The following is a 230686-nucleotide window of genomic DNA, read 5'->3' as shown; positions in this document are numbered from 1 at the left end:
GCGGTTTTCCGACGGCAGCGGGACCGGAGTGCTCACCATGCCGCACGAGGAGGTGCGTGACTATTTCTACGAGCGGCAAAATTACCTGCACGAGCTGGACACCGCCGCAGAAGACCTGACGGTGCGGATGCGGATGCACCGCGGTGACCTGGCCGGGGAGTTGTCTCGCCGGCTCACGGAGGTGCACGGCGTGCACATCGTCAAGCGCATCGACCTCGGTGACACCGTGCTGCATCGCTACGACCCGGCGACCAAGACACTGGAGATCAGCAGTCATCTCTCGCCGGGTCAGCAGGTGTTCAAGATGGCCGCCGAGCTGGCCTACCTGGAATTCGGTGACCTCATCGACAGGCTGGTTGAAGAGGGCAAATTCACCAGCGGGGAGGCGCGCACGCTGGCGCGGCTCGGGCTGGCCAACTACTTCGCGGCCGCCGCGGTGCTGCCCTACCGGCAGTTTCACGACGTGACCGAGAAATTCCGCTACGACATCGAGCGGCTCTCGGCGTTCTACTCGGTGAGCTACGAGACGATCTGCCATCGGCTGTCCACGCTGCAGCGGCCGTCGTTGCGCGGGGTGCCGTTTTCTTTCGTGCGGGTGGACCGGGCGGGCAACATGTCAAAACGGCAGTCGGCCACGGGTTTTCACTTTTCGTCTACCGGCGGCACCTGCCCGCTGTGGAATGTCTATGAGACGTTCGCTAACCCGGGGAAAATCCTGGTGCAAATCGCGCAGATGCCCGATGGCCGTCATTACCTGTGGGTGGCCCGCACCGTGGAGCGGCGGGCATCCCGCTATGGTCAGCCGGGAAAGACTTTCGCCATCGGGCTGGGTTGCGAACTTCGCCATGCCCACCGGCTCGTCTACTCGGGAGGACTCGATTTGTCGGGGAATGCCGCCACACCGATCGGCGCGGGCTGCCGGATCTGCGAGCGCGACAACTGCCCGCAGCGGGCCTTCCCGGCGTTGGGCCGAGCGCTCGACCTCGACGAGCATCGCAGCACGGTGTCGCCCTATCTGGTGAAGCAAGCGTGATGAGCGGCTCGAAAACCACTCCGGCCGGCCGTATCCCGCCCGGGGGTCTTGGCGAGCTGGGCCCGGTCAACTGGCTGCTGGCGAAGTTCGCCGCCCGAACGGTCCACGTGCCCGAGATGCACCTGTTCACCGCCCTGGGCCGGCACCGGCGGCTGTTCCGGGTCTGGCTGTTGTATTCCGGCGCGCTGCTGCGGGGGCGGCTGCCCCGTGCCGACACCGAGTTGGTGATCCTGCGGGTCGCGCATTTGCGGGCCTGCGCATACGAGTTGCGCCATCACCGGCCAATGGCGCGCCGCCGCGGGCTGGACGACTCGACGCAAGAGGCGATCTTCGCCTGGCCCCACGGGCCCGAGGAACTCACGGCCAGGCTGACGCCACGACAGCGAGCGCTACTGAGCGCCACCGACGAGCTCGTCGCAAACCGCTCCGTCAGCGCCGGCACCTGGCAGGAGCTGGCACGCCATCTCGATCCGCGTCAACTGATCGAACTTTGCATGCTCGCAGCACAATACGACGGGCTAGCCGCGACGATATCGGCTCTTGAAATTCCGTTGGACCACCCGCGGTGACCGGGCCGGGCGGGGTGCCCGTGCCTCTCACGTCAGCAGATGCGCGTAATCCTTATGGCGCTCATACCGAATCAACGAGTGGAGCACAATGGCGGTCTGTAGCCGGATGTACTGGTCGACGTTGTAGATCGGGCCGAAATGCCAGTGCTTGAGCGCCCAGCCCTGTGCGAGCAGCATGATGTTGAACACCACCAGATCCACGTCGGCGTCGCGGAATATCCCCTCGGCGATACCCGCCTCGATCGCTGCGCGCAGCGGTGCAGCGGTGCTGATTTCGAGCTCTTTGATCTGCGCGCGGCCGGCCGGGTCGAGGGTACGGCTTTCCCGGTAGGTCAACACCACGGCATCCAGGTTCTCATCGACGATCTCGATGTAGCGGCGGATACCGGCAGCCAATCGCTCGACGATATCGTCTCCAGCGGCATCCATCGCCGGCGCCAGCTGGTCGCGGAACGCGTCTTGGATGCGCACGATCGTCGCCAGCAGCAAGTCTTCTTTGCCGCCGAAGTACTTGTAGATCAAGCCGACACTCACGTTGGCCTCGGCCGCCAGGTCCTGCATGGACATCTGGTGAAACCCGGTCTTGCCCATGACTTTGACCGCGGCGTCCAGCATCTGGCGGCGCCGCGAGCTGCTGCGGGCGGCACGCACGGCGTCCCTGACCGGAAGATCACCGAAGTCGGTCACCATGACCCTTAAATGCCCAGGTCCTTGGCGATGATGGTCTTCATTATCTCGGTGGTGCCGCCGTAGATGGTCTGGATCCGGGCATCGACGAATGCCCGCGACACCGGGTATTCGCGCATGTAGCCATAACCGCCGTACAACTGCAGGCACCGGTCGGCGGTGCGCACCTGCAGTTCGGTGGTCCACCATTTGAGCCGCGCCGCCCGCGCGGCGGTCAGCTCTTTGGCCAGGTGCTTGGCGATACAGTCGTCGAGGTAGGTCCGGGCGATGTCGATCTCGGTCGCCAACTCGGCGAGCACGAACTGGGTGTTCTGGAAGCCGGATATCGGAGAGCCAAAGGCGCGCCGCTGGCGCGCATAGTCGAGCGTCTCGGCCAGCACTCCCTCCGCGGCGGCCACCGCGCCAACGGCCAGCGAAAGCCGTTCCTGCGGCAGGTTACCGACGAGCTGGTAGAACCCCTTGCCCTCTTCTTCGAGCAGATTTTCGGCGGGCACACGCATGTCGGTGAAGGTCAGCTCGCTGGTGTCCTGGGCGTGCAGGCCGATCTTCTCCAGGTTGCGGCCGCGGGCGAAACCCGGTGTGTCGGCGTCGACCACCAGAAGTGACAATCCACGGTGCGGGTCGGGCGAGGTGCGCACCGCGACGACGAACAGGTCAGCCGTCTGCCCGTTGGAGATAAACGTTTTCGCGCCGTTGACAATGTAGTGGTCACCATCACGCACCGCAGAGGTGCGAATCGCGGCCAGGTCGCTGCCGGCACCGGGTTCGGTCATCGCGATGCCGAGCACCGTTTCGCCGGTCACCACGCCGGGCAGCCACCGCCGTTTCTGCTCCTCGGTGGTCAGGTCGGTGAGATAGGGCAGCACGATGTCGTTCTGCAGCGCGAACGCCACCGCCTCAGCCGCCGCGCCGACCCGCTGCAGCTCTTCGATGACGATTGCGTGGTAGCGAAAGTCGTCGACTCCCGGCCCGCCGAACCGCTCGGGCACCGGAAAGCCCAACAGCCCCAGCTTGCCCGCCTCGGTAAACAGGGAGCGGTCCCAACAGCCCAGCCGTTCCCAGTTCTCATGGGCAGGAAGCACGGTCCGCTGCACGAAATCGCGCATCAGTTCCCGGAACTGGTGATGCTCAGCAGTGTAGGACAGGCTCATCGGTCCTCTTTTCAGCGGAAGGCGCTGATGCCGGTCAAGGCCTGCCCGAGGATAAGTTGATGCATCTCGGCCGTGCCCTCATAGGTCAACACGGATTCCAGGTTGACCATGTGTCTGATGACCGGATACTCCAGCGATATGCCGTTGCCGCCCAATATTGTTCGCGCAGTCCGGCAGATCTCGAGTGCCTCCCGGGTGTTGTTGAGCTTGCCAAAGCTGACTTGTTCCGGGCGAAGCCCGGCACGATCCTTCAGACGTCCCAGGTGCAGGGCCAACAGCTGCCCTTTATGCAGTTCGACCGCCATATCGACGAGTTTTGCCTGGGTCAACTGGAATCCGGCTATCGGGCGGCCGAATTGAGTGCGGTGGCACGCATAGTCCAGGGCTGCCTGCCAGGCGGACCGCGCCGCGCCCATTGCCCCCCAAATTATTCCGTAGCGTGCCTCGGACAAGCACGCCAGGGGTGCGCGCAGCCCAATGGCCTTAGGCAGCATCGCCTCGGCCGGCAGCCGCACCTCGTCGAGCACCAACTCACTGGTGATCGACGCCCGCAGCGACAGCTTGTGGTGGATGGTGTTGGCGGCAAAACCCGGCGTTTCGGTGGGCACGAGGAATCCGCGGATGCCCTCGTCGGTGGCGGCCCACACGACCGCAACATCGGCCACCGAGCCGTTGGTGATCCACATCTTGCGGCCGGTGAGCACCCAGTCCGCACCATCGCGTCGCGCCCGGGTCGTCATCGCCGCCGGGTCAGAGCCGGCGTCGGGCTCGGTGAGCCCGAAACAGCCGAGCAGCTCACCGGCCGCCATCGGCGGCAGCCACTGCTGCTTGTGCTCCTCGGAGCCGAAGGTCGCAATTGCGAACATCGCCAGCGATCCCTGCACCGACACCAGCGAGCGGACCCCGGAGTCGGCGGCCTCCAGCTCCAGACAGGCCAGGCCGTAGTGCACGGCGGACGCCCCGCTGCATCCGTAGCCGTGCAGGTGCATACCGAGCAGCCCGAGCTGGCCGAACTGCTTGGCGAGCTCACGCACCACCGGCAGACCCCCCGCCTCGAACCAGTCGCCCACATACGGGGTGACGTGCTCGGCGCAGAACCCTCTGACGGTGTCGCGCACCGCGATCTCGTCGGCCGACAGCGAGGCATCCAGGCCGAGCGGGTCATAGGGATCAAACGGCGTCACAGTGCTCATCGGTCGATCCTAATCGGGTGACGATGCGGGCCGGGACGGCCCGAGAAGGGGCGCGACCATCGAGCCACCTAGCCCACCATGGTGAGTCCACCGCTGACGCTGATCACCTGCCCGGTGATGAACGACGCGGCATCGGAGGCGAAGAACAACGCGGCCGCGGCGACCTCCTCGGGCCTCGCCAGCCGGCGAAACGGGATCGCCTTGATCAAAGCCTCTTTCAGCTTCTCGGGCTGAGCGTGAAACAGCGGCGTGTCGGTGGGGCCGGGGCACACGCAGTTGACGGTGATCTGGTGGCGGACCATTTCCCGGGCCAGCGATTTGGTGAACGCAATGACACCGCCCTTCGCCCCGGCGTACACGGTCTCTCCGGCACTGCCAACTCGTCCGGCATCGCTGGCCACGTTGACAACTCGCCCGCCATCGCCCGCCTCGACCATTCCCGGAAGGAACGCGCTGCACACCTGGACCGGGCCGAGAAAGTTGATGGCCACCACCTTTTGCACAAATTCCGGTGTGACGTTGAGGAATTGGTCGGTACGGTCCCAGCCGGCCGCGTTCACGATGACGTTGGGGATGCCCACTTCGGCCCGAGTCCGGTCGCGCAGCGCGTCCACCTGCGCGCGGTCAGCGACATCGACGGGCAGGGCGGTGATCAGCTTTGGGTAATGCCGTGCGGTAGCCGTGGCCGCCGCCTCGTCGAGGTCGGCGGCGACAACCCGGTCGCCTTGCGCGGCGAAGCCCAGTGCGATCGCCTTGCCGATACCGGATCCCGCGCCGGTGACGACTGCGAGTTTGGCGCCCATCAGAGATCCCCTGTCGGGCGGTGAGATCCCGGGAGCAGGCTGGCGTCCACCCTCTCGGTGACGGCCCGCGCGCCTTCGATGCCCTCGCCGGTGTGCACAAAGGCCTCCAGGGCGATCTCGGCGATCCCCAGGGCGGCCATCGCCTCACATCGCTGTGAATATTCATTCATTATCAATGAATTTATGTTCACCATGGTGGCGAAGTCAAGCGTGGGCCCACGCGCTACCCTCGCGCCATGCGACCACGGCGCAGTCCGGCGTGGCTGGGCGCCGACGTTCTCGGTGTGCTGGTGTTCTGCGCCGTGGGGAGGCGCAGCCACGATGAAGGCCTCGATGCCGCCGGCCTCGCGGCGACTTCCTGGCCGTTTCTGACCGGAACGGTCGCCGGCTGGCTGGGTTCCCGCGCCTGGCGGCGCCCCACTGCCCTGGCCCCGACCGGGGTGGCGGTGTGGCTGGGCACGCTGGTGGTCGGGATGCTGCTGCGCAAGGCCACCATGGCAGGGGTGGCCGCAAGTTTCGTGGTAGTGGCGGCAACGGTCACCGCCGTGCTGCTGCTCGGTTGGCGGGCGGTTGCCGAGGCGGCGCTGCGACGCCGCCCGAACGCTTAACCGGATGGCGATGGCACGGGCGGGCACCGACTGGCTCCTCAGGGCGACGGGCGGCGCATTTCATTGCTTTCATTGCGCACGCCGAAACGGCGGGCATTCGGCAGGCGGCGATCCTGGCATCGGGGTTTGACGCTCGGCCCTACCGGCTGTGGTGGCCGGCCGGCACCACGGCATATGAGTTCGATGGCCGCAGGTCATCGAACTCAAGACCCAGACATTGCGCCGGCTGGGTGCCGCTCCCGCGGCAAGCCGTCGAGCTGTGGGCGCCGACTAGCACACGGTTTGGATGTCGGCCTGGAAGATATGGCCCACACCGGCGAGCCTGCCGATGTCGCTGAATATCTGGCGACGCGCGGCTGAAAGACGGTGAGGATGACCCTCGCCGACCTGTTCGCCGCGACCGGGCCGCCCTGGCTGCGCCGCGACGGCCTTGCCGATGTTCCGGTGGCACCGCAGTGCGTCACCGCGGCGCGCACCTCCCCACGCGGGGTGACGCCGGCACGCCAGATGTAAGGCGGCGAAGGGGATGCAACGCGGGCGCGGCCACGCGAGCCGCTTCGACTAGCGGCCCGATCACAACATCACCGAGATTGCTTGAAACCCCTGGCATTCGGTGTGAGTGAAAATCGAATACGACTTTCCTCAGCGGCGTTTCGCCAGCGCCGTGGCCCGCTCGGTGGCCCGGCGGATCGGGCCCCGCCACAGCTCGCCGTGGCCGGGCACCAGAATCTCCGTCTCCAGCAGCGCCAGCGCCGCCAGGCTGCGGACACATTCGTCCTGGTGATGGCTGAACATCGCCGGCAGCAACTGCGGACCGCTGCGGGGCAGCAACGGATGCCCGGTGACCAGCGCGTCGCCGCTGACCAGCACGCCGTCGACCAGATAGCAGCAGTGCCCACTGGTATGCCCGGGAGTGGGAATGGCCAACGGCCGCCCGGGCAACTCCGCCGCGGTCTCGGCGGTCAGTGCCTGCGCGGTCGGGATGCCGTCGCGGATCAGCCCACCGTTACGCATCACGTGCGCGGCCCACGCCGCCCAGCGCGGCCGCCAGACGCGCAGGGAAACGTCTAGCGCCGACGCCTGTTGCAGGTACTCCCGTTTGACGTGCCCCACCTCGTCGGCATGGCAGTACACCGGCGTGCCGAGCTCTCCAGCGAACCAGATCGCCGACCCCAGGTGGTCGATGTGGGCGTGGGTCAGCAGGATGGCGCGCACGTCGCCGGGCTGATAGCCCAGCTGCCGGAGCGAGGCCACCACGTTGTCACGGTCACCCGGGTAGCCGGCGTCGATCAGCATGACCCCGCTGTTGTCGGCGACCAGCAACCAGTTGACTGCGGGCCCGCGGACGAGGTGCACGGTATCGGTGACCGCTGTCAGCACCGGCAACACGCCCGCGAGTTTAGGCATGGCCGTACAGACGGTAGAAAGGACAGGTGGCTGAGCTGAAACTCGGATACAAGGCGTCGGCCGAGCAGTTCGAGCCGCGGGAACTCGTGGAGCTGGGGGTCGCCGCCGAGGCGCACGGGATGGACAGCGCGACCGTGAGCGACCATTTTCAGCCGTGGCGCCATCACGGCGGGCACGCCCCGTTCTCGCTGTGCTGGCTGACCGCCGTGGGTGAGCGCACCCGCCGGATTGTGCTGGGCACCTCGGTGCTGACCCCGACGTTTCGCTACCACCCCGCGGTTATCGCGCAGGCCTTCGCCACCATGGGATGCCTGTACCCGCACCGGGTGTTTCTGGGGGTCGGCACCGGCGAGGCGCTCAACGAGATCGCCGCCGGCCACCATGGCAGCTGGCCGGAGTTCAAGGAGCGCTTCGCCCGGCTGCGCGAAGCGGTGCGGTTGATGCGGGAGTTGTGGCGAAGTGACCGCGTCGACTTCGACGGCGAATACTACCGGCTCAACGGCGCCTCGCTTTACGACGTGCCCGAAGGCGGGGTACCCGTCTACATCGCCGCCGGCGGCCCGGCGGTGGCCAAATACGCCGGACGGGTCGGTGACGGCATGATCTGCACATCCGGCAAGGGCGCGGAGCTCTACACCGACAAGCTCCTCCCCGCCGTGTCGGAGGGCGCGGCGGCGGCGGGCCGTAACGTGGATGACATCGACAAGATGATCGAAATCAAGATTTCCTACGACCCCGATCCGCGACGCGCCCTGGAGAACACCCGGTTTTGGGCGCCCCTGTCGTTGACCGCCGAGCAGAAGCACAGCATCGAGGATCCGATCGAGATGGAAAAGGCGGCCGACGCGTTGCCGATTGAACGGGTCGCGCAGCGCTGGATCGTGACGTCAGACCCCGATGAGGCCACCGAGAGGGTCGGCCAGTATGTGAGGTGGGGATTTAACCACCTGGTTTTCCACGCGCCAGGTCACGATCAGCGTCGCTTCCTGGACCTTTTCCACAAGGACCTCGCGCCGCGGCTGCGACGGCTCGGCTGATACGGCAGGCTGCTGAGCGTGCCCGATAGCCCGACTCCTTCGCGGGCCACGCCACAGGCCGCGTCATCACCGGCCACGCCACAGCCCGCGTCATCACCGGATAGGCCCGTCCCGCACGTCCGGACGGCCTCCGCGATCTACATCGCGGCGCCCGAGGGGGATACCGGCAAGTCGACGATCGCGCTGGGACTGCTGCATCGGTTGACCGCGACGGTGGCCAAAGTCGGTGTGTTCCGGCCGATCACCCGGGTCTTTGGTGCCCGCCCGCCGCGCCCGACTGCGCCGGGGATGCCCGCGGCGCCGCCGGGCGAAGAGCGCGACTACATCCTTGAGCTGCTGTTGTCACAAGCCACCGCCGCGGTGCCTTACGAACAGTGCGTGGGGGTGACCTACGCGCAGCTGCACGCGGACCGCGAGGCCGCAATCGCCGACATCGTCGACCGTTACCACGCGGTCGCCGACGCGTGCGACGCGGTGCTGATCGTGGGGAGCGACTACACCGATGTCACCAGCCCCGCCGAGTTGGCCGTCAACGCCCGCATCGCGGTCAACCTCGGCGCGCCGGTGGTGCTGGTCGTGCGGGCCAAGGGCCGCAGACCCAATGAGGTCGCCGACGTCGTCGAGGTGTGCTTGGCCGAGTTGGGCACCCAGCACGCCCATACCGCCGCCGTGGTGGCCAACCGCTGCGAGCCCTCCCAGCTGCCCGCCGTGGCCGAGGCGCTGCGGGCGTTTCCCCTCCGCACCTATGTCCTGCCCGACGAGCCGCTGCTCTGGGCTCCCTCGGTGGCCGAGCTGCAGCACGCGGTGACCGGCACGCTGGTCAGTGGCGACGTGGCGCTGCTCGGGCGCGAGGCGATGGGTGTGGTGGTCGCCGGGATGACCTCTGACCACGTGCTGGAGCGGTTGCGCGACAGCGCGGCGGTGATCACCCCCGGCGACCGCTCGGACGTGGTGCTGGCAGTGGCCAGTGCGCATGCCGCCGAAGGGTTCCCGTCGCTGTCATGCATCATCCTCAACGGCGGTTTCGAGCTGCATCCCGCGATCGCCAAGCTGGTGGCGGGGCTGGGGCTGCGCCTACCGATCATCGCCACCGCATTGGGGACCTTCGACACCGCGAGCGCGGTGGCCTCGGTGCGGGGGCGGGTCACCGCGACCTCCCAGCGCAAGATCGACACCGCGCTGGCGCTGATGGAGCGCCACGTCGACATCGCGGATCTGCTGGCGCAGCTGGCCATCCCGGTGCCAACGGTGACCACGCCGCAGATGTTCACCTACCGGCTGCGTCAGCTCGCGCGTTCTGATCGCAAGCGCATCGTACTTCCCGAGGGCGACGATGATCGCATCCTCAAGGCCGCTGGACGGGTTCTGCAGCGCGGGATCGCGGATTTGACCCTGCTCGGGGATGAAAGCCACATTCGCGCGCGCGCAGCTGAGCTCGGGGTGGATCTGGACGGTGCGGCTGTGATCGACCCGCGCACCAGCCCGTTGCGCGACCAGTTCGCCGACCAGTACGCCCGGCTGCGCAAGACAAAAGGGATCACCATGGAACGGGCCCGCGAGATCATCGATGACGTCTCGTATTTCGGCACCATGCTGGTATACAACGGGATCGTTGACGGCATGGTGTCCGGCGTTGCGCACACCACCGCGCACACCGTGCGACCGGCGCTGCAGATCATCGGGACCGCGCCGGGAGTCTCCATCGTCTCCAGCATTTTCCTGATGTGTCTTGAAGACCGGGTGCTGGTGTACGGCGATTGCGCGATTGTCCCTGACCCCACCACAGAGCAGCTCGCCGACATCGCGATCAGCTCGGCGCGCACCGCCGCACGGTTCGGCATCGAGCCGCGAGTGGCCATGCTGTCCTACGCCACCGGCGACTCCGGTGCCGGTGCCGACGTCGACAAGGTCAGGGCGGCAACTGAGCTGGTGCACAGCCGGGCACCCGACCTGTTGGTCGAGGGTCCTATCCAATACGACGCCGCTGTCGACCCTTCCGTCGCGGCCGCCAAAACCCGTGGCTCGGCGGTCGCGGGCCGTGCGACCGTCCTGATCTTCCCCGACCTCAATTCCGGCAACAACGCCTACAAGGCGGTGCAGCGCAGCGCCGGCGCGATCGCGATCGGCCCGGTGCTGCAGGGACTCAACAAGCCGGTAAACGACCTGTCCCGTGGCGCACTGGTTGAAGACATCGTCAATACCATCGCGATCACCGCGATCCAGGCCCAGGATGCTCATGAGCGCTGATCGCCTGGTGCTGGTGATCAACTCCGGATCCTCATCGCTGAAATACCAGCTGATCGACCCGGATTCGGGGATATCCGGTGCCGTTGGCATTGTCGAGCGGATCGGCGAGCAGGTCTCCTCCGCCCGGCTGGTGGCGGCACGGCGACGCCTGAGACGTGACCATCGGGTGGCCGATCACGACGAGGCCCTGCGCCTGGCCTTCGACATGCTGGCCGATGCGGGTATCGAGCCGAGGTCCGCGGGCCTGACCGCGGTGGGGCATCGAGTGGTGCACGGCGGCGATACGTTCTTTCGGCCGACCCTCGTCGATGACGCGCTGATCGCCAAACTCAAAGAATTGTCATCGCTGGCGCCGCTGCACAATCCACCGGCGGTGGCGGCGATCGAAATGGCCCGCGAGCTGCTGCCGGACCTTCCCCATATCGCGGTGTTCGACACCGGATTCTTCCACGACCTGCCTGCCGCGGCGGCGAGCTATGCCATCGACCGCACTGTGTCGGAGAAGTGGCGTATCCGCCGATACGGCTTCCACGGCACCTCCCACCGCTATGTCAGCGAGCAGGCCGCAGCATTTTTGGGCAGGCCGCTGGAACACCTGAATCAGATCGTGCTGCACCTCGGTAACGGCTCCTCGGCCTCGGCGATCGCCGCGGGCCGCCCAGTGGAGACGTCGATGGGGCTGACCCCGATGGAGGGTCTCGTGATGGGCACGCGCAGCGGCGATATCGACCCAGGGATCATCAGCTATCTATGGCGTGCCGCGCAGATGAGCGTCGACGACATCGACTCGATGCTCAATCACCGTTCCGGTGTGCTCGGCTTAGCCGGCGAACGCGACTTCCGGCGACTGCATGAGATGATCGAAGCTGGCCATGGCTCAGCGCAATTGGCTTATGACGTTTTCATCCACCGGTTGCGCAAGTACATCGGGGCATACCTGGCGGTGCTGGGGCACACCGACGTGGTGAGCTTCACCGCCGGGATCGGTGAGAACGATGCCGCGGTGCGCCGCGACGCGCTGACCGGGATGGCGGCGCTGGGTATCGAACTCGACGAGCACCGCAACACCAGCGGGACCAGCGCCGCGCGACGGATTTCCGCCGACCACTCGCCGATCACCGTGCTGGTGATTCCGACCAACGAAGAGCTGGCCATCGCCAGGGACTGCGTCCGGGTGCTCGCTGATTAGGCATCCGTATCTGTCCAGCGGTCAGATTGACTTGGTCACGGGTCGTCTTCGTTGTCGTCGTGGAGGAGTTTTTCGGGGTGGTGAAAGGTGTTGACTCTGGGTTGGCCGTGGTCGAGGTGTGCCGGGGGGATCCATTCGGTGTCGCCGTTGGCGCGTTTGCGGGTGCTCCAGCCCCCGGGGGTGATCAGCCGGTGATGGCTGCCGCAGCCTAGGGTCAGGTCATCGATGTGGGTGGTTTTGGTGTGGGCCCACTGGCGCACGTGGTGCACCTCGGTGAGATAGCCGGGCACATCGCAGCCCGGGGCGCTGCACCCGCGATCTTTGGCGTAGAGCACGATTCGCTGACCCGGTGAGGCGAGTCGTTTGGTGTGATAGAGCCCGATCGCGCGCCCCTTGTCGAAAATCGCCAGGTAATGGTGGGCGTGCTGCGCCAGGCGGATGACGTCGCTCATGGGCAGCAGCGACCCACCCCCGGTGAGCGCGCGCCCGGCGCAGGCCTCCAACTCGCGCAGGCTGGTGGTGACGATGATCGACGCCGGCAACCCGTTGTGCCGCCCCAGTGTCCCCGACGCCAAGATCGCCCGCAGCGCGGCGTGCAGCCCGTCGTGGTTGCGCTGGCCGCTGCTGCGGGTGTCGTGGGTGATGGCCTCCTGCGACGGCGCGCCATCCAGGACCGGGGTGGGATCCTCGGGGTTGGCCATGCCGGGGGCGGCCAGCTTGGCCAGCACCGCCTCCAGGGCGGCGCGCGCGGCCGGGGACAGCCAGCCCCGCAGCGGCGCCATGCCGTCGGGGCCTTGGGGGCCCACCGTAAGCCCGCGCCGGCGCGCGCGATCCTCATCGGTGAAATTCCCGTCCGGGTTCACACAATCGCTGAGCTTATCGGCCAGCTTGGCCAGCTGCTCGGGGCGAAACAGCGCGGCGTGCTTCGCGAGCTGCGCCTCGGCGCACTGCCGGGTGTCGACATCGACCCAGCAGGGCAGCTGGTCGAAAAACCGGCGGATCACCGCGACGTGTCCGGCACCGATCTGGCCCTCCCGCTGCCCGGCGGCGGTCGCGGGCAGCCGTGGCGGCAGCGGCTCGCCGGTCACCGCCACCCGCCGCCCCAGATCCTGGGCCTCACCGATGCGCCGGTTGGCCTCCGCGCGGGTGATGCGCAGCCGCTCGGCCAGCGCCTGCGCCAGCGTGCCGCCCAGCTCCGCGGCGCTGGCCTGCCGGCGCACCCCGTTGATCAGCTCGTGGCGCGGCACCGGAAGCCGGCGGGCCTCCCGCTCCAGATCCTCCAGCAATCGCAACCGCTCCGGTGTGGTTAACACCTCAAAAGACAGCTCCAGCAGCCCGGAGACCGCCTCGTGCAGCGCGTCGAAACGCCGCGCGATCTGCTCCCGACTACTAGAAAACATGTTCGAACACTATCAGGCGGCGCCGACACACCGGCCTGCGCGCACGGCGTCCTGTGGATAACCGGCGAACTGTGCACAACCCCGGGCACCCGAGAAGGCCAGGCGGCGCGCTAGTCCTCAAAGAAGCAAGTCCGGGACTCTTGCCCCCGTCGGGGATTCCAGCCTCCGCCAGCAAGAACGTGCTCATACAGGCCGCCGCAACTTCGACCCCGATGGCGTGCACCTCACGCATCCAGCCCACGACAGATGCTTGCCGACCGCTGCGACGATCTGGTTTGGCGATGGCGCGGCGAGCGCGGGAGTCACGACCAGTTCGAGCGGCGCCGTCCGCCAGGGGGATGGTGTCAACCAGCAACCCGTGTCCGGTTCGTGACGCGCCAGCCATTCCCACGACGGTCAGCTCGAACGCGCATGTAGCCCATCACCACGACACCTATGTCGGGAACGGTACCAAACGCGTCGGATTCGCCACCTCATTTGGCGGCTTGCGCAGCGTATGTTTTCGAAAGAATCACAAAGCATCATCGAGAGGAAGAGTTAGGTGAGAGAGACCTGTGGACTACTGGCCCTGCTAGAAGCCAAGCCCGGTAAGGGCGCCGAGCTCAGCGCATTCCTGGCGGACGGCCGCACCATCGCGGCCGACGAGTCGGGAACGGTTACCTGGTACGCGTTCAAATTGAGCGATACCACGTTCGGGATGTTCGACACCTTCGCCACCGAGGAAGACCGGCAGGCGCACCTCAAGGGTCAAATGCCGGTGGTGCTCGGCAAAGTAGCGGACAACCTGCTGGCGAAAGAACCCGATATTCGGCCCGTCGACATTGTCGCATATTATTGATTAACAGGTCCCTAAGGACAGTTTCTTTGGCAGTGAGTCAGACGTGCAGAGGTTGACCGCCCGGGCAGGTGACGGTCCCAGCCCGCTCATCGATGGTGGAGTCGTCGAGTAATCCCGATATCGTGGTGGGGCCAGGCACTCAACCGCCTGCTGTGGGCCTGTGGCCTGGAACATCCGGTGCGTCTTGGCTTTTCGAACCCAGATCATCGCGCCACGGAAAGCGACACACCTGACGGATAGCAGGCCATGATTGCACCTGGCCGCGCCAGCAACACGCCGGTGATGCCGCTATCCGCCTTTGCCCGCTGGCAAAGCCACTCGAAACCGCATAACGCTTTGCGGCACAGGTGATTTGCAGGTATAGGAGGCGCGTCGTAGTCGAAGACGGCGCAATCTGCCTACAGAAAACCCACGCCCGTGCGGCCCACCCCCACCGACGGCGTGGGATCGGTCCCGAGGGCGTGCACCAGCAGGTCGTAGTAGACGTCGCGAAAATCCATGGTGGGTTTCAGGTCTCCGTTGTCCAGGTCGGTGAGGCTGGGTTCCTCGCCGTAGAACCCGCCCTTGACGGGGGCTCCGGCTACGAACACCGGGCCGGCGGTGCCATGGTCGGTGCCCTGAGAAGCGTTGGCCGCCACGCGCCGACCGAACTCCGAATACGCCAGCACGACCACGTTCTTGCCGTAGCGGTCAGCGGCCATGTCCCGCAGGAATCCGGCCACCGCCTCGTCGAAGGTCTGCAGCAGACGCTGCTGGGTTTCGCGTTCGTCGGCGTGGGTGTCGAAACCGCCGAGCTGCGCCAGGTAGACCCGGGTGGGCACCCCGGCACGCACCGCCCTGGCCACCAAAGCCAGTTGAGCGGCCAGCGGGTTGCGGTCCTTCTCGGACGCTTTGACCTGCGCGAAGGTCGCGAAGGTGGTGTCGGCGCTGCGGGCGGCGCGATAGGCAGCGCACACCGCCGACATGGCCGGGGTGTCGCCGGGGTCGGCCGCGCCCAGCGCCGCCATCGTCGCGGCGAACGGCTCCTCGGATTGCGGGGTTACGGACGGTGAAAGGGCTGCCGCCGTGCACTTCTCACCGACCGCCAGTGGCGGCAGCACGGCGCCGATGTTGACCGCACGCAGCGGATCGTCGCCGGTGGCGTCGAGCCAGCGCCCGATCCAGCCGGTCGAGACGGGCTCAGCCGGCGACGCGGTCTGCCAGATGTCCATGGACCGGAAGTGGCTGTGATCGGGCTGGGGATAGCTCACGCCGCGCACAATGGCCAACTTGCCCTCGGACCACAGTCCCGCCAGGCCGCGCAACGCCGGGTTGAGGCCCAGCGCCTCATCGAGATGCAGGACATCGCCCGGAGCGTAGGCCAGTTCGGGACGTGCATCGTGATAAGCGTTGTCGGCGTAAGGAATCACGGTGTTGATGCCGTCGTTGCCGCCGTAGAGTGTGACGATGACCAGGATGCCGCTGCCCTCGGCGAGCGGCCGATCGTGTGCCGCGCGCTGGAGTTCGGGCCAGCTGACCGCGACCGCCCCGGACAGCAGGCCCAGCGCGCCGGCGCCGGCGCTGGCGATCAGAAACGTGCGGCGACTCATGTGAGGCATCGGCCCTCGCTAGGACGTCAGGTATTCCGGTGTGTTGACGGCGGCGGCAACCAACCGCGGGGGGTCGCGCACCAACGGCTTGAGCGCGTTGGCGCTGCGGTCCGACCACGCCCCCACACCGATCAGATAGCCGACGGCGTCGATGCGGTCGCCGGCGGCGGCACCCTCGACGGCCGATAGGTCACCGGCTCGGGCCAGCTCGGCCGCCGCTCGTAGGCGCACCCCGGCGCTGGCGGTGGACAGCCACACCCGCCCGCGCGGCCAGCCCCCGACGCTCGGCGGATAGAACGGCCGCTGCCCCAGCGCTTTGAGCGTCGCCTCGGCCATCCTGACCCGCGCTGGGGTCTCCAGCGGTACCCGCAGGGAGCGGATCACCCCGACCAGCCATTCAACCGGGGTGTTGACCACGACGGCGCGGGCGGTGGTGAACTCGTCGTCGATCAGGATCGCCCGGGTGAGTGCCCGCAGGTCGCGGCCGGGTCCGTAGGCGGTGACGATGCGGTCCAGCGCCCACTGCGAGGGCGGGTCGTCAGCAGCCAGCTGCTGCCACAGCCGTCCTGCGACATATTCCGCCGACCTGGGCTGGGCCAGCACGGTGTCGCAGAAGCCCGCCGCGTCGAAGTCTCGGCTGACGCCGAACAACGTCTTAACGGTGTCGTCATGGCGCCGCCGGACCATCGCGGTTCGTCCGCCCGCCCCGATGACCCATCCGGTCAGAGCGCGGGCCCCGGCACGCACATCGGATTCGGTGTAGCCGTTGCCGTGGCCCAGTGCGAACAACTCTATGAATTCGCGGGCCAGGTTCTCATTGGCGGCCCCGGCGGTGTTGGTCTGCCCGTCCAGCCAGAGCAGCATCGCGGCGTCGGTCAGCATCGCATAGGCGAGTGTGCGGAAATCACCCAGCTTCAACGTGCGTAGCTTCTGGTTCTGCGCCGCCAGGTACGCCGCGACCCGCACCTTTTGGGCGGAGGTGGCGAAGTGGTTGTGCCAAAGCAGCGTCAACTTTTCGTGGATCGGCTGGCGCACGGCGACCATGCGGCGCAGCCACCATCCCGACAGCTGGGACATCTGCTCGCCCAGTTGCCGGTTGTACCGACGCCGGGCCTCGGTGGTGGCGCCCTTGCCCGGGGGGCGCGGGGGCTCCAGGGTCGGCATCGGGGTGGCGCTCGCCCCGGGGTCGGCGTCGGGACTCGCACCGAGCGCGGCGTCGACGTAGGCCGGCCAAGCTTGCGTCACCACGGTGTCGACCTCGGGGCCGCTCACCCCGAACCCGGCGCGACGCAGCATGCGGGCCGTGGTGATCCAGCGCGCGGACTGCCCGGCCATGGGTTAACTGTGACGCGCAGAGCTGAGAATTCGCTGAATCACCCGCGTAGCGGCGAGGCGCGGGCCAACAAAGCGGGCCAACAAACCGCCAGCAGTCCCCAACCCGCCCGGCACCCGCAACCGAAACCCAGGATGCCCGGTCGATGCGCGGCTGCCCGGCGCGCCTCAGAACGTGCTGGTGGGCCGCACACGGTTGGCCATATCCACCAGGGTGTAGCGGTGCGCCTGGGTCGGGGCCACCCGGGCCAGCGCCCGCAGTGACGCCTCAACCCCCAGCCGCAAGCCGTGTTTGGTGAAGGGGAACCCGAGGATGTGGTTGGTGCTGGCCCGATGGCCCGCCTCGAGCCAGTCCAGTGCGCTGCCCAACACCAAAGCACGGATCTGCAGCACCCGTGGCTCGGTGGGCGGCAGCGCCTCGACCCGCCGCGCCGCGTCGCGGATATGCTCCTCGGTGATCTCACTGATGGAGCGGCCGGATAGCAGCGTCACCGCACTGGTCAGCCGCGCGGTGGTGAAATGCCTTGAGGTCGCGGGCACTTCATCGAGCGTGCGCACCGCACCCTCACGGTCGCCGGCCGCCGATTGGGCCCTGGCCAGCCCGAAAGCCGCCGAAATGACACCGTCGTCGGTGCGCCACACCGTGCGATAGAAGTTGTGCTCGTCGGTGTAGCCGGCGAGCTCGGCGGTGGCGGCCAGCGCGAGCTTAGGCGCGTATTCGCCGGGGAAGGTGTCGAGCACCTCGGTGAAATGCTTGATGGCGGCGTCATAGTCCCCGGTGAGCAGTTCGGAGACGGCGCGATACCACACCAGCCGCCAGCGCCAGCCGACCCGTTCGGCCAGGTCGTCGAGCTTGCGGGTGGCCTTGACAACGTCGCCCAGGTCAAGTAAGGCGCGGACCTCCATCAGCGGCAACTCGACCGACTCGGATAGGTCGATGCCCTCCGCCTCGAGTGCGCCGTGGCGGACGGCGCGCAGCGAGTCCAGGGTCTGCACCGGCTCGGACAGGACCGTCGCCTGCAGCACCGGGGCGGCGACGTCGGCGGGATCGACCATCGGCACCGGCAGCGCGGTGATGATCTCCTTTGCGGTGAGTTTCTCCGAATGCACCTGGCCGTCCAGGTACACGTCGGTGTGCGCGACCAATAACGACACCCCGAAGGTGGAGCGGGAGCGGGTGAAAATCGTCGACAATCCCGGCCGCGGCACCCCGGTGTCGGCGGCGACCACCTCGCGCAGCACACCCAGTAGCTGCCCGGACATCTCCTCGGCGCTCGCAAACCGCCGCAACGGATCGGGGTCGGTGGCCCGGCGCAGCAACCGGGCAAACGAATCGTATTTGGCCAGCACCGGGTCGTTTTCGGGCAGCCCGTCGAGGTAGCGGCCATGACGGGTGGGCAGATCTAACGTGAGCGCCGCCAGCGTGCGTCCCACCGTGTAGATGTCGGTAGCCACCGTCGGACCGGTCCGCACGATCTCCGGCGCCTGGTAGCCCGGCGTGCCGTAGAGGTAGCCGAACGAGTTGATCCGCGACACCGCGCCCAGGTCGATCAGCTTAAGCTGCTCCTCGGTGAGCATGATGTTCTCCGGCTTAAGGTCGTTGTACACCAGGCCGACGGAGTGCAAATATCCCAGCGCGGGCAGGATTTCCAGGATGTAGGCGATCGCCTCGGCCACCGGCAGCTTCTGGCCCTTGAGGCGCTTGAGCGATTTCCCGCCGACATACTCCATGACGATGTAGCCCACCGGATTCCCGTGGCGATCGGGGTGCTCGACGAAGTTGAAGATCTGCACGATCGCGGGATGCACCACCTCGGCGAGGAACTGGCGTTCGGCCATGGCGATCGCCTGCGCCTCCGCGTCCCCGGAATGCACCAAACCCTTGAGCACCACCGGACGGTCATTGACGTTTTTGTCGAACGCCAGGTAAACCCAGCCCAGGCCACCATGCGCGATACACCCTTTGACCTCATACTGCCCCGCGACGATATCGCCTGGATTCAGTTGCGGCAGAAACGAGTATGGGCTGCCGCAGTGCGGGCACCAACCCTCTAGGGCCGCCTTGCCGTCGGCACCGGAGCGACCCACCGGCTGTCCGCAGTTCCAGCAGAACCGCTTGGATTCGGGGACCACCGGATCGGGCATCAACGCCTCGAGCGGATCGATATCGGGCACCCGGGGGATCTCCACCAAGCCGCCGCCCAGCCGCCGGACCGGCGCGGTCACCCGCTGCTGCGGCTCGGTCTCGATGGTGCCCACCGGCCCGGGCTCGAAGTCATCGTCGAGTCGGGGGCGAAAGATCGCCTGGGTATGCGCGGGACGGCTCACCGACGATGAGCCCAGCACGTCCGCCGGCTGGGTGGCCGGGCCCTCGTCGCGGCGGCTTTCCTCGTGGTGTTCCATGGGCGCGCCCATCAGTCCAGATACCTCGGGGTGGGTGGGGCCGGGGCCGGCCCCAGAGTTGTCAACCACTTGCGGTACAACGTATTCCAGGTGCCGTTGCGTTCGATACGTTCCAGTGTCCCGTTGACGAACCGCACCAGCCCGGTGTTGTTCAGGTTGATCCCGATGCCATAGGGCTGGGTGCCCATGTTCGGGCCGACGATGTGCAGGTAGGGATCTTGTGCCATCAGCCCGGCCAGCAGCGTGTCATCGGTGCTGACGGCGTCGACCTGCCGCTGCTGCAAAGTCACCAGGCAGTCAGCCCAGTTCACCACCGAGACGATGACCGGGGGCGGGGCGATCTCCCGAATGCGGTTGATCGACGTGGTGCCCCGCGCCTCGCACACCCGCTTGCCGGACAAGTCGGCGGGGCTGGTGATCGCCGAGTCCCGGGGTACCAGGATGCGCTGGTGGGCGTCGAGGTAGACGGTGGAGAAGTTCACCAATTTACGCCGCTCGCAGGTGATGGTCATGGTCTTCACGACGATGTCGACCTCAGATCTCTGCAACGCGGTGATGCGCTCGGCGGACGAGAGGATCCGGTATTCGACATGCGACGGGCTGCCGAAGATATCGCGCGCCACCTCGCCGGCAATGTCGACATCGAACCCGGTGATCTCACCGGTGATGGGATCCCGGAAGCTGAACAGGTTGCTGCCGGTGTCGAGGCCAACGATCAGCCGGCCGCGGTCACGGATATAGGCCACCGCGGCGTCAGCCTCGGCCGTGGTGGGAAATGGGCGCAGGCTGGCGGTGCGGTCGCAGTGCTCGGCCTCGTCCTCCGGGCGCGGCGGCTGTGGGGGCATCACCTCCATGCCGGCCGGTGTGGGCGGCGCCAGCGTCGGCACCGGTGTTGTCGCCATGGGCGCCGGATGACCGCATCCGGCCAGCAGACCGAACAGGGCGGCGATGCGCAGGAGCCGGATTCGAAGCGGGCGCGTCATCACCGATACTCATTCAGCCGGGGCCATAGGCCCAACGCGACCGCGACGGCACCGCCCAGACTGAGCACTACGGCGCCGGCCGTGGCGCCGGATAGCCCCCGGCGCGCATTGGAGATCTCGGTGCGCAGTTGCTCGCGACTTTGCTCCATGGCCCGGTTCAGCTCGCCCTCCAGCTTGTCGAACGCGGGCCTGGAGTTGTTCTCGCCGCTGCCCAGCGCAACCTCGGTGGCGGCCAGGTAGTTGCCGACCGAGATGTAGGAGTTGATTCGCTCGTTGGCCTGCCGCCACCGGGCCAGCAACTGGCCGGCGCCCTGCAAATCGGCTTTGTCCACCGCGTCGGCGCGGGACAGATATCGGTCGAGCTGTTGCTGCATGGTGTCGAGGCGTTGATTGAAGGACTGGGTACCGCTCTCGTCATCCCCGCGCCGCACCAGCGACAGCGTCTCATCGGCTCGCGCCTGCTGGGCGGTGATCGCGAGGTTGGTGAGGGTCTTCAGTGATTCTGCCGCAGTGTTTTTGGCGTCGCGGGTGGCGGTGGTGGAAATTGTCAGCGCCGTTCCCACCCAGGCCACCATCACCATGATCGCGAGGGCGCCCACGACGAGGCCAGGGTTGATCCGCCGCCTGGTGCGACGCGCGAGCCATCGGTGCGCGAACGCGCCGAAGGCCACGGTGGTCGCGACGACCAGGATCACCGGGGCGGGAATCTGAGTCGATGCCGTCGTCTCGGCATCGACCCGCTCCGATGTCGCGCGGTAAAGTCGTTGCGCGTCAGGCAGAATCGTCTGCTGCATCAGTGTCGACGCTTCCGACAGGTACGACGAGCCCACGGGGTTACCGGCCCGGTTGTTGGTGCGCGCGGTTTCGATCAATCCGGTGTAGACGGCCAGCTCGGCGTTGACCCGGCCTAATAGCTGCACCAACGGCTCGTCGGTGAGCCCGCTGGATGCCCGGGTCACTGCCACCGCGGCATCGGTGACCGCCTGCTCGTACCGCTGGCGGACAGCCGTCGGTTCGGCTTGGGCGATAAACGCCGTCGCCGCCGCGGCATCGGCGACCGACAGCGTGGTGTAAAGCCGCCCCGCGGCGAACGCCAGGGGTTCGGTGTGGTTCAAAACCGTGGACAACGCTTGCTGGCGGTGGTTGATCGTCGTCGAGGTGGCAAACGCGCTCAGCCCCCCCAGGGCGGCCAGGATCACACCGATGGTCAAGATACGGCCGGGAGTCGTTGAAATAAACCACCAGCGAGGACGCGGCGGTCCGGTTGGCGACCGCGACCCCAGCGGCTCGGTCGACGGATGCGCCAACTCCACGGACACGTTTGCTGAGACCTCACCTTTCAGCCATTCGTGCCACCAACTCTATAAAAGAATTCTAAGAGTCCGGGTTGCCAAGTGCGTGTCTGTGGACCGGTCACGGCCGGTTTGTGTTTCGGTCGCCGCCGGCCGGTGTGCTCGCCGGTGCTGCCGCCGGGCACCCTGCGGGCTCACGCCGTGCCCGAGGGTCGCCGGGGGCCGTATTGTGGGCGGCGTGCTCGGCGACGGTGATGGATGGGCGTTCTCGCACACCGGGGTTGCGTACTGGGGCCGCTACGGGGCGGCGGGTCTGCTGCTGCGGGCGCCACGGCCCGACGGCACGCCGGCGGTGTTGCTTCAGCACCGGGCGCCGTGGAGCCATCAGGGTGGCACCTGGGGTCTTCCGGGTGGCGCCCGGGACAGCCACGAGACCGCCGAACAGGCCGCCGTGCGTGAAGCCCGCGAGGAAACCGGTCTGCCCACCGACCGGATCCGGGTGCGCGCGGCCGTGGTCACTGCCGAAGTTCCCGCAGCCGACGGTACGTGCTGGACCTACACCACGGTCGTCGCCGACGCAGACGAGCCGCTGTGCGCAGTGCCCAACCGGGAAAGCGCCGAGCTGCGCTGGGTGGGCGAGAACGAGGTGGCTGACTTACCGCTGCACCCCGGATTAGCGGCGAGTTGGCGGCGGCTGCGGGCCGCACCCGTGTTCGTGCCACTGCGCCCCGGCGACGAACGGCGCCGGCACCTGCCGCGCACCGTGGAAATCGAGGCGGGGGTATTCGTCTGGTGTGTGCCCGACGAGGATCGGCCGCCGTCACGGCTGAGTCCCCGGATTAGCTCGCTGCTGCAAGCGCTGCACTGAGCGTTTCCGCGGCGGCCCGCGGATCCTCGGCCGTGGTGATCGCTCGCACCACCACAATCCGGCGGGCACCGGCCTCGAGCACCTGGGGTAGCCGCCGGGCGTCGATGCCGCCGATGGCGAACCACGGCTTGGGCCCGGCGAGCCTGGCGGCGGTGCGAATCAGATCCAGGCCCGTCGCGGGGCGGCCCGGCTTGGTCGGTGTGGGCCAGCAGGGGCCGACGGTGAAGTAATCGACGTCCTCGCTCACCGCGCGCGCCACCTGGGCGGGGTCATGGGTGGAGCGGCCGATCAGCGTGCCCGGCCCGACGATTTCCCTCGCCACCTGCAGTGGCAGGTCACCCTGGCCTAAATGCAGCACCTCGGCGCCCGCGGCGCGGGCGATGTCAGCGCGGTCGTTGACCGCCACCAGGGCACCGTAGCGCCCGGCGGCCTCGGCGAGGACCTGCAACGCGGCCAGCTCGTCGCACGCCTCCAGGGGGCCGAACCGCCGCTCCCCTACCGAGCCCTTGTCGCGCAGTTGAATGATGTCCACCCCGCCGGCCAGTGCGGCGTCGGCGAACTCGGCCAGGTCACCACGGTCGCGACGGGCATCGGTGCACAGATACAACCGGGCGGCCGCGAGACGGGCGCGTGCCCCGGCGACGATGCGGCTCGGCGCGGACCCGCCCGGCGACGATCCGGACCGCGCCCCGGCGCGAGGGGGTACGGGAGCGTTGGCTCGGCGGGCAGTGGACCGAGCGATGCCGTCGTGCACACCGTGACGGTAGCCGCTAGCGTGGAACGCGGAAAAGCAACAGGAGAAGAAAAGCTTGTCACGGGAGTCCCGGGCCATCGAACACGTGCGGGGCTGAGAGTGGGCACACTGGGCGCGAGCCACCTGCCCTTACCGTCACACCTGATCCGGATCATGCCGGCGAAGGGAGCAGACAGTGCCAGCGGACTCGGCGGGGTCTTTGGCTGTGATCGGCGGGGGTGTCATCGGGTTGTCGGTGGCGCGCCGGGCCGCCCAGGCCGGCTGGTCGGTGCGGGTGCATCGCACCGGCGAGCACGGTGCCTCCTGGGTGGCGGGCGGCATGCTGGCCCCGCACAGCGAGGGGTGGCCTGGTGAAGAGCGACTGCTGCGCCTGGGGCTGGAGTCGCTGCGGCTGTGGCGCCAAGGCCGCTTTCTAGAAGGGCTCCCGCCGCAGGTCATCGCCGCCCGCGAGTCGCTGGTGGTGGGCGTCGACTCCGCCGATATCGCCGATCTGCGGACGGTCGCGGACTGGTTGTCCGCCCAAGGTCACCCGGTGATTTGGGAGTCATCCGCCCGGGATGTGGAGCCACTGCTGGCCCCAGGCATCCGGCACGGCTTTCGGGCTCCCACCGAACTCGCGGTGGATAACCGTGCGGTGCTTGAGGCGCTGAGCATGGCCTGCGAGCGGCTCGCCGTCACGTGGGCGCCACCGGTAGCCGACCTGTCTTTAGTCGACGCTGACGCGGTCGTGATCGCCAATGGTATCGACGCACCGGCGTTGTGGCCCGGCCTGCCGATTCGGCCGGTGAAGGGTGAGGCGCTACGGCTGCGCTGGCGAAAAGGCGCTATGCCGGTGCCGCAGCGGGTAATTCGCGCCCGAGTCCACGGGCGGCAAGTCTACTTGGTGCCCCGTGCCGACGGGATGGTTGTCGGTGCCACCCAGTATGAGCATGGCCGCGACACCGCGCCAACCGTCTTGGGTGTGCGTGACCTGCTCGACGACGCCTGCGCGGTGCTGCCCGGGCTAGGAGAGTATGAGCTGGCTGAATGCGCCGCCGGGCTGCGCCCGATGACCCCGGATAACCTTCCGCTGGTGCAGCGGTTGGACGCCCGCACCCTGGTCGCCGCCGGCCATGGCCGCTCCGGTTTTCTGCTGGCACCGTGGACCGCCGAACAGATTGTGTCCGAACTCGTTTCAGTGGGAACGCATCGATGATCGTGATGGTCAACGACCAACGGGTCGAAGTTGACGAGATGACCACCGTCGCCGGGCTGCTCCGGTTGCTGGGCTACCCCGAGGGGGGCATCGCGGTGGCGCTGAATCAGGCCGTGCTGCCGCGGTCGGATTGGGCGATAACCCTGTTCGACGGCGCACGCCTCGAGGTGGTGACGGCGGTGCAGGGTGGCTAGCGGCAACGAGGACAAGCTGACGATCGCCGGGCGCAGCTTCACTTCCCGACTGATCCTGGGCACCGGGGGAGCAAGCAACCTGGCAGTGCTGGAACAGGCGTTGATCGCCTCGGGCACCGAGCTGACCACCGTCGCCATGCGCCGCGTCGACGCCGAGGGCGGCACCGGCATGCTCGAGCTGCTGGGCCGGCTCGGGATCACGCCGCTGCCCAACACCGCGGGCTGCCGGAGCGCGGCCGAGGCGGTGCTGACCGCGCAGCTGGCCCGGGAGGCGCTGCACACCGACTGGGTCAAACTCGAGGTGATCGCCGACGAGCGCACCCTGCTGCCCGACGCGGTGGAATTGGTGCGGGCCGCAGAGCTATTGGTGGACGATGGCTTCGTGGTGCTGCCCTACACCAACGACGATCCCGCGCTGGCGCGGCGGTTGGAAGACACCGGATGCGCGGCGGTGATGCCGCTGGGCTCGCCGATCGGCACCGGGCTGGGCATCGCCAACCCGCACAACATCGAGATGATCGTCGCCCGGGCCGGCGTGCCGGTGGTGCTCGATGCGGGGATCGGCACCGCCAGTGACGCGGCGCTAGCGATGGAACTGGGGTGCGACGCGGTGTTGTTGGCAAGTGCGGTGACCCGCGCCGCCGATCCGCCCGCGATGGCCGCCGCCATGGCAGCCGCCGTCCACGCCGGCTACCTGGCCCGCCGGGCCGGGCGGATTCCGAAGCGGTTTTGGGCCCAGGCGTCCAGCCCGGCCCGATGACAAATCGGCCGGGCGCTGAACGAGGTGAAGCGTCCACAAAACGGCCGGGCGCTGAACGAGGTGAAGCGTCCACAAATCGGCCGGGCGCTGAACGAGGTGAAGCGTCCACAAATCGGCCGGGCGCTGAACGAGGTGAAGCGTCCACAAATCGTTATGTGGCGCTGGGTAGTTCGATGGCCGCCGGTCCCGGTATCCGGCCCCGGGCCCCGGGTGCGCCGTGGGGCTCGGGCCGCTCGGCGCGCAACTACGCTCACCTGGTCGCCGCTCGATTGAACCTCGACCTGGTCGATGTGACCTTCTCCGGTGCGACGACAGCTCATCTGCTCGCCGCTCGGCAGCGGGGCGCCCCACCGCAGATCGATGCGCTCGACGGCTCCGAAGCCTTGGTGACGATCACCATCGGCGGCAACGACGTCGGCTACGTCCCGCTGCTGCTGGCCGCCTCCCTACCGCGGCCTGCCCGCATGCTGCCGGCGATCGCCGCTTTGCTGGATCCACGTGCTCGCGAGGAGGCGCTCGGTCGGGTCGGTGACTCGCTGCGTGAGATCGGAGCAACGGTCCGCCGGCGAGCGTCACGGGCCCGGGTGTTGTTCGTCGACTATCTCACCCTGCTGCCACCGGCGGGTGTGCCGGCTCCGCCGCTTTCACAGGCGGACGCCGACCTGGGCCGTCATGTCGCTGCCCGCCTGGAGGAGCTCACCGCCGCGGCGGCGGAAGCAACCGGCTGTGAGATCGTGCGGGCCGGACAAGCCAGCCGGGAGCACCACGCCTGGTCGACAGACCCGTGGACCACGGGTGCGGGGTGGCCGCTGCCGTGGCGCCCGGCCCCGTATCACCCCAACGCCACCGGAATGCGGGCCGTCGCCGAGCTAATCGTGTGCTCCGTGCGCTCAGCCCGCTGAGCGATCGTGATCGTGAGCGCCATCAAAGGGGGTTAATCACCCAGAATCCGGACCTCGTCCTTCACCATCATCACGTCCACTGCCGTCCAGGGCATGTAAGACGGATCAACCGCCCTTGGCCGGGTTGGCCGCGGTAGCCGGAAGCCGCCTGAGGTGCGTTGATCGGCGAGATGTCTGACCGACTCAGCGGTGGCGTCTAACCTGGGCCCGATGGTGAAAAACTCGAGAACGACGCTGAGGACGGTCACCGCGGTCGCGGTCACCGTGTTTCTGGCCGCTGGCTGTGTTGATCGGTCCGTGCCGTCGCGGCCGGTCACGGAAAAAGCGGCTGCCGCCGACTTCGCCACCGCGTTGCGCAACCGGGTCAGCACCGACGCCATGATGGCGCACTTGTCGAAACTGCAAGACATCGCCAACGCCAACAACGGCACCCGAGCGGTGGGCACCCCGGGCTATGACGCCACCGTCGACTATGTGGTGAAAACCCTGCGGGGCGCCGGTTTCGACGTGCAGACCCCGGAGTTTCAGGCCCGGGTGTTTCACGCGGAGAAAGGCTCGGTAACCGTCGCCGACAAAACCCTGGACGCGCGTGCGCTGGAGTTCAGCCCCGCTACCCCGGCCGCGGGGGTGAGTGGCCCGCTGGTGGCCGCGCCCGTCGAGGACAGCCCGGGTTGCACCGCGTCCGACTACGACGGGCTGCCGGTGCGCGGCGCGGTCGTGCTGGTCGACCGCGGCACCTGCCCGTTTCTCCAGAAGGAGGAGGCCGCGGCGCAGCGCGGCGCGGTGGCGTTGATCGTCGCCGACAACGTCGACGAGAAGGAGATGGGCGGCACCCTGGGCGAGAACTCTGACGTCAAGATCCCGGTGGTCAGTGTCACCAGAGCCGACGGAGCCCAGTTGCGCGCACACCCCGGGCCCACCACCGTCAAACTCAACGCGAGCACCCAAACGTTTCAGGCCCGCAATGTGATCGCCCAGACCAAGACCGGGTCGACGTCCGACGTGGTGATGGCGGGGGCGCACCTGGACAGCGTGCCCGAGGGGCCGGGCATCAACGACGACGGCTCTGGGGTCGCTGCTGTGCTGGAAACCGCGGTGCAGCTGGGCAGCTCACCACGGGTGCACAACGCGGTGCGATTCGGTTTCTGGGGCGCGGAGGAACTCGGGCTCATCGGGTCACGCAAATACGTCGAATCGCTCGACGTCGAGGCGCTCAAAGACATTGCGCTATATCTGAATTTCGACATGCTGGCCTCGCCCAACCCCGGCTATTTCACCTATGACGGTGACCTGTCGATGCCACCGGACCAGCGTGGTGAGCCGGTGGTGCCCGAAGGCTCAGCCGGTATCGAGCGCACACTTGTCGCCTATCTGAAGTCGGCGGGTAAGGTCGCGCAGGACACCGCCTTTGACGGTCGTTCGGACTACGACGGATTCACCGTGGCGGGCATTCCCTCCGGGGGGCTGTTCTCCGGCGCGGAGGCGAAGAAGTCTGCAGAACAAGCCAAGCTCTGGGGCGGAACCGCTGACGAGCCGTTCGACCCCAACTATCACAAGAAGACCGACACCCTCGACCACATCGACCGCACACCGCTTGGCATCCTCGGTGGCGGCGCCGCCTACGCGGTCGGGTTGTACGCCCAGGATCTCAGCGGCCGCAACGGCGTTCCGCCCCGGGAGGACCGTACCAGACACGTGCTCACCAAGTGATGATCACTCGGCCGGGTGCGGTGGCGCTGGCGCTGGCTGCGCTGGTGACGGCATGCGCGTCGCATGCTGGGCCGTCGACAGCTCCGGCCGGCCTGGGTTACGCCCTGGCCGCCAAGGTGACTGCGGATGCGATGGCCACACATTTGCGTGCCTTACAGGACATCGCCAACACCAACAAGGGAAACCGCGCCGAGGGCACGCCCGGTTATGACGCCAGCGTTGACTATGTGGTGAAAACGCTACGCGGTAAGGGATTCGAGGTTTCCACGCCGCAGTTCGACCGGTTGTATACCGCGTCGCCGGGAAAGCCAATGGTCAGCGTCGATGGCCGCAGCTATCCCGTGGATCAGGCTTCGCTGCTGGTGCGCACCCCACCCGGGGGCCTTGACGGGCCGGTGGTGCTGCCCGCGCGGCCATCCGGGTGCGCCGCGAGCGATTACCGAAGCGCTGCGGCCAAAAACGCGATCGCCGTGACCGACGACACCAACTGCTCCGTCGTCGACAAACAGAACGCAGCGGTGGCCAAGGGGGCCATTGCGTTGGTCGTGGTCAGTGAACCCGGCAGCCGCGGCGCGCCACCCAAACTGTTCAACCCCGGCTACTACAATCAGCTCACCGTTCCGGTCGCGGTTGTCGGCATCGACGGTGGCAGCGCCCTGCGGCACGCCAGCGGACCGGTCCGGCTCATCCTGGACACCGAAACCATCAAGATCACCTCCCGAAACGTATTGGCACAAACCAAGACCGGCTCGACAACGGATGTGGTGATGGTCGGTGCGCACCTCGACAGCGCCCACGATAGCCCGGGCATCAACGACAACGGGTCGGGGGTGGCCGCGGTGCTGGAGACGGCGCTGCAGCTGGGCCCGAAGCCGGCGGTGACCAACGCGGTCCGGTTCGCGTTCTGGGGCGCCGAGGAGGAGGGCATCAATGGCTCCCTGGACTATGTGTTCGGTTTGAACCGCAGCCAGCTCAACGACATCGCGCTGTACCTGAACTTCGACATGCTGGGCTCACCCAATGCGGGGTTCTTCACCGACGACGGCGACCAGTCCGGTCCCCCGGGCTCCGGTGTTGCGCCCCAAGACGTGCCCGAGGGCTCGGCCGGTATCGAACGGACCCTGGCGGGCTATTTGAACCTGGCCGGCAAGCGGCCCGCCGACATGCCGTTGACCACCAAAGCCGACTACCGGCCATTTCTGATAGCAGGTGTGCCGATCGGCGGCATGACCACTGGCGCGTCGCAACAGAAAACCGCCGCGCAGGCCCGGCTGTGGGGCGGCAAGCCCGGGGCCGCCTTCGACCCCAACTACCACAACGCCCGTGACACGGTTGACAACATTAACCGTGACGCCCTGGCCGTCATGGGTTCCGGCGTCGCGTTTGCCGTCGGAACCTACGCCCAGTCCATCACCGGGGTCAACGGCGTTCCGCCACACGATAAACGCAACCGCGCACCGATGCGCCCATAGGTGCGGCTGTGATCCGCCGACCGTCGCGCCGTGCCTGTTTTGCTGACCCACTCATATAGCGTCCCGTTGCGCAGTTTGGGTTTCGGTTTCACCGTGTCGAACCGCACGTAAGCGAGGCGTTCACTTACGCAAATGCGTAATCACTCAACGGGAAGGTCGAGCCTTCGCGCACCGCGTTGCGCGTCGACGTGGGCCGCAGCAGCGCAGCCTCACCGCTGCGGTTGAAATAGTAAGATCGCGACGTGGCACAGTCACCGGCGTAGAACACCGAGTCGTCCAGAAGTTTGGTCACCCGGTCCAGGAAGCGGGCGTTGGCTTCCTCGGTTACCTCGAATACGGTTGCTCCCCTTCGTTTTACCTCACCCAACAGCCGGTCCATGTGCCGCATCTGGTATTCCATGGTGTTGAAGAATGACAGTCCGGAAAAGCCGTAGGGGCTGGCCAAGCTCAGGTAGTTTGGAAAATACGGGATGGACAGACCCTGGTAGGCCTGGAACCGATTCTCGCGCCACCACTTTCCCAGATTTCGGCCTTCCCGCCCAACGATTTCGAAGGCCGGGAAGTTGGCCTCCCATAAATCGAATCCGGTGGCCAGCACCAAAGTGTCGATCACGGTCTTGTGCCCGTCGGCGGTGACGATCCCGTCCGGCTCGATCCGCAGGATCGCGTTGGTCTGCAGATGCACGTGCGGTTTGGTGAAAGCCCGGTAGTAGCTGTTGGACCAGGTAGGCCGCTTGCAGCCGAAGTCGTAATCGGGAGTCAGCTTGCGCCGCAACTCCTTGTCGCGGATGTGAATGAACCGGTTGATCTTGGCCAGATCCGCTGCGGCAATGTTCAGCCGGCGAAACTGCCGGTAGTGCAGCACACCGGTCACCGTCATCAACTCGAAGAGGGTGTCGGTAACCCAGCGAAATGCGCGGTGCACCGGTGGGACCCGGGCGAACACCCGCTGCAGCCATACCGGGATGGCGAAGTCGATCTTGGGCACCACATGGATCGCCGTGCGCTGGTAAACCGTGAGGTCGGCGGCCTGTTTAGCCAGTTCGGGGACCAGTTGTACGGCGGTGGCGCCGGTGCCGATGAGCCCGACGCGGCGGCCTTGGAAGCTGTAGCCGTCGTCCCACGCGGTGGTGTGGACGACCTTGCCGGAGAAGCTGGCGATACCCGGGATGTCGGGGGTGTGCGGCTGGGACAGGAAGCCGGTCGCGGTGATCAGGATACGTGCACTCAGCGTTTCACCGCCGGCCAGCGCGACCAGCCACAGCTGGGCGTCCTCGTCCCAGCGGGCAGCTTCCACCGCCGTGTTGAACCGCATGTAGTGGCGCACGTCGTATTTGTCGGCGACGTGTTCGGCGTAGCGCTTGAGTTCGGGACCCGGCGCGAACAGCCGTGACCAGTACGGATTGGGCTCAAACCAGTAGGAATAGGTGGTCGACGGGATGTCGACGGCCAGACCGGGATAGCGGTTGACGTGCCAGGTCCCACCGAGGTCGGCCTCGCGCTCGAGGATGACGAGGTTGTCGTAGCCGAGCCGGTTCAGCTGGATCGCCGCGCCGATGCCGCCGAAGCCGGCGCCCACGATGATGGCGTCATAGGGCGATGAGTCCACGGGTTGACGATACTGTACCCCGCGGTACCGAGCAGAGGGAGCTGCCGGCGTGGCGGAGTTCGACCCGGCGTCATCCCAGCAGCCGCAGCGCCGCATCGACGGCGAGCGCGGCCACGTCCAGGGTCTTCGAACCCAGGTCGTGGCGCGCGCCGGCGACCTCGACGACCTCGGTCGGGGCGGCAATCAACGCTGCGGCGGCGCGTACTTCGTCGAGGGTGCCAAACGGGTCCGACGACCCATGGACGAACACTGTCGGCACGGTGATGCCCGGCAGGTGCTCGGTGCGGGCGCGTTCCGGGTGACCGGGCGGATGCACCGGGTAGGAGAGCAGCGTCAACAGCTCCACCTCCGCTTCGCCCGTGGCCACCACCATGGAGGTTTGGCGGCCGCCGTAAGAATGGCCGCCGACGATCAGCGGTCCGGCGGCCAAGCCACGGCACACGGCGATCGCCTCGACGATCCCGGCCCGATCGCCGGCCCCCGATCCGGACGGCGGCCCGGTGGGCCTGCGGCGCCGGTAGGGCAGGTTATAGCGCACCGCCAGCCAGCCACGGCGGGCCCACTCGTCACAGAGCTGTCGCAGCAGTGGGGATTCCCTGCTGCCGCCGGCACCATGGGTTAACGCCACTACTCCTTTTGCGGGTCCTTGCGGGCGAGTTGTTGCCCGACCGGGAGAGGCACCCGCAGGGTAGTGCGCGACACCGGCGATCTGGTCGAGGATCATTGCGGGATCAGCCGGAACAGCGGCGACACCGGGCCGTGGCCATGGCCCAGAGGGTAGGCGGCGCGCAGGCATTCGGTCACCCACCGCTTGCCGAAGCCGACCGCGTCCGGGACCGTGAACCCGTGGGCAAGCGCACAGGCCACCGCGGTTGCCAGCGTGTCACCGGCGCCGTGATCGTGGATGGTGCTCACCCGCGAGGCCTGGAACTCGTGAAAGTCCCTGCCGTCGAACAGCACGTCGGTGCTGATCTGTGACGACGGCAAATGTCCGCCCTTCACCAGGACCCATCGCGGCCCCAGCGCATGCAGCGCCCGGGCCGCTTCTCGCTGTGATTTCGAGTCGATGACCTCGACGTCTACCAGCAGCCGTACCTCGTGCAGGTTGGGCGTCACCAGTGTGGCAAGCGGAAACAGCTCCGCACGAAGCGAATCCAGCGCACTCGGATGCAGCAGCGGATCCCCGTGCATCGACGCGCACACCGGGTCGACAACCAGCGGCGCATCCGGCCCGTGATCACGCCAGGCTTTAGCGACGGCCACGACGATCTCGCCCGACGCCAGCATGCCGGTCTTGGCGGCCTGCAACCCGATGTCGTCACACACGGCCTCGATCTGGGCCGCGATGACGTCGCCAGGAACCTTGTGAAAACCCTTGACGCCCCATGAGTTCTGCACCGTGACCGCAACCACCGCACAAAGGGCGTGCACCCCCAGCAGCGTGCAGCTGCGGACATCGGCCTGCAGCCCGGCGCCCCCTCCCGAGTCCGAGCCGGCGATCGTCAGCACCCGCACCGGCGTCTCACCACGGCGCGGCAGCGGCAGATAACTCACGTCACCGGCAGATACACCCGGTTGCCATGCTCGGCAAACTCCCGCGACTTTTCCGCCATGCCCTGCGCCAGTACGGTTTCAATGTCTTCTTCCGTCTCCAGGCCGTGCGCGGCAGCGTAGTCGCGGACATCCTGGGTGATGCGCATGGAGCAGAACTTCGGTCCGCACATCGAGCAGAAGTGCGCGGTCTTGGCGGGCTCGGCGGGCAGCGTCTCGTCGTGGAACTCGCGCGCGGTGTCCGGGTCCAGCGAGAGCGCGAACTGGTCATTCCAACGAAACTCGAAGCGCGCCTGACTCAATGCGTCATCGCGCTGTTGCGCGCGCGGATGCCCTTTGGCCAGGTCGGCGGCGTGGGCGGCGATCTTGTAGGCGATCACCCCGTCTTTGACGTCCTTGCGGTCCGGCAATCCCAGATGCTCCTTGGGAGTCACGTAGCACAGCATGGCCGTGCCGGCCTGGGCGATGATGGCCGCGCCGATCGCCGAGGTGATGTGGTCATAGGCCGGGGCGATGTCGGTGGCCAGCGGGCCCAGGGTGTAGAACGGCGCTTCCTCGCACCACTCCTCTTCCAGCCGAACGTTCTCGACGATCTTGTGCATCGGGATGTGCCCCGGGCCTTCGATCATGACCTGTGCGCCACGGGCTTTCGCGATCTTGGTCAGCTCCCCCAGGGTGCGCAGCTCAGCGAACTGGGCGGCGTCGTTCGCGTCGGCGATCGATCCGGGCCGCAGCCCGTCGCCGAGGGAGAAGGTGACGTCGTAGCGGGCGAAGATATCGGCGAGCTCCTCGAAATGGGTGTAAAGGAACGACTCTTGATGGTGCGCCAAACACCAGGCCGCCATGATCGACCCGCCCCGGGACACGATGCCGGTCACGCGCTTGGCGGTCAGCGGGATGTAGCGCAGCAGCACCCCGGCGTGCACGGTCATGTAGTCGACGCCCTGCTCGCACTGCTCGATCACGGTGTCGCGGTAGAGTTCCCACGTCAGCTTGGTGGGGTCCCCGTTGACCTTTTCCACCGCCTGATAGATCGGCACGGTACCGACCGGCACCGGCGAGTTGCGCAGGATCCACTCCCGGGTTTCGTGGATGTCCTTGCCGGTGGACAGGTCCATCACGGTGTCCGCCCCCCAGCGGGTGGCCCACACCATCTTGTCGACCTCCTCGGCGATCGAGGAGGTCACCGCCGAGTTGCCGATGTTGGCGTTGACCTTGACCGCGAACGCCTTGCCGATGATCATCGGCTCGCTTTCCGGGTGGTTGTGGTTGGCCGGGATCACCGCGCGGCCGCGGGCGACCTCGTCGCGCACCAGCTCGGCGGGCATGCCCTCGCGGGCGGCGACGAACGCCATCTCGGGAGTGATCTCCCCGGCGCGGGCCCGCTGCAGCTGGGTGCCGCGGTCACGCGCCACGCCCGGCCGGGCCGGCAGCCCGCGGTGCAGGTCGATCACCGCGTCGGGGTCGGTGTACGGGCCGGAGGTGTCGTAGAGGTCGAAGTGCTCCCCGTTGGTCAGGTGTACCCGGCGGAACGGCACCCGCAAACCGGGTAGGCCGTCGAGGTCTCGGTACACCTTGCTGCTGCCGGTTATCGGCCCCGTGGTCACGGACATCGGCTGGGCGGGTGTGGACAGATCGGTCATAAACATCTCCCTACGACGGCATTACCCGGTCAGGTTCATACGGTCGACGGCCCCAGCCGTCCTCTCAGCGCACTGGGCGTGCGCTCCCGCGCGGAATTGTCGACTCCACGCTAGCGCAACCGGCCGCCGGCGCGCAGGCGCCGTGCTGCGGCGCCGCCCACGAGCCATCGGATACTTCCAGCTCACGTCACCGTCGCCGAGTCCGGTGGCTGCGGCCAACGGCCCAACGGCGCCAGGCGCGCGACGATCTGGGGCTTCGCGTTGTCAACGGCGTACGCGATAATCGTGTGGGCCCGGTGATACGCCTCGACGCTGATTTACATCCACGCCCACAAAATCGTGGGGCAAGGGGCGCCTCGGTTTGGCCTGTTATTAAGTGACCGGCGCGGCGCAATTTTGCCAATGTTCGGCCTGGCGTAAATGTTGGGTATCCTGTCTGGTCGTGTCCGAAACCTATGACGCCAATAGTGTCCGGCGCCTTGGCGGCAGCGATTCGCGTTCTTTCTCGCCTACGGTCTGCCCTCATCATCGCCCGAGGCTCGGCAAGCGTTCAAAGCGCTTCCCTTCGGTGCCAGGGTGCGCATCAACAGCAATATTCCGGCGTTCCTGTTCGGCCCGCTCTACTTCTTTGCTAAAGGGATGTGGCGAAAGGGCGTTACCCTGCTGGCGCCCGTCATCGCCGCCGCAATTGTGATGGTGGCTGTGCAAGTGCCCGATTCGATTGGGCGCGCGGTCGGTGTGGGGCTTGCCTTCGCCTTGATGACCCCCGCTAATTACGGCTATTACCTGCATGTGGTAAGGCGCAGCCGTTCCTGAAATCCGTTGGAGGGGTTCGGCCGCCGCCGCGGGCGTGCGTAGCCACGGTCGATACGGCGTTGCGGGTACAAGGCTGGCGCTCTCCTGGCATCGATGTCCGGATTCTTCATCAGATACCCGCCCGACTGGAAGATAGGGGTGGAAGATAGGGGCCGCCCTGTCATTCCTTGCCTGCTTCTTGATGATATTCAACGCCTACCATTTCACCCTGTATATCAAGATTCGCGGCAAAATTTACGCATATTATGTAACGGACAGCTTGCCCGGCCCCTCCCCAGACGGGACTTTGCCGCCCGGCGCCGGCGACCCCGACTACGACCCGGCTCCCGACTCCTACGGTGGCACGGCGACCGCCAAGAAGACATGGTGGTCAGGCGTGTTCGGCATGGTTATTTTGGTGGTCGCGATCGATTTGGCGAAGCCCTGGCATACGGCGATGTTGGTGGGCGCGGTTGTCGTTTTTGCGCCTGGCTACGGCTATAGTGACGCGAGTTGGGGCGATCCGGTTGCCCGTGGGCAGCGCCTGCAGTTCGTGATCATTGCGATTATCACCGCGGGGGTGTTCACCGCTTTTTACCTCGCCGCCTATCGCGCGGGCCGGCGGTGGCCGTGGCGTTATAAACGGTCCCTCGAGTATCGCGCGCATCCCAGCCACCAGAAAAGGTGGCCCTAGGTTCGAATAGACCGCCATCGGTTCCGGCGTTGCCCCGGAAGGGGCCGGTCGCGCACCGCGAAGCCGAGACGCATTCTTTATCTTTGATCTTTTCCAGCGCTCGCCGCGACGCGAAGTTGGATGGCAGCCGCCCGTCACGCACCGCTCAGCACTCTTCCATCGCCTCGCCGAGTTCCTCCAGGATGCGGTTGTGGTGGTTGTTGGCCATGATGTGTCCCGCGGCGATGACCAGGGCCACCGGCCAGTCGATGAGCTCGAAAGCGGCCAGCGCGGCCAGGCCGGCGTAGTAGGCGAGCTGGTCCGGCCGCGGGACCATGACCTGCCCGACGATTGGCAGGTTCACCGCGAACGTCTCCCCTTCGCGGATCTTCTGGACGGCTTCGCTTTGCGAAGTTCCGCGCCGCGACGATTTTTCGACCATGTTTTGCCTTTCAGTAACGATGTATTTGCCGGCCAGCCGGGTGTCGTAGTCACTGTGGGAACTATGTCGATGACCGACGCCCTCACTGATCAGTTGCCTCAGGTCCTGGCACCAGTGTTAACCGTGCCGTTGATTCAGTTGTACGCGGCGCTGTGGCGCGTCGGGGTCGTGGAGATCGTGAAGACGCGTCGGGCGTCGAACCGACAGCGGATGGCGGCTCTGGCCCGGGCGTACTCCGGCCAGTTACGAAGCGCGTAGCAGCGGCCACGCCGACGGTCGCCACGGCCGCCGATCCCAGCCCCTGCGCCCAGGCGAGCGGGCCCAGCGGGGTGCATCCCAGCAGCTGGCTGACACCTGGAATGCTAATCAACGTCCCCATCGCGACCAGCGAGCCGGCCGCGGTGAGCACCACCAAGGGGGCGCGGGAATCCAGCAGGGTCTGCCCCAGTTGGGCGGACACCAGCGCGACCAACGCTACCGTGGAGGCGCGTTGCCGGCGTCCGGTGAACGAGGCCATCGCCCACGCCGCCGTGGCAGCGGCCGCGGTGGTCGTCCCGCGAATACCCACGGCACGCCACAGCGCGGACTCGTCGGGGCCACGTCCACCGGTGCCGCCGGCGCCGGCGGTCGGGCTGACCGCAAGGGCCGCCGCCGGCAACGCATCGGTCAACATGTTCACCAGCAGCAGCTGGCGGGTGTTAAGCGGCGAACTTCCGGTGATCGCGCTGCCGATAATGGCGAACGCCACCTCGCCGGCGTTGCCCCCGAGCAACACCGACACCGCCGCCTGCACCCGCCGCCACAGCTCGCGGCCTTCTTCGATCGCGTGCAGCAGCGCCTCGATGCGCCCATCGACCAGGACCACATCGGACGCCACGCGGGCCGGGTCGCTGCCGCGCGAGACGACACCGATGCCGACCGTGGCCGCCCGGATGGCCGCGGCGTCATTGGAGCCATCGCCGACCATCGCGCACACCTTTCCGGTGCGCTCAAGTGTCTGCACGATCTGCACCTTTTGCTCCGGTGACATCCGGGCGAACACCACCCGCTCGGCGACGGCGCGCTCCTGCTCCTTGCGTGACATGGCGTCCCACTCCAGGCCGCTGATCACCTGCTCGGCGCCCACCCGCATGCCCAGCTCGTCGGCGATCGCCGCGGCGGTAATCGGATGATCACCGGTGATGAGCCGCACCGCCACGCCGCGCTCGCGAAGGTCCGAAATCAGGCGGGCCGCCTGCGGGCGCGGGGTGTCGGCCAGCCCCAGAAAACCCACCAACGACAGCTCACCGGCGGACAAGCCGGCGATCAGCTCGTCGTCGTCGGGGTCATCCTGGACAGCCCGAACCTGAGCGGCGGTCAGCTGTCGCCGCGCGACCGCGATCACCCGCAGCCCGCCGGCCGCCATTTCATCTACCTTGGCGCGCACGCCGGCGGGAAGCTCGCGGCAGGCGCCGAGCACCACTTCCGGCGCGCCCTTGACCGTGAGTTCCCCACCCGACACCGAGGCCGAGAACGATCGGCCGGAGCGAAACGGCAGGTGCGCTTCGGGTTCGGGCAGGGATTTCGAGCCGTCCGCGCCCGCCGCCTCGATGATGGCGGCGTCGGTGGCGTGGACGTGCCGGCCACCGTTCAGCGCCGGGGGCGCGGCGCGCGCGGCGCAGCGCAACACCTCGTCGCGGGAGTGGCCGGGCGCGGGATGCACCTGGACCACCCGAAGGCGGTTCTCGGACAGCGTTCCGGTCTTATCGAAACACACCACGTCGACCCGGCCGAGCGCCTCCACCGACCGCGGGATACGTACCAGCGCGCCGAATTCCGTCAGCCGACGCGCCGAGGCCTGCTGGGCCAGCGTCGCGACCAGCGGCATCCCCTCGGGAACGGCCGCCACCGTGACGGCGATGCCGCTGGCCACCGCCTGGCGCAAACCCTTGCGGCGCAACAAGCCCAGCGCGCTGACCAGGGCGCCACCGGCCGCGCTGACCGGCCACGCCCGGTTGGTGAGACGGCTGAGCTGATGCTGTAGCCCGATAGGGGGCAGCTCGCCGGCCGCGAGCTCGGCGGCGCGGCGCGCCTGGGTGTCGGCTCCCACGGCGGTCACCAGGGCGACCCCGGTGCCCGCCACGACATTGGTCCCGGCGAAGAGCATGCAGCGACGCTCGGCAAGGTCGGCGCCCGGCGTGGCCTCGACCTGTTTTTCCACCGGCAGCGACTCACCGGTGAGCGTCGCCTCGTCGACCTCGAGGTCGTCTTCCTCGAGCAACCGGGCGTCGGCGGGGATCACCTCATCGGTGCGCACCTCGATCACGTCACCCGGCCGCAGCTGCTCCGCGTTGATGTCGGCGTACAGCGGCGTCCCGTCGGGACCGTGTTCCACTTTCCGGGCGGGCGGAATCTGCTGCGCGAGCAACCGGTTCAGCTGGCTCTCGGCGCGCAGCCGCTGGCTGGCCGCCAGTATCGAGTTTCCGGTGAGCACCGAGCCGACCATGATCGCGTCGACGGGCGAACCCAGCACCGCGCTGGCCGCCGAGCCGATCGCCAGCACCGGCGTCAACGGGTCGTCGAGCTCGGCCCGAACTGCCTTGAGGAAGTTCCACACCGCTTGCTTGGGCCGTCCAGCCAGCTCGGCGGCGCGCCGCGCTGCGCGCAGGCCCCCAGCCAGAGCGCGCGTCGCACCCGCGCGGGGTCGCAGCTCGGTGGCGGGTCCTCGTTCCCGCGACTCCGGCGGCGGCAGCAGCTCGCGGACCTGCTCGACCGACATCGCGTGCCACTCGTGGGCAGGTGCGGGTCGCGGCGCGGGTGCCCGGACGACCCCGCGCGCCAGCAGGTATCCCGTGAGCACACCGGCCGCCGCCCCGGTGGTGACCGGTCCCGGCCCCCGGCCGCGGACACCGGGCAGCATGAAAAGCGAACCCAACGCCGAGGCAGCGGTGGACAGCTCGATACCTCGCCGGGTCGCCGACTTGGCCGCAGGCAACGCGTGCAACACCCGCCAGGCGCCGGCAAGATCGGCCAGTATCAGGTCCGCATACCAGGGCGGGGGACCGGTGCCGGGCGCCGGCATGATGCCCAACGACAGGTTTGCCGACGAGAGCGCGCGGGTGCCGAAAGATGACAGCACGGCCACCGCGCGGCCGGCCTGTTGCAAGGCGGCGACGGCCGCGGCCAGCGCGTCATCGATCGACCCGTTTTCGAGTTGCCGGATCTCGTCGAAGCTGGGCGCCAATTCGCCCAGCTCGTCGACGTCGACCGAGACCAGCTCCAGCCCGGACCGGCGCGCCTCTGCCATCACCGCCGACGCCAGCGGCTCGTGTGCCGGGCAGATCAACGCTTCGACGCCGAACGCCTCCCCCGATCGTCGCGCTGGCATCCCAGGCACTCGATGCCAGCCCGGACGCACGTCGTGGTGCTTGAGCAGGGTCTGCGCGCCCTGCCAGGCCACCGAGACCTCATCCTCACGGGCGCCGCGCACCCGCAGCACCCGCAATTGGTCGCTGCATAGCACCCGGGGGTCGATGACGAGGGCGTCGACCCGATCCAGGCGGCGCAGGCTGTCCCCCCGCAGTGGCAAGACCGCGTGCTGGTCGGCTAAACCGCGCCCGAGCGTAGCGGCGAAGGATTCGCGGGTGGCTTTCAACGCCTTGGGCATGGCCACCAGCGCGGCGGTAGCGGCCATATCCACCCGGCGGGTGGCGGCACCGACGGCCGCCGCGCCGATCGCCTGGACCCAAGCGCTGCGCTGCATGTGGCGTTCGACCGGGCCCGGGGGTGCCGGTACCGGCCGCCCCGGGGGGTGGACGGCGCGGTCGTCGGCATAGCGGGCCAACTCCGGCTCGTGTCGGTCCCACGCCTGGGCCACTGCGCGGTATTCGGCGGCTTTGAGCATCTCGGTCATCAGGTCCACCAGCAAGGCCGCCGGCGACAGGGTCACGGTGTGCGCGGCGGCCATGGCCAGCGTCAGCACGGTGTCGGTTGCCGGCTTGCCGATTCGATCCTCGAGCAGGGCGCGCAGCCGCGGCTGCAAGCTCACGACCGCGACGGCCGCTTCGACGCTGTTTGGGAATCGCGGCCAGCGTAGCGCTCGGCCAGCCATCGCTGCGCCCAGCCCGGCCGCGTGCACACCGACCGTCACCATTCTGGTGGCCAGCAGCAGCCCGTCGCCCGGCAAGGGTTCCGGGCGTGCGGCACGCCGGCCGTTTACTGGGGTGAGGGCTCGGTGAGCGCGCTTTTCGGCGTCCGCAACGGCGCGGCACAGGTCGCCCAGCGGCGGGTGGTCGTCGTCAAGGCCGACGACCACCCGCGACAGCGGATAGTTCAGCCTCGCCGATGTCACGCCCGGAAGGGCCCGGACCGCCTCGAGCACGGCCCGCCCGAGCTCAGCGCCGTCAGCGCCGTCAAGTCCGCGAACCTCGATCCACGCGCGGCCATCACCCCGCGAGCAGTGCCGGCCCAGCGACGGGGAAAACTCATGCGAGAACGCTTTGACGCCGTGGCGCACCGGAATAGCGGTGATGGTGATGCCGGCCGTGGCCAGTGACGTTGCGACCGTTGCGGCGGTCTGCAGCGACGCGCCGGCCAGCGCGGACGTCGCTTGAATGCCCGTCGCGACGGCACGCAGCGGCAAGAACCTTCGCACGGACCCGACGGTACTCAATCCTTACTCGGCGGAGCCGGCTAGCGACGGGCCCCGGCGCGCGACCGGGCCGCCGGTGTTCTCGTGGCCGCGGTGGTTCCCTTCTTCGGCGGCACCGATTTGGCGGGTTCTGCTGCTTTCGCCGCCGTCGTCGGGGTGGCCGTCCCGTTGCGATGCTGGCTTAACTGCCGCAAGAGCAACGCGGCACCGCCGACCGTCAACACCACTGGCCACTCGAGCAGGCCGGTGACACCCAGCGCACCCAGGGTCAACGCCGCCGCGGGCGTTGAGTGGCTTCCGCTTTTCACTCCACGCCGCACGCCCTCGGCAGCCCCGGTTACCCCTCCGATGACAGCGCTGACCGCGGCACCGCCCACGGCGCCCGCGGCCTCGGTGGTCACCTCCGCTGCACGACTCACCGTTCGACCCACGCTGCGAATCGCGCCGTCGACGACACCCATGATCTGCTCACTCCCTATGCATTAGTCGGCCCCGCTGCAATCTCAGCTGGGGACGGTATACCCGTAAACGGGCAAATTCCATACCATCAGAATATTCTGTCCAGATCGCATAAATCGAGAGCCTCGCCACGACGAAAACCCGCAAACATGTATCACCATCTGCCGGTGATGCTCCGCGGCTCAGCCAGGGCGCACATCAACCAGCACCGGCGCGTGGTCGCTGGGCGCCTTGCCCTTGCGCTCCTCGCGCACGATCTGCGCATCGGTCACCCGTGCCGCCAGCGCAGGCGAGGCCAGGATGAAGTCGATGCGCATCCCTCGACCCTTGGGAAAGCTCAGCTGGGTGTAGTCCCAATAGGTGTAGACTCCCGGGCCTGGCGTGAAAGGTCTTACCACGTCAGTGAATTGAGCGTCGATAATGGCGTTGAACGCCTTGCGCTCCGGCTCGGAGACGTGGGTGGAGCCGCGATAGAACTCGACACTCCACACATCATCGTCCGTCGGGGCGATATTCCAGTCACCGGCCAGCGCGATCAGTGCCGACGGATCGTCGCGCAGCCAGCCTTCAGCCGTATCACGAAGTGCTGCAAGCCAATCCAGCTTGTAAGCGTAATGTGGGTCGTCTAGGGCCCGGCCATTGGGCACATACAGGCTCCATACCCGAACCCCGCCGCAGCTGGCAGCCAAGGCGCGAGCTTCCGCGGTGGGCTCCCCCTCTGGGCTGTTGCGCCAGGTAGGCTGGCCGGCAAACCCGACCTCGACGTCGCGCAGCCCGACGCGAGAGGCGATCGCCACACCGTTCCACTGATTGAAGCCGACATGTGCGACCTCGTAGCCCCGTTCGAAGAACGGCAGGGCGGGGAACTGGTCATCGGCGCACTTGGTCTCCTGCATGGCCAGCACGTCAACCTCGGCGCGCCCCAGCCAGTCAAGGACCCGGTCTAGGCGGATGCGAATCGAATTCACATTCCAGGTGGCCAGCCGCAGTGTTCCCGCTGGCATGGGCAGTCAGGGGCGCGGTGTCTGCAGGGCAGACCCGTCTCCCCATCCCCCTTTCAATCCGTGCGTGCGGTTTTCCCGCACACGGCTTACCGATGATCTTCTAGACATGGTTACGCAGCCTTTGGGTAGCGGATAGTGCCGCGGAGACGGTAGAGGCCGTGGCCGTTGAACCACTGCTCAGTCCACTGCGCGGCTTGACCAGCACCAGATTACGGCCCCGCTTCTTGACCATCAAGCGAAACAGCCGATGCACCACGTGCCAGTCGATCTGGCGGAAGTTGTTGGCGGCATTGCCGGTACGAAAGTAGTTGTCCCAACCGCGCAGGATCGGATTCAAGTCCGCGCAATGCCCCGCTGCCGCCACAACCGCCCAGACATGCGCGCCCGGAAATGACGGCCCAGGAAATGACAGCCCAGGAAATCCAGGCCCTCCCGGCCCTCGCGCAAATCGACCACCTTCGTCTCGTCCGGACGCAGCCGCAACCCCAACGACGCCAGAATCCCTCCCACCGCCGCAAGGGCGTGCTCGGCCTGTGCCGCACGGCGGCACCACACCATGTCGGGCGAGGCTCTCCCATTGTGACTGTGACGAAGCTGCAGAGTTCGCGGTTCCGCTACGGCCCGCACACTTGCTCCCTCCAAAGAGGCTTTTGACACCCCGCTTAGCCCGCCGCCTCTCGACGACGAACCGGGGCCTGCTACCCGGCGCTCCGGTGCCTACCGGGACGGGACTTCCACCCGCTAGTCCAGTCCAACTTGCAGGACGCAACATGGCTGTCAGCCTACGACGCCACCGAGAAGTAACGGCTGTGGTGGTGCAGGGTGAATCCCAGGGAGTCGATCAGGCTGTTCGCAGCGGTGTTGTCATCAGCAACGCGCACGTAGCCACGGGTAGCGCCGCGGTTCGCGCCCCAGGCCAGCAGCGCCTCGCACAACCTTTTTACGTGAGCGCATCCTCCCGGCCCGTCCGCCACCGTCACCAATGACAGGCCTACCCAGCGGGTTCCGTCGGGCGCGTTAGTCACCGCAGCTCGTCCCACCGCGATGCCGGCGCAGACGGCGAACGCCAACTCACCGTCGACGACGGCGGTCAGCACGTCGACGGGTATGGCGTGGCGCGAAAGCCCCAGCCAAGCGGCGTCGGGGCGGCAAGCCAAGGTGACCGACGGGTGTGGCTCGCCCGCCGACACGTTGCGCACAAACACCCGATTCGGGCGTTCGCCGGTGCCGGGAAGGCGCAGCAAGCGGTCTGCAACAGCCAGCCGCGGTGTCAGATCGCGCCGCAGGTACCAATCGACGATCGCCGGGATGACACTTTGGTTTGCCGAAATATCCAGTGGCACTGCCGAATTAGCGCGAAACGTGACCCCGTGACCGGCGCGCAGCAGCCAGCCATCCAACCACTGCCGCTCGACGCCGGGCCAGGCGAAAGCGGCGGCATGCTCAAGCGCACGGATTTGGCCGCTCCGCACCGGCGCGTCGGTCAGTGCCCGCAACGCCACCACGTCCGCGCTGTCGATTTCGACGACCGCACCGGTTTTCGTGCGCACCCGCACTACCGGCTCGGTTGCCAGCAGATGCCCCACGGCGTCGGTCAGTGACGGGCTTGACCCCGCGGGCCGCCGGTACCGCACCGTCACCCGGGTGCCCAACGCCGGCCAGGAGATCATCCGTGCCCAAACGGGTCGGGTCCCTCACCCGGCGTCCACGACAGGCCGGGAACACCCCAGCCGTGTGCCTTGATGGCCCGTTTGGCGGCGCGCGCATACCGGCCGACGAGGCGGTCCAAATACAGGTAACCGTCAAGATGTCCGGTTTCGTGCTGCAGCATCCGCGCGAAAAGCCCGGTGCCCTCGATGGCGATCGGGTTGCCATCGGCATCTAGCCCGGTGACCCGCGCCCACTTCGCCCGCCCGGTCGGGAATGATTCCCCCGGCACCGACAGGCATCCCTCCTCGTCGGTCTCCGGGTCTGGCATGGTCTCGGGTATCTCGGAGGTCTCAAGTACCGGGTTGACAACCACGCCGCGACGGCGGGTGGACTGCCCACGCTCATCGGCGCAGTCGTAGACAAATACCCGCAACCCCACCCCGATCTGGTTGGCAGCTAGACCAACCCCGTAAGCGGCGTCCATGGTGTCGTACATGGTAGTGATCAAATCTCCCAGATCGGCCGGCAGCGAGCCATCGGCGCCGACCGGCACGGGAGTCGTTGGGGTACGCAGGATTGGATCTCCGACGATGCGAATGGGTACAACGGCCATGATCCGCAAGCCTAAGCCGGGCGACGACGCCGGCCGCGCAGCGGCCTGCGGAGGAGCGCGGCAATCCAGCGCACGCCGGGCGACGACGCCGGCCGCGCAGCGGCCTGCGGAGGAGCGCGGCAATCGACTGGGCGTGTCGCGAGCCGGGGTTATGGCCCAGCAGTGGCAGGCGTGGTTGAATATTCGCCGAAACAAAGCCGATTAATCAGAATTCGCCGGAAGGTTCCAGGGGAAGCGATATGGATAGCGCCATTGCGCGGGCAAATCGATCGGGGGACGACTCTGAAATCACCGACGGGCTAACACGCCGCGAACGCGACATCCTGGCATTCGAACGCCAATGGTGGAAATACTCCGGTGCTAAAGAAGAAGCCATCAAGGAGTTGTTCTCAATGTCGGCGACGCGCTACTACCAGGTGCTCAACGCTCTCGTCGACCGCCCGGAGGCCCTGGCGGCAGACCCGATGCTGGTGAAACGGCTACGGCGGCTACGTGCTAGTCGACAGAAGGCACGGGCCGCGCGACGGCTTGGCTTCGAGGTCACCTAGGGCCACTTTTTAGGGCTTATGGTCCGCTCCTGGATACAGTGGGCTCGATGAGCGAGCGCGTCCCCGATTCCTCGGGGCTTCCGTTGCGGGCCATGGTGATGGTACTGCTGTTCCTTGGTGTCATCTTTTTGTTGCTCGGCTGGCAGGCGATGAGCTCGAGCGGGAGTGCCGACGATGACTCGTCGCGGGCATCCGCGGTTACCGCAACCAGCACCCGGCCTTCGCCGACAACCACACCGGCTGCCCGGCAGGCGGTCGTGCGCGTGTACAACATCTCCAGGCAAGATGGCGTGGCCGGGCGCACCGCTAACGAACTCAAAGCGGCTGGTTTCGACGTCACCGAGATCGGCGACTTATCCCTGCCTGATGTTTCGGTCACCACGGTGTACTTCACCAATGCCGACGGTGAGCGCGCTACCGCAGAAGCCGTGGGCCAAAAGCTCGGAGCAGCAGTCGAACCGCGAATCCCCGAAGTAGCCGACCAGCCTCCGGGTGTCATCGTGGTGGTGGCTCGCTGAGCTTCAATGCCTGGCGCGGGCCGTGCCGGCCCGCATCGTCGCCGGACTGGAGTCATGATCCCGCTCCTCCGCGGGCCGTGCCGGCCCGCATCGTCGCCGGACTGGAGTCATGATCCCGCTCCTCCGCGGGCCGTGCCGGCCCGCATCGTCGCCGGGATAGGCTCTGGATATGCCTAAGCCCACCAGCAACATCGCCGCCGCCCTGATGTCCGCCACATTTGCTGCCGCCCCGATCGCGCTGCTGAGCGCCTGCACCCCTAACCAGCCCCCGTCGTCAACCCCAGGCACCACCCCGTCTATTTGGACCGGGTCTCCGTCGCCGACGACAACACCACCGAAAGGCGAAGCCGAGAGCCTGACCACTCGCCTCAAGGCTCCCGACGGGACCCAGGTCGCGATCGCGAAATTCGAGTTCGACCCTGGCTATGTCCGTATCACGGTGGCGACAACCGCTCTTGGCAAGCTAACGCCAGGATTTCATGGACTCCACATTCACCAGGTCGGCAAGTGCGAACCCGACTCGGTCGCGCCAACCGGTGGCCCTCCCGGCAACTTCCTGTCCGCCGGCGGGCACTACCAGGCACCGGGGCATACCGGCCAGCCCGCCAGCGGCGACCTGACCTCGCTGGAGGTGCGCCAGGACGGCGCGGCACTGCTGGTGACCACCACCGACGCGTTCACCAGAGAGGACCTGCTGGCCGGTGAGAAGACCGCGCTCATCATTCACGCCGGTGCCGACAACTTCGCCAACATTCCGCCGGAACGCTACACCCAGGCCAATGGGACCCCTGGTCCCGACGAGACCACGTTGACCACCGGGGACTCCGGCAAGCGGGTGGCGTGCGGTGTCATCGGTACCGGCTAGCAGACATGATGCCCGAATCGATTTCGCCGGTTCGCCGCGGCCGACGGTCGGGGTGGAATGGGAACTGGCCCTCGTCGACCCGCAAAGCCGAGACCTGAGCAACGAAGCCACCGCCGTCATCGCCGAGATCGGCGAAAACCCCCGCGTGCACAAGGAATTGCTGCGCAATACCGTCGAAATCGTCAGCGGCGTCTGTGAGTCCACCGCCCAGGCCATGGAGGATCTGCGCGACACGTTGCGCACCGTCCGGCCGATCGTCCAGTCCCGCGGCATGGAGTTGTTCGGCGCGGGCGCACACCCGTTCGCCCGGTGGTCGGCCCAGAAGCTCACCGACTCGCCCCGCTACGCCGAGTTGATCAAGCGTACCCAGTGGTGGGGCCGGCAGATGCTGATCTGGGGGGTGCACGTGCATATCGGCATTCGCTCGGCGGCCAAAGTAATGCCGATCATGACCTCAATGCTCAACTACTATCCGCATCTGTTGGCGCTCTCGGCGTCTTCTCCCTGGTGGAGCGGTGAGGACACCGGGTACGCCAGCAATCGGGCGATGATGTTTCAGCAGCTACCGACCGCTGGCCTGCCGTTTCATTTTCAAACGTGGGCAGAGTTTGAAGGCTTCGTGTACGACCAGAAGAAAACCGGGATCATCGACCACATGGACGAAATTCGTTGGGATATAAGGCCATCGCCACATCTCGGCACGTTGGAGGTGCGGGTCTGCGATGGGGTGTCCAACCTGCGCGAGCTGAGATCCCTGGTCGCGTTGACGCACTGTCTGGTGCACGACATGGAGCGCCGGCTGGACGTCGGGGAGACGCTGCCGACGATGCCGCCCTGGCATGTTCAGGAGAATAAGTGGCGCGCCGCTCGCTACGGTTTGGACGCCATCATCATCTTGGACGCCGAAGGCAACGAACGCCCGGTCACCGATGATATTCCCGACGTACTCAATCGCCTTGAGCCGGTTGCGAAAATGCTGCACTGCGCCGACGAGCTGGCGGCGGTGCAAGACATCTGCCGTTTGGGTGCGTCATACCAGAGGCAGCGCCGGGTCGCCGAGAAACACGACGGAGACCTGCGGGCGGTCGTCGACGCGCTGGTCGCCGAGCTGGACATCTGATGCCCACCGGCGGGCCCGAATCCTTCCTGCTGCCGATGTTTCCGCTGGAATCGGTGCTGCTGCCCAATGAGGATCTGCCGTTGCAGATATTCGAACCGCGCTACACCGCGTTGGTGCAAGACCGGCTGCGCAGTGGCGATCCCCGCTTCGGGGTGGTGTTGATTGCACGCGGCAGCGAAGTCGGCGGCGAAGACGACCGCTGCGATGTCGGCGCGCTGGCGAGCATCGTCGAGCACGTTGATCTCGGCGCGGGCCGCTACTGGCTGCGCTGCCACACGGGTGAGCGCATCCGGGTATGCGAGTGGCTGGCCGATGATCCCTATCCGCGCGCGCAGGTGCGGGCCTGGCCCGACGAGCCCGGCGAGCCGGTGACCCCTGCACAGCTCCGCGAGGTGGAGGCCCGGGTGCTGGCCTTATTCGAGCGGATCGCCGCCGCCCGTGGCGCCGTGTTGCCGGGGCGCGACGTCCTCCTGGGCGGTGGGGACGCTGAGGTGGACGCCGGAGCGCGCCTGTATGCGCTGGCGTCTCGAATCCCGATCGGCCCGGCCGACCGCTACGCCGTCCTATCGGCGCCATCGGCCGCGCGGCGGCTGGCCGCGCTCCGTGACGCCGTGGACACCGTCGCGGCGATGGTGGAGTTCCAGCTGGCAGGCGACTGAGTGTTGCGATGCATTTTGGGGCACGACGCGGTGTACCGGATGGAACTCTTCGGTATTTGCAAACGACTAACAAGACAGTGCATGAAACCTCGCTAGGCGAGGCGCCGGCACGGACATAGGCCACCGGCCCTGAACGTCGAGAGACGCCCAGCTGCTCCCGGCTTAAGGGTTAAGCCCCAGTGGCTTTCGGCTCCGAACGAGCCGGATACGCCGTGCCCTGCCAAAGCCCTGACGAGAGGGATGCGGCGCCCGGACCGATTGGCCCGGTGGCCTGAGCCCCTTGGTGCACCCGTAGTGGCACCCCCGTGTGCCCCGGCCGTGAGGAGGTGAGGACGAGATGCGTGCAGACGATAGTCCGCTACCTAAATCGTTGACCGTTTCGTTTCGATCCGGCCCCGGCACCGTCTCCTGAATCGGGTCCGCCGAGTCGCGGCACCCCTGCCAGCTCATCACGAGCAGACATACTCAGCACTCCGGCATAACACTGCAGCGGTCCGGGTTCGGCTGTTCCGTCGAATGATTGAAGGAATTGTAAGGAGAAGTCCAATGGTTTTCACGGCTATGCAACCAGCATTGGTGGATTTCGGGGCGCTGCCACCGGAGATCAACTCGGCGCGCATGTACGTCGGTGCGGGCTCAGGGCCGTTGCTGGCCGCCGCGACCGCCTGGGACGGGTTGGCCGCCGAGCTGAACCCGGCCGCGGCCGCCTACACGTCGGTGGTCTCACGGTTGACCAGCGAAGGCTGGCACGGTCCGTCGTCGGAGTTGATGGCGGCCGCGGCCGCCCCGTATGTGGGGTGGCTGAGCGCCGCCGCGGAGCAGGCCGAGCAGGCGGCGGCGCACGCCCGGGCGGCGGCGAGCGCCTATGAGGCGGCGTTTGCCATGACGGTGCCCCCGACGATGGTCACAGCCAATCGCGCTCAGCTGGCGTCGCTGGTCGCGACCAACATCTTGGGGCAGAACACCCCGGCGATCGCCGCCAACGAGGCCGCCTACTCTGAAATGTGGGCCCAGGACGCCGCGGCGATGTATGACTACGCCGGCTCCTCGGCGGTAGCCTCGACACTGACCCCGTTCAGCCCGGTGCCGCAGACCACCAACGCCACCGGGCTGGCCGGGCAGGCGGCCGCGGTCAGCCAGGCCGCCGGCGCGTCGAGCGGCACCACCGCGCAGACGACGCTGTCCACGATCACCTCCGCGGTGCCCCAGGCGCTGCAGGAGCTCGCCCAACCGGCGCAGTCTGCATCCTCCTCGTCATCATCGTCATCATCGTCGGGGCTGTCGAACCTGATGACCTTCCTGAACAACCTGCAAAGCTCGCCGGCGGGAACCCTGGAAAACTCGATGATGTCCTCGGGGATCGCCAACCCGACGAACATCCTTCAGGCTTTGACGGGGTTTAGCAGCCTATGGCCCAGCGCTGGTTCCGGCGCGGCCAGTGCCGGGGGGTCGGCGGCTGCTGGTGGGGCGGCGGCTGCCGCCGGTGCCGCCGGTGCCGGGCTGGGGGGCCTGGGGAGGCTGCCGGTGGCGGTGGGGGTGGGCCGGGCTGCCTCGATGGGCAGGTTGTCGGTGCCGCCGAGCTGGGCCGCGGCCGCCCCGGCGACCAGCCCGACCCGCTCGGCCTTCCACGCCACCCAGTGGGGCGGCGCCACCCCGGAGACCAACGCCTCCGACCTCGGGGAGGGCATGCCCGGGATGCCCGGGATGCCGATGCTGGGCGGGGTTCCGCTGCGGGGCAGCGAGGGCACCCCCAAATACGGCTACCGCATCCACGTGGTAACCCGGCCCCCGGCGGCCGGCTGACCGAAGGCGGGAGGGGAATCTCTCCGCCACGGCCGGGTGCAGTCGCAACACCACGGCGCACGTCGACGGCCGGGGTGCTCAGCGGGTCGGTGAGCGGGAGCTGTCGAGTGTTCCCCGGCGGATCTCAGCCGCCCGGCCTGCGCAGCCCCAGCCGCGCCACGGACCGGCGGTGCGGCCGTACCCGGCGGGTCGCGCGGCGGGCGGCGCGTCGTTGCTTGGGTTTGTCACCCCAGGTCTCCGGGTGTGCGGCAACCCAACGGTGGCTGCGCACGGCGAATGGAATATGGCTCAGGTAGGCGGCGATGAGCACCAAGATCAAGAGGTATGGAGCGACGACCGCGGCGGCGGCGGCGATCGCCATCCCCGCCAGCAACAGGGCCGCCAGGTTCGGCGGCACCGTGATGGCATGCATTTTCTTCATCGGGATCCTGCTGACCACCAGTAGCGAGCAAGCCACCAGCCAGGAGCAGACCAGCCATGGCGAACTCCACCATCCCTCGCCGAACTGCAGTCTGGCGGCCAGCGGACCGAGCACTGTGATCGCGCCGGCCGGGGCTGGCATCCCGACGAAAAATTCCCGCTCGTACTCGGGCAGGCTGGCATCGTCGAGTAAGGCGTTGAATCTCGCCAGCCGCAGCACGATGCAGACCGGGTACAGCAACACCGCAACCCAACCCTCCGGCGACGCCGACAACATCGACACGTAGATCACCATCGCCGGCGCCACCCCGAAGTTCACCGCATCGGCCAGTGAGTCGATCTGCTCACCCATGCGGGACTCGGCATCCAGCAGGCGGGCCACCCGCCCGTCGAGCCCGTCGAGGATGGCGGCCGCGGCGATCAGCGCTATCGCCGCGTGCGGTTGGTGCAGCAGGGCGAACCGGATCGAAGTAAGCCCGGCGCAGATGGCCAGCACGCTCATCGCGCTGGGCAGAACGCGCAGGTCAACCGCCCGCCTGGCGCGGGGCTTGGCGGTCATGGCAGCTGTGCCAGCACGGTTTCGCCCGCAAGCGCGCGTTGGCCCACGGTGACCAAGACATCCGCCTCCGTGGGCAAGTAGGTGTCCAGCCGGGACCCGAAACGGATCAGCCCATAGGTATCGCCGATAGACAGCCTGTCTCCGATCCGCGCGTCGCAGACGATACGGCGCGCGAGCAGGCCGGCGATCTGCACGACGATGACTTCGGCGCCACTGGAAGTGCGGATCCGCACGCTGGTGCGCTCGTTGTCGTCGCTGGAGGCGGCCAGGCCGGCTGCTCGGAAGCGCCCCGCCCGGTGCCGTACCGCGAGCACCTCCCCGCCCACCGGTGCCCGCTGCACGTGCGCATCCAACAGCGAGAGAAAGATGCTGACCCGCGGCAGCGGCGCAGCGCTGAGGCCCAATTCAGCGGGCGGAGCCGCGGTGTCGAGCGCGCAGATCAGGCCGTCAGCGGGCGCAACCACCACGCCTGGGCGGGTGGGCGGCACTCGCTGCGGGTGGCGGAAGAAGCCCGCGCACGCGCCCGCTGCCAGCAGGCCCGCGCGGCGCGCCCATCGGTAGTCGCGTCCGGCGAGAGTTCCGGCCAACGCCACCGCCAGGGCGGCGGTGACGAACGGCAGCCCGGCGGGATGCACCGGCGGCACCGCCCGGCGCGCCAGCCCCAGGAGGTGTTGCGGGGTGGATGTCGAATCGTCGGCGAGGCGGCGGGGGCGGTGTGCCATCGGCGGTCATCTTACGGAGCCGGGCCGGCTTGCGGGCTACCTGAGATCCCAAACCTGCAGCGCGGACCCGGCGGGCACCTCCACGACATCCTCGGGAATATCCAGCAAGCAGTTGGCCGATGCCAGCCAGCGCAGATGGTGCGACGCGGGCGGCCCGCACCCGCTGACCGTCGTGCCCGCGGCGTCCAGGACACCACGGCGGAACTGCCGTTTGCCGGGGGGCGAGGTCAAGGTCTCGGTGAGCACCGCCGATATTCGCGGGCGCTCCGGTGCCGGCACGCCCATGGCCCGCCGTAAGGCGGCACGGACGAACACCTCGAAGGACACCAGCGCGCTAACCGGGTTGCCGGGCATCGTGACAATCGGCGTCCCGGCCACCCGCCCGACGCCCTGCGGCATCCCCGGTTGCATCGCCACCTTGACGAATTCCACCCCGCGATCCCCGCCACGCCCGAACGCGTCTTTGACCACCTCGTACGCTCCCGCGCTGACCCCGCCGCTGGTGATGATCAAATCGGCGTCGCGGGCATATCGCTCGAGCGCGGCGGCGAACTGCGCGACGTCGTCACCCGCGGTCGGGGTACCGACGACGGCGGCGCCCGCGTCACGCACGGCAGCGGCCAGCATGATCGAGTTGGATTCATAGACCTGGCCCGGTTGCAGCGGGGTGCCCGGTGGCACCAGTTCCGACCCGGTGGAGATCACCAGCACCCGCTGCCGGGGGATCACCCTCAGCTCAGGCAATCCCAGCGCCGCGGCCAACCCGGCCACTGCCGGAGTCACCACCTGTCCGGCCCGTAGCACCGGCGCGCCGGCGCGAACGTCCTCGCCGGCCCGGCGGATGTGGCGTCCCGCGCCGCTGGCGGCGTGAATCGACACCGTATCGGTTCGCCCGTCGGTGAACTCCACCGGCACCACCGCGGTGGCCCCGGCCGGTATCGGCGCACCGGTCATGATCCGGTGCGCGGTGCCCGGCTCGAGTGTGGGGATGTCGGTACGTCCAGCCGCAATATCGTCGGCAACCGGCAGTTTCACCGGATGCTCGGGGGTTGCGGAGGCGACCTCGTCAGCCCGGACGGCATAGCCGTCCATCGCCGAGTTGTCGAAAACCGGCAGCGGTACCGGCGCGACGACATCCTCGGCCAACACCAGACCCACCGCGTCGGCAAGGGACACTGCCACGGGCGGGCGGGCGGTGATCAGCCCGGCGACGACACGTTGATGTTCCTCGACCGAACGCATCCCGCCATTATCAGCTACCGCGTGCCGGACAACTGGTAGCCGTGTTCGCCACCGCCGGTTTTCGGGCGGCCGTTGGTTCAGTCCGAGAGTGCGGTGTGAGCCTGACTGGTGGACGGTCCCTGAGCAACGCGACCCGGACGAGCGGATCGTGTCGGCTGTCGCAGTGCCCCGGCTCCGGGCCGCGGCCGGACCCGTCCGGCCCGCCTGGCGTCGCCCAGCCGTCCCGAGCCGACACGTTCTTGCACTCGTCATGGTCGAGTGCTAAGAATGCAGTTGGCACTCGCGACCTGTGAGTGCTAGGTCGGGACGGTGAGATCCAGCTCAGCTGCGGTCGTCCGTCGCGGGCACTGCGCCCGGCCACAGACGTGTCATCCGCGATCCGGAGGAAGCACTTCGCAATGGCCAAGATAATTGCGTACGACGAGGAGGCCCGCCGTGGCCTCGAGCGGGGCCTTAACAGCCTCGCCGACGCGGTACGGGTGACGCTGGGGCCCAAGGGCCGCAACGTCGTCCTGGAAAAGAAGTGGGGCGCCCCCACGATTACCAACGATGGCGTGTCGATCGCCAAGGAGATTGAACTGGAGGACCCCTACGAGAAGATCGGCGCCGAGCTGGTCAAGGAAGTCGCCAAAAAGACCGACGACGTCGCCGGGGACGGCACGACGACGGCCACGGTGCTGGCTCAGGCGCTGGTCAAGGAGGGTCTGCGCAACGTCGCTGCCGGCGCTAATCCGCTGGCCCTCAAGCGCGGCATCGAGCAAGCTGTCGAGAAGGTCACCGAGACGCTGCTCAAGGGCGCAAAGGAAGTCGAGACCAAGGAGCAGATCGCGGCCACCGCGGCCATCTCCGCGGGTGACCAGGCGATTGGCGACCTGATCGCCGAGGCGATGGACAAGGTCGGCAACGAGGGTGTGATCACCGTCGAAGAGTCCAACACTTTCGGCCTGCAGCTTGAGCTCACCGAGGGTATGCGCTTTGACAAGGGCTACATCTCCGGCTACTTCGTCACCGACCCCGAGCGCCAGGAAGCCGTTCTGGAGGAGCCCTACATCCTGCTGGTCAGCTCCAAGGTGTCGGCCATCAAGGATCTGCTGCCGCTGCTGGAGAAAGTCATCCAGTCCGGCAAGCCGCTGCTGGTCATCGCCGAGGACGTCGAGGGCGAGGCGCTGTCGACGCTGGTCGTCAACAAGATCCGCGGCACCTTCAAGTCGGTGGCGGTGAAAGCTCCGGGCTTCGGTGACCGCCGCAAGGCGATGCTGCAGGACATGGCGATCCTCACCGGCGGTCAGGTGATCAGCGAAGAGGTTGGTCTCACGCTGGAGAACGCCGATTTGAGTCTGCTCGGCAGGGCCCGCAAGGTTGTCGTCACCAAGGACGAGACCACCATCGTCGAGGGCGCCGGCGACCCGGAGGCCATCGCCGGGCGGGTGGCCCAGATCCGCCAGGAGATCGAGAAAAGCGACTCCGACTACGACCGCGAGAAGCTGCAGGAGCGGCTGGCCAAGCTGGCCGGCGGCGTCGCGGTGATCAAGGCGGGGGCGGCCACCGAGGTGGAGCTCAAAGAGCGCAAGCACCGCATCGAAGACGCGGTCCGCAACGCCAAGGCCGCGGTCGAGGAGGGCATTGTCGCTGGCGGCGGGGTGACGCTGTTGCAAGCGGCGCCCACGCTGGACGAGCTCAAGCTCGAGGGCGACGAGGCCACCGGTGTCAACATCGTCAAGGTGGCGCTGGAGGCTCCGCTGAAGCAGATCGCGTTCAACTCGGGCCTGGAGCCCGGGGTGGTGGCCGAGAAGGTGCGCAACCTTCCGGCCGGTCACGGCCTGAACGCGCAGACCGGCGTCTACGAAGACCTGCTGGCCGCCGGTGTCGCCGACCCGGTCAAGGTCACCCGCTCGGCGCTGCAGAACGCGGCCTCCATCGCGGGGCTGTTCCTGACGACCGAGGCCGTCGTGGCCGACAAGCCGGAGAAGGAGAAGGCTGCCACGCCGGGCGGCGGTGGCGGCATGGGCGACATGGACTTCTGAGTCCGGCTCCTCCCCCGGCCGCGGCGCGGCCCGGACGCAACGAAAAAGCCCGGCCCCAAAGGGCCGGGCTTTTTCGTTGCTTGCTCATCACTTCAGACTTCAGTAGGAGGTCGACGACGGGGATGCCTTAAATACCACGCAGTCGTAGGCGTGTCTGCTCGCACACGTCGGTTCGTCGCCAGCCAGCGGGCGGTGCAAGAGCGCGCGAGTGGGCACCATCCGCACCGGTGTGACGGCATCGGCGTCGACGGCGGTCTCGGTGTCGGCGTCGACGATCAGCGAGTAATCGCCCGGGTGGCGCGGCGGCCACACCAAGGTAGCGGTGCCGAGCCGCGACAAATTCTCGCGGGTATGTCCGCCTATCGGCCCGATGTCCAACAACCGCCCGTCAAATACCGGCTCGACTTCCACCGCGCGCACCCGCCAGTCGTCGTTGACGGTGATGAGATAGGCAAAGCTGTAGTTGCCCAATGCGCCGGCCAGCCGCTCGAGATCTACCTGCGCGCTCATGGGATAACTGTATTCGCCTCTGGGAAAGTTCGGCTTCGCCCAGCGCGCGGGCGGATTGCGCGCCGCGGCGCCGCAACGGCGCCGCGGAACGCCAGCGGGTCAGCGTCGGCCGCGGATCAGCCTGCCGGGACGGGCGTCGGTGGGAACCCCGTTTTCGGCGATGACCTGACCGGAGACGACCGTCGCGCGGTAGCCGTCGGCGGTCTGGTCGAGCCGGCGGCCACCGGCGGGCAGGTCGTAGGTGATGACCGGCTTGTGCAGTCGCAGCCGGGCGTGGTCGATGACATTCAGATCGGCCTTGTAGCCGACGGCGATGCGCCCGCGATCGCCCAGCCCGGCGATGCGGGCCGGCACCGAGGTGAGCTCGCGGATCGCCGCCGGCACCGAAAACCGGCCGGATGCCCGGTCGCGCGCCCAGTGCGTGAGCCAGTACGTCGGGAAGCTGGCGTCGCAGATCATGCCATAGTGCGCGCCGCCGTCGCCCAGGCCGAGCACCACGTCGTCGCGGTGCAGCAGCTCGCCGACGGTGTCCAGCGAGTAGTTCACGAAATTGCCCACGGCGACCAGCAGCATCGCGTTCCCGTCATCGTCGAGCAGCCGGTCGTAGGCCTCCTCGATCGGGCGCACCCCGCGGGCACGGGCGCGGGCAGCGATGCTGTCGGACGGGCGAGGCTCGTAGTTGGGCTCATCGCCCAACGGGAAGATCCAGTCCCAGGCCTGTGCCAGATACTGCAGCGGGTGGCCCTCACCGGGCGTGTCGGCCAAAATGCGGGCTCGCACCTCGGGTTTGCGCATCTCGGCGACGCGCCGCGCCAGCGGCAGGTGCGCGATCTCACGGTAGCTCGGGTAGAGCACGAACGGGTGGGCGGACAGTTCCAGCCCGAGCACCAGCCCGATCGGACGCGGCAGCAACTGCGCGGTAAAGCGGGTGTCAGCACCCGCGTTTTTGTTGGCCTTCTCGATCATGGCGATGGCGTCCGGCCACGCTGGCTCTCCGGCGTTGGCGATGGCCAGCGTGAAGGTGACCGGCAGGCCGACCTCCTCGGCGACGTCGAACACCTGCTGCAGCACCGGCTGGTAACCGCCGGCGGGGATATCGGGTACGAACTGGATCAACCCGCCACCGCCGTCGGCGACGCCCTTGGCGATCTCGAGGATCTCCTCGCGGGCGGCGTCATAACTCGGGATCGCCGAGCCGCTGGCGGTCTTGTGGATCATCAGCCGCGACGACGCGAAACCCAGGGCGCCGGCCTGCATCGCCTCCGTGGCCAGCGCCCGCATCCGCGCGAGATCCTCGGCGGTCGCCGGCTCGCGGTCGGCGCCGCGCTGCCCCATCACGTAAACCCGCAGCGGGGAGTGCGGCAGATAGACGGCCACGTCGATATCGCGTTTGCGCGCGTCCAGCGCCTCGAGGTATTCGGGGAAGGTCTCCCAGGTCCACGGCAGACCGTCGGTCATCACCGCGCCGGGAATGTCTTCGACACCGGCCATCACGTCCACCAGCACGTCGTGGTCCTGGTTGCGGCACGGCGCAAAACCCACCCCGCAGTTGCCCATCACCACCGTCGTCACCCCGTGCGCCGACGACGGAGTCAAGCGATCCGACCAGATCGACTGACCGTCATAGTGTGTGTGCAAGTCGACGAAGCCGGGGGTGACCAGCAGCCCGGTCGCGTCGATCTCCCGGGCCGCAGCGCCGTCGATCGTGCCGATGCCCGCGATGACGCCATCGCGAACCGCGACGTCGCCGAGGTACGGCTCGCCTCCCAACCCGTCGACAATCCTGCCGTTGCGGATCACCAAGTCATAGCTCACCCCAGATAATCTACGGCGTGCTGGCATCGCCGAGAGCCCTCAGGCCCACCCCGACCGGAACACCGTGCCGCCCTCTTCCACGCAACGCCGGTGGCCCGTAATGTCGCCGGTATGTCCAGCACCGACGCCGCCGCCGCCCGGGAGTTGCTTCGCGACGCGTTCACTCGGCTGATCGAGCATGTCGATGACCTCACCGACGGGCTGACCGCCGAGGTGTCTGGCTATCGGCCCACGCCGAGCGCCAACAGCATTGCATGGCTCATCTGGCACAGCGCGCGGGTGCAGGACATCCAGGTCGCCGATATCGCGGGGGTCGAGCAGGTGTGGACCCGCGACGGCTGGGTTGATCGATTCGGCCTGGATTTGCCGCGCGACGACAGCGGTTACGGGCACAGCGCCGAAGACGTCGCGAAGGTGCGGGCACCGGCTGAGCTGCTGTCGGGCTATTACCATGGGGTGCACAAGCTCACGCTGGAGTACATCGCCGGCGTGACCGTCGAGGAGCTATCGCGCATTGTGGACCGCCGCTGGGACCCGCCGGTGACCGCCAGTGTGCGGCTGGTCAGCATCATCGACGACTGCGCCCAGCACCTGGGCCAGGCCGCCTACGTGCGTGGCATAGCTCCGTGATAGCCGTTGCAAGTGAGTGATCTTTAGTGGTCACGCGACTTGCACCCCGTCTCGGGGTTGTTCGGCGGCCTTGCGGCCGCGTCCCTTCCGCGCTTCACGGCCACCTGCCCGGCCAGGCCGGGTCTTACGGTCGGCTCCACGCTTGACGGCGGCCCCAACTGGGCCGACGACGCTAATGGTTTCCTCGTAGCGCGCGAGGTTGATCGCGGCGTTGTCATCGCGCTGATGGACCGCCAAACACGTGGCACATTGCCACTTTTCGTCCCATCCGATGTCCTGGACATGCCCACAAAGGTGGCAGGTTTTCGACGACGGGAACCACCGGTTGGCCACCACCAACTGCGACCCGTACCAGCCCGTTTTGTAGGCCAGGTGCCGCCGTGGTGTGCCCAGGGCGGCATCGGATAGTCCCCGCCGCCGGGCGCGAGCCCCCGGCAGGTCCTTTTGCCGCAGCATCCCGGCGGCGTCTAATCCCTCCAGCACGACCCGGCCGTGGGTTTTGGCCAATCGTGTTGTCAGGACGTGCAGGTGATGAGTGCGGACATCGTTGACCCGGCGATACAGCCGAGGCATCTGCGTGGTGCGCTCACGATACCGGCGGGAGCCTTTCACACAGCGTGAACGGGCCCGCGACACCCGCCGTAATTCGCGAAGCGCCGCCTCAAGCGGGCGCGGGTTAGCCACCTGTTCGATCACGCCGCCGCCGGCGCTGGCCACGGTCGCCAGCCGGCGCGCCCCGACGTCGACACCGACCCGCGACTCGGGCAGCGCCACGCCGGGCTGAATCGGCCGCTGCACCAGCACCCGCACGCTCGCGTCGAGTCGAGTGCCGTTGCGGCGCACGCTGATCGCCAGCACCCGCGCGCGGCCCTTGGCGATGAGGCGCTCGATGCGGCGGGTGCTCTCATGGGTGCGGACGGTGCCGATCAGCGGCAAGGCGACATGCCGGCGGTCGGGTTCGACGCGCATCACCCCGGTGGTGAACGTCACCCGCTCGGCGTCGCGTCTTTTCTTCTTCAACCGGGGGAAGCCCATCGGCTTGCCGTCGCGTTTGCCCGATCGGGAGCTCTGCCAGTTCCAGTAGGCGTCCACCGCGCCGGCGATGCCATCGGCATAGGCCTCTTTCGAGCATTCGGGCCACCACGGCTGGCCCGTCTCGGCGTTGACGCACACCTCGTCTTTGACCTGATTCCAGCGTTTCCGCAACACCCGCAGCGAGGGCCTCGCGGTCTTAACACCGGCGGCGTGCCACGCCCGGATATCGGCTTTCAGCGTGGCGACGGCCCAGGTGTAGGCCTTGCGGCGGGCCCCGAAATGCCGCGCCAGCGCGCGGGCCTGGTCCCCGTTCGGGTCCAGGGTGAAACAGAACGCCTGCACACACCAGCCGTCGGGCACCTCGAAACGCGGCATCTCAGGCCACCTCCACCGCATCGGACGCCGCGGCCGCCAGCGCGCGCTTGGCCCCGTTCTGCGCAGCGCGTTTGCCAGACAACCGAGCGCACATACTGGTGAGGATCTCGCTCATATCGCCCACCGGGTCCTCATCGACCTCAGCGGAATCGACCACCACCAGCTCACGGCCCTGGGCGCCCAGCGCCGCCTGCACGTACTCCGAGCCGAACCGGCAGAACCGATCCCGGCGCTCGACCACGATCCGACTCACCGTCGGGTCACCCAGTACGGCGAGAAACTTCCGGCGGTGCCCGTTGAGCGCGCAACCAACCCCGGCCACCACCGTGTCGACCGGGATCTGTTGGGCGGTGGCCCACGCGGTCACCCGCGCCACCAGCCGATCCAAATCAGCCTTCTGATCGGCCGAGGACACCCGCGCGTACACGGTCGTGCGTGATCTTCGGCCAGCCGCGCCGATCGGCTCATCCACCAGAATCAGCCGACCCACTCGCCGCGCCGGCACCGGCAACAGCCCGGCGTGGAACCAGCGATACGCGGCCACCCGCGCAACACCGTTGCGCTCAGCCCACACCGCAAGATTCACACCCCTGTTCCTACAGCACACCACCGACAACTACCGACCACCCACGCCGCAACAGTTGACAACCCCCGGGTAGGCCCCTGACAGCACCGGCCAGGGTGAGCCCGGCGGGCACCCGCGGGGCCCGCCGGGTTGCCGAGTAGGTTTTTTAGGGGAGACAGCGCCCGACACGGCCGTCCCGGGGGAGGCGACGTGCGATTCACGGTTACGGTGATGCTGTGGCTGGTCACCGCGGCGGCACTGGCGGTGGCAATCCCCGCGACCTGGGCGCAGCTCAACCTGATCGATGCCGACGGCTACGCCGCGCTGGCCCGGAAAGCCGCCGGCGATCCAACTCTGCAGTCCACCATGGCATCTGAGCTAACAAGTCGGGTAACAGCGCTCATCGCCCATGGCGGCCACACCGGCGACAGCTCGCTGGTGCACGACGTGGCCAGCGCATACACCGCCGGCCCGTCGTTTGCACCGAAGTTCGCCCAGGCGAACAGGGCAGCGCACGATCGGTTGTTCGGCGGTCCAGCGGCCGCCGGTAACGCCGATTCTTGGGTGCTCGATCTGACCCCCATGGTCGACGACACGCCGTTTCAGCAGCTCTTGAGTGACTTCGACGTGCAGGTGCCGGGGACAATGACTGCTCCGCTGACTATTGGCCACCTAAACGCGTTGCAGCATAACCGATTACGAGCACTCACCAGCTGGGGTCCGCGGGTGAGCATCGGTGCGGCGGCGCTCGGCGCTACCGGCGCGCTGCTGACGCTGGTCGCCGCCCGCCGCCGCTGGAGCGCGTTGGCCGCCCTCGGCGTCTCGGCGCTGGTGGCGGGAGCGGGCGACTGGATGGCCGTCGCGGTCGCGCGCCGCCACGTCGACCATGCACTCAACCACGCCGCTGGCAACGTCCGCGAGATTGCCGGGGTCATGGTCGGCCACGCCGAGGCCGGCCTGCACCAGTGGCTCGGCCTCACGCTAACCGCCGGCGGGGTGCTCACCGTGCTGGGGTTGTCCGGCGTGGCGCTGGGCAGGCTGCGGCAATCGGGGATGCACCCTGAATCGCGGCCGAAATTGCGGCCTCGACGACGACTTCCGTTGGTGCCCTCACCGCCGTCCCTTCCCGGTGGCCGTTCGACATAACCGGCGCTACCCCGATGACCCTATAGCGCCAACACATTAGATCAGCTAATCTATGCGTCAGCGGTTAAGGAGGACGGTGGACATGGCAGGAGACCGGGCTCAGGGCCAGAAACCAACGGGCTGACGCGTTTCGGTAGTCGAATCACCTCAGCAAATCCCGGCGGCACAGCGTCTGAGCGGCACGGCTGATGTCCCGGACCATTCGAGGGACGCCGGTGATTGGGTAGCGCCGTAAAGCCGGCCGTTGACTTCGTGCGCTGACGCGACGGGAAGCGGCAGAACGAAATTCATCGCCGACTACCAAAGGCAGCGACAAAAAGCGAGGGTGTGATGCTTGGCGTTCTCAAACGGGTGTGGATGCCGTTGCTGATCGTGGCGGTCGTCGCTATCGGCGGGTTTACCGTGTATCGCGTCCATGGCTACTTCGGTGCGCATGGCAACGCCGGAGGCTCGTCGGTCAGGTTCGAAGACACCAAGCCGTTTCGGCCCAAGGTGGTGATCTATGAGATCTTCGGCCCCACCGGCGCGGTGGCGGACATCAATTACCTGGACCTCAACGCCACACCGCAGCGCGTGGACAGCGCGCCGTTGCCGTGGTCGCTGCAATTGTCGACCACCGATCCGGCGGTGAGCCCCATCATTGTGGCGCAGGGCCGCAGCGACACCATCGGCTGCCGCATCACCGTCGACGGTGTGGTCAAGGATGAAAGGATCTCCAACGGCGTGAATGCCCAGACCTTCTGTTTGGTGAAATCCGCATGACGGCGACGACGAGCGACGCGCCGACCGACGTTCTCCCGGCGCCGATCGAAGCGGTCCGGGCCCGCTTGCCGCGGTGGATCCGCCGCCTGGCGGTGCCGATCATCCTCGCCTGGCTGGCGGTCACGGCCCTGCTCAACGTCGTCGTCCCCCAGCTGGACGTGGTTGGCCAGATGCGCACGGTGTCGATGAGCCCCCAGGACGCGCCGTCGATGATCGCGATGAAGCGTGTCGGGCAGGACTTCCACGAGTTCAAATCCGACAGTTCGGCCATGATCGTGCTGGAAGGTCAGCAACCGCTTGATGACGCGGCACACCGCTTCTACGACAAGTTGGTGGCCCAGTTCAGGGCGGACACCAAACATGTCGAAAACGTCCAGGACTTCTGGAGCGATCCACTGACCGCGGCGGGGTCGCAGAGCCCCGACGGCAAGGCGGCCTATGTGCAGGTGTATCTGGCCGGCAATCAGGGGGAGAGTCTGGCCAACGAATCCGTCGCGGCGGTGCAACACATCGTCAACACCACCCCGGCGCCGCCGGGCGTGAAAGCCTATGTGACCGGGGCGGCCCCGCTGCTGGCCGATCAGCGTATCGCCGGCGATCGCAGCCTGAAGCTCATCACCGGGCTCACCTTTGTGGTGATCATCGTCATGCTGCTGTTCGTCTACCGGTCGGTCGCCACCGTCGCCCTGGTCATGGCGATGGTCTTCCTGGAGTTGGCGGCGGCGCGCGGCGTGGTGGCGTTCCTGGGCTACTACAAGATCATCGGGCTCTCCACGTTCGCCACCAACTTGCTGGTGATGCTGGCCATCGCCGCCTCGACGGACTACGCGATCTTTCTGTTCGGCCGCTATCAGGAAGCCCGCACGCTCGGCCAGGATCGGGAGTCCGCGTTTTACACGATGTATCGCGGAACGGGCCATGTGATCCTCGGCTCGGGCCTGACGATCGCCGGCGCGACCTTCTGCTTGCGCTTCACCCGGCTGCCCTACTTCCAGACCCTGGGCGTCCCGCTGGCGATCGGCATGCTCGTCGTGGTTTTCGCCGCCCTCACGCTGGGGGCGGCCGTCGTGGTGGTGGCCAGCCGTTTCGGCTTGCTGGAGCCCAAGCGGGCGATGCGCATCCGGGGATGGCGAAAAATCGGTGCGGCGGTCGTGCGGTGGCCGCTTCCGGTGCTGGCCGCGACGGTGGCGGTCGCGCTGGTCGGCCTGATCACGCTGCCCAGCTACCGGCCCGGCTACGACAACCGGGACTATATGCCGGCCGACATCCCCGCAAACCTGGGATACGCCGCCGCCGACCGGCACTTCTCCCAGGCCCGGATGAACCCGGATTTGCTGCTCCTCGAAGCCGATCACGACATGCGCAATCCGGCGGATTTCCTGGTCATCGACAAAGTGGCCAAGGCGGTCTTCCGGGTGGCTGGCATCGGACGCGTGCAGGCCATCACCCGGCCACTGGGAACCCCAATCGATCACGCGTCGATCCCATTTGCGATCAGCATGCAGGGCACCACCCAGCAACTGAACATGCAGTACATGCTCGACCGCATGAACGACATGCTGAAGATGGCTGATGACATGCAGCGAATGATCGACACGATGGAGAAAATGCTGGCCCTGATGCGCGAGATGGCCGCCACCACCCACAGCATGGACACCAAGATGCACGGCATGTTCGCTGACATCCAGGACTTAAGGGATGAAATCGCCAACTTCGACGATTTCTTTCGGCCGATCCGCAGCTACTTTTACTGGGAAAAGCACTGCTATGACATTCCCATCTGCTGGGCGCTGCGGTCGATCTTCGACGCGGTCGACGGTGTCGACACGATGACCGATGACTTTCAGAATCTGCTACCGGACATGGATCGGCTGGATTCGCTGATGCCGCAGATGCTCACGCTGCTGCCCCCGATGATCGCCACCATGAAGACGATGCGGACCTACACGCTGACCATGCAGCAAACCATGGGCGGCTTGCAAAACCAGATGAAGGCGATGATGGAAAACCAGTCGGCGATGGGCCACGCTTTCGACAAGGCGAAAAACGACGACTCGTTTTACCTGCCTCCGGAAGCCTTCACCAACCCGGATTTCCAGCGCGGTATCAAGATGTTCCTGTCACCGGACGGGCACGCGGTGCGGATGATCATTTTCCACGAGGACGACCCCGCGTCCCCCGAGGGCATCTCGCGCGTCGAACCGATGAAACACGCCGTGCACGAGGCCATCAAGGCGACCCCGCTGGAAGGCTCCAAAATATACCTCGGTGGCACCGCGCCCATCTACCGAGACATGTCCACCGGGGCCATGTACGACCTGATCATCGCCGGAATCTCCGCGCTGTGTTTGATTTTCATCGTCATGCTGGTGATCACCCGCAGCGTTATCGCTGCCGCCGTCATCGTCGGCACCGTGTTGCTCTCGCTGGGAAGCGCTTTCGGCCTGTCGGTACTGATCTGGCAGCACCTCGTCGGGCTCGACGTGCACTGGATGGTGCTGGCGATGTCGGTCATCATCTTGTTGGCTGTCGGCTCGGACTACAACCTGCTGCTGGTGGCGCGATTCAAAGAGGAGATCCACGCCGGGCTGAAAACCGGCATCATCCGCGCGATGGGCGGCAGCGGGTCGGTGGTCACCTCGGCGGGCCTGGTGTTCGCGTTCACCATGATGGCCATGGTGGTCAGCGATCTGCGCGTCATCGGCCAGGTCGGCACCACCATCGGGATGGGCCTGCTGTTCGACACCTTGGTGGTGCGCTCGTTTATGACGCCGTCCGTCGCCGCCCTGCTCGGCCGCTGGTTCTGGTGGCCGGAGCGCGTGCGCACCCGGCCCGCCCGCCCGCGGGTGGCTGCGGTAGCGCCCGCAAGCTACGAGTTTGCCCAAGCGAACCCGGGACGGGTTTAGCCCAGGTTCAGGCCGGGTTTAGGATCGGCTTAACCCAGGCTTAACCGTTGCCGTTGAGTGTGTTTGAGTTGCACGCTCATGCGGCGTCCCCTTGCGGGGTTTGGGTTTTGGCCTCTCCGCATCCGGCCCCGCGTGGGCGGGGTCTTACGGATGCTCCGCCGGCACCGGATGTTCCGGTGTCCGCGCCATGGCCTGTGCCAACCGATGCGGTTGGCCCGGGTACCGGTGGGGCCGTGGTCCCGACTGGACCACAACTGGCGTGATCCGGCCAGTCACGGAGATTAAGCGCGGCGTTGCGATCACGGTCGACGATGTCGCCGGTGCGCGGACACACCAGCAGCTTGTCGATGCGCCCTTTGCCGATCAGCCGGCACGCGGTGCCGTCGGGTTGGGCGCAGCCGTGATGGATCTGGCTGGATGGGAACCAGCGATCCGCCACCGTGAGCACCGCGCCGTGGCGGGCGGTTTTGTAGGCCAGCATCGGCCTGATCGAACCCATCGCCGCATCGCAGACGGCGCGCCGGTAGGCGCGTCGTCCCATGCCGCGTTTCATGGCGGCCACGTCGAGGTCTTCGATCACGATGTGGCCATAGCCGCCGGCCAGCTCGGTGGTGAGCCGATGGGCGGCTTGCCGCCGCAGGTGCACGCACCGGCGATCCAGGCGGGTCAGCTTGGCTTTCGCTGCCCGGTGGCCGCGCGATCCGGGGATGCGGCGGGAAAGTTCACGCCCGGCCCGCCGCCGCGCCGCCAGGGTGGCTTTCAGCGGGACCGGATTCGGATACTCGGTAATGGTCTGCTCGCCGGTGGCGGTGTCGAGGGTGGCGACGGTGGCCAAAGCGCGCACCCCGAGGTCGATGCCGGCGACCACGGTCGGCGAGGCCACCGTGGGCGCGGTGGCCGGTGTGCGCAGCGCGTAGCCGATCGAGACGAACAACCGGCCCCACCGCTGCGACAGCGTCACGCTCAGAATGCGGGCCCGCCCGGAAGCGACATGACGTTGCACCCGGCGGGTGTTCTCCTTGGATCGCAGCGGCCCGATCACCGGCACGGTGATGGTGCGCCGATCGTCCTCGACTCGCATGGTTTCGGTGGTGAAACGTACTCTGCCGGCGTCGCGGCGCGCGGATTTGAAACGCGGAAAGCCCACACGGCGACCTCGCCGTGTGCCGTTGCGGCTGGCCGACCAGTTCTGCAGCGCCCGCGCCAGATCGGCCAGCCCTGAGGAGTAGGCCTCTTTGGAATTCTCGGCCCACCACGGCGCGACCATGTCTTTGGCGCGGTTCCACGCCCACCGCAGCGAACCCAGGTCCCAGCCCACCGGCTCGTGGCCTGGATCGGCAGCTTTGGCGTCCAGGTCGGCTTTCACTTGGGCCAGGCCCCAGTTGAACGCCTTGCGCCGCGCGCCGAAATGCGAGCGCACCAACCCGGCCCGATCCGGCTCTATGGGCCATTCGACCTCAAACTTGGCTGCTGTCACCGTCCACCCGGTGGGCAACAGCGCACCGGGCGAACCCGTCTGGGCGCAGCCCTCGGCGTCGCCGTCATACAGGTCGAACAACACCGACACCGACTCCACCGCCGCCCGGTGCGCCTGAAAGTCTGCGCCGATATCGACATACCGGGACCACGTCGGCGTCCCATCGGGTTTCGGCTTGCCCGCCAGATGCGCCCCGCCGGTGGCCGCGGCCACCTTCGCGGCCTGCGCCCGGGTGCGCATCCCGACGATCATGCCGCCCGGCCCGGTCCCTGTTTAGCGGCCGTCAGCGCGCGCATCGCCCGGTTCCGTGCCCCGCGCCGCCCACACAGCCGGGCGCACATCGACGTGAGGGCCTCGATCATGTCGCGCACCAGATCATCGGTGGTCTCCCCGGGATCGGCCACCGCGATCCGGCGGCCCTGCGCAGCCAACGCCGCCTCCAGATGCTTCACCCCCAAGCGGGCCAACCGGTCGCGATGCTCCACAACAATGACCTTCGCATCCGGGTCCGACAAGATCCGGCGCAGCTTCGGGCGTTTGCCGGTCAGCCCCGACCCGACCTCGGTAACGACCTGCCCCACCGTCAGATCCCGCTCGGTCACCCACGCCGTCAACCGGGCCGCCTGGCGATCCAAATCGGCGCGCTGATCATGGCTGGACACCCGGGCATAGATCATCACACTGTCCGCCGCGCCGCCGCCGGCCGGCGTCGCGCGCACCAGAATCAGCCGGCCCACCCGCTCCGCGGGCACTGGCAGCGTTCCCTCCCGAAACCAGCGATAAGCCGTATGCCGGTTCACCCCAACCGATTCGGCCCAATCCGCCAGATTCACAACACCAATTCAAACACACTTACGCACACTTAACTACACTCAACACGCAACAGTTCGCAACCCCGGGCTAAGAGGGGCTAAGAGCGGTTTAGGCCGGTTTAGCCCGCCTTAGACCGCCGCCTTAGACCGCCGCCTTAGACCGCTTTAGCCGGGTTTAGCCCGGTGCGACCGTGCCGGCCCGCGAAACGGTCAGCATGCGCCACAAAAACCGAAAGCTCAGCGCCGATTTAAAGGCGATCTGCGCATTGTCCGCGGCGCCGGCATGCCCGCCTTCGATGTTCTCGTAGTACCACACCCGATGCCCCGCGGCGTGCAGGGCGGCCGTCATTTTGCGGGCATGCCCCGGATGCACCCGATCATCTCGGGTGGAGGTGGTGATCAGCACCGGGGGGTAGTGGCGATCCGCGGAAACGTTCTGATACGGCGAGTACTCGGCGATGAATGCCCAATCGGCCGGATTGTCCGGATCGCCGTATTCGGCCACCCACGACGCCCCCGCCGACAGCAGATGGAAGCGGCGCATATCCAGCAGCGGCACGTGGCACACCAGCGCCCCGAACAGCTGGGGGTATTTGGTCAGCATGATACCCATCAGCAGCCCACCGTTGCTGGCGCCCTGTGCTCCGAGCTGTTCCACGGTCGTGATGCCGCGGTCCACCAAATCGGCTGCCACCGCGGCGAAGTCTTCGGCAACCTTGTGCCGGCCCGCACGCATCGCCTGGGTATGCCAGCGCGGCCCGTACTCACCGCCGCCCCGGATATTGGCCAACGCATAGGTGCCGCCGCGGCCCAGCCACAGCCGGCCCAGCACGCCGTCATACCCCGGCGTGCGGGCTACCTCGAACCCGCCGTAGCCGTCCAGCAGCGTGGGGCCGGGTCCGATCGCGTCACGGGGCCGCACCACGAAATACGGGATCGCCGTGCCGTCCATGGACGTAGCGAAATACTGCGCAACATAGAGATTTTCGCTGTCGAAGAACTCCGGGGCGGACTTGACGGGTTCCAGCGGCCCATCCCCCGCGCCGCGCAGCAAACATGATGGTGTATCAAAGCCACTGCTGTCGAGAAAAAACTCGTCGCCGGTGTCGTCGGCGGCGGCGATCACCGTGTTGGTCGCCGCCGGGATGTCCGAGACGGCTCTGCGGTCCCAGCCGCCGGGCGTGACGATCTCGACGCGGCTGGCCACATCGGCCAGCGTGACAATGATCAGCCGGTCACGAGTCCACGCGTACTGATGCAGGCAGGTGTGCTCGTCGGGTTCGAACACCACCGTCAACTGTGCGGTACCGGAAAGAAACTCGTCGTAGTTAGCCGCCAGCAGCGAACCCGCCGGATAGCGGGCGGAACCGGTGAGCCAGTCGGTGCGCAGCTCGATCAGCAGCCACTGCCGATGCACCGACACCGTGGCGTCGGTGGGGGCGTCGAGGCGGATCAGTTCGGGGCCGCGTAACTGGTAAACCTCGTCGTTGAAGAAGTCCAGGGCGCGGCGGATCAGGGTGCGTTCGAAGCCGGGTGTGCGATCCACCGACGCCGCCACCACGACGTCGCTCGCTGCCCCTTCAAACACTGTCTCGGCGCTGGCCAGTGGCTGACCGCGTCGCCATCGCTTGACTATCCGCGGGTACCCGGAGTCGGTCAGCGAGCCGTCGCCGAAATCGGTGCCCACCAGCACGGTGTCGGGATCGGCCCAGCTGATGCGGGTCTTGGCTTCCGGCAACACGAACCCCTCGGGAACGAATTGGCCTGTCAGCATGTCGAATTCGCGTACCACAGCGGCATCCGATCCGCCGCGGGACAGGCCGATCAGCGCGCGGGTGTACTCGGGTTCGATGACGCTGGCTCCGGCCCACACCCAGTTCTCGCCGTCGGCCCTCGCGAGCGCGTCGACGTCGATGAGCACCGCCCAGTCCGGAACGTCGCGGCGGTAACTGTCCAGGGTGGTGCGCCGCCACAGCCCGCGAGGATGGGTGGCGTCACGCCAGAAGTTGTAGAGGAACTCGCCGCGGCGGCGGACATAGGGGATGCGGGCGTCGGTGTCGAGCACCTCCAGCGCCTCGGCGCGCATCCGCTCGAACTCGTCGGCGCCGCCGTCGCAGAACTCGGCCACCGTCCGCGCGTTGTGCGCACGCACCCAATCCAGCGCCTCCTCGCCGGTGATGTCCTCGAGCCACAGATAGGGGTCCTCAGCTGCGTCACCGGGCATGAGCCCATTGTCGCCGCAGCGGCTGTTGCGGGTGCGGCCGGTTCCCGCGCGGCCGGCCCCGGCCCAGCCGCCGGGGGCACGCCGCAGCGGTGCCGCGCTGATCCCCGAAAGCAGCAGTAAGGTCGAACACCGTGATCCCGCTGCCCCGTTCTTGGTTGCTTAGCGCCGCAATGGTGGTCGGCCTTGCGGCCGGGTGGGTAGCCGGAAGCGCGGCCACCGTGCTGGTGCCGGCGCGGGTGCGGCCGGATGCCGTTATCGCGCTGGTAGCCGGTGTGCCGGTGGGCGTCGGGCTGCTGTTGATCCTGTTTTCCCGGCGCCGGTGGATCACCGCGCTGGGGGCATTCGCGCTGGCTGTTGCGCCCGGGTGGTTTGGTGTGCTCGTCACGATCCAGGCGGTGTGCGGTGCCTGACGAGGAGTCGCTGCCGAAAACCGAGCCCTACACCCCGGCCTTCGACACCGGTGCATGGCCGCAACCACCCGTGCCACCGGACGGCGGGCAGCCAGCGACGCCGCCTGCCCGGGGGGAACCGCCGCGTCCCAAGCATCAAAAGCCCGAGCCCGCCGGGACGCCCGCCATCACCCCGCAGGAGCAGTGGACGCCCAGCGCGCCAATGTCGCCGAGATTTCCGTCCGGGCCGATTCCGCTGCCGGCGCAGCCGGTCGTTGTACCCGGCCGCTACCACTACTTGAAGTGGTGGAAATTGGTTCTGGTGCTCGCCGGCGTGTGGATCGCGGCGGCCGTGATCGGGCTTTGCTTGTTCTACTGGTGGTACCACTCGATCGACAAGAGGCCGGCCGTGTTCGCCGTGCTGGCCTACGTCGTGGTCTGCACAGTCACGGGCCTGATGCTGGCGATGGTGCCCGACAGGCCGCTGCTCGCGGCGCTGGCCATCGCGCTGATGTCGGCGGTGTTCGCGTCGGTCGCCGCAGCGGCTCCGCTTTACGGCTACTACTTCTGCCGCCATGTTTCCCACTGCCTGGTGGGAGTCATTCCCTCCTGAGCGGCGTTGGCGGTGTTTTTTCGCGAGACAGCAGCTACGGCTGCGATCGGGCCGAGATCACGACCTTGGCTCCCGATTGCCGGCGCCCATTAGGGTAGGGGCCGTGACTCATTATGACGTCGTCGTCCTCGGAGCCGGCCCCGGCGGGTACGTCGCGGCCATTCGGGCCGCCCAGCTCGGGCTGAACACCGCAGTCGTCGAGCCCAAATATTGGGGCGGCGTCTGCCTCAACGTCGGCTGCATCCCCTCCAAGGCGCTGCTGCGCAACGCCGAGCTCGTGCATATCTTCACCAAGCAGGCCGCGACGTTCGGGATCAGCGGTCAGGCTACCTTCGACTACGGCGTCGCCTACGACCGCAGCCGCAAGGTGGCCGAGGGCCGCGTCGCCGGCGTGCACTTCCTGATGAAGAAGAACAAGATCACCGAGATCCACGGATACGGCCGGTTCAGCGACCCGCATACCCTCTCGGTGGACCTCAATGGCGGCGGCACCGACACCGTCACCTTCGACAACGCCATCATCGCCACCGGCAGCAGCGCCCGGCTGGTGCCGGGCACCTCCGTGTCGCAGAACGTCCTCACCTACGAAGAGCTGATCTTGTCCCGGGAGCTGCCCGGATCGATCATCATCGCCGGCGCCGGCGCCATCGGCATGGAATTCGGCTACGTGCTGACCAACTACGGCGTCGATGTCACCATTGTGGAGTTTATGCCCCGGGCGCTGCCCATCGAGGACGCCGAGGTCTCCCGGGAGATCGAGAAGCAGTTCAAGAAGCTGGGCGTCAAAATGCTCACCGGGACCAAGGTGGAAGGCATCAGCGACAATGGTTCGCAAGTGACGGTGCGGGTCAGCACGGACGGCCGAACCGACGAGCTCAAGGCCGACAAAGTGCTGCAGGCAATTGGTTTCGCGCCCAACGTCGACGGCTACGGCCTGCAGGCTGCCGGGGTGCGGCTAGACGAGCGCGGCGGGATCGGCGTCGACGAGTACATGCGCACCAACGTCAGCCACATCTATGCGATCGGTGATGTCACCGGTTTGTGCCAGCTCGCCCACGTCGCCGAGGCGCAGGGCGTGGTGGCTGCCGAAACCATTGCCGGCGCAGAGACACTACCGCTCGGCGACTACCGAATGATGCCCCGCGCGACGTTCTGCCAGCCGCAGGTCGCCAGCTTCGGGCTCACCGAACAGCAGGCCCGAGACGAAGGCTACGACGTGAAGGTCGCCAAGTTCCCGTTGACGGCCAACGCCAAGGCGCACGGCATGGGTGACCCCAGTGGTTTCGTCAAGCTGGTGGGCGACGCCACCCACAGTGAATTGCTGGGTGGTCACCTGATCGGTCACGACGTTTCCGAGCTGCTGCCGGAGCTCACGCTGGCGCAGAAGTGGGATCTGACGGCAAACGAGCTGGCGCGCAACGTGCATACCCACCCGACCATGTCGGAGGCGCTGCAGGAGTGCTTTCATGGTCTGCTCGGCCATATGATCAACTTCTGAGCGGGCTTCTCATGATTCGTGGCGAGACCGCCGCAAGCGTTGCCGGCGGAATGGTCGTCGGCTACATCGGCTGGCTGGTGGCCTTTTCAATCGGCGAGGCGACCACGACGGCGAGCCGCTGGAGCCTGGACGTGTTGGCCCTTTCGGGTGCGCTTGCGCTCGCGGCCGGGATGTGGGGCTGGCGGCTGCGTCGTGCACGCCGGTTCCCATGGGCGGCGTTCGCGTTTGCTCTGCCGGTTCTCCCCGTGGCGCTCACCGGGGCGGTGCTGCTCGACATCTATCTCTAGCCGGGCTTCGCCCTAACCGCCCTAACCGCCTTGACCGCCGGATGACGGCGCGCGGCGATGTGCCGCGTGCGGCTAGCTAATCGGCCCCACCCTGCTCGCCAAGCCCGCCGGGGTCCCCCGGATTACGGGATCACGGACATTTCGGCCGTTTCGGCCGTTTCGGACATTACGGACGCGAACAAGACTGCTAGTATCGTAGCGATACTGACGGTATCGCGCGCGAATGACAGGCCGGAGGACGAGTCATGCTCAACCAGTGGATCGAAGGACACGCCGTCCAGCGCATCACGCTCCGGGACGGACTGGTGCTCAGCCTGGGCGATCACAACCAACTCGTCATTTCCGGATCGCTGCTGCTTACCCTGCCCCCCGTGGGACTGCACCCGGTCGAGCAGGTGATTATCGATCCCGGCAACCTTCCCGGCCGCCAGCGGCCCCTGCTGGATTTCGCAGGAGCCACCTGCACGCGGGCCACCTGCACTGAAAACGGCCATCTGCACCTCGAGTTCTCGACCGGCCACCAGATTGACGTGTACAGCGATGCTCATCGAATCGCATGGGAGTTATACGGCAAATACCGCGGTTACGCGGTGTGCCTGCCCGGCGGCAGGGTGCGCGCCGTCCGGCATGATCTTCCCGAAGACAACGACACCGCGGTGGTGCCCGCCTAAAGGAGCCGACGCTGGACGCGCTGGACGCTCCGGGCGATCACACGGCTATGCCGGCTGGGCGCTGAGGGTTTTGATCGTCTGAACTTCGCTGTCCTGAAAAGGGCGTCCATCGGGACGTAGCAGATCGTGGAACCACACGTCCGGGATCGTCGAATACGGATGATCCCACGAGTCCCAAGGGAAATAGGTCTGGGTCTTCCCAGCGACCAGCCCCCAGTTCAGAGCACTTACGTTGTAGCGCTTTGCGATTGGCAGGATTCCGTCAACCGTGCTGCCCAGGGTCCGGGCCATGTACTCGGTGCAGAGGATCGGCCGGCCCAGCGGGGAAAGCTCGCTGATCCGGGACTCAAACGCCGCCGGTTCACCATAGCAGTGAAAGGTGATGACATCGGAGTTGTCGAGCTGAAGCGCGCTAATAGTGCTGCGGTTCTCGGGATCTGCCCAATTACCTTGCCACACAGCGCTTGTTAACGGTTGGCTGGGATTAACCGAACGCGCCCAGCGGACCACCTGGGGAAACAGATCGGCGACACGCTCCTGTTTGTCTTTGCGCTCGACCTCGTGGTACACCCGCGCGGGGTTGTCGGGCTCGTTCCATAGATCCCAGGCTAAAACGCGATCGTCATTGCGAAATTGGCTCAATATTCCCGTGACATAGTCATACAGCACACGGGTATAGCTGCGATCGGCGATGCGTTCAGCGCCGGGGCTCTGCACCCAGCCGGAGTTGTGTATGCCGGGCTTTGGCGCGCGCTGTGGGCCGGGCCTGGGGAACGGATCCCAGCAGGAGTCGAACAACACAAAAAGTGGTTTGATGCGGTGACGGGCTGCGATGCCGACGAACTGCGCGAGACGGGTTTGAAAGCCACGGCGATCCTGGGCCCATAGCTGATCATGAAGGAACACCCGCACGGTGTTAAGACCATGGAACCGGGCCCAGCCCAACTCGGTATCGATGCGCCGGGGGTCATAGGTGCCGGCCTGAAACATCTCCAGCTGGTTGATGGCGTTCGAGGGTATGTAATTGGCGCCGACACGCCAGCCTTGCGCCTGATACCAGCGGTGGGCGCGATCAGGCGACCACCGGCCCGGTTCCCCGGAGGCGCGAGGTAATTGGGTCATCGCAGTGCCTGCTGCCAGCAACAACGGTAGCTTCAGGACCGTTCGACGGTACACAAGCTGACCATAATTGGCCCAGAACGGTAACCCTGGCATTTGCCAAGCGAGTCGCGATTGCGTTGCGATGCGAACCGTTACCCCTCGCCGGTCGGCGCCAACCTGGATTTTTCATCGAATGTGGAGCTCAGGGGTGTCGCTAACGTGAAAGGTGCACTACCGCAAGGATAATCGGAGTATTCGAGGCACGGTTATCCAGGATGGGAGTGCACCTGTCAGATGCAGGATACTACGGGTTGGTCGAAGAATGTCCGAGTTGAGGTCCGTGGCGACGACGTGGTCGGGCACGCCGGTAACGTGATACCCCGGTTGCTGGCCGACAATCTGGGTTTGACCAGCGGTTTGTCGTCGGTGCTGTCGCGCCCAGAAGTCACCCACGACCGAGGCGCGGTGTTGCGCGATGTGGCGGTATCGATCGCGGGCGGAGCACAGAACCTGGCCGGCACCGCGGTGCTGCGCGATCAGCACCGGTTGTTTGAGGCGGTGGCGTCGGTTCCGACGATGTGGCGGTCCCTGGGCGAGATCGACAAGCAGAGCATCACCGAGGTCACGGCCGTGCGCAACAAGGTCCGCTCTCGGGTGTGGGAGGCGATCGAGGCCCGCCACGGTGCGATCCCGGCTTCGCAGACCTGCTATGGGGACCTCGGGGACACGATCGTGATCCGCATCGACGCCTCGCTGATTCAGTCGCACAGCGATAAGCAGCACGCCGCAGGCAATTTCAAAGGCGGGTTTGGCTTCCACCCGCTGTTGGCGTGGTGTGACAACACCGGCGAACTGCTGGCGGTGATCGCCCGTCCCGGCAACGCCGGCTCGAACACCGCGGCCGATCATATCGCGATCATCGACGCCGCGATCGCGGCGATCCCGGCCACGTGGCGCCGCAAGTTGCTGGTCACCATCGACGGCGCGGGTTCAAGCCACGCCGTCGTCGAACACCTGGAGAAACTCAATGCCCGGCCGGGGATGTCGGTGGGCTACTCGGTCGGATTCGACCTCGATGAGCGGGTCCGGGTCGCGATCGGCCAGATGCCCGATGCGGGATGGCAAGCCGCGCTGGATGCCACCGGGGCGGCCCGCGACGACGCCCAGGTCGCCGAGTTGACCGGGCTGCTGCGCCACAGCACCGGAGGGGATCAGCTGGTCGGCTGGCCGGCCGGCATGCGCGTCCTGGTGCGGCGCGAAGAAATCGAACACGGCACCCAGTTGTCGTTGTTCGAGCAGCTGGCCGGCTACCGCTACCAGGTCCTCGCCACCTCGACTGCCGGTGGACAACCCCAGCGACTAGAAGCCCGCCACCGCGTCCACGCCCGGGTGGAGGGCTTCATCCGCACCGGCAAAGACACCGGCCTGGCCCGCTGGCCCTCACACTCGTTCGCCATCAACACCGCTTGGGTCACCGCCGTCGCGATCGCCATCGACCTGCTGTGCTGGATGCGACTGCTACTGCTGGACGGCCCACTGGCCAAAGCCGAACCCGCCACCCTGCGCTACCGGCTGCTGCACGCCGCGGCCCGGCTGATCAAACGATCCCGCTACCTGATCCTGCGGATCCCCCAAACCTGGCCCTGGGCAAAAGAATTCGCCGACGCCCTCAACAGGGTCCGCGCCATACCCTGACCCACAGGCCCCTGTGCCCGCTCGACCCCAAGAAAGGAGTAACCACCCCCGGGATAAAGGACCCGGCGTCACCGCACGACACGCGGCGCCGCCGCCTACCCCCAACCTCAAAACCTCGACAAAGCTGCCACCTCGCAGACCGCCACAGCAGAACCCGGGCCACCGTGAAATTCTGAGGCCAATGATGATGGCTCTTCCGAGAAGTCTGGGCCACTGTCGACCGTCCTCCACCGCCATGTCAACGCTGCGCGATCGCCCGCTCGCGCAGCGGGGGCCGCTATCGGCTGGGTTCGCCCACCCCACGGTAGATCGGCCGGTGCCAACGTACAAATCGGCTGTGCTCAGCCGGCCGATAGCCACATCCTGGCCGCCGAGAACGGCCGTCTCCGTGCGCGCCTGCGCCATCCCGTCCGCGCCGGCTGACATCGCGGTTTTGCCGGAAGCCGTCGCGCGGCGGCCTGGCAATCGCCGATCTGCGGTGGGCGCCGCTAGCGCAAGGCCTGGTCGAGGTCGGCGATTAGGTCCTCGGTGCTTTCCAGGCCGATGGAAATACGGACCACGTTGTCGCCCAGCCCGATCGCGGCGCGCCCCTCCGGGCCCATTGCGCGATGAGTCGTAGTCGCGGGATGGGTGATAAGTGATTTCGCGTCACCGAGATTGTTGGAGATATCGATTAACCGCAGCTTATCCAGCACCTCGAAGGCCCGCCGCTTGCCCGCGCTTTCGGGGACGTCAAGTGCGAACGTGACCACGGTCCCACCTCCGGACATCTGACGCTTGGCCAGGTCGTATTGGGGGTGGGACGGTAGGTAGGGGTAGCGGACCCAACTCACCGCGGGGTGCCCCTCCAAGTACTCGGCCACCCGCTGCGCTGACGCATTGCAGTGTTCGACCCGAATAGCAAGTGTCTCAAGACCTTTGAGCAGAATCCAGGCGTTGAAAGCGCTTATCGCCGGACCGGTGTGTCGCATCAGCTTCTGCACTGGCCCGTCAATGTACTCCTTGTCGCCGAGGATGGCTCCCCCCAGCACGCGCCCCTGCCCGTCGATGTGCTTGGTGCCCGAGTACACCACTACGTCAACCCCAAGCGGAAAGCCATGCTGTAGAAGAGGAGTGGCGAAGACGTTGTCCAACACCACTTTCGCCCCGGAGGCGTGGGCCAGCTCGGTCACCGCGGCGATGTCTACCAGCGACTGCATGGGATTGGACGGGGTCTCAAAGAACACCGCCTGAGTGGGCACCGAGAGCGCCCGCTCCCACTGCGATAGGTCGTCGCCATCGACGAATACGGTCTCAACACCCCAGCGCGGCAGGATCTCGTTGCACACCACAAAGCACGACCCGAATAGGCTGCGCGCCGCGACCAGCCGGTCACCGGCACCCAGCAGGGCGCCCAGCGCAACAAACACCGCGGCCATCCCGCTGGCGGTGGCGAACGCCGCCGGAGCTCCCTCCAGCAGGCGCAGCCGCTCCTCGAACATCGTGACGGTCGGGTTGCCGTAGCGCGAGTACACGTAACGGTCGACTTCGCCGGCGAACGCTTTCTCGGCGTCTGCGGCCGATTGGTAGACGTAGCCCGACGTCAAATACATCGCTTCAGCGGTTTCTTCGAACCCGGATCGCAAAAGCCCGCCGCGTGCCCCGATAGTTGCCTGGCTGACACTGCCAGGCAGCGGCGCCGGGGTGCGGATCGAAGGTGGGTCAGCCATCTGCGCGGCTCCTCCTCATCGCTGCGCTCTGCATCGTCGCCCGCCAGCCATCTGCGCGGCTCCTCCTCATCGCTGCGCTCTGCATCGTCGCCCGCCAGCCATCTGCGCGGCTCCTCCTCATCGCTGCGCTCTGCATCGTCGCCCGCCAGCCATCTGCGCGGCTCCTCCTCATCGCTGCGCTCTGCATCGTCGCCCGCCAGCCATCTGCGCGGCTCCTCCTCATCGCTGCGCTCTGCATCGTCGCCCGCCAGCCATCTGCGCGGCTCCTCCTCATCGCTGCGCTCTGCATCGTCGCCGCGCGTTACGACTGCTTCCAGGGCAACCCGATCGCCCGCCATCCGGTGGTGCCGCGATGACCCGCGTCGTCGAGATGACCTTCAAAACCGTCCAGCACGTTGAACGCGGGGGTTATCCCGGCCGCCGTTGCGGCCTTGGCGGCACCGATGGACCGATGACCCGACCGGCAGATAAACACCACCGGCCGGTCTTCCGTGGCCGGGACACGCTCCAACAACTCGGCGATGAAGTTCTCGTTGCGCGAGCCGTCGAAGCGGTTCCACTCGACGCACACCACGTCTCGGCCCAGGCTCGAGAGGTCGGGCAGACCGACGTAGCACCATTCGGCTTCGGTGCGCACGTCGACCAGCACCGCCCGGGAGTGCTCGCAGAGCAGCTTCCAGGCCTGCTCCGGGGTGATATCGCCTGCGTAACTCACTTTCCCGAGTCTCGCATATCGTGCCGGCAGCTTTGCTCACGACTGGCGCAGCCGGTGCAGCGCGGCCGACACTTGCCGGACCCGGTCCCGGGCCGTCCCGACGTCGGGCGCGGTGGCCAGCGCGACGCCAAGCCTGCGGGGCCCGCCCGCCGCACAACCGAACACCCGAACATCGCTTTCCGGCACGGCGAGCACATCGGCTAGGGTGACTGGCGCGGCCGGGGCCGCGTGGGAACGCGCAGCACCCACTTGATCGCCCGCATAGATCAGCTGGGCGGCACCCGGTGAAATCATGATGGTGTCCACCGGCAGGCCGAGAGTCGCCCGGGCCGCCAGCTCGAACTCCGATAGCCGCTGGGTGCGCAGCGTCACCAGGCCGCTTTCACATGGGAGCGCGGTGACATCGCAGAAGTACACCTCTTCGCCACTGACCATCAGCTCGACGCCGAACACCCCGCGCCCGCCGAGTGCCTTGACTATACGCGCCGCGATCGACTTGGCAACACCCATCGCCGCCTCGCTCAACGCTTGCGGCTGCCAGGATTCCAGCACGCCGCCGGCGACCTCGCGGTGCCCGATCGGTGCGCAGAATTCGATCACCGGCCCTGCCGGACCATAGCTGCGCACGGTGAGCAAGGTGACCCGAAAGTCGATCTCCACCACGGTCTCGGCCAGCACCCTGGTGTGAGCACCCTGGCCGCTGGCGGCCACCGCGCGCTGCCAGGCCGCCTCGATGTCGTCGGGCCGCGCCAGCACCGACCGCGCCTTGCCGGCCTCCGCAGCCACCGGCGTCACCGACAGCGGAAACCCGGCGTAGGCGGCCACCGACTTGAGTTCATCGAGCGATCCGGCGAACCAGAACGGCGCGGTGGGCAGCCCGAGGTCGTCGGCGGCCAACCGCCGCAGTCCCTCGCGGTCGGCGCTCAGCAGCACCGCGTGGGCGCTGGGAACAACCTCGGTGAACCCGAATTCCGCAGCGGCATTCAGCGCGTCGGTAGCAACCTCGCCGGTCATGCTCACGACGAAATTGGGTCGCAACCGCCCGATCGCCGCGGCCAGTTCCTCGGTGTCGGTCATGTTGACCACCAGTGACTGATCGGCTATGCCGTGTGCGGGTGCGCCCCCATATCGCTCGACGGCGATCACCTCGGCACCCAGGCGCTGAAAGGCGATCACCAGCTCGCGGCTCAGTTCACCGGAACCGAGCAGCATCACCCTGCTCTGCTGCCCGGCGGGCACATCGTCGGGCCCACGGTGAGGCTGATGGTTCACCGCGCCGTGCGTCGTGTTGGTCTCGTCACGCTGGCCCTCGTGGTTTCCGGGATGCTCGTGCTGGTCTTCGGTCGGGCCCTCGGCCACGGACTCACCCTCTCGTTCAGTCATTGCCGTGCACGCACATCCCCGTCCGGGCGCCATCCCCCACGCTGCCTAAGGATAGGGCCGCCTGAGGACAGGCCCGCCCAAGGACCGCGACAGGATGGGTGGGGGCGCCGCGCCGTGGGGCCGTGGCCCGGATTCCGGCCACCGAATGGGTGGCGCTCGTCGTGCCGTGGTGACCGCACGTCTCAAGCAGTGGCACGGTGAGCGTCCCAGGGTCGCCCGACGCAGTCCAGCGTTAGCCCACCACGATCAGTGATCGAGGACCTCGATCCGGCAACTCGGCCCGGGTGCGCGCGCCAGCCGCGCGTCCAGCGTCAGCAGCGTCGCATCGAATGCCTCCGCCAACGCCACGTAGAACGCATCCCATCCTCGTACCGAGTCGCGCAGTTGCCACGCCCGCTCCAGCAGCCGACGGTGCCCGAATCGTTCGCCGGGCCAATCCCGCAGATCGGCTATCGCTTGCCGGGCGGCCGTGCGATCCAGCCGCCCGCGCAGATGCTCAACGCGGATCACGGCCATCACCTCGACGTCGATCACGTGCGGCGCTACCTGGTCGGCATCGGCGGCCAGGCGGGCCGCGATCTCACCCGCCCGTGGCGTGTCGGCGACGACCTCGAACAGGCACGATGCATCAACGACCAGCATCTGGCCACTCGCCGCGCCACTCGTCGAGCGTTGCCAGCACCTCGGCCGTGGATATCGCCGAGGGTCGCCGGCCGGTGCGTGCCAGCCACTCGGCGACCGACGGCCGCGCCGCCAACCGTGCCGCCTCCCGGCGCAGCAACTCCGGCACCGTGATGCCCTCCTCCCCAGCACGGCGCACCAAGGCGCCATACACGTCGTCATCGATGTCGCGAATCTGAACCGTCTTAGGCATAGTTGCACCATAGCATGCATATTCGCATGGGCACACGTAAGGGGCGCACGTAAGGGTCAGAGGGGCTGATCCGTCATCGCCGGACCGCCAGGACATCGCGGCGCACGATGGTCTGGTCTCGGCCCGGACCCACACCGATGCACGAAACCGGCGCCCCGGCAAGCTCTTCCACTCGTGAGACATAATCGCGGGCCTTGGCCGGCAGCTCATCGAACTCCCGTGCCGCGGAGATGTCCTCCCACCAGCCGGGCAGCTCCTCGTAGACCGGCTCAGCGCGAGCGAGATCGCTTTGGGTCATGGGCATCTCGTTGGTGCGTTTGCCGTCGATCGTGTAGCCCACGCATACCGGCACGGTATGCAAGCTGGAGAGCACATCGAGCTTGGTCAAAAAGTAGTCGGTGATGCCGTTGACCCGGGTGGCGTAGCGGGCGACGACCGCGTCAAACCAGCCGCAGCGGCGGCGCCGGCCGGTGGTCACCCCGTATTCGTCACCACTTTTGACTAGGTACTCACCGTTGTCGTCGAACAACTCGGTGGGAAACGGACCGGAGCCCACCCGAGTGGTATAAGCCTTGAGGACGCCCAGCACGGTGCTGATCCGGGTGGGACCGATACCGGAGCCGACGGCCGCGCCACCCGCGGTCGGGTTCGATGACGTCACGTAGGGGTAGGTGCCGTGGTCGACGTCGAGCAGGGTGCCCTGCGAGCCCTCCAGCAGCACGGTTTCCCCACGCTCCAGCGCCGCATTGAGCAACAACCGCGTGTCGGCGACCCGGTGCTTGAAAACCTCGGCTTGCGCCAGCACCGAGTCAACGACTTGGGCCGGCTCCAATGCCTTGCGGTTGTAGATCTTCACCAGCACCTGGTTTTTGAATTCCAATGCGGCCTCGATCTTTTGGGTCAGCAGAGGTGGGTCGAACACGTCGGCGACCCGCACCCCGATGCGGGCGATCTTGTCCTGGTAGCAGGGCCCGATGCCGCGGCCGGTGGTGCCGATCTTCTTGGTGCCCAGATAGCGCTCGGTAACCTTGTCGATGGCCACGTGGTAGGGCAGCAGCAGGTGCGCGTCGGCGGAGATCAGCACCGCGGAGGTGTCCACGCCACGCTCTGCCAGGCCCTGCAACTCGTCGAGCAGCACGCTGGGGTCGACCACCACGCCGTTGCCGATGACGTTGGTGACGCCGGGTGTCAGCACGCCCGAGGGGATCAGATGTAGCGCGAAATTCTCACCGGTGGGCAAGACGACGGTGTGCCCGGCGTTGTTGCCGCCCTGGTAGCGCACCACCCACTGCACGCGCCCGCCGAGCAGGTCGGTGGCCTTGCCTTTGCCCTCGTCACCCCACTGGGCGCCGATCAGGACGATTGCCGGCATGCTGTTACTCCCGATTATTGTGGTCCAGCCGGTGACCCACACTAACCCGGCGACGATGCGGGCCCGACAGGGCCCGAGGAGGAGGCCGGTAACTCGGCTCGAGCCCGACAGGATTGGGGAGGAGCCCCTGACCGTCACAGTGAACGACGCCGACATTGCGGTGCTGTTGTTCGGTGGGACCGTTCCCGGCCCGTTGACCGGCCTGCCGGTGCTGCCCATCGACGCGCGAACCGACCTCGACTGGGCGATCGCAGCCTACCGCCGGCTGGTGGTGGTCGGTGCCGATGCTGACCTGGCAACCGTGCTGACCCGGCTATTGCGCACCGAACGGCTGGGAGTCGAGGTGGGCTACGCCCCACGAAGGCGCAGCGCAGCCACCCGGATCTACCGGCTGCCGACCGGACGCCGAGCGGCCCGGCGGGTGCGGCGCGGTGCCGGCCGCCGGGTGCCGCTGATCCGCGACGAGACCGGGACGGCGATCGTCGGTGGCGCGGTCTGGCGGGGCGCTGACGGGCCGTTGCACGGCGAGGCAGTGGTCGACGACGCGGTGCTCTTCGACGGTGAGGTCGCCGGGGTGCGCGTGGAGCCGACGGCGGCACCGCCCGGGGTGCGCGCGGCGGTGCTGACGCGGCGTGGACGTCCCCGTCGCTGGCTGACCGGGCGAGCGGTGCAGCTGGGCAGCACCGGGGTGCTGGTCACCCGAGATGGCGTCCGTGCCCCGCGGCCGACGAAGCGCTCGACGTTCTATCGCCACACCCAGGGCTGGCTGCTGATCCGCTGACGCGGCACCGGCCTGCACTTGGCGGCGGCCCGGCGGCCGAGTATGTGGCCGCAGACGCCCGAGGGCTCGCTGCCGTTCGGTAAGTTCGTGGCGTGGGCACACATGGGCATTAGGGGCGTGCACGAATCGGTGCGGCCCAGCCCGATCTTCTTGGCGATTGTCGGGCTGACGGCGTTCGGCGGTGTGCTGGCCTGGTGGGCCGGGGCCAGTGTGCGCCCGCTGTCCTATGTCGGGGTGTTCACCTTCGTGATCGCCGGCTGGCTGGTATCGCTGTGCCTGCACGAGTTCGGTCACGCCGTCAGCGCGTGGCGGTTCGGCGACCGCGACGTCGCGGTGCGCGGCTACCTGACGCTGGATCCGCGGCGCTACAGCCATCCGATGCTGTCACTGGGCCTGCCGATGCTGTTCATCGCGCTGGGCGGCATTGGCCTGCCCGGCGCCGCAGTGTATGTGCGGACCTCCTTCATGACGACGACCCGGCGCGCCGTCGTGGCCCTAGCGGGACCGGCGGCCAACCTGCTGCTGGCGGTGCTGCTGCTGACCTCCACCCGGCTGTGGTATGACGCGGCGCATCCGGTGTTGTGGGCGGGGGTGGCGTTCCTGGGGTTCCTTCAGGTCACCGCGGTGGTGCTGAACCTGCTGCCGATCCCCGGGCTCGACGGGTACGGCGCGCTGGAGCCGCATCTGAGACCGGAAACGCAGCGCGCGCTCGACCAGTTCAAACCGTATGGCCTGCTGTTTTTGCTGGTGCTGTTCCTCGCGCCCGCGCTTAACCGCTGGTTCTTCGGGATCGTGGACTTCTTTTTCGAGCTCTCCGGAGTGCCCGGGGCGCTGGCCGCCGCCGGCAACGCGTTGACCCGGTTCTGGAGCGCCTGGTTCTGAGGGTTGAAATAATAGCCTTCAAATAAAGTTAAATTTCAATGATAGATAATATTGCAATCGGAGCCTCTGCCTTCATCCGCTACCAAGCGTTCGACCGGCGACGTCGTCGTGATGTTGTGTGTGCTTTGAGTACTGCCGCACGCACTCGCACCGGCCGGTGGGGTGCTGCGGATCCTCTCCGAGTCGTCGCGAAGCCACATCGACGTCGAAAGGCTGCGATCGGCACTGGGTGCGGTCGCAAGCGTGACCGGCGCGCGCGACCTGCACGTCTGGACGTTAGCGCCCGGGAAAGCCCGGGTGCGCGACGACGCGCGAGTGGTGCTGGCCGCACGCGGGTTGGAGCACGCCATCGTCCAGGTGCCGCCTCCGGAGGGGGCCGGTGACTGCGCGGCCGGCTGGTGGCCCGGCTCACGAGCAGGTGATGATTCGCCCGCTACGGGTATCGGACCTGCCGACCGCGAGCGCTATTTGCCGGCGAGCGTTCGGAACGTTTGTCGGCGCGCGCGACCCCGACTTGTTTTGGGCGGACCGGGAATACGTGCGCACTCGCTGGCTGGCTGACCCCGGCTCAGGTCTTGCCGCAGAATTAAACGGATCACTGGTGGGTTCGAACCTGGCGACGCGCTGGGGCAGTTTCGGCTTCTTCGGCCCGCTGACCGTTGAGCCTGCGTTGTGGAACCAGGGAATCGCGCGGCGGCTGCTGGCCGCCACAATGGACCTGCTCGACGCCTGGCAGCTGAAGGATGCTGCGCTGTTCACCTTCGCGCACAGTCCGCGCCACATCCACCTGTACCAGAAGTTCGGTTTTTGGCCCCGGTTTCTGACGGCGGTGCTCTCCAAATCGCCGACCGAGCACCCAGGCGTTAACGTCCCGAGCAAACGTCCGCGACCAAAAGGCAATCCTTGACGCCTGCCGTGGCGTGACGGACTCGATTTACCCGGGCCTGGACCTCGGGCTGGAAATCCGGTCCGTGCATCACCAGCGCCTCGGCGAGACGGTGCTGCTGTGGGGCGGCGATTCACTCGACGCGTTTGCGGTGTGCCACCTCGGCGAGGACACCGAAGCCGGCGCCGGCAGCTGCTACGTCAAATTCGCCGTCGCCAGGCCCGGGCCGGGCGCGGAGCGCGTCTTCGACCTGGTGTTGGATGCGTGCGAGACGCTGGCCCATCAACACGGCCTGGGCCGGATGGAGGCTGGCGTCAACCTGAACCGCAGCCGGGCCTACCGGACCATGCTGGGACGCGGATTCCGCGCGGTTATGTATGGGGTGGCAATGCACCGAAATGATTCCCCGGCGTACAACCGGCCCGATGTCTACATCGCCGATGATTTGCGCTAGCGGCCCGGGCTACAGCCCCAACTCGGCCCGGGCATTGGGGTCGCATTCATCAAGCAGCTCCAGGCAGCGGGTGTGCTCGTCGGTCTCGCCGATGGCTTGCGCCGCCCGCGCCAGCGCGGCCACACACCGCAGGAAGCCTCGGTTGGGCTGATGGGAATACGGCACCGGGCCAAACCCCTTCCACCCATTGCGGCGCAACTGGTCCAAACCCCGATGGTAGCCGGTACGGGCGTAGGCGTAGGCGGTGACGGCCGCGTCGTCGGCCAGCGCCGCTTCAGCCAACGCCGCCCAGGCGACCGACGCCGCGGGATGCGCGGCGGCGACGACGGCTAGGTCCTTGCCGGCCCGCAGGTCGGCCTCGGCCCCGCTATCGCCGGGCAGCAGGATCGGATCGGGTTGCAGGAGATCACCCATCGGCGTCATGACTCCTATTGTTATTGCGTTGCGTTGTTATGGCGCCGGTCCGCCGCGTGGTGACGCGGTCACCGCAGCCAATCGCCGGCCGGGTCGCTAAGCTCGAAGAGCGAATCGGATAGCGGGAGGATTGCAGCGCTCATGCCCAACCCAGCAGGGCCCGACCGCGACGACACGCCCGGCTCATCCGGGGTGAAGCCGGACGCTACCACGAGTGATCCGTTCGAGTCCGCAACCCCCCCGGCCGACGAGCAGACCGCGGGCCCCGACGGGAACGCAACCGAAACCCGCCGGGCGGCGCCCAGCGAAGCCGAGCCCGCGACCGAGGTGCTGGCCAGGCAGAACCCGGCGACCACGCCCAACGTGGCAAAGCCGCAGCGTCACCCTGGGGAACGCCGCTTTACTGCCCCGGGTTTCGACGCCACGGAGACCGCCGTCATCAACACCCCACCGGAACCAGCCACCGAGGTCATCAACGCCCGGCGCGTACCCCGCATTTCCCCGAAACGGGCGATGCCGCAATTGATCCCGCCTCATCTCGGGTCGAAGCTCCGCCCGTCGCGTCAACGGGACTGGGGCTGGGTGCTGGCGCTGGTACTGGTCATCCTGGCGTTGGCCGCGATCGTGGTGCTGGGCGCCGTGCTGCTGACCCGCCACCAGGCGCCGAAGGCCTCGCCGGAAGACCAGGTCCGTGCCGCCATCCAGCGCTTCGACGTCGCCATGCAAACCGGTGACCTGGCGGCGCTGCGCAGCCTGACCTGCGGTAGCACCCGTGACAACTACGTGAGCTATGACGAGCGCGCTTGGGCCGACACCTACCAGCGGGTCTCGGCGGCCAAGCAATACCCGGTGATTGCCAGCATCGATCAGGTCGTGGTCAACGGTGACCACGCGGAGGCCAACGTCACCACGTTCATGGCCTACGATCCCCAGGTCCGCTCGGCCCGCAGCTTTGACCTGCAATTCCGCGACAATCAGTGGAAGATCTGTCAGTCCCCCACCAATTAGCCAGTTAGCTTGTGCCTAGTGACTTTCCGGCGCACTTGAGGTCGTTGCAGGCCTCGATCACCCGCTCGGTCATCGACGCCTCGGCCTTCTTGAGGTAGCTGCGCGGGTCGTAGTCTTTCTTGCGTCCCACGTCGCCATCGACTTTGAGGACACCGTCGTAGTTGGTAAACATGTGGCCGGCAACCGGGCGGGTGAACGCGTACTGGGTGTCGGTGTCGACGTTCATCTTCACGACCCCGTAGCGCACCGCCTCGGCGATCTCCGACTTTTCCGACCCGGAGCCGCCGTGGAAGACGAAGCTGAACGGTTTGGCGTCCTCGGGCAGACCCAGCTTGGCCGCGGCCACCTTCTGGCCCTGGGCCAGGATTTCCGGGCGCAGCTTGACGTTTCCCGGCTTGTAGACGCCGTGCACATTGCCGAACGTGGCGGCCAGCAAGTACTTACCGTGCTCGCCGGTGCCCAGCGCGTCGACCGTTTTCTCGAAGTCTTCCGGCGTGGAGTACAGCTTCTCGTTGATTGCGCCGACAACTCCGTCCTCTTCGCCGCCGACCACGCCGATCTCCACCTCGAGGATCACCTTCGCGGTCACCGCAGCCTTGAGCAGCTCCTGGGCGATGGCGAGGTTCTCATCGATCGGCACCGCCGAGCCGTCCCACATGTGCGACTGAAACAGCGGATTCTTGCCGGCGGCCACCCGCTCGGCAGAGATCGCCAGCAGCGGACGGACGTAGCTGTCGAGTTTGTCCTTCGGGCAGTGGTCGGTGTGCAACGCAACGTTGATCGGGTACTTCGCCGCGATGACGTGAACGAACTCGGCCAGCGCCACCGCGCCGGTCACCATGTCTTTGACCCCAAGCCCGGAGGCGAACTCCGCACCGCCGGTGGAGAACTGGATGATACCGTCGCTGCCGGCGTCGGCGAAGCCTTTGATGGCCGCGTTAATGGTCTCCGAGGACGTGCAGTTGATGGCCGGAAACGCATACGAGTCCCGCTTGGCGCGGCTCAGCATTTCCGCGTAAACCTCGGGCGTTGCGATCGGCATGGAGGTTCCTCCTCAGACGTTGCGGGCTGATCCGGCAGCTGCACGTGACACGCACGTGAAGACTGGCTTGCCTCAGTATCCCAGCCACGCGCCGGCGTGGACAGCCCGCCGCGCCTTATCCAGGACCGGTCACCGTGCCCCGGTATCTTGGGAACTCATGATTGCCCTCGCAGCCGCAGGACCGCTGACCGCTGCCAGTTCGCTGGCCTTGCCTGACCTGCTGGATCCGATGTACTGGCTCGGCGCCGATGGTGTGTTCCGGCACGCGGTGCTCCCCGGGATTCTGCTCATTGTGTTCATCGAGACCGGCCTGCTGTTTCCGCTGCTGCCTGGCGAGTCGTTGCTGTTCACCGGCGGCTTGTTGACTGCCAGCGCGCACCCGCCGGTGAGCATCGGGGTGTTGGCCAGCTGCGTCGCGGTGGTCGCGGTTCTGGGGGATCAGAGCGGGTATCTGATCGGCAGGAGGATCGGGCCGGCGCTCTTCAAGAAAGAAGACTCGCGCTTGTTCAAGCAGCACTACGTGACCCAGTCACACGCATTCTTCGCGAAATACGGCCCGGTGACGATCATCTTGGCGCGTTTCGCGCCGATCGTGCGAACGTTCGTCCCGGTGGTCGCCGGTGTGTCGTATATGCGGTATCCGGTGTTTTTAGGGTTCGACATCATCGGCGGTGTCGCCTGGGGCGCGGGAGCAACGCTGCTGGGCTATTTCCTGGGCACTGTGGCGTTCGTCAACGAAAACTTGGAGCTGATCGTCTGGTGCATCCTGTTCGTGTCGCTGCTGCCGGCGCTGACGTCGGCCGGCCGGGCGTACCTCAAGCGCCGCCGCGCGCCCAAAGCCGAGCAGCTTCCAGTGCCCGAGTAACCCGCAGGCCGGCCCACGCCCCGTCAACCGGTGGTCAACCTAACCCCCGGGTCGCGACACCGTGAGCGGTGATGTCGCAAGCCGTTTAACCGCTGTATGTGCTGCGCATCACCACTTACGCTGCTGAGCAGAAGTTTTCGGGTCGCCACCGGCGACTCCCCAACAACGCAGTGGCCACTAATCCCGCTGCCGAGCAAACCATTACCACCGAGACGGAAAATCACGGTTTGGCACGAGGCGTGTAAAGCCTGCCGCTGCTTGGCTATCCGGCGAACTGTGCCGCTTACGGCTGGGCCGGCTTGACGGGAAATCAGCGCGTCCGCAGGCCGCGTGAGGGAGCCGGGATCACGTCGACGGCACCGGGCGGTGTGCGACCGCGCTGCGCCGCGCTATCCCGGGCCGGACACTATTCGCAAGTAGTGTCAAGCCATGACGCACGTTCTTCAGACCCAGGTCGGTATCGCCGGTGGCGGTCCCGCCGGCCTGGTGCACGCCCTCCTGCTTGCCCGTGCCGGGATTAGGGTTGTCGTTTTGGAGAAGCACAATGACTTCCTGCGCGACTTCCGCGGCGACACCGTGCATCCGACCACCCTGCGCGTCATGGACGAGCTCGGGTTGATCGATGAGTTTCTGCAATTACCCCACACCAAGATCAACCATATCGCCTTCGACAGCGACGGCTCGCCTCAAGCTCGCACCTTCGGCAACTTCGCTGCACTCAAGTGGCTTGGCTTCAAGCAGCCCTATATCGCTTTGATGCCGCAGTGGGACTTCCTCGACTTCCTCGCCGAAAAGGCCACCGCCTATCCGGAATTCACCTTGATCCGCAACGCCGAGGTCAAGGGCCTAATCATCGAGGGCGATCGCGTTGTTGGGATGCGCACGCCGGAACTGGAGGTGCACGCCGAGGTGGTGATAGCCGCCGACGGTCGCACCTCTGCGGTACGCGCCGCGGCGGGTCTGGAAATCGCCAGAGCCCATCCCCCGATGGATGTGCTGTGGTTCCGGCTGAAATGGCTCCCCGGCGACCCCCGGGAACTGTTCGCGGTGATCCGCAAGGGCTTCATGATGGCCATGATCTACCGCGGTGACTACTGGCAGGTCGCATACCTGGTGCCCAAGGGGACGAACCCCCGGGATGGGTCGCTGGAGGAGCTCAAGAAGCGGCTGGTCTCCGTGCGACCACAGCTGCGTGCCCACGTCGACGACCTGCGCTCCTGGGACGACACCAGCCATCTCGATGTGCGGGTCGACCGGCTCAAGAGGTGGTGGCGTCCGGGCCTGCTGTGCATCGGAGATGCCGCGCATGCCATGTCACCGATCGGTGGGGTCGGCATCAACCTGGCTGTCGCCGATGCGGTGGCCGCTGCCAACATCCTGTTCGCCCCGTTGCGCGAAGGCCGACTGACCAACGCCGACCTCGCCAAGGTGCAGCGCCGGCGAGAGCTGCCCGCCCGGATCACCCAGGCTGGTCAGGTGCTCGCCCAGAGCAGAGTGATCGAACCCTATTTGACCGGTGATCTGTCGCCCATCCGGATCCCGAAGATCATCGGCTGGGGCCCGCTGCAGTTCATCCCGCCGATCGTCGTCGGCCGGGGCTTTCGCCCGGAGCATGTGCGCACTCCGGACGTACACGCCGCATAAGGGCCCCGGCTGCCCAATGCGGCGCCCCGACCTGAAGACGGCGCGGCGGTCGCCGGCCTCAGAGCGCTACCCGGAAACCGCAGGCCGTCTTGGCCCGCACATCCTCGACCGTGACCCCGGGATGCAGTTCCCTGAGGACGAGCCCGGTTCCGGGCTCGACGTCGAAGACGCACAAGTCGGTGATGATCATGTCCACCACCCCTTTGCCGGTCAGCGGCAGTGTGCATTGCTTGAGGATCTTCGGGCTGCCGTCTTTCGCCGTGTGGTCCATGACCACGATCACCCGCCTCACGCCCGACACGAGATCCATGGCGCCCCCGGGTCCCTTGACCATCGTGCCGGGCACCATCCAATTGGCCAGATCGCCGTTCTCGGCGACCTGCAAGGCGCCCAGGATCGACAGATCGATGTGGCCGCCGCGGATCATGGCGAAGGAATCGGCGCTGCTGAAAAAGCTCGAGCCCGGAAGGCTGGTGATGGTCTGCTTGCCGGCGTTGATGAGATCGGGGTCTACCGTGTCCTCGGTCGGGTAGGGACCGATGCCGAGCAGCCCGTTTTCCGACTGCAGTGTCACATTGATGTCGGCCGGAATGAAGTTGGCCACCAGCGTCGGAATGCCGATGCCCAGGTTGACGTAGTAGCCGTCGCGCAGCTCGGCGGCCGCGCGCCGGGCCATCCGCTCGCGGCTGGGGTTGTCTATCGTGGGCGCGGTCCCATCGCGCACCGTGCGAAACTCGATGCGCTTTTCGTAGTGGCGGCCCTCGATGATGCGGTCCACATAGATGCCGGGGGTGTGGATCGTGTCGGGGTCCAACTCGCCGACCTCGACCAGCTCTTCCACCTCGGCAACCGTCACCGCGGCGCAGGTGGCGATCACGGGGTTGAAGTTGCGCGCCGTTTTGCGATAGACCAGATTGCCCGCGGGATCTCCTCGCCACGCCTTGACGAGAGCCACATCGGCACGGATACCCTCCTCGAGCAGGTACTCGGTTCCGCCGAACACCCGGGTCTCCTTGCCTGCGGCGAGCGGCGTGCCGTAGCCGGTGCGTGTGTAGAAGCCCGGAATGCCCGCCCCGCCGGCACGCAACTTTTCCGCCAGCGTGCCCTGCGGGGTGAGCGTAAGCTCCAGTTCCCCGGCCAGCACTTGGCGCTCGAACTCCTTGTTTTCGCCCACGTAGGAGGCGATCACCTTCCGCACCTGTCGGGCCTTGAGCAGCAGGCCCATGCCGAAATCGTCTACGCCGGCGTTGTTTCCGACGATGGTGAGGTCTTTGACGCCGCTGTCCACCACAGCCTGGATCAGGTTTTCCGGAATGCCGCAGAGACCGAAGCCGCCCGCGGCGATGGTGATGCCGTCGTTCAGCAGGCCGTGCAGAGCGGAGGCGGGATCGGGGTGGACTTTGCTCACCGGGGGCTCCTTGGAAAGTCGCTGACGGTACCGGCAGCCTCCATTAGCATCCAGCCGGAGAGCTGCACCGACAAATCGCGTTCGGCCACCCCGGAGCCGACCACCGCACCGTCGACGGTCTGCGCCGGAGTGCCGCCGGCGGCGGGCACCTCGGCCATGCGGTCCCAAAACGGGCCGAACAACGGCAACCCGTTCACCGTCTGGCGGTGCTCCCACGCCGATTGCGCCGAGGACAGCACCAGCGAGCGAGCCGTCTCCCGGGCCGCAGCGTCCCCGGCGGAGTCTGTCGGCAAAGTGGTGGCCACCAGCGCAAGATAGCGGGCGGTGATCCCGGAGAACAGCCCGCCGTCCCCACCGCCGGCACCTCGAATCACCCCATTCGGCGCCATGTGGTCGCTGACGGCCGCGACCAGCCGACGCACCCGGGCGGCATGCCGTTCCCTGGCCTGCGGGCCGGCGCGCGCCGCCAGCTCGGTCTCCAGCCCGAGCACCACTCCCTGGCAGTAGGTGTACTGGGCGCGAACCAGCGAGCCCGCCTTGATGCCGTCGAACACCAGGTGTGTCTGCGGATCGATCAGGGTCGTGTCGATCCAGTCGGCCATCTGCTCGGCCCGTGCTAGCCGATCCCCGTAGCGGGTCAGGAAAATGCCCGCCGGGCCGTTGGCGGGGGCGTTGAAGAACTGGTCCTGCTTGCGCCAGGGGATACCGCCGCCGTCCTCGGGAACCCAGGCGCGCAGGAACTGAGTGGTCAGCGTGTCCAGCGCGGGTCGGCAATTGACGCCTACCACCCGGGCCGCGCGCTCCAGCGCCAGCGCCAGCCACGCCATGTCGTCGTAGTAGTCGTTGATCCACCGGCCGGCGTTGCGCAGCCGGTGCCCCCGGATCTGCCGGCGGATGATGCTGCGCCGCTGCGGTGTTGGGTTCCGCAGCTGGGCGTCGACCAGGCAATCCAACAGGTGCGCCTGCCACCAGTAATGCCAGCTGCCGAACAACCGATCGCGCCGGGCCGCCGGCCACGCCACCACCCCCAGCCGAGTACCGGGCAGGGCCCAGAGTCGCTTCAGATGTCGCCCCACGACGGCGGCCTCGGCGCTGGCCGCGCGGTGTGCCCACAGCTGGTCCATGAGTGCCGATCCTGCCAGCGAGGGCCGCCGCGAGTAACGGCTCACGCACGATCGCCAGCGCGTGCGCAAGCGCAAACCGGCCGCGTGGCTACCAGGCATACCGCAGATCCGCGTGCTGGGTGATCCAGGTGTGCATCGCGATGCCGGCGGCGACGGCGACGTTGATGCTGCGGGTGGAGCCGAACTGGGCGATCGAGACCGTCATCGCCGCGCCCGCGCGAGCGTCGTCGGTGATGCCGGGGCCTTCCTGGCCGAAAATCATCAGGCAGCGTCGCGGCAGCGTCGTCCGCTCCAGACGCGCCGCGCCCGCGACATTGTCGACCGCCACCACGGTCAGCCCGGCGCCCGCCGCAAAGTCCAGCAGCCCGGCGATGGAGTCGTGGTGGCGCAGCCGCTGGTAGCGGTCGGTCACCATGGCGCCGCGGCGGTTCCAGCGCCGGCGGCCGACGATGTGCACGGTGTTCACCGCGAACGCGTTAGCGGTGCGCACCACCGCGCCGATGTTGGCGTCGTGACCGAAGTTCTCGATCGCCACATGTAGCGGATGGCGTCGCGTGTCGATATCGGCGATGATCGCCTCACGCGTCCAGTAGCGGTAGGCGTCGACGACGTTGCGAGTGTCCCCCTCGCGCAGCAACACCGGGTCATAGCGGGGATCGGCCGGCAGCGGACCTTCCCAGGGCCCGGCGCCGGTCGCCGGTGCGCCCCATTCGGTGGGTCCGGGCTCACTCATGCGCGCCATACCCAGTCCAGTCCGACAGCGGTGCCGACACCTCGTACTTCGCGCCGACCATGCTTCGCGTTTCGGGACGAGTCGGGCCGCCGTGGCCGGCATCGCTGGCGGACCGGCAACGCGCGCGAGAGCTCAGCCAGGCCCCAACCCCAGATCCGCCACGCCAAGCACGCTGCGGTAGGCCAGGCCCTCGGCTTGGATGGCCTCTGCGGCGCCGGTGGCCCGGTCCACGACGGTGGCCACACCGACCACCTCCCCGCCGGCTTCACGCACGGCGCGCACCGCCCGCAGCGCCGAGGCGCCGGTGGTGCTGGTGTCCTCGACCACCAGAACCGCTTTTCCGCGAACGTCAGCACCTTCGATAAGACGTTGCATCCCATGGGGTTTCACTGACTTGCGCACCACGAAGGCGTCAATCGGACGCCCGGGCGCGTGCAGGACCGCACACGCCACCGGATCGGCGCCCAGGGTGAGGCCCCCCACCGCTGTGTAGTCCCAGTCGTCGGTGAGCTCGCGGATCAGCCGGCCGATCAAGCGGGCGGCCCGGTGGTGCAGCGTGGCGCGGCGCAGGTCGATGTAGTAGTCGGCGTGCTTGCCCGACGACAACGTGAATCGGCCACGCACCACCGACAGCCGGCGCAGCAGCTCGGCCAGCTCCTCACGGTCGGTGACGGTCAACTCAGCTGCGGCCACGGCCCCCGCCGATCGCGTTGGCCGCTTTCCGCAGCAGGTTTCGCGGCATCAGCCGCCCGGCGGCAACCATCACCTTGTACTGCGCGCCGGGGATGCTGATCACCTTGCCGCGAGCGATGTCGGCCAGGCTTTCCCGAACCACGTCCTCGACCTCGAGCCACAAGAACGACGGCGCCGAGCTCATGTCGATCCCGGCACGGCGATGGAATTCGGTGCGCACGAAACCCGGGCACACCGCGTGCACGCTCACCCCGGTGCCCGTCAACCCGCCCGCCAGGCCCTCGGTGAACGCCACCACCCACGCCTTGGACGCCGAGTACGTCGACCCGCGGCCCGGCAGCAGCCCGGCGACGCTGGCGATGTTGATCACCGTGCCGGCGCCGGCCTCAAGCATCGGTGGCAGCGCGGCGCGGGTCAGCTGCATCACCGCGGTCACGTTGACATCTAGCTGCGCTTGCAGCACGGCCGGATCGGTGACCCAGAATTCGCCCGACGTTCCGAAACCGGCGTTGTTCACCAGGACTCGCACCCCGGCGGCAAGCCGCTCGGCGACCTTGCCGCGGTCCGCGGAATCCGCCAGGTCGGCGGGCAGCACCTCGACGGCACGTCCCGCCTCGTTGTGCAGTTCGCCCGCCAGTTGCGTCAACCGGTCGACGCCCCGGGCCACCAGCACCAGGTCATAGCCCTCGGCGGCGTAGCGCCGCGCAAAACCGGCGCCGATTCCGGACGTGGGTCCGGTGATCAGGGCGACGGGGCGAGACATCACCGCCAGCGTAACGAACGGCACCGCCGCCCCGAGATGCGGCTACGGGATATCAGAGCTGGTAATGCGGGGCGTGACGACCGTTGCGGCCCGGCGATGGCGGGTGCCCCACATTTCCGGGGCGGCCGTCCCGATGAGCGGGTTCCCCACCCGCCGGCTCGCGGCGAACCGGGTCCGGCTGAGCATGCCTGGGCGCCGGCTCCACCCGCCCGGCCGGCTCCACCCGGCCGGGCGGCGCCAGCGGGCGGCTCGGCGCCCCGTTGCGGCGAGCCGCTGGCTGTGGGTGTCCGGCCTGTTGCGGCAAGGGCGGCAACACCCGCAGCAGATCGTTGAATTGGCGCACCGTGCGCAGACCCTCGTCCCAGTCGGCGCGGGTGCTGGAGATCGGCATGCTGACCAATGTCCAGTTTTGCTCGTTCCACATGATCTCGGCGCAATCCGGCGCGATATGGGCAAACGTGACCATGCGCCGGTCGCAGGCCCGGCGGGCCGCATCCAGGTTGGTGGAGTACACCATCCGCGGCCCGATCGCGCCGAGCAGCCAAATATCGTTCTCCCGCGGCTCTTTCAGGCCCTTGAGCCGCATATCGATGACGACGCCGGTGCCCACCTTGCGGTGCAGCGCGATCACGGTAGCCACCTCTTCGAGATCGAAGATGAACACCGCCTCGCCGCGGATCTGACCCAGCACGACGTTGCGGGCCGAGACCTCACCCACCGTCGAAATCACGCCGCGCTTCCAGCGCTTGATCAGGTCGGCAGATTCTGGCTCGTAGTCAAAGCCATGCGATCGCGCCCAGGATTTGCGCCGCCTGCTTCGCCCGCGGCGGCGATCGATGTCGACGTACAGCAGCACGGCCGCACCCACGAAGCACAGCGCGGACAGCGTGAACCAAAGCGGCACCATCTCTCGTAGCCTAGCCGCTGGGGGCCCGCCACCGGGAATGCGAGCAGGTCACAACCGAATTAAGGTTTGCCAGCCAGCCTGCCTCGCCCCGGCGCGAGCAGCGGGTGAACTCAGCCCAGCACCAGCGACTCGCCGTCAGCGCTGACATTGACCGGCACGGTGTCGCCGTCGTGCACCTGACCGGCGAGCAGCAGCTTGGCTAGCTGGTCGCCGATGGCCTGCTGCACCAGCCGCCGCAGCGGACGCGCCCCGTAGACGGGGTCGAACCCGCGCTGGGCCAGCCACTGTTTAGCCGGCAGCGACACGGCCAGCTGCAGCCGCCGTTGACTGAGCCGCTTCTGCATCTGGGCCAGCTGGATGTCGACGATCTGCACCAGGTCCCCTGGGCTCAGGGCGTCGAACACCAGCACGTCGTCGAGCCGGTTGATGAACTCGGGTTTGAACGTCGCACGCACCGCGGCCATCACCTGCTCCTCGGTGCCGCCTGAACCCAGGTTGGACGTGAGGATCAAAATGGCGTTGCGGAAGTCGACCGTGCGGCCCTGCCCGTCGGTGAGCCGCCCCTCATCGAGCACCTGCAGCAGCACGTCGAACACGTCCGGGTGGGCCTTTTCGATTTCGTCGAACAGCACCACGGTGTAGGGCCGGCGGCGCACCGCCTCGGTGAGCTGGCCGCCCTCCTCGTAGCCGACGTAGCCGGGCGGGGCGCCGATCAGCCGGGCCACCGAGTGCCGCTCGCCGTACTCGCTCATGTCGATGCGCACCATCGCGCGCTCGTCGTCGAACAAAAACTCCGCCAGCGCCTTGGCCAGCTCCGTCTTGCCGACACCAGTGGGGCCGAGGAACATGAACGCTCCGGTCGGCCGGTTCGGGTCGGCGACACCGGCCCGGCTGCGGCGCACGGCGTCAGAGACCGCCTGGATGGCTTTCTTCTGGCCCACAACCCGCTTGGCCAGCTCGTCTTCCATGCGCAGCAGTTTGGCGGTCTCGCCCTCCAGCAGCCGCCCGGTGGGGATGCCGGTCCACGACGACACCACCTCGGCGATGTCATCGGGCCCGACCTCTTCCTTGAGCATCATGGCTTCGCGCGCCTGGGCCTGCGGCAACGCCGCGTCGAGTTGCTTCTCCAGCTTCGGGATGCGCCCGTAGCGCAGCTCGGCGGCCTTGGCCAGGTCGCCGTCGCGCTCGGCGCGCTCGGATTCCCCACGCAGGATCTCCAGCTGTTCCTTGAGCTCGCGCACGGTGTCGATGGCGTTCTTCTCGTTCTGCCAGCGGGTGGTGAGCTCGGCCAGCTTTTCTTTCTGGTCGGCCAGCTCGGCGCGCAGCTTCTCCAGCCGCTCCTTGGACGCCTCGTCCTCTTCTTTGGCGAGCGCCATCTCCTCGATCTCCAAACGGCGCACCAGCCGCTCGACCTCGTCGATCTCCACCGGCCGCGAGTCGATCTCCATCCGCAACCGCGACGCCGCCTCGTCGACCAGGTCGATGGCCTTGTCCGGCAGGAACCGCGCGGTGATGTAGCGGTCCGACAGTGTCGCCGCGGCCACCAGCGCGGAGTCGGTGATGCGCACACCGTGATGCACCTCGTAGCGGTCTTTCAGCCCGCGCAGGATGCCGATGGTGTCCTCCACCGAGGGCTCACCCACGAACACCTGCTGGAAGCGCCGCTCCAGCGCGGCGTCCTTTTCGATGTGCTTGCGGTACTCGTCGAGAGTGGTCGCCCCGACCAGCCGCAGCTCCCCGCGGGCCAGCATCGGCTTGATCATGTTGCCGGCGTCCATGGCGCTTTCCCCGGTGGCGCCGGCGCCGACGATGGTGTGCAGCTCGTCGATAAACGTGATGATCTGACCGGCCGAGTTCTTGATGTCGTCGAGCACGGCCTTCAGCCGTTCCTCGAACTCGCCGCGGTATTTAGAGCCGGCGACCATCGATCCCAGGTCCAGCGCGACGATCCTCTTGTCGCGCAGGCTCTCCGGCACGTCGCCGGCGACGATCCGCTGGGCCAGGCCCTCCACGATTGCGGTCTTGCCGACCCCGGGCTCACCGATGAGCACCGGGTTGTTCTTGGTGCGACGCGAGAGCACCTGCACGACACGGCGGATCTCGTTGTCCCTCCCGATAACCGGGTCGAGCTTGCCCTCGCGCGCGGCCGCGGTCAGGTCGGTGGAGTACTTCTCCAGCGCCCGATACGCCGCTTCCGGGTCGGGGCTGGTGACCCGGGCGCTGCCGCGCACCTTGACGAAGGCCTCCCGCAAGGCCTGCGGCGAGGCGCCGTGGCCGTTGAGCAGCTTGGCCACATCGGAGTCTCCGGTGGCCAGCCCGACCATCAGGTGCTCGGTGGAGACGTATTGGTCGTCCAACTCGGTGGCCAGCCGTTGCGCGGCGGTGATGGCCGCCAGCGACTCGCGCGAGAGCTGCGGTTGCGAGCTAGCGCCGGTGATCTGAGGCAAGCGGTCCAATAGGCGCTGCGCCTCGGTGCGGACGGCGGCGGGCTCGACTCCCACGGCCTCCAGCAGCGGCGCGGCGATCCCGTCGTTCTGCGTCAGCAGCGCCATCAGCAGATGCGCGGGCCGGATTTCGGGGTGGCCGGCGGCCGAAGCCGCCTGCAGGGCCGAGGTCAGCGCCGCCTGGGTTTTGGTGGTCGGGTTGAAAGAGTCCACAACGGCCTCCGTCCGGGTCGAAAGGGTGTCAGAAATGCTTGTCCGGATGTTCAACGCCGTCAATGTTGAGTCTGTTCCGCTCAGGTTTAGCCGGTTCCTGCCGGCAACCGCGCGGGTGGCACCCTGACGGCGACTTCCGGCGGAGCGGCAGCCGATTTGGTGATCGGTAGCCCAGGGCTGGATAGCATGCGGGCCTGGATGTCGGCGGCAATCTTCGTCGCGTCGCCGCGTCGCCGCGTCGACGGTCGCGGTGTCGGTACTGGCCTACGCTGGCGACGGCCAGCGCCTCCGGCCGTGTCAGCGTTGCGCGCCGCGCGCTCTCGGCTCCTTTTCGCCTAGCCCCGAGGGGCTTAAGATCGGGGCCCGTGGGCCTGCAGGATCGCGATGCGCTGCGGGTGCTGCATGCGGCGATCGACCCCTGCGACAACGACCTTGTGCGCCGCTTCTACACCCACTGGTTTGCTCTGGACGTCTCGCTGCGTGATTTGTTCCCCCCCGACATGCATAGCCAGCGGGGCGCCTTCGCCCACGCCCTGCACTGGGTGTACGGCGAACTGGCCGCGCACCGCGCTCAGGAGCCGGTGGCGCTTTTGGCCCAGCTCGGCCGCGACCACCGCAAATACGGTGTCACCGAGGCCCATTACCGCACCTTACGGCAGGCGTTATACGAGACGCTGCGCACCCAGTTAGGCGACGCCTGGACCGACGCCGTCGACGACGCCGCCCGCCAGTCGCTCAATTTGATCACCGGGGTGATGAGCGGCGCCGCCGATGCCGACGACGGACCCCCCTGGTGGGAGGGGACGGTGGTCGAGCACCTGCGTGTCTCGCGCGATCTTGCGGTGGTGCGCCTCCAACTGGACCGGCCGTTGGAATACCACCCGGGGCAATACGTCAACGTCACGATCCCGCAGTGCCCGCGGCGCTGGCGTTACTTGACACCGGCTATCCCGCCCGACGAGGGCGGTGCCATCGAATTCCACGTGCGGGCGGTTTCGGGCGGCCTGGTTAGCACCGCCATCGTGGGTGAGACCCGCCCCGGCGATCGGTGGCGGCTGTCCAGCCCACACGGCGGCCTGCAGGTCGACCGCGACGGCGGCGATGTGCTGATGGTCGCCGGCAGCACCGGTCTGGCGCCGCTGCGCTCGATCATCCTGGACCTCGCCCGCTGGGGTGTGAACCCGCGGGTGCACGTGTTCTTTGGGGGGCGATACCCGTGCGAGCTCTACGACCTGCCCACGCTGTGGCAGGTCGCCGCGCAGAATCCGTGGCTGTCGGTGTCGCCGGTATCGGAGTACACCGACAACCCGCCCTGGGCCGCGGACTATCCCGATTGCACGCCCCCCCGCGGGCTGCACGTGCGCCAGACGGGTCGACTGCCCGAAGTAGTGACCAAATACGGAAGTTGGAGCGATCGGCAGATCCTGATCTGCGGCGGGCCGGCGATGGTGCGCGCCACCAAGGCCGCCCTGATCGCCAAGGGCGCGCCGCAGGAGCGCATTCAGCACGACCCATTGTCCGGGTAGCCGACGGAATTTCGGGACTCTGCATCGCCATTTACCGAAAGAGTGACCGGATTGAGCGGCTGGTCCATCGATTCCATCGACGAGGTTCCAAAGGCGATTGATGCGAAAGCGCTCGTGCACCGAATTGACCAGTGACCACGCGGATGATTAGCCTCACCACAAGCTCACCCAGGGAGCCGCGATGTCGGGTTGAGAACAGCTGGTGATTTTGTTGGCCGGTAGCGGTCGGCCGGTTGTTGTCGGACTTGTTTGAGAGTATGTGACTGCCGGACTCTCGCCGGTCTGGGTTCGGATGGTTTTGTTGGTCATTATTGGCCATGGTGGTGGTGCGTTCGATGCGTGATGGAGGAAATGCGATGAGCGCGAAGGTTGTCGTCAGCGCCTCGCTGTCCAGCAGCTATGACAAGCGGTATGTCGTCGTCGACGAGGCGACCGGTGAGGTGCTCGATGATGCTCAGGGCTACGGATACAAGACCGCGCAAAACGCGCACCGCGCACACGCCTTTAAGTCGATGTCGGCGAAGAAGAAGCGCGAGCGCGCCGCGGCGAAACGACGTGTGCAGCGTTGGTGTGGGCAGCACCCAGAATTCGTGCAGCACCTCGAACAGGCGGCGTTCTACGCGATCAAGGACGGCGAGAACGTCACCGCAGCGGATGTGCGGGCGATGCTGGCCGAAGATGGCCTCGAATTGCCTTTTCCGGTCGAAGACCTGATGAGGCATTGGTGACATGGCTCATCGTGGCCCCGATGATTATGTGTCGGCGACCGCGGCGGCCTACCGGTTGGGGGTGTCGACGCGTACGTTGCGCCGCTACACCCAACAGGGCCGGTTGCCCGATGCCCGCAGTGCTGGTGGGCGACGGATCTTCCGGGTCGGCGACCTCGATGCCCTCACGCGTAAACCTCGAACAGGCACGGCTGTTGGGTACGCGCGGGTGTCGTCTCGACGGCAGCAGGCTGAAGGTGACCTCGATCGGCAGGTCGCGCGACTACAGGAACATGGCATCGATTTGATCGTGTTTGCCGATGTCGCGTCCGGGTTGGCGGACCGCCGGGCTGGGCTGGGTAAAGCGTTGAGCGAGTGCATGAAACCCGGTGTGGATCGGCTGGTGGTGGAGCATCCTGATCGGTTGGCGCGGTTCGGGGTCGGGGTGATCGAACACTTGTTGGCCGGCTATGGGGTGTCGGTGGTCTACATCGGCCGGCCCGAGAATGAGTCGGCTGAATCAGAGCTGGCGCGCGACATGCTGGCCATCGTGACCAGCTTCGCCGGCCGACTGTACGGGCAGCGCTGGGCGAAGACGAAGCGGCTACGGGCCGCGGTGTCAGCTGAAACCGAATCCGGTGATGCGGCATGACCGATCGTGAGTTGCGCGCGTGGCGCGGGGTGAAGCCGGTCGCTGCACCGGTGGGCGTGGCGATCAGCACCCGGGTGCGCACGACATCGCAGGACGATCAGGTGTTAGAGCGTGTGGCTGAGCATCTAGGCCGGTTGCGTCGCGCTGATCTTGCCGTGGTGTCCCGGCCTGGTCCGGTCGGCGCGGGACGCGACGCCGATGAGCGGCGACAGCTGCGTCGGGATCGGCTAAATACCCGCAAGAAAGGGTTGACTGCGGCGTCGTCGGCGCGGTGGGCCAATGCGATCATCGCCGCCAATGATGATCGGGTCCGCCGGGCCCGCGATGCCCAGTACCGCCATGTGGCGGGGTTACGGGCGGCGATCGCCACCATCGAGGCGCGTCTAGCGGCGCCGACCGCGGACATGCTGTCCGTCGCTGAGCGTAAGGCCCGCCGAAAAGCCAAGGCCGCCAGAGGGTATGCCAACCAAGCTGAACGTTTCCAGAAGCAACGTAGGCTGCAGCATCTACGGGGCGAGCTGGCCCGGGTGCAACGGGATCAGGCCGCCGGTGTGGCGCATGTGGTGGAGGGCGGTAAACGCCTGGCTGCGACGCGCCATCACCTCGACAAGGCCGGTCTGACCGAAGCTCAGTGGCGCCGGCGGTGGGAGGCATCCCGGTGGCGAATCAGGGCGAACGGCTCGCCCGATGAACCGTTCGGGAATCTCACGATCACAGTGACCCCGGCCGGGCAGGTCAGTATTCGGTTGCCGAAACCGTTGGAACACTTCGCGAACGCCCCACGAGGCCGTTACGTCCTCTCCGGCAGCGCGGTGTTCGCGCACCGCGGCGGTGAATGGGTCCAGCGGATCATCGGCGCTAACTCGGTGTCCTACGCGATCAGCCGCAAACCCGGCAGGGCTGGGGTGTATCTCACCGCGGCGTGGGCGATCCCGTCTGTGCCGTACTGGGTAGGCCGCGACAATTGCGCAGTCGGCGACGACGTCTACGCCATCGGGTCGGTGGTGGGAGTGGATCTCAACGATGGGCACCTGGCGGTGCGCCGGCTGGACGCCCACGGCAACCCCGTGGGTGCGCCCAGGCGGATCGACATCGACCTCACCGGGTCGGCGTCGCGGCGTGACGCCCAGGTCCGCCACGCCATCACCGCACTGATCAAGTACACGCGCCGCCGCGGTGTTGCGACGATCGCGGTGGAGGACCTCGACTTCGCCGACGCCAGGATGAGCGGGCGGGAAACTATGGGCCGCGGCGCACGCGGGAAACGGTTCCGCCGCACCGTATCCGGCATGCCGACCGCGGTGTTCCGCAACAGGCTCGCAGCCATGGCTGACCGTGCCGGCATCGAACTACTGGCGGTTAATCCCGCCTACAGCAGCATTTGGGGCGCCCAACACTGGCAGCGCCCCTACCCCAACGTCACCCGACACCAGGCAGCAGCCACCGTGATCGGGCGTCGCGCCCAAGGCTTTTCAGCCCGGCGGCGGGAAGGTGTGACACCACAGCGACCAGAGGATCATGTGGTGAGAGCTACCAACCAGGCCGGGCCCGACAGCCGACAGGTGACCACCGGTAGCCGCCACCGACCAAGGACGCGAGGAACCGAATCTCGCCCACCTTGCCGGAACGTACGCGGTGATCCGGGCCGGGCAACCGTTACCCCGGCACAGTTGGCCAACAACGACCAACTACGTTTGTAACGGTTCGCCGCAGCTGAGGCGTTTCATCAGGACGTCAGCTCAGCCCAGGCGTATCACCTGCGCGCCTTGCGGTCGCATCAACACAGCCTGGGTGTGCTCGCCGATAAGGCGCAGATGGTCGCGGCCGGCTTCACCGCGATGGAGCACGACAACGCCGAGGAGTTGCGCGAGCTAGGGGCACCGCGGTGGGGTTGCGCTCCATAAGCCACATAAGCCTGGCGAAACTGATCGCCGCGGCCGGGGGGGATCCGTGGGCGGTTGATGCCACGCTGCAGGCGGGTTGCCCGGCCCAGATTTCCGATCTTGCGCAGGCGTTTCGCGACGCAGGCCAGTGCAGCGCAGAAGCCGACAACGCGTTCGTGGATGCCCTGCGCCGGTTTGAGGCCTCGTGGAACCGGGACAACGGTGAGCATCCGATCACCGACGCTGCCGAAGTGCGGCGCGTGAAATCCTCGCTGGGGTATCAGGCTCGGCAGCTGCCCAAGATCGCGGTGGATCTAGAAAACGTCGCCGCCGCGCTCGCGGAGGCGCAACGCGTCTCCGCGATGGTGATCTCAACGCTGGATACTCGCCTACAAACGCTTGATGAGTGGATCGGCCACGCCGAAGACCTCGTCGACCACGACGAATACCTGCTGGCGCAAGCTGCCGATCCACAGGATGTGGCCGACCTTGAAGACGGCATTTCGCGGCTCAATCAATACATCAGAGATTGCGAACACGAAGCCATCGGCGACACCAAAGACGCCCTGGGTCAGATTGAGTCCATCCGCGAGGGCTATTCGGCCTGTCTGCAGGAGGCCTCAACCAATCTGGGCACCAATGGCTACGGCCTGGGTATGATCCACGCATACGACGCGCCCGAATCCCCGGTGAAACCCCGAGAGCGAAGCGATGTTCCGTCACCAGAGACCAGCGCCGACGACAACAAGTGGTGGACGTCGCTGACGGCGCAGCAGCGGCAACTCTTACTCGCTGAGCGCCCTGAGCAGATAGGGAACCTCAACGGTGTCCCGGTCAGCGCCCGCAGCGATGCCAACATCGCGGTGATGACGGCGGACTTGCAGCGGGTGCGCGAGATTGCGAACCGTAACCACGTCACCGTGGACGACGTCGTGCGTGATCCGACGAAGTATGGTCTCTCGGTAGCCGATATAACCCGCTACCAGAACGCGGATCAAACCAAGCAAGGCCTCGACCACGATGCCGGTGACCCTCTCCGGCCCAACCCCACCTACCTGGTCGCCTATGATCCGCTTGCCTTCGGCGGGAAGGGTCGCGCCGCGATCGCCATCGGCAATCCCGACACCGCGAACAATACGGCGGTGATCGTGCCCGGAACTAGTAGCAGCGTTAAGGGTGGCTGGCTCCACGATAGCCATAACGACGCGCTCAACCTCTACACCCAGGCCAACGCCGCCGACCCGAATCACCCCACGGCGGTGGTGGCTTGGATGGGCTACGACGCCCCGAACGACTTCACCGACCCGCGTATCGCCACCCCGATGCTCGCCCGCACCGGCGCGACGGCACTGGCGCAAGACGTCAACAGCCTGTGGGCCACACATCTTGGCGGTGACCAGCATGTCACCGTCCTCGGCCATTCCTATGGGTCGACAACCGTCGCCGACGCGTTCGCCGCCAAGGGGATGCACGCCAACGACGCAGTGTTACTGGGTTGCCCAGGAACCGACCTGGCCCGCAACGCCGGGAGCTTTCACGTAGACGGCGGTCATGTCTACATGGGTGCGGCCTCCACGGACCCAATCAGCTTGTTCGGGCAATCCGACGGTCTGAGCCAATACGTATATGGTGCTGACGTGGGAGGGCAGTTGTTGGGCCTAGACCCCGGCCTAGGGACCGACCCGGCTGGCGACGGATTTGGATCGGTCCGGTTCCGGGCAGAAGTGCCGGGATCGGATTCCATCACCCGCCATGACCATTCGTACTACTACCACGCCGGAAGCGAAGCCCTACACGGCATGGCCGATATCGCGTCCGGCCACGGCGACGCCCTGGCAGCCGATGGCATGCTGGCCCAACCGCGCCACCAGCCACGCATCGAGGTCAGGGTTCCAGGGCTGGGTTCGGCTGGTGTGGACATACCGGGAACACCGGCCAGTGTTGATCCGGAGTGGGATCGCCCGCCGAAATCGATTACCGACGACCACGTCTTCGATGACCACCATCATCATTAACCTATTACAGCGATGGTCATCGCCAGCACGAATTGCTGGAGCAGCGTTCGCCGTCATGCTGTTGGGAGGATGCGCGCTAGTGATGAGTAAACCGCATTCTTCCGGTTCTTCCACGAACCCATGGGATGATTCCGCCCACCCCCTCACCGGCGATCAAACCATGGCCCAAGTTGTCGAGCCAGCCAAGCAGATCGTCACCGCGGCTGGCTTGCAGGGCGTAAGCGGCGGATTCTCATTTGCATCGTGCAATGACCAAGGAGATCCCCCCTACCAGGGCAGAGTAACGATGCACTTTCTGCTGCAAGGGGATCCAGCTTCATATTTTCAGAAAGTCCGGGCTGAAATGATTGCCCACGGGTGGAACGATGGCCCGCGGTCCGGAGAGCGCTTTCATGGCACAACGCTGCACAAAGACGGAGTGACCGCGAACATGGGCTTCTTCCCTTCCGATCACAGTTATGGGGAAATCATCCTTTATGGAGAGTGCCGCAACACGACTGACCACCATCACGATGGCAAAACGAACAGCGTCGATATCAGCAGCGAGCTGCGTGCACAATGAAGGGCCCTTATGACGTAGCTGTGGCTCCGCTGAGCTGAGGTTTTGGATGCAACGTGCAACACGTTGTCATTCTTGCGTTTTGGGGGAACCAGAACATGGCGAGGTCGTGTCCCTGCGGCGGTGTAAAAGGGTTCGGACGTAGGTTCCCTCCAAGACGGGAAGTCTGAGGAAAGGAACCCACGTCCGTGTCGAAGAGGATATCGCCTGCGCAGCGGTTGCAGGCAGAGATTGATGGGGTGTTCGCCGGTGGTGAGGATTTGTCGCGTGCAGTCGAGCGGGTGGCCCAGTTGGGCGCGCAGCTACTGCTGCAGTGCGCGTTGGAGGCCGAGGTGAGCGCGTTTTTGGGCCGGGATCGCTACCAGCGGGCCGCTACCAGCGAGGATCCGCGGGCTGGGATGCGTAACGGGTATTGCCCGACCACGGTCAAAACGACCGCCGGCCCGATCACGCTGCACCGGCCGAAGGTGCGCGGCACCACCGAGCGGTTCGCCAGCCAGTTGTTCGGCACGGGGGTGACCAAGACCAACGCGCTGGAGTCGCTGGTGATCGCCGGGTTCGTGCGCGGGTTGTCGACCCGCGACGTGGAGGCCACCTTGGTCGAGGCGCTCGGCGAGGGCGCGGCGGTGTCGAAGTCGACGGTGTCGCGGGTCTGCGAGGACATCAAGACCCAGTTCGAGTCCTGGAGCCGTCGGCGCCTCGACGAGGTGGAGCTGGACTACCTGTTTTTGGACGGCAGCCATTTCACGTACCACGCCAACGCCTCGGCCGAGCCGGTGCTCGCGGCGTGGGGCATCGACACCGACGGCAAACCGGTGTTCGTCGGGCTGGAGGCCGCCGCGAGCGAGTCCGGGGATGCCTGGGAGGGGTTTTTGCGCGGGCTCGGCGAGCGCGGGCTGGCCTGCCCGCTGCTGGTGATCAGCGACGGCGCACCCGGGTTGATCGGCGCGGTGGAGCGCACCATGGGTGCCGCGCTGCGCCAGCGGTGTCTGGTGCATCGCGCCAGAAACATCCTTGCCAAAGTGCCCAAAAACGCCCAAGCCGAGGTGAAGGCCGACTACTGGGCGATCTTCGATGTGCCCGAGAACATCGCGCCTGGCATCGACGCGGTCACCTACGTGCACAAGAGGATCGACGCGTTCGCCAAGCGTTGGCGCGACTCGTATCCGGCGGCGGTGCGGTGTCTGCTTGATGACCGTGACTCGCTGACGGTCTACCTGCGGTTCCCACGGGAGCATTGGGCCCGGGTGCGCCACTCCAATTTCATCGAGCGGACCTTCGGAGAAACCCGCCGCCGGGTCAAGGTCATCGGCCGACTGCCCGGCGAGCACTCCTGCCTGAAGCTGGTGTGGGCCGTGCTCGACCGCGCCTCGGCCGGCTGGCGCGGGTTCACCATGACACCGGCCGGGCTACGGCTACTACAGGAGCTGCGAAGGTCGTTGCATGACCCACCGACCAAACTGCCGCAACGAAATTCGGAAGTACGCGCCGAAACCGGAGCGGCGCCGGCCGATGCTGTCGGCGCCATCGCATAAAATCACAATCGCAAGTGAGCGGAATCTATGCCCGAACTTTTACACCGCGATTGGGACGCCACCCATGGCGATCGAGGACGCCGCGATCGAGATCAAGACCTAGCGCGGCAGGCGGCCGACGATCGGCGAGCCCCGGGATGTCGGCACGGCGAAGACCTATTATTTTTCAGGCCCTCCTGACGTATCCGTGGGTGGGTGGGGCCGATTCGGGGCCGTGATCTGATGGTTGAATTCGTTTGTGCTCGCTTCCGCGATAGTTGCCTGTAGCGCTGCCCGGGTGGGAGGTGTCCATGTGGAGCCCCCGAGCGCAGCGAGGCGGAACGACATGGACACCGACGAGCGGGTAGCGCAGAATCGGCGACGTCTGAGAGGGGAAACCCGAGGGGTGCCCTGGTGGAGGGGTGTTAGCCGCGGCCGGGCAGGGTGGGGCGGTGGCCGGCGAGGGCGAGCATGGCCAGGGCGATCAGCGCGGCGGGGTTGTGGAATCCGAATGCGATGCGGGTGAGCAGGCGGATCTTGGTGTTGGTGGATTCGATCAATCCTTGGGACAGGCCGTGGTCGAGGGCGGCGTCGATGGCCTTGCGGTGGCGTTTGATGCGGCCGGCCAGCTCGACGAAGACCGGGATGCGGCAGCGCCGCGCCCAGGAGATCCACTTGTCGAGGGCGTCTTTGCCGTCCTGGCCTTTGACCGAAAACACATGCCGCAGGCCCTCTTTGAGCAGGTACGCGCGGTAGAGCCGGGTGTCGGTCTTGGCGATCCAGGCCAGTTTGGCGCTCTGGCGTTCGGTGAGCTCTTCGGGGTTTTACCACAGCGCGTAGCGGGCGCCCTTGAGCGTGCGGGCCCGCTCACGTCCCGGGCGCGGCGGGGTGTCTTTGCCGGGGCGACCACGGCCCCATTTGGGCTCGCCGCGCGCGATCGCTCGCGCGTCGTTTCAGGCCCGGCGCCGCTCGGCATCCAGCGCCTCGGTGGCCCAGGCCAGCACATGAAACGGATCTGCGCAGCGGATCGCGCCCGGGCAGCGCTCGGCGACCACATCGGCAATCCACTCCGCCGCATCGGCGGACACATGGGTGATCTGCGCGCACCGCTGGGCGCCCAGAGCGTCGAAAAACCGCCGCAGCGTCTTGGTGTCGCGGCCCGGGGCGGCCCACACCAGCCGGCCGCTGTCGTGGTCAACCACCACCGTGAGGTACTTGTGGTGACGCTTAGAGGAGATCTCATCGATGCCGATCCGACGCAGACCCGCAAACCGGTCGATCCTCTTCTCCGTGTCGGCCCACACCCTCGCCACGATCGCCCCTACGGTGCGCCAGGCGACCCGCATCAACTCGCACACCGCGGTTTTCGAACACGCCACCGCCAGCCAGGCCACCGTGTCATCAAAGGCCAAAGTGTGCCCGGCATGGTGGCGCGCCCACGGCACCGCCACCACCGTAGGCCCATGGGCGGGGCAGTTCACCCGCGGCGCATCGGCCTCCAGCACCACCTGCATCGTGCCCCAATCCAGGCCCCGCCACCGGCGCCGACCCTCACCCCGGTCATACCAGGGCGCCCTGCGACCGCAGCGGCCACAACGGCGCGAAACACCACTTCGCGGCCGCACCCGCGCCACCACCAGCGTGTCGCCGTCGGCGTCTTCCTGCCCGAACTCCTCGAACTCGATGTCTTCGATCACGGTGCGCTGGTCGACACCCAGCAGCGCACGCCATAGCCTCACATTGCGCACGTCGTTGTTGGCTCCTTTGGTTCCTGACCTTTCACAAGCCAGAAACCTTAAGCCACAACGACGTGCGCCCCTTACATCAACAACCGGCCCACGGAAGCGTCAGAAGAGCCTTATTTCAATGCATTAGCACCTACAGCCACCGAGCTGTCGACCGTCACATACTTCCCCAGGGGTTGCCGTCACGGAATTCCCCAGGTGCGGGCCTCGATGGTAGGTCTTATCGTGCCCGCGGTGGTGTTGTCTAGCCGGTGTTGCGTCCGGGCCGTTTACGGGGCCGGTAGCTGGGTCCATCCATGAGGATCTGGTGGCTGGTGTTGACGATGCGGTCAAGTAGTGATTCGGCGACGTCGGGGTTAGGAAACAGGCCGTACCAGTCGCTCGGGGCACGGTTGGAGGTCAGTATCAGCGGCTTGCCGCTGACCGCGCGCTCGCTGATCAGCTCGTAGAGGTCGTCGGCGTGCATGGTGGTGTGCTCGCGCATAGCCCAGTCGTCGCAGATGAGCACGAGGGGTTTGGTGTATTCGCGGATACGTTTGCCCCAGCTGCGGTCGGCGTGCCCGCCGGCCAAATCGGAGAGCATGCGGGAGGTTTTGACGAAGCGGACGTCTCCGCCACGCCGAGCGACGGCGTGCCCGAGTGCTTGTGCCACGTGGGTTTTCCCTACGCCGACGGGTCCGTAGAGGATGACCGATTCGCCGGCGTCGAGCCAGCGCAGTGCGGCCAGGTCGCGTAGCATCGCGGCCGGCAGTTTCGGGTTGGCGGAAAAGTCGAAGCATTCGAACGTTGCTTGTTCCTCGAATTTCGCCCGTCTTAATCGTCTTGTGAGAGCAGCGGATTCGCGGCGGGCGATCTCGTCCTCGCATAGCATTTGGAGGAATTCCAGGTGGCCGATCTCGCCTGAGCGGGTCTGGGTGAGCCGGGCGTCGAGGGTGTCGAGCATGCCGGACAGTTTCAGGGTGCGCAGCGCGTTGCGCAGCGCGGGGTCGCAGATACCCATTGCGTGGTCTCCTTAAATAGTCGGTGCGGGTGACGCTTGGGTTAGATTCCGGGATTGGTTGATCTTCAGGCGACGCCGTTGGTGTCGCCTACGCCGAACTGGTCGGGGCCGCGCAGGAACGCTGCGGTGGCGGCGGCGCCGGTTGCCGGTTGGGTGGCGCCGTCGTGTTCGGTGCCGGCGGTGAGGATGCCTTTGATGGTCCGATACGCCGGATCGCCGACGGTGAGCGCGCGAGCGCAGGCGGCCTCGAGCCGGTCACAGCCGTGTTTGTCGCGCAGCCCGAGCACTCCTTGCGCGGCCCGCAGGTGGTGGATTGCGTTGTCGCGCATGAATTCGGCGATCACGGCCTCACAGTGCGGCCCGACCTCGGCGGCGGTGTGCCGGCACCAGGTTGGGGTTTTCATCGCGAAGGCGGCCTTTTCCGGCGGGTAGTGGGCGAAGTCGGTGGAGCGCCCGACCCGACAGGCCCTACACGCCGCCTGGGCATTCGCGACTCGTTCGCCATACTTGACTCAATATTCACGGCGAGGACGCCTAAGCTAGCTAAAGACCTACGAGGAACACGTCGATGTTCACGAACTCGGCAACTGGCAGCTGCTGGCCGCCATCGATACCCTTGTGCGCGGCGATAAAATCGCGGCAATTACCATTTGGCCTGGTTTTTAGCGTCTAGCTAGCGTTGCTGGAAGGCAGTCGCCCAACGCCCTGGCGATCACGTTCGCCGCTCGCCTCCCAGGCGCAGAAGCATGGTCCACTCGCCGAGAAACCGGCCGGCTCCGCTACCGCCGCGGCTGCCAGACCACTACCGCGGTGCTCTTGGGTAACAGCGCTAAATCACGGCGACGGCCAGCCCGCAATGCTTCTAGCTCCGCGGCCATCTCCTTGATCCGGGCCTGCAGCACCTCGATCTGGTTGGTCAGCTCGATGATCCGTTTGATGCCAGCAAGGTTGACGCCTTCGTCCTGGGAGAGCCGCTGCACCTCGCGGAGCAGGTCAATGTCGTGCTGCGAGTAGCGGCGCCCACCACCGGAACTGCGGCGGGGCCGGACCAGGCCGAGCCGGTCGTAGGTGCGCAGCGTCTGCGCGTGCATACCGGCCAGCTCGGCGGCCACCGAGATCAGGAAGGTGCGGGAGTCTTGTCCCTTGGAGTTCTCGGCCATCAGCGACTCCCCGCCCATCCGGCCCTGGGGTCAAACCCACTCGCCCGCTCGGCGGCCGCGTAGGCCTCCAGCGCCTTCTTGGCGGCGCCGTTGAGGTTCGGCGGAACCGCCACCTTCACAGTGACCAGCAGGTCGCCATAGCCGCCGCTGCGCTTGGGAATACCGCGTCCACGCACCCGCAGCACGCGACCGTCGGCGGTGCCCTTGGGCACCCGAACGCCCACACGCCCATCGAGTGTCGGCACTGAAAGCGTTGTGCCTAAAGCTAGTTCGGCAAAGCTGACCGGAACGGTCACGGTCAGATCATCGCCGACGCGGCCGAAGACCGGGTCCGGCCGCACGTGCACGGTCACATACAGGTCACCCGATGGGGCGCCCCGCAAACCGGCCTCACCCTGCCCGGGCAGCCGGATTCGCTGTCCGTCCTCAACGCCGGGTGGAATCCGCACCGTGATGGTGCGGGTGCGGGTCGTCACGCCCGTGCCCTTGCATTGAGGGCATGGCTGCTCGATGATCGACCCGCTGCCCCGGCAGGTGGTGCAGGGTTCGGAGAAGCCGAACGCGCCCTGGTTGCGGGTGATCACACCCGACCCGTTGCAGGCCGGGCAGACTTTCGGGCTGGTGCCCGGCCGCGCGCCGCTGCCGTGACAGTTGGTGCAGGGCGCCGGGTTGGTGAGCCGCAGCGGTACCGCAGCGCCCTTGGCGGCCTCCACGAAGCTCAGCTCGGTTTCGGTCTCCAGATCGTTGCCGCGCCGCGGCCGGCTTGGGCGCGGCGCCCCGCCACGACCGAACAATCCCCCGAACAGGTCGCCGATAGTGCTCGCGCCGGTCCGGCCCGCGGCGTCGAACAGGTCGCTGAGGTTGAACTCGACGCCGTCACCGCCCATGCCAAAGCCACCGAAGTTGCCGGCCCCACCGAACCGGCGGCCGAAGCCGGCGCCGGAAAACAGGCGGCGGGTTTCGTCGTACTCCGCGCGTTTGGCCGGGTCGGAGAGCACGCTGTAGGCCTCCGACACCGCTTTAAACCGCTCAGCGGCGCGCGGGTTGTCGCGGTTAGCGTCCGGATGCAGCTCGCGTGCCAGCTTGCGGTAGGCGCGTTTGATCTCCTCAGAACTGGCGTCGGGGGAGACGCCTAGCTCCTTATAGAAGTCCTTCTCGACCCATTCGCGTTGAGCCATAGCGCGTCACCCCCTTTCGCCATCCTCTCGGAATTGACCGTCCGCTATGGCGGTCAGTGTTCTGATTCTGCGTCCGGTGCGGGCGACGCGGCGTTGTTATCGGAGCTCACCGCCGACTGCGTCTCGGCCGGCAGGTCCGCGGGCACGCCGGCCTCACCGACATCGGCTGCCGTGGCGGCATCCTCGTCCTCGGGGAGGGTGTCGACCACGGCCACCAGGGCATGGCGCAAGATCTGGTCGCCGAGCTTGTAGCCCTGCCGCAGCACCTGGCCGATCACCGGCTTGGTGCCGTCGGCCCCGTCGCCCTCGTGCTGGATGGCTTCGTGCAGCACCGGGTCGAAGTCCTCGCCCTCGGCGCCGAACGCCGTCAAACCCAGCCCGGTCAACGCGTTGGTCAGCTTGTCGGCCACCGACTTCAGCGGACCGGACTCCAGATCCCCGTGACTACGCGCGCGCTCGAGATCATCGAGCACCCCCAGCAGTTGGCTGACGACGGTGGCTTTGGCGCGGTCCGCCGCCGCCTGCTGATCGCGCAGCGCCCGCTTACGGTAATTGGCGAAGTCGGCTTGCACCCGCTGCAGGTCCGCGGTGAGTTCGGCGATTTTGTCCGCGGCCTCCGTGGTGCCGACGGCCGTCGGCGCCGGCCGGCTGGGCGCAGACGCCACATGCCGCACTTCGCCGGTCTCCGGGTCGATACGCCGTTTATCGGTGATAGTTACCTGTTCCTGTGGGTCGCCTTCTGTCACTTGGCCTCCCGATCGTCGTCAACCACCTCCGCGTCCACGACATCCTCGGAGCCGCCGGACCCGTTGCCGCCCGCAGCGCTACCGGCAGCCTGAGCCGCCTGGGTGGCCTCGTAGATTGCCTGGCCAAGCGCCTGCGACTCGCGGCCCAGCTTCTCCATCGCGGACTTGATCACGTTGATATCAGTGCCTTCCAACGCTTTCTTCGCGTCAGCGACCGCCGCGTCAACCCTGTCGAGAACATCCGCGGGAACCTTCGAGCCGCCGGATTCGGATGCTGCGCTCCGCTGTTCGGCGATGAACTTCTCCGTCTGGTAGACCAGCGTCTCGGCCTGATTGCGGACATCGGCTTCCTCGCGGCGCCTGCGGTCTTCTTCGGCGTGCGCCTCGGCGTCCTTGATCATCCGCTCGATCTCTTCCTTGGACAGCGCCGAGCCTTCCTGGATGCGGATCGTGTTCTCCTTACCGGTGCCCTTGTCCTTCGCGGTGACGTGCACGATGCCGTTCGCGTCGATGTCGAAAGTGACTTCGATCTGCGGCACACCGCGCGGGGCTGGCGGGATGCCGGTCAACTCGAAGGACCCGAGCAGCTTGTTGTGCGCAGCGATCTCGCGCTCACCCTGATACACCTGGATCATCACCGACGGCTGGTTATCGTCTGCGGTGGTGAAGGTCTCGCTGCGCTTGGTCGGGATCGTGGTGTTGCGCTCAATCAGCTTGGTCATCACACCACCCTTGGTCTCGATGCCCAGGCTCAGCGGCGTAACGTCGAGCAACAGAACGTCTTTCACCTCACCTTTGAGCACCCCGGCCTGCAGCGCCGCACCCACCGCGACAACCTCGTCGGGGTTGACGCCCTTGTTGGGCTCCTTGCCACCGGTGAGCTCTTTGACCAGGTCGGTCACCGCGGGCATCCGGGTCGAGCCGCCGACCAGCACGACGTGGTCGATCTTGGCCACCGAGATCCCGGTGTCGGCGATCACCTGCTGGAACGGCTTACGGCAGCGGTCCAGCAGGTCCTGGGTGATCCGCTGAAACTCCGCGCGCGTCAGCTGCTCGTCGAGAAACAGCGGGTTCTTGTCGGCGTCAACGGTGATGTAGGGCAGGTTGATCGAGGTGCTCGGCGAGGAGCTCAGCTCGATTTTGGCCTTCTCGGCCGCTTCCTGCAGCCGCTGCATGGCCATCTTGTCCTTGGTCAGGTCGATGCCGGTCTGCTTCTTGAACTTGTCGGTGAGCCAGTTGACGATGCGCTGATCCCAGTCATCGCCGCCCAGGTGGTTGTCCCCTGAGGTGGCGCGCACCTCCACCACGCCCTCGCCGATCTCCAGCAGCGAGACGTCGAAGGTGCCCCCGCCCAGGTCGAATACCAGGATGGTCTGCTCCTTCTCCCCCTTGTCGAGGCCGTAGGCCAGCGCGGCCGCGGTCGGCTCGTTGATGATGCGCAGCACGTTAAGGCCCGCGATCTGGCCGGCCTCCTTGGTGGCTTGACGCTGGGCATCGTTGAAGTAGGCGGGAACCGTGATCACCGCGTCGGTGATGTCTTCGCCCAGGTAAGCCTCGGCGTCGCGCTTCAGCTTCATCAAAACCCGGGCGCTGATCTCCTGCGGGGTGTACTTCTTGCCGTCGATCTCGATCTTCCAGTCGGTGCCCATGTGCCGCTTGACCGAGCGCACGGTGCGTTCAACGTTGGTCACCGCCTGGTTCTTGGCGGGCTGGCCGACCAGCACCTCGCCGTTGCGGGCGAACGCGACGATCGACGGAGTGGTGCGCGAGCCCTCGGAGTTGGCGATGACCGTGGGGTCGCCGCCCTCGAGGACACAGATGACGGAGTTGGTGGTCCCGAGGTCGATTCCGACCGCACGAGCCATAATGGATCCTCCCTGAGTCGAGCTTCGGTCTTACCTACGCTTGCCTACGCTTTCCTATGCTGAGTGAACCGCGCTCAAGCCTGCTCCCCCCGTCACGGTCTGTCAACTCAGGGTTGAGTTAGGTTCACTCAAGTTCTCGATCGGTTAACGGTGAACCTTGGCGGTTTGTTCCCTTGCTTTGCCCAGCGGTTGGCTCGCACACCTATCCCGCGACCAAGAATCACCCCCGCCATGCGGCTCGTATCATCTCGGTGTGCACCACCACCGACAACGGCTGCCGGCCGCTTACTTTGTGTCCTTCGGGTGAACAGCACCGGCGTGGCGCAGCCCCAGGGTGCGGTTGTCGGTGTCGACGAGATACCAGATTCGCCCGCCGCTGGTGACCTCGTGCTGCCACTGCTCCATGCCGACCCCGTGGTGCGCTGACGTGGCCAGGTGCGAGTAGCACGCCGCGGCGGGCGGCCAGCGGTCTGCGTAGGCGGCGTCGATGCGGGCACCGTTCGTCGGCCAGCTCGGCTTCGGTGGCTTACCGGTATCCTCGGCGGTCGCTGGTCATGGCGGTTCCTTCCCGTGTCGCCAATCCAAGATATTTGCGTGTCTGGGCTCCATTGCCCAATTGCGCGAAAATCCCTCTAGGACAGTGTGTATCGACTCCTACTGCGCGACTACCTGAGGATTCCACGTGTCTGAACCTCATTTAGTGTCTGAACCTCATTTACGTGTCGACCGGGGAGCGCACTCCATCCGGTGACGCGGCCCGGTGTCGCACCGGTGTTACACTGACTTTGTGCCTACAGCACGTCGCCGACATGCGATCACCGAGACACCACCCGTGGAGGCGGCCCTGGATGAATTGCGCCGCGAGCTCGGCACCGATCGCGTCGATCTCGGCGAGCTTGTCGTCCTTGGCGCCGCTGCAAAGATCGCGGCAATCCGCGCCGAGCGTGATGGCGCTGCCAGGCTTCGGCGCCGGCTGGCTGACCGAGTACGCTCGCGCAACCTTCCGGTCGACGTGCATGCCGCAGGAGTCGCGCGGCAGACTGGATGGGTGCGCGGGTGAGCGTTGAGCTGCTGCTCGACAATTCGGCGTTCGTCCGCCTGGCGTCACCGGCACTCGAGGAGCGGCGGGCGCAGGAGATCGCCAACGCGCTCGAACAGCGCCTCATCGGCGTCTGCCTGCCCTTCCTGCTCGAGGCCGGGTACTTGGCACGCAGCGCGACCGATCACGACGAGCTGCTCAGCGAGTTGACGGCATTGCCGATGCTGCACATCGACACCCAGGTCGAGCAGCGCGCCCTCGATGCGCAGCGTCAACTCGCCCGCGCCGGGCACCATCGCCTTCCGCCCGTCGATCTCATCATCTCCGCGCTGGCGGATCGACACGACGTCGGAGTGCTGCACTACGACCGCGACTACGACACCATCGCCGCGAGGACGGACCTTCGCTTCGCGAGCGTCTGGCTGGCCGGGCGTGGCAGCCTGTGACGACGGGTCGGTCGCGCCAGGCCCGCCGGGCCAGCCGAAGAAGTTGCCGCCGAGCATGGCGGTGATGTCGGCGCGGCTCCATCCCCGCCCAGCCGGATGCTCGCCGAGGGTCAGCAGGGTTTCGCGCACCATCCACCGAATCGGACCCCCGGGTGTGGCTGTCGTCGAAAAGGCGCCTCGGGCAATGCGCCCCGCCACCCCGCCGGCCCCTATCGGCTAGCCGCCCCAATGCGGCGGAGCCGCAGCGAGTTGGCGACCACGCTGACCGAGGAGAACCCCATCGCCGCACCCGCGACGATGGGGTTCAGCACGCCGAGCGCGGCAAGCGGGATGGCGGCGGTGTTGTAGCCGAAGGCCCAGCCCAGGTTCTGATGGATCGTGCGCAGGGTCTGCCGCGACAGCTCAATCGCCTGCACGACACCGTCGAGGCGGCCGGACATCAGCGTGATGTCGGAGGCCTCGATGGCCACGTCGGTGCCGGTACCGATCGCAATGCCCAGATCGGCCTGCACCAGGGCAGGGGCGTCGTTGACGCCATCGCCGACCATCGCCACCACCCGGCCCTCGTCTTGGAGTCGGCGAACCGCGGTGACCTTGTCTTCGGGTAACACCTCGGCCAGCACCCGGTCGATGCCGACCTGGTTGGCGATCGCGGCCGCCGTGGGGGCGTTGTCGCCGGTGATCAGTGCGACCTGCAGCCCCATGGCGCGCAGCTTGCGGACCGTGTCGACGGCGTCGTCTTTGATCGTGTCTGCGACGGCGAGCACACCCACAACCTGGCCGCCGCGGCCGACGAACACCGCGGTGCGGCCCTGCTCTTCGAGCTCGGTGGCCGCCGTCGCGAGGGGCTCAGGCAACACGACATTGTGCTCTTCGATGAGGTTGCGCCGCCCGACCAGCACGGGCAGGCCCTCGACCTCGGCCCGCACTCCACCGCCGGCGAGCTTGGCGAACTCGGTAGCGGCCGGAATCTCCAACCCGCGCGCGCGGGCGGCGGCGACGATCGCCGCGCCGATCGGGTGTTCTGAGCCCGCCTCGACCGCGGCCGCGATCCGCAGCACCAGATCAGGCTGCCGGCGCTTGTCGGCAATCACGTCGGTGAGCCGCATCCGGGCGCGGGTGAGGGTGCCGGTCTTGTCGAACACCACGGTGTCGATCTTCTTCGAGGCTTCCAGCACCTCTCCGCCCTTGACCAGGATCCCCAGGTCGGCGCCGCGGCCGGTGCCGACCATGATCGCCGTGGGGGTGGCAAGGCCGAGCGCGCACGGGCACGCGATGATCAGCACCGCCACCGCCGCGGTCATGCCAGCGACCGGGTCGGCGGCCAACAGCGTCCACCCGGCAAACGTCGCCACGGCAACGCCGAGCACCGCAGGCACGAACACCGCCGAGACCCGGTCCGCCATCCGCTGTATCGGGGCCTTGCCGCCCTGTGCCTGCTCAACCAGGCGCACGATCTGCGCTAGCGCGGTGTCGGCCCCGACGGCGGTAGCGCGCACGGTCAGCAGCCCGTCGGTGTTGACCGTTGCTCCGGCGACATGGTCACCCACCGTTTTCTCGACCGGGACGGACTCGCCGGTCAGCATCGACTCATCGACGGCGGCTCGCCCGTCGATGACCTCGCCGTCGACCGGGATCTTCTCCCCTGGCCGCACCAGCACCAGGTCTCCGACTTGCACCTGATCAACCGGCACGAGGAGCTCCTGGTCGTCGACCAGCAGGCAGGCTTCCTTGGCGCCCATCTCCAGCAGCTTGCTAATGGCCTCTCGCGTCTTGCCGTGAGCTCTGGCCTCGAAATAGCGGCCCAGCACCACGAACGCAATAATCAATGCTGCGGTATCGAAGAACAGCGGCCCGCCAACGAACAGCTGATAGACGGAGTAGGCAAACGCGGTCAGGGTGCCCAGCGCGATCAGCGTGTCCATGTTCGCGGTCTTCTCCCGCGCCTGTTGTGCCGCCCCCAACAGGAACGGCCACCCGGATATGAACTGCACGGGCACCGTCGCGGCAAAGGCTAACCACCCCGCCCACGGGTAAGCGCCGAAGAACATCGGCGCCGCCATCACCGCCACTCCCAACGGGAATGCCAACCACACGCGCCGTAACCAGGCCCGAATCCCGCGCTTGGCCTCATCGCGGGGCGACAGTTGCCTCGTGCTTAGCGGCTCAACGTGATAGCCAATACCTTCTAGCGCCCTCCTCAGCCTCTGGATCTCCGGCGGATCTTCCAGCACGTCACCGCCCAAACCCAACAGCAGCCGACCGATCCCGCCGACGACTTTCCCCACCATGCCGCCGTTGCCGGTATCGGCTGAGCGCGGGACACGGAGAGGCGCTAAAACGGCGGGGCTGTGCACCGCCTCCGTGATCGCCGACAAGACAGCAGCGGAATCGCGGTGCTCGGGCAAATACCGGATCACGACGGATGCCGTCCGGGGATAGACACTCACGGCGCGCACACCGGGCAGCTTGCCGACCATCTCCTCGATCGCGACCGCCCGGCCCCTGTCGATACGAAAACCTTTGGTATGCACACGCATCCGTCCCGCCGCGTCAGATGTAACGGCCAGGCCTACAGCCCGCTGAGCATCAATGGTCAGCATCAGCAGTGCTGGTCTTCGCAGTCCGCCGCCGGGATGGCACTTCCGCGTCTGCCGCCGCCGATGGTGCCGCCTCCTTCCCGCTGCGCTCTACCGCTTCGGCGAGCATGTCGGCGGCCGTCAGTCGGACCCGCTCGGCCTGATCCTCAGCCTTACGGACGCCGCGGACACCACAGGCCATCGCGGAAACCGTTGCCTCCCGCCACGGAGCTATTGCCACCACCCTGTGTGCGACCTCATACGCCGCAAACGTCAACACGTGGGGCGCCGCTTTCACCACGAATGGATGCAACGCCATCTCGAGCGCTCCCTTCACAAATCGTTGCCCCTCATTGGCTCACGCTCTGGGAGGCGCGCGTGTCGCGCGACGCGTTAGCCGACGGGCAACCCCAAGGTATTGGTTGCCCCTGGGGCAAGGTCAAGGGCTAGGCGACACCGGTGCGGTGGATGGATTCATCGCGTTCGCAGGATCCTAACCGGACCTGATTGTTCGAAGCACTGGCGCTTCTGCCTAAACGCCTTGGCATGCAATTACTTACGCAATTTAATGGAGGCTGGACCAACAGCCGGTGCCCCGCGAGCGGTGGGCGGCAAAAAATTACGGCACTGCGTCTTGACCTTGCCCCCGAGGCAATCCCTAACGTTGGAGTCACCGGCGGTGATGCCTCCACCGCATTCAGGCAAAGGAGGCGAACATGAGCTGAGCAGCAACCTCATTGGCTCAGGTTTCCCAGATGGTGGCTATGCGGCGCACCCAAGGCCAACAACCATCAACACCAGGATTCACCTTGACGGGCGTTCTCACCACAGAGAGTTGGGTCGGGAGCTGGAGAAGCAATGAGCACTGGCGGTAGGACCCAGGGCCTTGGTGCCGCCGGTTTCCCGGTCGGTTGTCCGTCCCCTGGTGCCCCTGGTCAGGTCGGTGCCGCTCCAGCTCCCGCCACCTCGAACCGTGCATGCGGTTCTCCCGCACACGGCTCACCGACGCCGTTCACCGCCGGCATTCGGTTTCTCCCGCCAGGGCTTGTTAGCCCTGGGTGCGATGACGGTTCCGTTCAGGCTGTACAACCCGCAGTAATCGGTGGACTGGTAGGCAAGCACGGACAGGCCAAAGCCGCGCCCGCGCTTGTGCTGCCTACCGATAAACAGCGCCAACCGGTCTTGGGCGTGCTGCTGGATCTTGTGGAAGCGGATCGCGGAGTGGCCGTAGCGAAAATAGTTCGCCCAGCCACGCAGGAACCTGTTCAGGTCCTCCACCACCACCTCGACCGGCAGCAGCAGCCGAGACCGGATCGTCAACTGCCTGATCCGATCGCGTGCACGGTGCATCGCCCGATCACTGGGCCAGCGGGCCAAGAACGCCACACCACGTCTGCCGTGCACACCCCGCGAGCGCACCATCCGATGATGAAAGCCGAGAAAGTCGAAACCTTCTCCGCCCACCACCAATTCGACGATGCGGGTCTTGGCCTCCTTGGGCACCAAGCCCAACTCGGCCAGCAGCGCCCGCAGCCGCGCGAGCGCGGCGTGGGCTTGCTGTTCGGATTCGCGCATCACCAGCAGATCGTCGGCGAAGCGCACCAGCACCCCGAAAGCGCGGGTGTCCCAGGACCGGTCGAGCCGGTGCAGGTACACGTTGCACAGCAAGGGGCTGATCACAGCACCTTGCGGGGTTCCGGTGTCTGGATGACGGACGACGCCGGATTCCATCACTCCCGCACGCAGCATCGCGCGCAGCAGCTTAAGCGCCGACTGGTCGCACACCCGTTCCTCGACCGCTGCCATCAACCGGTCATGCGGTATCACCGAAAAACAATCGGCGATATCGGTCTCCACCACCCACCGCCTGCCCCGAAAGTTCTCGTCGACGAGCACCTGCAGGGCATCGTGCTGACCCCGCTTCGGGCGAAACCCGAAACCGCACGGGGCAAAACCCGCTTCGAAGATCGGCTCGAGCACGATCTTGGTGGCGGCCTGCACGATGCGGTCACGCACAGCAGGAATCGACAGCGGCCGCTGCTCGGTCGTTCCCGGCTTGGGGATATAGACCCGCCGCGCCGGAAGCGGCCGATACGACCCATCCCGCAGTTCGGAGAGCAGTTCATCAAGGAGCCGGTCGATGCCGTACTCCTTTTCGATCCAGTCCAAGGTGGTCCGGTCAATGCCCGGTGCGCCGTTGTTGGTGCGCACCGCGACCCAGCCGCGCCACAGGACATCTCTGCGCAAGATTTTGTCCCACAACGCATGAAACCGTCGCCCGGGATCGGCCTTGGCCGTCCGGTACAGCGTGTGTTGCAGGGCACGCACCTTGTCCAACGGAACCTTGTCAGCGACAACAGTTCCGCTGTCGGCGGGACTAGCCGAAACGGCACTCACCGGGCACCTCCACAGTCACCCACACGCATCGACGAAGCAGTGGCCCTTCCCTCACCGGCGGTTGTGTTGTCCGCTCGGCTCAACCGGTACTACGACCACCTCCGACGCCCCCCCGGCTGGCTTCCACTTCCCGGCTCGTCGCCGGTTATAGGTCGCCGCGCTCCAACCGCTCTACGCAGTCGGTTGGGCCGGGGAGGGCCTCTCCAGTTCCCGTCACCACTATCCGAACGTTCCGAGCCCCTTACGCCGGGGAGTCCTTCACGGCTGCACTTCCAGGATCTTCACCGCTTCCATGGCCTTCGCCCTTCTCCTCCGGGCTCGGCACTCCCTGACCGCTTAACGACGCGGCAGGCTTCACTTCACGTTACGGACCGTTCGGTTGCACACCCCGATAACCGGGGCGTTCGACGCTGGGCTTCGACCCCGCCCGTTTCCAGACGACACCGCCAGCCTGCTACCGGGCCTCCTGACAGCTACCCGGACCGGACTTTCACCGGCAAGCGACGACGAGCTTACGAATCAGCCGCCAACCATTTACATGATCAACCACCTTTCACTACTGGACGCACAGGAGGAGCCCGATGAAATCTCACGCCAAGAAGGCAATCGCGCTGTCCGGTGGTGCAGCTATCCTCGTCTTAGGAGTCGGGTTCGGCGGCTGCGATCTGTCGCCGAACGGTGCGACGACAACGCGTTCGTCCAGCATTGCACTGGCATTCCGATCTCCGTTGCTCCCACCGGAACTTTCCACGCATCTCGATACGGTTACAGCTAGCGTCATTAGCGGTGTCGACCTGGTGGGACAAGCCCACCCAGGTGGCCCGCCATGCGTCGCCGACTCAACAAGCCCCTGCCCACCGGTGGTCGACGATTCGGCCAATGCGCCAAGTCCACCTCGCACGCGGGCTATGTGCTGGCCAGCCGGGGTATTTGGGCAACACTGCTATCGCCGGTAGCAAAACATTCTGCGACGCCATGGCTCAGGCCCACGGGATCGCCTGGGAGGTTGCACAACGCCGCGGCGCCGACACCGCTAGGCGTGGGATTGCTCTTTTTGCGCGGCCACTTGCCGCGTATCGTTGACCTTGCCCCTGGGGCAATCCTTACCGTTGGAGTTACCGGCGGCGACGCCCGCCGCGCACGCGCGAGGCGCCGCCAGACCAATGTCTGCACTTCAGCCTAAAAAGGAGGAAGGGGAAACGGACTCGCGACGCCGACACCGCTCCCCCAACGAGCAATGAGTGAGACACCTGCATCGGGGACTCGCACCGCTACGCTTGAACCCTCCGACTGGGAACGGTCATCAATGGCGGGTCCCGTCCGTGAACGAACTCTGATGACCCACACCGTCGGTGACGCCGCCGACGCCGTCGGCGTCTCGGCCAAGGCCATCCGGATCTGGGAAGCCAAGGGGCTGCTACCGCCGGTCGAGCGCACCCAAGCCGGCTACCGGCTCTTCAGCGACGACGACATCGCGATCCTTCGGTTTATTGTGCGGGCCCGAACCCTCGGCCTAACCCTGTCGGAGATCAAAGACATCCTCGACCTGCATCGTCACGGCGTGGCACCCTGTGAACAGGTCATCGCACTGCTCGGCACGCACATTCGCGACATCGACTGCGCTATCGCCCACCTACGCGCCCTACGCGCCACCCTGGCCGCCGCGCTACAGACTGCCCGCAGCGATCAACGTCGCGGACAGGCTGCCACCGTCTGCCGCATCATCGAATCGCCAACTGCATAGAGGGTCATCGCTTGACGTCCTCCCCGCAGTGAACTGCGGGCATTGATCGTGCCGGCCGGCTGTCTCGATGGCCGCTCATGCGGCTAGCGCCGTGGGCTGGCCGGCGGTGGAGGTTCGCGCCGAGCGGCCCCGTCGCATCGCGGTTTTGGCTTGACGCCGGGCTTTGATGCGCGCCACGGGGCTCCCCCAGCACCGCGTTATACACCCGCACGCCGGTAAAAAAAGAGGTGCCCACGGACACAAACGACGTATCGCCGCGCCCGCCACAGCGTGTCGCTGCGGCACGCCCACCTCGTCGTCGTAACCACCTACCGGCGCAAACTGTTCACCGATCCAATGCCCACCTGCGCCGAGCACCCCCTGCGCGCCGTGTGCGCCGAGCTGGACGTCGAGTTGGTCGAGTTCAACGGCGAGGCCGACCACGTGCACGTGCTGGTCGCCTATCCGCCCACGCTGGCGATCTCGGCCCTGGCCCACCGCCTCAAAGGCGCTCCAGCTACGCCGTTCATCGGGAATACACCGGCGCCTGTGTGCGCGCCCGCGTCGGCAGCCACGGCGAAGTAGGACGGAGGCCTCGATGGCCACGTCGGCGCCGGTCCTGTAGGGCGGTACCAGCCACTACGTATTTACCCGATGCCAACGGGCCCGCCAGTGAGACCGCTGCGGTAGCCTCGCAGCCTATCCTCGGAGTGTCCGCGTCGCAGCGCTGCGCCACGCCACGCGAGAGGAAGCCGATGCCCCTGCTGCCCAGCACGCCGCCCCCCGGTGCCGCTGAGACCGCGCTGCTCACTCGGGAGGACGTGGGCTATCACCACGATCTGCACCGCCGGCAGCTGCAGATGATCGCGATCGGCGGCGCCATCGGAACCGGGCTGTTCCTCGGGGCGGGAGGACGGCTGGCCTCGGCAGGGCCGGGGTTATTCCTCGTGTATGCGATCTGCGGCGGGTTTGTGTTCCTGATCCTGCGCGCGCTGGGCGAACTGGTGCTACACCGCCCGTCATCCGGGTCGTTCGTGTCATACGCACGCGAATTCTTCGGGGAGAAAGCGGCTTTCGTCGCTGGCTGGATGTACTTCCTGAACTGGGCGATGACCGGAATCGTGGACAGCACCGCGATCGCCAAGTACTGCCACTATTGGAAGGCCTTCGATGCCGTCCCGCAGTGGACCCTCGCGCTCGTCGCACTGGTGGCGGTGGTCGCCGTCAACCTGATCTCGGTGAAGGCCTTCGGCGAGTTCGAGTTTTGGGCGGCATTGGTCAAGGTGCTGGCGCTGACGACGTTTCTGATCGTCGGAACCGTCTTTCTGGCCGGGCGCTTCCAGGTCGACGGGCGGAACACCGGCCTGGGACTGTGGGCCGACCACGGGGGGTTCTTGCCGACCGGCCCGCTGCCCCTGGTGCTGGTTACCTCCGGCGTGGTGTTCTCCTACGCCGCCGTCGAACTGGTCGGCACCGCCGCCGGGGAAACGGCCGAGCCGGAGAAGATCATGCCGCGCGCGATCAACGCGGTGGTGGCCCGCGTCGGGATCTTCTATGTCGGGTCGGTGGCCCTGCTGGCACTGCTATTGCCCTACACCGCCTACAAAGAACACGAAAGCCCCTTCGTGACGTTCTTCTCCAAGATCGGTTTCAGCGGCGCCGGCAGCGTGATGAATGTGGTGGTCCTCACCGCCGCGTTCTCGAGCCTGAACGCGGGGCTGTATTCGACCGGCCGCATCCTGCGATCGATGGCAGTGAACGGCAGTGGACCGAAGTTCACCGCCCGGATGTCGCGGAGCGGCGTGCCCTACGGCGGGATCTTGCTGACCAGCATGGTCGGCCTTTTCGGGGTCGTGCTCAACGCGGTCAGGCCGGGCCAAGCGTTTGAAATCGTATTGCATATCGCCGCTTTGGGTGTCATGGCGGCCTGGGCGACAATCGTGGCGTGCCAGCTTCGTCTTTACCGGATGGCGAATGCCGGGATGATGCGCCGACCGCGATTCCGGATGCCGCTGGCCCCCTACAGCGGCTACCTGACGCTGACGTTCCTGGCTGCCGTGCTGGTGCTGATGGTGCTCGACGCCCAACGTGGTCCCTGGATCGTCGCGACGATGGTGATCGGCATCCCCGCCCTGATCGGCGGCTGGTATCTGGTGCGCGACCGGGTGGCGACCAGCGCCGCAGAAACCGGCGGCCCGGCCCGCGGCCTTCCGCTCGCCCCCGATGTCCCGGCCGTTGAGGATGTCCCGATCGTCGCCAACCCGGCGGTGGATCCGGACGAGTGATCGGACCCGTCCGGTTGGCGGAGCGCCTTATCCGGTTTCGCCGTCGAATCTGGCGATCGACGGTGCGGCCAGTGGTGCGGTTTCGGCGTCATGGACCCCCGGGCCGGACGGCATCCCGTGGCGCGCGGGCCGGGAGCGCACCCGCAACGGCCACCAGAACCAACGCCCCAGCAGCGCGGCGATGGACGGCGTCATCAGCGAGCGCACGATCAAGGTGTCCACCAGCAGGCCCAGGCCGATAGTCGAGCCGCCCTGCCCGATGGTGCGCAATTTGTTGACGACCAGCGCCGCCATGGTAAAGGCAAACACCAGGCCCGCGGCGGTCACGACTCCACCGGTGCCGCCCATGGCGCGGATGATCCCCGTCTTGAGCCCGGCGCCGATCTCCTCCTTGAACCGCGACACCAGCAACAGGTTGTAGTCAGAGCCCACCGCCAGCAGGATGGTGACCGAGAACGGCAGCACGATCCAGTTCAAGTCCAGGCCGACAAGATGCTGCCAGACGATGACGGATATCCCGAAGCCGGTGGCCAGCGAGAGCACCACCGTGCCGACGATCACCATCGAGGCAAACAGTGCCCGGGTGATCACCAGCATCACGATGAAGATCAGGATGAGCGCCGCCATGGCCTCGACCATCACGTCGTATTTGGTGGCTTGCTGGATGTCTTTCCAGGACGCCGCGGTGCCCCCGAGATAGAACTTGGCGTTGGCCAACGGGGTTTCCTTGACGGCCTCGCGTGCGGCCTTGAGCTCCGCGTCGACATGGGAGATGCCTTCGGTGCTGGCGGGATTGCCGTCGTGGGTAATGATCATGCGGGCGGCCTTGCCGTCGGGAGAGACCAGTAGTTTAAGTCCTTGCTGGAAGTCGTGACTGCCGAACACCTCCGGCGGGATGTAGAAAAGACCGTCGATTTTCGCCTGGTCGAAGAACTTGCCCATCAGGGTCGCCGTGTCGGTCATGCGGTCCATTTGAGTGACCAGGTCATTAAAACTGCTGTAGAGGGTCAAAAACGTGGTCTGCATGGACTTGGCGACGGCGATCAACGGTGGGATCAATTTGACCAGCTCTCGGGACGCGGCAGCGCTGCTTTGGAGAGCTTTGGCTAGAGAATGGAAATTCTCGGAAAGCTTGTCGAAGCCGTCCAGGGCGTCGAAGATGGAGCGCAACGACCAACATATCGGGATGTCGAAGCAGTGCTTTTCCCAGTAGAAGTAGCTGCGAATCGGCCGCCAGACATCATCGAAATCTGCGAGATGGTCGCGTATTTCATCAGAAATGGCGGCGGTATCCGCTGTGACTTTAGCGCTGTCGTCAATCGAATTGGCTAGTTCTTGCTGCACCTTGTACATGTGTTCTAAAGTTGCGATCTGGAGGCCGAGGTCGTCGCGGCTCAGCCTGAGAATATCGGCGAGACGGTCTTTCAAATACCGCAAGTTATCCCGGATGGGGATGGGACCCATCGCCACTTGAAACGGGATGGTGCCGTGCTCGATGTTGTAGCCCAGCGGCCGGGTGATGCTTTGCACCCGAGCGATTCCCGGCACGCGGAAGATGTTTCCGGCGATCCGGTCCAGGTCGAGCATGTCGACCGGGTTCCGAAGATCGTGGTCGGCTTCGACGAGCAATATATCGGGATTGAGTCGGGCGTAGGTGAAATGCTGCAGGGCGGCGGCGTACCCGACATTGGATTCCAGGCTTGCGGGAATGTAGCGACGGTTGTCGTAGCTGGTCTGATACCCCGGCAACGCGAGTCCGCCGACGACGGCGACGGCCAGGGCGCCCGCGAGGATCGGCGCGGGCCAGCGCACCACCGCGGTTCCGATCCGCCGCCACCCGCGGACATTGATCGGGCGTTTCGGGTCCAGCAGGCCGACACGGCCACCGGCGACCAGAATGGCTGGAACCAGGGTGAGCGAGGCGACGATCACGACGAGCAGCCCGATGGCGCAGGGAATGGCCAGGGTGTTCAAATACGGCAGCCGCGTCAGCTTCAGGCACAGCATCGCTCCGGCGACGGTGAGGCCCGAGCCCAAGACAACGTGGGCCACCCCGCGATAGGTGGTGTAAAAGGCCGTTTCACGATCCTGGCCCGCTTGACGCGCCTCGTGGTAGCGCCCGATGAAAAATATGGCGTAATCGGTTCCCGCGGCTATGACCAGCGACATGAGCAGGCTGACCGCAAACGTCGTGAACCCCATGACGTGAAAGTTCCCGATCACCGCGACGACCCCGCGGGAAACGCCTAGTTCGATGAACACCACGAGGAGCACGAGCAGCACGGTGATGATCGAGCGATAGACGATCAGCAGCATGATCGCGGCGACGACGATCGTTATCGCGACGCGTTGCCCCATGCTTTTATCGCCGGCCTCGGTGGTGTCGGTGGTTTGCGGGGCCTGCCCGGTGACATAGGCCTTGATTCCCGTCGGCGGGTGCGAGTGCGCCACAATGTCTTGCACCGCGTGCACCGATTCGTCAGCCGCCGTCGTGCCCTGGTCGCCGACGAGGTTCACCTGCACGTAGGCGGCTTTGCTGTCGGCGCTCTGGTTGCCCGCCGCCGTGATCAGGTCACCCCAGTAGTTCTGCACATGCTGGACATGTTTGGTGTCGTGCTCCAGCTGACGCACCAGGCCGTCGTAGTAGCGGCGCGCCTCGGTTCCCAGGGGCTGGTCGCCGACCAGCACTACCATCGCGACGCTGTCGGAGTCGAACTCGTGAAACACCTTGCCCTGGCGCTTCATCGCGATCAGCGAGGGAGCGTCTTTGGGCAATAGGCCCACGGTGTTTTCGCGCTCGACCTTTTCCAGCTTCGGCGCGGCCACAAAGATGGCGATGGTGCACCCCAGCCAGGCGATGATGATGGGCACCGCGAGCCGGCGAATCGTCCGCGCTAGCACCGACGCTTGGGTGGAGTCGCCGCTCATGCGGCCTTGTCCAAGCAGAATGTCTGCGCGTTAAGGATGGTGGTGGATTCCTCGTCTTTGAGCCGGCCGTCGACGACGATGCGGCACCCGATCGTCTCGCTATCGCCCTGGGCGACCACTGCGGCGAAGACCCCTGGCAGCGTCGTGGTCAGGGTATGCGACCAGGGCAGGCTGGTGAAATTCGCCCCGTGGGGCTGGGCGTTCTCGTCTAAGTATGTGATGTAGCCGGCCGTTCCCGCTGGACCGAAAACCTCGTATGTCACCCGCTTGACATTGATCGGCACAATCGCTTCAACCTGCCCGGCCGCCGAAAGACGGTGCGAGCCAAAGATCCCATGTAACCGATAGGCGGCAAAGCCACCGACTGTCACCACCGCCGCGATGACCAGCGGGATCCACATCCGCTTGAGAACTTTCAGCATCGTGACTCCTCTCACCGCCCACCCGGTGCCGCGGAGCCGGCCCGTGCGGGAGGCGCTGCCTCGGGTCGCGCACTACCTGCAGCGAGTGGTGGGCCGCTCTTTGACCGTCGCACACGCTTGCGTGTGACCAACCGCTGGCACCCTTCGCCCCTCGAACAGGTCGGCCCTCACCGGGGAGGTCGCGTGCTGACTCCATGAGCCGACACGGCCCCGATGCCGCCCGACCCCCGAATCGGAAGTTGCCCCGCTCCGGCGCTACCTGGACCGCCCCGCGGAATCCTCAACAGCGCATGACGCGCACCGTCGAGAAGCAGGCGGTTGCATAGCACGGCTATATATGATGCCCGATGACGGTAAGCTGCAGACAGACCGAAATTAGCCTAGGAGTTTGATACCTAGGAAAACCGTCCGCTAGCATCACTGCCTCATGACGACAACACTGGGGGAATTCCTTCGTGCGCGGCGGGAGGCGATCACGCCCTGCCCGGAGCGCGACGGCGAACCCACTCGGCGCCGGCGAACCCCTGGGCTGCGTCGCGAGGAGGTGGCCGTGCGGGCAGGGATCAGCGCTGACTATTACGCCCGCCTGGAGCAAGGACGAGAAAAGCACCCCTCGGTCCAGGTCTTGGACGCGTTGGTGAGCGCGCTCGGCTTGTCTCTGGAAGAGGCGGCCTATTTGCATGGCCTCGCGATCCCGCAACACCGCTGGCGCCAAAACCCCAGCGAGCAGCAAGGCCCGGCAGAGTATTTGCTTTTACTCATGCAAAGCTGGACACTTGGGCCTGCGTATATTGTCAATCGCCGGTGTGACGTGCTCGCCAAAAACGTGCAGGCGTCGCTGCTGTTTGACCAATTCACGATTACTGGAAATATTTTGCGCTTGCTTTTCCTGGATCCCGAGGCGAAAACCGCTTGGGTAAACTGGGAGTCTTATGCCAGAAGCACCGTCGCCACGATGCGCCGCATCACCGGCGCCGATATCGACTACCAACCAGACGTGGCCGAGATCATCCACGAGCTTTCCAGCAAGAGCAACGATTTCGTCCGGATGTGGAAAAGCCATGACATCGGTGTCTCCGCCGGGCAAGTCAAACGGCTTAAACATCAGGATTTCGGCGAACTCGAGTTCAACTATGAGCTCCTTTCCGCCGCAAGTGCGCCCGGCCAATTTCTGGTGGTACACAAGGGTTCTGTTGATGTTGCCGCGGCTTCGCTGAGCTGCGATTCAAGCGTCTTGACAACGCCAGAAGTCCGGCGAGGACTCCGGGATGTGTCGATGCGCCCGCCTCCGAGCGATTAGGGGTTCGCTATCGCAGGCGAGTTGGCGCTGTGATCCGCGCGATGACTCGGGTTACCGGCACCCCCGCCTGTTACCGGCACCTGCGCCTCACGCCGAGGTCATCCACGGCCCACTGGCCTTCATGTCGTCGCTGAACGACCTATGTGGCCGACAGCCCGTCGTCACCCCGAAAACGACGTGCATGACATCGGCCAGTGCCCGACAACTCAGCGAATCCGGCTGTAAGACACCGGGGTTAGAACCCGCGTCGTTGTTTCGCGCCAGCGGCCCAACCCGAAACCTGGCCACCCGCTCTGGAGCGGCTGGCGCAGTTGCAGCCGACGACGCTGGCGATCATGCACGGCGTGTCCTTCACCGGCGACGCGCTGCGCAACTGCGTGCCCTGTCCGACGGCTTGGCCGCGTTCACCGGGTAACACCAGCTCAGTCACGTGTGTCGCCCCTGCCACGCAGGCCTCCCGGGACCACCCTCGAGAGCCAGGTCGAACGCTTTGACGCTCCCATCCGTCAACAGCGCGCCGGCGCCGGCGCTGCGGCCAGTACGATCGGTGGCGTGCCTCGCTTCGGCCCCCCGGACGACTTCAGCAACCAGCCGACCCAGCACGCCGATTTCGGCCGGGGCGAACCGCGCCCATCCGACTTTTCCGAGCCTTTCGAACCGGAGCCGGAACCCAGCCCCTGGTATCGCCAACCTAAGGCGTTGCTGGCGTGGGCCGTGTTCGTCCTAATCCTGATCGGGCTGATCATCTACGGGATCATGCAGCTAACGAAGGGCCCGACTCGTCCCGCCCCCACTCCGACGACCACGACGACCACAACCACCACCACCACCACCACTGCGCCGACCACCACGACCACACCCGGCACCACCTCATCCGCACCGGCGCCGCCCCCGCCAGCGACCGGTCCGGCCACTCAAGCACCGCCGCAGCAACCGCGCGAAACTCCGCACCATCACTGGCCGGAGGAGCTTCCGAAGCTGCCGCCGCTGCCGTCGGTGATCACGATTCCGCAGGTGCCGACGGTGATCACGTTGCCGCCCCACCTCTGAGCCGGCGGTCCTGTGCACCCGCAAACGTCGTTACCGTTACTTCACCGCGGTGGCGGATCGGCGTCCCGCCCGCGTGGCAGCGCCGTATTGATCGCCGCGCCCGCTAGCATCGGCACCCATGGCAGGCTACGGCCCTCCCGGCAGCGGTGGCGAAGACGAGCCGACCAGGTACGCGTCCGCCTATGGCCAGGGTGGCGGAGAGCCAGCGTATGGCCCAGGCGGCGACGAGCCCTCGCCCGAGCCCACACCGTGGTATCGCCGGCCGGTGATGCTGGTTGGGTGGGGCATGCTGGTCGCGTTTCTGATCATGGTGATCATTTACGGCATCCTCCAGCTGACCAAGGGAAGCCGCGGCGGAGTTCCGGCGACCAGCACGTCCCTAACGACGCCCACAGCGACGCCGTCCACCGCGACCGTGACGAGCGCCGCGCCCGCCGCGCCCGCCACGACGACGCCCACCACGACGGTAACCCCGATAATGACCACTACCACGGCCACGGCGTCGACCACCAGCGACACCACCACCCCGACTCCGACCAGCACCTCGACCAGCACTTCGACCACGACCAGCAGCGCAGCACCCGGACCGTTTACTCTGCCGTCACAGATCACGCTGCCTCCACTGCCGACGGTGATCACCCTGCCGCCAGGGCTCTGACGCCATCGACCAGCTGCGTGACTCGGGTCACCCTCGGCCCGGCTTGCGCCTACCGCCGGTTCGTGTCCACCCATCCCGGGCCGCTCATCTGCGTCGGGATCACCTCGGCGGTGCGGCGCGAGGATCCCCGTCAGCTAGGCTCGCCTCCGATGAGGCGCCGCGGGCCGGGTCGAGCCTTGATGTCGTGGTCCGGTTAGGTCCAATGAGGGCAGCCTGGGTCGCGGCGAACGACGCGACAATGTCACCATGAGCGGACCCGAGCGTACTAACTTACCCGCTAGTAGCATCGGCTGGGTTACCCCTAAGTAACAACGAGTGTGAGAGAGACGCTTCGTGACCACGCAGACGCTGATCAGACTGGTGGTGGGCCTGGGCATGACCGCGGTCGTGGCGGTGTTCGCCGCCCGGCGGATCGCCTGGCTCGCCAGGCTCACGCTCGCGGGCCAGCCGGCTAGCGGGCGCACCGACCATCTGGGTAGGCGGATCTGGACGGAGTTCGCCGAGGTGTTCGGTCAGCGCCGGTTGCTGAAATGGTCGATTCCCGGCCTGGCCCACTTCCTTACTATGTGGGGTTTCTTTATCCTGCTGACGGTCTACATCGAGGCTTACGGGTTGCTCTTCCAGCCCGACTTTCACATCCCGATCATCGGCCGCTGGGACGCGCTGGGTTTTCTGCAGGACTTCTTCGCCTCCGCGGTGTTCGTCGGTATCACCGTCTTCGCGATCATCCGATTGCGCACACAGCCCAAACAGTATGGCCGCCAGTCACGGTTCTACGGCTCACACACCGGGGGCGCATGGCTGATTCTATTCATGATCTTCAATGTCCTCTGGACGTATGTGCTGGTGCGCGGATCGGCCGTCAACAACGGCACGCTGCCCTATGGCAAGGCGGCGTTCCTCTCCCGGCTATTCGGTACGATCTTGCGGCCCCTCGGCCACACCGGTAACGAAATCCTGGAAACCGCGGCCCTGCTGCTGCATATCGCGGTCATGCTGGTTTTCCTGCTGATCGTGCTGCACTCCAAGCATCTGCACATCTTCCTCGCGCCGATCAACGTGGTGTTCAAAAGGCTGCCCGACGGCCTCGGCCCGCTGCTGCCGATAGAGTCCGGCGGCAAGCCCGTCGATTTCGAGAACCCGCCAGAAGACGCGGTTTTCGGCCGCGGCAAGGTGGAGGACTTCACGTGGAAGGGCATGCTCGATTTCGCCACGTGCACCGAGTGCGGCCGCTGCCAGTCCCAGTGCCCGGCATGGAACACCAACAAACCGCTGAGCCCCAAGCTTCTCATCATGGATCTGCGGGATCATTGGATGGCCAAGGCGCCCTATATCCTGGGAACCGCACCCAAGCCGTTGGCAGGCATGGATCTTCAGACCGCCGCGCAAGAGGGTCACCACGTGCCGGAATCGGGGTTCGGCCGGGTGCCCGGGTCCGGGCCCGGGCAGGCCCGTCGCCCACTGGTCGGAACCGCCGCGCAGGGCGGGGTGATCGACCCCGACGTGCTGTGGTCGTGCGTGACCTGCGGCGCGTGTGTCGAGCAGTGCCCGGTGGATATCGAACACGTCGATCACATTGTCGACATGCGCCGCTACCAGGTGCTGGTGGAGTCGGAGTTCCCCTCCGAGCTGTCGCTGCTGTTCAAAAACCTTGAGACGAAAGCGAATCCGTGGGGCCAGAACGCCTCTGATCGGACCAACTGGATCGACGAGGTGGATTTCGACGTCCCGGTCTACGGACGGGATGCCGACAGCTTCGCCGGCTATGAGTACCTGTTCTGGGTGGGCTGCGCGGGCGCCTACGATGACAAGGCTAAAAAGACCACCAAAGCCGTCGCCGAGCTGCTGGCCGCGGCCGGGGTGAAGTTCCTGGTGCTGGGCGCCGGGGAAACCTGCAACGGCGACTCCGCTCGGCGCTCGGGCAACGAGTTTTTGTTCCAAGAGCTGGCCCGGCGGGCCATCGAGACGCTCGACGGGTTGTTCGATGGGGTGTCGGCCGTTGATCGCAAGATCGTGGTCACCTGCCCGCACTGCTTCAACACCATCGGCCGCGAATACCGCCAGCTGGGCGCCGACTACACGGTGCTGCACCATACCCAGCTGCTCAACCGGTTGGTCCGCGACAAGAGGCTGGTGCCGGTCAAACCGGTCGGTGGCGACGGGGGTACCGGCGGCGGCAGTGGTCCAGTCATCACCTACCACGACCCGTGCTATCTCGGCCGGCACAACAAGGTGTATGAGCCGCCGCGCGAGCTGATAAGCGCCTCCGGCGCGGCGCTGACCGAGATGCCGCGCCACGCCGACCGCAGTTTTTGCTGCGGCGCCGGCGGCGCGCGCATGTGGATGGAAGAGCGCATCGGCAAGCGGATCAATCACGAGCGCGTCGACGAGGCGCTGGCCACCGGGGCCACCACAATCGCCACCGCGTGCCCGTTCTGCCGGGTGATGATCACCGACGGTGTCGACGATCGGGCCAAGGCCGCCGGGCGCGAGGGCGTCGACGTGCGCGACGTGGCACAACTGCTCCTCGAGTCGCTGGACCGCGACAGGATGACACTGCCACCCAAGGGCACCGCCGCTAAACAATCGGCGAAGATCGCGCCCACGGCGTCGCCCGCGCCCACGGCCGCACCCGCAGCAGCCAGGGTCGCCGAGGCGCCTACGCAGGAGAAAGCCGCTGAGCAAACCGCTACGGCGGAACCCACCACCCCCCCGCAGGAACCCGTCAAAGCCGAGACGCTACCCTCTAAAGGTCTTGGCATCGCCGCCGGAGCCAAACGGCCCGGTGCCAAGAAAGCTCCGGTCAAAGCCCAACCCGCCCAGCCACCTTCAAAGTCGACACAAGCTGAGAAGGCAACCCCGTCCGCTGCCACGGCTAAAGGGCTGGGTATCGCGGTGGGCGCTAAGCGGCCTGGTGCCAAAAAAACCGCTGCACCAACACAATCGCCGAAGCAACCAGAACCGGGGCAGGAAGGGCCGAAGCAACCAGAACCGCAGCAGGAACCGCCCGCACCGCCTCCGGCTAAGGGTCTTGGCATCGCACGGGGCGCCCGGCCACCGGGTAAGCGGTGAAATGCATGCGTTCAGCGAAATCGATTGGACAGCAGTGGCAGGATGGTTGATGTGACTACCCGTCAGCTGCCCTGGCACACCAGCGGCCATCACCAGCGGCAGCGCACCTTTACCCAGTCCGCCAAACTCCAAGACGTCCTCTACGAGATCCGCGGTCCGGTACACGATCATGCCGCACGGCTGGAGGCCGAGGGGCATCGCATTCTCAAGCTCAACATCGGAAACCCGGCGCAGTTCGGTTTCGAGGCACCCGATGTCATCATGCGCGACATGATCCAGGCGCTGCCCTACGCCCAGGGCTACTCTGACTCCAAGGGCATTCTGCCGGCGCGGCGCGCCGTGGTCACCCGCTACGAACTCGTCGAGGGCTTCCCCCGATTCGACGTCGATGACGTATATCTGGGTAACGGTGTGTCAGAACTCATCACGCTGACGCTGCAGGCCCTGCTGGACAACGGCGATCAAGTGCTGATCCCGGCGCCCGACTATCCGTTGTGGACGGCCTCGACCTCACTCGCGGGTGGCACACCGGTGCACTACCTGTGCGACGAAACCCAGGGGTGGCAGCCCGACATCGCTGATTTGGCGTCGAAGATCACCGAGCGTACCAAGGCGCTGGTGGTCATCAACCCGAACAATCCGACCGGCGCGGTGTACAGCCGCGAAATCCTCACTCAGATAGCGGATCTGGCGCGTGAGCATCAGCTGCTGCTGCTCGCCGACGAGATCTACGACAAAATACTCTACGACGACGCCAAGCACATCAGCATAGCGTCAGTGGCGCCGGATTTGTTGTGCCTGACGTTTAACGGTCTTTCGAAGGCTTACCGGGTGGCGGGGTACCGAGCCGGCTGGGTGGTGATCACGGGTCCTAAGGATCACGCCAGCAGTTTCATCGAAGGCATCAGCCTGCTGGCGAACATGCGCTTGTGTCCGAACGTTCCGGCGCAACACGCGATTCAGGTTGCGTTGGGCGGCTACCAGAGCATCCAGGACCTGGTGCTACCCGGTGGCCGGCTGCGTGAGCAGCGGGATGTTGCCTGGGCGAAACTCAACGAGATTCCCGGTGTGTCGTGCGTCAAGCCAGCGGGTGCGCTGTATACGTTTCCCCGTCTTGACCCCGAAGTGTATGACATCGAGGACGACGAGCAACTCGTTCTGGATTTGCTGCTGTCAGAGAAGATTCTAGTGGCTCAGGGAACCGGGTTTAATTGGCCGACACCGGATCATCTGCGAATCGTCACGCTGCCGTGGTCTCGCGACCTCGCCAATGCCATCGAGCGGCTGGGTAACTTCCTGGCAAGCTACCGGCAGTAGCCACGATCAGCTGGCCGACATCACGCGCCTGGCGTGCCCCGCAGAACTGCTGGCTTGCCGCTGGACGGTAGCTGCTGTGCGCCGTTGGCGGCGCCGATCAGATGGCGCGGACCGGGCGCGGTCACGGCCCCCGCGAAGCGAATCAGCGCTGTTCCAGCAGGTTCAGCAGATACCCTCCGTAGCCGGAATTAAGCAGGGTGTGGGCCCGACGCGCAAGCTGCTCGTCGTCGATCAAGCCCATTCGCCACGCCACCTCCTCGGGGACGCTGATTTTCAGGCCCTGCCGCAACTCCAAGGTTCGCACATAGTCGCTGGCGTCCAGCAGCGAGTCAAACGTGCCGGTATCCAGCCATGCCGCGCCTCGGGCCAGCACCTCGACGGATAACCTGCCCTGGTTGAGGTAGGTCCTGTTGATGTCGGTGATCTCATACTCGCCGCGCGCTGATTTCGTTAGACCACGGGCGATCTCAATCACATCATTGTCATAGAAATACAGACCCGGAACTGCGTAGTGCGATTTCGGTGTGGCGGGCTTTTCCTCGATCGACAGCGCCGTTCCATCCGGGCTGAACTCGACAACGCCGTATGCTGACGGGTTGGCCACCCAATAGGCGAAAATCGTTCCTCCATTGACATTTTGGAAGCGACTTAGACTAGTGCCTAAACCTGGCCCATAGAAGATGTTGTCCCCCAATACTAATGCCACCGAATCAGTGCCAATATGGTCGGCTCCGATAAGGAAGGCTTGCGCCAGACCATCGGGCTGGTCTTGCAGCGCGTAGGTGATGTTGACGCCGAACTGCGCGCCGTCGCCGAGGAGCCGGTGAAAGGCGGGCGCGTCGTGGGCGGTGGTAATCACCTGAATATCACGAATACCCGCCATCATCAGCGTGGACAACGGGTAGTAGATCAGAGGTTTGTCGTAGACCGGCAGCAGTTGCTTGCTAACGCCGATGGTGATCGGATACAACCGGGTGCCCGAGCCGCCGGCCAGGATGATCCCGCGCATGAGTTACCCCCTTACTTACTACTTAATCGACAAGATCGGCCTCGGTCAGCTCGGTAGCAGCCAGCGCAGACTCCAAATCCTCGTGCCGAAACACCGAGGTGACCTGATCATGCACGACCCGGAACGCCGACGCGGCGGTCTTGCTCGCGGCGTGATTGTCCGGGCTGGCGATCTTCTGTTCGACGACCACAACACCGTCGTGCACATACATCCGGCAGGGCTCTACGGTCGTTTTGATAGCGGTCGCCCAGTTACGCAGGGCAGCATGCCCCTGCACCGCCCCATGCGCATCCCCGACTTCGATGTCCTCGCTGGACAAGGCTACCAAGGTGTCGAGGTCGGAAGCGTTGAGCGCATCATGCCAAGCCAGAACGGTCGCGATCTCCGATATGGTCATGGTCTGCAAGGTACCGCGTCGAGCGGGTTTGATTCCTGACTCCGCACCCAAATCGATTGCTTACCCGGGCTCGCTTAAAAAGGCGTGCGATCTAACCAGTTCTGCCATACAGCGGTATCGCCGAACAGCGCGATACCGCTCTCGGCGACCGAGATTCGACGTGCCAGCGCCAGCAGCAGGTCGGTGGCGGCGCCCCGCAGCGCTACCGTGCTTTTGCCGTGGTCATGCGACCACGTGATCCTGCCCTCACCAGCGCAAATCGTCCATTCTCCGGCGACACCCAGCCCGGGGTCGGTGGCGTGAAGGTGCATGCTATTGCCGTCCTCGAGGGGCGCCGGCCCCGCCTCGGCTCCGGCCTGGGCGGCGACCCGTTCGAGCCATTCACTGACCCCGTCGGCGGCCAGTTCGGCTGCGAGCGGATAGGCCAGGCCGAGCGCGAGCGCGGCGTCGGCCCGGTGCATCGCTGTCTCGTGCAGTCTGCGCCGGACCCACCAATATGCGGGCCGCCGCCCGAGGAATGTCCACACCGGGGTTTCCATGCCTACCTGCTCAACGGCTTCGATCAGCCGTTGCGCCCCGTTATGCAGCCAGGAGATCACGCCACCGGGATCATCTGGCGGCTTGCCCCCTGCCACGCTGCGGGGATCAAGGTAGTGGTCGGCCCGCTCGGTGATGATCTGTGCGGCCCAGCGATCGCCGCGCCCGACATGACGGAGCAGTTCCTTCAACGTCCAGCCCGGACAAGTCGGGACTGGAGTAGCGGGGTCGGCGCCGTCGATAACATTGCCAAAGGCGCGGTTTTGATCCAGGAATGCTTCCGCGTAGTCCACGCTGGTTAGGCTACGCGTCCGAAAAATCCGGGTGGCCGCCTCCTCAACAGCCCGCTATCACGGCCCGCATCGTCGGCGGCTTGAGCTAAACCGGCCGCCTCCTCAACAGCCCGCTATCACGGCCCGCATCGTCGGCGGCTTGAGCTAAACCGGCCGCCTCCTCAACAGCCCGCTATCACGGCCCGCATCGTCGGCGGCTTGAGCTAAACCGGCCGCCTCCTCAACAGCCCGCTATCACGGCCCGCATCGTCGGCGGCCGAGGCAGAATACCTGCCAGCCCGCCTTGCGCCAGCGGGTGATATCTAGGCAGTTGCGGCCGTCAACGATAACCCGGGCCCGCACATGGCCGGCAAGGTCGTTGGGATCGAGGTCGATGAATTCCTGCCACTCGGTGAGCACCAGCACCGCGTCCGCACGCTCACACGCTTCCGCCACGGACACTGCGTAGTTCAGCGTGGGAAACAGCCGCTGCGCGTTCTCCAAAGCTTTCGGGTCGTAAACGTTGACCGTGGCACCATTGAGCTGCAGCTGACCGGCGACGTTGAGGGCCGGCGAATCGCGGACATCGTCGGATTGCGGTTTGAACGCCGCGCCGAGCACGGCGATATTGGCGCCTAGTAGCGAACCTCCGCAGGCGCCAGTGGCTAATTCGACCATCCGGGTGCGCCGGCGCATGTTGATGCTGTCCACCTCACGCAGGAACGTCAGCGCCTGGTCAGCTCCCAGCTCACCGGCGCGGGCCATGAACGCCCGGATGTCTTTGGGCAAGCAACCACCGCCGAAACCTAAGCCCGCGTTGAGGCATTGGCGCCCAATCCGGGGATCGTATCCAAGCGCGTCGGCCAGCATGATGACATCGGCGCCGGTCGCCTCGCATACCTCAGAGATCGCGTTGATAAACGAGATCTTTGTGGCCAGAAAGGCATTGGCAGACACTTTGACTAATTCCGCGGTCTGCAAGTCGGTCACCAGGAACGGAACCCCCGCGTCCACCAGCGGTCGGTAGAGCTCACGGACCGCAGGCTCGGCGCGGATCGAATCCGGCTGTACCCCCAGCACTATGCGATCTGGGCGCAGGGTGTCCTGCACAGCGAATCCCTCCCGCAGGAACTCCGGATTCCAGGCCACTTCGACATCAATTCCGCGCGGGGCCAACCTACGCGCTCGCTCGCCCAGCTCGGCTGCGGTTCCGACCGGGACGGTCGACTTGCCGACGATGACAGCTGCTCGCGTCAACCGTGGCACCAGCGCATCTATGACAGCATGCACATGGCGCAAGTCGGCGCCGTATTCGCCTTTCTTTTGGGGAGTGCCGACACCCAGGAAATGAACATCGGCGAACCCGGCGGCCAGGTCGTAGTCGGTGGTGAACCGTAGCCGTCCGGCAGCAAGGTTGTCCGCAAGCAGCTCCCGCAGACCTGGTTCGTAAAAGGGAATGTCACCGCCCGCCAGCTTGGCGACCTTACCCGGGTCGATGTCGACACCGACGACGTCGTGTCCCAGCGCCGCCATCCCGGCGGCGTGGGTGGCACCCAGATAGCCGGTGCCGAAGACGGTGCAGCGCACACCGCCGTGTGTACGCCATCGTGATGAGCTAATAGCGTCGTGACACCGAGCGGAAGACGAACGGCGGGTGACAGTTCATTGCGGCTACGGTACCGAGCCAGGGATGCCGGCCCAAACGCGAGTCAGAAGCGGAGGTGAAGGCCGGGGATGCCGATGCCCGGACCCTTGAACCCGTCGTCACCGCGGCCGCGGCCGTGACCCCAGCCTTCGTCGCCGTGACCCCAGCCTTCGTCGCCGTGGTCGCCGCCCCAGGGTGCGACGGGCGCTCCCGGTGCCGGAGGAGCCAACAACTGCGGAAGAAGTGGCGGAATCGGTGGTGGTGGCGGCAGGGCCGGAGGGGGCGCAGGCGCCGCAGGCACGGGAGCCGGCGCCGGGGCGTATACCGGAGCTGACGCCACGGCCGGGGCGGGGGCCGGCGCCACCGCAGGAGCGGGGGCCGAAACCGGCGCCGGAGGGGCGGGCACGGCGGCTTTCGGCGGCGCTGGCGGCAGCTGCTGATTCGGGGTGACAACGTTGTGACTAAGGCTCGGTTTTTGGTCGACGTGCGGCCGGATGCTGATCGCCAGCGAAACCGCCAGCGCCACTAGCCCCACCACAAAGATCGTCAGCACACCCGCGATAGCCAGGAGGGACCTGCGGGTGGGCTGCTCGGCCAACTCCGGGCCGAAATCGGGGTACCTGCCCGGGCTGACGTCTTCTTCGTCGGCGACCGGGCTGTAAGCCTCGCGGCCCTCGCCGGTGAGTGCCTCACCGTGCTCGCCGGGGAGGGCGCTGTACGCGAGGTCCACCCTGCCCGATTCGCCGCCGGCGGCCGCCTCGGGAACGGCACGATATTCGGCTAGCAGATAAGGGTTTACCGCCCCGGTACCCGGGTCCTGCGCGTAGGCCAGGGCGGTGGTGGAGGAGACGAATAGTGGCGCGTTCGCCGCCGCCAACGCCGCACCCCGGGCCAGCGCCATCTCCGGCTCCTCGGGAACACTCACCGGCAGCGGCGTTGCTGCCTCCAAGGCCGGCTTGATCAGCGCGATGTCAACACCGGAGCCGACAACGACCACCCCCTCCGGGCGCTCCTTTAGCTCGTTAGCCCCCTCGAGCATGGCGAGCAGCACGGCCACCGCCTGGTCGTCGTCTTCGGGCAGTGACCGCCGGCACATGTCGCGAACCGACCCATCGGCGGTGGCGACAGCAGCCAGGGTCGCGGTGTCCGGCTCGACGTACAACAGCGCGGTGTGCGCGTAGTTAGTGTCGTTACCGATCGTCTGGGCCAGCGCAGCCGCCGCCAAAAACGCCGACACCAGCATGACGTTTTCGATCTTGCGGGCCGCCAGTCCCTCGTGCAGTGCAGCGGCGTCCGCGGGATCCACCCACGCCACCCCGATGGATGTCAGCCGATAACCGCCCTCGGCGGCCCCTTCCCGGGTGCCGAGGATCGCCGAGATCACCCGATCCGCAGCGGTGAGGGTGGATGCGCCGCTGGTTGTCAGGTCGACGTTGTCCCTGTCGACGGTAGCGCCGTCCCCGTTCTGGCCCTCCACCAGCACCATGCGGACCGCCGTTGGTGTCATTGACACACCCAGGACGGTGTCCACCACTCCTCCTGCAAGGTAGTTTGCTGCGCCGCCGGCGGTCTGCCAGGCACCTTACCGCGGGAATCGCCCCCTAAGAGGACCGTCTCCTAAGCATCATCACGTGAACGTCGCGGCACTGCCCTCCCGGTTAGCCGGAGGCATGAGGCCCGAGTGCAAGGCGAGGCCCCGTTCTCCCGGTTAGTCCGACTTTACCCTGATAGCGGCGAGGATCACCGCCTCCCGGAATCGGGTTGGGCCACGCCGGCGTGCCTAACACCCTCATCGGACAGGTCGTTGACGCCGACACCGATTTTCCCAACACAGCGACCCTAGTCAGCTTCCCGATGCCGGTGTGATACCGCTTCGCGGATCGGGTTATCTGTGCGCGGCGAAGCCGCCTCCGCCGAACCCGCGGCTCCCAAACCCCCAACCGCGGCCTGCACCCGGACCGTGGTCGCCAAAAGCCCCGCCGAAGGCGCCCCCGGGGCTCAGCGGCCGTGCCTGCACCCGAGGAGCCACCCGGGGAGCAAGGATCCGCGGCAATTCGGGCACGGCGGGAATCGGTGTGGTGCGCACTGGTGGCGGTTCTGGTGGCGAGATGTGGACCGGCGCGGGCAGATCCACCACCGGTCGGGGTGCCGGTCGGTTTACCGGAGGATCATTGGCGGGCAGGTGCCCGGGAAGCTTCGCGGCCGGCGGCTGGGCCGGCGGTATCGACACACGGACCAGCGGGGCCGGCGGCTGGGCCGGCGGTATCGAGACGGGTAGGGACGGGGCCATAGCGCGTATGGGGGGTTGGGCCTCGCGCAGCTGAACCGGAGACGGTGGCGCTGGCGATCGTAGTGGTGTCGCCGGGAGTGGCACCCGCTCTCGGGGGACCAAGGCAGCAGGAGGTTGGGCTGGGGCTGGCACCGGTATCGGCACTAGCGCCGAAGCTGCGGGCACGGGAGCCGGGGGTGCCGTCGGAGCCGGAAGCGGGACTGCCGCCGGTGGCGAGGGCGCTGGCGGTGCGGGCACGCGGACGGGCACGGGCGGCCGGCTCATCGCCATGTTGGTCGGTTGCGGGGGACGCCTCGGCGGCACCGATGCGGAGGCCGGGGCCTCTTCGTCGGGAACGATGAGTTCCTGGCCGGGAGTCGGGCGCAACGCAACCGTCGGGCGGATACCGATACCCAGTGCGATCTCCAGCGCCGCCGCCGCGGTCACAGCGATGACCGCCAATACGGCACCACCCAACAGGACCGGGCTGTGCCCCTGCAGGAGCCCTGTAACGCAGTCGTCGCCGGCCGCGTCGATGCCGGGGATCTCGGCGTCGGCATCCTCGCCGGAGACGGCGCTGTAAGCCAGAACACCATCCGTCGACTCCCCACCAGCGGAAACGTCGGAAACAGGGAAATATCCTGCCGGCACGTAGCGGTTCCCTTCACCGGTGCCAGGATCCTGGGCATAAGCCAGGGCGGCGGTCGATGAAGCAAACAATGGTGCATGCGCCGACGCCAACGCCGCACCGCGGGCCAGCGCGGTCTGCGGTTCCTCCGCTGCACTCACCGGCAGCCACGTCGCGGCTTCCAATACGGGCATGAGCGAAGGAACGTCAACGCCGGAGCCGACCACGAACAGACCCTCCGGACGCGGCTCCAGCGCCTCAATATCCGAGACCACTGCGGCGAGTTCGACGATCGCCCGGCCGTCCTCCTCGGAGAGGGCTGTCCGGTGCACGTTGCTGACCGCGCCGTCATGACAGTTGACGACCGCCACGGTAGCGCTGTCCGGTTCCACGAGCAGCATGGCGATGCGTGTGTAACCCAGTGCGGAACCGGCATTTTGCGCCAGCGCGGCCGCAGCCAAAAACGCCGAGACCAGCATGACGTTTTCGATCTTTCTGGCGGCCAGCGCGGCACGCAGCGCTGCGGCCTCTTGCGGATCCGCCCAACTCACTCCCGTCGCGAGCAGTCGGCAGCCGGCCTCGCTGGCGCCTTCACGGGTGCCCAGGATCGCCGACATCACCTGGTCAGCCCGGCTTAGGTTGGCCTGCTCGCGATCCGAGGCGAGGCCAAGGCTCTCTTCCTTGACCAGGGCCCCGTCGGGGTTGCCGCCGTCGACCAGTACCATACACACCGTCACCGGTTCCATCGACACCCCAAGAACGAGGTCCACAACCCCTCCCAAGTCCTCCGCGGATCGACCCGGCTCACACGGAGGAAACATCACGCGTCCCGGTGTATGGTATATATAGATAGTCTAAATTGTGGGTCGCGTAGCTGTGCGCCGCTACCGGCCTGGCTGTGAAAAGCCTATGAAGTTCTGGTAGTAGCGGGACGGTGTCGGTCCCCGTTGACCCTGATACTTCGACCCGGCTCGCGCGCTTCCGTAGGGGTGCTCGGCCGGGCTGGTCAACCGCAAGATGCAGAGCTGGCCGATCTTCATGCCCGGCCAGAGGGTGATCGGCAGGTTGGCGACGTTGGAGAACTCGAGCGTGATATGGCCGCTAAATCCCGGATCGATAAAACCAGCGGTCGAGTGCGTCAGCAGTCCCAACCGCCCGAGCGACGATTTGCCCTCCAGTCGTCCCGCGAGGTCGTCAGGCAATGTGACAAGTTCCAGCGTCGACCCGAGAACGAACTCTCCGGGATGCAGCACGAAGGGTTCCCCGTCGACCGGTTGCACCAGGCTAGTCAGCTCATCCTGCTGCTGCGCTGGGTCGATGTGGGTATAGCGGGTGTTGTTGAACACCCGGAAGAGGCTGTCCAGGCGGACGTCGATGCTCGACGGCTGCACCAGGCTATCGTCGAAGGGATCGATGCCCAACCGCCCTGAGGCGACTTCGGCCCTGAGGTCGTGATCGGAGAGCAGCACCTGACGAGAGTATCCGCTGCCCCGCATCAGCATGAGGTAGATGAGCGAGCCGGCGCTGGATGATAATCTTCGGAGTCGACCGCGCCGATGTAGTTCAATGGCAGAACATCAGCTTCCCAAGCTGAGAACGCGGGTTCGATTCCCGTCATCGGCTCCATACTGATAAGCGAAAACATGTTCGCGCAACTCTCCGTGTAGCCAACAGGCCCGAGAATGGCTCCGTTCCCCGACCGCTCCGCTCGCCGATGTCGACGGCACGCTTCCCAGCGCGGATTCGAAGAGTTCGCCCAAAAGCGTCGATGCCATACGTGTCGTGTTCGATTTGGCTGCGCTTGAGGTTACGGCGGATGGCTAGCCGGGCGGGTTACATCTACAGCTACGGCGCGACCCGATACGCCGGCGTAATCCTCACCTGATCCTCAAAGGAATCTGGGAAAGCAGAAGATCACCATCGTCAAGCATGTCGAGCGGAGGGCACCGCGGTCCACCTAAGTCGCACGCCCACTCATGAGGTTGACGTCTTCGGTAAAGGCACCCGTCAGCAGCAACTCCCAGGCATCGCCCCAGAGATGGAGGGGAACAACAAGTACCGTTTTACGGCTGCGACCTTAACAGGCTCTCTTCGTTATTCAGAGTGCTTTGACGAGTGCGTGGAGTGCACCGCTGTGGCAGTGAGCGGAGCCAGTGGTGGGTGGGGTTTCTTAAACCGAGGGCGTGGCGGCGCAATGCTTGCACGCGGGGTGTTGATAGGCCAGTTCTTCAAGGGCGGTGGATACGCCGCGGCGCAGCGAGACGATGATCGCGCTCATAATCATCTTGCCGCGGCGCCGGTCGGGGTGGGTGTAGGCGGCGACGATGCGCTGATACACACTGCAGCCCGCCGGGACGGGGAGATGGTTGTGGTCGGCGAAGACTGCTTCGAGTCGGGTTGGTTGCTGGCTGGTCAGCTGATATGGGTGCGCAGGTCGGGCTGGACTCAATATGATCGAGACACAGGACGCGCACACCACCTTTCGTGGCATGACGGGAAGCCAACAAGGTGATTCTCGTTGTAGATTCACTCAGGAAGCGGCTCACGCTAGCGGCCATGCCCGTTGCCTATCCAATTCGTTTGTGCTGCAACGATTCAAGCGCGTTTTATAAAATCTGGCGGCCGAGATATCAAGGGATTTGCAGCGTGGTCAGGGCCGTGAAACGTGGTCCCGCTGTCAGCACAGCACGGAATATGGTGAAAAGCAACGTCGACGAGCCATACTAACCACATCGCTGGACCAGCATCATCATGCCGTTGCCAAACGGTCTCGTCAAATGCGAGGAACAGTGCCGGAGTCGCTCGCCGTAGCCGAAACGTGACAAGGCGTTGATCGAATTGTACACGTAGGCTTGCAGTTCCACTCACAGCAATGCCCTTACGATCCCTATTGCAACATTGTCAATTAAAAGGGCAGGGTCATGTACTCAGTTCGTCGATGCTTGCTTGTCATGATCGGGATCGTCGTCAGTGTGATTGTGGGACCAGCAGGTATCAGCCTGGCGGCGGGCCGGTCCGATAACGTGGGCATCACATCGGTGTTGCCGACGTGGGGACAAGCTGTGGGTGTGGCTCATCCTGTAGTGGTGACATTCCGTGCCGCCATTGCCAACCGGCGTGCGGTCGAGCGTGCCCTTAAGGTTAAATCAGCACCCGAGATGACCGGCAAGTTCGAGTGGCTCGACGACAACGTTGTGCAGTGGGTTCCAGACCGATTCTGGCCGGCAAACAGCGTGGTGGCGCTCTCGCTCGGCGGCCGGTCCACGGAATTCAAAACGGGTCCCGCCGTGGTTGGTATCGCCAGCATCTCGAATCATACCTTCACCGTCAGCATTGACGGAGGTGATGTGGGATCGGCGCCTGTGCTACCGGCCCCCCACCACCGGCCTCACTGGGGAGAAAACGGAGTGATGCCGGCCTCAATGGGGAGGCCGCAGTACCCAACGCCCATCGGCACCTACACCGTCATCTCCAAGGAGCGCTCGGTGATTATGGATTCGAGCAGCGTTGGTATTCCCGTAAATGATCCCGAGGGCTATCGCATCCCGGTGGAGTATGCAGTCCGTATCAGCAGGCGCGGCCTTTTCGTACATTCGGCTCCATGGGCGGTCAATTCACTCGGGCTTGAAAATATCAGTCATGGCTGCATCAGCCTTAGCCCTTCGGACGCAGAGTGGTACTACAACGCGGTCAACATTGGGGATCCGGTAATAGTGCAGGAATAACGACTAGCCGGGCTTCGCCCCATCCCGACGGGCATGTTGTCTGGTGGCGCTTTGGGGGCTGCGACCCGGGCGGGATGAAGACCCTGGTCGATTGGTGTCGATCGGGTGTATGAACCGCATAACGCGGTTGGTAGGCCAATGCTGGCCGCCCGTCCGAACCGGAGCCCATCATGACCGTAGCGCGCAGTGCCGGTGATGTCTTGTCCGAACACACGCTGTTCGAGGTCGAGTCCATCGACCGGGTGTATCTGAACGTGTGGATGCCACGGCTGGCCTATGGCGGCGGGGTTCAGGGCTTCTTCGTCGGCCACCGGGGCCACCACTACGCCTCCACTGCGTTGAGGGATCCGATGACGAAGGCGTTCGTCGCCGATATCCACGGTTTCGTTGCTGCGCGGGGCCTGGAGGTGGTGTCGTTCGGCAAGGAACGCAAAGACGATTTGGCCCAGCGGTTCCTGGCCTGGTTCACCGATTCGGAAGGGGTCCTGTTCGTGGGCCGGGCCCAGGAGAAGGCACTGGTCTGGCGTACTCAGCGCCGCTACAGCCGCGACGGTTCTTCCTACGCATGGCTCGTGCGATCCACCGCGTTCGTCAACCACTTCTATTTCTACTGCGTCGATGAGGACTTCGGCCCGTTCTTCATCAAGTTCTGCACCTACTTCCCCTACACCGCCAAGTTGTGCATCAACGGAAACGAATGGGCTAAACGCCAGGCCGCCAAGGCGGGGATCGCATTCGAAGCCCTCGACAACGGGTTCGCCTCGGTCGCCGACGTCGACCGGCTGCAGGCGATCTGCGACAGTCTTGGCCCCGACCAGATCGACGCGCTGCTACGTAAATGGCTGCGGATCCTGCCCAACCCATTCACCGATGAGGACATCACCGCCGGCTACCGCTACGAATTGTCGATTCTGCAGGCCGAATTCTCGCTGACCCAAATGCTGGACCGCCCGGTGTCGGGCCGGATCTTCTTCGAGCAGGTCATCCGCGACAATCTCGACATCCGCCGACCCGACCATGTCTCGTTGATCTTCAACCGCCGCATCGTGGGCAGCGGCAAACGCAAGACCCCGGGCCAGTTTCGCACCCGGGTGATCACCGACGGTGTCGTCCCGTCACTGCACGTGGACTACAAGACCAGCAAAGTCAAGCAATACCAGAAAGAAGGGAAAGCGCTGCGCACCGAAACCACCATCAACAATCCCCGCGACTTCGGTATCTGCAAACGGCTGACCAGCCTGCCCGACCTGCGGCAGCTCGGCTTTTCGGCCAACCGGCGCCTGCTCGGCGTCCAAACCATCAGCCACGACCCGATCCGCGGCGCCAAAACATTCACCGACCTGACCACACCAGTCTTCACCGACTCCGGTACCCGCATACCCGGGCTGCGTTTCGGTGACATCCGAGTACACGCCCTGCTGCAGGTTTTGCTCGTCCACCGGCTCCTGGTCCACGGCTTCACCAGCCGTGACCTGCGCACCCTGATCGCGCCCCTGCTCGGCAAGACCGCCGAACACATCACCGCCGGCCAGATGACCTACGACCTGCGACGCCTGCGCGCCCACGGCCTCATCCAACGCGTCCCCCACACCCGCCGCTACACCGTCACCGCAACCGGACTGCAACACGCATTCTTATTCACCCGCGTCCACGACCACCTGCTGCGCGCCGGACTCGCCCAGGCCAGCGACCCCAGCCCACCGCGAAAATCCAAGCTGCACAACGCCTCCCACGCATATCAAGCCGCCATCGACGAACTCACCCGACAGGCCCTACACGCCGCCTGAGCATTCGCGACTCGTTCGCCATACTTGACTCAATATTCACGGCGAGGACGCCTAAGCTAGCTAACCTGGTGACAAGGGTTCTATAGACCCCGCAGCTCCACGATACGAGGGCGCGGATTTCACAGCCGCTTGGTGTTTTACTGTAGGGCTTTTTCGCGCTGCTGGCGATCCGGCGGTGACGCGCATCGTGGCGCAGCATCCGGATCGGTTCTGCCGGTTCGATTCTGAGTATGCGCAGGCGGCGCTGGCTCCTCCGGCCCGCGAGCTGGTGGTGGACTCGGCCGAGGTCGATGACGACCTGGTGGGGGACATGAGCGAGATCCTCACCAGTATGGGTGCTCGACTGTATGGCAAACGTGCCGCCGCCAACCGTGCTAAACGTGCCCTGGCGTCCGCGGCTGACGGCGGGGACCACGGGGCGGCGTGATGACGAAATTCGGGATTCCCGAAGGCTGAGCGGTAGGCATTCAAGTTCACCCTGGACCCGACCGCCGAGCGGGCCCGCCCCGTTGGCACGGCATTTCGGTGCCCGGCGCTAGGCATACCACTGGGCGGTGGCCGCCCTGAAAGCCGACATCGAGGCCAGGCGCGCGAACGAAATCCCGACGGACAAGCCGTTGCAAGTGAGTGATCTTTAGTGGTCACGCGACTTGCACCCCGTCTCGGGGTTGTTCGGCAGCCTTGCGGCCGCGTCCCTTCCGCGCTTCACGGCCACCTGCCCGGCGAAGCCGGGTCTTACGGTCGGCTCCACGCTTGACGGCGGCCCCGACTGGGCCGACGACGCTAATGGTTTCCTCGTAGCGTGCGAGGTTGATCGCGGCGTTGTCATCCCGCTGGTGCGACGCCGAACAGGACTCACAGATCCAATGCTGAGCCCACTCAATGTCCTGCACATGCCCGCAGGCGTGGCATTCACCGGACTTACCTTCAGCCCGCGTATGTCGCACATGCAGAGAGAAACCATCGATCAGATCCTGTTTCGTTATGACGCGCGAATGTCTGGCGGCTTCAGCCAGGGGCCAGGGTGCCTTGTAGGGCGTTGCGCGCAGAAGCGCGGACGACTCGAACGGCCTGGGGTAGATCCGCGGAGTCAATGGGGATGACGCTGGGACCAGTCAGCTGATAGTGCTTGCCTCGATGCAACACGCCGGCCGATCCAGCGGCTTGGACGTTGCGCACCCAATCCGACTCCGTGCCGTAGTCCAAGACCACTGAGAGTTTGCCGTCCTCGACAAAGGCCATGACGGGGGTTTGGTAGCTCTTGCCCGATTTGCGGCCGTTGTGTTCGATGACGGCCATATACGGCAGACGTGGGGCCCATCGCTGCAGGATTGGATTGGTCACACGCTTGTTGACCCGTGCGATGGCTCGCATCGTGCGCGGCCCCAACAATGACGCGGTTCTTGCCGCCGCGGCAATCGAATTTGCGAGTCTGTTTGACATGTGCAGCCCCAACTACGTAGCCCTAGCTTCGCCTTGCTCTTGGATGTTATTCGCGGTCGCTTGAATCGTGGGCGACGCGTCGGCGACGACTGGAATGCCAAGATTGGTCGCGCGACTGGTCTGGGCGATGGCGCGATCGAGGACGACGAGTTTCTTGGCCGCGGCGTCGAGGCTGGTCTGTAGCCCCTGGACTTCGCCGAGCCAGCCGTTCATACGGGCTTCTGTGATGCGTTACCGATCCTTCCTCGACCCTCGGCGCCTAGTGCGCCCCGAAGCTCGCACGCTACGAGGACACAGCTAGCGTCGTCGGCCCAGTCGGGGCCGCCGTCAAGCGTGGAGCCGACCGTAAGACCGGGCCCCGCCCGGCTGGTGGCTGTGAAGCGCGGAAGGGAACCGGCCAACCGGCCGGGGAACAACCCCGAGCCGGGGTGCAAGTCGCGTGATCACCAAAGATCACTCCCATGCAACGGGATGGTGTTACGCCGCGGCGACTCGCCCCCCCGGAAGAGGGGCTTCCTCAGCGCGCGCCCGGGGCCGAAGGACCAGGCAGGGTCGGTTGGCCCGCCACCGGCCCGCCAATTGGCGCTGGGCCGGTCGGCTCCCCCTTGCCCCCATAGGTTCCAGACATGTCAGTGAGCGAAGCCCCCACCGGAACCGGGGCCCCCACCGGAACCGGAGCCCCCACCGGAACCGGGGCCCCCACCGGAACCGGGGCCCCCACCGGAACCGGGGCCCCCACCGGAACCGGGGCCCCCACCGGAACCGGGGCCCCCACCGGAACCGGGGCCCCCACCGGAACCGGGGCCCCCACCGGAACCGGGGCCCCCACCGGAACCGGAGCCCCCACCGGAACCGGGGCCCCCACCGGAACCGGGGCCCCCACCGGAACCGGGGCCCCCACCGGAACCGGAGCCCCCACCGGAACCGGGGCCCCCACCGGCCCAGGCGCAACCATGGGGACGCCAGCCATGTCGGTGATTGCTGCGCCAGCCGGACTGCACACGCTTGTGGCTGCCGCTTCACCTGCGGCCACCGGTCCGCCCGCCGCTTCACCTGCGGCCGCCGGTCCGCCCGCCGGTCCACCTGCGGCCACCGGTCCACCCGCCGCTCCACCTGCGGCCACTGGTCCACCCGCGCCCGACGAGGTCGCGTCGCCAGCCATCCCGTGGATGCATGCGGAACCGCCAGTTGTCAACGGCACGGCCGCCGTGTGCTGGCTCAGCGCTATAGCAGCACCGCACAACCCAACGCCGGTGGCTATTGCTCTGTTGAATCGACCGGAGATCGTCATCAACGCCAACCCCTTTATTCCCGTGCAGGTTTCCGAGATCCATCCATCCGCATTCAAACGGTGCAGCAGAGCCACATTGCCGTACCACGCTCGCGTCTAGCGATCCTTGAAGACCGCCCTAATTTTTAGCACCCGATGTGAGACTCGCGCCACGCCGCACCGCGTCGTTGCCAAATGGTGATATTCAACTGGGCTCATCCCTCAAGAGAGCCTCAAGCGAGCATTGGTGGCTCAAGTAGCGCGGTGGTGGCGCGGCGTCACACGGCCTTAAATAATTTCCGCGAAAACTTCCCCGCCACGTCCACGCTCGGCCATGTTTCCACCGATACTCCTTGATGGGCAAAGCTCCAAACCTCGTGGTAGCACTGCGCCGATTTCTCAAGCTAAGAACGCAAATACGATGCCCGCTATCGGCCGCCCTTTTTCCGGAAGGGACAGGGCGACCACGCGCTTTGCTCGGCCATGGCACCGTTGGGTTTGTTGCCGGCTGTGTGGTTGGGGCTTTCTCCAACTGTGATGGCGGCGTTGGTGCAATGCCAAAGCCGGGCTGTTGTGTGCTTGCGCGCAACGACTCCCGGTCATTTCCTTCCTGGCCGCTCCACATCCGAGCGACCGCGGATTGGCTCCGCTGACCGTCAGCATGCCAGAGCGGTGCCAGGGTAAGTGAACACGGCGTTGCGGCTGGGCCTCAGACGACAACCACCCCGCGTTTTTCGGCCCGAACGGGCGTCTCACAAGGCGGACACGGCTCTTAATGGCTGCCGCGGGCAACGATGACCGGTGTACGGGCCCCTTGTACCACCGCGGTACTGACCGATCCGAGCAGCATTCCGGTGAACCCGCCGCGGCCATGACTGCCGACGACAACAAGCTGGGCAAACTCGGAGCGATCCAGAAGCTGTGCGGCCGGCTTGCCGTAGACCACGACACGGGTGACGCTGACCTGCGGATAGCGTTCCTGCCAGCCGGCCAACCGCTCAGCCAGGATTTCCTCAGCGGCCGCTTGCCGGGCCGACTCTTCCATGCTCGAGATGCGGGCCGTGACGGCGTCGCTCCAGGCATAGAGGGCCACCAACCTCGTACCCCGCAGCGACGCTTCCTCGAACGCGACCGCTGTCGCCAGTTCTGAAGCCGGCGATCCATCGCTGCCCAGCAGCACCGGGGCATGCACGGCCCGTGATTGCGCAGAAACCTCCGCATGGATCACGGCCACGGGACAGTGCGCGTGATGGATCAGTCCGGTGCTTACCGATCCCAATAGCACACTACGAACGGGACCCAGCCCGCGAGCACCGACCACCACCATGCGTGCGTCTTTCGACATATCGACCAGCGTCGGCACGGGCGCGGAAAAGAATAGTCGACTCTCAATTTCAGCCGGACCACCAGCGGTGTCGGTGTCTTCGGCGATCTTGACCGCGTTGTCGATGATGCCCTGGGCATCGACTTCCAGCCGTTGGCGCAAGTCCGTGGGCATGCGCTCCGCAGGCCAGGGCAACGCGGGTGTGGCCAGCGCGTTAACAAGCGTGAGCCGTAGTTTGCGTAGTATCGCCTCACGGGCAGCCCAACGCACGGCCTCGTCGGAAGCCGCTGACCCGTCCACACCGACCACGACGCCGAAATGTTGTTGCCCACTGCCCATCTAGCTGTCTTTCTTCAGACCGAGTCCCGCAGAGACCGGTCTACTCCTCTGGCTCCAATGCTGGCAACGAGACCCGTTGTCGGTCAGGATAATTCCTCCCCTAACCGCCTCCAGCCGCAGTGGAGGTCAAGACCTTGGACGTACGGTGGTTGTGACCGGCGAGGGAAAAACCGGACCCTCAGGTTCCTCGCAGTTCGGCGGATCCCCGGGGGCGGTTGACGGCGCAGGCTCCGCCGTCATAGGGCAGGTAGGGGTCGCAATCGTCGTGGTCGTGGTGTTTAGCAGTTCGCTAGCGCCACCGATTCCGAGCCCTAAAATAGCAACGCCGCCCACCAGCGCGGCCCCTGTCCTCACTTTAGATTTCATCACCTGCTCCATTCCATTCGCGATCGTGATGCCCACCGTTAATTGTCGCACCGAAACCGTTGTCGGGTAGAGTCTTAGGTCCCACGTGTGGAGGTGAACCGAGATGCATCGGGCCGCTAGCGGCTCGTGGATCTTTGGGCCTACCCAGAAAGAGCCTGCGGCGGGATGCTCACGAGCCGCCGCCGCTCCTCACCCGCGCTGATCATGCGAGGAAACCCGAGTGCAACCACCAGACGCGCGCCGACGCTGATACCGCGACCGGATTGGCCCCAAGCAGCCGACCCACCCGCTCGGTGGCCACCGGTAGCCGGCTTCCGCCGGTCCGCGGCCAGTCCGCAATATGTCAATATGTGAGGCCCGCCTCGAGCGGTCGTGACCGATTCCACGGCGCCGGCATGACTGTTTTTAGCGGCATTTAGCGGCCAAACCCCGGTCGGTCAGCTAAACACAGGTGATGCCAGTCGGTACGAAGGGCCCTGTTGGACGCATCGCACACTTATGGCAACGCCGACAGGCCCACACCAGCTGGCATGAACGCACAGGTTTGTGGGGCTCGTGGTGGGGTGGCTGGTGGCGCAGGCCGGGGCCAAGGCGACCGATTACAGCCGAGGAGAGGACGAGACGAAATGGCTGATTACCTGCCTACCCGGCACGGCGAGATACCCCTGGCTGAGTCGCTGCGACCCCTGGGAATCGCCCGGTACCGTCCCAGCAGGGAGATCCATGTTCCGCGGACGCTGTGGGGCGAGATCATCCAGGGCCGGCGCACTGGCATCGCCGACGCCAGGCTGCGGCAACATTCTCGTGTCACCACCAGAGTGGGAATTTTGGAACACCAGCTCCGATCCTGCTGCGCCCGGTGAGACAACGCAGTAACGGCCGCCGAATCTTCTTCGCTCACATCGCGGCGATGCGCTCCCGGTTTCGGTTCCACGTAGCCGAGCGCGCCGATCCATGGCTAGCCGGTGCAGCGGCCACTCTCGTGGGGGTACTGCTTTCCTGGCGACCGTCATTTTGGTTCGACGAAGCTGCCACCATCGCCGCCGCCAACCGCTCAGAGGTCGACATCCTGCGATTGTTATTGAACTTCGACGCGGTGCACGGCCTTTATTACCTGGCCATGCACGCCTGGTTTTCATTGGTCCCGATCAACGAGTTCACCGCGCGGCTTCCCAGTGCGATGGCGGTGGGTGCCGCGACCGCCGGCCTTGTCGTGTTGGGCAGGCTCACCGGCGGCCGGCTTGCCGCGTGGGCAGCGGCGGGGGCCTTTACCGTGCTGCCACGCACACTCTGGTCGGCGGTGGAGGCCCGCTCGTACGCACTGACCGCCGCCGCCGCGGTCTGGCTGACGGTGGTGCTCGTCATCGCCGCGAGTCGGCACGGGCCGCCGTTATGGGCCCTATACGCGCTGGTGCTTGCGTTGGCCACATTCACGTACGTGTATCTAGCCCTGATGGTGTGCGCTCACGCGGTCACCCTCGTGGTCAGCCGAAATCTGCGGCAGCTGTTGCCCTTTGCTGCAGCGGTCACGGCAGGGCTTTTCCTGGCGTCACCGCTGATTGCGTTAGCGGAAGCTCAACGCCAGACACAGCTCTGGTGGATCAGCGGGGGGAATTACCTCACCGAGGTGCTCTGGCAGCAATGGCTCACCGGGTCACGGCTTTTCCTTGGCACCAGCATCATCGTCCTGGCTTGGGGATCGATCGCACTGGTTAGCAGGCGGGCGGGCGGACATGCTCTGGCAGTGGCGGTTCCCTGGGTTCTCGTTCCCACCGCCATACTGGTGGGATACTCCGCCTGGGTCAGCGACATCTATGCCCCAAGATATTTGACGTACACGGGGCCGGGTCTAGCCCTGCTGCTCGGGGTTTGCATAGCGGCCATAGCACAAAACCGCTTGCGGATCTTGATGGTGTTGCTGACGATGCTCGCCCTCAGTTCAAGCACAGCGTTCGTGACTCAGCGCAGCACCTACGGAAAACCCGGAGGCGCCGACTATTCGGAGATCGCCCGTGTCATCAAATCCTCTTCTCGGCCGCATGATTGCGTCGTCTTCGGCTTCGCCGGCCGTGAACCTCTGCGGGCGGCGGCCGCCGCTCGTCCCGACGCCTTTGCCCAACTCAACGATGTCGCGGCCGGTGTTTCGGGCGCGGATGCCGCCCAGTTGTGGGCCCAGGATCTTCCGTTGGACAGCGCCGTGGTGAGGCGGCGGTTGGCGGTTTGCCCGGTGCTGTGGGCGATCATCGACCGCAAGATGCCGTCGCCGGTGGTGGACGCGGCGCGACGGCTTGGATTCGTAATAGATCGGGAATGGGTGTTGAACCGCAGCACGGTTATCCGGCTGACGAAAGCCTGAGTCATGGCGCGGGTACACGCGTGCGCGCGATACGAGCTGCCAGCAATACAGCGCGGATATCCACGCGCGAGTGATACGAGCGATCGGAAAATGGTGTGCCGCATCGTCACCAGACGCGTATGTAGTCGATGAGCATTTGCGACGGATAGGTACCCAATGCGGGATCGCCACCGCCCGGACCACCGACCGCGAGCGTAAACATCGGCGATAACCAGTAGCCGGGATTATTGAACGGCCACCGCATGTCACCAGGATTGCCGTGAACCGGAATTGGCTTCGGCGGCACGCTGAAGTATGGTGGCGCGCCGTCAACATAGTCTCTCCAGAATTTGAATCCGTCTTCATCCCAACGCATTCGCCAGGTGTGCCACGCGCCGTCCACCAATCCGGGAATCGATTTCCCTTCCCACGTCTTCCCGTTGGACGCCGCGTGGACCGTGGTGCCCGGCGGCCACTGACCGTTGCCATACCACTCGAAAATGTCGACCTCGCCGTCTGGCATGGGATCTTCGTTGACGGTCCAGTACGCTGCCCAAAGGCCTGGGTACAAGCAGTCCAACTTAATCCGAGCTTCCCACGTCGTGCCGATGAGACCCCGCCAGTTGCCACGCACCTTGCCGCTGAAATACTGGCCGTCTTCGTGGGTAGCCTGAAGGACGAGATTGGAATTGCCGTCCAGGAACACGTTTTGGGCGCGGTATATACCCTCGACCGGTGGGTACACGTCGTCCTGCCAGGTCTGCACCGTCCACTTGGCCGGATCGGGCGGTGCGCCCGCCGGCCCATCGAACTCGTCCTGGAAAAGATAGGAGCCGGCGACGGCGCCTGGCGGCGCAGCCGGCGCTGGCAGCCGACCCGTCGGTGTTTCGAGTGGCGATGGGTGAGCACGAGCCTGCGGGACGCGGATCGCGGCTGCCAGCGCACCGATCCCCGCTATCAACAACATGCTGCGACGATCCATCTCAGGCACCACCAATCGATATAACTCGATATAAGCCGGGCTGTGGACCCGGACACAAATCGGCGTGGGTAATTCCCCGCAAACGGTGCTATGAAACCATGCGCCGGGAAGACTCGCCAGCGGCGCGTCATCTGCCGGCGCGAGTCGGCTCCTCGGGTGGGGCTGTTGCCCGCCCGTGGCCGGCCAGGGATCACCGTGAACGGTGCCCGAGGTCAAACCGCTTCGTTACGGCTTCTCCGCGGAGTCGTCGAGCACGCTCACCGCGATGCCGTAGGGCAGGAACCGGACTTTGCGCCTGGGGTCGGTGTTGTTCTTGTTGGCACGCAATGCATCGAGTTCGGTGGCATAGACCTCCTCGACGTGAGCGCCCCCACCAGCGTCGACGGTGTAGATCGCCCACACACCGTCACCGGCCTCGCCTGCGGTTTCCGGTCCAGCGCGCGAGCGCTTCGCCATTTCCTCGAAAAACACCGACCATCCTGCCCGCTGGCCGGGAGCGGTAAAAAAACGCCCGATGCGTTCGAAGGCTTCGCGCAGTCCTTCGCTCGCCTCGCGGATCATGCGATCGAAGTCCTCGGGGTCGAATCCAAACGCCCCGTAATCGCCCACGGTGGCCCTCCTGGAAGCTGAGTCTGATTACCCGACTCCTCCCGGACAATCCTGGCCGTGTCGTTGCCGGGCTGACAGCGCTAACATCCAGTGTGCGCGTGCGCGCCACCGCCCGCCACGCCCGCGACGACCGGCACCGAGCGCCCACAGCCTACTGCCCTGGCGCTGAGCCCGCCCACGGCCTACTGCCCTGGCGGCGGCGGTGGATTAATCGGAATCGGCACCGTGACGAACGGCAGGTGCAAATACATCGTCATCGGCGGCAGCCTTGGCGGTGGCGGAAGTGCGGGTGGTGGTGGCGGGGGCGGGAGTGCGGGCGGCGGAGGCGCAGCCGGCGGCGGAGATGCGACCGGCGGCGGAGGAGGCGCAGCCGGCGGCGGGGATGCGACCGGCGGCGGAGGAGCAACCGGCAACGCCGGCGCGGGAGCTTGTTCCACGGGGGGTGGTACATATGTCGGTGCCCGCTTCGGAGGCGCCCGATGGATTGGCTCCTCGGGCACGGCACTCGGCGGCAGCTGCACGGGTGCGGGCCCCGCGATACCTTGCGGGGGCGGGGCCGTGGGCATGGCTTGCTCCGGCGGTGGAGGCGGCGCGGCCGGCGGCGCGGGTGCCGCAGGCGGTGGGGCGATCGGCGGAGACGGCGCAGGCGGGGGTGGGGCGACCGGCGGCGGCGCGGCCTGCGGTGGCACCTGCGTGGTGGGGATGACGACGTTTCCGCCGGGGCCGGGCCGTTGCCCTACCGTTGGACGGACATCGGCCGCCAGCGAAACCACCAGCGCCACAGCGCCGATGACGAACAGTGTCGCTAACGCGCTGCCGGAGAGGATGAATCGCCCGAACCGCGGCCGCCTCTGGTCGCCCTCCTCCGGAACGGCACTGTACGCAAGAGCCCCGGTACCGACGTCGGGGCTGGCGGCGACGTCAAGGTACGCCGGAGCCAGCGGATAGGGGTTGACCTCACCGGTGCCCGGGTCTCGTGCATAGGCCAGCGCAGCGGTGGCCGACGCGAACAATGGCGCATTCGCCGATGCCAGCGCCGCGCCGTGGGCCAGCGCCATGTCCGGCTCTTCGGGTGCATTCACCGGAAGGGTGGTTGCCGACTCCAGCGCCGACTTGATCGAGACGATGTCGACACCGCATCCGACGACGAACACGCCGTCGGCCCGTGGTTCCTGCGCGTTCATCCCGGTGACCATCCCGATCAGCTCGGTTACCGCGTCCGCGCCGTGCACGAGCCGTCGCTGCAGGTTGACAATCGAACCGTCGGCGCTGTCGACAACCGCCAACGTCGCACTCTCCCGCTCGACGAAAATCAACGCGGTGTAGGCGTAATCCATAGCAGCGCCGACTGTTTGGGCTAGGGCGGCTGCAGCGAGCAGCGGGGAGACCAGCATCGCGCTCCCGACGTCGTGGGTCGCGAGCGCATCCCGCAGGCCGGCGGCTTCGCTGGGATCGGTCCAGGTGACTCCGATGGACGCGAGGCGGTAACCGGCCTCCGCCGCGCTCTCCCGGGTGCCCACGATCGCGGACGCCACCTGCTCGGCCGCGCTGGACGGTGCCTCCTCGCCGGCGGTGACCTCGAACGTGTCTTCTTCAACGGTGGCACCGTCGGCGTTTTCGCCCTCAACCAGCACCATGTGAACCATCGAGGGTGCGGTCGACACGCCGAGTACGATGTCCATACGCCTCCAAAGTCGCCCGTCACGGTCGAAGCGGGGGCCGCCGCGCGGGCAGCCAGCACGTGCTTCGCCGCCGCAGCGCCACGTGCCCTTTAGCGGGCCTCGACTGGCCGGACTTCATGAAGTTCTCATCGGTCCGAGGCGGCGGCAATCCTACTTACCCCCACCGGCCTTGCTTCAACCCTACTCGCGCACGGCCGACACGGGTGGCGATTGACGGCCACACACCCGTCCTGAACAGGTCATGGGCACATCGGGCTCTGGTCATAACCGCCACGGGCGGGTCAGAGGCCCTGCGGAGAGGAGCTACCCGCCGCCAGGGTTAAGAAACGGGCTCTACGGCTGGTTGGGATTGGCCTGGCCCTGGGGGACCTGAACGGGTATCGGAAACGGAACCAGCGGGACGGTCAAGTACGTCGTTGCCATCGGTACCGTTGTCGTGGCGGTCGTGGTAACCGACGGCGAACTCGGGGCCGTCGTGCTTGTCGTGGTCGGCTGGGGTGTCGTGGTTGTCGTGCTCGGCGGCACGGTCGTGGTTGTCGTGGTCGTCGTGCTCGGCGGCACGGTCGTGGTTGGCGTGCTCACCGGCGGCTCGTCCGTCGTTGTCGCCGGCGGCTCATACGTCGTTGCCGCCGGTGGTACCGAGGCTGGGGGCGACGGCTCGGGGCTTCCGGGGGGTGGCTGGATGCTCGGGCTGGGTTCGGCGCTGGGGGGTGGCGGCGGACTGGGACTGAGCGGCTGCGGCCGGGAGGCGGGTGGTGGAACGGGCGTGCTGGGCGCGGGCGGGGCCTTGCGTTCGGTGGTGCTCGTCATCGTGTAGGCCACACCGCCGACTGCGAGCATCGCCACCACGGCGGCCAGCCCGACGAGGAGCCACGCGAGGCGAAACCGCGGGCGCGGGGGCTCCTCGGGAGGCTCAGCCTGCGGCCCGTAGCGAGTCGGCGGCGCACCCGGACCGGGTTCGTCGTACGCCTCGCCGATGTAGGGCACCGGTTCGTCACCGGTGTCCTCGACCTCTGACCAGGCCAGCTTGCGAAGCGTCGACGAACGCTCGTCGGCGGTCATGTCGTCTGTGGGCAGACCCAGGATGGCGGTGGTCCCCTCAGCGCTGGCCACTGCGGCCATCGCCGCGCGCGTCGGCGCGTCGACCTCAAAATCGCTGGAAACGCGCCTGGGACGCAGCATTGTCGCACCGAGCGCCATCGCCAGCGCAGGTTGCGGTGCCGTCACCACCGGCACCCGAGTACGAGCCGAAAGGCATTGAGTGACAACCGGTATACTGGCACCACCGCCAACCGCGGTGACCGCCGCTAGGTCGTTCCAGTCAATGTTGTTGCGCGCCAGCAATTCTTCGAAAGCAGAGATGGCACCGCTCAGCGCATCCCGTATCAGGTTCTCCAGCTCGGCGCGAGTCACCTGAACACTGCGGCGACATCCCGGTAACTCGACGGCCACCTCGGCAATCGTCTGGGTGGATAGAAATTCCTTGACTTGTCGGCATTCCTCCCGGAGCTGAGCGAATTGGCCGATCGCGGTGGTCGCCTCCGGATCGCCGTTGCCGGTGTGCCCGAGGTTCTGCGCAATGTGAGCCCGCAGCGCCTGATCGATCTGCTCACCGGAAAACTCCGGGTAGCGGACGGCGGGGGTGATGGGCTCGAAACCGGACCCTGCGTCGGCCAGCGTGAGGGTGGTGCCGCCACCGCCGAAATCGAGCAGCCCCACCATGCCGCTGGGCGGCAGGCCGGGCCCGGCGTTCACCGCGGTCAACGCCGCGACGTTATCTGGCACCAACCGTGGGCCCATGCCGTTTCCGGTAAACCCCGCGTGGGTGCGCAGGGCGTCACGCAAGGCCGCTACCGCGTCGTGCTGCCAGTAAGCGGGAACGGCGATCGTGATCTCCGAGGACGCCGCGTCGGCGCCGGCGGCGGTAACCATCGCGTCCAGGGCCTCGACCACCAACAGGCCCGGCTCGTAAGTGGAGCCATCGGTGGCGACCAGCGCGACCGACTCACCCATGTGCTTGACAAAGCCGTTGATCGGCGTGCCGGGCTCGGTGAGATTCGGGTTCTCTGCGGGCACACCGATTTCCGGGGCACGATGCGGAAACAGGGTCAGTATGGCGCGTCGCGTCACCGGCGCACTGCCGTTACGCACCGCGACCAGGGTCGTGGTCCCGATCGACAACCCCAGCGGGTCGTGCATAAAACGACTACCTTGCATCAAAACGGTCGGTGGCCAGCGTTCACCATAACGGTCGCCGGCCGCTATCAAGGTCAGACACACCGTAGTGGCATGGTGCCCGCGGCCTGGGCGTCGTGGAAAAGGCGTCGCCGGCCCACCCGCAGCTCACCCGCATGCGGTGGTCTCAGCTCAACCGAAGACGTCGTTGAGGGTGACGGTTTGCAGGTTGCGGCTGCGGATGATGCCGAGCAATTGCGGGAAACAGTGGGTGATAGTGGGCAGGTTAGCGTGCCCGAGCACGATCGCCTGCGGCTGAAACGACCTGTTCGCGGCGGCGATGAGGCCCGCCTCGCTGACCCGCCCCGAGTCGCCGATGTCACCGCTCCACAGCGTGATCGTGGTGTAGCCGAGATCGGCCGCGATGCGGTCGGTGGCGGGTGTGTGCCGGCCCCAGGGCGGGCGGAAGTACGGGGTTCCGTCGACGCCGTAGGTGTTGCGCAGGAAGTCGGCGTTCCGGCGGATCTGGTCGGCGACGGCGGTGGGCGCGATGCGGGTGATGTCCGGGTGCGACCAGGTGTGATTGCCCAATTGCACCTGCCCGGACTCGACCATTGGCCGCAGGGCGGGGGCGTTGACCGACCATGAGCTGTTGGCACCGTTGACGAAAAACGTCAAGCGGGTGCCGCTGTCGCGGCAGAAGTCGGCCAATGCGCCCACCACCTGCGCGCTGGTGCCATCGTCGATGGTCAACGCCAGCTGGTTGCCATTCCCGGGAAGCCGGGCGAGCACCCCCGGGGGTGGCTGCTTGTTCGGGATACCATGGGCAGCCGGCCAGCGGCCACTTACCGCAAGCCCGCCAAGCGCGATGCCACGCAACAACATACGGCGATCAATTCGCCGCATACCGTTACGGTACTGCTGGAGACGTTCCCACGGAAGAGGCCGGCGCCGTCCTGATTCTCCTGAGCGACTACTGAGCGGCTACTGAGCGATCGCGATCAGCGCGCCAGGCTGAAGCCACCTGATGACCTGCACCAGCATGCCGTCGTCGATCGCCACACAGCCCTCGGTCGGATTCCCGTCGGTGGTGTGCAAGAAAAACGCGGCGCCGTTGCCTGGGAGACGCTCCGGGTTAACGCCCATCACCACCGCGTGCTTGTATTGGGGAATGTCGAGGTTCTCACTGGCTGCGGTGTCGAACGGGCACTGGGCCTTTCGGCAGACCTGCATGGTGTTGAAGGTGGGGCTCCTGTCGTCACCGTCCCACCAGTGATCAGGACCTACCTGGACATACTTCAACCCGCCACCCGGATTGGGCGCCGTGCCGAAGGCATAGGGCAGGGTGAAAATCCCCATAGGTGTCGCCGGGTAACCACTTTTAGCCTGCGGTGTGAGCCCGGCCGATCCGACATGCGCGGGTATGCCGGCAGCGACCGGCTGCCAGCCCGTTGGCCCGCGTTGATAAGCATCCAGTTTCGCGTTCGAACCACCCACGCCGACAACCGAGATCACTTGCGTGGCGTTGCCTACCGAACGCGCGAACCACGGGCTGGTGGTTGCGCCGGCCACCGGCGCAATCACCAGCATCACGCAGATGGCGCACACCGCAACGCACACCAGACCCGTTAGTCGGCGCATCGACTTATGATCGCACGATCGATTGGCCCCACGCTCAGGGGCGAGTAAAGGTTCGGCCTCGATTGGATCGCTGGATGGCGGCGCGCCGGCACTGGGCACCCGCGATGAGTGACCCGGCTATATGATCGGCCACGAAGTGCTGTCGGCAACGTCTCGGTTCTCGGCCGCAGACTTTCCATGTACCTGTCTCGACGGATTATGGGGGAATGCAGCGCATTTGAGGACACCGAATCATCGCTCTCCCGCAGCGCCGGACGACACCACAACGGTCGAGCTGGCGCCTGCCGACGGGGTGGCCCCGCCGCCGTTGACCATCTGGCTCGGGTCGGCGATGTACACCTTTCCCGCCGACCGTGACGTCACCGTGGGCCGCGACCGCGACTGCGACATTGCTCTCGGCGACGCCGACCCGCCTGCCAGCCGGCTGCTCTCCGGCACGCATGCGATCCTGCGGTTCGACGGCATCCAATGGGTGATCGTCGACAAGAGCCGTCACGGCGTCTTCATCGACGGCGTTCCCCAAGATCTGGCCATCATCCACGATCGCCAGAGCGTCACACTCGGCAGCCCGGCGGGGCCGCAGCTGACTTTCCGCGTCGCCTCAGCGGCGGCGTCGTCGAGCGCGGTGTCGTCGAGTCCGCATAACCCGCCGACGTTGGGCCGGCTGCCGTCGGCTTCGGCGGCCGACGCGCGGACCACCGGGCTACCGGTGCCGCGAATCCTGCGCCCGCCGACGCGAACGCGGCCGCCGGTTCGGCCGGCACCGCACCACGAAGGACCCGGCCAACCGGACCGCACGCACCGGGTCGCCGACACGATACGACTGCTGGTGCCACCGCGTCCGGGAGCGCCCCCACCCGGGTCCACACCAATCGGTCGTGCCAAGACGAACGGCATCGTTGTTCATGACGCGCTGGCGTCCCGCGTGCATGCGCTGCTGGTGGTCACCCCGGCCGGTATCGAGATCCGCGACAACAACAGCAGCAACGGCACATTCGTCAACGGCCGGCGCATCACCCGCGCTCCGCTGCGCGACGGCGACATCGTCACGATCGGCAACACCGACTTGGTGGCATCCGGCCACACCCTGGTGCCGCGCACCGCGCCGGCGCCCACCAGCGGGCTCACCGCGCACGGACTCGGCCTGAGCATTGACGGCCACCGGCTGCTGAGCGACGTGTCGTTCAGCTCACGGCCGGGGACGCTGACGGCGGTCATCGGGCCGTCCGGAGCGGGCAAAACGACCCTGGTCAAGCTGATCGGCGGCGCCACGCAGCCCAGCACCGGGGCGGTCATCTTCGACGGGCACGACGTGCACGCCGAATACGCCTCGATGCGTTCCCGCATCGGGATGGTGCCCCAGGACGACGTCGTGCACCGCCAGCTCACCCTGGAACGCGCCCTCACCTACGCCGCGGAGCTGCGGCTGCCGCCGGACAGCTCGGCCGCCGACCGTCGCAGCGTGGTCGCACGTGTCCTGGCCGAGCTGGATCTAACGCCGCACAAAAACACCCGGGTCGACAAGCTGTCCGGCGGTCAGCGCAAGCGCGCCTCGGTGGCGCTGGAACTGCTGACCGGCCCCTCGCTGCTCATCCTCGACGAGCCGACCTCGGGGCTGGACCCGAATTTGGACCGGGCCGTGATGACGATGCTGCGCCGGCTTGCCGACGCCGGCCGGGTGGTGATCGTGGTCACCCATTCGCTGAGCTATGTGCGGATGTGCGACCAGATTGTGCTGCTGGCCCCCGGCGGCAAGACCGCATTCGCCGACCCGCCGACACACATCGGGGCGGTGATGGGAACCACCGACTGGGCTGACATCTTCGCGCGGGTCAGCACCGATCCCGACGGCGCCCACCGGGCTTTCCTGGCGCGACACCCCGCCGCGCCGGCGCCCCGGGCCCCGGCCGCCAGCGTCGCGGCGCTGGGCAGGCCCCCCCACACCAGTCTGTGGCGCCAGATTTCCACGGTGGCGCGCCGGCAGGTCCGCCTGATCACCGCTGATCGCGGCTACTTCGCGTTTTTGGCGATGTTGCCGTTCGTCCTGGGTGCGCTGCTGCTGGCGGTGCCCGGGAACACCGGGCTGGGGCTTGCCGACCCGCGCGGACCGCAGCCCGACGAACCCAGCTCGATCCTGATTTTGCTCAACATCGCGGCGGTGTTCATGGGCACCGCGTTGACCATCCGCGATCTCGTCGGGGAACGGGTGATCTTCCAGCGCGAGCGGGCGGTGGGTTTGTCGGCATCGGCCTACCTGGCTGCCAAGGCTCTGGTCTACAGCGCTGCGGCGCTGATGCAAACCGCGATCCTCACCGCGATCCTGGTCGCCGGGAAAGGCGCGCCCACCCACGGCGCGGTGCTGCTGGGCAACGGCGCCGTGGAGTTGTCTGTGACGCTGGCGGCCACGGCCATCAGCTCGGCGATGGTGGGGCTGGCGCTCTCGTCGCTGGCCCGCTCCACCGAGCAGATCCTGCCCTTGCTGGTGGTGGCGGTGATGGTCTCGATGGTGCTCGCCGGGGGCCTGATCCCGGTGACCGGGCGTCTGGGGCTCTCGCAGGCCTCGTGGCTGATCCCGGCACGCTGGGGTTTCGCGGCCTCGGCCGGCACCGTCGATCTGCGCGTTGTCGAGGCGGATGTGCCCGCCGACCGGCTGTGGTCGCATTCGCCGCGAATGTGGCTGCTGGACATGGGCATGCTGGCGTTGCTGAGCGTGGCGGTGGCCGGCTTCGTGCGCTACCGGCTGCGCCTGCCGGCGCCCGGACGGTGAGCCCTCGGCCGCTTGGGGTTCGCAAAGTGAATTGGCCGGCGATTGCGCGGTAGTAGCCCGACCGGAGTTCGCGAAAGGTTTCGCGATGTCCGTCGACACCACAATGCGGCACTCAGCTGCCAGCGCGTCCAACCAGGCGGGTGGGCCCGCCCTTGACGGTGCTGCTCATCTGTCCCGGATGACTGCGCTAAGCCGCAGCTTTGGAGATTTCCGGAACACTGGGCATTCCACGGGCGGTGATGTCTTGTCCGAACCCACGCTGTTCGAGGTCGAGTCCATCGACCGGGTGTATCTGAACGTGTGGATGCCACGGCTGGCCTATGGCGGCGGGGTTCAGGGCTTCTTCGTCGGCCACCGGGGCCACCACTACGCCTCCACTGCGTTGAGGGATCCGATGACGAAGGCGTTCGTCGCCGATATCCACGGTTTCGTTGCTGCGCGGGGCCTGGAGGTGGTGTCGTTCGGCAAGGAACGCAAAGACGATTTGGCCCAGCGGTTCCTGGCCCGGTTCACCGATCCGGAAGGGGTCCTGTTCGTGGGCCGGGCCCAGGAGAAGGCACTGGTCTGGCGTACTCAGCGCCGCTACAGCCGCGACGGTTCTTCCTACGCATGGCTCGTGCGATCCACCGCGTTCGTCAACCACTTCTATTTCTACTGCGTCGATGAGGACTTCGGCCCGTTCTTCATCAAGTTCTGCACCTACTTCCCCTACACCGCCAAGTTGTGCATCAACGGAAACCAATGGGCTAAACGCCAGGCCGCCAAGGCGGGGATCGCATTCGAAGCCCTCGACAACGGGTTCGCCTCGGTCGCCGACGTCGACCGGCTGCAGGCGATCTGCGACAGTCTTGGCCCCGACCAGATCGACGCGCTGCTACGTAAATGGCTGCGGATCCTGCCCAACCCATTCACCGATGAGGACATCACCGCCGGCTACCGCTACGAATTGTCGATTCTGCAGGCCGAATTCTCGCTGACCCAAATGCTGGACCGCCCGGTGTCGGGCCGGATCTTCTTCGAGCAGGTCATCCGCGACAATCTCGACATCGGCCGACCCGACCATGTCTCGTTGCTCTTCAACCGCCGCATCGTGGGCAGCGGCAAACGCAAGACCCCGGGCCAGTTTCGCACCCGGGTGATCACCGACGGTGTCGTCCCGTCACTGCACGTGGACTACAAGACCAGCAAAGTCAAGCAATACCAGAAAGAAGGGAAAGCGCTGCGCACCGAAACCACCATCAACAATCCCCGCGACTTCGGTATCTGCAAACGGCTGACCAGCCTGCCCGACCTGCGGCAGCTCGGCTTTTCGGCCAACCGGCGCCTGCTCGGCGTCCAAACCATCAGCCACGACCCGATCCGCGGCGCCAAAACATTCACCGACCTGACCACACCAGTCTTCACCGACTCCGGTACCCGCATACCCGGGCTGTGTTTCGGTGACATCCAAGTACACGCCCTGCTGCAGGTTTTGCTCGTCCACCGGCTCCTGGTCCACGGCTTCACCAGCCGTGACCTGCGCACCCTGATCGCGCCCCTGCTCGGCAAGACCGCCGAACACATCACCGCCGGCCAGATGACCTACGACCTGCGACGCCTGCGCGCCCACGGCCTCATCCAACGCGTCCCCCACACCCGCCGCTACACCGTCACCGCAACCGGACTGCAACACCCATTCTTATTCACCCGCGTCCACGACCACCTCCTGCGCGCCGGACTCGCCCAGGCCAGCGACCCCAGCCCACCGCGAAAATCCAAGCTGCACAACGCCTCCCGCGCATATCAAGCCGCCATCGACGAACTCACCCGACAGGCCCTACACGCCGCCTGAGCATTCGCGACTCGTTCGCCATACTTGACTCAATATTCACGGCGAGGACGCCTAAGCTAGCTAACGATCACTCACTTGCAACGGGTGCGGCGACCCCGGCGCTGACAAGGACCACCCTAACCCCACCGGCCGACAGCACAACCAACCCGGCGCTCACTAAGACGATCTTCGCCCGCGGCCGCTGCCGGGTTTCGCTGCCCTGGTCAGGGAGGGCTCTTCCGTTCGGGTTCTCTCGTCATCCGCTGACACCTGGCTGCTAATGCCACCGGAATGGACAGAGAAAAGCGGTTTGCTTGGGCGGCTGGAGCTGTGGTTTTCCGACGCGCACTCGAATTATGCGGGTAGTGTGTGGAATCCGCGGTGCTAAATGGAGTCGGTGCCGCCGAGCGCACCGGTGCCCACGGCAGCACCGGGGGCTGCGATGGCCGGGATGCCGGTGGTGCCGCCGGGTGCCCTGCACGGGCCTGGCGAGCCTGGTAGCGACGCCAAGGCCGACACCAAGCGTGTTGTCCCGCCGTCGGTGAAAAACGGCGCCCCCGTCCAGGGCCGCATCACCGCGCCGCCGGTCACACCGGAAGTGACGACCCGACTGCAGGGCAAGCCGATTGCCACCCGCCGCATCCTTGCGCCGGACCCCAAGCCCAGCGAGGAGCCCGACCCCGATCGCTAAGCGGGCGCTGCTCGGCTGCAGCGGCCGCATGCTCCATACGCCTGTCAATCCGGTGACGTGCACCTCGGGCTGGTGGGGGTGCCCCAGGCTTCGACACGGCGCCGGATTGGCCGAGACACCTCGGTCGCCGACCGCCGCAACGTGATCGCGCGCGTCCTGGTCGAGCTGGATCTGACCCTGCACAAAACACCCGCGTCGACAAGCTGTCCGGCGGAAAGCGTAAGCGCACCTCGGGGGTGCTCGTACTGCTGACCCGCCGTCGCTGCTCCTCCTCGACGAGCCGGCATCGGGGCCGGAACCGAATTTTGGACCCCGCCAAGATGACGATGCTGCCCCGGCTTGCCGACGCCGCCCGGGTGGTGATCGTGGTCACCCGTTGATCGGCGTGGCGGTGACCGCCGTCGGCCGTTTCCGGCTGCGGCTGCCGCTGCGCACACGGGTGGTCGGGCCGACGTGGGGGCGCTTGCCTGATTTGACAGTTATCGGGGTGGTAGTAGCGTCACCAGCAGCTTGGAGAGGGACTGAGATGTTCGTCGACACCGCGTTGCTGCGCTCCGGGGCCAACGAATCCCACCACGCGGGTGAGCACGCCCAACACGGCGCCAATCACCTGTCACGGGCACCGCTGTTTGCTGGGATGTTCGGCGACTTCCAAGTCGCGGACACGTTTTATGGAGTGCTCAGCGCTGCGCATGCGCATCATGTGAAATCCCTGCAACGACACCAAGAGATCCTCGATGACGTCGGTGGCAAGGCGAATCACGCGGCCACCGCGTTCACCGTGATGGATGACCACAACGCGAAGACGTTGCGGGAAGTGCCTTGGTGCGGCTTCGGCACATAAGCCTGGACAAGCTGATTTCCGCCGCCGGTGGTGATCCCTGGCAGGTCAACGCCACCCTGCAGCACGGCCGGCCAGCGCAAATCGCCGACTTGGGGCAAGCGTTTCACAACGCCGCGCAATCCATCAAAGAGGCCGACAACGCGTTCGCTGAGGCGCGTCGTCGCTTTCAGGCCTGGAGCCGCGACAACGGGCAGCACCCGCTCGCCGAGTCAGCCGAAGTGCAGCTCGCCACCACGCAGCTTGGTGTGCAAGCCGCCCAGCTGCCCAAAATCGCGGTCGACTTGGAAAATATCGGGGCCGCTCTCGCCGAGGCGCAAGGATCCGCCAATGCGCAAATCGCGGCATTGGAGGCTCGGCTGCACACTCTCGATGACTGGATTGGCCAAGCCGAGGACCTGATCCGCCAAGACGAGAACCTTCTCGCGCACGCCCGCAACGACCACGAGATAGCCGAGCTGAAAGCGGACATCGCTCAGCTTGAGCAATACCAACATGATTGTGACCACGAAGCCATCGACGACACCAAGGCGGCCCTGCGGCAGGTCAACCACATTCGTGACGCCTACGCGGGCGCACTGCAGGCAGCCGAAGCCGACCTGCGCGCCGACGGTTACGACCCGGCGCTTGTCCGGGCGATCGACGCGCCGCTGTCCCCGCCGAGACCGGACGATCCGGGCATCCCGATACCGCCGCCACAAACCAGCGCCGAAGACGTCAACACGTGGTGGGATTCGCTCAGCCAGCAGCAAAAAGACCAGCTGATCGCCCAACACCCCCCAGAGTTGGGCAACCTCAATGGCATTGACGCCGCCGTCCGCGACACGGTCAACCAGGCGGTGATGAACGATGATCTCAACCGGGTTTTGGATGTAGCTAAGGGGCACGGGGTGTCGCCGGACGAGGTGGTGCGCAATCCGGCAACCTACGGGCTCTCGGCCGCGGACATCACCCGGTATCAAAACGCGGTGAGAACGCGCGACGGGCTGAAGTACCACGAGACACATGGTGTCAAGCCTGGAAACCCGAGGCCCGTCATGCTGTGGGCTTATGACCCGTTGGCCTTTAACGGTCAGGGCAAGGCCGCGATCGCAATCGGTAATCCCGATTGGGCACGAGATACCGCGGTGATTGTGCCCGGTACCGGAAGCAGCGTGGCGCAGGGTTGGCTGGTTGGGCACGATGACGCGATCAACCTCTATGACCAGTCCCTGGCGGCCGATCCCGATCATCGCTACACCTCGGTAATGGCGTGGATGGGATATGACGCACCCGATGGATTCACCGACATCCGGGTCGGCCAGCCATGGCTGGCCCGGGACGGGGGCGATCTGCTGGCCGGGGATGTCAACGGTCTGGCGGTTACCCACAACGGGCTGGCCCCCGAGCACATCACGGTCATCGGGCACTCCTACGGGGCCACGACCGTCGCCGACGCGTTCGCCCACAGCGGCATGCGCGCCAACGACGCGGTGTTGCTCGGTTGTCCCGGCACCGATCTGGCCCATAGCGCCGCCGATTTCCACCTCGGCGGCGGACACGTCTACGTCGGCTCGGCGTCCAGCGACCCGATCAGCTGGATCGGCAATTCAGACGGCGTGCCGCGCGAGATGCTCAAGGATTATCTCAGGGAACACCACATCCCCCTCCCGGCGGCTGCCGGGTTGGGTTCCGATCCGGCCGGCAGCGGATTCGGGTCGATCCGATTCCACGCTGAAGTGCCCGGCCACGGGTCTGTCGACGAACACGACCATTCGCACTACTACGTACGGGGCAGCGAGGCGCTGCGCAGCATCACCGACATCGCCAGCGGCCACCCCGAACGACTGGCAACCGACGGCATGCTCGCAGAGGGCAGGCGCCAGCCGCACGTCGGCCCCCTCCGAATACCGGGCATACCGGCCTTCATCGACCCGGAAGCCGAGCGCCCACCGGATACCATCCACGATGATCACGCATACCGCACATATGAACCTCCGCGGTGACCGTCGTGGCCGCTGCTGGTCTGCGCTGCTGGTGCTGGCGGTGTTGGCCTCGCCGCTCGTGATGGGAGGATGTGCGCTGATGTTCCCCAACCGCCACGACATCGACCATCCGGCAAACCCAATGTCGGATCAACAAGCCATGGCCCAGGTCATCGAGCCCGCAAAGCAGATCGTGAAAGACGCCGACCTGCAGGACGTCTCAGGACGTTTCGACTGGGAGTCGTGCAATGACCAAGGCGACCCGCCCTACCGGGGGCTTGTGGAGATGAGCTTCAAGTGGCCTGTGGACGACGCCAAGGGTTACCCCACCGAGGTCGAGCCCGACGCCTATTTCGAAAAGCTCGCCGCGACAATGGTCGCCCACGGCTGGAGCGAGGGGCCCCCACCCGGCTGGCACTCATACGGAAGGGTCATCCACAAAGACGGGGTGGTGGCGGTCGTGACCCAAAACCCGGCCAGTGGTAGGGGGACTATCCGGATCTCCGGTGAATGCCGCAACATGACCAACCATCGCCGTGACGGCACAATGCTGGGCTTTGAGATCACCGACCAATTACATGACCGTTGATTGCCGGTGGGATCGCGGCGGCCTCCGCGATGCTTGCCCTATCGCCTACCCAGGTGGGCGCTCGCTGATTTTCGCCCAGCCACGACGACAACCACTTGTCAACTGGCTTCGACGAGCAAGCACGGACTGCGCGGGTTGTGCAGACACGTGCGATCCACTTGCTGAACAACACCTTTCGCCACGGATGCAAGGACTGGTTCCCGATCCCTGGACATGCGGCCTTACCTGAGTCGCCTGATAGACTTACTGGTGGCCCGCGCTGCACAATCGCCCGCCGAACATCGAGCCCACGCCGCTATGCTGGCAGCACATCAGGGCGCCGACGCGGACAACGCGAAGATACCGGCCGCCTGGGAAGGCCGGAATCGCACGCTGACGACGGCGATCAACGAAGCGGTCCAGCAAGAGAAGCCCCGTGACGTCCTAGCGACCGTTGGTCGCGATCCTCAATTTTCACCCGGCCTGGTTACGCCAAGGCGCAACTGACTGCGGCCAGGTTCGTCGAGTGGATTGGCGCAGCCCGGTACGGCGAGTTTCCGAGGATTAGCCGCATAGAAGCGCTCGCAACTGACGACATCGCGCAAGTGGACAAAAAGCGGCTCTTCTGACGCTTCCGTGGGCCGGTTGTTGATGTAAGGGGCGCACGTCGTTGTGGCTTAAGGTTTCTGGCTTGTGGAAGGTCAGGAACCAAAGGAGCCAACAACGACGTGCGCAATGTGAGGCTATGGCGTGCGCTGCTGGGTGTCGACCAGCGCACCGTGATCGAAGACATCGAGTTCGAGGAGTTCGGGGAGGAAGACGCCGACGGCGACACGCTGGTGGTGGCGCGGGTGCGGCCGCGAAGTGGTGTTTCGCGCCGTTGTGGCCGCTGCGGTCGCAGGGCGCCCTGGTATGACCGGGGTGAGGGTCGGCGCCGGTGGCGGGGCCTGGATTGGGGCACGATGCAGGTGGTGCTGGAGGCCGATGCGCCGCGGGTGAACTGCCCCGCCCATGGGCCTACGGTGGTGGCGGTGCCATGGGCGCGCCACCATGCCGGGCACACTTTGGCCTTTGATGACACGGTGGCCTGGCTGGCGGTGGCGTGTTCGAAAACCGCGGTGTGCGAGTTGATGCGGGTCGCCTGGCGCACCGTAGGGGCGATCGTGGCGAGGGTGTGGGCCGACACGGAGAAGAGGATCGACCGGTTTGCGGGTCTGCGTCGGATCGGCATCGATGAGATCTCCTCTAAGCGTCACCACAAGTACCTCACGGTGGTGGTTGACCACGACAGCGGCCGGCTGGTGTGGGCCGCCCCGGGCCGCGACACCAAGACGCTGCGGCGGTTTTTCGACGCTCTGGGCGCCCAGCGGTGCGCGCAGATCACCCATGTGTCCGCCGATGCGGCGGAGTGGATCGCCGATGTGGTCGCCGAGCGCTGCCCGGGCGCGATCCGCTGCGCGGATCCGTTTCATGTGCTGGCCTGGGCCACCGAGGCGCTGGATGCCGAGCGGCGCCGGGCCTGGAACGACGCGCGAGCGATCGCGCGCGGCGAGGCCAAATGGGGCCGTGGTCGGCCCAGCAGGAACACCGCGCCGCGGCCGGGTCATGAACGAGCACGGCGGCTCAAAGCCGCCCGCTACGCGCTGTGGAAAAACCCCGAGGGCCTCACCGAACGCCAAAGCGCCAAACTGGCCTGGATCGCCAAGACCGACACCCGGCTCTACCGCGCGTACCTGCTCAAAGAGGGCCTGCGGCATGTGTTTTCGGTCAAAGGCCAGGACGGCAAAGACGCCCTCGACAAGTGGATCTCCTGGGCGCGGCGCTGCCGCATCCCGGTCTTCGTCGAGCTGGCCCGCCGCATCAAACGCCACCGCGAGGCCATCGACGCCGCCCTCGACCACGGCCTGTCCCAAGGATTGATCGAATCCACCAACACCAAGATCCGCCTGCTCACCCGCATCGCATTCGGATTCCACAACCCCGCCGCGCTGATCGCCCTGGCCATGCTCGCCCTCGGCGGCCACCGCCCCACCCTGCCCGGCCGCGGCTAACACCCCTCCACCAGGGCACCCCTCGGGTTTCCCCTCTCAGACGTCGCCGATTCTGCGCTACCCGCTCGTCGGTGTCCATGTCGTTCCGCCTCGCTGCGCTCGGGGGCTCCACATGGACACCTCCCACCCGGGCAGCGCTACAGGCAACTATCGCGGAAGCAAGCACAAACGAATTCAACCATCAGATCACGGCCCCGAATCGGCCCCACCCACCCACGGATACGTCAGGAGGGCCACAAAAGCGGCTAATTTACTGACGTCGATCAGTTGCGGAGCCGCGCGTGCATGGTGACTACCGTGATAGCGCGGCGGCGATACGATCAAGCCCATGTCGCAGTTGCCTTTCCCGCCGCCTGCACAGCCGCCGGGAGCACCGTCGCCGTGGCCGCCGGTAGCGCCACCAGCGCCCAGGCGGCCATCGCCGTGGCTGACACGCATCCTGCTCATCACTGCGCTGGCGGTAATCGGCGCCATCGCGATCGGCGCCTGGTTTCGGCCTCTGCCAAACAACAAGCCCACTCCCGCTTCGCCCGGGCCGACGTTCACCGATCAGCAAGTCAGCAACGCCAAGGCGAGCGCATCTGCTGGCTTCGAGAAAGTTCGGACCAGCATCCCACTGCAAACCAGCGCTGATAGTGGTGGTGAGCCGGTGATGACCCAGGCGGTTGCCGCAAGCGCGCGGCTTGCTCTCCTCGCCGGCGGTTATTACCTCCAGACTCGACTGGACCCTGCTACGCCGCCATCGCTCGCCACGGCGATCCGCAGTTTCTCAAATATCTCGCTGGATCTAGCAGAAAATGCCCTATCTAATGTTCGTTGACACCGGACTGCTGCACGCGGGGGCCACCGCCTCGCAGCGCGCTGGCAAGAACGCCCAGCACGGCGCGAATCACCTTTCGCGCGCACCGCTGCTTGCGGGGATGTTCGGTGACTTCGCCGTCGCCGAGGCGTTCCATGCGGCCATTAGCACCGCGCACGTCCACCACGTCACCACCCTGGTGGCGCATCACAAGGCCCTCGCCGGCATCGGCGAGAAAGCGCATCACGTCGGGTATTCGTTCACCGCGACGGAGGACCACAACGCGAAGCTGTTGCGGGACGTGATATGAGCTACCGGCACATCGACCAAGACAAGCTGGCTGTGGTGGCCGGAGATCCCTGGCAGGTCAACGCCACCCTCCAGCATGGCCGGCCCGCACACATCAACGCACTGGCGCAAGCGTTTCATAACGCCGCTAAGTCCACCGCGGATGCCGACGACGCCTTCCGGCGGGCGCGTGAGCGGTTCGAAAAATCCTGGAACCGGGAAAACGGCGAGCATCCGCTCAACGATTCGGCTGAAGTGCAGCTGGTTACGCAGTCGCTGGGTGTGCAGCTCGCACAGCTGCCCAAGATCGGCGCCGACTTGGAAAACATCGCCGCCAGTTTGGCCGAGGCGCAACGCGCCAGCGCGGGCTACATCGCTAGCCTCGAAAACCAATTGCACCTCATCGATCAAGAACTCGACGACGTGATCGCCGCAGAGAATTCTCCCTACGTGACTGCCGCGGAGCGCATTATCCTTGATGAACACATCAACGGCCTCTACCAACAAGCCATCGACGACACGCAGGCAACCCTGCAGCAGGTCACCCACGTGCGGGCCGGCTACGCGGGCACCCTGCAGTCCGCGGAGGCCACCTTGCGCGCCGACGGGTACGAGCCGGCGCTCGTCCGCGCTGTGGACACGCCGGGGTCGGCGCCCAAACCGGACGGCCCGGCCATCCCGGTTCCGCCGGCGAACACCAGCGCCGAGGATGTCAACAAGTGGTGGAACTCGTTGAGCAACGAGCAAAGAACCCAGCTGATCGCTCAACACCCACCGGAGTTGGGAAACCTCAACGGCATTCCGGTCATCGCCCGCGACGAGGTGAACGAGGCCGTGATGAACGACGACCTGAGCCGGGTACAGGATCTCGCCAACCAGCACGGGGTGCCGGTAGACAACGTGCTATTCGACCCCGCCAAATACGGCCTGTCAGCGGCCGCCGTCACTCGCTACAACAATGCAGTACAGACTCAAAAGGGCCTCAACACAGATGCCACGAACCCCAATGGCAGCAAAAACCCGGTCTTGCTGCATACCTATGACCCCGAGGCGTTCGGTGGGCGGGGCCGCGAAGCCATCGCTATCGGCAACCCCGATACCGCCGCCAACACAAGCGTGCTGGTTCCGGGAACGGGCAGCAGTGTCCGCGACGGCTATCTTTCCCACCTGGATGGGCGCAATCTGTACAACGAGGCCAACGCTGCCGACCGCGGCAAGGCGACGTCGGTGCTGGTGTGGATGGGCTATCACGCTCCAGACAGCCCTACTGACCTTCAGATCGGCCAGACGACGTTGGCACGAGACGGGGGCCATTTGCTGGCCACCGACGTCAACGCACTCGGTGTGACCCACGAGGGCTCGCCCTCACACGTGACCGTGATCGGCCATTCCTACGGCTCAACGACGGTGGCCGACGCCGCCGCCGGCTTCGGGATGCACACCAATGATGTGGTGCTCGTCGGTTGCCCGGGTACGGATTTGGCTCGCAGCGCAGGCGATTTCAACCTTTCACCGGGCGGCCACGTGTATGTGGGCGCGGCATCGTCTGACCCGATCACCCACTTGGGCGGCGTCCAAGAACACATGCCCGGCACCGGCGTCACAATCGGGCTGGGCAACGACCCGGCCGTCGAAGGCTACGGCTCCACCCGGTTCAAAGCCGAAGTCCCGGGCCTGACTTCGCCGTTGAGCGATCACAGCTCCTACTTCACACGGGGAACTGAGTCTTTGTTCAGCATCGGCGATATCGCCTCCGGCCACGGCGACGCACTGGCCCACGACCACATGACCGCACCCCACCGCGGCAGCTACTGGCTGCCCGACGACATCGACCCGGAGGCCACTCGGCCAGGAACAGGCGGTCACTACCATTAGCAAGTCCTCGCAAGCCCTTCAGCGGATCAATGCAACCACCCGTGGCGTGGTTTCCGGGTGTGCCGTAGCGGCGCTGCTCAGCATCTCGGTCCAATCCTGTACCACAGCAAAAAATTTGAGCGAAGGAGTGGTTCACCCGATGACCCCAGAGCAATCGAAGGCCCAAGTCATAGATGCCGCCCGAGAAATTATCCAACTTCTGGGCCTCAAAGATGTGTCTGTAAACTTCAGCCGCGAGTCCTGCAACGACCAGGCGGTTGCGCCGTTTCGCGGCGTGGCAGGGTTCGGTTACCAACATGCACCAACGCTTGATGAGTCGGAGGCCGAGGTCCAGCGCATGTTGGCCGTACTCAAGCAACACGGCTGGAGCGGCGGGGGCGATTTCCACAGTCATTCCCCGAATGTGAGCAAGCAAGGCGTCACCGCGATTTTCGACCCTTACTCCCCGATCCAAAACTTCGGCGGAACCATCACAATCTACGGGGAGTGCCGCGACATGACCACAAAAGAAAACTCTGTACCCGAGCCGATACCGCCAGATCAGTTGAGGTGATGGCCGCATCGCAAACGCCCAAACACACCGATTACGAGTCCGTCTATTATTTTAAGACGTCATCCCAGCCGGCGACACCTTCCGCGTTGATGCGATGAAGGGGCGGGGCCTCCGCCCTCATGACGTTCCCGACGGATGCTGGGGGTGTTCACATCGATTACGACAGGGAGGCCCCTTATGAGCGAGTATGACGGAAAACAGTTCGTCGGGATTGACCTTCATCGCCAACGGTCGGTGATCGTCCGCCGAACCGAGATCGGTGAGCAGCTGTCGGCGGTGGCGATCGTCAACGATCCGGTGGCGTTGGGGTTAGAGCTCGAGCGGGCCGGATCGAACCTGGAGGTGGTGCTGGAAGCCACCTACGGCTGGTATTGGACAGTGGACGCCCTGCAGGCGAGAGGCGTTAGTGTGCATTTGGCGCATCCATTGGGTGTCAAAGGGTTCCGCTACCGGCGAGTGAAGAACGACGTGCGCGACGCCGGTGGTCTGGCGGATCTGCTGCGGATGAACCGGTTGCCGGGGGCTTGGATCGCGCCGCCGGCGACGCGGGAGTTGCGTGAGCTGGTCCGCTACCGCGCCAAGCTGGTGGCGCTGCGCTCAGGCCTTAAGGCCCAGGTCCACGCGTCCTCGCCAAGGCCGGGGTGCTGATCGTTGCCACGGACCTGTTCGGCGTGGATGCCCGAAGGCGCCTCGAACGAACACCATTGTCCGGTGTATACGCCCAGCGGGTGTCCTCGCTGCTGCACCTGATCGACATTCTCGACGCAGAGGAGACAGCGCTGGCCACCCAAATCGGCGCGCGGTTGCGCGACCACGAGGGCTACCGGGGATCCAAGCACTGCCCGGTGTCGGGCCGACCCTTGCGGCCATCTTTGTGGCCGAGATCGGCGACGTGCACCGATGCGCCGATCCGGGGCGACTGTGTTGCTGGGCCGGGCTAACACCACGGCACTACGAGTCCGACACCGTGGTACGCCGCGGACACATCACCAAACAGGGATCCAAGCTGGTGCGCTGGGCGACCGTCGAGGCGATCCAACGCAAAACAACAGCAAAGATCACCGCCGATCAAGACAGGATCGCGGCACGACGTGGAAAGGACATCGCGAAGATCGCCGCGGCCCGCAAGCTGCTCACCCTCGTCTACTACGGCCTACGCGACCGACATATCCGTGCGCTCGCCAAAGACGCAGCGTCAGTTCTCCGGACGCGGCATGCGCGTGGTCGCCGATGAGTCTGGCCTCCCCCAGGCGGGGCGTGGCCGTCGCGTTGATTGACCCCGCATATCGCACGCCGCACCGCTCCATGCCCGCAACCGCCGGGCGAAGGGATGACCGGCAGCCGGGAAACCCGGCCCTGCCCAACATTATTCGCATCACACTGTAGACGCTCCCACCCACAACACCATAAGCAATGCCGTTTTCGGGTTCTGGCCGATTCTGCGCTGAACCGGGCCGCCGTCAAGACCGTTCGTCCTCGCTACGCGGCGGGCGCTCCGACTTGACCGCAGGCCCTTATTCAGCGCTGCCCGCACAGACGCCGAAAACGGGCAAAACAGCAGCACATCACACTTGACAGAACCCCACCCCTTCAGGGATGACTCACCCAAAATGGGCGCGTAGCTTCCTTCGTTGTCTCATGTATGGTCCGAACGTCATTGCGGCGCTGGTGTTCTGCTGGGCGGTGCTGGGCATGCCCGCCGGCAAGCGGCTGGCGCCGATACCGGGGGAGCTGGTGGAGCGGCTGCGTCGTTGCGAGGAGCTCGACATCGACGACGACACCGCCGCGCTGCGGGCGGGCATGTCGGCGGCCACCATTGATCGCCGCCTGGCGTCCGAGCGCAAGAAGCATGAGCTTAAGGGCCGCAGCCACACCAAACCCGGCTCGCTGCTCAAAAGCCAGATCCCGACCGCGCCTAGGCCGATAGGGACGACGCGGCGCCCCGGGTTCGTTGAGATCGACCTGGTCGGCCATGAGGGCGGCAACGCCGCTGGTGCGCCCGCCTACACGCTGACCGTCACCGACATCGCCACCGGCTGGACCGAGAACCGCAGCGTGCCCAACAAGGCCCGCAAATGGGTGCTGGCCGCGCTGGACGATATCGCCAAGACCATGCCCTTCCCGATCTTGGATGTGGACAGCGACTGCGGATCGGAGTTCATCAATTACCACCTGCTGGCGTGGTGTGAGCAGCGCCAGGTCACCTTCACCTGCTCGCGGTCGGGCAACAAAAACGACGGCTGCTACGGGGAACAGAAGAACTGGGCGGTCGTGCCCACCGTAGTCGGCTACCATCGTTACGACACCAAGGCAGAACTGTTGTTGCTCAACAAGATATGGACGTTGCAGTCATTGCTGACCAACTACTTCTACCCGCAGCAAAAAACTCGTCTCCAAGGTCCGCAACGGCGCCAAAGTGTCCAAAAAAATACGACACCGCCACGACCGCGCACCGCCGCGCCGAGCGCCATCAGGCGGTCTTCGATGAAGACAGGGCGATCCTCGCCGACACCTACGCGAGCATCAACCCGCCGCCGTGCAGCGCCAGATCCAGGCCCTGACCACCAGGACTCCTGACATAGGTCTATCGCTGATTCGGTGTAAGTGGTTCTGATCGCCCCGGCGTGGGGCAGAAGGAATCACTGTGATGACGAAGACACTTAAGGGCATGGAAACCCAAGTGAAGGAACCGCCGGCCCCGGCTGGCGAGAACGTGGATGAGACGGCCGTTGCCGCCCGTGATCTGTCCGCCGCTGAGCGGGTGCTGGTGGGCGATCTGGTACGCCAGGCGCTGAGGGGGTCGCATTGACCGGCCCGGACGGTTTGCTCAAAGCGCTGACCAAGACGGTGCTCGAAGCGGCGCTGGACGAGGAGCTGACCGAGCACCTCGGTTACGACAAGCACGCCGCAGCCGGGCGTGGCAGTGGCAACTCGCGTAACGGCACCCGCGCTAAGAAGGTGATCACCGATGCGTGCGGCCAGGTCGAAATCCAGGTGCCCCGCGACCGCAACGGCACCTTCGAGCCGGTGATCGTGGGCAAGCGCCAACGCCGCGTCTCCGATGTGGATCGGGTGGTGTTGTCGCTGTACGCCAAAGGCCTGACCACCGGCGAAATTTCAGCCCACTTTGACGATGTCTACGGGGTGTCGGTGTCTAAGGACACCATCAGCCGGATCACCGACCGGGTAATCGAGGAGATGGCCACGTGGTGGTCTCGGCCGCTGGAGAAGGTGTACGCGGCGGTGTTCATCGACGCGATCATGGTCAAGATCCGCGACGGGCAGGTCCGCAACCGGCCGGTCTACGCCGCGATCGGGGTGGACCTTGACGGCAACAAGGACATCGTGGGGATGTGGGCCGGCGACGGCGACGGGGAGTCAGCCAAGTTCTGGCTGGCGCTGCTGACCGACCTGAAAAACAGGGGCGTCAAGGACATCTTCTTTTTGGTCTGTGATGGGCTAAAAGGGTTGCCCGACAGCGTGTCTGCGGTATTCCCGCTGGCCACGGTGCAGACCTGCATCATCCACCTGATCCGCATTAACCGGCCCTCGCGGCCGGAGTCAAGAAGGCAGATCGGTCGAGTGATGGCGGCGTAGTCGTTGGAGGTGTTGATCGAGATTGGCCGCGACGCGCTGATGCCGGGCGGCCTCGTCGTCCCAGCCGCGGGCGTGGGCATCGGCTTGCAGGGCGCGGATGTCGTCGAGTTGCGCGCTGATCGTCGTGGTGGCCGCTGGGTCGGGGACAAAGAAGTCGCGCTGTTCGCAGATGTTGGCGTAGGGGCAAGGCCCGGCGGCTTTGGGCCGGGCGCAAAAGCCGTGCGCGAGCCGGGTTTTGAGCATCTCGGCGTGCAGCCAGGCGACCTTGTCAGGTACCGGCGGTGCGGCGTTGACGGCGGTCAGTGGCAGCAGTTGACCGGCGCGGACCTTGTCCATCGCCGCCTGGTAGGCACTGCGGATGGTCGGGGTGGTGAGCTTGGCGTAGCGCAACGTCATCTCCGGGGTGACGTGTTTGATATACGGGTGATATTCGGCGTGTCTGCCGTGATCCAGCGGGGCTGACGCGGATGCTGGCGGCGGGAGGTTGTCGTGTTCATGCCGTGCTTGGTTCGTCACCATCGTGGGGCGGAACTGGTCGCGATCACCCTGGGGCATTCGCTGCTGGATGACTACCTGGCCTTCGTTGCGGCGCGAGCCCGGACCAACACATGGCTGGCGGTGGCGTCGGATTTGAAGATCTTCTTCGGTGTAGTTGCCAAGCAACCGGCTCAGGTGAACGCCGCAGATGTCTTCGCGTTCTTGGCTTCTCAACGCACTGCCCGCTTGGGCGAGCAGGTGGTGCGGTTGGAGGACGGCGAGCCAGGGTTGGCGTCGCGCACGATCGCCCGCCGGTTGTCCAGTGTGCGTGGCCTGTATGCCTACCTCGCGGCCCGCGGTGATACCGGCGTCACCTGCAACCCCGTCCCGACAAGCCTGGCGGCGCGTCGCCCCGGTGCTCGGCGCGGCAAGGGCGGCGTGCCGTTGATCCGCACCCCGCGCACGCTGCCCCGGGTGCTGGTGCCAAGCGAGGTCGACGCGTTGCGGGCGGCGCTGCGCACCCACCGCGACCGGGCCATGGTCGAGGCGATGCTGCTGGGTGGTCTGCGACGCTGTGAGGTGCTGGGACTGCGCCTCGACGATGTCAACGCCGGCGAGCGGCGGGTGTTCGTGGCCGAAGGCAAGGGCGGTCGGCAGCGGATGGTGCCGGTATCGGCGCGGTTCTTCGCATCGCTGGGGGACTATCTGGATCAGGAGCGCCCGCAGACGTCGACCGATCGAGTGTTCGTGGTGTTGAAGGGATCCCGGCGTGGCGAGCCGTTGTCGGCTGCCGGTCTGGACGAGATCCTCGAGGGTGCGCGCGGTCGCGCCGGGCTGACCCAGGCGACGTGCCATCAGCTGCGGCACACCTGTTTCACCCGGCTGCGGGAGGCGGGGATGGCGCTGGAGGCGATCCAGGCTCAGGCCGGCCACGCATCGATCGACTCGACCCGCATCTATCTGCATCTGGCCAACGACTGGCTGGAACGGGAGTACCTGCGGGCCGCCGAGGCGATCGAGGCGCAGGTCGTCGCGTCCGGTGAGGCGGCCGAGAAATGAACCGGTCACCGGCACCTCGCCCCGACATCGAGGAGCTCGTCGAGGCGTATAGGGCCGACCTCGTTGCGGCCAGGATGTTCGCGGGACACCCGGTGACCTCGGTGGCCCGCACGTTCTTCACCCGCGTGGGTGTGGCGGGCTGGTCTGCGTTGCCGCTGGCAACCCAGTGCGCTTTGCCGCTGAAGGATCGACGGGTGGTCGGTTGGCTGATCGTGACGGGACGGCTGCGGCCCAGCCCGGACTATCTCGTGGCGTGCCGGCCCTACCTCGGCGAAGTCGCCGCTCACCATCACCGCAGGTTCCACCAACGGTTCGTGGCGACCTCCACTGAGCTCGGGTTCGGTCCCGTCGTGACCCGCCTGCAGTGGTCCGCCCTGGCCAAGGTGGCCGCGCTGGCCGGGCTGACTCCCGAGAAGCTGACCCAGCCGGTGATCGATACGCAGCGAAAAGCGTTGATCAGCGCGATAACTCGCCACCGACCCGGCAGCCACGGCGCCAAGGCACTGAGCGCGGCGCTGTTCGGTGCGCAGACCACCCTGTTCCACCTCGGCGTCCTGGACACCGCGCCCCGCAAGACCAGCCCAAACCGCTCGGCTGAACGGGCCGCCCAGTGGGCGGCGGTCCCGCCGCGGCTGGCGGCCACCCTGACCGGTTACATCGCCCAGACACGGCTGTCGCTGCGGGCGTCGACGATGGTGCGCGTCGAAGGCGTGCTGCGGGAGTTCGCCGGTTGGCTGGCCGCGAACGCCCCCGAGGTGGTCTGCGTCGCCGACCTGCGTCGGACACACATCGAGGCCTACAAGCTGCACCTGAGCACCCGGCCCTCGGCCCGCGGTGGGCGGTTGTCCAAGATCAGTCTCGCCGAACACCTCGGTACCCTGCGCACCTGCTTCGACCGGCTCACCGAATGGTGCGGCGACGACATTCCCGCCCGCGTGCTCATGTTCACCGGCGACCTGCCGCTGCGCGACGACCCGCTGCCCCGCTTCCTCGACGACGCCGCGTTCACCAAGCTGCTGCAGGCCGCGCGCACCGCTGATGATCCGTTCGTTCGACTGTGTGTGGAGTTTCTGGCCCGCACCGGGCTGCGCAAGGGCGAATTCCTCGATCTCACAGTTGATTCCGTGGTGCAGATCGGGGCGGCATACTGGTTGCACGTGCCGCTGGGGAAACTGCGCACCGACCGCTACATCCCCTTGCACCCCCAACTCAAGGACCTCCTCGACGCCTGGATCGCCAACCGACCCACCAGCTTGCGCAGCCCCTACCTGTTTATCGAATACGGCCAACGCATCGGCGAGGGCCGCGTCGATCGGGCAGTCGCTGAAGCCGCGAAAGCGGCTGGCATCGGCCGTGTTTCGCCGCATCGTCTCAGGCATACCTTGGCGACCCAGGCGATCAACCGCGGCATGTCCCTGGAAGCGCTGGCCGCGCTGTTGGGTCACCGATCTATGCGTATGACGCTCGTTTACGCCCGAATCGCCGATCGCACTGTCGCCGACGAATACTTCTCCGTCAGTGAAAAAGTCGAAGCCCTCTACGATCAGCCGCGCGCACTTCCCGCCGACGCCGAAGGCGCTGAAATGCGCAAGCTCCGTGCCGAGATGCACCGCCGCATGCTCGGAAACGGCTACTGCGCCCGACCCGTCGGCCTGGACTGCCACTTCGAATCCATCTGCGAATCCTGCACTTTCTTCCAGACCACCATCGAATTCCGCCCGACTCTGCAGGCACAACGCGACGACGCCGCCGAGAAAGGACAACTCGGCCGCCAGAAAGTGTTCGACGGACTGCTCGCCCGCCTCGACGATGCCGCCTCCTGACCGCACCCACTTGACAAGATCACCCGCATAATGGCCCATGAGCGCCATCAGCGCGGGTAACTCGATACCGCCGTTGATCAGGCTGGTGCCGAAGGTGTGCCGCAGCTGGTGTGGAGTGACGTGCAGCGCTTTCCGTCGCGGCCGCGCAGCCCGGCGGCGGCGACGGCATCGAGCAGGCCCTTGCGCAGCCGGAATGACGTTGGCCGACGGCCGTGTTCGAGGAATAAGAACTCAGTTAGCCGGCCGCCGCGGGGGTGAGGCAGCGCACGCTGGCGGCCCCGTTGGGCGATCCAGGCATCGATCACCTGCACGGTGTCCGGCTCCAGCGCATCATGGGTTCGGAGTTGCCCTTGCCGACCGGCACTCGCAGCCAGGTGCCATGCCCGGCGAAGTCCAGCAGGCAGTCCAGTTCCAGGTCGAGCAGTTCGCCGAGGCGCATGCCGGTGGCGCGTAGCAGCAGCAGGCCGGTACGCACGAGTGCGTCATCGAGGTTGGCGACGGCCGTCGTCAGCGCCCGGTCGACGTCTGGGGTCAGGGCTCGGGGCAGCGCGTCGGGGGTGCGTGGGATGTCGGCGTAGAACAGCAGCCGCCGCGGCGGGGCCGACGGCCAGCTCCAGCCGGCGATGTCTTCGAAGAAGCAGCGCAGGTCGACCACGTCTTGGTGGAACGCGACCACGCCGATGGTGCGGCGCTGGCGGTTCTTGCCGCGCCACGGCCGGGCCCGCGCCCACGCCAGATACGGCTCAATATGGCGGGTCCGTTCGATCTCCTGCAGCCGGGTCACTTCGGGGTGGTGCTCGGCGAGGTAGTCGAAGAACACCCGCAGCGCCTTGGTTGGCCCGGCCACGGTGTAGGGGCGCAGCGTGGTGGTGATCGTCTGCACATAGCGAACGACCTCGGTGCGGATCAGCGGCTGGCGCACACCGGAGGCATGCACGAGTGGCCCGACCGCCACCGGTCGGCTCTGCCGCGGCGGGGTGCTCAGGCCGCCGAGCCGATAACAGGCCTGCTGCAAGGCGAACAGCCGGGTGCGGGCATGGTGGCGCGCCGAGGCAGACAGCGCGGCCGATGCATCCAATTGTCCGAGCACACCGGCGAAGTCGTCCTCGGTCAACCGCCGCACGGGTTTTCCCACGTGCAGGCAAATCGTCGAGGCGGCCAGCAGCCCGACCTGACGCTGCCAGTTGGCACTCCAGCCCAGCACCGCAGCGGCCTCGGCGACTGCGGCCACGTTGTCGGGCTCGTGGGCAGCCCACTCGACCGGCAGCCCGCACCCGGCTGGTTTGGCCAGCAGTAGCTCCACGTCGGGGACCAGGTGCCGCTGAATGAAACACCACGAGACGAACGACCACGCTTTGAACCGGTGTAGGTCTGTCAGCCGGGCAGGAGTGGGCCGACGCATCCACACCGCCAGGTCGGAAAAGCGGTCCACGAAGCGGCGCGCACTGCGACGCCGTGCGAATCGCACACTCGCGCAAAGCGACACCGCCTCGACGTGCGCGTCGTAGGCAGCGATCAGCCCGGCTGCGCCGGGCAACGGCGCGGCGTCGGCCGCGCTAACCGCGACACTTACCACGGCGATGCCTTGCGAGCGGTGCTGTACTCGGCGCAGAGGGTCTCAGCCGATAGGTGCACGTATTTTCCCGTTGTCTCGGGGCTGGCATGTCCCATCAAGTCCCGCAGCACCAGCAGGTCGATCCCGGCCGCGGCCAACTGTGTGCCGTAGGTGTGGCGCAGCCGGTGGGGGCGCACCCGGGCTGCGCCCGAGCTGGCCCGGTGGGCGCGGAAGATTCGACCCATCCCAGCCTCGGTCAACGGCTGCCCTGCGGTCGGCCCGCGCAGCACGACAAAACACTGCTCGGTCGTGCAATCTGTTGGACGCTCAAGCCGTAGATAAGCAGCCAGTTCAGCGAAGAACGGCCGGTCCACCGGAACCACCCGTTCCCGACCACCCTTGCCGGCCACCCGCAACTGCCGGCGGGCGATGTCCACCTCGGCCAACAGCAGACCGCGGACCTCGGCGGCGCGTAGTCCGCCGAGCAGCATCAGCAGCACCATCGCGCGGTCGCGATGGGTGCCCAGGTCAGTCAGAAACGCCTCAATCTCAGCCAGCTCAAGGCTTTCCGGCAATAGCCGCTGCTGGCGCACCAGCCGGCCGCCTGACCGCGAGTGACGAGCCCGGATATGGCCCAGCAAGCCCCGACGCGCCCGAAGCCCGCTGGTGCGCCGCGCCGCCGGCACCGGACTGGCCATCACCACGCCAGTGATCACCGCGAACTCGAACAGGGCCCGCACCGCGGCGATGCGCCGGTTCTGCGTCGCGGCAGCGGCGCCCCGCCGCTCGGATAACCGGACCACTGTCGAACCCGCAGTGCGCTTGGGCTGGGTCTGCCAGTCCAGATAATCAAACAAGTCGGTCGGCCGCACCTCGGCCAGACCAACGCCCTGCCCGGTGAGAAACCGCAAAAAGTTCAACACGTCATACGCATACGCGCGTCGCGTCGCCCGAGCGAAGTTTCTGCCCTGCAGATGCGCCAAGAACCGGTTCACCACCGCGACGTCGTCGCGCTGCCCAGCGGCAACCTCACCGGCAATCAGAAAGACGTCTCCATCGCCGGCCACCCGAAGCCCCATCGGCACCTCCACACGGAAAGCCACCGACCTCCAGTGTCAACACACACGAGCCCCACTAGTGGGACCTCACCTGCGCCGAGCGTGTCGCCCCGGCGAGGGCCGGTTAACGGATAATGTCGCTGATCACCTGCCCGACAAAGAGCAGGCCTGGGTGGACGCCAAGCTGGTCAAGGCGTTCTGCCACCCCGACCCCGACACCGGGCTGGCTAACGCTAAAAGCCTTGCCGCACAACTAGATAAGAACTATCCGAGCGCGGCCGCGTCGCTACGCGAAGGGCTGGAGGAGATGTTCACCGTCGCCCGGCTCGGCATCGACGGCCGCCTGGCCAAGACCCTCACCACCAGCAACCCCGTCGAATCGATGATCTCGATAGCCCGCACCACCAACCGTAACGTCACCCGCTGGCGTGACGGGCAGATGGTGCTGCGCTGGACCGCCGCGGGCATGCTCAACGCCGAACGGTCCTTCCGCCGCATCAAGGGTTACAAGCAGATGCCCGAGCTCGTCGACGCCCTACGCCGACACGCCAACCCCGACAGCGTCGGTGCCGCCGCATAGAGTTCACCGTGGATCGTCACCAAAATTCCACGGGACTCGGGACATGCTCCCGAGCTGCGTGAACTCGCTAGGCAGGGCAATAAGCAGATCGACGACATTCAGGCCTCGAGAGAGCCGCCAGAGACCAAACTCGGATAAATTGTCGGCGTGGTCGCTGACTGTCAACGGCAAGCCAACCAGAGCGCGGCTAAGTATGGCGCCAACATAATCGATGCGATGCAGCGTGTCCTCAACCAGGAAAGCGGCCACTGGGATAAGCGATGTGTAGCACGAAACTGCGGACAAACTACTGGTATGTCCCACAAATAATTAGCGTTTAATTGGTGTAATTTTTGCTATGAGAAAACCCGTGCCCGCACTGACGGTGACCGTTTGATCTGCGACAATTACGCCATCCACAACCACGCCCGGGTGCAGCAGTGGCTCGACAAACACCCCCGCTTTCATCTGCATTTCACGCCGACCTTCTCGTCGTGGCTCAATCAGGTCGAACGTTGGTTTCATGAGTTGACCGACAAAGCGTTGGGGCGCGGGGCCTTCGGGTCGGTAGCCGACCTCATCGCCGCGATTCAGGACTACATCGACGCCGACAACAACGACCCCAGGCCCTACGTGTGGACTGCCACCGCCGAATCGATCCTGGCCAAAGTCGCGCGAGCACGCACGACCCTGAATACTGTCACGCAATTATGGGGACACAGCACTACGACGTTGGGTAAACATCGCGACGTCGAGCTGCTACCCCGCATCCCAGAGCGCAACGGCTGATCATTTGTTGCCAGGCGCTGAGGATGAGCACGACGGCGCATTGATATTGCATTGATATTGATGGTGAGGATGTGCGTGTATGAAATTACCGGTAAGCAGGGTCTCGGATGCGTCGCGCGGCACCAATGGGTTTTGCGCCGTCTGCCCAGGACGCGCTGGGCTGTTTCAGTTGCGTTGTCATCCGACGGGACCGACGATTGCGCCATCCCATGCCACGATAAAGCCGACCATTTCACTGGCGTTACTGGCGCCGACCAGTGCGGGCCGTGCCCGAAGGATGACTACCGTGATTGCCAGAGAGCGATACGATCAAGCCCATGTCGCAGTTGCCTCCCCCGCCGCCTCCGGGGGCGCCCACAGCCTCTCCTCCGTGGCCACCGACAATGCCACCAGCGCCGAGCCGGCCATCGCCGTGGCTGACGCGCATCTTGCTCATCACTGCGCTGGCGGTAATCGGCGGCATCGCGATCGGCGCCTGGTTCCGGCCCCTGCCGAACAACAAATCCCAGTCCACCCAGCCTGCGCCCACCTACACTCAGCAGCAGGTCAGCGACGCCAAAGCAAAAGTGTGTGCTGCCTATCAGAAAGTGCGCCATGCAAACGAGCTGGCCAGGGCTCTATATTTGGGCGACGATCAGGTCGCAAAACAGGTTGTTGCTGAGGGGGGATGGCTAGCGCTCGATGGCGGTAGCAGGTACCTATCGACAACGTTGGCTGAAGAGCCGGCGACACCATCCGATCTTGCGGCGGCGGTTCGCAAGCTCGCCGACCTATACCAAATCCTTGCGATTAATTACATGGCGAGTGTTGCTCATTCCGAGCAAGATCCCGTGCTCCGAGCATCACACGACGTGACAGCCGAACTCGAACGGTTGTGCAAATGAGTGATTTCCCCGAGGGCAAATGGGATCTGCTGCTTGTGGGTCATCAATGGCCGTACGACACAGCGGTGGCGGCTAAGAGGAGGGCAGGATTCCGCTACTCAATTGACGGTGGACCGCGGTCCCGGACGCTTATGCGCACCGAATTGACGTAACTTGTGAGGGTTGCTAAGAGTGGCTGGTTTATGGCGCTGACAGTCTGTCCACGCAAGAAGGGTGACTACCGCGATTGCGAGGGGGCGATACGATCAAACCCATGTCGCAGTTGCCTCCCCCGCCGCCTCCGGGGGCGCCCACAGCCTCTCCTCCGTGGCCACCGACAATGCCACCAGCGCCGAGGCGGCCATCACAGTGGCTGACGCGCATCTTGCACATCACTGCGCTGGCGGTAATAGCCGGCATCGCGATCGGCGCCTGGTTCCGGCCCCTGCCGAACAACAAGGCTTCCACTGCCTCGCCCCCGCCCACTTACACCGACCGGCAAGTCGCTGACGCTAAGGCGAATGTGTGTGGCGCGTACGACAAAGCGCACCATGCGGTGGTCTTGGCCACAACTACGAAATATGGCGATGACCGGGTCGCAAAGCAACTTGTTGCACAGGACGGGTGGATAGCACTCATTAGCGGCAGCAGGTACCTATCGACAACGCTGGCTGACGAGCCAGCAACCCCGCCTGATCTCGCCCAAGCTGTTCATAAACTCGCGAATGTATACCAGTTGCTTGCCGTTGATTACATGGCCGACGTTAACCAGTCCGAAATAGACTTCCCGCTGCGAACGAGCGACGAGGTGACGGCTGCGATTGAACGGTTGTGCAAATGAGCGATTTCCCCGAGGGCAAATGGTCGCTGCTGCTTGTCGGTCATCAATGGCCATACGACACAGCGGTGACGGCCATGGATACCGGCGCGAATAATCGCGGGAGCATCGAAACTGGATACAACGATCTTGCGGACAACTTGTTCGCCGCCCGCACAAGGGTGCTCCCCGGGCAATTGGGCAGAACCGCCGACGATATGCGCGAGAAGCTTCACCAGGGTGAGGACCACGCGCGCGGCGTGGCCGCCAGGAATGGCGGCAAGAAGGACGCCTATCAAACGGCGCGCAACAATGCTGAGTGCCTTCGATCCGAGCTACGTGAACTGGCGGCGCATGGCAATAAGCAGATCGAAGACGTGCAGGCCTCGAAAGAGCCGCCAGAGGCCAAACTCGGCAAAATTGTCGCCGTCATCGCCGACTGTCAACGGCAAGCCAACCAAAGCGCGGCCAAGTATGGCGCCAACATAATAGACGCGATACAGCGTGTCCTCGATGAGGAGGGGGCTGGCCAGTCAGCCTACGAATTCGCCAATGCGCGCGGCCTATATCCACAGCCCGACCAAAAGGCCATCGAGCAGCACGTGCAGGGCATGCTAAACGACTCCGGCGAGGCGGAAGGCGCACCCAGCAGTCTCCAGCGCCAACCTAGCCAAGAACCTATACCGCCTGTCGCCCCCCTGCCCCCAGCACCCGGCGGCTCGATAGGTGCACCTAACGATGCGCGATGCCAGCCAGGACAGGCAAGCGCGCCGCTAGTTGCGCCGCTGCCCACAGCATCGGGTGGCTCGATAGGTGCGCCTAACAATCTCCGAGTACAGCCCGGACAAGCGCCGATCCCACCACCGCCACCAAGGACGTCTCTCCCGGCCCGTGCAGCATCGTTGTCCGCCCCGGCCGCACCATCGCTGCCGGGCGCTCCGTCGCTGCCTAATGCCCCAACGTCGCTGCCCGCGGCTCCGTTGGCGGGGGCCGCGGGCCCGGCGCAGGGTTTGACTCCGGCTAGTTTGGTGCAGAGTTTCGGCCAGGGTCTGCAGGCAGGCTCACCGGTGCCGTTGGGTGCCGATGCGATTCCGCAAGCGCCGATGGCTGCGGTGTCGCCGACCGAGCCGCAGGTGCCGCCCAGCGCGCCAACAACCCCGATGGCGGGACCGGGCGCGGCCGTGCACGCGCCCGTGGTTGACACGCCTGCCCCGATCGAGCATGCAGCTGCCACGCAGTCTTCGTCGCTCTCGCCTTTGGTCGCTGGGCCAGCAGCGCCGACAGGGGTGACACCTCCACCCCCGCCCTCGGGTCCGCTGCCGGCCTACGGTGCCGATCTTCGGCCCCCAGTCTCGGCGGGCTCGACACCGTCGGCGCCGCTGAGTCCACCACCGCCGTCAGGAACTCCGGCCTCGGCACCAACACATCCGGCACCGGGTCAGGCGGGCGTGGGACAACCTGCCCTGGTGCGTCAAGCATCGTCCGTGCCGCCGTCGCAGTCGCCACCGGGCGTCGGCGCGCAGGCTGGAATGGCCACCGCTGGGGGCGGCGTTGCCGGGGCGGTGTCCGCCGACGCGGTGGCCAGGGCGCGCCTGCAGCGGCTGGTTGACGCGGTGGCCCGCCAGCAGCCTTTGTTGGCGTGGGCGGCCGGGGATCGCCCCGATGACACCACCGTGCTGGTGACCGATCTGGCCAGCGGCTGGATCCCGCCCGATATCGATCTGCCCGCCGCGGTGACGCTGCTGGAACCCGCGCGCCGCCGCGGCGATCTGGTGGCGCTGCTGGGCGAGGTCAGCGTCGCCGCGAGCTACACCCCGTTTCATTACTTGCCCGCCGCCGATGACGAGCCGGTGCCAACCTCGCCACGGCCCCGGCGCGCACCGCAAATCGACGAGCTGGGCTGGGAACTCACCCAGGCCACCCGCTGGCGTGACGGGCTGCCCCGCATCGCCCACACCCTGGCCATGGCCGCATCCCGGGGCACCGGGGTGCTCGACTCCGAAGTCGACGAACTGCGCAAACACCTAAGCGAGGTGGCTGCCCGCGTACTTGACGCCTATCCGGATCATCTCGATCAGAATGAGCTTGGCAATTGGCAGCTTTTGGCCGCCATCGACGCGCTGCTTGCTGGCGACAAAAGCGGCGGCAACTACCATCTGGCATGGTTTTTGGCGTGCACCGCCCCCTCGGTAGCCCGGCAATGAGCGACCTGGATTGGCTGCGGCCCGCCGCCGCTTGCCGATGTGCGACCACCCCCGGTGCAACCCGAGGAACGTCCTCGCGGGGAGGTGCCGCGGTGCGGGGCTGCCGCTGGCTACGTCTTGGCCGCCGAGAAGGTCGCGGAGGCTTTTTACGCCGACAACCTCACCGCCTGGCAGCGCCGCCAAGGCATCTGCGTCGCTGAGATCGCGCGCCTACAGGCCCAAGGCGGTATCGGCGAGCGGGCATTCATTAAGCATTTTTACGTCGAGATCCATTGGGCGGCAATGAAAGCCGACCGCTGCGCGGACTGCAACACCACGGCCGTAGACGGCCACAGGCGCATTCATGAGCCGAGCCGCCCGAGGGTCGCTGGCCATGGGGTTGTGAGCATCCCAGCAGGTCGCCTGCCGGGTATCGACCCGATCCGGGCATCACATTTCGCGCACCTGTCAGCGCGATGGGCGAATGCGTGGTTAACTCGATCCAGCCAGCGTCGATGCCGGGTGCCACGTTGGCCACCGGCGTGACCACGACCAAAGCGTAACGCGTAAGGCCTGGTGAAGGAGTGACCCGATGAGCAACGGCGATGAGCTGCTTTTCGAGCTTGAGAAGTGGCTGGCCGCGCATGGGATGAATCTGCCGCCGCCGCCGATCACGCCCGACCCGGTGGTCCCGGTGCGCTCGTTTTTCGACGCGTTGCTGGCGGCGGTGGGCGCCGCCGCCAATAGCGGCGACGCGGCCGACAACGCCGCTGCGCAGGCCGGGCATGCCGAACGCGAGGCCGCGCTTGCCGATGCGATGACGAAATTCCCTGCCAATGAAGAAGAGTCGGCGGCGAAGCTTGCCGGTGTCGGCGATCCGAACCAGATGCTTCAATTGGCCCAGCAGCTGCCGCAGATGGCCACCGGGGTGGCCCAATCGGTCACGGGCGCCCTTGGCGGTTTGATGAATCCGCTCAATCAGATCCCGCAGCAGGTCGCCCAGGTGGGTCAGCAAGCCATGCAAATGGGCATGAGCGCGCTGCAGCAGGGTGCTGGCAGCGGCGCGGGCGCCGCCGGGTCGGTGCCCGGCGAGCTGCTCGGCGCCGCAGGCGGACTCGGTGGCGACGCCGCTGAACTGGCTGGCGCCGCCGGGGGTGCCGGTGGCGCTGCCCTTGAGGGCACCGCACCAGCCTCGATGCTCGGTCCTCCCCCGACTCCTTCAGCGGGAACCGTCCCGATGTCGGCGCCGACCACGCCACCGGTGCCGCCGAGCGCACCGGTGCCCACGGCAGCACCGGGGGCTGCGATGGCCGGGATGCCGGTGGTGCCGCCAGGCGCCCTGCACGGCGCTGGCGGGCCTGGTAGCGACGCCAAGGCCGACACCAAGCGTGTTGTCCCGCCGTTGGTGAAAAACGGCGCCCCCGTCCAGGGCCGCATCACCGCGCCGCCGGTCACACCGGAAGTGACGACCCGACTGCAGGGCAAGCCGATTGCCACCCGCCGCATCCTTGCGCCGGACCCCAAGCCCAGCGAGGAGCCCGACCCCGATCGCTAAGGGGGCGCTGCTCGGCTGCAGCGGCCGCATGCTCCATACGCCTGTCAATCCGGTGACGTGCACCTCGGGCTGGTGCGGGTGCCCCAGGCTTCGACACGGCGCCGGATTGGCCCGGACACCTCGGTCGCCGACCGCCGCAACGTGATCGCGCGCGTCCTGGTCGAGCTGGATCTGACCCTGCACAAAACACCCGCGTCGATAAGCTGTCCGGCGGAAAGCGTAAGCGCACCTCGGGGGTGCTCGTACTGCTGACCCGCTGTCGCTGCTCCTCCTCGACGAGCCGGCATCGGGGCCGGAACCGAATTTTGGACCCCGCCAAGATGACGATGCTGCCCCGGCTTGCCGACGGCGCCCGGGTGGTGATCGTGGTCACCCGTTGATCGGCGTGGCGGTGACCGCCGTCGGCCGTTTCCGGCTGCGGCTGCCGCTGCACACACGGGTGGTCGGGCCGACGTGGGGGCGCTTGCCTGATTTGACAGTTATCGGGGTGGTAGTAGCGTCACCAGCAGCTTGGAGAGGGACTGAGATGTTCGTCGACACCGCGTTGCTGCGCTCCGGGGCTAACGAATCCCACCGCGCGGGTGGGCACGCCCAACACGGCGCCAATCACCTGTCACGGGCACCGCTGTTTGCTGGGATGTTCGGCGACCTCCAAGTCGCGGACACGTTTTATGGAGTGCTCAGCGCTGCGCATGCGCATCATGTGAAATCCCTGCAACGACACCAAGAGATCCTCGATGACGTCGGTGGCAAGGCGAATCACGCGGCCACCGCGTTCACCGTGATGGATGACCACAACGCGAAGACGTTGCGGGAAGTGCCTTGGTGCGGCTTCGGCACATAAGCCTGGACAAGCTGATTTCCGCCGCCGGTGGTGATCCCTGGCAGGCCAACGCCACCCTGCAGCACGGCCGGCCAGCGCAAATCGCCGACTTGGGGCAAGCGTTTCACAACGCCGCGCAATCCATCAAAGAGGCCGACAACGCGTTCGCTGAGGCGCGTCGTCGCTTTCAGGCCTGGAGCCGCGACAACGGGCAGCACCCGCTCACCGAGTCAGCCGAAGTGCAGCTCGCCACCACGCAGCTTGGTGTGCAAGCCGCCCAGCTGCCCAAAATCGCGGTCGACTTGGAAAATATCGGGGCCGCTCTCGCCGAGGCGCAAGGATCCGCCAATGCGCAAATCGCGGCATTGGAGGCCCGGCTGCACGCTCTCGATGACTGGATTGGCCAAGCCGCGGACCTGATCCGCCAAGACGAGAACCTTCTCGCGCACGCCCGCAACGACCACGAGATAGCCGAGCTGAAAGCGGACATCGCTCAGCTTGAGCAATACCAACATGATTGTGACCACGAAGCCATCGACGACACCAAGGCGGCCCTGCGGCAGGTCAACCACATTCGTGACGCCTACGCGGGCGCACTGCAGGCAGCCGAAGCCAACCTGCGCGCCGACGGTTACGACCCGGCGCTTATCCGGGCGATCGACGCGCCGCTGTCCCCGCCGAGACCGAACGATCCGGGCATCCCGATTCCGCCGCCACAAACCAGCGCCGAAGACGTCAACACGTGGTGGGATTCGCTCAGCCAGCAGCAAAAAGACCAGCTGATCGCCCAACACCCCCCAGAGTTGGGCAACCTCAATGGCATTGACGCCGCCGTCCGCGACACGGTCAACCAGGCGGTGATGAACGACGATCTCAACCGGGTTTTGGATGTAGCTAAGGGGCACGGGGTGTCGCCGGACGAGGTGGTGCGCAATCCGGCAACCTACGGGCTCTCGGCCGCGGACATCACCCGGTATCAAAACGCGGTGAGAACGCACGACGGGCTGAAATACCACGAGACACATGGTGTCAAGCCTGGAAACCCGAGGCCCGTCATGCTGTGGGCTTATGACCCGTTGGCCTTTAACGGTCAGGGCAAGGCCGCGATCGCAATCGGTAATCCCGATTGGGCACGAGATACCGTGGTGATTGTGCCCGGTACCGGAAGCAGCGTGGCGCAGGGTTGGCTGGTTGGGCACGATGACGCGATCAACCTCTATGACCAGTCCCTGGCGGCCGATCCCGATCATCGCTACACCTCGGTAATGGCGTGGATGGGATATGACGCACCCGATGGATTCACCGACATCCGGGTCAGCCAGCCATGGCTGGCCCGGGACGGGGGCGATCTGCTGGCCGGGGATGTCAACGGTCTGGCGGTTACCCACAACGGGCTGGCCCCCGAGCACGTCACGGTCATCGGGCACTCCTACGGGGCCACGACCGTCGCCGACGCGTTCGCCCACAGCGGCATGCGCGCCAACGACGCGGTGTTGCTCGGTTGTCCCGGCACCGATCTGGCCCATAGCGCCGCCGATTTCCACCTCGGCGGCGGACACGTCTACGTCGGCTCGGCGTCCAGCGACCCGATCAGCTGGATCGGCAATTCAGACGGCGTGCCGCGCGAGATGCTCAAGGATTATCTCAGGGAACACCACATCTCCCTCCCGGCGGCTGCCGGGTTGGGTTTCGATCCGGCCGGCAGCGGATTCGGCTCGATCCGATTCCACGTCCGCGGTGACCGTCGGGGCCGCTGCTGGTCTGCGCTGCTGGTGCTGGCGGTGTTGGCCTCGCCGCTCGTGATGGGAGGATGTGCGCTAATGTTCCCCAACCGCCACGACATCGACCATCCGGCAAACCCAATGTCGGATCAACAAGCCACGGCCCAGGTCATCGAGCCCGCAAAGCAGATCGCGAAAGACGCCGACCTGCAGGACGTCTCAGGACGTTTCGACTGGGAGTCGTGCAATGACCAAGGCGACCCGCCCTATCGGGGATTAGTGACGATCGGCTTCAAGTGGCCTGTGGACGACGCCAAGGGTTACCCCACCGAGGTCGAGCCCGACGCCTATTTCGAAAAGCTCGCCTCGACAATGGTCGCCCACGGCTGGAGCGACGGGCCCCCACCCGGCTGGCACTCATACGGAAGGGTCATCCACAAAGACGGGGTGGTGGCGGTCGTGACCCAAAACCCGGCCAGTGGGGGGACTATCCGGGTCTCCGGTGAATGCCGCAACATGACCAACCATCGCCGTGACGGCACAATGCTGGGCTTTGAGATCACCGACCAATTACATGACCGTTGATTGCCGGTGGGATCGCGGCGGCCTCCGCGATGCTTGCCCTATCGCCTACCCAGGTGGGCGCTCGCTGATTTTCGCCCAGCCACGACGACAACCACTTGTCAACTGGCTTCGACGAGCAAGCACGGACTGCGCGGGTTGTGCAGACACGTGCGATCCACTTGCTGAACAACACCTTTCGCCACGGATGCAAGGACTGGTTCCCGATCCCTGGACATGCGGCCTTACCTGAGTCGCCTGATAGACTTACTGGTGGCCCGCGCTGCACAATCGCCCGCCGAACATCGAGCCCACGCCGCTATGCTGGCAGCACATCAGGGCGCCGACGCGGACAACGCGAAGATACCGGCCGCCTGGGAAGGCCGGAATCGCACGCTGACGACGGCGATCAACGAAGCGGTCCAGCAAGAGAAGCCCCGTGACGTCCTAGCGACCGTTGGTCGCGATCCTCAATTTTCACCCGGCCTGGTTACGCCAAGGCGCAACTGACTGCGGCCAGGCTCGTCGAGTGGATGGGCGCAGCCCGGTACGGCGAGTTTCCGAGGATTAGCCGCATAGAAGCGCTCGCAACTGACGGCATCGCGCAAGTGGACAAAAGCGGCTAATTTACTGACGTCGATCAGTTGCGGAGCCGCGCGTGCATGGTGACTACCGTGATAGCGCGGCGGCGATACGATCAAGCCCATGTCGCAGTTGCCTTTCCCGCCGCCTGCACAGCCGCCGGCAGCGCCGATAGCGTCTCCTCCGTGGCCGCCGGTAGCGCCACCAGCGCCCAGGCGGCCATCGCCGTGGCTGACACGCATCCTGCTCATCACTGCGCTGGCGGTAATCGGCGCCATCGCGATCGGCGCCTGGTTTCGGCCTCTGCCAAACAACAAGCCCACTCCCGCTTCGCCCGGGCCGACGTTCACCGATCAGCAAGTCAGCAACGCCAAGGCGAGCGCATCTGCTGGCTTCGAGAAAGTTCGGACCAGCATCCCACTGCAAACCAGCGCTGATAGTGGTGGTGAGCCGGTGATGACCCAGGCGGTTGCCGCAAGCGCGCGGCTTGCTCTCCTCGCCGGCGGTTATTACCTCCAGACTCGACTGGACCCTGCTACGCCGCCATCGCTCGCCACGGCGATCCGCAGTTTCTCAAATATCTCGCTGGATCTAGCAGAAAATGCCCTATCTAATGTTCGTTGACACCGGACTGCTGCACGCGGGGGCCACCGCCTCGCAGCGCGCTGGCAAGAACGCCCAGCACGGCGCGAATCACCTTTCGCGCGCACCGCTGCTTGCGGGGATGTTCGGTGACTTCGCCGTCGCCGAGGCGTTCCATGCGGCCATTAGCACCGCGCACGTCCACCACGTCACCACCCTGGTGGCGCATCACAAGGCCCTCGCCGGCATCGGCGAGAAAGCGCATCACGCGGCGGCGAATTTCACCAGGACAGAGGAGCGCAACACGAAGCTGTTGCGGGACGTGATATGAGCTACCGGCACATCGACCAAGACATGCTGGCTGTGGTGGCCGGAGATCCATGGCAGGTCAACGCCACCCTCCAGCATGGCCGGCCCGCACACATCAACGCACTGGCGCAAGCGTTTCATAACGCCGCTAAGTCCACCGCGGATGCCGACGACGCCTTCCTGAGGGGGACCCGTTTGGTGGTCTAGTCGCTATGCGGCTTGGGGTTGGTGGGTCATGGTCCATTGTAGGGCAAACTCGGTTGGGGTCAGTTCGCCGTGGGCGGAGTGGGGTCGGTTGGCGTTGTAGTCGCGGTGCCAGTCTTCGATGATCACGCGGGATTCCAGCAGGGAGTCGAAGCGCCAAGAGAAGAGTTGAGCAGTTCGTCGCGGAGCCGGCCGTTGAACGACTCGATCCAGGCGTTCTGCCACGGCGAAGCGGGGTCGATGAACAGCGAGCCGGTGCCGTTGCATCGGCACCAGTTGACTGTTCGTCGACCAGATCGGCGAGCCGGAATCGGCCAACGATTTCTTGTGGCAGACCGTGTTCCGGCGCCGCAGCGACTCGAGCGCGAAATTGCTCAGGCGGCTAGCCCACGTCGGTTCCCACATGCGGGCCTCAACGACGACGCCACCGACCCACTTCGCAGTGCAACAACCGGGTCGAAACGGCTTGCGGGCCCCGCCCGCACTCATCTCAGCTTCCCAGCGAGTTTCGGCGTCGGGATGCCGTTGCAGAACTGTGCAATAACAAGGGCGACGTCAGATCTCGGGGCACGCCGGTGCCCTGCCGAGCGCGTCGCGGCTCCTACGATGGCCGCATGACCGATCACGCGTTCAGCCCGCAGGAGCGGCAGGCCGTGTATCGGGTGATCTCCGAACGCCGGGACATGCGCCGGTTCATCCCCGGCAGTGCGGTACCCGAGGACGTGCTGGCGCGGTTGCTGCACGCCGCACACGCGGCGCCCAGCGTGGGCCTGATGCAGCCGTGGCGGTTCATCCGCATCACCGATGAGGCGCTGCGCCGGCGGATCCACGCCCTTGTCGACGAGGAGCGCCTGCTCACCGCGCAAGCGCTGGGACCACGGGCCCAGGAATTTCTGGCGCTGAAGGTCGAGGGCATCCTCGAGTGCGCCGAACTGCTGGTGGTCGCGCTGTGCGACGGCCGGGAGGCGTACATTTTCGGCCGTCGCACCTTACCGCAGATGGATCTTGCGTCGGTGTCATGCGCGATCCAGAACTTGTGGCTTGCGGCTCGGTCGGAGGGTCTCGGCATGGGCTGGGTGTCGCTTTTCGATCCGCGGCGCCTAGCAGCTTTGCTGGCGATGCCCGTCGGGGCCGAACCGGTGGCCATCCTGTGTCTGGGCCCGGTGCCCGATTTTCCGGACCGGCCCGCGCTGGAAGTTGATGGCTGGGCTTTTTCCCGGCCGCTCACGGATTTCGTCTCCGAGAACCGATGGGGGCTGAGGCCGCACTCGGCTGCGCTGTCCGGCGCGCCGCCGGATCTGCGGGAACGTCCGTAGTCGCTGCGCTATCCCCGCGATGGGGTGGCGGGCACCGGAACCTCCGCAGGCTGCTGGATCATGGTTTCAACGGACACCCACGCGACCGGCGAAAAGTGCGTCGTGATTTCCGCGCGCGGTTGTTGGGTACGCACGACGGTAAGCACACCGTTATGAGAGCCGATGGTGAAATCGCCTTCCACAGTGATCGAATCCCCGCTGGCGAGGCGGATGACGAACCAGGCCATAGGTGTATCGCTTCCCTCTGGGCTGTCTGGGCTGTTGCGGGGTCAGTGGGGTCGACGCCGTCGTTGTCGTTTCGGCTGGATTCTGCGCGTTGCCCACATGGTGGAAGGCTACGACACGGTTGTCGTCGCGGCTTCTTGCGCACCGGCGTTTTCGCAGCGCCGTCGGGTGGTCAACGTTGGCGATGCCGAGGCCGAGTTTGCCGCTTCCGCCCGGTTACCTGCGCCTTACCGGGCGGCAGCTATCGGTTGATCGCCGCCTTGGAAGGACAACCGGTTGTGGCTGGAAAAAATCACGGCGACCAATAACGACCCGGCTCCTCAACCCCGGCGATCCCCCGCCCGGTATCGTCGCCGGGCCCAAATCCGATCGGCCGGCTCCTCAACCCGGGCGACTCCCCGCCCGGTATCGTCGCCGGTCGTAAACAAGCGAGCGGCCGATAAAGCGAGATGACTGTGACTGACCGGCGAAACGACAACGTCCTGCTCATACACTGGCACGACCTAGGACGCCACCTGGGCGTCTACGGCCACCCGGGCGTCTCAAGCCCGCGGCTGGACCAGTTGGCCACCGAGGGCATGTTGTTCACCAGGGCGCACGCCACCGCACCGCTATGCTCACCGTCACGGGGGTCGCTGTTCACCGGGCGCTACCCGCAGAGCAACGGGCTGATCGGCCTGGCCCATCACGGCTGGGAGTACCACGAAGGCGTCCGAACACTTCCTCAAATTCTCTCCGAATACGGCTGGTACTCAGCGCTTTTCGGTATGCAACATGAGACCTCCTACCCGAAGCGGCTGGGTTTCGACGAATTCGACGTGTCCAATTCGTACTGCGAGTACGTCGTTGACAAGGCTCAGGAATGGTTGCGCGAGGGCACCCCGATACGCTCGGGGCAGAAGTTCCTGTTGACGGCCGGGTTCTTTGAAACACACCGGCCCTACCAACGGGAGCGTTACCAGCCGGCCAACCCTGCCGTGGTCACCCCACCCGATTACCTGCCCGACATTGCCGAGGTGCGCCAGGACCTGGCCGACTTCTACGGAGCCATCGCGACGGCAGACACCGCGGTCGGCCGGTTGCTGGACACGTTGGCCGACACCGGGCTGGACGCCACGACCTGGGTGGTGTTCGTCACCGACCACGGCCCGGCTTTCCCGCGCGCGAAATCCACGCTGTACGACGCCGGAACCGGCATCGCGATGATCATCCGCCCGCCCACCCGGCTCGCAATACCGCCGCGTGTTTATGACGAGTTGTTCAGCGGCGTCGATTTGGTGCCAACGCTGCTGGGCCTGCTCGGCGTCGACGAGCCCCCCGACATCGAGGGCGTGTCTCATGCGGGCAATCTGCTGGGCACCAACGCGACACCGGTGCGTGAGCACGTGTACACCACAAAGACTTATCACGACTCGTTTGATCCCATTCGGGCGATTCGCACAAAGGAATACAGCTACATCGAAAACTATGCTCGCCGGCCGCTGCTGGATTTGCCGTGGGACATCCGTGACAGCCCCTCGGGACAGGCCGTCACGGCCTCGGCCGCGGCGCCGCGTCCCCAACGTGAGCTTTACGACCTGCGGGCGGACCCGGCCGAACTCAATAATTTGCTGATCGGCGACGACGCCGGTCGTGCCGATGCGCTCGCCGACGAGCTCGCCGCCCGATTACACGCCTGGCGCCAGCAGACCGGCGACGTCATCCCGTCAGAATTCGCGGGTACCCGCATCGCGGAGCGCTACACCCAAACGTATCTGCGGATTCATCGCAGAGCACAGGCCGCCCGCTCCGCCATCGCCGCGGAGCGTGGCGTCGAAGAGACGACGAAGCGATCAAGCGATAGTTGAGTTCAGCGTGAGCGTAATTGGTATCGATCCGCGCGTGGCGAAGCATAGTTACGCTCGGCGCGTGACCGCACCGTCATACCTGGTTCTTGCCACCCAGCGCAGCGGCAGCACCCTGCTGGTGGAATCGCTGCGGGCGACGGGATGCGCCGGCGAGCCACAGGAGTTCTTTCAATATCTGCCGAACACCGGCATGGCGCCGCAGCCGCGGGAGTGGTTCGCCGGAGTCGACGACGAGTCGATCTTGGAGCTGCTCGATCCGCTCCAGCCCGGCACCCCGGACACCGCGACACCGGTGGCCTGGCGTGAGCACATCCGCAGCTCCGGTCGCACACCCAACGGGGTCTGGGGGGGCAAACTGATGTGGAACCAGACCCCGCTGTTGCAGCAGCGGGCCGCACAACTGCCGGATCGGTCCGGCACCGGTCTACGAGCCGCGATTCGTGACGTCATTGGCAGCGAACCGGTTTTCGTGCACGTCTACCGGCCGGACGTGGTCTCGCAGGCGGTGTCGTTCTGGCGCGCGGTGCAGACCCAGGTCTGGCGGGGGCAGCCCGACCCCGAGCGGGACTCGCGCGCCGTCTACCACGCCGGCGCCATCGCCCACATCGTCAACATTTTGCGCGAGCAGGAAAACGGCTGGCGCAGGTGGTTCGCCCAAGAGAACATCACCCCCATCGAGGTCGCCTACCCGGTGCTGTGGCGCAACCTCACGGCGATAGTCGCCGGCATTTTGGAGGCGCTGGGCCTGGATCCGCGGCTGGCTCCCCCACCCGTGCTGCAACGCCAGGCCGACCAGCGCTCCGACGAGTGGGTGGACCGCTACCGGGAAGAGGCGCGGCGACTCGGGCTCCCCCAATGACTCCCCGTGTCCCGCGAGAGTGCAAGTAGCCACACGTTTCCCGAGTAGCAGCGTCGCCAGTTGCACTCTCGGCGCCGAGGGTTCTCACGTCACCGGGATAACGAGGACCCCGATGTCGGGATGCCCGTAGTGGTGGTCCTGATCAGCGCCGTCGCAAGCCGGCTGCAGACACGCGGAGCACCGACCGCTTCTTAAGCTAAGCGAGGATGGACAATGACCGGCGCGCACCGACAACCGGCGACCAGGACCAGACGGAAGCGAAGCATATGACAGCGGGCACGGTGGACGAGACCCTAGCGGTACGGCAGGTCTGGTCCGCCCTCGGTCTACCCGGCCTGATCGACGTGCACACCCACTTCATGCCGCAGTCGGTGCTGGACAAGGTGTGGAACTACTTCGACTCGGCCGGTCCGCTGGTGGGACGACGGTGGCCAATTACCTACCGTACCAACGAGCTACGACGTATCCAGATACTCAGGCGGTTCGGCGTGCGCGGATTCACCGCGCTGGTCTATCCACATAAACCGCATATGGCGGTGTGGCTCAACCAGTGGGCAGCTCGATTCGCCCGATCTACGCCGGACTGTTTGCCCACCGCGACGTTTTATCCCGAGCCCGAAGCCCGCGGCTATGTCGAAACCGCGATTCGTGACGGGGTTCGGGTGTTCAAAGCGCACCTCCAAGTGGGTCGCTACGATCCCAACGACCCTCTGCTGGACGGGGTTTGGGGAGCTATCGAAGATGCCCGCCTTCCCGTCGTCATTCACTGCGGATCCGGCCCGGCTCCAGGGAAGTACACCGGACCGGACCCCATCCGTCAACTGCTGCGCCGATACCCACAGCTACGGTTGATCATCGCGCACATGGGAATGCCGGAATACACCGAATTTCTGGATATCTGCGAGAATTCCGCGCAGGTGCGGCTGGACACCACCATGGTGTTCACCTCATTCGTCGAGGAAACCATGCCGTTCCCGCGATCCGATCTGCCGCGGCTGCGCCAGCTGGGCGAGCGTATCTTGTTCGGCAGCGATTTCCCCAACATCCCCTACGGCTATCTGGAGGCGTTGCAGTCGCTCACCCGGCTTGATCTCGGCGACGACTGGCTGCGCGCGGTGTGCTATCACAACGCGGCCAGTTTCCTCTACCCGCCAGACGCCGCCAACAGCCAGACGCCGTCTCGCTCGTAGGCCATGCCGCCGCTGAGGGCGTTCACGCCCGACACCGCTCTACACCGCCCGACATAGATAGCGGCCATGAGCGGGTGCCGAGCAAGCCATCGCCCGGGGGCGTTAACCATAACCTCGGCCTTGACGGGCCTAGAGGCGACGAGACCCGGCGAGACCCCCGGCACGTGAGCCCTGGCCGCGCGCGGCCGGGCCGGCCGCAGTCTGCGTGGCGGGCCAGCGCAACCGCGTCAGCAGATCCTCGGGCATGGCGGTGTGGCCGTCGAGTCGTTGCGTGGATGTCGGGCGCAGAACACGCAGGGCCGGGCGATGGTTTCCGTGGTGCGGGGTCAGCCCGGGCAGCGGCGCGGACCCGCCGGGCCGCGTGTCGGTGCGAAACGCGCAGGCGACCGCCGCCGTGCGATGCGATCCCACTCCGGCGATCTCCAGCGCCGTCCAAGTCTCCCGCGCCGGAAGCGACCAGATCGCCGCGAGGGTGGCGGGCAACGCGGCGTCGACGCTAACGCGATACGCCGCAACGTAATCGGTGCTGCCCTGACGGATCGCCCGCCAGGTTTCGGGTGCGGAGGGCTCCAGCAGCGGGGGGATGTCTTCGGGCGCGGCGATGCCGGCCGTCCACCCGCTCTCCCGTAGGTGGTCGGCGAGCCGACGCGCCGCGACTTCCGCGGTCTTGGGCAACGGGATCTGCGGCGAGCGGGCCCGCAGGGCGGCGAGGTTCTCGGCGGCCGACAGGGTCAGCCCGATCCAGGTCTCCCGGCGTGGCTCGTCGGTGTCTGACGCGGTGTCGCGGCTGGTGACGCGGATCGCGTGAGCGCGAAGGCCGTAGCGGTCCACGTATCCGGAGATCAGTTCGAGTGGCAGCGCATCGGGATCGGCGGCCGACGCCGCGACGCGCAGCAGGACGGTGAGCCGGGCGTCGGTGCGGGATGCCGGCGCGGGCCGCTCGCCACGGTTGCGGCGCAGCATCGCCAGCCGCCGGCCCAGGATCGTCGTGACATGCCGTCCCCGCCACCAGCTGAGCAGCACGATCACCACGCCGACGGCGGCGCCGAGCAGAACACGGTGGGGGGCCGAGCGCCAGGGATAGGCCATCGCGGCGGGCAGCACGGCCAGCAGCACCAGCGTGATCCGGGCGGCCCCCGGCAAGACGATCATCGGTCCGTGCGGCCTCATGCAAAAGGCTCCTTTCGGCGGTATGCGAACACGGCGGCAGCCACCACCAGCGCCAATGCACCGGTGCCCGCGAAGGCGACTATCTGCGGCAGGTGACTCTTCGGCGCCGGCGCGGGCGGGGGGGTGATCTGCTTCGCCGGAGGGGCGCTAGGCGTGTGTGCCGGCAGCTCCCAGGTCAGTGCGGCCACGGGATCCAGGGTGCCGGCGCCGACCAGGTTCGAAGGTGTGCGCGCCGCGTTGTGGGCGGTCGCGGTGATGCGATCGACCACCTGGGTGGCGGTCAGGCCGGGATAGCGGCCCCGCACCAGCGCCGCGACCCCGGCCACGTAACCGGCGGCATAGCCGGTGCCGGTCAGCGGAACGAGCCGCTGGCGCTGATTGGGCAGCCCGTTGGCCAGGCTGCCATCGCCGCCGTTGCTCACCGAGACGACATCCTCCCCGGGAGCGGCGACACCGACCCACGGCCCGGACATCGTCGCTTTCGCGGGTTGCCCGCTTGGCGTGAGCGCGGCCACCGAAAGCACGTACGGTTGCCACCACGCCGGAATCGAGACCGAGGTGACCCCGGCCCAGTTGCGCGGGTCATCCGGTCGGCTGGGGTCGGCCAGCGGATTCGACTCGCAGCCCGCGCCGGCGCCGAGCGACCCGACCGACCCGCCGTTGTCGCCTGCCGCGGCGACGATCACCGCGTCCTTGACGACGGCCGCGTAGCGGATCGCCGCACCCAGCGCAGCCTGGTCGACGGGCCGGTCAGCCGGCAGGCAGGTCGCCGTCGCAACGGTGATCACCCGGGCGCCGAGGTCCGCGGCGTGCACGATGGCCCGACCCAGCGCCGCTATCTCGACGGACGCGTCCCGCAGCGCCGGATCGCCCCCAGCCATCCGGGGCGAGAACTTCGCCGAGGTGACCCGGATGGACAGCAGCCGCGCCGCGGGCGCGACGCCCGAGAAGGCGTCGCGTCCCGGCTGGCCGGCGACCAGGCCGGCGACCAGGGTGCCATGCCCGTCACAGTCGGTCAGCCCGTCGGTGGATTCCACATAGTCGCCACCCGGGTCAACGGTGGGCAGCCGCGGCCCGGGCCGCACGCCGGTGTCGAGGATCGCTACCGTCTGGCCTTCGCCGCGGGAAAACTGCCACGCCGCGGGAAGATCCAGCATCAGCTGATCGGGTGTGGCGGCACCCGGGTCGGTGCCCGGGATGACACCCGAGACGCTGCATTCGCCGTGTTGCTCCATCGGCACCACCGGCCCCGGGGCGCCGTCCGGCGGCGGCACAGCCGGGTCGACCACCGGCGGGCTGATCGCCGCGGCCGGCGGGCATGTCAGCAATGCGGTAACCAAAGCCGCCGCAAGGCAACTCAATCCGGGACGCTTCATCGCCGGAATCATCGATTGAGCAGCCAGCCGTACAGGCCAACCACATACGCCATGACGGGGATCAACGAGCCGTCGATCCCCGCCGCCAAAAAGCCCACCAGCCGGCGAATCGGCAGGGAGTAGCTGTCCGGGGACGCGATCGTCGGGCTCAGCGCGACGATCACCCACGCCAGCACCAGGCCGGCTAACACCGCCAACGTCCACAACGCGGCGCTGTAGCGCGCCGTCGCGGCGTAGAGCGCCAACAGCGCCACCACCGTGAGGTAGGGCTGGGCCAGCAGCCAGGCCTTGCATGCCGCGGAATCCCACACCCGGGCACGCAGCACGGCGCCCAGCGCGGCGGCCGCCACCACATACCAGCCCCAGCCGCCCACCGTTTCCGGCCGCGCGGCGATCGCGGTGGACCCCAGCACGCTGAGCAGCACCCCGCCGGCGATGAACCCGACCTGGTGAGCGTCGCTGATGCGCACCCGGCGCGGCAGGTCCTCCAAGACCCGCAACGACGGCGCCGACGGTGTGGGATCCCCCGGCGCCGGGATGACCGGCAGCGGGAATCGGGCCCACAGCGCCGAAAGCTGGGCCGCCTCGATGACAAGCAGCAGCCCCGCCACGATCAGCCCGCAGCCCAGGCTCACCAGCGACAGCCGCCAGAGCGATGCGGCGCCGGCGGCCAGCAACACACCGGCGCCGAGCACAGCGGTGGCCGTGAAAAATCCGATCGCGCGCTCGTCGTCCCGGCGCGGCAGCGCGATGCTGACCACCGACCAGGCGCTAAAGCCGGCCGCACCCAGCATGATGTTCGCCGGCCCGAGGCCCCCGGGCACCGCCAGGGCGCAGGCGGCCGCGATCGGCACCAGGGCGGCGGCGGACAGGGTCACCCCGGCTCGCGGGGATCGCACCCCGCTGACCAGGCTGGCCAGCACGGTCAGCACGGCGATCACGCTCGCGGCGTAGCGCCCGAGCGGCTCACCGGTGGCCAGCCGATGGGTGACCGCCAGGGTGGTTGCCGCGACAATGAAGCCGACGGCCGCGGCCAGCGCGCCACGCTGGATATTCGCCGCCCCCCAGGGCCTGAGCCGGGCGGCCGAAAAGATCACGGCGGCGTCGGCAATGTCTTCGACTATGCCGGGTGCGGCCGGGCCCGGGGGCAGCGGCTGCAGCGCCAGCAGGTCACCGTCAACGACACCGACGGTGTCCAGGCTGGCGTCCAGGCTGAATGGCGCGCCACCGATCGGTGCCAGACTCAGCCGCACCGGCGCCCCGGCGTCGCCGTCGTCGTCGGACACCGGAGCGGCCAAACGCTGCACCGCGGGCAGGATTTCGCGCAGCGGGACCTCCGCGGGCAGCGCCATCTCGGTCAGCCGGTTTTCGGCGAGGACGGCCACGCGCACGATCGGCATGACAACACCGGACATCATCGGGGCTTGCGGTATGGAGGGCATTGGCTATTTCTCTCTTCTCGGGCGTCTCTTCTCGGGCGGTCGGGTCGCTGCAGCGGCCGGGCGGGTACTAGCTCGGGCAGGCGGTGAAATCCTGGGACAGCCGCACCCCGGGGAACCACCGACCGTCCGGCAGGGTAGCGGTCAGGGCGTCGACGGCTCGGGCGATCGCGAAGTCGGTCCCCGGAGCAAACGTGGAGATCCATTCGCCGTCGAAGGCGCGCGACGGGCTGACCAGCACGCGGCCCGCCGTGGTGTCCACGATGCTCACCCCGACCTCGCTGGTCGCGTGCACGCCGTCGCGGCGCTGGCCGGCAACGATCTCGACGTAGCTGCGCGGCCCGGTGAACACCGACTCCACCACCGGGCGGGCCGACTCCGGGATACCCAAGTACCGCAGGACTTCCGCCAGCGGCGCGCCGGCGCGAAGCCGCTCATCGGCCCGGGCGCCAACCCGGGCCGGCAGGCTGAACTCGTCGAACCGGGCTGGCGGCCGCTGCGCCAGCCCGGCCCCGAGGACCGGAACCAGCTCCCGCGGGTCGTCGATCCTCATCGCCGTGAAGGTGACCAGCTGGGCGCTGCGCAGGGCGACGACGGTCGTGTCGCCGCGGCGCGCGATGATGCCCCGCAGCATGCCGCTCGCCTGGGTCGGTCCCACGTAGCGCAGCTCCAGCCACCGCTGCGGGAAACACACCACCCGGATCCAGTCGGCCACCGCCGGGTTGACCGCGCCGTCCGGGCGCACCACACCCATCCCGGCCAGCTCGTCGCGTTGGCGGGCCAGGAACGCGGCCCGCGACCCCGCGTCGGTGTAGGGCGTGGTGATCGCCAGCACCCACGGGAACATGCCCGCCCCAACGGTTTCGGCGATGAACCAGGCGTGGTCGACGGTCAGCTCGACAGCGTTCGGCTCAGCAACCATCGAGGTAGCGCGGGGGGTCTAGCCGCCCCATTTGGCGGCTTCGGCCTGATCGCGGGCCAGCATCGAGGTGGTGTTCATCTCGTGGGTGCCGGCCATCGCCCGGTACGCCAGCACGAGTTGCTCCAGGGCCTGGTTCCACTGGGTTTGCCAGGCCTGGTAGGTCATGCCGGTGTCTCCCTGCCAGGCACCCGAGAGCACGGCCTGCTCGCTGGCGATATCGGCGCCCACGGCCTGCAGTGTGCCCGCATAGCCGGCCATATCGGCGGCGTGGGCCAGCATGGCCGGGTAGTTGTACATGATCTGCGACATGAAAAACTCCTTCCCTGATGATGATGAAGCCGGCGATGAAGCGGGCGCGGCCGGTTAAAACCCTTAAAACCCGGGGTAGGTGCTGGCCGCGGCGGCATCGGCGGCCACATAGGTGCCGGCCGCGTCCCCGATGTTGGCCTGCGCGATATCGAGCAGGGTGTTGATCTTGGCGGCGGCTGCGACGAACCGGGCGTGCGCGGCCTGAAATGCCGCCGCCGACTCCCCGACGTGAAACGCCTGCGCCGAGAGCGCCTCCTGCTCGGCCTGGCCGATCGTGGACCGCATCAGCGCCGCCTTGGCGCCGAACGCCGACTCCGCGGCCACCAACTGCGGGATGTGGGCATCCAATAGGCTCATGGTTCACTCTCCAATCGATTGCGGGTGAAATTGCGGGCGAAAAGGTGATCTGCATGGATTTCTCAGCTGGCGTGGCCCCCCTTCCCCGACGCGCCAGGCGCTCCGGGTTTCCGGATTGCTGGCGGGGCCGGCACCGTGGGGCCACCCTGAGCCGCGGCACCGCCGGGCCCGGCTGCGACGGCGGCTGCGGCCGCCTGCCCGCGCGCGCTCCCGCCGCACGGCGAGAACCCGCCGCCATCCCGGATCGGCCGCGTCACCGCTAGCTGCCCGCGGCCAGATACGTCGCCGCCGCCGCCGCGTCGCCGGCGGCGTAGCTGGCGCCGGATTCGCCAACACCAACCCCGGCGCGACCCAGCTCCTCGACACCCTGGGCCGCGACCACGGCATGCTCGGCGCCGCGGATGCTGAACCCGGCGGCGGTCGTCACCGACACCGGATCGACCGCGGGCGGCACCACCGCGGTGATCAACGGGGCCGCCGCCGCGTGCGCGGCCGCCAACCGCGCGGTGAGCGCCTCCACCGCCGCGCTGGTCGCGGCCAATCCTTCGGGAACCACTCGCAGTGTCATAACAGCTACTCCTTCCACTACGTCTCACGACCATCGGCGGCCACGGCCGCGGTCGCCAGGGGGTTGACCAACTGCACGTGCGTCGGGGTGTCGCCGTCGCCGAGCAGCATCGCCCGCCCGGCCGGCAACCGGGCGAACCGGTGCCCGCGGAACTTGCCGCTATCCACCGGATTGCCCGACAGCATCAGCGTCGTTGCCTGCAGGTCGTTGAGCCGGCGCAGCAACGCATTCGTCATCACCGACTGCCCGGAGCCGCTCGCCCGCGCGGTGACCACCACCCGCAACCCCACATCCGCGGCCTGCCCCAGCAGCGGAATCAGGGAAGTCCACGGCCGCTGCCCCACATACGGGCCGCTCATCGCCGGGGTGTCCGGTATCTGGTCGACATCGTCGACGAGCAAGTAGTGGGTGTGGCCCTGGTAGGCCCAGCGGGCCAGCTCAGCCGCCGGCAAACCTGCCGGTGGGCGGCGCGCCCCGATGAGCGCGGACAGGCCCAGCATCGCCGGGATCACCCGATCGATGTTGGCGGTGTACTCGTTGTCGGGGAACAACGGCTCGTCGACGAGGTGCAGCCGCCGGTCCACCACCGTGAACGCCACCTCTTCGGGGCTGGAATGGTCCCGGATCGTGCGGATCAGGTGGCGCAGCAATGTGGTCTTGCCGGACTTGGAGTCACCGAACACCATGAGCAGCGGGTCGCGAGCGAAGTCGATCTCGACCGGAGCCAGATCCTCTTCCCGCTGGCCGATCACAACCCGCTCGCCACCGTGATACAGCGCGCCCAAGGCCTCCGGCGCCAGGTCGGTGGGCAGCAACCGCACTGGCGGGGCCTGCACACCGGGGTAGCGGGCGTTGATCGCGGCCACCATGTCCAGCTCCGGAGCGGCGAACAGGAAGTGCTCGCCGGCCATCGTCAACCCCCGGCCCGGCTGATCGGCCGGCACCGACTCCGCCGGGCGGCGCAGCGCCCCGGCCACGCGCACATTGCTGTCGCGGGGATCGTGCAGCTTCAGCTCCACCCGCAGCCCCAGGCCGTCACGCATCGCCAGCGGCACCTCCAGCCAGCTCGGGGTGGTGACGACCACGTGGATGCCGTAGGCCAGCCCCACGTTGGTAAGCTCAGTAACCTTGGCCAGCAAGGGGTTTCGGGTGTTGAACTGGTCGGTGTTGTCGCGGCTGAACGCGTACAGATTGTCGATGACCAGGAACACCTCGCCGAACCGGTCCCGCGACCCGTCGCCGCGGCGTTCCCGGAAGGCCTCGCGGCGCTGCCGGGAGCGCAGCAGCTGCTCGAGCTCACCGAAGGTGCGCCGGATCCGCTCGGGTTCCAGCGGTGAGGCCACGCTGCCGACGTGGGCCAGATCCCGCAGCGCCTGCAGCTGCCCACCGCCATAGTCCAGGCAGTAAAACGTCACGTCGGCCGGCGAGTGCAGGTTCGCAGCCGAGAGGATAAACGTTTGCAGCGCAGCCGATTTGCCTGACTTGGGACCGCCGTGGATCACCATGTTGCCAGCCGAGGCGGTGGCGTCGAACACCAGCGGGTCGCGCCGCATCTCGAACGGCTTGTCGATTTCGCCCAGCGGCCAGCGCCATTGCCGCTCGCCGATGCCGGCGCGCGCCAACACCGCGCTGAGCGGGATGGGCTCGTCCAGCGGCGGCAGCCACAGCTGCGGGGCCCGTGGCCCGTAGCGGGCCAGCTGGTCACCGATGGTGGTGATCAACTTGCGCGGCGGGGCGGCCGGCCGCTCCTCCTCGTCGGCGGCCAGGGTGTGCTGGTCCGGCGCGACCGGGCCGGCGGTGAACAGCTTAGGATCTGGAATCGATTGCACAACTACGTTTTTCGTTGCCCGTGGGGGTTCGTAGATGCCGTCGACGTAGGTGCTTCGGAATTTGATCGGCGCCGCGCCGGGGGCGGGCACCAAAAAGCCCTCGCCTTTGTGCTCCTTGCCGGCCTCGATGTGGTAGGCGTCCTCCACGCCGATGATCTGCCGGGACACGGCCGGGCTGGCCACCTTCAAGCCGATGCGATAGGAGGTGTTCTTGTCGATGTCTTTGATCCTGCCCACGTCTAGCGTCTGGGAGGCGAACAGGATGTGGATGCGCGACGAGCGGCCCTTGCGCGCCACATAGTCGAACAGCTCGGCGTATTCGGGGTAGTCGGCCAGCATCAGGGTGAACTCGTCGGCCACCACGAACAGCGTCGGGATGGGGGGCAGGTCATGGCCGGCGGCGATCGCGTTTTCGTACTCGGTCACCGAGTTGAACGCGCTGCCCTGCACCCGCCGGCCGGCCTCGCGCAGCAGCTGTTCACGGCGGGCCACCTCGCCGCGCAGCGTGTCGGCGAACCGCTCCGCCAGGGACTTCTTTTCGGCCATGTTGGAGATCACCGCGACGACCTGCGGGAAGTTGCGGAAGCTGTCCGCGCCAGCCTCGCCCTTGAAGTCGGCGTAGATCACGATCAGCCGCTCAGCGGAGTGGGTGGTCAACAGCGACAACAGGATCGACATCAACGTCTGCGATTTGCCGGAACCGGTCATGCCGATCATCAGGCCGTGGGGGCCCATGCCGCCCTCGGCTTCGTCCTTGAGGTCGAAGATCAACGGCTCGCCCGTCGCGGTGACGCCGATCGGAACACGCAGCTCTTGTTCGCGGGGACGGGGCGCCCACAGGGCGGGCACGTCGAGCTGCGACACGTCGGGGATGCCCATCAACGCGCCAAAGGTGGCGCCGCCGGTGGCCGCGGACCGCAACCCGAGGTGGGTGGGGTTGGAGTCCCAGCGGGACAGCCGGCGCGCGAGGTGGCTCGCCTCCTCGGCGCCGAGCCGGTCGGCGGCATCGAGGTAGCGCTGCCAGCCGCCGGTGTGCCAGCGGTCGATGGCGCCGTGCGCGATGCGCAGGATCGGGCGCTCGGGATCTGAATACTGTTCGCGGTGCGGGGGTGTGCTGCTGCGGTGCACGACGGTCACCCCGGCCCAACCGGCGGCCAGCGGTGAGGCGTTCACGTCGTAGTCGGGGTCGTCGACGACGATCAGCAGGTGCCGCAGCGCGTCGGTGGACCCCGCGGTAAAAGCCGGGCGATCGGCCAGCGCCGGGCCCAGCAGCGCGGCCAGCCCATCGAGGCTGTCCGACAGGAAGCGGGCCGGGCCCACACCGTCGAACCGGCCGGGAATGTCAACGTGCGGCAACCATTTCAGCCACGACCACTCGGGGTTCTCCGGGTCGGGCGCGGCCAGGGCCACCCCGAGCACCGCCGGGTCATGCCAGGTCACCGCCTGGGCGATCCACGCCCGCAGCGCCGCGCGCACCTCGTCGGGCTCGCCGAGCACGGTGATTCGCGACACCTTGGTCAGGTCGATCCCCGTCGGCATGTCGCGCACTACGCGATGGGTGTCGAGCAGGGCCCGCAGCGCGCTGTGGCACACCGGCTCGAGGTCGATCTCGTCGGCGGTGTCGTTGACCCGCAGCGCGCCTTCCAGCGGCTGCGAGTGCCGGCCGGCACGCACCACCAGGAAGTCGTCGTCATGCGGGTCGCGTTCCCACTGGCGCCGGGTTCCCGGCACGGCCGCCAAATCGGCCGGGTCCGGGTGCGACCACTCGGCGGCCGCCCGCTGGGCGGCGGCCTGGGCCCGCACGTTGTCCCGCACCGTCGACAGGTAGCGCAGATAGTCGGCCCGTTCGGCGTCGATCTCCTCGGTGCGCGTCTTGTTGGCGCCGCCGCGGTAGAGCGCGGTGGCGGCCAGCAGCAGCACAAATGGGAAGAACAGCGTCTGCGGAGAGATCAGCCGAATCCCGGTCGCGACCAGCGCGATGATCATGCCGACGATCAGCATCACGATCACGAAGGGCAGCGCGCGCCGCAGCAGCGATGGCGGAATCACCCGGGGCAGCTGCGGGGGCGCCTCGATGACCATCGTGCCCTTGCGGACCGGTGGGGGTGGCAGCCGGCGGCGCGCCTCGAAGATCAATCGGCTCATCGGGTCTCTCTCCCGCTAGCAGGTGACGCGCCCAGCGCTGAGGCGGGGCGGCCCGGCCGAGGATCGGCCGGCAGGGCGTCGTGGGCCACCAACGCGTCCGGGCGTGACAGCGTGGGCCCGGGTGCGAACAGCGACAGCATCGACCACGGGATTGGCAGCGCCGGCGGCGTCAAACCGAGGGCGTCAACGGTTTTGACGTGCCCGACGGCGTCGGGGGTGTCGTCGATGCCGTAGCGCACTCCGGTGTCGGCGACCCAGAACGGCGACCCGGCGGCCGGCGCCGCCGGGCCCTGGCCGGCCGTCTGCACGAAGTAGCCGATGCCCGGGGGCAGCGCCACCCGGGCGGCGGATCCGCCGGCGCCCCCCCCGACGAGGTCGACGGTGCGCACCGCCTCGGGCACCGGCAGCGTCGAGCCCGTGAGCAAGGCAAGCGAGCTGGCGGCGGCCCCGGCCGGCTTGCTCCACTGCGCGCAGGTGAGCGGGTTGCGGGCGGCGTCGACCAGGCTGACCCGCTGGTTGGGATAGCTGGTGGTGTCCAGCAGCCGCGACACCGGCAGCCGCGCGACCTGGTCGGCACCCAGCCGGGGAGGCTGCTGCAGGCCGTAGGAGTTGGTGTTGCGCAGCATCGCCGCCAACACCGCGGAGATGGGCTGCAGCCCGTCAGGCAGCACCGCGTAGTAGAGCATGGTGTTATCCGTCGCGTAGGAGACGACCACCGCGCCTATCGGCGCCGGGACCGGCAGGCCGAACCGCGGCGGCTGGCCGGCATCGGGAATGGCCGGGGCGCTCAGCGGCGGTGCTTCGGGAATCGCGTTGAGCAGTCCCGCGGCGATCGGCCGGGGCGCCGGCGTTTCCGCGGACCAGCCCAGGGCGTTGGTGACGGCGCGGTCGGCCAGGTTGATGGCGCTGCGCTTGCCGTCCCACAGCAGCCACGTTCCCTTGCCGTTGTCGACAAGCACGCCATGCCCGGCGCCGAGCGGAGCGGCCCGGGCGCCGGTGCTGTCGGTCGGGCCGGCGATCACCGTGATCCCGGTGGCGGGGCCGGAAACCCCGTCGCACACCGTCCAGTTCGCGTCGCGGGCGGTGGTTTGCACCATCCGTTCCGGCGCGCCCGGAATGCCCAGCAGGTTGCCGCGCGGGAACCTGTCCAGCGCGTTGCTTTTCACCACGGTCGGATTGACCGGCCGCCCGACGATCAGCCGGGCCGAGGTCAGGTTGAGCACCGGGTGCAGTTGCTCGCCGACCCGCACATACAGGGCCGCGGTGGACCGATCGGCCAGCACCGGGTTGGCGCCGACCGTGCCGGTGGGCCGGATCAGCGAGAAGACAAAGCAGCCCGCCAGCCCGGTGACGAGGATCAGCATCCCCACCAGCACCGCGCGAGTCTGGGTGCGCAACGGGTCGACGAGCATACGGGTGTCATGCAGGGCCACACCGGAGGCGATGCGGCGCATCACGAACCGCCAGCCACTCACCTGATGGCGGGTGACGAAGCCGCGGCGGTAGACGACCTTGTCGGGGTTGTTGTTGGTCGGGGTGCGCGACGCGAACGAGCGCCGATCGCCCTCCGGCTGCGGGGTGGTCATGCCGGCGCCTCCAGACCCAGGCCGAGCAGCAGCGGCTGCACCGAATTACGGACGTCACCGGCGGTGATGGTCATCAGCTCCTCGTCGGTGAAGTCACCGGTTTCGGCGTGTTCGGAGTGATCCAATCGGAATTCGCGTTCCTCTTCGGACTTTTCGACGACATTGCGCACGAACCGGCCGTTGCCGGCGATATCCAGGCCGCGGCGCTCGACGCCCGAAGCATCGGGTTTCATCACGTGGGCCAAGTGCTCGAATAGGGCCTCGAGGTCATCAAGAGCGGCTTGCTCGAAAACGCTGTCGCGTTTTTTGGCCATGAAGTTCGCGATCTCGATCAGCTCGGCGGGTTTGTAGGACGGGAAGTCGATGCTGCGGGTAAACCGCGAGCGCAGACCTTGGTTGGTGTCGAGGAACTTGTCCAGGTCCGCGCGATAGCCGGCGACGATCACCACCAGCCGATCGCGGTCGTTTTCCATCCGGGCCAGCAGCGTGTCGATGGCGACCAGGCCGAAGTCGTTCTTGGCTCCGGTGGCCACCAGGGAGTAGGCCTCGTCGAGAAACAGCACCCCGTCCAATGCGCTGTCGATGATCGCGTTGGTCTTGGCTTCGGTCTCCCCGATGTGCTGGCCGATCAAATCGGCCCGGTGCACCTCTTTGATGTTCTCCTTCTTCAGCAGCCCCAGGCCGCAATAGATTTTCGCGATGACGCGGGCAATGGTCGTCTTGCCGGTCCCCGGCGGCCCGGTGAAAACCAGGTGATGGGTCCGCTGGGCGACCTCCAGGCCCCGCTGTTTTCTTATGACCTCCATCGCCACCGCGCTCTTCAGCCGCGCCACCTGGTCTTTGACCTTTTCCAGGCCGATGAACTCGTCGAGCTCGCGTTCGGCCTCGGCCAGCAACGCGCGCTTGCGCTCGTGGGCCTCGGGGTCGACGAACTCTCCGGGACCGGGCTCGGTTTCGGGATCCCACGGGTCGGTGCGGGCCTCGATGCGGGCCGCCGTGGTGGTCACGATCCCGAAGCTGGAATCCAGCAGTGCCTCTTCGACCTGGCTGTTTTCCGGGTTGGCGGCATACAGGTCTTGCAGCACCTCCCGGGCGGCGTCCTCGTCCCCGTCGGCGCGCAGCACCAGCGCCTTGGCTAGGGCGCCGTCGACCGCGGCGACGGCTATGGGCCCTTCCGGGTCCTCCAGATACGACAACGCCGGCGCGAACATGCCCAGCCGGGCCAGCGCGATCCCCAGCGTGATCTTGGCGGCGTGCGCGAAATGCTCGTCGAGCCCCGGATCGTTGACGATCGGGGTGAGCAGCTTGACCACATCCGCCCAACGCTCGGCCCGGTAGTGCAGGGCGATCTCCACCCAGCGGGCATCGCGCCAGTTCGGGCGGCGCTCGCGAATGCCCGCGACCACCTCGTAGGCCTCCGCGCGCCGCCCGGCATCGGCCAGCGCCGCGGCGTGCGCGAGGCGAAAATCGTCCGGATCGGTGGCGCGAAACCGCAGATATAACCCGCTTTCGTAGTAAAAGCCCAAGGAGCCGGGCGCCAGGTCGACCTGGCGCTGCAACACCCCCGCGGTGTCCGCGGTGCGCGCAACCGCTTCCAGCACCTCCGGGGTCACCACGCCCGCGGCGGCCAGCCCGGTCCACGCGTCGCAGTGGTCGTAGGCGATGCGGGTCAGCGCGGTGAACCCGGACCGGGCGGCGTCGAGGTCGGCTGGACGCTGACGCTCATAAACGGTCAACCCGAGGGCCCGGCAGCAGGTCGCGAACCGGCTGACGACATCCCCATCGACCCGCGCCGGGCTCATGGCCGACCTGATGACGGTGTCCGGGGAGTTTCCCGGCGGGCCCGCGAAGCCCGCCGTTTCGGCCGCCGGCGCGGCCGGGTAGTTATGCGTGGTCATCAGATGTCCTTTCGGCACGAGCGCGCGTCAGGTCGAAATCCGCGCCGGCGGTGCAGCCCTCGGTGCTCGGCGGCACCGCCGTGATCATCGGCGCGGCACCGGCATGCGCGGCGCCGCGAGGCCATTGACGCGTGCACGGGCGGCAAGACCCTGGAGGGCGGCTCGTGGCGGGTCATCGCGGGCATTCCTGTCGGTGGGTTCGCGTCGGCCGGCCCAACCGTCCAGGCCAGCGAATCGGGCAGCCGGAACTCAGCGGGCCACGACGGCATTCCATCCGATGGCGTATCGGAAGACAAGACCCGGTTCGGGTAGGGGGTATCGGCCCGGTGCGCGGCCGGCGTGCTGCCCCCGAGACCGTGCGCGCCCGTGCAGCCCGTCCGGCGGTAGCGCCCAACCAACCGGCCATCCAACCGCCCATTCAACGACGCCTCTCCTACCACGGGACGCCGTTCGCGGCGACGCGGGAGTTGCTCCCTCGGGTAGCCAGCGTCCACATTGGGCTCACCTCTAGCTAGCATTGCCTAACCTAACTTCAAGCACGTTAGCATAGCGTAACCTAACCGTTGATGGACCAGTGGGTCGGTGGCGGCCCCGGGCACCCGAGCGCGGCGGAGTCATCGAGGTCCGCCGGCGCGGTCTTTGGTGCCGCTCACCAGACTGACCCGCGCGATCATCCCGCCGGCCCGGGAATCGGGTTCGGGTATCGGGCGGCCCACACGACGGAAGTAGTCGCCCAGCGAAGTCGCGTGCGCGGCCCAACCTCGGGCGCCGAACCACTCCTCGGCCGGCGCGCACCGCTCGTTGTAGACCAGCTGGAAAAACAGCCGGTCACCGGACGCGCGTTCCTCCTCGACCGCGGCCTCGAACTCGTCGGGCCTCATCGGCGCCCCATCTTCGACGGCGACGTGGCTGCCGGAAGCAGCCAGCGCGTCGATACCGCTGAACAGCTGCTCCTGAGCGGTGGCCGGCAGGTAGATCAGCAGCCCCTCGGCCAGCCAGGCCGACGGCTTGGCAGCGTCAAACCCGTGGTCCTGCAGTGCTTGCGGCCAGTCCGCACGCAGATCGACGGCAACCTCGCGGCGCTGGGCGCGGGGCTGGGCGCCATGCCCGGTGAGCACCCGGCGCTTGAAATCGAGCACCCCCGGACGATCCAACTCGAAAATCGTCGTCTCGTCGGGCCACGACAACCGGTAGGCGCGCGAGTCCAGGCCGGCCGCCAAGATGACCACCTGGCGCACGCCGGCCTGGACGGCCCGGCGAAAGTAGTCGTCGAAAAAGCGGGTACGAGCACCCTGGTAATTGACGAAATGCTCGCCGAAATCGCTGGTCTTCAGCGGGTGGCCGGGAGCTTTGCCGTCCAGCACGTCGGCCCAATCCCCGCCGACCGCGCGACAGAACAGCTCGGCATACGGGTCCACGGCCAGCGGATCGGGCTTCTGCGCCTCCAATGCGCGCGCGGCGGCCACGTTCAATGCGGTCAACCCGACACTTGTTGTGATATCCCAATTGTCACCTTCGGTTCGCATCCCACAGACCTTACGCGAGCGTGCTACCGCGGCTTTCGGGCGAGCTAGCGGGGTGAGCCGCCCTATTTGGTGGCGTTGGTCGCGGGCCAGCGTCGAGGGGCTGGTTGCACGGGTTCCAGCCGGAGCGCGGCCGGCGCGCCCCAGCTCCGCCACTGCCAAGTTCTGCCGGCTCTGACGGCCCTGATAGCTCATCCCCGGACCACCCGCATCACCCGACATGTCGGCGCGGCATGGGCCGGCGTCGCCGGGCTGTTGCACATGATCTTGGTCATCACAGGGCCTTTCAAAGCTTCTAGGGCGGTAACGGCTGCTAGCGCAGGGGCGGTCGGGGCAAAACCCGGTGTAGGCGCTGGCGGAGGTGTAGGCGTCCACCGGCGTCCCCGCCGTTGGCCTGGGCGATATCCTCCGGCGTGTTGGGCGTGTTGATCGTGGCCTCCGCCCCACGAACCGCGCGTGGGCGGCCCGTAACACGGCCGATTCCCCGCCATGAAACGCCCGCGCCGAGGGCCTCCTGCGCGGCCTGGGTGATCGCGGAACACATCGGGGCCGCCTTGACCCCAGACGCCGACTGCGCCCCAACCAACTGCGGGGTGTGCGTCCAACAGAATCGTGGTTCACTCTCCAATCGTTTCCGGGCGAGAAGTTGACCTGCGGGGATTGTGGTTTAGTCGTCGTTTGCCTCTTTCGTGGGATCGGCAGGCTGGTCCGGATCGTCGCTCCAGCTACTGGGCATCATTGGCGTCCTCGGGTCGTCGGCGAACACGCCGCCGACCAGCGTGGTCAGTCCCGCAGGCTGCATGGTCGTGTCCGTGCGCGTGGTTCCAGCAAAACCCAGGGTTCCCGCGCCTTGATCCGAGGCGGCGCTCGACCCCGAGTGCTGATCGGCGGGGGCAGCGCCGGGCGCTGAATCCAGTTCTTGGTCCAGGTCCATGTATTCATCACCCTGGCCGAGCATTTGCGCCTTTGCTCGGCGGCGCCGACGCGCCTGGGCCTTCTCCGCCGCCTGGGCCGCCGCAGCTGCCGGCGCGGTTTCGGGCTCGGGCGCCTTCTTCTTGCGGGCACTCGTGCTCGCCTCCCTGCCGGAGCGCAAGTGCAGGGAACCCACCATGTAGGAAAAATCTCCCAGGCCGACGGGTGGCGGTGGTGTGTGTGGTGGGGGAGCGCTGGGAGCGCCCGCAGGGGCCGTGGCGGGCGCCGACGCGGGCACCGGCGCGGGGGCCGGGGCCGGCGCCGGGGAAGGGATCAGGGTGGGGCTGACCGGGCCGATGGCAACAGGCGGCGCGAGGGCTGGAGCGACCGGCGGGGGGGCTGGCACCAGCTCGTGCAGCCCCTCGTAAGCCACCCCGGCGATGCCCAAGCCGCCCAGCGTGCCCACAGCGGCGCCCAACGGGGCGGCCAGCAGGGGCAGCGTCACAGCCAGGATCAGCGGCTGGTCGAGCAGCCAGTGCAGCAGCTGGATAATATTAGTAATCACAAACGAAATGAATTCGATAGCGTTGAATATCAAAGCTATAGCCACCACTAATGGATTACCTGTAGATCCCGCTATCCCTATCACCTCGGGTAAACCTGCCAGGGTGCCAGTAACAAGGCTAGAGAGCAAGCCAACAAACGTCCCTGGATCTATAGGTACGCCAAAAGCGAACGCCAGATTCTCAGGGCTAAAGAAAAAGAATGGATTGCCGATGAAGGCATACTCCGCAAGGGGAATCCCATAAAGTGAGAGGTTACCCAGCGGCCCTAGGAAGTTGTTGTAGAAGTTGGTGTAACCCTGGCCAGTGAAGAGCTGTGTCAAGAAATTGAATATCGAATCCACGGGATTCGGTGGCGGGTCCGAGGAAGCCGCGTTGGACTTGACGATCTGGGGCGCCGGGGTGGTCTGCGGCGCCGCGGCTACCGCCGCGGTCGAGACGGCCTGATAGGTGCTCATGGTGGTGGCGGCCTGAACCCACATCCGCGCATAGTCGGCTTCGTTGAGCGCGATCGGGATGGTGTTGATGCCGAAGAAATTCGTCGCCACCAACACCGCGTGGGTGGCGTGGTTGGCGGCCAACTCGGCCAGGGTGGGCATCGCCGCCTGTGCTGCGGTGTAGGCCGCGGCGGCGGTTTCCTGCTGGACGGCTATCGTCTTACTGTTGGCGGCGGCCTGCATCAACCATGCCAGATACGGCGCATGGGCGGCCACATATACCTCGGCGCTCGGCCCATCCCAGGCCCCAGCCTGCGCCGCGCCCAGCAGCGCGGTCAGCTCGTCGGCCGTCTCGGTGTATGCGGTACTCAGCGAGTTCCAGGCCTCAGCCGACGCCAGCAGCGGACCGGGTCCGGGGCCACTGGACAGCAGCGCCGAATGCACCTCTGGCGGAAAGGCCATCCAGATCGGGGCGGTCATCGCCAGTCGCCTCCGATCAGGCACGACGACGCCGTAGCGGCATGACCGGTGGCATGACCGATGCCTGCCGCTCCCCCATCCGGACCCGAGTGGTCCGGCTGTTGCGCCGCCTGCGCCGCCAGCTCAGCGTGCTCAGCACCCGCAGCGCCCAACCCAGTCGCGGTTTGCGCGAACCTCTCATCGACGGCCGGCGGCACCACTACGGTAATCAACCGCGCGGCACTCGCCCTTGCAGCCGCCGGCCGCACGGTCAGCGCCTCCACCAGCGCAGCAGCGCCGGCTCGACCCGCCGAACCACACTCAGCGCCATCTCGATCACCCCCCGATGAGGAGCGCCTATCCGACCCCGCAGAGAATAGCCCTGTCGGACGCTTCATGCAAATGATTAGCAAAACTTGTTGCAGGTTTTTCGCAAGTGGTTGGCGCTGCATGCGCGATACTGATCGGATGCCGCCTGCTGAGTTGTCGGCTGTGAAGCGGGCCCTCACCGGCCGGATCGGCGAGCTGCTACCCGCCGAGGGGCTGCGTGGCGGATGCCGTCGCAGATCGCGGCCCATACCATGCCCGAGCCACTCGACGGCCGCCTTTCCGTCGCAGGTGTCACCTACGGTTCGGCCGCCCATCCGCTCCATCATGCGGTCTGCAGCGGGTGCCGCTTGATCACCGAGGTGCCCTACCGACAGTCGACCGCGGCGCTGCCCCGCCCGGTGGGGGGCAGTTCCTGCGCGCCGTCCGCGCGAGCCAGCCTCACCCCGCGCGGCCTGTGCCCGTGGTGCCAGCCCAGGCATCGCGTCGGTCACGCAACACAGGTGGGCTGGGCCGAAGCGGCTGGTGAATCGATCAGGTGGAGGTCGACTGATCGGGCGCGGCTTCGCGTCGGGGCTCGATGCGGTCGGCGGCGCGGCCGGCGCCGAAAGTTGTGGGGCTTGCGCTGGTCTCGACGATCGTCGCACTCATCAGCGGGTGCACCGGTTCGAGTCCTGGTGCGACCTCGGACGGCGGTGGCAGGTTCGCCGTGTCGGGCGGGACCCGGTTTCGGGTGACTGTCGTCGATTGCGGTCGGACCGTGACGTTTAATGCGCCACCTCGCCGGGTGGTGATCTTGAACCCGGCGATTGCGGACATACTGATCGATCTGGGCGTGGGAAATCGGATCGTCGCCCAGAGCGGGACAAATAGCCTTGCTGAGCCGCTGCCGCAGAACAAGGCGGTGATGGACCGGGTGCCAGTGCTGAGTGCGGCGGGCATGACGAGCACCGGCTGCGGTAATGGGCAGAACGGGAAGGTGACCGATGTTTTCACCGACATCGACAATTACGGCGAGATTTTCGATGTGCGTGATAAGGCGAAGCAGCTGGTGGACAGACTCCGCGTTCGATTAGATGGCATTGAAGCCCGGGTTGGCGATAAACCCAAACTACCGGTATTCGAATTCTACAGGTTGGGCGGGCAGTTTTCCGATACCGCTGTGGGGGTTGAGAAAGACGCGCTAATCAAATCTGGTGGTGTGAGCATTTTCTCTAACACGAGCGGTATGAAGCCAACGAGCAAAGAGGCGATCACAGCCCGCAATCCCCAGGCTTTTATCGAGCTGGTGAAGCCAGGAGATCCAGTTGACCCAGTGAAAGAGGCAGCGACACTAAAGCGGGCTTTCCCGACCACTGACGCCGCCAAAAACGGGCGGATCTACTGCCTCGACGTGGCCGAGGCGGCCAGTCCGGGCACACCGCGGATCATCGATGGCATCGCCGTCAGGGCGAAGTGGCTGCACCCCGAAGCCTTCGCATCACCATGAACCACGCCTCAGTGCCGATGCACGCGGACCGGTCGGTCCGTGGTCGGTCGGCGGGTCGGGTGCCGGTGGGCGGGTCCATCGACGCGTCGGTCACGGGACGTCGGCGGCTGCCGTTGACGGTGCTGGTGCCGGTGCTGCTGGCGGTGCTGGTTGTGGCGATGGCGGTCGATGCCGCGGTGGGGCCTGGGCGGGTGGGGACGATCAGTGTGGCTCGGGTAGTCGGCCACCACGTGGCCGGATTTTTGGTGCGGTCGCACTTTGACGCCGTGCAAGACCAGATCGTCTGGCAGCTGCGCATGCCTCGGGTGTTGCTGGGAGCGCTCGTGGGTGCGGGGTTGGCGGCGGTGGGTACTACGCTGCAGGCCGTGGTGCGTAACCCGTTGGCTGATCCCTATTTGCTCGGGGTCTGCTCGGGTGCGGGGTTTGTGGTAGCTGCCACGCTTACGTTGGGTTCGGTGGCGATGGCTGGATTGTCGACGTCGGCGGGGGGTTTTCTCGGGGCGTTGCTTGCCGCGGTGTTGGTGCTGGGTACCTCCCGCAGTGGAAGCGGGTTCACCCCGACGCGGGTGGTGTTGGCCGGGGTGACGTTTTCCTACTTGTTCGCCGGGGCGACCAGTTTTTTGATCTTTATGAGCACTGAGCCCCGCGCGGCGGCTTCGGTGCTGTTTTGGACGTTGGGATCGCTAGGGGATGCGCAGTGGCCCATGCTGGGGGTGCCCGCAGCTGCGGTGATAGTGGGCACGGGGTATTTGCTGGTGCAGTCCCGATCACTGAACGCGCTGGTGGTCGGCGAGGAGACCGCGCTGTCGGTGGGGGTCAATGTGCGGCGGCTGCGGGCCCGGCTGCTGGTGGTGACCGCTCTGGTCACCGGCGTGATGGTCGCGGTCGCCGGTGGGATCGGGTTCGTGGGGCTAATTATCCCGCACCTCGTGTTATCTCGCACCTCGTGCGTCAGCTGGTGGGTGCCGATCACCGGCGCGTATTGCCGGCGGCGCCCTTAGTCGGGGCGATCCATCTGGTGCTATCTGGTGGTCGTCGACGTGATGTGCCGGGTGGCGGCCGACCCGGCTGAGTTGCCGATCGGGATTGTCACCTCGGTGCTCGGCGCCCCGTATTTCTTGTGGCTGCTGCGTCGTGCTCAATCTGGGGAGATGAGCCGATGAGGCTGGTCCTGCATGGGGTCAGTGTGGCGGTAGATTCCACGACACTGCTCTCCGATTGCGCTATCGTGGTCGGCCCCAAAGAAAAGGTCGCTCTGCTAGGGCCCAACGGCAGCGGGAAGACGACGCTGCTCAAAACGATTTATCGCTCGATTCGACCGACCACGGGCGTCATCTTGTTGGGTGAAGACGACCTGGCAAAGCTGCGCCAGCGCGAGGTGGCCCGGCGCACCGCGGTGGTGGCTCAAGAACCACTGGCGGAGTTCGATTTCAGGGTAGAAGACGTCGTGTCGCTGGGCCGCGCCCCACATCTAGGCGTGCTGGACCGCGAGTCCCAAACCGACCGGGACGTGGTCGCCGACTCGTTGGAGCGCGTGGGCATGCTCGCCCACCGCAGGCGGCCGTTTTTCAGCCTGTCCGGAGGCGAGAAGCAACGCACCCTGGTGGCGCGTGCGCTTGCCCAGCAGACCTGTTTGCTGCTGCTGGACGAGCCCACCAATCACCTCGACGTGCGCGCAACGCTCGAGATTCTGGAGTTGCTGCGGCGACTGGAGATCTCGACACTATGCGTGCTGCACGACCTTAACCTCGCCGCCGCCTACTTCGACCGGATCTACGTGTTGGCCGCCGGCCGGATCGTTACCGGCGGCACCCCACAGGAGGTTTTGACTCCTGAGCTGGTACGTGAGGTGTTTGGTGTGGATACCCACTGCCTGATCCACCCAGCGACCGGACGGCTCCTGCTGGCATTTTCCCTGATTTCGGCCGTCGCCTCCCAAGGGTGCCCCGCGGGCCGCGACGCCACGTCCGCGCCGGAACAGACCGACGCCCGACCTGTACCGATCACCTCATCAGGAGACACGCCAAGCCCACCCGACGATAGATAGCGCCAGACGCATGCTGCATGCGGCCCACCAGTGGCACAGCGTCACACGCTTCCAGATCGTGAAGGCCTGGGCAGTACGTGCACTGTGCAGTCATCATGACGCAAAAGTACAGTCGTTGCCGATGAGTTTGTCATCTAACACAAAAACTTGGAAATTGTGAGCCATCGACAGGTAACCAAAAGACGCGAAGACCGATGAAGCCACCGCCAGCGCTGGCAGACCTAGCGCCGACGCCATCACGAGCACCTGGAGCCTCAACAACGGGGATTCCCAGCAGGTTACTGCGCGCCAAATCCGCGCGCGCGGTGCGGGCGCTGTCGTGTGCTATCGGCGTCGAGGATTCCTCTCCATGGGCGCCGAATGGCTGCTGGCGCACAGCGTGTGCGCTGACAACAGACTTTCCCGGCGCAGTGCATTCCGGAAAAATCGCTATCGGCCATCGCCGTACCCGCCGCTGCCTGCACTATCGCAATCCCGCCGACGCGCTAGGCGAGTACACCGTCACGAATAGCTCGATCTAAAGATCCCAAGGACAAGGAAAGGAACGCTATGCCCGATAGCAACGCCGTCCCAGCGATCGTGCAGAGCGAGGGTGGAGGCCGAGAACAGCGCTGGCCGCTGCCCGCCGACGAAAAGAGCCTGCTCGACCTCATCCACCTGTGCTTCGACGAATATTGGGACGAAATCTGGTTCGGCATCATGGTCCCGGGCGCGGCCTGGGAAGTGGCGGCGCCGAACCCCCCGAAACGCATCTCGATGCGTGATGGGTATGTGACGGTCGACTTCGGTCGCTGGCATTTCCACCTGTGCATCGGCGAGCATCGGGGAAGCGGGCCCGAGTTGGGCAAGATCCGAAGGTGTGGGCGGGCCGAAATGTATCGCCGTCTCGACGCTGACGGATCGCCCACCTCATGGGGCATCCGGCTCTTCAACGGACGTGATGAACAAATGATGACGCTGATGCTCCCCAACCCGTTCCTAACTAATAATCAGCAAATCCGGGAGAAGCCCGCGTGGGAACAGCTGGAGCTGTGGGACAGGCTGCGTGCAATCTATCTAGGGCTGACACCTGACCCGCTTGATCGCGTCGGCAAAGGTTTCGGCCGCCATTGACAACCCGGGCTGGCATGCTTTAGGCGGTTTGCGGTCGTCGGCGCCGCGCCCTTTTTAAAGAATCCGGAGTCGTCAGTCCTCGTCTCGCTCGCAAAAGCCGATCAGCACGATGGCGGTCTACCCACTGCAAGGATCTGCGAGCCTTTTCCCGCGGGCGCGGCCGGCGGTAGGCATGCGCGTTAGGGCGACAGCCCGCAAAACGATGCCGATCGCCCGCGTCGCAGCCTGGTGCACACCACACAAAGCGCACGGACTTAGCAGCACGCGCGGGACCTCCGCGAACGCTAACACGACACCGGGTGACGTGCCTGCAGTTCGGGGCCATCGATCACATCAGAAACCACGCCAACACCACCACCCTGGTAGCACAGCGGGCTGACACGAGGCCACTGGCTGCCCACCAGGGGTCACTGCGTCACCGCTGGTGTTCTCGGACTTCCTGCGAACCACTTGCATGCGGATTCTATGCAAATTACAGTCCTTGGTGAGTCCTTGGTGCGACTTTGTCGCCCGGCACCCGAGTGTCTGGATCGTTGTGAGCGGTCCATCTCCATCAAGGGAGAGGCGGAACCGATGAGGCCACCAGTCCTGGCGAATCCGGAACGGGCAGTAGATAACCCAACTGGTGACCGCGAAGAGATGGCTCATCTGCTCCGCAGGGCGGGTTTCGGTGCGTCGGCCGATGAGCTGGACTGCTATCTGGCCGCAGGCTACGCAGAGACTGTCGAAGCCTTGTTGACCCCGCGGCAGGAAACCGCGACTTACGGCTGCTATGAAGACCAAGACCTGGTGGATCGGTACTTCACGGCCTCGGTGGGTGCGCGTAGCCCGGAGCATGCGTGGCCACAGTGGATGTGGCGGCTCCTCACGACGACCCAGCCCCTGCAGGAAAAGATGGCTCTGTTCTGGCATGGATTGTTTGCCACCGGACCCAAATACCCCGTGCCTTGCTCGGCGCTGCTCGACCAGATCGAGATGTTTCGCCACCGCGGCATGGGCAGCTTCGAAGAGCTGCTGCGTTGCGTGTCGCGCGATCCCGCGATGCTCTTCTGGCTGGACAATCCTTCCAACCACAAGGACACCCCCAACGAGAACTACGCGCGCGAGCTATTGGAGCTGTTCACGATGGGGGTGGGTAATTACACCGAGGCCGACGTAAAGGCGGCAGCCCGCGCCTTTACCGGCTGGGGCGTGACTCCTATGATGCCGCAGTTCTTCCTCGGCACCTTCCCTGGCTCGTTTGTCTATGACGATTCTGACCACGACAGCGGGGACAAAACCTTTTTGGGCCATGCCGGCGCCTTCAACGGCGACGACGTGATTGCCATCATCGTCAGGCAGCCAGCGACTGCTCGCTTTATCTGCGAGCGGCTCTACCGTTTCTTCGTCGCCGACGAACCCGATGAGTCAGGTCGAGCCGCGATCGCCAAGCTGGCCGTCGTCTTCAAGGACACCGCCGGTGATTTGCGCAGTGTACTGCGAGCCATTTTCATGTCGGATCACTTCCGGTCTGAGCAGGTGCGGTATCGCAAGGTCAAGAGCCCCGTAGAGCTGATGGTGGGTACGGCTCGGCTGACCGGCCGGTGGGCGCTGCCCACCAATGATGTCGCTGAACTGGCAAGAAACGCGCATTTCATGGGCCAGTCCCTGCTCAATCCTCCATCGGTGGAGGGTTGGCACGAGGGTGAGGAGTGGATCGACAGCGCCGGGTTGATCGAGCGGATCAACTGCGCCAGCGCCGAGATCGCTCGTCCCGAGGCGCCCGGGGTAGCTCGCATCCTGGAGCGGGTCGTCGACGCCGCCCGCCGCGAGTCCTTCTCTTTGCTAGACGCCTGTCTGGAGGCCATGGGCTCCCTGCGGCTCTCGGCGGGGACACGACGGGTTTTGGCTGACCGCTTGACCGGCTCGCCGTTGCTCCCCGACAACCCGGAAGCTGTGCGGGAGCACACGCTGGAATTGCTGCGGGTAATTGTGTCAACACCCGACTACCAGTACTGCTGAGAGGCAAACAGACACCGGATCTTCGGGAAGGGGATGAAGGTGGTGACCCATGAGGTTATGGCACCCCCGGAGCCGACGCGGCTTGTGGTCGTGCAGCTCTCGGGTGGAAACGACTACCTGAACACGGTGGTTCCCTATACTGATGGCCGCTACTACGATTTCCGGCCCCACGTGGCGCTTAGGGACGAGGCCGTCTTGCCAATCGATGAGCGGGTCGGTTTCAGTTCCGCAATGGCGCCGATCGCGCGCCTCTATGAGCAAGGGAAAGTAGCCGTAATCATGGGAATCGGCTACCCCAACCACAGCCGCTCGCATTTCCGGTCGATGGACATCTGGCACACGGCCGAGCCCGACGAGGTGAGGCTGGAGGGTTGGTTGGCCAAGGTAGCCTCTTTGCTCGACCCGGGGCACACGAACCCTGTGCTGGCCGTCAACTTCGGGCGTGGCCTGCCCAGGGCACTGTCGCTGTCGGGGGTTCCAGTGGCGTCGGTGGGCAGTTTAGATAAGTACGGCCTTTTCCCGGACCTCGCACCAGGGGACAAGCGTGACCGGCTGTTGGGGGTTATGGAGCGGGTTTACTCTAGCGGCCCGGAGTCCAGCGCGGCGTGGGGATCGGCTCGCTTGCTCGAAACCGGGCGGTCCGCCCAGCAGGGGATCGAGATGCTGCAGGGCGCCGCCGCGGCCTATCGCTCGAGCGTCGAGTACCCCGAGTTCAACCAGCTCGCAGCGGATCTTCGGGGCGTGGCAACGGTGATGGCAGGAAACCTGGGAACCCGGATTTTCTACACGAGCTTCGGCAGCTTCGACACCCACACCAACGAGTTGGTATCCCACGCGCGGCTGTGGGAAAAGGTCTCGGCAGCCCTCGACTGCTTCCTCACCGACCTGGACAACCATGGGCTGCGGTCCGACACGCTGATCCTGGTTTTCTCGGAGTTCGGTAGGCGAGTAGCTGAAAACAACGCCGGGACTGACCACGGTGCCGGCGGCGTCGCCTTCCTCATCGGTAACCAAGTCGCCGGTGGGCTTTACGGCGAATATCCAAACCTGGCACCGGACGCTCAAGACGACGGAGATGTGCGGCCCAGCACGGACTTTCGCGCTGTGTATGCGTCTGTCCTCGAGCAGTTCCTCGATGTGGACCCCAAAGACGTGCTAGGCCGCGGCGCACGCTTCGATCAACTTCCCCTCAAGGCGTCAGCGTGAGCACCGTTGGGTTGGCCGAGGCCATTAGGACGCGACCGCGCTGTCGCGCCATCGGGGTGAATCGTATGAGCGGACAGGGGTTTCAGCATCCGGTCGATGTGGCGTTCGGCAGCGAGGGCGTGGTTTACGTCCTTAGCAGGTCCAGCGCCTGGAAGGACAAAAACCCGCGAATAACGGTGACTTCCCTGGACGAGCAGTTTTTGGGTGAGATCGGGAGCTTCGGCACCGACCCCGGATGCTTTTCGGCACCCACGGCCCTGGCCACCGATCAGGCAGGGCGAATCTATGTCGCCGACGAAGACCTCCATCAGGTCACGGTCTTCTCCCCTGAGGGAAACTACCTAATGCGGTGGGGAGTGCACGGTTCTGGTCCTGGGCAGCTCGACCGGCCCTCTGGGCTGCGCGTAGACAGCGCTGGCTGTCTATGGGTCAGCGACGCGCTGAACGCCCGAGTGCAGCGTTTCACGCTGGATGGTGCTTTCGTATCCGGCTTTGGTCGTTTTGGCGCCGAGCCGGCCCAGCTCAACATGCCCTGGGGACTCGCGGTTGGTCCCGACGGTGATATTTGGGTTGCTGATTGGCGCAACGACCGCGTGCAGCGCTTCAGTCCGGAGGGTCACCTGCGGGCAAGCTATGGTGAAGGCCTCCTGAGCCGCCCTTCGGGAGTGGCCGTGGACGCGGCCGGGAGGCTGTGTGTGTCCGACTGGGGGCATGACTGCGTCCAGTTGTTCGACGAGCACGGCCACCACACGGCTACCCTGGCCGGTGATGCCACACTGTCTCGGTGGGCGCAGCAGTGGTTGGACATGTACCCGGAAATCGCCGACCGACGCCAGGAAGCCCGCCGCGACGAGGAAGAACGGCACTTCTATCGTCCCGTTGGCATGGTGATTGGGCCGGAAGGTCAGCTGCTGGTTGCGGACGCGGGCCGTCACCGTATCCAAATCTATGAGCACCTGTTCGAAGCCATCGACCAGTTGTGACGCACCTTGCCCAACTGCCTCAGCTGAGGGTGTGGCTCGTAGATGAGCTAGTGCCAACTTCACCACATATTGCACATGCTTAACGACACCCATTGACCGCCGCGATGCCTAACCTCTTAGGAGTGGCGTCCAGGGAAGTGGTGTCTCTCTGTGTCCAGTTCGGGTCGTAGCGTGGCCGTTGGTGGGCTCGGGAAGTGACTTTTCCAAAGAGCCCGTCTTGGGGTTTGTGCCGGCCGCGCGTGATGATGTAGCCGCCCGTATGTCCTCGCGAGCTCACCCCGGGGCGAGCTGCGTCGGCTACGAGCTGGTCGTAGACGGCGTCTGAGAGTCAGCGTTTTAAGGCGCTGATTCCCCACAGCTTGGTGAGGGTGGTCCCGGAGGCGTCGACGGCGGTTTGGATATCCGCGCGGCCTTGGCGATCCTGCGGTCGAGGTGAGGTATCTCGCTGATGAGGTCTGTGGCCAGCGCACGTAGCGGTTGACCGGCGCCATCGCGGGGGTTAACGCTGCACAGCAACGCGGCGGCACGTTTGGCGGTCAGCTGCTGGTCGGCGCCGCCGGCGATCAGGTTGGTCAGCACGACGTGACGCCGGTTGGCGGTCTGGGTGCGGGTCTTAACCAGATCATCGCGGTGCTCAACGAGAGCACGCAACACCCTTGTGGCGGCGTTGATCTCGGCAGTGTTGAGCCTGGCTGATGTCGGCCAAGCCGGCTGGAGTGGTGTATGAGTTCGCTCGATCACGTGATCCTTCGTGGTGCAGTTTAGGCCGTCAGGGCGGGCTGGTCGGTGTTGGCTGGTTGGTCTGCTCCAGCGAGTGCGGCGGGAGCGTGGGCGAGCACATCGAGGCCCAGATAGCGGCGACCTTCGATCCGTTCGTCGTGCTGTTCAGCTAACACAGCCCCGACGATGCGGATGATCGATTGGCGGTCAGGGAAGATACCCCCGACATCGGTTCTGCGCCGTAGCTCGCCGATTGGATCTCCTGACGTTTCCGTGGGTGGGTTTTCATGCTGCTGGGCCGGGTAGTGCGGGGCACAGGCCGCCGCGGGTGAGCATGGCCATGCCGATCAAAGCA

General features: G+C 66.4%; 194 protein-coding genes, 1 tRNA gene, 20 pseudogenes and 3 riboswitches (2 of these 218 running past the window's edge). Of the genes and pseudogenes, 111 read left to right on the top strand and 104 right to left on the bottom strand.

What is annotated here, in order from left to right; genetic code table 11:
- Together ramB and MSM1_RS09195 are read left to right on the top strand one after the other, a co-directional pair.
- A protein-coding gene (ramB, locus tag MSM1_RS09200) for an acetate metabolism transcriptional regulator RamB (protein WP_213441152.1) crosses the window boundary here: on the top strand, positions 1-1033 show its 3' portion. Its footprint begins 383 nt before the window's first position; only the last 1033 of its 1416 coding nucleotides appear in the window; its start codon lies off the left edge, out of view; the stop codon is at positions 1031-1033.
- Positions 1033-1602, top strand: a complete 570-nt coding sequence (locus tag MSM1_RS09195) for a carboxymuconolactone decarboxylase family protein (protein ID WP_213441151.1) — start codon at positions 1033-1035, stop codon at positions 1600-1602. Before ramB ends, MSM1_RS09195 begins: the two co-directional genes overlap by 1 nt.
- A 27-nt stretch (positions 1603-1629) precedes the next feature.
- On the opposite strand, the gene MSM1_RS09190 is transcribed toward MSM1_RS09195, so the two are convergent.
- The 5 genes from MSM1_RS09190 to MSM1_RS09170 form a co-directional block, all read right to left on the bottom strand.
- The gene (locus MSM1_RS09190; protein ID WP_213441150.1) at positions 1630-2292 is read right to left on the bottom strand and encodes a TetR/AcrR family transcriptional regulator; all 663 of its coding nucleotides are present in this window, start codon (positions 2290-2292) and stop codon (positions 1630-1632) included.
- Positions 2293-2297: 5 nt separating this feature from the next.
- Positions 2298-3440 (bottom strand): acyl-CoA dehydrogenase family protein, encoded by a 1143-nt coding sequence (locus MSM1_RS09185; RefSeq protein ID WP_213441149.1) that lies wholly within the window; start codon positions 3438-3440, stop codon positions 2298-2300.
- 11 nt (positions 3441-3451) lie between these two features.
- Entirely contained in the window at positions 3452-4633 is a 1182-nt protein-coding gene (locus MSM1_RS09180) for an acyl-CoA dehydrogenase family protein (RefSeq protein WP_213441148.1), read from the bottom strand.
- 68 nt (positions 4634-4701) lie between these two features.
- On the bottom strand, positions 4702-5436 hold the full coding sequence (locus tag MSM1_RS09175) for an SDR family NAD(P)-dependent oxidoreductase (protein WP_213441147.1): 735 nt from the start codon (positions 5434-5436) through the stop codon (positions 4702-4704).
- On the bottom strand, positions 5436-5606 hold the full coding sequence (locus MSM1_RS09170; protein ID WP_213441146.1) for a hypothetical protein: 171 nt from the start codon (positions 5604-5606) through the stop codon (positions 5436-5438). Before MSM1_RS09170 ends, MSM1_RS09175 begins: the two co-directional genes overlap by 1 nt.
- 66 nt (positions 5607-5672) lie before the next feature.
- Between MSM1_RS09170 and MSM1_RS09165 the strand changes: the two genes are divergently transcribed.
- The 3 genes and pseudogenes from MSM1_RS09165 to MSM1_RS09155 all read left to right on the top strand — a co-directional run bounded on the left by MSM1_RS09165 (position 5673) and on the right by MSM1_RS09155 (position 6557).
- The gene (locus MSM1_RS09165) at positions 5673-6044 is read left to right on the top strand and encodes a DUF3054 domain-containing protein (RefSeq protein WP_213441145.1); all 372 of its coding nucleotides are present in this window, start codon (positions 5673-5675) and stop codon (positions 6042-6044) included.
- Positions 6045-6124: 80 nt separating this feature from the next.
- A pseudogene (locus tag MSM1_RS21730) lies at positions 6125-6315 on the top strand (class I SAM-dependent methyltransferase); the annotation flags it as partial.
- A gap of 101 nt (positions 6316-6416) precedes the next feature.
- The gene (locus tag MSM1_RS09155) at positions 6417-6557 is read left to right on the top strand and encodes a hypothetical protein (protein ID WP_213441144.1); all 141 of its coding nucleotides are present in this window, start codon (positions 6417-6419) and stop codon (positions 6555-6557) included.
- Between the two features lie 129 nt (positions 6558-6686).
- Here the strand turns inward: MSM1_RS09155 and MSM1_RS09150 are convergent, their stop codons facing one another.
- Entirely contained in the window at positions 6687-7451 is a 765-nt protein-coding gene (locus tag MSM1_RS09150; protein ID WP_213441143.1) for an MBL fold metallo-hydrolase, read from the bottom strand.
- A 26-nt stretch (positions 7452-7477) separates the two neighbouring features.
- Here MSM1_RS09150 and fgd point away from each other — a divergent pair, with 26 nt between their 5' ends.
- The 3 genes from fgd to MSM1_RS09135 all read left to right on the top strand — a co-directional run bounded on the left by fgd (position 7478) and on the right by MSM1_RS09135 (position 11924).
- Positions 7478-8488, top strand: a complete 1011-nt coding sequence (fgd, locus tag MSM1_RS09145) for a glucose-6-phosphate dehydrogenase (coenzyme-F420) (RefSeq protein WP_213441142.1) — start codon at positions 7478-7480, stop codon at positions 8486-8488.
- Between the two features lie 135 nt (positions 8489-8623).
- Positions 8624-10735 (top strand): phosphate acetyltransferase, encoded by a 2112-nt coding sequence (gene pta, locus MSM1_RS09140; protein ID WP_213441640.1) that lies wholly within the window; start codon positions 8624-8626, stop codon positions 10733-10735.
- The gene (locus MSM1_RS09135) at positions 10725-11924 is read left to right on the top strand and encodes an acetate kinase (RefSeq protein ID WP_213441141.1); all 1200 of its coding nucleotides are present in this window, start codon (positions 10725-10727) and stop codon (positions 11922-11924) included. Before pta ends, MSM1_RS09135 begins: the two co-directional genes overlap by 11 nt.
- A 35-nt stretch (positions 11925-11959) precedes the next feature.
- Here MSM1_RS09135 and MSM1_RS09130 read toward each other — a convergent pair whose 3' ends face one another.
- On the bottom strand, positions 11960-13324 hold the full coding sequence (locus MSM1_RS09130) for an HNH endonuclease signature motif containing protein (RefSeq protein ID WP_213441140.1): 1365 nt from the start codon (positions 13322-13324) through the stop codon (positions 11960-11962).
- Positions 13325-13865: 541 nt separating this feature from the next.
- Between MSM1_RS09130 and MSM1_RS09125 the strand changes: the two genes are divergently transcribed.
- Positions 13866-14162 carry a putative quinol monooxygenase gene (locus tag MSM1_RS09125; RefSeq protein ID WP_213441139.1) on the top strand — a complete coding sequence of 99 codons (297 nt, stop codon included), beginning with the start codon at positions 13866-13868 and terminating at the stop codon, positions 14160-14162.
- A 398-nt stretch (positions 14163-14560) separates the two neighbouring features.
- Here MSM1_RS09125 and MSM1_RS09120 read toward each other — a convergent pair whose 3' ends face one another.
- The 5 genes from MSM1_RS09120 to glnX form a co-directional block, all read right to left on the bottom strand.
- A complete protein-coding gene (locus MSM1_RS09120; RefSeq protein ID WP_213441138.1) occupies positions 14561-15760 on the bottom strand; it encodes a DUF1501 domain-containing protein in 1200 nt (399 codons plus the stop codon).
- A gap of 9 nt (positions 15761-15769) precedes the next feature.
- Entirely contained in the window at positions 15770-17086 is a 1317-nt protein-coding gene (locus tag MSM1_RS09115) for a DUF1800 domain-containing protein (RefSeq protein WP_213441137.1), read from the bottom strand.
- A 165-nt stretch (positions 17087-17251) separates the two neighbouring features.
- On the bottom strand, positions 17252-19486 hold the full coding sequence (locus MSM1_RS09110; protein WP_213441639.1) for a serine/threonine-protein kinase PknG: 2235 nt from the start codon (positions 19484-19486) through the stop codon (positions 17252-17254).
- 11 nt (positions 19487-19497) lie between these two features.
- Positions 19498-20469: a glutamate ABC transporter substrate-binding protein gene (locus MSM1_RS09105; protein WP_213441136.1), complete on the bottom strand. Its 972-nt coding sequence runs from the start codon at positions 20467-20469 to the stop codon at positions 19498-19500.
- Positions 20469-21788 (bottom strand): protein kinase G-activating protein GlnX, encoded by a 1320-nt coding sequence (gene glnX / locus MSM1_RS09100; protein ID WP_213441135.1) that lies wholly within the window; start codon positions 21786-21788, stop codon positions 20469-20471. The genes MSM1_RS09105 and glnX overlap by 1 nt, the downstream gene beginning before the upstream one ends.
- 211 nt (positions 21789-21999) lie before the next feature.
- Between glnX and MSM1_RS09095 the strand changes: the two genes are divergently transcribed.
- Positions 22000-22629, top strand: a complete 630-nt coding sequence (locus tag MSM1_RS09095; RefSeq protein WP_213441134.1) for an NUDIX hydrolase — start codon at positions 22000-22002, stop codon at positions 22627-22629.
- Here MSM1_RS09095 and thiE read toward each other — a convergent pair.
- Positions 22601-23275 (bottom strand): thiamine phosphate synthase, encoded by a 675-nt coding sequence (thiE, locus tag MSM1_RS09090; RefSeq protein WP_213441637.1) that lies wholly within the window; start codon positions 23273-23275, stop codon positions 22601-22603. The genes MSM1_RS09095 and thiE overlap by 29 nt on opposite strands.
- A 158-nt stretch (positions 23276-23433) precedes the next feature.
- A riboswitch (TPP riboswitch) is annotated at positions 23434-23568 on the top strand.
- Here thiE and thiO point away from each other — a divergent pair.
- The 6 genes from thiO to MSM1_RS09060 all read left to right on the top strand — a co-directional run bounded on the left by thiO (position 23559) and on the right by MSM1_RS09060 (position 29616).
- On the top strand, positions 23559-24578 hold the full coding sequence (thiO, locus tag MSM1_RS09085; protein ID WP_213441133.1) for a glycine oxidase ThiO: 1020 nt from the start codon (positions 23559-23561) through the stop codon (positions 24576-24578). It overlaps the preceding riboswitch by 10 nt.
- Positions 24575-24772: a sulfur carrier protein ThiS gene (gene thiS / locus MSM1_RS09080; RefSeq protein WP_213441132.1), complete on the top strand. Its 198-nt coding sequence runs from the start codon at positions 24575-24577 to the stop codon at positions 24770-24772. The genes thiO and thiS overlap by 4 nt, the downstream gene beginning before the upstream one ends.
- Positions 24765-25532 (top strand): thiazole synthase, encoded by a 768-nt coding sequence (locus tag MSM1_RS09075; protein ID WP_213441131.1) that lies wholly within the window; start codon positions 24765-24767, stop codon positions 25530-25532. The genes thiS and MSM1_RS09075 overlap by 8 nt, the downstream gene beginning before the upstream one ends.
- A gap of 155 nt (positions 25533-25687) precedes the next feature.
- Positions 25688-26434, top strand: coding sequence for an SGNH/GDSL hydrolase family protein (locus MSM1_RS09070; RefSeq protein WP_307857314.1), 747 nt, complete (start codon positions 25688-25690; stop codon positions 26432-26434).
- Positions 26435-26644: 210 nt separating this feature from the next.
- Complete coding sequence (locus MSM1_RS09065; RefSeq protein ID WP_213441130.1) at positions 26645-28144, top strand: M28 family metallopeptidase; 1500 nt, start codon at positions 26645-26647, stop codon at positions 28142-28144.
- On the top strand, positions 28144-29616 hold the full coding sequence (locus MSM1_RS09060) for a M28 family peptidase (RefSeq protein WP_213441129.1): 1473 nt from the start codon (positions 28144-28146) through the stop codon (positions 29614-29616). The genes MSM1_RS09065 and MSM1_RS09060 overlap by 1 nt, the downstream gene beginning before the upstream one ends.
- Positions 29617-29740: 124 nt before the next feature.
- Here MSM1_RS09060 and MSM1_RS09055 read toward each other — a convergent pair whose 3' ends face one another.
- The 4 genes from MSM1_RS09055 to thiC form a co-directional block, all read right to left on the bottom strand.
- Positions 29741-31225, bottom strand: a complete 1485-nt coding sequence (locus MSM1_RS09055) for an NAD(P)/FAD-dependent oxidoreductase (protein ID WP_213441128.1) — start codon at positions 31223-31225, stop codon at positions 29741-29743.
- Positions 31226-31295: 70 nt separating this feature from the next.
- Entirely contained in the window at positions 31296-31949 is a 654-nt protein-coding gene (locus MSM1_RS09050; RefSeq protein WP_213441127.1) for an alpha/beta family hydrolase, read from the bottom strand.
- On the bottom strand, positions 31946-32779 hold the full coding sequence (gene thiD, locus MSM1_RS09045) for a bifunctional hydroxymethylpyrimidine kinase/phosphomethylpyrimidine kinase (protein WP_213441126.1): 834 nt from the start codon (positions 32777-32779) through the stop codon (positions 31946-31948). The genes MSM1_RS09050 and thiD overlap by 4 nt, the downstream gene beginning before the upstream one ends.
- Positions 32776-34389: a phosphomethylpyrimidine synthase ThiC gene (gene thiC / locus MSM1_RS09040; RefSeq protein WP_374101700.1), complete on the bottom strand. Its 1614-nt coding sequence runs from the start codon at positions 34387-34389 to the stop codon at positions 32776-32778. Before thiC ends, thiD begins: the two co-directional genes overlap by 4 nt.
- A 20-nt stretch (positions 34390-34409) precedes the next feature.
- Positions 34410-34519: riboswitch (TPP riboswitch) on the bottom strand.
- 416 nt (positions 34520-34935) lie between these two features.
- Here thiC and MSM1_RS09035 point away from each other — a divergent pair.
- Together MSM1_RS09035 and MSM1_RS09030 are read left to right on the top strand one after the other, a co-directional pair.
- On the top strand, positions 34936-35235 hold the full coding sequence (locus tag MSM1_RS09035; protein WP_213441631.1) for a DUF2628 domain-containing protein: 300 nt from the start codon (positions 34936-34938) through the stop codon (positions 35233-35235).
- A gap of 181 nt (positions 35236-35416) precedes the next feature.
- Positions 35417-35908: a hypothetical protein gene (locus MSM1_RS09030; RefSeq protein ID WP_236054827.1), complete on the top strand. Its 492-nt coding sequence runs from the start codon at positions 35417-35419 to the stop codon at positions 35906-35908.
- Between the two features lie 145 nt (positions 35909-36053).
- Here MSM1_RS09030 and MSM1_RS09025 read toward each other — a convergent pair whose 3' ends face one another.
- Positions 36054-36329 carry a hypothetical protein gene (locus MSM1_RS09025; RefSeq protein WP_213441125.1) on the bottom strand — a complete coding sequence of 92 codons (276 nt, stop codon included), beginning with the start codon at positions 36327-36329 and terminating at the stop codon, positions 36054-36056.
- 63 nt (positions 36330-36392) lie between these two features.
- Between MSM1_RS09025 and MSM1_RS22930 the strand changes: the two genes are divergently transcribed.
- Positions 36393-36587, top strand: coding sequence for an Rv1535 domain-containing protein (locus MSM1_RS22930; RefSeq protein WP_374101699.1), 195 nt, complete (start codon positions 36393-36395; stop codon positions 36585-36587).
- Positions 36588-36654: 67 nt separating this feature from the next.
- Here MSM1_RS22930 and MSM1_RS22925 read toward each other — a convergent pair.
- From MSM1_RS22925 to MSM1_RS08990, 7 genes and pseudogenes are all read right to left on the bottom strand, one after another.
- Positions 36655-38814 (bottom strand): annotated as a pseudogene (locus MSM1_RS22925) (HAD-IC family P-type ATPase); the annotation flags it as partial.
- 2186 nt (positions 38815-41000) lie between these two features.
- The gene (locus MSM1_RS09015) at positions 41001-41420 is read right to left on the bottom strand and encodes a hypothetical protein (protein WP_213441124.1); all 420 of its coding nucleotides are present in this window, start codon (positions 41418-41420) and stop codon (positions 41001-41003) included.
- Positions 41421-41600: 180 nt separating this feature from the next.
- On the bottom strand, positions 41601-42407 hold the full coding sequence (locus MSM1_RS09010) for an exodeoxyribonuclease III (protein WP_213441625.1): 807 nt from the start codon (positions 42405-42407) through the stop codon (positions 41601-41603).
- Positions 42408-42522: 115 nt separating this feature from the next.
- Positions 42523-42759, bottom strand: coding sequence for a group II intron maturase-specific domain-containing protein (locus tag MSM1_RS09005; RefSeq protein ID WP_213441123.1), 237 nt, complete (start codon positions 42757-42759; stop codon positions 42523-42525).
- The gene (locus MSM1_RS09000; RefSeq protein ID WP_213441122.1) at positions 42756-42980 is read right to left on the bottom strand and encodes a hypothetical protein; all 225 of its coding nucleotides are present in this window, start codon (positions 42978-42980) and stop codon (positions 42756-42758) included. Before MSM1_RS09000 ends, MSM1_RS09005 begins: the two co-directional genes overlap by 4 nt.
- Positions 42981-43204: 224 nt before the next feature.
- Positions 43205-44092, bottom strand: coding sequence for a GNAT family N-acetyltransferase (locus MSM1_RS08995; RefSeq protein ID WP_213441121.1), 888 nt, complete (start codon positions 44090-44092; stop codon positions 43205-43207).
- Complete coding sequence (locus MSM1_RS08990) at positions 44089-44685, bottom strand: peptide deformylase (RefSeq protein ID WP_213441120.1); 597 nt, start codon at positions 44683-44685, stop codon at positions 44089-44091. Before MSM1_RS08990 ends, MSM1_RS08995 begins: the two co-directional genes overlap by 4 nt.
- A 239-nt stretch (positions 44686-44924) precedes the next feature.
- Here MSM1_RS08990 and MSM1_RS08985 point away from each other — a divergent pair, with 239 nt between their 5' ends.
- The 6 genes from MSM1_RS08985 (at position 44925) to MSM1_RS08960 (ending at position 50198) form a co-directional block, all read left to right on the top strand.
- A complete protein-coding gene (locus MSM1_RS08985) occupies positions 44925-45233 on the top strand; it encodes a DUF3263 domain-containing protein (RefSeq protein ID WP_213441119.1) in 309 nt (102 codons plus the stop codon).
- Between the two features lie 47 nt (positions 45234-45280).
- Complete coding sequence (locus MSM1_RS08980; RefSeq protein WP_213441118.1) at positions 45281-45751, top strand: LytR C-terminal domain-containing protein; 471 nt, start codon at positions 45281-45283, stop codon at positions 45749-45751.
- A 169-nt stretch (positions 45752-45920) separates the two neighbouring features.
- Entirely contained in the window at positions 45921-46616 is a 696-nt protein-coding gene (locus MSM1_RS08975) for a superoxide dismutase family protein (protein WP_213441117.1), read from the top strand.
- Entirely contained in the window at positions 46597-47736 is a 1140-nt protein-coding gene (locus MSM1_RS08970) for a glutamate--cysteine ligase (RefSeq protein ID WP_213441116.1), read from the top strand. Before MSM1_RS08975 ends, MSM1_RS08970 begins: the two co-directional genes overlap by 20 nt.
- Positions 47736-48395, top strand: coding sequence for an LON peptidase substrate-binding domain-containing protein (locus MSM1_RS08965; protein WP_213441115.1), 660 nt, complete (start codon positions 47736-47738; stop codon positions 48393-48395). Before MSM1_RS08970 ends, MSM1_RS08965 begins: the two co-directional genes overlap by 1 nt.
- An 81-nt stretch (positions 48396-48476) precedes the next feature.
- Positions 48477-48642, top strand: a riboswitch (M-box (ykoK) riboswitch).
- A gap of 299 nt (positions 48643-48941) precedes the next feature.
- Positions 48942-50198 carry a PPE family protein gene (locus MSM1_RS08960; RefSeq protein WP_236054826.1) on the top strand — a complete coding sequence of 419 codons (1257 nt, stop codon included), beginning with the start codon at positions 48942-48944 and terminating at the stop codon, positions 50196-50198.
- Positions 50199-50322: 124 nt separating this feature from the next.
- Here the strand turns inward: MSM1_RS08960 and pssA are convergent, their stop codons facing one another.
- The 3 genes from pssA to glp are packed head-to-tail and all read right to left on the bottom strand — an operon-like array spanning position 50323 to position 53141.
- Complete coding sequence (gene pssA / locus MSM1_RS08955; protein WP_213441114.1) at positions 50323-51177, bottom strand: CDP-diacylglycerol--serine O-phosphatidyltransferase; 855 nt, start codon at positions 51175-51177, stop codon at positions 50323-50325.
- Positions 51174-51899 carry a phosphatidylserine decarboxylase gene (locus tag MSM1_RS08950; protein ID WP_213441113.1) on the bottom strand — a complete coding sequence of 242 codons (726 nt, stop codon included), beginning with the start codon at positions 51897-51899 and terminating at the stop codon, positions 51174-51176. The genes pssA and MSM1_RS08950 overlap by 4 nt, the downstream gene beginning before the upstream one ends.
- A 36-nt stretch (positions 51900-51935) precedes the next feature.
- Positions 51936-53141, bottom strand: coding sequence for a gephyrin-like molybdotransferase Glp (gene glp, locus MSM1_RS08945; protein ID WP_213441112.1), 1206 nt, complete (start codon positions 53139-53141; stop codon positions 51936-51938).
- A 398-nt stretch (positions 53142-53539) separates the two neighbouring features.
- Here glp and groL point away from each other — a divergent pair, with 398 nt between their 5' ends.
- A complete protein-coding gene (groL, locus tag MSM1_RS08940; RefSeq protein WP_213441111.1) occupies positions 53540-55165 on the top strand; it encodes a chaperonin GroEL in 1626 nt (541 codons plus the stop codon).
- Positions 55166-55264: 99 nt separating this feature from the next.
- Here the strand turns inward: groL and MSM1_RS08935 are convergent, their stop codons facing one another.
- Positions 55265-55675, bottom strand: a complete 411-nt coding sequence (locus tag MSM1_RS08935) for a pyridoxamine 5'-phosphate oxidase family protein (protein ID WP_213441110.1) — start codon at positions 55673-55675, stop codon at positions 55265-55267.
- A gap of 99 nt (positions 55676-55774) precedes the next feature.
- Complete coding sequence (locus MSM1_RS08930) at positions 55775-57490, bottom strand: amidohydrolase family protein (RefSeq protein WP_213441109.1); 1716 nt, start codon at positions 57488-57490, stop codon at positions 55775-55777.
- A 111-nt stretch (positions 57491-57601) separates the two neighbouring features.
- On the opposite strand from MSM1_RS08930, the gene MSM1_RS08925 reads away from it, so the two are divergent.
- Positions 57602-58120 (top strand): mycothiol transferase, encoded by a 519-nt coding sequence (locus MSM1_RS08925; RefSeq protein ID WP_213441108.1) that lies wholly within the window; start codon positions 57602-57604, stop codon positions 58118-58120.
- 30 nt (positions 58121-58150) lie between these two features.
- Here MSM1_RS08925 and tnpB (MSM1_RS08920) read toward each other — a convergent pair whose 3' ends face one another.
- Positions 58151-59530 (bottom strand): IS607 family element RNA-guided endonuclease TnpB, encoded by a 1380-nt coding sequence (gene tnpB / locus MSM1_RS08920; RefSeq protein ID WP_213441107.1) that lies wholly within the window; start codon positions 59528-59530, stop codon positions 58151-58153.
- A gap of 1 nt (position 59531) precedes the next feature.
- Entirely contained in the window at positions 59532-60116 is a 585-nt protein-coding gene (locus tag MSM1_RS08915; RefSeq protein ID WP_213441106.1) for an IS607 family transposase, read from the bottom strand.
- Positions 60117-60305: 189 nt separating this feature from the next.
- Here MSM1_RS08915 and MSM1_RS08910 point away from each other — a divergent pair, with 189 nt between their 5' ends.
- The 3 genes from MSM1_RS08910 to MSM1_RS08900 all read left to right on the top strand — a co-directional run bounded on the left by MSM1_RS08910 (position 60306) and on the right by MSM1_RS08900 (position 64909).
- Entirely contained in the window at positions 60306-61241 is a 936-nt protein-coding gene (locus MSM1_RS08910) for a hypothetical protein (protein ID WP_307857313.1), read from the top strand.
- 330 nt (positions 61242-61571) lie between these two features.
- On the top strand, positions 61572-62003 hold the full coding sequence (locus tag MSM1_RS08905; RefSeq protein WP_213441621.1) for an MmpS family protein: 432 nt from the start codon (positions 61572-61574) through the stop codon (positions 62001-62003).
- Positions 62000-64909: an RND family transporter gene (locus MSM1_RS08900; protein ID WP_213441105.1), complete on the top strand. Its 2910-nt coding sequence runs from the start codon at positions 62000-62002 to the stop codon at positions 64907-64909. The genes MSM1_RS08905 and MSM1_RS08900 overlap by 4 nt, the downstream gene beginning before the upstream one ends.
- Before the next feature lie 76 nt (positions 64910-64985).
- Here the strand turns inward: MSM1_RS08900 and tnpB (MSM1_RS08895) are convergent, their stop codons facing one another.
- The 3 genes from tnpB (MSM1_RS08895) to MSM1_RS08885 all read right to left on the bottom strand — a co-directional run bounded on the left by tnpB (MSM1_RS08895) (position 64986) and on the right by MSM1_RS08885 (position 69422).
- On the bottom strand, positions 64986-66638 hold the full coding sequence (gene tnpB / locus MSM1_RS08895) for an IS607 family element RNA-guided endonuclease TnpB (protein ID WP_213441104.1): 1653 nt from the start codon (positions 66636-66638) through the stop codon (positions 64986-64988).
- Positions 66635-67219, bottom strand: coding sequence for an IS607 family transposase (locus MSM1_RS08890; RefSeq protein WP_213441103.1), 585 nt, complete (start codon positions 67217-67219; stop codon positions 66635-66637). The genes tnpB (MSM1_RS08895) and MSM1_RS08890 overlap by 4 nt, the downstream gene beginning before the upstream one ends.
- Before the next feature lie 154 nt (positions 67220-67373).
- Positions 67374-69422: a prolyl oligopeptidase family protein gene (locus tag MSM1_RS08885; protein WP_213441102.1), complete on the bottom strand. Its 2049-nt coding sequence runs from the start codon at positions 69420-69422 to the stop codon at positions 67374-67376.
- 131 nt (positions 69423-69553) lie between these two features.
- Here MSM1_RS08885 and MSM1_RS08880 point away from each other — a divergent pair, with 131 nt between their 5' ends.
- From MSM1_RS08880 to MSM1_RS08860, 5 genes are all read left to right on the top strand, one after another.
- Positions 69554-69832 carry a putative holin gene (locus tag MSM1_RS08880; protein ID WP_213441101.1) on the top strand — a complete coding sequence of 93 codons (279 nt, stop codon included), beginning with the start codon at positions 69554-69556 and terminating at the stop codon, positions 69830-69832.
- Entirely contained in the window at positions 69825-70424 is a 600-nt protein-coding gene (locus MSM1_RS08875; RefSeq protein WP_213441100.1) for a hypothetical protein, read from the top strand. Before MSM1_RS08880 ends, MSM1_RS08875 begins: the two co-directional genes overlap by 8 nt.
- Positions 70425-70527: 103 nt before the next feature.
- Positions 70528-71922, top strand: coding sequence for a dihydrolipoyl dehydrogenase (gene lpdA, locus MSM1_RS08870; protein WP_213441099.1), 1395 nt, complete (start codon positions 70528-70530; stop codon positions 71920-71922).
- A gap of 50 nt (positions 71923-71972) precedes the next feature.
- Positions 71973-72209 carry a hypothetical protein gene (locus MSM1_RS08865; RefSeq protein ID WP_374101673.1) on the top strand — a complete coding sequence of 79 codons (237 nt, stop codon included), beginning with the start codon at positions 71973-71975 and terminating at the stop codon, positions 72207-72209.
- A gap of 245 nt (positions 72210-72454) precedes the next feature.
- A complete protein-coding gene (locus MSM1_RS08860) occupies positions 72455-72880 on the top strand; it encodes a DUF6188 family protein (protein WP_213441097.1) in 426 nt (141 codons plus the stop codon).
- A gap of 45 nt (positions 72881-72925) precedes the next feature.
- Here the strand turns inward: MSM1_RS08860 and MSM1_RS08855 are convergent, their stop codons facing one another.
- Positions 72926-74056, bottom strand: a complete 1131-nt coding sequence (locus MSM1_RS08855) for a cellulase family glycosylhydrolase (protein ID WP_213441096.1) — start codon at positions 74054-74056, stop codon at positions 72926-72928.
- Positions 74057-74275: 219 nt separating this feature from the next.
- Between MSM1_RS08855 and MSM1_RS08850 the strand changes: the two genes are divergently transcribed.
- The gene (locus tag MSM1_RS08850) at positions 74276-75676 is read left to right on the top strand and encodes an IS1380 family transposase (RefSeq protein ID WP_213439993.1); all 1401 of its coding nucleotides are present in this window, start codon (positions 74276-74278) and stop codon (positions 75674-75676) included.
- 488 nt (positions 75677-76164) lie between these two features.
- Here the strand turns inward: MSM1_RS08850 and MSM1_RS08845 are convergent, their stop codons facing one another.
- Positions 76165-77385 (bottom strand): O-succinylhomoserine sulfhydrylase, encoded by a 1221-nt coding sequence (locus tag MSM1_RS08845; protein ID WP_213441095.1) that lies wholly within the window; start codon positions 77383-77385, stop codon positions 76165-76167.
- On the opposite strand from MSM1_RS08845, the gene MSM1_RS08840 reads away from it, so the two are divergent.
- Positions 77373-77741 (top strand): hypothetical protein, encoded by a 369-nt coding sequence (locus MSM1_RS08840; RefSeq protein WP_213441094.1) that lies wholly within the window; start codon positions 77373-77375, stop codon positions 77739-77741. The two genes, MSM1_RS08845 and MSM1_RS08840, sit on opposite strands and share 13 nt — an antisense overlap.
- Here MSM1_RS08840 and MSM1_RS08835 read toward each other — a convergent pair.
- The 5 genes from MSM1_RS08835 to MSM1_RS08815 all read right to left on the bottom strand — a co-directional run bounded on the left by MSM1_RS08835 (position 77687) and on the right by MSM1_RS08815 (position 81729).
- Positions 77687-78100: a rhodanese-like domain-containing protein gene (locus MSM1_RS08835; protein WP_213441093.1), complete on the bottom strand. Its 414-nt coding sequence runs from the start codon at positions 78098-78100 to the stop codon at positions 77687-77689. The genes MSM1_RS08840 and MSM1_RS08835 overlap by 55 nt on opposite strands.
- Before the next feature lie 36 nt (positions 78101-78136).
- The gene (purT, locus tag MSM1_RS08830) at positions 78137-79459 is read right to left on the bottom strand and encodes a formate-dependent phosphoribosylglycinamide formyltransferase (RefSeq protein WP_374101698.1); all 1323 of its coding nucleotides are present in this window, start codon (positions 79457-79459) and stop codon (positions 78137-78139) included.
- Positions 79460-79729: 270 nt separating this feature from the next.
- The gene (locus MSM1_RS08825; RefSeq protein ID WP_213441091.1) at positions 79730-80125 is read right to left on the bottom strand and encodes a type II toxin-antitoxin system VapC family toxin; all 396 of its coding nucleotides are present in this window, start codon (positions 80123-80125) and stop codon (positions 79730-79732) included.
- On the bottom strand, positions 80112-80357 hold the full coding sequence (locus MSM1_RS08820; protein WP_213441090.1) for a hypothetical protein: 246 nt from the start codon (positions 80355-80357) through the stop codon (positions 80112-80114). Before MSM1_RS08820 ends, MSM1_RS08825 begins: the two co-directional genes overlap by 14 nt.
- A 73-nt stretch (positions 80358-80430) precedes the next feature.
- Positions 80431-81729, bottom strand: coding sequence for an adenylosuccinate synthase (locus MSM1_RS08815; RefSeq protein ID WP_213441089.1), 1299 nt, complete (start codon positions 81727-81729; stop codon positions 80431-80433).
- Between the two features lie 127 nt (positions 81730-81856).
- Here MSM1_RS08815 and MSM1_RS08810 point away from each other — a divergent pair, with 127 nt between their 5' ends.
- The 5 genes and pseudogenes from MSM1_RS08810 to MSM1_RS08795 all read left to right on the top strand — a co-directional run bounded on the left by MSM1_RS08810 (position 81857) and on the right by MSM1_RS08795 (position 84732).
- Positions 81857-82510: a peptidase M50 gene (locus tag MSM1_RS08810; RefSeq protein ID WP_213441620.1), complete on the top strand. Its 654-nt coding sequence runs from the start codon at positions 81857-81859 to the stop codon at positions 82508-82510.
- A 102-nt stretch (positions 82511-82612) separates the two neighbouring features.
- Complete coding sequence (locus tag MSM1_RS08805) at positions 82613-83392, top strand: site-2 protease family protein (protein WP_213441618.1); 780 nt, start codon at positions 82613-82615, stop codon at positions 83390-83392.
- Between the two features lie 129 nt (positions 83393-83521).
- Positions 83522-83779 (top strand): annotated as a pseudogene (locus tag MSM1_RS21725) (cation transporter); the annotation flags it as partial.
- A gap of 34 nt (positions 83780-83813) precedes the next feature.
- A complete protein-coding gene (locus tag MSM1_RS08800) occupies positions 83814-84299 on the top strand; it encodes a GNAT family N-acetyltransferase (RefSeq protein ID WP_236055817.1) in 486 nt (161 codons plus the stop codon).
- Positions 84300-84312: 13 nt separating this feature from the next.
- Positions 84313-84732, top strand: a complete 420-nt coding sequence (locus MSM1_RS08795) for a hypothetical protein (RefSeq protein ID WP_213441087.1) — start codon at positions 84313-84315, stop codon at positions 84730-84732.
- 9 nt (positions 84733-84741) lie between these two features.
- Here the strand turns inward: MSM1_RS08795 and MSM1_RS08790 are convergent, their stop codons facing one another.
- On the bottom strand, positions 84742-85155 hold the full coding sequence (locus tag MSM1_RS08790) for a DUF3151 domain-containing protein (RefSeq protein WP_213441086.1): 414 nt from the start codon (positions 85153-85155) through the stop codon (positions 84742-84744).
- Positions 85156-85287: 132 nt separating this feature from the next.
- On the opposite strand from MSM1_RS08790, the gene MSM1_RS08785 reads away from it, so the two are divergent.
- Positions 85288-86154: a hypothetical protein gene (locus MSM1_RS08785; protein WP_236054820.1), complete on the top strand. Its 867-nt coding sequence runs from the start codon at positions 85288-85290 to the stop codon at positions 86152-86154.
- 4 nt (positions 86155-86158) lie between these two features.
- On the opposite strand, the gene fbaA is transcribed toward MSM1_RS08785, so the two are convergent.
- A complete protein-coding gene (gene fbaA / locus MSM1_RS08780; RefSeq protein ID WP_213441085.1) occupies positions 86159-87196 on the bottom strand; it encodes a class II fructose-bisphosphate aldolase in 1038 nt (345 codons plus the stop codon).
- Positions 87197-87353: 157 nt separating this feature from the next.
- On the opposite strand from fbaA, the gene MSM1_RS08775 reads away from it, so the two are divergent.
- Both MSM1_RS08775 and MSM1_RS08770 read left to right on the top strand, forming a co-directional pair.
- Positions 87354-88061, top strand: coding sequence for a VTT domain-containing protein (locus tag MSM1_RS08775; RefSeq protein ID WP_213441084.1), 708 nt, complete (start codon positions 87354-87356; stop codon positions 88059-88061).
- A 429-nt stretch (positions 88062-88490) separates the two neighbouring features.
- Positions 88491-89705: an FAD-dependent oxidoreductase gene (locus MSM1_RS08770; RefSeq protein ID WP_213441083.1), complete on the top strand. Its 1215-nt coding sequence runs from the start codon at positions 88491-88493 to the stop codon at positions 89703-89705.
- A 58-nt stretch (positions 89706-89763) separates the two neighbouring features.
- On the opposite strand, the gene MSM1_RS22415 is transcribed toward MSM1_RS08770, so the two are convergent.
- From MSM1_RS22415 to clpB, 7 genes are all read right to left on the bottom strand, one after another.
- The gene (locus MSM1_RS22415; protein WP_213441082.1) at positions 89764-91113 is read right to left on the bottom strand and encodes a 3-oxoacid CoA-transferase; all 1350 of its coding nucleotides are present in this window, start codon (positions 91111-91113) and stop codon (positions 89764-89766) included.
- The gene (locus tag MSM1_RS08760) at positions 91110-92237 is read right to left on the bottom strand and encodes a glycoside hydrolase family 76 protein (protein WP_213441081.1); all 1128 of its coding nucleotides are present in this window, start codon (positions 92235-92237) and stop codon (positions 91110-91112) included. The genes MSM1_RS22415 and MSM1_RS08760 overlap by 4 nt, the downstream gene beginning before the upstream one ends.
- Before the next feature lie 88 nt (positions 92238-92325).
- Entirely contained in the window at positions 92326-92970 is a 645-nt protein-coding gene (locus MSM1_RS08755; RefSeq protein WP_213441080.1) for an RNA methyltransferase, read from the bottom strand.
- Between the two features lie 132 nt (positions 92971-93102).
- Positions 93103-93648: an orotate phosphoribosyltransferase gene (gene pyrE / locus MSM1_RS08750; RefSeq protein ID WP_213441614.1), complete on the bottom strand. Its 546-nt coding sequence runs from the start codon at positions 93646-93648 to the stop codon at positions 93103-93105.
- Position 93649: 1 nt separating this feature from the next.
- The gene (locus MSM1_RS08745) at positions 93650-94426 is read right to left on the bottom strand and encodes an SDR family oxidoreductase (RefSeq protein WP_213441079.1); all 777 of its coding nucleotides are present in this window, start codon (positions 94424-94426) and stop codon (positions 93650-93652) included.
- Positions 94427-94478: 52 nt separating this feature from the next.
- Positions 94479-95333: a trehalose monomycolate transport factor TtfA gene (gene ttfA, locus MSM1_RS08740; protein WP_213441078.1), complete on the bottom strand. Its 855-nt coding sequence runs from the start codon at positions 95331-95333 to the stop codon at positions 94479-94481.
- 110 nt (positions 95334-95443) lie between these two features.
- The gene (gene clpB, locus MSM1_RS08735) at positions 95444-97990 is read right to left on the bottom strand and encodes an ATP-dependent chaperone ClpB (RefSeq protein WP_213441077.1); all 2547 of its coding nucleotides are present in this window, start codon (positions 97988-97990) and stop codon (positions 95444-95446) included.
- Positions 97991-98355: 365 nt separating this feature from the next.
- Between clpB and MSM1_RS08730 the strand changes: the two genes are divergently transcribed.
- The 8 genes and pseudogenes from MSM1_RS08730 (at position 98356) to MSM1_RS08695 (ending at position 106867) form a co-directional block, all read left to right on the top strand.
- Positions 98356-99516, top strand: coding sequence for an FAD-binding oxidoreductase (locus tag MSM1_RS08730; RefSeq protein ID WP_213441076.1), 1161 nt, complete (start codon positions 98356-98358; stop codon positions 99514-99516).
- 356 nt (positions 99517-99872) lie between these two features.
- A complete protein-coding gene (locus MSM1_RS08725) occupies positions 99873-100244 on the top strand; it encodes a hypothetical protein (protein ID WP_213441075.1) in 372 nt (123 codons plus the stop codon).
- Position 100245: 1 nt separating this feature from the next.
- Positions 100246-100875, top strand: coding sequence for an IS607 family transposase (locus tag MSM1_RS08720; protein WP_213441074.1), 630 nt, complete (start codon positions 100246-100248; stop codon positions 100873-100875).
- Complete coding sequence (locus MSM1_RS08715) at positions 100872-102575, top strand: hypothetical protein (protein ID WP_213441073.1); 1704 nt, start codon at positions 100872-100874, stop codon at positions 102573-102575. Before MSM1_RS08720 ends, MSM1_RS08715 begins: the two co-directional genes overlap by 4 nt.
- Positions 102576-102590: 15 nt before the next feature.
- Positions 102591-102779, top strand: a pseudogene (locus MSM1_RS08710) (DUF2563 family protein); the annotation flags it as partial.
- Positions 102761-104773, top strand: a complete 2013-nt coding sequence (locus MSM1_RS08705; protein ID WP_307857311.1) for an alpha/beta hydrolase — start codon at positions 102761-102763, stop codon at positions 104771-104773. The pseudogene MSM1_RS08710 and the gene MSM1_RS08705, both read left to right, overlap by 19 nt.
- Positions 104754-105335, top strand: a complete 582-nt coding sequence (locus tag MSM1_RS08700) for a hypothetical protein (RefSeq protein WP_374101672.1) — start codon at positions 104754-104756, stop codon at positions 105333-105335. The genes MSM1_RS08705 and MSM1_RS08700 overlap by 20 nt, the downstream gene beginning before the upstream one ends.
- Positions 105336-105520: 185 nt before the next feature.
- Positions 105521-106867, top strand: coding sequence for an IS256 family transposase (locus tag MSM1_RS08695; RefSeq protein ID WP_213441072.1), 1347 nt, complete (start codon positions 105521-105523; stop codon positions 106865-106867).
- A gap of 404 nt (positions 106868-107271) precedes the next feature.
- On the opposite strand, the pseudogene MSM1_RS08690 reads toward MSM1_RS08695, so the two are convergent.
- From MSM1_RS08690 to MSM1_RS08680, 3 genes and pseudogenes are all read right to left on the bottom strand, one after another.
- Positions 107272-108594, bottom strand: a pseudogene (locus tag MSM1_RS08690) (ISL3 family transposase).
- Between the two features lie 241 nt (positions 108595-108835).
- Entirely contained in the window at positions 108836-109591 is a 756-nt protein-coding gene (gene istB / locus MSM1_RS08685) for an IS21-like element helper ATPase IstB (protein ID WP_213441071.1), read from the bottom strand.
- Positions 109592-109656: 65 nt separating this feature from the next.
- A pseudogene (locus tag MSM1_RS08680) lies at positions 109657-110046 on the bottom strand (IS21 family transposase); the annotation flags it as partial.
- Positions 110047-110149: 103 nt separating this feature from the next.
- On the opposite strand from MSM1_RS08680, the pseudogene MSM1_RS22920 reads away from it, so the two are divergent.
- Positions 110150-110257 (top strand): annotated as a pseudogene (locus MSM1_RS22920) (DUF5631 domain-containing protein); the annotation flags it as partial.
- Positions 110258-110370: 113 nt separating this feature from the next.
- On the opposite strand, the gene MSM1_RS08670 reads toward MSM1_RS22920, so the two are convergent.
- From MSM1_RS08670 to dnaK, 4 genes are read right to left on the bottom strand one after another with little or no spacing between them, the layout of a single operon-like run.
- Positions 110371-110751: a heat shock protein transcriptional repressor HspR gene (locus MSM1_RS08670; RefSeq protein ID WP_213441069.1), complete on the bottom strand. Its 381-nt coding sequence runs from the start codon at positions 110749-110751 to the stop codon at positions 110371-110373.
- Positions 110751-111929: a molecular chaperone DnaJ gene (gene dnaJ, locus MSM1_RS08665; protein WP_213441068.1), complete on the bottom strand. Its 1179-nt coding sequence runs from the start codon at positions 111927-111929 to the stop codon at positions 110751-110753. Before dnaJ ends, MSM1_RS08670 begins: the two co-directional genes overlap by 1 nt.
- A 53-nt stretch (positions 111930-111982) precedes the next feature.
- Positions 111983-112675 carry a nucleotide exchange factor GrpE gene (gene grpE, locus MSM1_RS08660; RefSeq protein WP_213441066.1) on the bottom strand — a complete coding sequence of 231 codons (693 nt, stop codon included), beginning with the start codon at positions 112673-112675 and terminating at the stop codon, positions 111983-111985.
- Positions 112672-114540 (bottom strand): molecular chaperone DnaK, encoded by a 1869-nt coding sequence (gene dnaK / locus MSM1_RS08655; protein ID WP_213441065.1) that lies wholly within the window; start codon positions 114538-114540, stop codon positions 112672-112674. Before dnaK ends, grpE begins: the two co-directional genes overlap by 4 nt.
- A 787-nt stretch (positions 114541-115327) precedes the next feature.
- On the opposite strand from dnaK, the gene MSM1_RS08650 reads away from it, so the two are divergent.
- Positions 115328-115600 carry a hypothetical protein gene (locus tag MSM1_RS08650; RefSeq protein ID WP_213441064.1) on the top strand — a complete coding sequence of 91 codons (273 nt, stop codon included), beginning with the start codon at positions 115328-115330 and terminating at the stop codon, positions 115598-115600.
- Positions 115597-116025 (top strand): PIN domain-containing protein, encoded by a 429-nt coding sequence (locus MSM1_RS08645; RefSeq protein ID WP_213441063.1) that lies wholly within the window; start codon positions 115597-115599, stop codon positions 116023-116025. Before MSM1_RS08650 ends, MSM1_RS08645 begins: the two co-directional genes overlap by 4 nt.
- 209 nt (positions 116026-116234) lie before the next feature.
- Here MSM1_RS08645 and MSM1_RS08640 read toward each other — a convergent pair whose 3' ends face one another.
- The 3 genes from MSM1_RS08640 to ltrA form a co-directional block, all read right to left on the bottom strand.
- Positions 116235-118565 (bottom strand): copper-translocating P-type ATPase, encoded by a 2331-nt coding sequence (locus tag MSM1_RS08640; RefSeq protein WP_213441061.1) that lies wholly within the window; start codon positions 118563-118565, stop codon positions 116235-116237.
- A 49-nt stretch (positions 118566-118614) separates the two neighbouring features.
- Positions 118615-118923: a DUF1490 family protein gene (locus tag MSM1_RS08635; RefSeq protein ID WP_213441060.1), complete on the bottom strand. Its 309-nt coding sequence runs from the start codon at positions 118921-118923 to the stop codon at positions 118615-118617.
- 680 nt (positions 118924-119603) lie between these two features.
- A complete protein-coding gene (gene ltrA, locus MSM1_RS08630) occupies positions 119604-121001 on the bottom strand; it encodes a group II intron reverse transcriptase/maturase (RefSeq protein WP_213441058.1) in 1398 nt (465 codons plus the stop codon).
- A 1336-nt stretch (positions 121002-122337) separates the two neighbouring features.
- On the opposite strand from ltrA, the gene MSM1_RS08625 reads away from it, so the two are divergent.
- The 3 genes from MSM1_RS08625 (at position 122338) to MSM1_RS08615 (ending at position 125009) form a co-directional block, all read left to right on the top strand.
- Positions 122338-122745: a MerR family transcriptional regulator gene (locus MSM1_RS08625; protein WP_213441057.1), complete on the top strand. Its 408-nt coding sequence runs from the start codon at positions 122338-122340 to the stop codon at positions 122743-122745.
- A 270-nt stretch (positions 122746-123015) separates the two neighbouring features.
- Positions 123016-123309 carry an IS200/IS605 family transposase gene (tnpA, locus tag MSM1_RS08620; RefSeq protein WP_213441056.1) on the top strand — a complete coding sequence of 98 codons (294 nt, stop codon included), beginning with the start codon at positions 123016-123018 and terminating at the stop codon, positions 123307-123309.
- Between the two features lie 170 nt (positions 123310-123479).
- The gene (locus MSM1_RS08615; RefSeq protein WP_213441055.1) at positions 123480-125009 is read left to right on the top strand and encodes an amino acid permease; all 1530 of its coding nucleotides are present in this window, start codon (positions 123480-123482) and stop codon (positions 125007-125009) included.
- Positions 125010-125036: 27 nt separating this feature from the next.
- Here the strand turns inward: MSM1_RS08615 and MSM1_RS08610 are convergent, their stop codons facing one another.
- Both MSM1_RS08610 and MSM1_RS08605 read right to left on the bottom strand, forming a co-directional pair.
- Positions 125037-127937, bottom strand: coding sequence for an RND family transporter (locus MSM1_RS08610; RefSeq protein ID WP_213441054.1), 2901 nt, complete (start codon positions 127935-127937; stop codon positions 125037-125039).
- On the bottom strand, positions 127934-128359 hold the full coding sequence (locus MSM1_RS08605) for an MmpS family transport accessory protein (RefSeq protein WP_213441053.1): 426 nt from the start codon (positions 128357-128359) through the stop codon (positions 127934-127936). Before MSM1_RS08605 ends, MSM1_RS08610 begins: the two co-directional genes overlap by 4 nt.
- Before the next feature lie 427 nt (positions 128360-128786).
- Here MSM1_RS08605 and MSM1_RS08600 point away from each other — a divergent pair, with 427 nt between their 5' ends.
- The gene (locus MSM1_RS08600) at positions 128787-129659 is read left to right on the top strand and encodes a helix-turn-helix transcriptional regulator (RefSeq protein WP_213441052.1); all 873 of its coding nucleotides are present in this window, start codon (positions 128787-128789) and stop codon (positions 129657-129659) included.
- Positions 129660-130211: 552 nt separating this feature from the next.
- Positions 130212-130709 (top strand): hypothetical protein, encoded by a 498-nt coding sequence (locus MSM1_RS08595; RefSeq protein ID WP_213441051.1) that lies wholly within the window; start codon positions 130212-130214, stop codon positions 130707-130709.
- A 318-nt stretch (positions 130710-131027) separates the two neighbouring features.
- Here MSM1_RS08595 and MSM1_RS08590 read toward each other — a convergent pair whose 3' ends face one another.
- Positions 131028-131321, bottom strand: coding sequence for a hypothetical protein (locus tag MSM1_RS08590; RefSeq protein ID WP_213441050.1), 294 nt, complete (start codon positions 131319-131321; stop codon positions 131028-131030).
- A gap of 379 nt (positions 131322-131700) precedes the next feature.
- Here MSM1_RS08590 and MSM1_RS08585 point away from each other — a divergent pair, with 379 nt between their 5' ends.
- Both MSM1_RS08585 and MSM1_RS08580 read left to right on the top strand, forming a co-directional pair.
- Positions 131701-134439 (top strand): heterodisulfide reductase-related iron-sulfur binding cluster, encoded by a 2739-nt coding sequence (locus MSM1_RS08585; protein ID WP_213441049.1) that lies wholly within the window; start codon positions 131701-131703, stop codon positions 134437-134439.
- A 42-nt stretch (positions 134440-134481) separates the two neighbouring features.
- The gene (locus MSM1_RS08580; protein WP_374101671.1) at positions 134482-135756 is read left to right on the top strand and encodes a pyridoxal phosphate-dependent aminotransferase; all 1275 of its coding nucleotides are present in this window, start codon (positions 134482-134484) and stop codon (positions 135754-135756) included.
- 142 nt (positions 135757-135898) lie between these two features.
- Here the strand turns inward: MSM1_RS08580 and rfbA are convergent, their stop codons facing one another.
- The 7 genes from rfbA to dcd form a co-directional block, all read right to left on the bottom strand.
- Positions 135899-136765, bottom strand: coding sequence for a glucose-1-phosphate thymidylyltransferase RfbA (gene rfbA, locus MSM1_RS08575; RefSeq protein WP_213441047.1), 867 nt, complete (start codon positions 136763-136765; stop codon positions 135899-135901).
- Between the two features lie 22 nt (positions 136766-136787).
- Entirely contained in the window at positions 136788-137162 is a 375-nt protein-coding gene (locus tag MSM1_RS08570; protein ID WP_213441046.1) for a nuclear transport factor 2 family protein, read from the bottom strand.
- Between the two features lie 74 nt (positions 137163-137236).
- The gene (locus tag MSM1_RS08565) at positions 137237-137992 is read right to left on the bottom strand and encodes a maleylpyruvate isomerase N-terminal domain-containing protein (protein ID WP_213441045.1); all 756 of its coding nucleotides are present in this window, start codon (positions 137990-137992) and stop codon (positions 137237-137239) included.
- 234 nt (positions 137993-138226) lie between these two features.
- Positions 138227-139558: a UDP-glucose/GDP-mannose dehydrogenase family protein gene (locus tag MSM1_RS08560; RefSeq protein ID WP_213441044.1), complete on the bottom strand. Its 1332-nt coding sequence runs from the start codon at positions 139556-139558 to the stop codon at positions 138227-138229.
- Between the two features lie 122 nt (positions 139559-139680).
- Positions 139681-141147, bottom strand: a complete 1467-nt coding sequence (locus MSM1_RS08555; protein WP_307857310.1) for a hypothetical protein — start codon at positions 141145-141147, stop codon at positions 139681-139683.
- A 354-nt stretch (positions 141148-141501) separates the two neighbouring features.
- Entirely contained in the window at positions 141502-143283 is a 1782-nt protein-coding gene (locus tag MSM1_RS08550) for a hypothetical protein (protein ID WP_213441043.1), read from the bottom strand.
- Positions 143284-143397: 114 nt separating this feature from the next.
- Positions 143398-143982, bottom strand: coding sequence for a dCTP deaminase (gene dcd, locus MSM1_RS08545; RefSeq protein ID WP_213441042.1), 585 nt, complete (start codon positions 143980-143982; stop codon positions 143398-143400).
- An 83-nt stretch (positions 143983-144065) separates the two neighbouring features.
- Here dcd and MSM1_RS08540 point away from each other — a divergent pair.
- A tRNA-Gly gene (locus MSM1_RS08540) sits at positions 144066-144139 on the top strand.
- Between the two features lie 544 nt (positions 144140-144683).
- Here the strand turns inward: MSM1_RS08540 and MSM1_RS08535 are convergent.
- Positions 144684-144851 carry a hypothetical protein gene (locus MSM1_RS08535; RefSeq protein ID WP_213441041.1) on the bottom strand — a complete coding sequence of 56 codons (168 nt, stop codon included), beginning with the start codon at positions 144849-144851 and terminating at the stop codon, positions 144684-144686.
- 583 nt (positions 144852-145434) lie between these two features.
- Here MSM1_RS08535 and MSM1_RS08530 point away from each other — a divergent pair.
- The 4 genes and pseudogenes from MSM1_RS08530 to MSM1_RS21710 form a co-directional block, all read left to right on the top strand.
- On the top strand, positions 145435-146238 hold the full coding sequence (locus tag MSM1_RS08530) for a L,D-transpeptidase family protein (protein ID WP_213441040.1): 804 nt from the start codon (positions 145435-145437) through the stop codon (positions 146236-146238).
- Positions 146239-146408: 170 nt separating this feature from the next.
- Positions 146409-148025 carry a hypothetical protein gene (locus tag MSM1_RS08525; protein ID WP_213441039.1) on the top strand — a complete coding sequence of 539 codons (1617 nt, stop codon included), beginning with the start codon at positions 146409-146411 and terminating at the stop codon, positions 148023-148025.
- A 166-nt stretch (positions 148026-148191) separates the two neighbouring features.
- Positions 148192-148452: pseudogene (locus MSM1_RS08520) on the top strand (IS607 family transposase); the annotation flags it as partial.
- Between the two features lie 51 nt (positions 148453-148503).
- Positions 148504-148642 (top strand): annotated as a pseudogene (locus MSM1_RS21710) (helix-turn-helix domain-containing protein); the annotation flags it as partial.
- 24 nt (positions 148643-148666) lie between these two features.
- Here MSM1_RS21710 and MSM1_RS22410 read toward each other — a convergent pair.
- The 3 genes from MSM1_RS22410 to MSM1_RS08505 form a co-directional block, all read right to left on the bottom strand.
- Positions 148667-149119, bottom strand: a complete 453-nt coding sequence (locus MSM1_RS22410; protein ID WP_282100826.1) for a zinc ribbon domain-containing protein — start codon at positions 149117-149119, stop codon at positions 148667-148669.
- Entirely contained in the window at positions 149034-149399 is a 366-nt protein-coding gene (locus MSM1_RS08510; protein WP_236054811.1) for a nitroreductase family deazaflavin-dependent oxidoreductase, read from the bottom strand. Before MSM1_RS08510 ends, MSM1_RS22410 begins: the two co-directional genes overlap by 86 nt.
- 81 nt (positions 149400-149480) lie before the next feature.
- Positions 149481-149681, bottom strand: coding sequence for a hypothetical protein (locus MSM1_RS08505; RefSeq protein ID WP_213441037.1), 201 nt, complete (start codon positions 149679-149681; stop codon positions 149481-149483).
- A 53-nt stretch (positions 149682-149734) separates the two neighbouring features.
- Between MSM1_RS08505 and MSM1_RS08500 the strand changes: the two are divergent.
- Positions 149735-149911, top strand: a pseudogene (locus MSM1_RS08500) (IS607 family element RNA-guided endonuclease TnpB); the annotation flags it as partial.
- A 74-nt stretch (positions 149912-149985) separates the two neighbouring features.
- Here MSM1_RS08500 and MSM1_RS21705 read toward each other — a convergent pair.
- Positions 149986-150759, bottom strand: a complete 774-nt coding sequence (locus MSM1_RS21705; protein WP_236054808.1) for a beta-xylosidase — start codon at positions 150757-150759, stop codon at positions 149986-149988.
- Positions 150760-151510: 751 nt separating this feature from the next.
- Positions 151511-152401: a universal stress protein gene (locus MSM1_RS08495; protein ID WP_213441036.1), complete on the bottom strand. Its 891-nt coding sequence runs from the start codon at positions 152399-152401 to the stop codon at positions 151511-151513.
- Between the two features lie 1225 nt (positions 152402-153626).
- On the opposite strand from MSM1_RS08495, the gene MSM1_RS08490 reads away from it, so the two are divergent.
- A complete protein-coding gene (locus MSM1_RS08490) occupies positions 153627-155123 on the top strand; it encodes a mannosyltransferase (RefSeq protein ID WP_213441035.1) in 1497 nt (498 codons plus the stop codon).
- Between the two features lie 106 nt (positions 155124-155229).
- Here the strand turns inward: MSM1_RS08490 and MSM1_RS08485 are convergent, their stop codons facing one another.
- The 6 genes from MSM1_RS08485 to MSM1_RS08460 all read right to left on the bottom strand — a co-directional run bounded on the left by MSM1_RS08485 (position 155230) and on the right by MSM1_RS08460 (position 162191).
- A complete protein-coding gene (locus tag MSM1_RS08485; RefSeq protein WP_213441034.1) occupies positions 155230-156084 on the bottom strand; it encodes a family 16 glycosylhydrolase in 855 nt (284 codons plus the stop codon).
- A gap of 225 nt (positions 156085-156309) precedes the next feature.
- Positions 156310-156693 carry a hypothetical protein gene (locus MSM1_RS08480; protein ID WP_213441033.1) on the bottom strand — a complete coding sequence of 128 codons (384 nt, stop codon included), beginning with the start codon at positions 156691-156693 and terminating at the stop codon, positions 156310-156312.
- Between the two features lie 182 nt (positions 156694-156875).
- A complete protein-coding gene (locus MSM1_RS08475; protein WP_213441032.1) occupies positions 156876-158375 on the bottom strand; it encodes a hypothetical protein in 1500 nt (499 codons plus the stop codon).
- Between the two features lie 333 nt (positions 158376-158708).
- Entirely contained in the window at positions 158709-160574 is a 1866-nt protein-coding gene (locus MSM1_RS08470) for an Hsp70 family protein (RefSeq protein ID WP_213441031.1), read from the bottom strand.
- A gap of 168 nt (positions 160575-160742) precedes the next feature.
- A complete protein-coding gene (locus MSM1_RS08465) occupies positions 160743-161456 on the bottom strand; it encodes a polysaccharide deacetylase family protein (RefSeq protein ID WP_213441029.1) in 714 nt (237 codons plus the stop codon).
- Between the two features lie 78 nt (positions 161457-161534).
- Complete coding sequence (locus MSM1_RS08460) at positions 161535-162191, bottom strand: L,D-transpeptidase (RefSeq protein WP_213441028.1); 657 nt, start codon at positions 162189-162191, stop codon at positions 161535-161537.
- A 217-nt stretch (positions 162192-162408) separates the two neighbouring features.
- On the opposite strand from MSM1_RS08460, the gene MSM1_RS08455 reads away from it, so the two are divergent.
- The 17 genes and pseudogenes from MSM1_RS08455 to MSM1_RS08390 form a co-directional block, all read left to right on the top strand.
- Complete coding sequence (locus tag MSM1_RS08455) at positions 162409-164958, top strand: ATP-binding cassette domain-containing protein (RefSeq protein WP_374101670.1); 2550 nt, start codon at positions 162409-162411, stop codon at positions 164956-164958.
- A gap of 85 nt (positions 164959-165043) precedes the next feature.
- A pseudogene (locus MSM1_RS22915) lies at positions 165044-165160 on the top strand (DUF2563 family protein); the annotation flags it as partial.
- A 42-nt stretch (positions 165161-165202) separates the two neighbouring features.
- Positions 165203-166789 (top strand): hypothetical protein, encoded by a 1587-nt coding sequence (locus MSM1_RS08450; RefSeq protein WP_236054806.1) that lies wholly within the window; start codon positions 165203-165205, stop codon positions 166787-166789.
- A gap of 376 nt (positions 166790-167165) precedes the next feature.
- A complete protein-coding gene (locus MSM1_RS08445; protein ID WP_213441026.1) occupies positions 167166-167459 on the top strand; it encodes a hypothetical protein in 294 nt (97 codons plus the stop codon).
- Positions 167460-167561: 102 nt separating this feature from the next.
- Positions 167562-167833 (top strand): annotated as a pseudogene (locus MSM1_RS21700) (ATP-binding cassette domain-containing protein); the annotation flags it as partial.
- Positions 167834-167985: 152 nt separating this feature from the next.
- Complete coding sequence (locus MSM1_RS08440) at positions 167986-168303, top strand: DUF2563 family protein (protein WP_213441024.1); 318 nt, start codon at positions 167986-167988, stop codon at positions 168301-168303.
- Positions 168285-170285: an alpha/beta hydrolase gene (locus tag MSM1_RS08435; protein ID WP_213441023.1), complete on the top strand. Its 2001-nt coding sequence runs from the start codon at positions 168285-168287 to the stop codon at positions 170283-170285. Before MSM1_RS08440 ends, MSM1_RS08435 begins: the two co-directional genes overlap by 19 nt.
- On the top strand, positions 170269-170853 hold the full coding sequence (locus MSM1_RS08430; protein WP_374101669.1) for a hypothetical protein: 585 nt from the start codon (positions 170269-170271) through the stop codon (positions 170851-170853). Before MSM1_RS08435 ends, MSM1_RS08430 begins: the two co-directional genes overlap by 17 nt.
- A gap of 707 nt (positions 170854-171560) precedes the next feature.
- On the top strand, positions 171561-172883 hold the full coding sequence (locus MSM1_RS08425) for an ISL3 family transposase (RefSeq protein WP_213441022.1): 1323 nt from the start codon (positions 171561-171563) through the stop codon (positions 172881-172883).
- Between the two features lie 328 nt (positions 172884-173211).
- Entirely contained in the window at positions 173212-173703 is a 492-nt protein-coding gene (locus MSM1_RS08420; RefSeq protein ID WP_213441021.1) for a hypothetical protein, read from the top strand.
- Positions 173681-173992: a DUF2563 family protein gene (locus MSM1_RS08415; RefSeq protein WP_374101668.1), complete on the top strand. Its 312-nt coding sequence runs from the start codon at positions 173681-173683 to the stop codon at positions 173990-173992. Before MSM1_RS08420 ends, MSM1_RS08415 begins: the two co-directional genes overlap by 23 nt.
- The gene (locus MSM1_RS08410) at positions 173989-175845 is read left to right on the top strand and encodes an alpha/beta hydrolase (protein ID WP_213441020.1); all 1857 of its coding nucleotides are present in this window, start codon (positions 173989-173991) and stop codon (positions 175843-175845) included. Before MSM1_RS08415 ends, MSM1_RS08410 begins: the two co-directional genes overlap by 4 nt.
- Positions 175846-175984: 139 nt before the next feature.
- The gene (locus tag MSM1_RS08405; protein WP_213441019.1) at positions 175985-176398 is read left to right on the top strand and encodes a hypothetical protein; all 414 of its coding nucleotides are present in this window, start codon (positions 175985-175987) and stop codon (positions 176396-176398) included.
- A 177-nt stretch (positions 176399-176575) separates the two neighbouring features.
- A complete protein-coding gene (locus MSM1_RS21695; protein WP_236054805.1) occupies positions 176576-177046 on the top strand; it encodes a transposase in 471 nt (156 codons plus the stop codon).
- Positions 177047-177272: 226 nt separating this feature from the next.
- Positions 177273-177632 (top strand): transposase, encoded by a 360-nt coding sequence (locus MSM1_RS21690; protein ID WP_307857309.1) that lies wholly within the window; start codon positions 177273-177275, stop codon positions 177630-177632.
- A 395-nt stretch (positions 177633-178027) separates the two neighbouring features.
- A pseudogene (locus MSM1_RS08395) lies at positions 178028-178967 on the top strand (transposase family protein); the annotation flags it as partial.
- Positions 178968-179066: 99 nt separating this feature from the next.
- Positions 179067-179935, top strand: a pseudogene (locus MSM1_RS08390) (IS256 family transposase); the annotation flags it as partial.
- Between the two features lie 24 nt (positions 179936-179959).
- Here MSM1_RS08390 and MSM1_RS21685 read toward each other — a convergent pair.
- Positions 179960-180514 (bottom strand): hypothetical protein, encoded by a 555-nt coding sequence (locus MSM1_RS21685; RefSeq protein ID WP_236054802.1) that lies wholly within the window; start codon positions 180512-180514, stop codon positions 179960-179962.
- Here MSM1_RS21685 and MSM1_RS08380 point away from each other — a divergent pair.
- Positions 180491-181531: a tyrosine-type recombinase/integrase gene (locus MSM1_RS08380; protein ID WP_213441018.1), complete on the top strand. Its 1041-nt coding sequence runs from the start codon at positions 180491-180493 to the stop codon at positions 181529-181531. The genes MSM1_RS21685 and MSM1_RS08380 overlap by 24 nt on opposite strands.
- Complete coding sequence (locus MSM1_RS08375; RefSeq protein ID WP_213441017.1) at positions 181528-183354, top strand: site-specific integrase; 1827 nt, start codon at positions 181528-181530, stop codon at positions 183352-183354. Before MSM1_RS08380 ends, MSM1_RS08375 begins: the two co-directional genes overlap by 4 nt.
- 301 nt (positions 183355-183655) lie before the next feature.
- Here MSM1_RS08375 and MSM1_RS08365 read toward each other — a convergent pair whose 3' ends face one another.
- Together MSM1_RS08365 and MSM1_RS08360 are read right to left on the bottom strand one after the other, a co-directional pair.
- Positions 183656-184930: a hypothetical protein gene (locus tag MSM1_RS08365; protein ID WP_213441016.1), complete on the bottom strand. Its 1275-nt coding sequence runs from the start codon at positions 184928-184930 to the stop codon at positions 183656-183658.
- Positions 184924-186012, bottom strand: coding sequence for a tyrosine-type recombinase/integrase (locus tag MSM1_RS08360; RefSeq protein ID WP_307857308.1), 1089 nt, complete (start codon positions 186010-186012; stop codon positions 184924-184926). The genes MSM1_RS08365 and MSM1_RS08360 overlap by 7 nt, the downstream gene beginning before the upstream one ends.
- A gap of 88 nt (positions 186013-186100) precedes the next feature.
- On the opposite strand from MSM1_RS08360, the pseudogene MSM1_RS08355 reads away from it, so the two are divergent.
- From MSM1_RS08355 to MSM1_RS08345, 3 genes and pseudogenes are all read left to right on the top strand, one after another.
- Positions 186101-186547: pseudogene (locus MSM1_RS08355) on the top strand (transposase); the annotation flags it as partial.
- Positions 186548-186919: 372 nt separating this feature from the next.
- Positions 186920-187228, top strand: a pseudogene (locus tag MSM1_RS08350) (transposase); the annotation flags it as partial.
- Between the two features lie 515 nt (positions 187229-187743).
- The gene (locus MSM1_RS08345; RefSeq protein WP_213441015.1) at positions 187744-188199 is read left to right on the top strand and encodes a hypothetical protein; all 456 of its coding nucleotides are present in this window, start codon (positions 187744-187746) and stop codon (positions 188197-188199) included.
- 729 nt (positions 188200-188928) lie between these two features.
- On the opposite strand, the gene MSM1_RS08340 is transcribed toward MSM1_RS08345, so the two are convergent.
- Complete coding sequence (locus tag MSM1_RS08340; protein WP_213441014.1) at positions 188929-189246, bottom strand: hypothetical protein; 318 nt, start codon at positions 189244-189246, stop codon at positions 188929-188931.
- Between the two features lie 1215 nt (positions 189247-190461).
- Here MSM1_RS08340 and MSM1_RS08335 point away from each other — a divergent pair.
- From MSM1_RS08335 to MSM1_RS08300, 8 genes and pseudogenes are all read left to right on the top strand, one after another.
- Complete coding sequence (locus tag MSM1_RS08335; protein ID WP_213441013.1) at positions 190462-191199, top strand: DUF5632 domain-containing protein; 738 nt, start codon at positions 190462-190464, stop codon at positions 191197-191199.
- A 571-nt stretch (positions 191200-191770) separates the two neighbouring features.
- The gene (locus MSM1_RS08330; protein WP_236054800.1) at positions 191771-192733 is read left to right on the top strand and encodes a hypothetical protein; all 963 of its coding nucleotides are present in this window, start codon (positions 191771-191773) and stop codon (positions 192731-192733) included.
- Positions 192734-192835: 102 nt separating this feature from the next.
- Positions 192836-193107 (top strand): annotated as a pseudogene (locus MSM1_RS21675) (ATP-binding cassette domain-containing protein); the annotation flags it as partial.
- 152 nt (positions 193108-193259) lie between these two features.
- Positions 193260-193577 (top strand): DUF2563 family protein, encoded by a 318-nt coding sequence (locus tag MSM1_RS08325; protein WP_213441012.1) that lies wholly within the window; start codon positions 193260-193262, stop codon positions 193575-193577.
- Positions 193559-195862 carry an alpha/beta hydrolase gene (locus MSM1_RS08320; RefSeq protein WP_307857307.1) on the top strand — a complete coding sequence of 768 codons (2304 nt, stop codon included), beginning with the start codon at positions 193559-193561 and terminating at the stop codon, positions 195860-195862. Before MSM1_RS08325 ends, MSM1_RS08320 begins: the two co-directional genes overlap by 19 nt.
- Before the next feature lie 681 nt (positions 195863-196543).
- Positions 196544-197044, top strand: coding sequence for a hypothetical protein (locus tag MSM1_RS08310; RefSeq protein ID WP_213441011.1), 501 nt, complete (start codon positions 196544-196546; stop codon positions 197042-197044).
- Complete coding sequence (locus tag MSM1_RS08305; protein WP_374101667.1) at positions 197022-197333, top strand: DUF2563 family protein; 312 nt, start codon at positions 197022-197024, stop codon at positions 197331-197333. The genes MSM1_RS08310 and MSM1_RS08305 overlap by 23 nt, the downstream gene beginning before the upstream one ends.
- Positions 197330-197518 (top strand): hypothetical protein, encoded by a 189-nt coding sequence (locus MSM1_RS08300; RefSeq protein WP_213441687.1) that lies wholly within the window; start codon positions 197330-197332, stop codon positions 197516-197518. The genes MSM1_RS08305 and MSM1_RS08300 overlap by 4 nt, the downstream gene beginning before the upstream one ends.
- A gap of 3 nt (positions 197519-197521) precedes the next feature.
- Here the strand turns inward: MSM1_RS08300 and MSM1_RS08295 are convergent.
- A pseudogene (locus tag MSM1_RS08295) lies at positions 197522-197793 on the bottom strand (transposase); the annotation flags it as partial.
- Positions 197794-198129: 336 nt separating this feature from the next.
- On the opposite strand from MSM1_RS08295, the gene bluB reads away from it, so the two are divergent.
- Complete coding sequence (bluB, locus tag MSM1_RS08290; protein ID WP_213441010.1) at positions 198130-198831, top strand: 5,6-dimethylbenzimidazole synthase; 702 nt, start codon at positions 198130-198132, stop codon at positions 198829-198831.
- Positions 198832-198839: 8 nt separating this feature from the next.
- Here bluB and MSM1_RS08285 read toward each other — a convergent pair whose 3' ends face one another.
- Positions 198840-199058, bottom strand: a complete 219-nt coding sequence (locus MSM1_RS08285; RefSeq protein ID WP_213441008.1) for a hypothetical protein — start codon at positions 199056-199058, stop codon at positions 198840-198842.
- Positions 199059-199505: 447 nt separating this feature from the next.
- Between MSM1_RS08285 and MSM1_RS08280 the strand changes: the two genes are divergently transcribed.
- The 3 genes from MSM1_RS08280 to MSM1_RS08270 all read left to right on the top strand — a co-directional run bounded on the left by MSM1_RS08280 (position 199506) and on the right by MSM1_RS08270 (position 202952).
- Positions 199506-200903 (top strand): sulfatase, encoded by a 1398-nt coding sequence (locus MSM1_RS08280; protein ID WP_213441007.1) that lies wholly within the window; start codon positions 199506-199508, stop codon positions 200901-200903.
- Positions 200904-200964: 61 nt separating this feature from the next.
- The gene (locus tag MSM1_RS08275) at positions 200965-201762 is read left to right on the top strand and encodes a Stf0 family sulfotransferase (protein ID WP_213441006.1); all 798 of its coding nucleotides are present in this window, start codon (positions 200965-200967) and stop codon (positions 201760-201762) included.
- Between the two features lie 281 nt (positions 201763-202043).
- Positions 202044-202952: an amidohydrolase family protein gene (locus MSM1_RS08270; RefSeq protein WP_213441590.1), complete on the top strand. Its 909-nt coding sequence runs from the start codon at positions 202044-202046 to the stop codon at positions 202950-202952.
- A 129-nt stretch (positions 202953-203081) separates the two neighbouring features.
- On the opposite strand, the gene eccE is transcribed toward MSM1_RS08270, so the two are convergent.
- From eccE to MSM1_RS08210, 12 genes are all read right to left on the bottom strand, one after another.
- Positions 203082-204122, bottom strand: coding sequence for a type VII secretion protein EccE (eccE, locus tag MSM1_RS08265; RefSeq protein ID WP_213441005.1), 1041 nt, complete (start codon positions 204120-204122; stop codon positions 203082-203084).
- On the bottom strand, positions 204119-205498 hold the full coding sequence (mycP, locus tag MSM1_RS08260) for a type VII secretion-associated serine protease mycosin (RefSeq protein ID WP_213441004.1): 1380 nt from the start codon (positions 205496-205498) through the stop codon (positions 204119-204121). Before mycP ends, eccE begins: the two co-directional genes overlap by 4 nt.
- 8 nt (positions 205499-205506) lie before the next feature.
- Positions 205507-206916 carry a type VII secretion integral membrane protein EccD gene (gene eccD, locus MSM1_RS08255; protein WP_282100874.1) on the bottom strand — a complete coding sequence of 470 codons (1410 nt, stop codon included), beginning with the start codon at positions 206914-206916 and terminating at the stop codon, positions 205507-205509.
- A 91-nt stretch (positions 206917-207007) separates the two neighbouring features.
- A complete protein-coding gene (locus tag MSM1_RS08250) occupies positions 207008-207859 on the bottom strand; it encodes an ESX secretion-associated protein EspG (protein WP_213441003.1) in 852 nt (283 codons plus the stop codon).
- A gap of 18 nt (positions 207860-207877) precedes the next feature.
- Positions 207878-208168 carry a WXG100 family type VII secretion target gene (locus MSM1_RS08245; protein ID WP_213441002.1) on the bottom strand — a complete coding sequence of 97 codons (291 nt, stop codon included), beginning with the start codon at positions 208166-208168 and terminating at the stop codon, positions 207878-207880.
- A gap of 63 nt (positions 208169-208231) precedes the next feature.
- Positions 208232-208525, bottom strand: a complete 294-nt coding sequence (esxG, locus tag MSM1_RS08240) for a type VII secretion system protein EsxG (protein ID WP_213441001.1) — start codon at positions 208523-208525, stop codon at positions 208232-208234.
- A 259-nt stretch (positions 208526-208784) separates the two neighbouring features.
- Positions 208785-209093, bottom strand: coding sequence for a PE family protein (locus tag MSM1_RS08235; protein WP_213440999.1), 309 nt, complete (start codon positions 209091-209093; stop codon positions 208785-208787).
- Positions 209094-209110: 17 nt separating this feature from the next.
- On the bottom strand, positions 209111-213067 hold the full coding sequence (gene eccCa, locus MSM1_RS08230; RefSeq protein ID WP_213440998.1) for a type VII secretion protein EccCa: 3957 nt from the start codon (positions 213065-213067) through the stop codon (positions 209111-209113).
- On the bottom strand, positions 213064-214653 hold the full coding sequence (eccB, locus tag MSM1_RS08225; RefSeq protein ID WP_213440997.1) for a type VII secretion protein EccB: 1590 nt from the start codon (positions 214651-214653) through the stop codon (positions 213064-213066). The genes eccCa and eccB overlap by 4 nt, the downstream gene beginning before the upstream one ends.
- Positions 214650-216455 carry a type VII secretion AAA-ATPase EccA gene (eccA, locus tag MSM1_RS08220; protein WP_213441586.1) on the bottom strand — a complete coding sequence of 602 codons (1806 nt, stop codon included), beginning with the start codon at positions 216453-216455 and terminating at the stop codon, positions 214650-214652. Before eccA ends, eccB begins: the two co-directional genes overlap by 4 nt.
- Before the next feature lie 710 nt (positions 216456-217165).
- Positions 217166-218077 carry a class I SAM-dependent methyltransferase gene (locus tag MSM1_RS08215; RefSeq protein WP_213440996.1) on the bottom strand — a complete coding sequence of 304 codons (912 nt, stop codon included), beginning with the start codon at positions 218075-218077 and terminating at the stop codon, positions 217166-217168.
- A gap of 664 nt (positions 218078-218741) precedes the next feature.
- Entirely contained in the window at positions 218742-220466 is a 1725-nt protein-coding gene (locus tag MSM1_RS08210) for a PPE family protein (protein WP_213440995.1), read from the bottom strand.
- 1066 nt (positions 220467-221532) lie between these two features.
- On the opposite strand from MSM1_RS08210, the gene MSM1_RS08200 reads away from it, so the two are divergent.
- The 7 genes and pseudogenes from MSM1_RS08200 (at position 221533) to MSM1_RS08165 (ending at position 229611) form a co-directional block, all read left to right on the top strand.
- Entirely contained in the window at positions 221533-222261 is a 729-nt protein-coding gene (locus MSM1_RS08200) for an ABC transporter substrate-binding protein (protein WP_213440993.1), read from the top strand.
- A pseudogene (locus MSM1_RS08195) lies at positions 222258-223424 on the top strand (FecCD family ABC transporter permease). Before MSM1_RS08200 ends, MSM1_RS08195 begins: the two are co-directional and overlap by 4 nt.
- Positions 223421-224308, top strand: coding sequence for an ABC transporter ATP-binding protein (locus MSM1_RS08185; protein WP_213440990.1), 888 nt, complete (start codon positions 223421-223423; stop codon positions 224306-224308). Before MSM1_RS08195 ends, MSM1_RS08185 begins: the two are co-directional and overlap by 4 nt.
- 549 nt (positions 224309-224857) lie before the next feature.
- Entirely contained in the window at positions 224858-225421 is a 564-nt protein-coding gene (locus MSM1_RS08180) for a hypothetical protein (protein WP_213440989.1), read from the top strand.
- Between the two features lie 465 nt (positions 225422-225886).
- Entirely contained in the window at positions 225887-227422 is a 1536-nt protein-coding gene (locus MSM1_RS08175; RefSeq protein ID WP_307857346.1) for a DUF1800 domain-containing protein, read from the top strand.
- A gap of 42 nt (positions 227423-227464) precedes the next feature.
- On the top strand, positions 227465-228628 hold the full coding sequence (locus MSM1_RS22675; protein ID WP_213440987.1) for a DUF1501 domain-containing protein: 1164 nt from the start codon (positions 227465-227467) through the stop codon (positions 228626-228628).
- Between the two features lie 65 nt (positions 228629-228693).
- Positions 228694-229611, top strand: coding sequence for an NHL repeat-containing protein (locus tag MSM1_RS08165; protein WP_213440986.1), 918 nt, complete (start codon positions 228694-228696; stop codon positions 229609-229611).
- Positions 229612-229947: 336 nt separating this feature from the next.
- Here MSM1_RS08165 and MSM1_RS08160 read toward each other — a convergent pair whose 3' ends face one another.
- From MSM1_RS08160 to MSM1_RS08150, 3 genes and pseudogenes are all read right to left on the bottom strand, one after another.
- The gene (locus MSM1_RS08160) at positions 229948-230352 is read right to left on the bottom strand and encodes a hypothetical protein (RefSeq protein WP_213440985.1); all 405 of its coding nucleotides are present in this window, start codon (positions 230350-230352) and stop codon (positions 229948-229950) included.
- Positions 230353-230372: 20 nt separating this feature from the next.
- Positions 230373-230579 (bottom strand): annotated as a pseudogene (locus tag MSM1_RS08155) (transposase); the annotation flags it as partial.
- Between the two features lie 37 nt (positions 230580-230616).
- A protein-coding gene (locus tag MSM1_RS08150) for a transposase (protein ID WP_213440984.1) crosses the window boundary here: on the bottom strand, positions 230617-230686 show its final stretch. Its footprint extends 377 nt past the window's final position; the window shows 70 of its 447 coding nt (coding positions 378-447); its start codon lies beyond the right edge, outside the window — the gene reads right to left on this strand; it ends in the stop codon at positions 230617-230619.

The sequence above is a fragment of the Mycobacterium sp. SM1 genome, from assembly GCF_018361265.1.
Taxonomy (GTDB): Bacteria; Actinomycetota; Actinomycetes; order Mycobacteriales; family Mycobacteriaceae; genus Mycobacterium.
This window is presented reverse-complemented; position numbering and strand designations above follow the sequence as displayed.

Excerpts from the sequence above, each read along its gene's own strand:
- tnpB (WP_213441107.1), bottom strand. The coding sequence starts at position 59,530 with ATGCCGCGTTTCGAGGTGCCCGACGGCTGGTGTGTGCAGGCGTTCTGT.
- MSM1_RS21685 (WP_236054802.1), bottom strand. The coding sequence starts at position 180,514 with ATGGTGACGAACCAAGCACGGCATGAACACGACAACCTCCCGCCGCCA.
- MSM1_RS08700 (WP_374101672.1), top strand. The coding sequence starts at position 104,754 with ATGACCACCATCATCATTAACCTATTACAGCGATGGTCATCGCCAGCA.
- MSM1_RS09190 (WP_213441150.1), bottom strand. The coding sequence starts at position 2,292 with ATGGTGACCGACTTCGGTGATCTTCCGGTCAGGGACGCCGTGCGTGCC.
- MSM1_RS09030 (WP_236054827.1), top strand. The coding sequence starts at position 35,417 with ATGATATTCAACGCCTACCATTTCACCCTGTATATCAAGATTCGCGGC.
- MSM1_RS08380 (WP_213441018.1), top strand. The coding sequence starts at position 180,491 with ATGCCGTGCTTGGTTCGTCACCATCGTGGGGCGGAACTGGTCGCGATC.
- MSM1_RS08405 (WP_213441019.1), top strand. The coding sequence starts at position 175,985 with ATGACCCCAGAGCAATCGAAGGCCCAAGTCATAGATGCCGCCCGAGAA.
- MSM1_RS09175 (WP_213441147.1), bottom strand. The coding sequence starts at position 5,436 with ATGGGCGCCAAACTCGCAGTCGTCACCGGCGCGGGATCCGGTATCGGC.
- MSM1_RS08975 (WP_213441117.1), top strand. The coding sequence starts at position 45,921 with ATGCCTAAGCCCACCAGCAACATCGCCGCCGCCCTGATGTCCGCCACA.
- MSM1_RS08745 (WP_213441079.1), bottom strand. The coding sequence starts at position 94,426 with ATGTCTCGCCCCGTCGCCCTGATCACCGGACCCACGTCCGGAATCGGC.
- MSM1_RS08300 (WP_213441687.1), top strand. The coding sequence starts at position 197,330 with ATGAGCTACCGGCACATCGACCAAGACATGCTGGCTGTGGTGGCCGGA.
- MSM1_RS08845 (WP_213441095.1), bottom strand. The coding sequence starts at position 77,385 with ATGGCTGACCCACCTTCGATCCGCACCCCGGCGCCGCTGCCTGGCAGT.
- MSM1_RS08505 (WP_213441037.1), bottom strand. The coding sequence starts at position 149,681 with ATGAACGGCTGGCTCGGCGAAGTCCAGGGGCTACAGACCAGCCTCGAC.
- MSM1_RS22930 (WP_374101699.1), top strand. The coding sequence starts at position 36,393 with ATGTCGATGACCGACGCCCTCACTGATCAGTTGCCTCAGGTCCTGGCA.
- MSM1_RS08305 (WP_374101667.1), top strand. The coding sequence starts at position 197,022 with ATGCCCTATCTAATGTTCGTTGACACCGGACTGCTGCACGCGGGGGCC.
- MSM1_RS08245 (WP_213441002.1), bottom strand. The coding sequence starts at position 208,168 with ATGTCGCAGATCATGTACAACTACCCGGCCATGCTGGCCCACGCCGCC.
- eccE (WP_213441005.1), bottom strand. The coding sequence starts at position 204,122 with ATGAGGCCGCACGGACCGATGATCGTCTTGCCGGGGGCCGCCCGGATC.
- MSM1_RS08815 (WP_213441089.1), bottom strand. The coding sequence starts at position 81,729 with ATGCCGGCAATCGTCCTGATCGGCGCCCAGTGGGGTGACGAGGGCAAA.
- MSM1_RS21705 (WP_236054808.1), bottom strand. The coding sequence starts at position 150,759 with ATGACGATCTCCGGTCGATTCAACAGAGCAATAGCCACCGGCGTTGGG.
- MSM1_RS08720 (WP_213441074.1), top strand. The coding sequence starts at position 100,246 with ATGGCTCATCGTGGCCCCGATGATTATGTGTCGGCGACCGCGGCGGCC.
- MSM1_RS08465 (WP_213441029.1), bottom strand. The coding sequence starts at position 161,456 with ATGCGGCGAATTGATCGCCGTATGTTGTTGCGTGGCATCGCGCTTGGC.
- MSM1_RS08670 (WP_213441069.1), bottom strand. The coding sequence starts at position 110,751 with ATGGCCGAGAACTCCAAGGGACAAGACTCCCGCACCTTCCTGATCTCG.
- MSM1_RS09120 (WP_213441138.1), bottom strand. The coding sequence starts at position 15,760 with ATGCCTCACATGAGTCGCCGCACGTTTCTGATCGCCAGCGCCGGCGCC.
- MSM1_RS08850 (WP_213439993.1), top strand. The coding sequence starts at position 74,276 with ATGCAGGATACTACGGGTTGGTCGAAGAATGTCCGAGTTGAGGTCCGT.
- eccCa (WP_213440998.1), bottom strand. The coding sequence starts at position 213,067 with ATGAGCCGATTGATCTTCGAGGCGCGCCGCCGGCTGCCACCCCCACCG.
- MSM1_RS08580 (WP_374101671.1), top strand. The coding sequence starts at position 134,482 with ATGGTTGATGTGACTACCCGTCAGCTGCCCTGGCACACCAGCGGCCAT.
- MSM1_RS08165 (WP_213440986.1), top strand. The coding sequence starts at position 228,694 with ATGAGCGGACAGGGGTTTCAGCATCCGGTCGATGTGGCGTTCGGCAGC.
- MSM1_RS08375 (WP_213441017.1), top strand. The coding sequence starts at position 181,528 with ATGAACCGGTCACCGGCACCTCGCCCCGACATCGAGGAGCTCGTCGAG.
- MSM1_RS08410 (WP_213441020.1), top strand. The coding sequence starts at position 173,989 with ATGAGCTACCGGCACATCGACCAAGACAAGCTGGCTGTGGTGGCCGGA.
- MSM1_RS08625 (WP_213441057.1), top strand. The coding sequence starts at position 122,338 with ATGACCCACACCGTCGGTGACGCCGCCGACGCCGTCGGCGTCTCGGCC.
- MSM1_RS08825 (WP_213441091.1), bottom strand. The coding sequence starts at position 80,125 with ATGCTGGTCGTTGATGCATCGTGCCTGTTCGAGGTCGTCGCCGACACG.
- MSM1_RS08280 (WP_213441007.1), top strand. The coding sequence starts at position 199,506 with ATGACTGTGACTGACCGGCGAAACGACAACGTCCTGCTCATACACTGG.
- MSM1_RS08180 (WP_213440989.1), top strand. The coding sequence starts at position 224,858 with ATGCCCGATAGCAACGCCGTCCCAGCGATCGTGCAGAGCGAGGGTGGA.
- bluB (WP_213441010.1), top strand. The coding sequence starts at position 198,130 with ATGACCGATCACGCGTTCAGCCCGCAGGAGCGGCAGGCCGTGTATCGG.
- MSM1_RS08600 (WP_213441052.1), top strand. The coding sequence starts at position 128,787 with ATGACGACAACACTGGGGGAATTCCTTCGTGCGCGGCGGGAGGCGATC.
- MSM1_RS08495 (WP_213441036.1), bottom strand. The coding sequence starts at position 152,401 with ATGGGCAGTGGGCAACAACATTTCGGCGTCGTGGTCGGTGTGGACGGG.
- MSM1_RS08510 (WP_236054811.1), bottom strand. The coding sequence starts at position 149,399 with ATGCGAGCCATCGCACGGGTCAACAAGCGTGTGACCAATCCAATCCTG.
- MSM1_RS08965 (WP_213441115.1), top strand. The coding sequence starts at position 47,736 with ATGCCCACCGGCGGGCCCGAATCCTTCCTGCTGCCGATGTTTCCGCTG.
- dnaK (WP_213441065.1), bottom strand. The coding sequence starts at position 114,540 with ATGGCTCGTGCGGTCGGAATCGACCTCGGGACCACCAACTCCGTCATC.
- MSM1_RS09170 (WP_213441146.1), bottom strand. The coding sequence starts at position 5,606 with ATGAATGAATATTCACAGCGATGTGAGGCGATGGCCGCCCTGGGGATC.
- MSM1_RS08800 (WP_236055817.1), top strand. The coding sequence starts at position 83,814 with ATGATTCGCCCGCTACGGGTATCGGACCTGCCGACCGCGAGCGCTATT.
- pssA (WP_213441114.1), bottom strand. The coding sequence starts at position 51,177 with ATGACCGCCAAGCCCCGCGCCAGGCGGGCGGTTGACCTGCGCGTTCTG.
- MSM1_RS08635 (WP_213441060.1), bottom strand. The coding sequence starts at position 118,923 with ATGGCGTTGCATCCATTCGTGGTGAAAGCGGCGCCCCACGTGTTGACG.
- MSM1_RS08860 (WP_213441097.1), top strand. The coding sequence starts at position 72,455 with ATGCTCAACCAGTGGATCGAAGGACACGCCGTCCAGCGCATCACGCTC.
- eccD (WP_282100874.1), bottom strand. The coding sequence starts at position 206,916 with ATGATGTCCGGTGTTGTCATGCCGATCGTGCGCGTGGCCGTCCTCGCC.
- MSM1_RS09185 (WP_213441149.1), bottom strand. The coding sequence starts at position 3,440 with ATGAGCCTGTCCTACACTGCTGAGCATCACCAGTTCCGGGAACTGATG.
- MSM1_RS08325 (WP_213441012.1), top strand. The coding sequence starts at position 193,260 with ATGTTCGTCGACACCGCGTTGCTGCGCTCCGGGGCTAACGAATCCCAC.
- MSM1_RS08980 (WP_213441118.1), top strand. The coding sequence starts at position 45,281 with ATGAGCGAGCGCGTCCCCGATTCCTCGGGGCTTCCGTTGCGGGCCATG.
- MSM1_RS09165 (WP_213441145.1), top strand. The coding sequence starts at position 5,673 with ATGCGACCACGGCGCAGTCCGGCGTGGCTGGGCGCCGACGTTCTCGGT.
- glp (WP_213441112.1), bottom strand. The coding sequence starts at position 53,141 with ATGCGTTCGGTCGAGGAACATCAACGTGTCGTCGCCGGGCTGATCACC.
- MSM1_RS08310 (WP_213441011.1), top strand. The coding sequence starts at position 196,544 with ATGTCGCAGTTGCCTTTCCCGCCGCCTGCACAGCCGCCGGCAGCGCCG.
- thiC (WP_374101700.1), bottom strand. The coding sequence starts at position 34,389 with ATGTCCGTGACCACGGGGCCGATAACCGGCAGCAGCAAGGTGTACCGA.
- MSM1_RS08235 (WP_213440999.1), bottom strand. The coding sequence starts at position 209,093 with ATGACACTGCGAGTGGTTCCCGAAGGATTGGCCGCGACCAGCGCGGCG.
- MSM1_RS08985 (WP_213441119.1), top strand. The coding sequence starts at position 44,925 with ATGGATAGCGCCATTGCGCGGGCAAATCGATCGGGGGACGACTCTGAA.
- MSM1_RS08210 (WP_213440995.1), bottom strand. The coding sequence starts at position 220,466 with ATGACCGCCCCGATCTGGATGGCCTTTCCGCCAGAGGTGCATTCGGCG.
- fbaA (WP_213441085.1), bottom strand. The coding sequence starts at position 87,196 with ATGCCGATCGCAACGCCCGAGGTTTACGCGGAAATGCTGAGCCGCGCC.
- MSM1_RS08715 (WP_213441073.1), top strand. The coding sequence starts at position 100,872 with ATGACCGATCGTGAGTTGCGCGCGTGGCGCGGGGTGAAGCCGGTCGCT.
- MSM1_RS08960 (WP_236054826.1), top strand. The coding sequence starts at position 48,942 with ATGGTTTTCACGGCTATGCAACCAGCATTGGTGGATTTCGGGGCGCTG.
- MSM1_RS08950 (WP_213441113.1), bottom strand. The coding sequence starts at position 51,899 with ATGGCACACCGCCCCCGCCGCCTCGCCGACGATTCGACATCCACCCCG.
- MSM1_RS08935 (WP_213441110.1), bottom strand. The coding sequence starts at position 55,675 with ATGAGCGCGCAGGTAGATCTCGAGCGGCTGGCCGGCGCATTGGGCAAC.
- MSM1_RS09050 (WP_213441127.1), bottom strand. The coding sequence starts at position 31,949 with ATGATCCTCGACCAGATCGCCGGTGTCGCGCACTACCCTGCGGGTGCC.
- MSM1_RS09155 (WP_213441144.1), top strand. The coding sequence starts at position 6,417 with ATGACCCTCGCCGACCTGTTCGCCGCGACCGGGCCGCCCTGGCTGCGC.
- MSM1_RS08905 (WP_213441621.1), top strand. The coding sequence starts at position 61,572 with ATGCTTGGCGTTCTCAAACGGGTGTGGATGCCGTTGCTGATCGTGGCG.
- MSM1_RS08440 (WP_213441024.1), top strand. The coding sequence starts at position 167,986 with ATGTTCGTCGACACCGCGTTGCTGCGCTCCGGGGCCAACGAATCCCAC.
- tnpB (WP_213441104.1), bottom strand. The coding sequence starts at position 66,638 with ATGATCGTCGGGATGCGCACCCGGGCGCAGGCCGCGAAGGTGGCCGCG.
- MSM1_RS08530 (WP_213441040.1), top strand. The coding sequence starts at position 145,435 with ATGTACTCAGTTCGTCGATGCTTGCTTGTCATGATCGGGATCGTCGTC.
- MSM1_RS08770 (WP_213441083.1), top strand. The coding sequence starts at position 88,491 with ATGACGCACGTTCTTCAGACCCAGGTCGGTATCGCCGGTGGCGGTCCC.
- MSM1_RS09110 (WP_213441639.1), bottom strand. The coding sequence starts at position 19,486 with ATGGAACACCACGAGGAAAGCCGCCGCGACGAGGGCCCGGCCACCCAG.
- groL (WP_213441111.1), top strand. The coding sequence starts at position 53,540 with ATGGCCAAGATAATTGCGTACGACGAGGAGGCCCGCCGTGGCCTCGAG.
- MSM1_RS08805 (WP_213441618.1), top strand. The coding sequence starts at position 82,613 with ATGGGCATTAGGGGCGTGCACGAATCGGTGCGGCCCAGCCCGATCTTC.
- MSM1_RS08330 (WP_236054800.1), top strand. The coding sequence starts at position 191,771 with ATGAGCAACGGCGATGAGCTGCTTTTCGAGCTTGAGAAGTGGCTGGCC.
- MSM1_RS08820 (WP_213441090.1), bottom strand. The coding sequence starts at position 80,357 with ATGCCTAAGACGGTTCAGATTCGCGACATCGATGACGACGTGTATGGC.
- MSM1_RS08475 (WP_213441032.1), bottom strand. The coding sequence starts at position 158,375 with ATGGACATCGTACTCGGCGTGTCGACCGCACCCTCGATGGTTCACATG.
- MSM1_RS08420 (WP_213441021.1), top strand. The coding sequence starts at position 173,212 with ATGTCGCAGTTGCCTTTCCCGCCGCCTGCACAGCCGCCGGGAGCACCG.
- MSM1_RS08485 (WP_213441034.1), bottom strand. The coding sequence starts at position 156,084 with ATGGATCGTCGCAGCATGTTGTTGATAGCGGGGATCGGTGCGCTGGCA.
- MSM1_RS09195 (WP_213441151.1), top strand. The coding sequence starts at position 1,033 with ATGAGCGGCTCGAAAACCACTCCGGCCGGCCGTATCCCGCCCGGGGGT.
- MSM1_RS09180 (WP_213441148.1), bottom strand. The coding sequence starts at position 4,633 with ATGAGCACTGTGACGCCGTTTGATCCCTATGACCCGCTCGGCCTGGAT.
- MSM1_RS09115 (WP_213441137.1), bottom strand. The coding sequence starts at position 17,086 with ATGGCCGGGCAGTCCGCGCGCTGGATCACCACGGCCCGCATGCTGCGT.
- esxG (WP_213441001.1), bottom strand. The coding sequence starts at position 208,525 with ATGAGCCTATTGGATGCCCACATCCCGCAGTTGGTGGCCGCGGAGTCG.
- MSM1_RS08990 (WP_213441120.1), bottom strand. The coding sequence starts at position 44,685 with ATGGCCGTTGTACCCATTCGCATCGTCGGAGATCCAATCCTGCGTACC.
- MSM1_RS08570 (WP_213441046.1), bottom strand. The coding sequence starts at position 137,162 with ATGACCATATCGGAGATCGCGACCGTTCTGGCTTGGCATGATGCGCTC.
- MSM1_RS08615 (WP_213441055.1), top strand. The coding sequence starts at position 123,480 with ATGCCCCTGCTGCCCAGCACGCCGCCCCCCGGTGCCGCTGAGACCGCG.
- MSM1_RS08470 (WP_213441031.1), bottom strand. The coding sequence starts at position 160,574 with ATGCACGACCCGCTGGGGTTGTCGATCGGGACCACGACCCTGGTCGCG.
- MSM1_RS08250 (WP_213441003.1), bottom strand. The coding sequence starts at position 207,859 with ATGGTTGCTGAGCCGAACGCTGTCGAGCTGACCGTCGACCACGCCTGG.
- MSM1_RS08755 (WP_213441080.1), bottom strand. The coding sequence starts at position 92,970 with ATGAGTGAGCCCGGACCCACCGAATGGGGCGCACCGGCGACCGGCGCC.
- MSM1_RS08185 (WP_213440990.1), top strand. The coding sequence starts at position 223,421 with ATGAGGCTGGTCCTGCATGGGGTCAGTGTGGCGGTAGATTCCACGACA.
- MSM1_RS09000 (WP_213441122.1), bottom strand. The coding sequence starts at position 42,980 with ATGGTGTGGTGCCGCCGTGCGGCACAGGCCGAGCACGCCCTTGCGGCG.
- MSM1_RS08430 (WP_374101669.1), top strand. The coding sequence starts at position 170,269 with ATGAACCTCCGCGGTGACCGTCGTGGCCGCTGCTGGTCTGCGCTGCTG.
- MSM1_RS09025 (WP_213441125.1), bottom strand. The coding sequence starts at position 36,329 with ATGGTCGAAAAATCGTCGCGGCGCGGAACTTCGCAAAGCGAAGCCGTC.
- dnaJ (WP_213441068.1), bottom strand. The coding sequence starts at position 111,929 with ATGGCTCAACGCGAATGGGTCGAGAAGGACTTCTATAAGGAGCTAGGC.
- MSM1_RS09105 (WP_213441136.1), bottom strand. The coding sequence starts at position 20,469 with ATGACGCGCCCGCTTCGAATCCGGCTCCTGCGCATCGCCGCCCTGTTC.
- mycP (WP_213441004.1), bottom strand. The coding sequence starts at position 205,498 with ATGAAGCGTCCCGGATTGAGTTGCCTTGCGGCGGCTTTGGTTACCGCA.
- MSM1_RS08605 (WP_213441053.1), bottom strand. The coding sequence starts at position 128,359 with ATGCTGAAAGTTCTCAAGCGGATGTGGATCCCGCTGGTCATCGCGGCG.
- MSM1_RS08175 (WP_307857346.1), top strand. The coding sequence starts at position 225,887 with ATGCAAATTACAGTCCTTGGTGAGTCCTTGGTGCGACTTTGTCGCCCG.
- MSM1_RS08925 (WP_213441108.1), top strand. The coding sequence starts at position 57,602 with ATGTCCAGCACCGACGCCGCCGCCGCCCGGGAGTTGCTTCGCGACGCG.
- MSM1_RS09015 (WP_213441124.1), bottom strand. The coding sequence starts at position 41,420 with ATGGGTGTCGTCGACGGCGCGATTCGCAGCGTGGGTCGAACGGTGAGT.
- istB (WP_213441071.1), bottom strand. The coding sequence starts at position 109,591 with ATGGGTATCTGCGACCCCGCGCTGCGCAACGCGCTGCGCACCCTGAAA.
- MSM1_RS09060 (WP_213441129.1), top strand. The coding sequence starts at position 28,144 with ATGATCACTCGGCCGGGTGCGGTGGCGCTGGCGCTGGCTGCGCTGGTG.
- MSM1_RS09150 (WP_213441143.1), bottom strand. The coding sequence starts at position 7,451 with ATGCCTAAACTCGCGGGCGTGTTGCCGGTGCTGACAGCGGTCACCGAT.
- MSM1_RS08215 (WP_213440996.1), bottom strand. The coding sequence starts at position 218,077 with ATGCGAACCGAAGGTGACAATTGGGATATCACAACAAGTGTCGGGTTG.
- eccA (WP_213441586.1), bottom strand. The coding sequence starts at position 216,455 with ATGAGCCCGGCGCGGGTCGATGGGGATGTCGTCAGCCGGTTCGCGACC.
- MSM1_RS08415 (WP_374101668.1), top strand. The coding sequence starts at position 173,681 with ATGCCCTATCTAATGTTCGTTGACACCGGACTGCTGCACGCGGGGGCC.
- MSM1_RS08640 (WP_213441061.1), bottom strand. The coding sequence starts at position 118,565 with ATGCGTGTGCATACCAAAGGTTTTCGTATCGACAGGGGCCGGGCGGTC.
- MSM1_RS09130 (WP_213441140.1), bottom strand. The coding sequence starts at position 13,324 with ATGTTTTCTAGTAGTCGGGAGCAGATCGCGCGGCGTTTCGACGCGCTG.
- MSM1_RS09065 (WP_213441130.1), top strand. The coding sequence starts at position 26,645 with ATGGTGAAAAACTCGAGAACGACGCTGAGGACGGTCACCGCGGTCGCG.
- MSM1_RS08785 (WP_236054820.1), top strand. The coding sequence starts at position 85,288 with ATGCCCAACCCAGCAGGGCCCGACCGCGACGACACGCCCGGCTCATCC.
- MSM1_RS08760 (WP_213441081.1), bottom strand. The coding sequence starts at position 92,237 with ATGGACCAGCTGTGGGCACACCGCGCGGCCAGCGCCGAGGCCGCCGTC.
- MSM1_RS08460 (WP_213441028.1), bottom strand. The coding sequence starts at position 162,191 with ATGCGCCGACTAACGGGTCTGGTGTGCGTTGCGGTGTGCGCCATCTGC.
- MSM1_RS08865 (WP_374101673.1), top strand. The coding sequence starts at position 71,973 with ATGGTCGTCGGCTACATCGGCTGGCTGGTGGCCTTTTCAATCGGCGAG.
- MSM1_RS08790 (WP_213441086.1), bottom strand. The coding sequence starts at position 85,155 with ATGACGCCGATGGGTGATCTCCTGCAACCCGATCCGATCCTGCTGCCC.
- MSM1_RS08725 (WP_213441075.1), top strand. The coding sequence starts at position 99,873 with ATGAGCGCGAAGGTTGTCGTCAGCGCCTCGCTGTCCAGCAGCTATGAC.
- ttfA (WP_213441078.1), bottom strand. The coding sequence starts at position 95,333 with ATGGTGCCGCTTTGGTTCACGCTGTCCGCGCTGTGCTTCGTGGGTGCG.
- MSM1_RS09135 (WP_213441141.1), top strand. The coding sequence starts at position 10,725 with ATGAGCGCTGATCGCCTGGTGCTGGTGATCAACTCCGGATCCTCATCG.
- MSM1_RS08775 (WP_213441084.1), top strand. The coding sequence starts at position 87,354 with ATGATTGCCCTCGCAGCCGCAGGACCGCTGACCGCTGCCAGTTCGCTG.
- MSM1_RS08610 (WP_213441054.1), bottom strand. The coding sequence starts at position 127,937 with ATGAGCGGCGACTCCACCCAAGCGTCGGTGCTAGCGCGGACGATTCGC.
- MSM1_RS08285 (WP_213441008.1), bottom strand. The coding sequence starts at position 199,058 with ATGGCCTGGTTCGTCATCCGCCTCGCCAGCGGGGATTCGATCACTGTG.
- MSM1_RS08525 (WP_213441039.1), top strand. The coding sequence starts at position 146,409 with ATGACCGTAGCGCGCAGTGCCGGTGATGTCTTGTCCGAACACACGCTG.
- MSM1_RS08885 (WP_213441102.1), bottom strand. The coding sequence starts at position 69,422 with ATGCCCGGTGACGCAGCTGAGGACCCCTATCTGTGGCTCGAGGACATC.
- MSM1_RS21695 (WP_236054805.1), top strand. The coding sequence starts at position 176,576 with ATGAGCGAGTATGACGGAAAACAGTTCGTCGGGATTGACCTTCATCGC.
- MSM1_RS08900 (WP_213441105.1), top strand. The coding sequence starts at position 62,000 with ATGACGGCGACGACGAGCGACGCGCCGACCGACGTTCTCCCGGCGCCG.
- thiS (WP_213441132.1), top strand. The coding sequence starts at position 24,575 with ATGATCGTGATGGTCAACGACCAACGGGTCGAAGTTGACGAGATGACC.
- MSM1_RS08995 (WP_213441121.1), bottom strand. The coding sequence starts at position 44,092 with ATGATCTCCTGGCCGGCGTTGGGCACCCGGGTGACGGTGCGGTACCGG.
- rfbA (WP_213441047.1), bottom strand. The coding sequence starts at position 136,765 with ATGCGCGGGATCATCCTGGCCGGCGGCTCGGGCACCCGGTTGTATCCG.
- eccB (WP_213440997.1), bottom strand. The coding sequence starts at position 214,653 with ATGACCACCCCGCAGCCGGAGGGCGATCGGCGCTCGTTCGCGTCGCGC.